The organism is Streptomyces sp. NPDC101227 (assembly GCF_044767545.1).
Lineage (GTDB): Bacteria > Actinomycetota > Actinomycetes > Streptomycetales > Streptomycetaceae > Streptomyces.
The window spans coordinates 1-225620 of the sequence record NZ_JBIWOD010000015.1 but is presented as its reverse complement, the minus strand read 5'-3'; the positions used below and the strand labels follow the sequence as shown (position 1 = coordinate 225620).

Below are 225620 nucleotides of genomic sequence, written 5' to 3'. Positions count from 1 at the left end.
GCTCTGGTCCCCGCAGTACTTCGGCGCCAAACCACAACTGATCCTCAAGTCCGGCTTCCCCGCCTACGGCGTCACCGGCGACCCCAACGCCGCCACCGACACCTGCGAGCCGCTGGTGCTCGGCCCGCAGTTCGGCGCCCACGGCGCCACCCCCGCCGAGATCTCCGTCGCCTTCGTCGCGCGCGCCGCGGCCGAGGGCGGCATGGACGGCATGCCCACCCGCCGCCGTCGCGTCGCCGTGCGCGGCACCCGCGGCATCGGCCCCGCCGACCTCATCCACAACTCCCGCGTCGGACAGGTGCAGGTGGACGGAAGCAGCGGTCTGGTCACCCTCGACGGCGACCCGATGCGCTCCGACCCGGCCGACACCGTGTCGCTGTCGCGCCTGTACTTCCTGTGACCGTACCGGCGCTCACCCCGTGAGCGCCGGTACGCTCCCGCTCCGACCAGCCCCGCTCACCTTTCGAGGACCCCACATGAACACTCCCGTCGCCGACGGCTTCTCCATGCCCCCGGAGTGGGCACCGCACGAGCGCACCTGGATGGCCTGGCCCAGCCCCAACTTCACCTTCGGTGAGGAGGGCGGCGAGACGCTCGCCGAGGCCCGGGAGGCCTGGGCCACCGTCGCCCGCGCGGTCCGCCAGTACGAGCCGGTGACCGTTGTGGCGGGCCCCGGTCAGCTGGAGGGCGCCCGCGCACTGCTCGGCGACGACATCGAGCTGGTCGAGCGGCCGCTGAACGACGCCTGGATGCGGGACATCGGCCCCACCTTCCTCACCGACGGCAAGGGCAACCTCGCCGCCGCCGACTGGGTCTTCAACGGCTGGGGCGCCCAGGAATGGGCCCGCTGGGACCTCGACGAGAAGATAGCCGAGCAGGTAGCGGGCCTGGCCGGCGCCCGCCGCTACGCGACCCCCCTCGTCAACGAGGGCGGCGGCATCCACGTCGACGGCGAAGGAACGGTCCTGCTCACCGAGACCGTCCAGCTCGACCCGGGCCGCAACCCGGACCGCACCAAAGAAGACGTAGAGGCCGAGATCCACGCCCACCTGGGCACCACCAAGGCGATCTGGCTGCCGCGCGGCCTGGCCGCCGACTACGGCCAGTTCGGCACCCGCGGCCATGTCGACATCGTCGCCGCCTTCGCCCGCCCCGGCGTCGTGATGGTCCACACCCAGCCCAACCCGGGCCACCCCGACCACGCGATCTGCAACGAGATCGTCAAGCTGCTGCGCTCCTCGACCGACGCCAAGGGCCGTCAGCTGGAGGTCGTCGAGATCCCCGCGCCCACCGTCATCGAGGAGGACGGCGAGCTCGTCGACTACTCCTACATCAACCATCTCCAGTGCAACGACGGCATCGTGCTCTGTGCCTTCGACGACCCGCGCGACGAGGAAGCGGCCGCCATCTTCCGCCGGCTCTTCCCCGGCCGGACCGTGACCCTGGTGGACGCCCGTACGATCTTCGCAGCGGGTGGCGGTATCCACTGCATCACCCAGCAGCAGCCCAAGGTCTGAGCGACGCCAGACCCCGCCGTCCCCGGAGGTCCCCCTCGTGCCCGGTCCCGCGCCCGCGCGCCGTCCCCGGCGGCGGCTCAACCAGCCCCGTGAACAGGTGCTCGCCGCGGCGATGGCCACCATCGCCGCGGAGGGCCTGGACCGGCTGACCATGGCCGGCCTGGGGCGCGAGGTCGGCATGAGCAGCGGCCACATCCTGTACTACTTCGGCACCAAGGACGAGCTGCTCCTCCAGACCCTCCAGTGGAGCGAGGAGCAGCTCGGCGCCGAACGCCGGGCCGCCCTCTCCCGCCGCGTCCCCGCCCGCGAACGCCTGGACGCCCTCGTCGACCTCTACCTCCCCGAAGGCCACCGCGACCCGCGCTGGACCCTGTGGCTGGAGGTCTGGAACCGCTCCCAGAACGCCGACGACGACGCCCGCGAACGCCAGCTCGACCTCGAACTCGCCTGGCACCGCGACCTCGTCGCCCTCCTGGTCGAGGGCACCTCCAAAGGCGAATTCCGCCCCGTAGACCCCGAACGCTTCGCCACCCGCACCCGCGCCCTCCTCGACGGCTTCGGCACTCACCTGGTCGTGGGCCTGCCCGGCACCGACCGGCAACTGGTGGGACGGCATGTGGCGGAGTTCCTGGACGAGTCGCTGAATCCCTGAGCGGCCGAAGGCCGCGTCGGAACTCCGGTCTCGACGCGGCCTCCCCCCTTTTTTGCCCGGTGCGGCTCTTACGCCTCCCGGCGGAAATGGCTGCGGTACACCTCGACCGCTGTCTCCGGCGGATAGTTCGGCAGCGCGCTGACCTCGCCGTCCGCCTTGGAGATGACGATGTGGGAGCCTCCCGGATCGCGCGGGTAGGCGGTCGGGTCCTGCCTCGGCGGGAATACGGGATAAATCAGATAACCGATATCGAATTCGTGGACATGCAGCGTGGGCTGCTCCCCGTCCGGCCAGACAGCCGGGAAATGGCCTCGCCCGACCTCCAGCGCTTCCTCGGCGCTTGCGGGAACCGGGCGTTGCCCTGCTTGCGGTTGCGGTTCGGACATGGTGCGTCTTCCTCGTTTCTCGCGCGGCACCGCGACCCTACGGCACGGTGTGGGGCCCACCGGACGGAGCGGCCGCCGGCGGGACGGGCCCTGCGCATAGGTACCTGTCGACCTGTCAGTGCCCTCCACTATGCTCTGCCATAGACAACACTTTAAGTAATCGTTGCTGATCCGGGGGGATGTCATGGCGGGGGCGGGCGGCTTCCAAGCCGATGTGGAGTCCTTGAAGGCGGAGGGCACCAGCTTCGTCAAGCTCGGCGATGACTTCAACGATTCGGTGCGGCGTCTGGTCAACGGCCTGGCGAAGCTGGGTGCGGGCTCGCCCACCAAGGATGTGGCGGCGAAGCAGGAGCAGCCGGCGGAGAAGTCGTTCGGCGAGCAGCTGTGGAGCAGTCTGACCTCGCTGGACTCCAAGGACGGCGCGCCGCCGTGGGGTGATGACGACCTGGGGGAGAAGTTCGGTGTCGTCTACGAGGGCGTCCGTGACGGCATGTACGAGTCGATGGGTCACCTCTCCGCCAAGATCGAAGAGATCGGTAAGGCGCTGACCTCCATGTCCAAGCACCATGCCGAGAACGAGGACTTCAACGACTCGCTGATGAAGCAGCACGTGGAGAACCAGCAGGCGTGGGATGACCCGTTCAAGGGTCAGGGGACGTTCACCGAAGGGAAGATCCGTCCCGCGTCCTGAGCGTGGCACCGCGGCACACCCGCCGCAACGCATCCGGCGGTTGGCCAGGCCACCGCCCGCCGACGCGCGCCTCGCGCACGGCACAGTTCTGAGCAGCACATCTTTTCGGGGGAGCTCTGCCTTGTTGAATCCGCCTGCCGCCGTTGAGTGGGTCCTGGAGATGCTCGGCTTCAACTGGCCGACCGCGGACGAGGACAAGCTCCTCGAATGCGCGCAGGTGTGGCGTCAGTTCGCCGCCGACGTCGCCGGTCACCAGGCCACCGGTGCCCAGCTCGCGAGCAACGTGTTGTCGGCGAACTCCGGTGATTCGATCGAGGGGTTCAGCAAGACGTGGGAGAAGTTCTCGGGCGGTTCGGGGTACTTCGACGACGCGCAGCAGGCGGCCGAGGTCATTGCCTTCACCTTCGAGGCCGCCGCCATGCTCGTCATCGGCATGAAGATCGCCGTCATCGTGCAACTGGTGATCCTTGCCTGCGAAATAGCCGCCGCGCAGGCGGCTGCGCCGTTCACGCTGGGGCTGTCCGAGATCGGCGGGGCGGCGGCGACGCTCGCTACCCGTGAGGTCGTGAAGCGGTTGCTGAGGGAGGCCGCCCAGCAGCTGCTCGACGCGATCCTGGAGGCCGCCAAGGAACCTGTTGTCTCCGCGCTGCAGGCCATCGCCTCCGACCTCATCGCGCAGACCATCAACCAGAACTTCGGCGCGCAGAAGGGCTACGACCTGGGCCGCACCGCGAAGACGGGCGCCAAGGCCTTCACCGACGCCGTGGAGAACACCGGCGAGACCCTCGGCGAATCCCTCCGCGACGGTGCCGGACACCGCGCCGGACACCGCGCCCGCAGCGGCCTCGACTCCGCAGCCGGACGCGGCGACCACGACGGAGGAGACACCGGAGGCGACGGAGACTCCAGCACCGGCGACGGCTCAGGAAGCAGCTCCAGGAACAACTCCACCGGCGGCGGAGGCAACTCCGGCGACAGCGGCAGCAACAACTCCGGGAGCGACTCAGGCAGCACCTCCAACGACTCCGGTTCCGGTTCCGGCAGCGCCTCCAACGACTCCGGCAGCGGCGGCAACGACAGCAGCGCGGGCGGAGGCAGCGATCGCGGCGGCTCGGACGGCGGCGGCTCCACCACCCATACCCCGCGGGCCTCGGACAACGCCGGCACCACCGGCAGCGGCCCCAATACCTCCCACCAGTCCGACGCCCCGGACACCGCGCGTACGGGCACCAGCCCCACGTCTTCCGGCAGCCCCGCCAACGGTTCCGAGCCCGCACCCCACGCCCCTCAGGCCCAGCCCCTCCCGCCCCAGGACCAGCGCTCCCCCTTCGACGAGGGCTTCCAGGGCAACGACCACAACCCGTCCGGGCCACCCAACTCCACCGACACAAGCCACACTCCGGACGCCACCCCCGACTCCGGCCCAACCCAAGACCGGGGCACCACGGCCGACTCCGGCCCCACGCCAGACCCCGCGCGCCCGGACAGCGACCCGACGGCCACCCGGCCGGCTCCCGACACCACCCCGGACGCATCCCGCCCCGACGCGGACCCGATCGGCACCCAGCCCACACGCGACACGACCCCCGACACCGCCCGCCCGGACGCGGACCCGGTCAGTACCCAGCCGGCCCACGACAACACGCCGGACTCGGCCCGCCCCGCGCCTGCGCCGGACCCCGTCAATCCCCAGCCCGCCCCGGACGCCTCCCCCCACCAAGGCGGCCCCTCGCACCCCGACGCGCCCCAGGCACCGCCCGCCTCCTCGCCGACCCCCGACCCGATACCCCCGGCACCCGGCAACCCGCCCACCCCCGGCGACACCCCCAACGGCCCCCACGACGGAACCGGCACCAGCAACACCCACACCAACGGGGACAACTCCCCCACCGGCAGCGGCCGCCCCACCATGCCGCACGTCAGCACCCCACCCCAAGGCGCCCCCGCACACCACACACCCTCACCCGGCCAGCCCATCCAGCAACGCGACCCGGCCCCGGGCAACCCCATGCCCACCGTGGACGACCCCCACAACCCCACCCTCGACACCGAATCCGCAGGCACCGCCACCCTCCCCCCACCCACCCAACACACCCCCGATACCACCCCCAACACACCCCAGCAGTCACAGCCCACCTCACCCACCCCCAGCCCGATGACGGGCACCCCCGGCATGCCACCCCAGGCCGGACCGACCCCCACGAACACCACCCCGCCACGCAACGCGCCTTCCCGCGGCGGCACGCCCTCCAGCGGAAACCGTTCTTCCCCCTCCAACCGCCGTCCCGACGGTCCCCAGGCAATCCACGACGTCACCCAACAACGCCGGCCTGAACGCCCCGCCTACAACCCCCGCCTGGACGGCCCCGCCCGCGGCAGCGAACCCCGGTCCGGGAGCAACGGTGCCCCCCGTCCCGACAGCACGCGGCCGGACTCAACCACACCGCACGACAACGGCCGTCCCGACGCCGCCCGTCCCGACATGCCACGCCCGGACGAGACGCACCCCGACTCGGCTCCGTCAGGCCCTTCCCGCGACCCCGGGATGCCGAGCCCCAACACCCCCCACCCGAACCAGCAGCCTCAGCACCCCAACTACCAGCAGCCGTACACGAACCAGCCACACCCTCAGAATCCGTACGCGCAGCCACCGCAACCACCTCAGCAGCAACCCATCCCGCACACCTCACAGACCCAGCAGCCGCACCCCCAGCACCCCCAAACCCAACACCAGCCTCCGCAGCCACCCCACCCCCAGCAGCCGCAGAATCAGCCGGTCCCGAACCAGCAGCAGCCCGCCCCTCCGCCGCCTTCCAACGCCCTGCCGACGGACGCGCCCCACGACCTCGGCAGGATTCGCAACGACCTTCAGGGCGGTCCCCTTGGCCTGCGCCCGCCCTACGCCATCGACCAGCAGCTGCTGGCCGACGCGGTGCCACGTCATCCGGACGGCACGCCGGTCCGCCACCCGGACCCTTTCCAGTCGTGGGCCCAACTCCAAAACGACGGCGGCCTCGTCATTCCAGGCCGCTCCAACAACTGTGTGGATTGCAGCCGTTCATTCCTGGAGACCTGGTTCGGCAATCCGCAGGTTTCGGCCCCGCGTACCTGGGACACCAACCCCGACGGCACGCCCGACCGCCGTAGTGGCGAACGCGGCGGCATCGCGAACATCAACCGCTGGGCCAACACGCCCCTGCGCCACTCCGGGGGGACAACGGACGGGTACGCCCGCGTCGCGCAGGATCTCCAGAACGCCGGACACGGCGCCGGTTCCATCATCGTGGTGGAGTGGCCGGACGGCTCTTCCCACGCCTTCAACGCGGTCAACCACAACGGCAAGGTGGTGTGGGTCGACACGCAGTCCGGCATGGTCAGCGAGCAGCCCATCCACACCCAGGGCACAAAGGTCTGGCACCTCACCCTCGACGCCAACCGCCAGCCTTACGTTCCGAAACCCCAGCAGTCCGCCCAACCCCAACAGAACCAGCAGCAGGTCCCGCAGAACCAGCAGCAGACCCCTCACACTCAGCAGAACCAGCAACAGCCGTACAGCCAGCATCCCCAGAACCAGCAGCCCTCCCCGCACCAGCAGCCCCCCCACCAGCCACCGCCTCACCAGCCGAATCCGTATGCGCAGCCTCCGCAGCAGCATGCGCAGCCGGGCCCGTACAGCCAGCAGTACCACCCTCCGCAGCAGCTGCCTCCGTACAACCAGGCGCCGCCGCAGCACTACCAGCAGCCGTACAGCCCGCAGCAGACGCAGCCCCCGCACCACCCGGTGTACCAGCAGGGGCCGCATCAGCCGGGCACTGAGTCCCAGTCCGGCGGCGCGACCCCGGCCAGGGCCGAGACACACTCCGCAGACGTTCGGCCGCGACATGACACCGCGTCACAGCCGGCCGATCCGGGTGCGGCAAAGAAGTCGCACCCGCCGCTGCCGCGTCCCGAGGGGGACTCGCCGCTCACGCTCTCCGGGCAGAATGACCGCCCCACCTCGGACAACCCCAACGAGCGCGACTACACCGATCCGCACGATCGGGGCGAGAGCGGCACCGCGCGAGACGAGAGCAAGCAACCGGTTTCCGGCAACGAGGCCGAGGGCTCGCCGGAGTACGGCCTGCCGCCGGACGCTCTGCAGCAGGCCCTGCGCGAGCACCTGAAGGAGCATGGGGGCGTGCGTCGGGTGAGCCTCGACCGTGTCCATTCGAGTATCGAGCAGTGGGCGCACGACGGAAGCCTGGCCAATGTGCTGCGTGATGTGGCCAAGACCAAGCGACCGGATGGTACGCCCAACGGGCCGTTCATCCTCACCCGCCAAAGTCTCACCGATGCCCTGCCCGGCTTCAGCGATCTGGAGCATGGCGAGCAATTGGCCGTAGTGACATCTATGGCCAGGCTCAGCCTGGAAGTGCATTCTCGCCATTCGGTCGGGATGAACCCGAGGAAGTTCACCCACCCGTACAGGGCGGAGAAGGAGGAGGCGCCTGAACCTGGCACCAAGAACAGCAATGCGAAAAATTCCAAGCGTTCCATTGGTGTGAGGCTGCATCAGAGCTTCGGGAAAAAGTATCTGACGAACCTCTTCAAGAAGGATCCGATTCCCGTCCAGGCGAAACGGCATGCACCTGACTTTTCAGGGAAAAATTTCGCCGTACTTGAGGTGATGGGACCGGAGGGGATTACCTACGTAATCGACTCTTCGATTCCTTCGAATTTGCCGAAGGTGACTCCTACGCATTCCGAGAAACATCTCCTTGACTGGCTAGATCGAGCTAACGGAAGAAACCCGGAGGAGGGGAATGGTGTAAAAAGTGAAGGAGATGGAGGCGGCGAACAAGGGAAGGGTAGCGTAGAGAACGAAAAACAGGAGGGTAAGGAAAAGGGGTCGCTGTACACCCCGGTGGGGCTATACACGGAGCGTGAGCCATGCGGTAAAGGTGAAGGGCATGCGCATTGCTCCGAGGAACTGTTGCGGCTCGGGAAAACTGTCCCCGTGTACTACAGTACGACATATCGCACGGATGAATTTGGACTAGAACTTCGGGATAGCGTCCGCAAAGAGAGGGACGAGGTACTGGCCCAAGTGCCAGGACTCTCTCGCCAGCAGGCCATAGACGAGATAGTACGTCGTAAACAGGATCGCTTCGGCGAAAAGACTGGCCGTGCAGCCAAGGCGCTGGAGGGGATTGCAGATCAGGACCTTGCTGCTGTTCATGCCGCACTGGTGGACGTAATCAAAAGTGATTACAAAGCGCTGGTGGATAAGACGAGGAGCAAGAAGGAATCGGCTATGGCTGCGGAATTTGATAGGCATATCGAATTCCTTGAAGGGGTGTGGAATGGCGAACTGCTGAGCCAGCTCCTTTGATTCTTGGTGGTGGGGTGGATTCTCCAGGTCAAAGTGAAAGTGCGCCCGGAAAACGGGAGTTGGGGAGCTCTGTAGCGGTTGTGGCCAGCCAGCCATGGTCGTGCAATGTGAGACCGCTAAGCGCGTAGGGAGGTACGGACATCTCATAGGCCACATCGAGCGGGTCGGTCTCAGGCGGAACTATCGGCCTGCCCTCTGCCGGCCTCTCCTCTGTGGTGTCGCGATGGGACCCTTCTTCGTCATCGTCATCAAGCACGTCGTTGAAAAAGTCGTCATCATCGAAGGCGTCATCGTAGAAATCGTCATCGTCGGATGCGATGCCCTCTTCCTCGTCCATTTCCTTCTCCGAGGCCCTGAATTCAGCAGCGGTGACCTCGAAGGGAAGTGGCTCGCCAATTCCGCCCGAGTGCCAGTGATTGCTGTATCCGCGTCGAGTCTTTCCGTTTTCCGCAATCCACCAAGCGCGGGAGTCATTTCCGTCATCGATGTCGTAGAAGTGCGCCTGACCGCATGCTGAGCTCAATTGGATGGCAAGGTCAATACCGCCGTTTTCATAGATGAACATGCGTCCGTAGATCAGGCGCCATCCGTTCATGTCCGGCGTTATAAAGATCCGGTATGCGGTTTCCCGCTTGCCGTCCGTCGTCCGGTACGGCATGGAGTCGCGGTGATCGCCGTAGGCGGCGGACACCCCCATCGCCAATGTCGCCGGCCGCAGGTCGTGGAGTCTCAGGGCGCGCACGGCGCCGGGGACCTGGTCGGCGGGGATGGCGAGCCAGCTTGCGGATGGCAGCCGGACATGTTTCCGCGTGGTGGGCTTCTCATCCATCAGCTTCAGCCGGATCAGCCGCTCGACGGCGAGCCGGTCCTCGCCGGACAGGGCGTCCGCGCCGCCGAGTTCCGCGAGGGCCTGCAGGGCGTGGCGGCGGAGCCGGCCAGGCCCGTGGCGGCGGATCCCCTGCAAGGCGGCCACAGCAGGTTCGCCCATGCGGGCGAGGCAGCGGAAAACCGACCGTGTCTCCTTGCTTCCGCCTGCGCACGAGGCCAGCAGGGGGCCGATCGCGACGGGCCCCAGAGCGGTCAACTGCTCCACCACCGCACGGTATTCGTCGTGCTGACTGGAGTGGAGGGTCTCGACAAGCGCCTCGACGGGCGGCTCGGTGTGGTCGCTCATGCTCCGACTCTAAGCGGCGAGCGGAGGGCGCGGCCGCCTGTCCGCCGGGTACGCAAAGTACGCAAGTACTCACGATCGTTTCCGTAGCCGCTCTTGCCTACCGACTCTTCCTCCGCAACTGTGATCGGCTATGGGACGAGAGCAATGGAAGAAGATCTGGGTCGGCTCGGCCGGCAACATGGTGGAGTGGTTCGACTGGTTCGTCTACGCCAGCTTCGCCGTCTATTTCGCCGACTCCTTCTTTCCCAAGGGGAATGACACCGCGAACCTCATGAACACCATGGGGATCTTCGCCGTCGGCTTCTTCATGCGCCCGGTGGGCGGCTGGGTGCTCGGGCGGGTGGGGGACCGCAAGGGCCGTAAGGCCGCGCTCACGCTGACCGTCACGCTGATGTCCGCGTCGGCGATCCTGATCGCCGTCGCGCCCACGTACGCCGTCGCGGGATACGGGGGCGTGGCCGTTCTGCTGGTCGCCCGGATGCTGCAGGGGCTGTCCGTCGGCGGGGAGTACGCGGCCAGCGCGACCTATCTCACGGAGGCGTCCGCGCCCGGTCAGCGCGGCTTCGCGTCCAGCTTCCAGTACGTGTCGATGACCGCGGGGCAGCTGATCGGCCTGGGCCTGCAGATCGTGCTGCAACGCACCCTGGCCGAGGACGCGTTGCACAGCTGGGCCTGGCGCATCCCGTTCATCGTCGGCGCGTTGGGCGCCGCCGTCGTCTTCTATCTGCGCCGCAGCATGCTGGAGACCGAGGTCTACGCCGAGGACGACAGCGCCCACTCCGACCCGGACCGCGGCACCATCAAGGCGCTGCTGGCCCACAAGCGCGAGGCGTTCCTGGTCATCGCGCTGACCATGGGCGGCACCGTCGCGTACTACACCTACACGACCTACCTCACCAAGTACCTCTCGGGCAGCGCCGGGCTGGACAAGCCGACCGCCTCGCTGGTCAGCTTCTGCGCGCTGTTCGTCTTCATGTGCCTGCAGCCGCTGGCCGGGAAGCTGTCCGACCGGATCGGCCGCCGCCCGCTGCTGATCACCTTCGCGGTCGGGTCCACCTTCCTGACCGTGCCGATCATGACGCTGCTGCGGCACGCGGGCAGCTTCTGGCCGGCCCTGGGGCTCTCCCTGCTGGCACTGGTCGTCGTCACGGGCTACACCTCCATCAACGCCTGTGTGAAGGCCGAGCTGTTCCCGACCGGCATCCGCGCGCTGGGCGTCGCCCTGCCGTACGCCATCGCCAACGCGCTCTTCGGCGGCACCGCGGAATATGTCGCCCTGTGGTTCAAGGACGGCGGCATCGAGTCCGGCTACTACTGGTACGTGGCGGGGTGCGCCGCCGTCTCGCTGGTCGTCTACCTGTCGATGCGTGAGACGCGCGACATCGATCTGCACCGGGTCGGCAAGGGAACCAAGGGCAGCGAGGGCACCGCCGAGGGCGAGTCCTTGCTCGCATCCTGAGACGAGCCCGGCCACGGGGGCGGTGGTGTGCCAGACTGCCCCCGTGCTCTCGTTCGCCATGATTATTGGCAGCAGGCGCGCCGGTCCGCAGTGACCGCCCCGTACGAACCGAGTACGGCGCGGTCCTCGTCGTCCCAGACCCGCGCGCAGACCTCTCGCACCCGCGAGAGGTTTTTTCGTTTCCGGCCCACCCGTCGCCGGAGGCGGAGCGCGAGGGACCATGGAGGGACGGTGGAACCGGTCATTCCGGTAGACCGAGACCCGACAGGAGCCAGACCAGCATGACGGACGTACCCGAACACGCCGTGTCCGACGAATTCCATGTGTTCGACACGACGCTGCGCGACGGCGCGCAGCGCGAGGGCATCAACCTGACCGTCAGCGACAAGCTGACCATCGCCCGGCACCTGGACGACTTCGGCGTGGGCTTCATCGAGGGCGGCTGGCCCGGCGCCAACCCCCGCGACACCGAGTTCTTCGAGCGGGCCCGTACGGAGATCGACTTCCGGCACGCCCAGCTGGTCGCGTTCGGCGCCACCCGCAAGGCAGGCGTACGCGTCGAGGACGACCCGCAGGTCGCCGCCCTCCTGGACTCGCGGGCCCCGGTCATCACACTGGTCGCCAAGTCCCATGTCGGGCATGTGGAGCTGGCGCTGCGCACCACGCCGGAGGAGAACCTCGCGATGGTGCGGGACACCGTCGCCTATCTGCGCTCCCAGGGCCGCCGGGTCTTCCTGGACTGCGAGCACTTCTTCGACGGGTATGCGCTGGACGCGGTGTACGCCAAGCAGGTCGTGCGCACCGCGAGCGAGGCCGGCGCCGATGTCGTGGTCCTCTGCGACACCAACGGCGGCATGCTTCCGGCGCAGGTCACCGCCGTCGTACGGACCGTCCTCGCGGACACCGGCGCGCGGCTGGGCATCCACGCCCAGGACGACACCGGCTGTGCCGTCGCCAACACCCTCGCCGCCGTGGACGCGGGCGCCACGCACGTCCAGTGCACCGCCAACGGCTACGGCGAGCGGGTCGGCAACTCCAACCTCTTCCCGGTCGTCGCCGCGCTGGAGCTCAAGTACGGGCGGCAGGTCCTGCCCGAGGGCAAGCTCGCGGAGACCACCCGGATCTCGCACGCCATCGCCGAGGTCGTCAACCTCACCCCCTCCACCCACCAGCCCTACGTCGGCGTCTCGGCGTTCGCCCACAAGGCCGGGCTGCACGCCTCCGCGATCAAGGTGGACCCGGACCTCTACCAGCACATCGACCCGGCGCTGGTCGGCAACACCATGCGGATGCTGGTCTCCGACATGGCCGGGCGGGCGTCCATCGAGCTCAAGGGCAAGGAGCTCGGGATCGACCTGAGCGGCGACCGCGAGCTGGTCGGCCGGGTCGTGGCACGGGTCAAGGAGCGCGAGCTGGCGGGCTACACCTACGAGGCCGCCGACGCGTCCTTCGAGCTGCTGCTGCGGGAGGAAGTGCGGGGCAGTGCGCTGCGCTACTTCACCGTCGAGTCGTGGCGGGCGATCGTCGAGGACCGCCCCGACGGCACGCACGCCAATGAGGCGACCGTGAAGCTGTGGGCCAAGGGCGAGCGGATCGTCGCCACCGCCGAGGGCAACGGCCCGGTCAATGCCCTGGACCGGGCGCTGCGGGTGGGCCTGGAGCGGATCTACCCGCAGCTCGCGCACCTGGAGCTGGTGGACTACAAGGTCCGCATCCTGGAGGGGGCCCAGGGCACGGGGTCGATCACCCGGGTTCTGGTCTCCACCAGCGACGGGCAGGGCGAATGGTCGACGGTCGGCGTCGCGGAGAACGTGATCGCGGCGTCGTGGCAGGCGCTGGACGACGCGTATGCCTATGGGCTGCTGCGGGCCGGGGTGGCGCCGCAGGAGTAGCAGGCGAGAGCGGACGCGGAAGCGGACGCGGACGAACGCGAGGGCCCCGGCAGCTGTGCCGGGGCCCTCGCGTTGGTGCGGGCGGCCGTCAGGCCTTGACCGCGGAGATGTCGAAGGTGAGCTTGACCTTGTCGCTGACCATCACGCCGCCGGTCTCCAGCGCGGCGTTCCAGGTCAGGCCCCACTCGGAGCGCGAGATCTCGGCGCGGCCCTCGAAGCCGACCCGCTCGGCGCCGTAGACGTCGGTGGCCGAGCCGTGGAAGTCCAGGTCGATGGCGACCGGCTTGGTGACGTCCTTGATGGTCAGGTCGCCGGTGATGCGGAAGCGGTCGCCGGAGAGCTGCTCGGCGGCGGTGCTGCGGAAGCTCATCAGGGGGAAGGCCTCGGCGTCGAAGAAGTCGGCGCTGCGCAGATGGGCGTCGCGGTCGGCGATGCCGGTGTCGATGCCGGCGGTCTTGATGTCGAGGGTGGCGGTGGAGCGGGCGGGGTCGCTGCCGTTCAGGCGCAGGACTCCCTCGTGCTCGCCGAAGGTGCCGCGGACGTTGGTGACCATGGCGTGCCGGACGGTGAAGCCGATGCTGCTGTGGGCCGGGTCGATGGTGTAGTCGCCGGTCAGCGCGGCGAGCGCGGGGTCCGCCACCGGGGCGGCGGCGGGGGTCGGGGTGCCGGCGGGGGCGGCGTTGCGCTTGGTGCGGGTGAACAGAGCCATGGCTCCTCCTCGGTAGCGAACGAGTTGATTTAACGTTCAACGAGATTGAGCGTAGCAGGTTTAGTTCAAAGTTCAACTGATTGGTTTTTCCGGGTGGCGCGGGACGCCGTCCCGGCGCGGTCATTGCCGCCGCGTACCGGCCGTGCTAGACCATCAAAACGCCCTCAAGTGCCCAGCGCCACAGCCTCGTTGACGCCTTCGAGAGGACCGACCGTGCCGCGCGTCCCCGCTCCGTCCGCCTGGTCCCGCCGCGGGTTTCTCGCCGCCTCGACGGTCGGCGCGCTGGGCCTTTCGCTCCCCGCCGGGCCCGCGTACGCCGCGCCCGACGACGAGTACGCCGTCCTCCGCGCCCGCTGGGTCGACCTCACCCTCGGCACCGGCTTCGACCCCGCCGCCGCCCCCTACGCCGCCGCCCTCAGGGAAACCGGCGATCTCGGGGACCGCTTCCGTACGGCCATGCGGCCCACCGGCACCTCCCTCTGGCCCGACTGCCCCTACGACCCCCCGTCCGGCATCACCCGCAGCTACGGCCGGCTGAACACCATGGCCCAGGCCTACGCCCAGCCCGGCACCGGCCACACCGGCGACCCGGACCTCGCCGCCGACGTCATCGCCGGCCTCGACCACCTCGACGCCACCGTCTACAACACCCGCACCACCCGCTACGGCAACTGGTGGGAATGGCAGATCGGCACCCCCAGGCTCCTCCTCGACACCCTCGCCATCCTCGACCAGCGGATGACCGGAGGCGACGGGCCCACCGACACCCAGCGCGACCGCTGCCTCGCCGCCGTCGACCACTTCGTCCCCGACACGATGCTCGGCGACTACACCGGCACCAGCACCGGCGCCAACCGCGTCGACCTCTGCCGCGTCGTCGCCCTGCGCGGCATCCTCGGCCGCGCCCCCGCCAAGATCGCCCTCGCCCGCGACGCCCTCTCACCGGTCTTCCCGTACGTGACGAAGGGCGACGGCCTCTACGCCGACGGCTCCTTCATCCAGCACACCTGGGTCGCCTACTCCGGCACCTACGGCTATGTCCTGCTCGACGGCCTGGGCCGGCTGTTCACCCTGCTCGACGGCTCGTCCTGGGGGGTCACCGACCCGGCCCGCGGGATCATCTTCGACAGCGTGGAGCGCGCGTATGCGCCCCTGCTCCACAACGGCCTGATGATGGACAGCGTCAACGGGCGCGCCGTCAGCCGCGGATACCTCAGCAGCGACGAGCGGCACCTCATGCGCAGTGACCACTTCCACGGCCATGCACTGATCGCCGCCGTGGCCCTGCTCGCCGAGGGTGCCGGTGCCACGGAACGGGCCCGCTGGCACGCCATGATCAAGGGCTGGATCGCCCGCGACCGCACGCTGCCCGTACTCACCGACCGGCAGTACGCGGTCGCCGACCTGGCCCGCCTAGCCGCCATCGACCGCGGCCCGGCACCCGCCGCCCCCGAACCCGTCGGCCACCGCCTCTTCCCCGCCATGGACCGCGCCGTCCACCGCCGCCCCGGCTGGGCCGCCGGCCTCGCCATGGCCTCCGACCGCATCACGTACTACGAGAACGGCAACGGCGAGAACCCGCGCGGCTGGCACACCGGTGCCGGGATGCTCTCCTGGTGGGGCGCCGACTTCGGCGGTGACCAGTACACGGACGCCTTCTGGCCCACCGTCGATCCCTACCGGCTGCCCGGCACGACCGCCTCCACCAAGCGGCTGGCCGACAACGAGGGCGGCGGCTGGGGCGAACCCAAACCCGCCGCCCGCTGGGTGGGCGGCACCACGGACGGCGAATTCGCGGCCATCGGGCAGGATGTACGGGGGCTGGCCTCGACCCTCACGGCCAAGAAGTCCTGGTTCTTCCTGGCGGACACCGTCGTCTGCCTGGGCGCCGGCATCACGGCCCGGGACGGCGTCCCCGTCGAGACCGTCGTCGACAACCGGAGACTGGGGGAGCGGGAGACCGCCGCGCTCACCGTCGACGGCGCACCGCAGCCCGACGCCCCCGGCCGTGCCGTCCGCCACCCCCACGCCCGCTGGGCCCACCTCGCAGGCCACGGCGGCTGGGTCTTCCCGGTCTTCCCGGGCGGCGCCCCGCTGACCGTACTGCGCGAGGACCGCACCGGCTCCTGGCACGACATCAACACCGGCTCCGACCCCGCCCCGCTCACCCGCCGCTACCTCACCCTCTGGCACGACCACGGCACCGACCCCACCGACGCCCGCTACGCCTACCTCCTCATGCCCGGCGCCGCCGCGCGCACCCTCGCCGCCCGCGCCGCCGACCGCCACTGGCTGACCGTGCTCGCCAACGACGCCACCCGTCAGGCCGTCACCGTGCACTCTCTCGGCGTAACGGCCGCCAACTTCTGTCGGGCGGGCAGTGCGGGAGAGCTCACCAGTGGCGGCCCCGCGAGCGTGCTGCTACGGCAGCGGGGGCGGACCGCGACGCTGTGCGCCGCGGCCCCCGAGCGCACCGGCGCCCCGCTGGAGATCACCTGGTCCCGGCCCGTCCGCGCGGTCCTCGCCCACGACCCGTCCGTCCAGGTCCTGGCCACCGCGCCCGCCCTGCGCCTGCGCATCGCCCCCGGCACCGCCTGCGCCACCCACACCTGCACCCTCGCCCTGGGCTGACCGCGCCCGGCAGACGTTTGTCGGCCTCATACAGTCGGAGTACGCCCCGGCCACCCATTCGGCGGGCCGGACGCGCAACACATACAGCACGATTCTGTGCTGCCTGCCCACGAAATCGCACCCGACGTTGTACGAAACCAACATCGGTGCGGCGGGGTCCGCCCACGTACCGTCGATACATGACCACTGTCGAAGATGCGCCCGCCGGTGCCAACGACGCCCGCGGGCGCGTCGCCGAACTGCACGCCATCCGTGAGCAGGCCCGGCGAGGCCCGAGCGAGCGGGCCACCGAGGCCCAGCGCGCCAAGGGCAAGCTCACCGCCCGCGAGCGGATCGACCTCCTGCTGGACGAGGGATCGTTCAACGAGGTCGAGCCGCTGCGGCGGCACCGGGCGACGGGCTTCGGCCTGGAGGCCAAGAAGCCCTACACCGACGGCGTCATCACCGGCTGGGGCACGGTCCACGGCCGGACCGTCTTCGTCTACGCCCATGACTTCCGGATCTTCGGCGGCGCGCTGGGCGAGGCGCACGCCACCAAGATCCACAAGATCATGGACATGGCCATCCAGGCCGGTGCGCCCCTGGTGTCCCTGAACGACGGCGCGGGCGCCCGTATCCAGGAGGGCGTCTCGGCGCTCGCCGGTTACGGCGGCATCTTCCAGCGCAACACCAAGGCCTCGGGCGTCATCCCGCAGATAAGCGTCATGCTCGGCCCCTGCGCCGGCGGCGCCGCGTACAGCCCCGCCCTCACGGACTTCGTCTTCATGGTCCGCGAGACCTCGCAGATGTTCATCACGGGCCCCGACGTCGTCCGCGCCGTCACCGGCGAGGAGATCACCCAGAACGGCCTCGGCGGCGCCGATGTGCACGCCGAGACCTCCGGCGTCGCCCACTTCGCGTACGACGACGAGGCGACGTGCCTGGAGGAGGTCCGCTACCTCCTCTCGCTCCTCCCGTCGAACAACCGGGAGAACCCCCCGACGGTCGACTGCGAGGACCCGGCCGACCGCTCCGGCGACGCCCTCCTCGACCTCGTACCGGCCGACGGCAACCGCCCGTACGACATGCACAAGGTCATCGAGGAGATCGTCGACGACGGCGAATACCTCGAGGTCCACGAGCGCTGGGCGACCAACATCGTCTGCGCGCTCTCCCGCCTCGACGGCAGGGTGGTCGGCATCATCGCCAACCAGCCCCAGTCGCTGGCCGGCGTCCTGGACATCGAGGCATCCGAGAAGGCCGCCCGCTTCGTCCAGATGTGCGACGCCTTCAACATCCCGCTCATCACGCTCCTCGACGTCCCCGGCTTCCTCCCCGGCGTCGACCAGGAGCACGGCGGCATCATCCGCCACGGCGCCAAGCTGCTGTACGCGTACTGCAACGCCACCGTCCCGCGCATCTCCATCGTGCTGCGCAAGGCCTACGGCGGCGCCTACATCGTCATGGACTCCCAGTCCATCGGCGCCGACCTCACCTACGCCTGGCCCACGAACGAGATCGCCGTCATGGGCGCGGAAGGCGCCGCCGGCGTCATCTTCCGCCGGCAGATCGCGGACGCCGAGGACCCCGACGCGATGCGCGCGCGGATGGTCAAGGAATACAAGTCCGAGCTGATGCACCCGTACTACGCGGCCGAGCGCGGTCTGGTCGACGACGTCATCGACCCGGCCAACACCCGCGAGGTGCTGATCCGCTCGCTGCAGATGCTCCGCACCAAGCACGCGGACCTGCCGGCCCGCAAGCACGGCAACCCGCCCCAGTAGTCATCCGCCTGTCGCGACGACGCAGAATCGAGAAGACCACCGTGAAGAGTCCTGCCGACCAACCCATCCGCGTGGAAAAGGGCCAGGCCAGCGAGGAAGAGCTCGCCGCCCTCACCGCCGTCCTCCTGGCCCGCGCCGCCCACCGCCCGACCGCCGCCGCGGTCGGCCCGCGCCACACCGCCGCCCGCTGGCGCCGTCTGGAGCGCCAGGGCGGCTTCCACGGGGCCACCAGCTGGCAGCGCTGAGCCCGTTCGCTGCGCTTTGCCTGGGCCGCGTTTTTGGCTTTCCCGCCGTGGGTGGTGTCTCGCGTTGCGCCTGCGGCGGGCGTGGTTTGTCGGGTGCGGTGACGGCCCTACACGGCTTCGCCGCTACGGTCCGTCCCCTCCCGTGGGTGGGGGAGTGACGGTGGGGGCGGGCGTTGTATGTCCGGTGCTGGTGGTTGTGTCCACGGGATGCACCTGACCACCGACGCGCGCCCCCACCGGTCTTCTTCCCCACTCCCAACGGGGAGGGGGCGGGCCGCAGGACGGAGTCCGGAGGCCCGGTCCCGCAGCCGAACAGCCCCGCGCAAGCGGCACCAGCCCGCCGCAGGCGCCACGGTGAACAACCCCCACGGCGGGGCAGCCGAACACATCGGCGCAGGCCAAGCGCAGCGGACCGGCCGCAGGTGCAACGGTGAACAACCCCCACGGCGGGGCAGCCAAAAACATCGGCGCAGGCCAAGCGCAGCGGACCGGCCGCAGGTGCAACGGTGAACAACCCCCACGGCGGGGCAGCCGAACACATCGGCGCAGGCCAAGCGCAGCGGACCGGCCGCAGGCGCAACGGCGAACAACCCCCACGGCGGGAAAGCCGAACACACCGGCCCAGGCAAAGCGCAGCGGACCGGCTGAATCAAGGCGTAGGTTCGCCCCAATCCTCGTGAACAGAGCTGTTCAAGGCGAGATCCTCGTGCTGGCATGCGGTCGTCATCCCCATCTGGACCGCCCGTGACGCGGACCCCCGCGCCATGGGTTCCAGGACGACCGGAAGGAAAAGCCCATGCTCAGCACACTCGGTGCTGCGGCCGCCGCGGCATCCCTGCTCCTCGCCGGATCGGCATCCCCCACCCCGATGGCCCGGCTCGGCGACGAACCGCCGACCGGAAAGATCACCATTGACGTCGCCACGGTGAACGGTTCGGGCTGCAGACCCGGCAGCGCCGCGGTGGCCATCGCTCCCGACAACACCGCGTTCACCGTCACGTACAGCGAATACCTCGCCCAGGCGGGCGGCAGCAGCAAGCCGACCGACGCCCGCAAGAACTGCCAGATCGCGCTCAATGTCCATGTCCCGCAGGGCTTCACCTACGCGATCGCCCGCGCCGACTACCGCGGCTACGCCTCCCTGGCCCCCGGCGCCAAGGGGCTGGAGCAGGCCGGCTACTACTTCCAGGGCCAGCAGCAGACGGCCCGTAAGAGCCATAGCTTCAGCGGTCCCTACGACACCAACTGGCAGACGTCGGACGAGACCGACGTCGACGCGCTGGTCTACGCCCCGTGCGGCGAGCAGCGTTACTTCAACATCAACACCGAACTGCGGGTGGACGCCGCCTCCTCGGACCGCTCGGCCACCAGCTACATGGCCATGGACTCCACCGACGGCAGCATCAACACCCTGTACCACTTCGCGTGGAAGGAGTGCCCGGCTTCCCGCAAGTAGCCGCACCCGCTGAGCGATGAACCGGGGCCCGTACGCGCGTGCGTACGGGCCCCGGCGACATCCTGGAGCCGGCCGCCCACGCCGAAGGCCCCCGCACCTGGCAGGTGCCCGGGGGCCTTCGGCGTATGCGACGCGCGCGGGCACGGGGAGCCCGGACGCGGAACTCCCTACCGCAGTCGTGCCATCAGGGCGTGCTCGACAAGCGTGATGAGCGCGCTCTTGGCCTCGCTGCGGTGGCGGGCGTCGGTGATGATGATCGGTGCGTCCGGGCCGATCTGCAGGGCCTCGCGCACCTCGTCCGGCGTGTAGGGCTGGTGTCCGTCGAAGCCGTTGAGGGCGATGACGAACGGCAGGCCGGAGTTCTCGAAGTAGTCGACCGCGGGGAAGCAGTCGGCCAGGCGGCGGGTGTCGACCAGCACCACCGCGCCGATCGCGCCGCGGACCAGGTCGTCCCACATGAACCAGAAGCGGTCCTGACCGGGCGTACCGAAGAGGTACAGGATCAGGTCCTGGTCCAGCGTGATCCGGCCGAAGTCCATCGCCACGGTCGTGGTCGTCTTGTCCGGCGCGTGCGTGAGGTCGTCGATCCCCGCCGAGGCGGAGGTCATCACGGCTTCGGTACGCAGCGGATTGATCTCTGAGACGGCCCCGACGAACGTGGTCTTGCCCACGCCGAAGCCGCCCGCCACCACAATCTTCGCGGAGGTGGTGGAGCGGGCTGCACCGCTAGAGCTTGCGAAGTCCACTGAGCACCCTTTCGAGCAGTGTCACATCTGGCTGTCCGCCGGCGGTCTCGTCCCCGCCGGGCTGATGAATGGCGACGAGTCCGGCCTCCGCCAGGTCGGCGACGAGGATCCGGGCGACGCCGAGGGGGATGGAGAGCAGGGCCGAGATCTCAGCCACCGATTTGATCTCGCGGCAGAGGTGGCAGATGCGCTGGTGCTCCGGCAGCTGGCCCTGCAGCCTCGAGGGGTCGGCGGTCGTGCTGACCAGTGCCTCGATGGCGAGCTGGTAGCGCGGCCGGGTCCGCCCTCCGGTCATCGCGTACGGACGCACGAGCGGATTGTGCGTGCCCCCTGTGGGGGCGGGCTCGGGCGTACGCCGCTGCGGCTGCACCGGCTGGATGCGGGGCGCCTGCGGCTGTTCGTACGGCGACGGCTCGTACGGCTGGGAACCGTACGGCCGCTGCTGCGGCGGCTGCTGGTGCTGCGGCGGCCGCGGCGGTTCCTGCCGCTGCGGCCGGCGGCTCGGCGCAGACGGGAAGTTGAAGCGGTTGTGATGGGTCTCGCCCACAGGTCCGGACTCCTGCCCGGAACCGTACGGGTATCCGCTAGGGGGCGTTGCCACGTCTCCTCCTCCAACTTGCCAATCTGACGCCGGTCGCGCCACCGAACCATATGGCGCGGTGGCGGGAAACGCACTGCCTGTCTGTTAGTTGAGAAGGCTGCCCTGCAGTTCTGCGCGGAGATCGGGCGTCAGAACATTGCCCGCGCGGTCGACCAGCAGGGCCATCTCGTAACCGACGAGGCCGATGTCGCACTCGGGGTGCGCGAGCACGGCCAGCGACGATCCGTCCGAGACGGACATGATGAAGAGGAAGCCGCGCTCCATCTCCACCACGGTCTGGTTCACGCTCCCGCCCTCGAAGATGCGGGAGGCGCCGGCAGTCAGCGAGGTCAGCCCGGAGGCCACCGCCGCCAACTGATCGGCTCTGTCACGAGGGAACCCCTCGGACATGGCGAGGAGGAGTCCGTCCGCGGAGACCACGACCGTGTGGGACACCCCAGGGGTGTTGTCCACGAAGTTGGTGATCAACCAGTTCAGATTCTGCGCCGCCTGGCTCATCGGGCTCACACTAACGCTCCTGATCGTAGGTGCTGCCGGGGCCGAAGCCCTGTCGGTCATTGTGGGGTTCCGCGCCCGCATTGCGCCCCTGCTGGACACCGCGGCGCAGATTGCTCAGCCGGCCGCGAACGTCCTCCGGGGCGCGGGAGACCTGTGGGCCGCCCTGCGGGGTCTGCTCCGCGGCGCCTTCGACCAGGTTGGCCTTGGGCACCCGCCGGGGGAGGCCGGAGGCTGTGACCCCGCCCGCCTTCGGCTCGCGCAGCCGCTCCGCTCGCTGCCAGCGCTCGTCGTTGGAGCTGCGCCATTCGGAGCCGTCCTGGCCGTTGACCGGTGTGCTCCGCTGCTGCGGGGGCGCCACCGGCTCCACGGGCTGCTCCTGCCACTGCGGCTGAGCGTGCTGCTGAGCCTGCGGCGGCTGCTGGCCACGGCCTCCGCGGCGCGGAAGGCCGGCGTCGGTCAGCGAGGTGGAGTCGCTCGGGGTGCGGCCCGGACGCTCGAATGGTACGCGCTCGGACGCATCAGCGGGAGCGGCAGTTGCATTCCGGTCAGATTCCGCTTCGGTCCCGAAGTAGCCGCCGAACGTGGGCGGTTCGGCCCGGTTGTCCTGCACGGCGGATTCGTCGGACACGTAGGGGTGCTGGCCGGTGGTCCCTGCGGAGGCCGGATCGCCGAACGCCAGGCCGCCGTGCGACCGGTCGTTGTAGAGCGGCTGATCGCCTTCCGCATATGCCTGGTGACCGGGATGCGCCGACTGGTCGGGGAACCCCGGGAAGGCGTCGCCGGCACCGGTGGGCACCTCGTCGCGGAAGAGCGGACGGTCGTCGCCCGGGAACGCGGAGCCCTGGTGGCTACCCTGGTCGCCAGGGCCGCCCGTCTGGGCCTCCAGCGCCGCACGGCGCTCCTCGCGGAGCAGCGAGCGGCCCACCGGGTCCAGCTCGGGGGAGCCGTCCGCCTGGCCGTAGCCGCCGTCGTCGAAGCCCAGCTCCGCGGCGGTGCGCTGGTGGTGGTCCTCGTACGGCGTGTGCTGGTGCTCGGGGACGATCCGGGAGACCGTGAAGTCGTCCTCATACTGCTCCTCGCCGCCACCGCCATGGGTGATCGCGTCGGGCAGCATGACGAGCGAAGTGGTGCCGGCCTGCTCGCCCGAGGGGCGCAGCTGGACGCGGATCCCGTGCCGGTCGGCCAGCCGGCCGACCACGAACAGGCCCATGCGCTGGGAGACCGCGGCATCCACGCTCGGCGGGTTGGCCAGCTTGTGGTTGATGTCCGCGAAGTCCTCGGGGGTGAGCCCGATGCCCTTGTCGTGGATCTCGATCATCACCCGGCCGTCGGGCAGCCGGGTAGCGGCCACCCGCACCTTGGTCTGCGGGGAGGAGAACGTCGTGGCGTTCTCCAGCAGCTCGGACAGCAGGTGCACGAGGTCGGTGACGGCGGTGCCGTGGATCTCGCTCTCGGGGACGCCGGAGAGTTCTATTCGCTCGTACGACTCGACCTCGGACGTCGCCGCGCGCAGCACGTCGATCAGCGGCACCGGCTGGTTCCAGCGCCGGCCGGGCTCCTCGCCCGCGAGGATCAGGAGGTTCTCGCCGTTGCGCCGCATGCGGGTGGCGAGGTGGTCGAGCCGGAAGAGGCTCTCCAGCTGGTCCGGGTCCGCCTCGTTGTTCTCCAGGTCGGTGATCAGCGTCAGCTGCCGCTCGATCAGGCCCTGGTTGCGCTGCGAGAGGTTGGTGAAGATCGCGTTGACGTTGCCCCGCAGCAGCGCCTGCTCGGCGGCGAGCCGGACGGCCTCGCGGTGCACCTGGTCGAAGGCGCGGGCGACCTCGCCGATCTCGTCCGTGGTGGAGATCGGGATCGGCTGGACGCGGGTGTCGACCCGGCCCGGGTCCGTGCGCGAGAGCTGGTCGACCAGCATCGGCAGCCGCTGCTCGGCGACACCGAAGGCGGCGGTACGCAGCTGGCGCATGTTGCGGCTCATCCGGCGGGCCATCAGGCCGGCCACGACGAACGCGATGATCAGGGCCGCCAGCACGATCGCCGAGTCGACGAAGGTGGACTGCTTGGCGTCCGCGGAGATCCCGGCGGCCTCGTCGACCGCCTTGTTCGCCAGGTCCTTCTCGATGGACCGGTACATATCGAACTTGCCCGTTGCGGCCGCGAACCACGTTTCGGACGTGACGCCCCGCAGGGCCAGCGTCTCGGGCGCCGCGCCGGTGGCGATCAGGCCGCTCATCTGCTCGATGGCCGGCGGGGTACGGAACGGCCGGCCGACCGCCGTGGCCTGCGCCTTGGCCCGCGCCAGCTGCTGCTTGGCCTTCGCCTTCAGCGCGGCGGCGTCCTTGGTGAGCCGCTCGACGTCCTCGGGCGTGCCGCCGGAGGTGTACTCGCCGATGGCGATGCCCTCCAGGTAGCTGTACGACCCGAACGCGGTCAGCTGGCGCTTGTGCTCCCTGCCGCCCTGCGGGGACGCCGGGTCGACCAGGAGGTGGGTGCCGATGGAGCGCTCCAGCGACACGGCGGCCTTCGCCAGTGCGACGGCGTAGACGGTGCGGCCGTAGGAGGTGATGTTGCCGGTGCCCAGGCCGAGTTCGTTGGCGAACTCCATCAGCGGGTGCTGGATCCCGACGTAGTTCTCCTCGGTCTGCACACCGGACAGCCGGGAGGTGAAGGCGATCTTGCGCAGCCCGTCCAGCTTGGGCTCGACCTTCTCGAAGGAGGCGAGCCGGCGCTTGAGACCGGGCTTGTCCGGCATGGCCTTGGCGGCCTCGTGGAAGGCGGCCGCGGCGTCGTCGGTGGCGTTGCGCGCCTCCTCGACCGCCGGGTCGTCCTTCCGGCCCTTCAGGAGCGGGGCGGCGGTGCGGTCCCGCTCGTCGATCAGGGCGTTGCTGTAGGAAAGCGCCGCGCGAACGAGCTTCGCGGTGTTCTCCGCGTCCTGCGCCTCCTGCCAGGTGGCGAAGGACGTGTTCACCCGCAGACCGCCGAAGACGAGGGCGAGCAGTACGGGGATCAGCAGAATGGCGTTCAGCCGCGTGGCCACCCGCCAGTTGCGCGGGGAGTATTTACCGCCGCTGACCGGAGGCTTCGCGACCGTGTTCTCGGACGCGTCGGAAGCCGGTACGCCGCCACGCGGCGGCGGGGTGAAGTTGCCCCGCCGCGGTTCCTCCGGCTCTGGGCTCGCCTTGCTTCGCCTCACTCGACCAACAACCTCTCGGCGCCGGCACGTACTTGCTGTGCCGTTTCTTCTGGGCGTTACTACTCCGTAGTTCAGCGAATTTCAGCACGTCAGGGCGGTGCCTTCCAAACACCCGGCAAAGCCCGAGCGCTCCCGCGAGAGCGAGAGATAAAAGGGGCGTAAATGGGCGAGCCCCGCCAAAAGGCGGGGCTCTTGTGCGCACAGCGAAGCCGTACATGCGCGAGGGGTGTTGAACGACGGCCGATTCACTGTCGAAACGTTATGAAGCACTTTCGCAGGCGTGTCGAAGGACACAGATCCATTCAGGCATACCGGGAACCGGGCCGCAGCGCCGTCTACTGGAGCCGTGCCATCAGGGCGTGCTCGACAAGCGTGATGAGCGCGCTCTTGGCCTCGCTGCGGTGCCGGGCGTCGGTGGTGATGATGGGCGTCCCGGGACCGATCTGGAGCGCCTCACGCACCTCGTCCGGCGTGTAGGGCTGGTACCCCTCGAAGCCGTTGAGGGCGACGACGAACGGCAGCCCGCTGTTCTCGAAGTAGTCGACCGCGGGGAAGCAGTCGGCCAGGCGGCGGGTGTCGACCAGCACCACCGCGCCGATCGCGCCGCGGACCAGGTCGTCCCACATGAACCAGAAGCGGTCCTGACCGGGCGTACCGAAGAGGTACAGGATCAGGTCCTGGTCCAGCGTGATCCGGCCGAAGTCCATCGCCACGGTCGTCGTGGTCTTGTCCTGGACGTGGCTGAGGTCGTCGATCCCCGCCGACGCGGAGGTCATCACGGCCTCCGTACGCAGCGGATTGATCTCCGAGACGGCCCCGACGAACGTGGTCTTGCCCACGCCGAAGCCGCCCGCCACCACGATCTTCGCCGAGGTCGTGGCGCGGGCCGCGCTCTGGCCGGAGCTCGGGTCAGAGCTTGCGAAGTCCACTGAGCACCCTCTCCAGCAGGGTCACGTCCGGCGTGCCACCCGCCTCACCGCTGCCACCGGGCTGATGGATCGCCACCATGCCCGCCTCCGCCAGGTCCGCCACCAGGATCCGTGCCACACCCAGCGGGATGTGCAGCAGCGCGGAGACCTCCGCCACCGACTTCACTTCACGGCACAGGGTGCAGATCCGCTGGTGCTCGGGCAGCAGCCCGGGCAGTTGGGAGGGGTCGGCCGTGGTGCTGACCAGCGCCTCGATGGCGAGCTGGTAGCGCGGCCGGGTCCGGCCTCCGGTCATTGCGTAAGGGCGCACCAGCGGTTGATCACCTTCGCTCCCGTACGGCGCTTGGCTATACGCGCCGTACGGGCCGGAAGTGGCGGGTGGCGGGGTCATGGGTCCTCCGAGGGCGGACAACTGACTGTCGTCGGGTTGGGCCGGTGGGGGGTGCGGCACAGGGTGGGTGGATTGCTGGACGGGGGCGCTGCGGACGCCTCAGTTCAGCAGGCTGCCCTGCAGTTCGGCGCGCAGATCGGGCGTCAGCACGGTGCCCGCGCGGTCGACCAGCAGAGCCATCTCGTAGCCGACGAGGCCGATGTCGCACTCGGGGTGCGCGAGTACGGCCAGCGACGAACCGTCGGAGACGGACATGATGAAGAGGAAGCCACGCTCCATCTCCACCACGGTTTGGTTCACGGTCCCGCCCTCGAAGATCCGGGACGCGCCCGAGGTCAGCGAGGTCAGCCCGGAGGCCACCGCTGCCAACTGGTCGGCACGGTCGCGTGGGAAGCCCTCGGACATCGCGAGGAGCAGCCCGTCCGCGGAGACCACCACCGTGTGGGACACCCCGGGGGTGTTGTCCACGAAGTTGGTGATCAACCAGTTCAGGTTCTGCGCCGCCTGGCTCATCGGACTCAAACTTAACGCTCCTGCTGGTGAGTGGGGTCAACAATGCCGTGGTTGCCGGTGGAGGAAGTCCCTCCGGCCTGCCGGCCTTGCTGGATACCCCGGCGGAGATTGGTCAGCCGCCCGCGCACGTCACTGGGCGCACGCGAGACCTGCGGACCGGTCTGGGGGGACTGCTGCTGCTGTGCGGTACCCGCGACGAGGTTCGCGCGGGGCACACGGCGGGGCAGTCCGGAAGTGGTGATGCCGCCCGCGGCGGGCTGACGGATCTGCTCCGCCTGCCGCCAGGTCTCGTCATTGGGCGAGCTGCGCCACTCGGACGGGGCGTCGCCGGGCGCGCTCTGCGCTCCGCCGCGGGAGCCGCCCGGGGCGGGGTTCTCCTGCGCGGCGCCGCGGCGCGGCATCAGCGGAGCGTCGGCGGCGCCGTCCGACTGCGGCGGCACGCCGGCGGCGGCGGACGCCGGGTGGTTGAACCAGTTCGATTCGATGGTGTCGAAGATCGGCGTACGGCCGTCACCGGGGGCGGTCGTGCCGGTCTCGCCGAGCTCGTCGCGACCCTGCGGCTGCTGCACCGGGAGCCGGCCCGTCTCGTACGGGTCCGCCTCGCGGTCCGGCCGCGGGAACCCGCCGGTGTCGTCCCGCCGTCCCCCGCCGTCGGTCCGGCTGTCGGGCCGCGGGAACTGGCCCGTGGTCTCGAACTGACCGGTGGTCTCGTACTGTCCGGTCGTCTCGAACTGGCCGGTCTCGTACGGGTCCGCCTCGCGCTCACCCGGGCCGCCGGGCGCACCGGCGCCCGGCCGCTCCGGCTCGCCGCCGGGCAGCGCGATGTTGCCGCCGCCGCGGGTGTTCGGACGCGTGGGGAACTGCGTGGGCCCGGCCGGGCCGCGCCCGTCCTGCGAGCCCTCCGCGCCGGGCGGCGGGCCGTTGAAGTCGGGGCGGGCGAACGCGGTGGTGTCACCGGGGCCGCCGGACGCGGGCCGGCCGAAGCCGCCGGTGGTCTCCGGCTCCTCGTGGCCGCGCGGCAGGTCCTGCGCCTCGCGGGGCGCCAGCGGCCAGTCGTCGTCGGCGCCGCGCTCGCGGCGCGCGCCCCAGCTCGTGGTCGTGGGCTGCCGGCCGTCCTGGCCGCCGGACGCGCCGGAACCGCCGGGCAGTTCGGCCGCGGGACCGCGCGGCGGCAGCTGCGGCCGCTCCTCGCGCCGGGGCGCGCCGGTCGGCGGAGCGACGGTGGGGGACTGGCCGACGGGCGGCTGTCCGCCGTCGCCGCGGCTGGGCAGCGACGGCAACGCGCCACCGGGCTGACCGGAAGCCCCACGGCCGTCACCCGGCGCGGGCGTGCCGGGCGCATTCGTACGACGGGCCGCGGCGGCGCCACCGAAGGCGTTCGCCGCACCGCCGCCACCGGAGCCGCCGCGTCCGGGCAGCGCGGGTCGCCCGGCGGCCGAGGGGCCCGCGCCGACCTGGCCGCGCGGCTGGAGCCCGGCGAGCCGGCTGGAGGGCGAGCCGCCGACGTCACCGGCGCCGCTCTTGGCGGTGCTCGGCGCCGGCTTCTTGCCGCCCTGCGCCACATCGACGGGAAGCATGACCAGCGCGGTGGTGCCACCGGAGTCGGAGGGCCGCAGCTGGATACGGATGCCGTGCCGCAGCGATAGGCGGCCGACCACGAACAGACCCATCCGGCGGGACACCGAGACATCCACGGTCGGCGGGCTGGCCAGCCGCTCGTTGATCGCCGACAGGTCCTCGGGGGAGAGGCCGATACCGGTGTCGTGGATCTCGACCAGCACCCGGCCGTCGGGCAGCGCGTGGCCGGTGACCTTGACCTTGGTCTGCGGGGAGGAGAACGAGGTGGCGTTCTCCAGCAGCTCGGCGAGCAGGTGGACGAGGTCGTTGACGACCCGGCCGGCAACCTCGGTCTGCGGTACGGCGTTCAGCTCGATGCGCTCGTACTGCTCCACCTCGGAGGCGGCGGCACGCAGAACGTCGACCAGCGGCACCGGACGCGTCCACCGGCGCCCCGGCTCCTCACCCGCGAGGACCAGGAGGTTCTCACCGTTACGGCGCATACGGGTGGCGAGGTGGTCGAGCTTGAAGAGCGAGGACAGCTGGTCCGGGTCGGCCTCGCGGGACTCCAGTTCGGAGATCAGCGACAGCTGACGCTGGATCAGACCCTGCGAACGGCGCGAGAGGTTGGTGAACATCGCGTTGACGTTGCCCCGCAGCAGCGCCTGCTCGGAGGCGAGACGGACCGCCTCACGGTGCACGTCGTCGAAGGCCGCGGCCACCCGGCCGATCTCGTCCCGGCTGTGCACACCGACCGACTCGACGGAGGTGTCCACGTCCTGCGGGTCGGCCTCGGACAGCTGCTTGACCAGCTCGGGCAGCCGGTCCTGGGCGACCCGCTGCGCGGTGTCCTGCAGCCGGTGCAGCGAGCGGACCATGGACCGGGCCACGACGAACGCGCCGACCAGCGAGACACCGAGGACGAGCAGGATCAGCGCACCGTTGAGGATCGCGTCCTGGGTCGCCTCGTCACGCAGCTCGCGCGACTTCTGCTCCATCTCGTGCAGCAGCGACGTCTCGATCCGCGACATCTCGGCGATCTTGACCGAGTCGGAGTCGTACCAGTCGAGGTACTTGTACTCCTGGGTGCGGATACCGCTGCCGGAGGCGAAGGCGCGGTCCGCGAAGTTGGTCGCTTCCTTGATCTGGTCGTTGTTGCCGTCCAGACCGCGGGTCAGTTCGCTGGCGGCGGCCTGCGGCGTGTAGATCTGCGAGAAACGGGACCGGGCGGCCTTTTCGTTGCCCTCGGCGGTACGGCCGGCCTGCCGGTCGTTGGACGAGAGCTGGGGGCCGCCCTTGTGCGCGAGGCCGGCGCTGACCAGGGCGCGCTGCATCGACGCGTACTCCTTGGCCGACGAGAAAGCCGCCAGGGCACGGGTGGACCTGATCATCTCCGTGTTGCTGGTCGCCTGCGCCATGTCCTGGGAGAGCGACAGCAGCGAGCTGATCAGCTCGTTGTAATCGGAGACCGTCCGCGCGACGTTGTCGTCGTCCTGGTACGCCTTGGCGCGGATCTCGTTGAGTCCGGTGAGCTGGCGCCCGATCTCCAGGATGGTCGCCCGGACACCGGTCATCGCGGGGTCCTGGGGCTGGATGTCCCCGGTGGCCTGGTCGAACGAGAGCTTGGCGCGGTCGGTCGCCTCGCGCGGCGCCACGACATTGGCGTCGTCCTTGGCGTTGCCGCTGCCGGCCAGCGGGCCGGCGGACTTGTCCCGCTCGACCTGGAGCGCGTCGGCGAGCTCGGTCGCCTGCCGCGTCATCTCGGTGAGCAGCTGCATCTTGTCGAGCGCGTCGATGTTGTCCAGCTGCGTGTCGATGCGCATTCCGCCGAGGGTGGTCGCGGCGACCACGGGAAGCGCCAGCAGGGAGACCAGACGGGTGCTGATGCGCCAGTTGCGCAGCGATATTCGCGACCCGGGGCCGGTTGTGCTCTTGGGAGGGGCGGACTTGCCGCTTACTGCGGCGTCACCGCCCTTCGCCAGGCCGCCCCGGTCGGACGGCGCACCGTTGCTCTGGGCAGGCTGGGGCGTGGAGGCGCGGTCGGTCCCGCCGCGCAGCTCCGGGTCCGCCGCAGCGCTGCCATCCCTCTTGAAACGTCCCTGCACTAGCGTCGCAACCTCTGGACCAGGCGCCCCTCCGCGTGAACGGCGGGACGGTGTCGAGTCGTAGGGGACCGCAAGTCCCCCATGGCGGTCGTGAGTGACCGGCGGGCTGCCCCCTCTGGCCGAGAGAGCGGCACCACCGCGCGGCGCCACCTTGCGCCCTGCGCGCCGGCTGAAACGTGCGGCGGTCCGTGGAATTCCAGCACAGTGCAGGATCTCCAACAAGAGCGGAGCCGGTCGCTGTGACATGGGTGACGCAATGTACGGGTCGCGTGACGACCCGTAGAGGATTCTGTGCCCAATAACGGACTTTTACCCGCGTTTCACTTGCCCGGAGGCGCTGTCCCAGGTGCGGTGATCGGGAGCGGAACATGCGCTTCAATCCGTCAATGTCCGATTCGCCCTGGGATGTTGATCAAGTGAATTGCGGCATTTGTCGGCCCCTTCGTGAGCAAACTCACAGGAAGATCGTCGACTTCTCCAGCGCATCGCAGGGAATAGCGCGCTTAGCCTGACGCTTTACACGGTGGCCCGATATGACAAGGGCACGGAACAAGGCAGCAACGACAGGGTGACCGGGCGCAACCCCTTCCCCCTGCCTTTCCCTTGTTCTCCACAAAACGATCACACCCACAACAACCACATCGCGAGGCATGAAGCAGTGAAGACGACGATGATGTTCCGCAACATAGCCAACCCGCGGCGCACCACCCTCGCGCACCTCAAGGACGCCGACGAGCTCGCCACCGCACCGGCCCCGGAGCACACCGTCGAACTGCCCGCCCACACGGCCAACCCCCGCCGCACCGTCCTGATGGACGCGCCCGTGCAGGACGTACCGGCGTAATCAAGGTCGCGGGACGGCCGCGCCCCCGCGATAGCCTGGAGTGTCAACTCCGGCCAGTGATCAATGAGGGGCAGCGGCAACCCGTGCGCATCGCCAGATTCTCCATCGACGGAAACGTCGGCTTCGGCGTGGTCGAGGGCAACGAACTCGACGTCATCAAGGGACATCCCTTCGCCGAATTCGAGCGCTCGGGGCAGAAGGTCCCGCTGGACAAGATCCGGCTCCTGCCGCCCACCCTGCCCAACAAGGTCGTCGCGATCGGCCGCAACTACGCCGAGCACGCCGCCGAGCTGGGCAACGACGTCCCCGACGTCCCGGTCACCTTCTTCAAGCCCTCCACCTCCGTGGTCGGCCCCGGCGACCCCATCGCCTACCCCTCCTTCTCCCAGGAGGTGCACCACGAGGCGGAGCTCGCCGTCGTCATCGGCCGGATGTGCCGCGAGGTGCCCCGCGAGCGCGTCAAGGACGTCATCCTCGGCTACACCTGCGCCAACGACGTCACCGCGCGCGATGTCCAGCAGCGCGAGAAGCAGTGGGCCCGCGCCAAGGGCTTCGACAGCTCCTGCCCCCTCGGCCCCTGGATCGAGACCGAACTCGACCCCAGCGATCTGACCATCCAGTGCACCGTCAACGGCGAACAGCGCCAGCTCGGCCGCACCAGCCAGATGGTCCGTCCGATCGAGGACCTGATCGTCCACATCACCGAGGCGATGACGCTGCTTCCCGGCGACGTCGTCCTCACGGGCACCCCGGCCGGGGTCGGCCCGCTCAACGTCGGCGACGAGGTCGCCGTCACCATCGAAGGCATCGGCACTCTCACCAACAAGGTGATCAAGCGTGGCTAACGCGACCCCCGGCACCCCCGTCCGCGTACGTTTCTGTCCCTCCCCGACCGGCAATCCCCACGTGGGCCTGGTCCGTACCGCCCTGTTCAACTGGGCCTACGCCCGGCACAACGAGGGCACCCTGGTCTTCCGCATCGAGGACACGGACGCCGCCCGCGACTCCGAGGAGTCCTACGGGCAGCTCCTGGACTCCATGCGCTGGCTGGGCTTCGACTGGGACGAGGGCCCCGAGATCGGCGGCCCCCACACCCCGTACCGCCAGTCGCAGCGCATGGACATCTACAAGGACGTCGCGCACAAGCTCATCGACGGCGGCTACGCCTACCCCTGCTACTGCACCACCGAGGAGCTGGACGTCCGCCGCGAGGCCGCCCGCGCCGCCGGCAAGCCCTCCGGCTACGACGGCCACTGCCGCGACCTCACGGACGAGCAGAAGCAGGCGTACGAGGCCGAGGACCGCAGCCACATCGTCCGCTTCCGGATGCCGGACGAGGCGACCACCTTCACGGACCTGGTCCGCGGCGAGATCACTGTCCAGGCGGAGAACGTCACCGACTACGGCATCGTCCGCGCCAACGGCGCCCCGCTGTACACGCTCGTCAACCCGGTCGACGACGCCCTGATGGAGATCACCCACGTCCTGCGCGGCGAGGACCTGCTCTCCTCCACCCCGCGCCAGATCGCCCTCTACAAGGCGCTGATCGAACTCGGCATCGCGAAGTCGATCCCCGCGTTCGGCCACCTCCCGTACGTCATGGGCGAGGGCAACAAGAAGCTCTCCAAGCGCGACCCGCAGGCGTCCCTGAACCTCTACCGCGAGCGCGGCTTCCTGCCCGAGGGCCTGCTCAACTACCTCTCCCTGCTCGGCTGGTCCTTCTCCGCCGACCAGGACGTCTTCTCCATCGAGGACATGGTCGCGAAGTTCGACCTCGCGGACGTCAACGCCAACCCGGCCCGCTTCGACCTGAAGAAGGCCGAGGCGATCAACGCCGACCACATCCGCATGCTGGACGAGAAGGCCTTCGTCGAGGCCTGCGCACCCTGGCTGAAGGCCCCGCACGCCAACTGGGCCCCCGAGGACTTCGACGAGGCGGCCTGGCAGGCCATCGCCCCGCACGCCCAGTCCCGCCTCAAGGTCCTCTCCGAGATCACCGACAACGTCGACTTCCTCTTCCTGAAGGAGCCGGTCGAGGACGAGGCCTCCTGGACGAAGGCGATGAAGGGCGACCCGGTGGCCCTCCTGACCACCGCCCGCGCCAAGCTCGCCGGCGCCGACTGGACGTCCGGCCCCGAACCCCTCAAGGAGGCCGTCCTGGCCGCCGGCGAGGAGCACGGCCTCAAGCTCGGCAAGGCCCAGGCCCCGGTCCGCGTGGCCGTCACCGGCCGCACGGTCGGCCTGCCGCTCTTCGAGTCCCTGGAGATCCTGGGCAAGGAGCGCACCATCGCCCGCATCGACGCGGCGCTGGCCAAGCTGGCCGTTTGATCCCGTACGAGTGACCCGGGCCCGGAAGCCGATACGGCTTCCGGGCCCGCGCCGTATCCAGGAGCGGACTACAACCTGGAAGGTGGGGACAATGACCGTGTTAGAGGCAGAGACAAGAGGAGGTCTGACCGTGACCGCACTCGCCGACCGGCCGCACATGCAGCTGAGCGAATTCGAAGAGCTGGCTCGTCTCGCCGCCCGCACTGCTGAGGGGCTGCATCTGGAATTCATCGATGGAAGGCTGGGGATCAAGGCAGTGCCGGACGGGGACCACGACGAGATCGTCATGTGGCTTCAGCATCTGTGCATGCAGCACCGACCCGAACTGGGCCTCTATGCCGAGAGAGGTCTCGTGATCCGTGCCTGCCGCGAGGGCCGTGCCCGTCCCGACGGAACGCTTGCGCCGCGTGGCTCCTTCTCGGGCCAGCCGGAGTGGGCCGATCCCGAGCCCGTCCTGATGGCTGTCGAGGTCACCTCGTACGACCGTGACACTGACCGTCGGGACCGCCAGGAAAAGCCTCAGGCGTACGCGGCGACCGGCATCCCGGTCTACCTGCTGATCGACCGCGACACGTGCGAGGTCACCGTCTTCTCGAAGCCCGACGGCGATCACTACGACCAGGCCGTCACGGTGCGGTTCGGCACGCCGGTCGAGATCCCAGCACCTGTCGGCCTCAAGCTCGACACCGAGCCGCTGAAGGACTGGGTGAACTGAAACCGGTGCCCCTCCACGCCGTCCTCTGGGACCTAGACGACACCCTCTTCGACTACACCGGCTCCGACCGCGCCGGCGCCCTGCGCCACCTGGAGGCCGAAGGGCTGTTGGCGGCCTACGGCGGCGAGGAGGCGGCGCTCAGGCGCTGGCGCGAGGCCATGGAGACCGAGTTCGCCCGGTTCCTCGCCGGTGAGGTGGGGTTTCTCGATCACCGCAGGGCGCGGGTGCGGACGTTCCTCCGGGTCGCGCTGTCCGATGAGGAGGCGGACGCCTGGTTCGGGCGGTACGTGGCGCACTACGAAGCCGCCTGGGCGCTCTTCCCGGACTCCGTGCCCGCCCTGGAGGCGCTGGCGCCGCTGGTGCGGCAGGCGGTGCTGTCCAACTCCGGGACCGCGAACCAGGAGCGCAAGCTGGACGCCCTGGGGATCCGTACGTACTTCGAAGCGGTGCTGTGCGCCGATGAGCTGGGACACGCCAAACCCGCCCCGGAGGCGTTCGCCGGGGCCTGTGCGGCGCTCGGCCTGCCGCCCGGGGAGGTGGCCTATGTCGGCGACCGGCTGGACATCGACGCGCAGGGCGCCCGGGACGCCGGTCTGACGGCCGTCTGGCTGGACCGTACGGACACCGGCGAGGAGCCGCCGCCGGGCGTGTGGCGCATCGCGAGCCTCGCCGAGCTCCCCGAGCTGTTGCGCGGAGTTATCGGTTTTGGTGCGCCGTCCACGATCAGGTAATGTTCTTCCTGCGCCGCCCGAGAGGGCCGAAAGGTCCGGCCGGGAGCGCAAGTCAAAATAAAACCCCCTACGGGGGGTTGCGCTTTGATGGCCTATGGTGTAATTGGCAGCACGACTGATTCTGGTTCAGTTAGTCTAGGTTCGAGTCCTGGTAGGCCAGCTCGCAGAGCTTATCTGCAACGCCCCCGTTGTGTAGCGGCCTAGCACGCCGCCCTCTCAAGGCGGTAGCGCCGGTTCGAATCCGGTCGGGGGTACAGATCCTTTCACTCCGTCTCCTTCGGGTCGCTCCCGGATGCGGCGACGTTGAGGATCGCTAGGGCCCCCGTTGTGTAGCGGCCTAGCACGCCGCCCTCTCAAGGCGGTAGCGCCGGTTCGAATCCGGTCGGGGGTACTGGTCTAAACCACCATGGGCTATGGTGTAATTGGCAGCACGAGTGATTCTGGTTCATTTAGTCTAGGTTCGAGTCCTGGTAGCCCAGCGCAGCGTGTCCTCGCGACAGGCTCAACTGCAAGAAAACTTGCCCCCGTTGTGTAGCGGCCTAGCACGCCGCCCTCTCAAGGCGGTAGCGCCGGTTCGAATCCGGTCGGGGGTACAGATGAGAAGGCCCCCCGCGTCATGCGGGGGGCCTTCTCGCGTTCAATCCCCGGCGTCGAAGCGCCTGTTGGACTCCTCCGCCTCGGCCGGCCGGCGCAGGCTGAGCGGCCCCGGCTCGTACGGCACCGTGAAGGCCGCGGCCGCCCCCCTCCGCTCCTCCGCCGCCTCGAACTCCTCGACCGGATCCAGGTCCACGACGGCGAGTTGTTCCGCATGCCGCGCGTACGGCGGCGGATGCGCGGTGTCGCGGGCGTGACCGAGGCGGCGCTGGGCCGCGGTGGCGTTCGCTCGGCTCCGCCGGTCACCCATCCCGTGCGCCTTTCCTCTTGCGTTCCTCATTGGGGAGTGTCACTATCCAAATATGGATAGCTGGACTATCCAGTGGGCTCGTGTGACGAAGGGGGCTGTCATGAGTGGCAAGCCGGTGCAGGGGCGGATGACGGCGGACGGTGACGGGGAGGTGGTGGTCTTTCTCGTCGGGATGCGGGTCAACAGCTGGTGGGCGGTGCGTAGTTGGTTGCCGGTGCTCCTGGCGATGCCAAGGATGATCAAGGAGCAGGCGCGGGACCGGACCCGGGGGATGCTCGGCTACCGGGTGCTGCCGGGACTGCGGAATTTCACGGTGCTGCAGTACTGGGAGTCGAAGGAGAAGCTGCTGGCCTACGCCGGTGACCAGGACGGGGAGCACCGGCCGGCCTGGGCGGCGTACAACCGGCGGGCGTGGGCGGGCCGGGGCGGGGTCGGCATCTGGCACGAGACCTATGTCGTCCCGGCGGGCTCGTACGAAAGCGTCTACGTCGGTATGCCGCCGTACGGGCTGGGGGCGGCCCGTGGTGTGGTGCCCGTCGGGCGCCGTGGGGAGCGGGCCGCGGAGCGACTGGGGGTCTGAGCGGCACCCCGCGGCGGGGCGGGTCGGGGCGGGAGCCGTTGCCGGTTGCGGTGGTGGGGGTGTGGGGTGGCCCCGCACGGGAGGATCCGTGCGGGGCCGCCTTTTCCGGTGTCGTCAGCCGTTGCGCCGCAGGCCCTCGGAGAGGCGCGCGGCCGCGTCGATGACCGCCTGGGCGTGCATCCGGCCCGGGTGGCGGGTCAGCCGCTCGATGGGGCCGGAGACGGAGACAGCGGCCACCACGCGGTTGGAGGGGCCGCGTACGGGCGCGGAGACGGAGGCCACGCCGGGCTCGCGCTCGCCGATCGACTGGGCCCAGCCGCGGCGTCGTACGCCGGACAGGGCGGTGGCCGTGAAGCGGGCGCCCTGCAGGCCGCGGTGCAGCCGCTCGGGCTCTTCCCAGGCCATCAGGATCTGGGCGGCCGAGCCGGCCTTCATCGGGAGGGTGGAGCCGACCGGGACGGTGTCCCGCAGTCCGGACAGCCGTTCCGCCGCCGCCACGCAGATGCGCATATCGCCCTGTCGGCGATAGAGCTGGGCGCTCTCGCCCGTCACATCGCGCAGGTGGGTGAGTACCGGTCCGGCCGTGGCCAGCAGGCGGTCCTCGCCGGCCGCCGCGGCCAGCTCGGAGAGCCTGGGGCCCAGGATGAACCGGCCCTGCATGTCCCTCGCCACCATCCGGTGGTGTTCCAGAGCCACGGCCAGCCGGTGGGCCGTGGGTCGTGCAAGCCCTGTCGCCGCGACCAGCCCGGCGAGGGTGGCCGGACCGGACTCCAGAGCGCTCAATACGAGAGCCGCCTTGTCGAGAACGCCGACGCCGCTAGAGTTGTCCATGAAACGATACTCGCGTCTCACACTGTGAAACGCAAGTTCAATTTTCCAGGGAAGTCGTCAATCTGTAGATGTGGCCCTCGACCAGGGCCCGGCGTCAGGCCCGCCAAGGGGATATCTGCGGGCACCCGCGCACAGACGAGTAAGGCCGGCACAGCGGCCGGCCGGAGGGAAAGCGATGGGACGGACACTCGCGGAGAAGGTCTGGGACGACCATGTCGTCCGGCGCGCGGAAGGCGAGCCCGACCTCCTCTTCATCGATCTGCACCTGCTGCACGAGGTCACCAGCCCGCAGGCGTTCGACGGCCTCCGCAAGGCCGGCCGCCAGGTGCGCCGTACGGACCTGACCATCGCCACCGAGGATCACAACACCCCGACCCTCGACATCGACAAGCCGATCGCCGACCCGGTCTCGCGCACCCAGCTGGAGACGCTGCGCAAGAACTGTGCCGAGTTCGGCGTCCGGCTGCATCCGCTGGGCGATGTCGAGCAGGGCGTTGTCCACGTTGTGGGACCGCAGTTGGGACTGACCCAGCCCGGCACCACCGTGGTCTGCGGTGACAGCCACACCTCCACCCACGGAGCCTTCGGCGCCCTGGCCTTCGGCATCGGCACCAGCCAGGTCGAGCACGTCCTGGCCACCCAGACGCTGCCGCTGGCCCCGTTCAAGACCATGGCGATCACCGTCGACGGCGAGCTGCCCGAGGGCGTCACGGCCAAGGACCTGATCCTGGCGATCATCGCCAAGATCGGCACCGGCGGCGGCCAGGGCTATGTCCTGGAATACCGCGGATCGGCCATCGAAAAGCTTTCGATGGAATCCCGGATGACCATCTGCAATATGTCGATCGAGGCCGGCGCGCGGGCGGGCATGATCGCCCCCGACCGGACCACCTTCGACTACCTCCAGGGCCGCGACCACGCCCCCAAGGGCGAGGACTGGGACGCCGCGGTCGCCTACTGGAAGACGCTGCGCACCGACGACGACGCGGTCTTCGACGCCGAGGTGCACATCGACGCCGCTTCGCTGTCGCCGTTCGTCACCTGGGGCACCAACCCGGGCCAGGGTGCGCCGCTTTCGGCGAACGTCCCCGACCCTGCTTCGTACGAGGACGCCTCGGAGCGCTTCGCCGCCGAAAAGGCCCTGGAATACATGGGGTTGACCGCCGGTCAGCCGCTGCGCGAGATCACCGTGGACACCGTCTTCGTAGGTTCGTGCACCAATGGCCGTATCGAGGACCTGCGCTCGGCGGCCGCCATCCTTCAGGGCCGCAAGGTCGCCGACGGGGTACGGGTGCTGATCGTGCCCGGCTCGGTCCGCGTCTCCCTGGAGGCCGTTGCCGAGGGCCTGGACAAGGTCTTCACCGCGGCGGGGGCCGAATGGCGGCACGCGGGCTGCTCGATGTGTCTGGGCATGAACCCCGACCAGCTGGCTCCCGGTGAGCGCTCCGCGTCCACCTCCAACCGCAACTTCGAGGGCCGGCAGGGCAAGGGGGGCCGCACCCACCTGGTCTCGCCGCAGGTGGCCGCCGCGACGGCGGTTCTCGGCCATCTGGCCTCACCGGCCGACCTGGCCTCCACGGCCGGCCAGTCCGACGTCGCCACGCCCGCGGGAGTCTGAACCATGGAAGCTTTCACCACCCACACCGGCCGGGCCGTCCCGCTGCGCCGCAGCAACGTCGACACCGACCAGATCATCCCGGCCCACTGGCTGAAGAAGGTCACCCGCGACGGGTTCGAGGACGGGCTGTTCGAGGCCTGGCGCAAGGACCCGGAGTTCGTCCTCAACCAGGACGTCTACCAGGGCGCCACCGTCCTGGTGGCCGGCCCCGACTTCGGCACCGGCTCCTCGCGTGAGCACGCCGTCTGGGCGCTCCAGAACTACGGCTTCAAGGCCGTCATCTCCTCGCGCTTCGCCGACATCTTCCGCGGTAACTCCCTCAAGAACGGCCTGCTGACGGTGGTCCTGCCGCAGGAGACCGTGGACCGGCTGCAGAAGCTGGTGGAGGCCGACCCCGCCGCCGAGGTGACGGTTGACCTGGTCGCCCGGCAGGTGCGGGCCGAAGGCATCACCGCGGACTTCGAGCTGGACGAGAACGCTCGTTGGCGGCTGCTGGAGGGGCTGGACGACATCAGCCTCACCCTTCGGGAGGAGTCCTCCATCGTGACGTACGAGGCGAATCGCCCGTCGTTCAAGCCGCGTACCCTCGAGGTCTGACCTCGGGTTTTTGGCTCAAAGCGTTATTGCGTACGATGCGCCCCCTGTGCAGTTGGCAGGGGGCGCTTCGGCTTGTCGGGACCGCTGTTGAGGCCCCGTGAAGCGACAACTCGCCGCAGATGGCACAATTAGCGCATGGAACGCGACGGCCAACTCAAGCTCTACGGTTACGTCGCCGACCGACTCAAGGACGCACACGCAAGAGTGCGGACACTGCAAGTCCCGGAGGGCGTACGGATGGCGCTGACCCGGAAGCTGCTTGTCATCACGGCCGCGGCTAAACACGATCTTGCGGACGCGGCAAGGCGTCTGGAGTGGTTCATGGCAGACCTCGATGAAGGTCGTTATCCCGAAGATGCACACCGTGACGGAAGTCCGTGAAGGTCGAGTTTGTTGCGGCACAAGGGTGATTAGCCCGTTTCGTGTTTGATTTGCGGTATGTATCTGCCTAACGTGCGAAAAAGCTTGGAAACTTTCGTTCCAGCAATGTCTCCGAAGGGGAAGACGTGAACAAGGCGCAGCTCGTAGAAGCCATTGCCGACAAGCTCGGCGGCCGCCAGAACGCCGCGGAGGCGGTTGACGCGGTACTGGACGCAATCGTCCGCGCAGTTGTCGGCGGCGACCGTGTTTCGGTCACCGGATTCGGCTCGTTCGAGAAGGTCGACCGTCCGGCCCGCTATGCCCGCAACCCGCAGACCGGCGAGCGCGTGCGGGTCAAGAAGACCTCGGTGCCGCGATTCCGCGCCGGTCAGGGCTTCAAGGACCTGGTGAGCGGCTCGAAGAAGCTCCCCAAGGGCGGCGAGGTCTCCGTCAAGAAGGCCCCCAAGGGCAGCCTCACCGGCGGCGCCGCCATCAAGAAGGCGGCCGCGAAGAAGGCCACCGCGAAGAAGGCTGCCGCCAAGAAGGTGACGGCGAAGAAGGCCGCGGCGAAGAAGACCACCGCCGCCAAGAAGGCCACCACGAAGAAGACGACGACGGCGAAGAAGGCCACCGCCACGAAGGCCGCCGCCAAGAAGACGACGACGGCGAAGAAGGCCACCGCCAAGAAGGCCACCGCCAAGAAGACCGCCCCCGCCAAGAAGGCGACGGCGAAGAAGGCGCCCGCCAAGAAGGCCACGGCGCGCAAGACCACCGCCAAGAAGGCCACCGCCCGCAAGCGGTGAAGCAGCGGCGACGCAAAGCGTCGGGCCGGTCTCCCTTCGGGGAGCCCGGCCCGCGGTGCGTTGGCGCCCAGGGCCCTGAACTAGGCTTTCTCCCATGCAGGCCACCGCGTACACCTACGACGAAGACACCCGCTCCGGCAGCGTGCTGCTGGACGACGGCACCCCGCTGCCCTTTGACGCGGCGGCCTTTGACGCCGGCGGCCTGCGGCTGCTGCGGCCCGGCCAGCGGGTACGTATCGAGCTCGCGGACGAGACGGCCGGGGGCGGCGCTTCCGAAGCCGGCCAGGACGACGGCCGCAAGATCGTGCTCATCACCCTCCAGACGCTCTGAGCCCGGACGGCGGCCCCTCAGGGCCCGCCGTGGCGCCGAGCGCCAGCCGCGGCACCTGACAGGCCGTGTGCGGGCCCACGCCCAGCGCCAGCGCCGCCCGCAGATCCTCGCCGGTGTCCACGTCCCGGCGTACCGACGGCACCTCCAGCGCGGTGATCTCCCGCGCTCCGGACGCCAGGTGACGCGCCCGGGAAGCGCCGCCGAATGCGGGTGCCAATTCCACTCCGGAACTCGCGCCGAGAAGTGTTGTCCCGATATCCGCCGCATCCGCGAGAAATGCGCGAGGAAATAGCGCGGCGTAATGGAGCACCAGTTCCAGCTCGGCCGGACGCAACGCCGGAAGGTCGGCGTTCAGCGCGGCCACCGGCGCACCGGGGTGACGCGCCCGTACCGCGGCCGCACCGTGCGCCAGCGCGGCGTTGAGCCCGCGGGCCGGAGTGTCGGGCACGATGCGCGCCCCCAGGGCCGCCAGACGCTCCCCGGCCACCGCATCGTCCGTGACAACCGCCACATCACGCACATTGGCGCAGGCCAGCGCCGCGGCCACGGTGTCCAGGGCGAACGCGAGCGCCAAGTGGGGCCGGAAGTGTTCACCGGCCGCCTGCGAGAGCCTGCTTTTGGCCCGTACCAGCGGTTTCAGCGGCACCACCAGACTCCAGACCGCGTCCGCCGCGCTATCTGCTCCGTCTCTTCGCATCTGCGTCATTCTCACCCGCACCCGCCGCCGTTCGACAGCAGCGGGGTTACGGTGTTCTCGACATAGCGGGTACCCGGAGCGACACTTGTGCGGCTGCCGGCCCGGCGCAGCTTCGCAGGTCCCACAAGGAGGGTGTCCAAGTGTCCCGCCGCAGAATCGGCTTCTGGTACCGCTTGGCCGCGGTCATCTGCAAACCGCCGCTCTTGGTTCTGTTCAAGCGGGACTGGCAGGGAATGGAGCACATTCCGGCCGACGGCGGTTTTATCACCGCGGTCAACCACAACTCGTATCTTGATCCGCTCTCCTATGCGCACTATCAGTACAACACCGGACGGGTCCCGCGATTCCTCGCCAAGTCCGGCCTCTTCAAGAGCGGCTTTGTCGGCCTGATGATGCGCGGCACCGGCCAGATCCCCGTCTACCGGGAAACCACCGACGCGGCCACCGCGTTCCGTGCCGCGGTCGCCGCCATCGACAAGGGCGAATGCGTCGCCTTCTATCCCGAAGGCACCCTCACCCGGGACCCCGAGATGTGGCCCATGCAGGGCAAGACCGGTGCCGCACGCGTCGCGTTGCTGACCAAGGCGCCCGTCATCCCCGTCGCCCAGTGGGGCGCGAATGCGGCGATGCCGCCGTACGCCAAGGAGAACAAGCTCCAGCTCTTCCCCCGCAAGATGCTGAAGGTCAAGGCGGGACCGCCGGTCGACCTGAGCGAGTACTACGGCAAGGAGCCCACCGCCGAGGTGCTGCGCGCCGTCACCGAGACCATCATGGCCGCCATCACCGAGCAGCTGGCCCTGCTCCGCGACGAGCCCGCGCCCGCCGAACCGTACGACTACCGCAAGGCCATCGCCCGCGAGCGCCGTGCCGCCCGCGAGGCCGCCAAGGCCGCCGCGAGCGCCCTCATGGAGCCTGGCTGCGGCGGGGCCGTTGATGCCACTGAGCGGGCGGGAAGCACCCAGCAGGCACAGGAGGATGAAGGCAAGTGACGCGCTGCGCCGTCTACGGCACGGGGTCCTGGGGCACCGCATTCGCGATGGTGCTCGCCGACGCGGGATGCGAGGTGACCCTGTGGGGGCGCCGCGCGGCCGTCGTCGACGCCATCAACACCGGCCGCACCAACCCCGACTACCTGCCCGGGGTCACCCTCCCCGCGTCCGTACGGGCCACCACCGACCCGGCGGAAGCGGCCCGCGGCGCGGACTTCACCGTCCTGGCCGTCCCCTCGCAGACGCTGCGCGCCAACCTCACCGAATGGGCGCCCCTCCTCGCCGACGGCACGGTCCTGGTCTCCCTGATGAAGGGCGTCGAACTGGGCACCGCCAAGCGCATGAGCGAGGTCATCGAAGAGGTCGCCAAGGTCCCCGCCGAACGCGTCGCGGTGCTCACCGGCCCCAACCTCGCCAAGGAGATCGCCGCCCGCCAGCCCGCCGCGGCGGTCGTGGCCTGCGCCGACGAAGCGGTCGCCCAGCGGCTCCAGACCGCCTGCCACACCCCGTACTTCCGCCCGTACACCAACACCGACGTGGTCGGCTGCGAACTGGGCGGCGCGGTCAAGAACGTCATCGCGCTCGCCGTCGGCATCGCCACCGGCATGGGCCTGGGCGACAACGCCAAGGCCTCCCTGATCACCCGGGGCCTGGCCGAGACCACCCGGCTCGGCCTCGCCATGGGCGCCGACGCACACACCTTCGCGGGCCTGGCCGGCATGGGCGACCTCGTCGCCACCTGCTCCTCGCCGCTGTCCCGCAACAACACCTTCGGCACCAACCTCGGCCGCGGCATGACGCTCAAGGAGACCATCGCGGTCACCAAGCAGACCGCCGAGGGCGTCAAATCCTGCGAGTCCGTGCTCGACCTCGCGCGCCGGCACGGCGTCGACATGCCCCTGACCGAGACGGTCGTGGACATCGTCCACGAAGGCAAGCCGCCGATGGTCGCCCTCAAGGACCTGATGTCGCGCACCGCCAAGCCGGAGCGTTGACCCGCGGCGTGGCGGACCGGGGCAGGAGCCGTTGTCGGTTGCTGTGGTACGACCGGCGCTTCAGCGCTGACGTGCGCCCCCTCACCAGGTACTCTCAACGCGTTATGAGCAGCCAGACCTCCTCCCACAAGCCCCGCGTCGCCGTCGTCTTCGGCGGCCGCAGCTCCGAGCACGGCATCTCCGTGGTCACCGCCGGCGCCGTCATGCGCGCCATCGACCGCGAGAAGTACGACGTGCTGCCCATCGGCATCACCACCGACGGGCGCTGGGCGCTGACCTCCGACGACCCCGAGCGGATGGCCATCACCGACCGGCAGCTGCCCACCGTGGCCGAGCTCGCCGAGTCCACCGAGGGCGGGATCGTGCTCCCGGTCGACCCGACCAACCGCGAGATCGTCTACAGCGAGCCCGGCTCGGTGCCCAAGGCCCTCGGCGAGGTCGACGTCGTCTTCCCCGTGCTGCACGGCCCGTACGGCGAGGACGGCACCCTGCAGGGCCTGCTGGAGCTCTCCGGCGTCCCCTACGTCGGCTCGGGCGTCCTCGCCTCCGCCGTCGGCCAGGACAAGGACTACATGAAGCGGGTGTTCACCTCCTTCGGGCTGCCGGTCGGCCCCTACGAGGTCATCCGCCCCCGCGAGTGGGACAACGACCCCGCGGCCGCCCGCAAGAAGATCGTGGACTTCGCCGCCGAACACGGCTGGCCGCTGTTCGTGAAGCCCGCACGGGCCGGCTCGTCCATCGGCATCACCAAGGTCAACGACCTCGCGGGCCTGGACGAGGCCGTCGAGGAGGCCCGCCGCCACGACCCCAAGGTCATCGTCGAGGCGCTGCTCACCGGCCGCGAGATCGAGTGCGGGGTGCTGGAGTTCGAGGACGGCCCGCGCGCCAGCGCCCCGGCCGAGATCCCGCCGGTCACCGCCCACGACTTCTACGACTTCGAGGCCAAGTACATCGACTCGGCCGACGGCATCGTCCCGGCGCCGCTGACCGCCGAGCAGACCGCGAAGGTCCAGGAACTGGCCGTCGCCGCCTTCGACGCCGCCTCCTGCGAGGGCCTGGTCCGCGCGGACTTCTTCCTCCAGGACAACGGCGAGTTCGTCATCAACGAGATCAACACCCTGCCCGGCTTCACGCCCATCTCCATGTACCCGCGGATGTGGCAGGAGAGCGGCGTGAGCTACCCGGAGCTGATCGACCGGCTGCTCCAGGCGGCGCTGACCCGTTCCACGGGGCTGCGCTGAGCGGAAGCTAGACGCCCTCCGGAACGGACTTCTTGACGGCGCCCGCGAGGTCGGTGAGCACATCGACCTCGGGGGCGTACGCCCCGGGCACGGTCACCTCGACATAGGCCTTGCGCAGCACGGTCGTGAAGCGATAGCCGTCGTCCCGCTTCTCGAAGAGCCATTGGACGCCGTCGACCACCGCCGCGTCCGCGCCGGGGTTGTAATGTTCACTCCCGTACGTCAGCACCTCCGGCTTCGGCACCCCGCAGCGCAGTTGAACGGCGGGATCGCCCCAGACGGCAGTGAAGTCGGAGTCCGGCTGCGCATCGCCGCGCTTTTGGCCGTCCACGGTCTTCGGCAACGCCTTGTGGAGCGCCCGGCAATGCCGTACCGCCGCGCCCCGCGGGGAAGGGGCATCGACATCCGACGAAGAACAGCTCACCGCCGCGAACAGCACGGTGAGCACCGGCAGGGCCAGGTACCGGCGGCGCACAGATTTCACCCGGCCGAGCATACGGGGGAGCTAGAGATGGACCACCGGGCAGGTGAGGGTACGCGTGATGCCCTCCACTTGCTGGACCTTGGCGACCACCATGCGGCCCAGTTCATCCACGGTGTCGGCCTGCGCCCGCACGATCACGTCATAGGGTCCGGTGACGTCCTCGGCCTGCAGTACGCCAGGGATCTTCGCAATCACCTCTGCCACGGCAGAGGCCTTGCCGACCTCGGTCTGGATCAGGATGTATGCCTGTACCACGGGACCTCCAGGGCGGCTACCGGGATCATGTGGGAAGAAGGGACGCCACGGTACCGCGTCACCGTGCGGAGCGGGGAGACCCGCGCGGTGAAAGCGGCAAGTGCGGCGCAGTCGTCAGCCAAGTACGGACCGTCCGTACGCAGGGGAAGGGCAACAGCATGAAGGGCACCGTTGGCGAGCTGGGGGAATTCGGGCTGATCAAGGAGCTCACCGCCCGGCTCACCTCCACCCCGGCCGTACGCATCGGGCCGGGCGACGACGCCGCGGTGGTCACCGCGCCCGACCGGAGAGTGGTGGCCAGCACCGACGTCCTCCTGGAGGGCAGGCACTTCCGCCGCGACTGGTCCACCGCCTACGACGTCGGCCGCAAGGCCGCCGCCCAGAACCTCGCCGACATCGCGGCCATGGGCGCCGTGCCCACCGCGATCCTGCTGGGCCTGGTCGTCCCCGCGGAACTCCCCGCGACCTGGGCGACCGAGCTGATGGACGGCCTGCGCGACGAATGCCAGGTGGCCGGCGCCGCGGTCGTCGGCGGCGACGTCGTACGCGGCGAGATCATCACCGTCGCCATCACCGCCCTCGGCGATCTGCGCAACGCCGAACCGGTCACCCGCGGCGGCGCCCAGCCCGGCGATGTGGTCGCGGTGACCGGCTGGCTCGGCTGGTCCGCCGCCGGGCACGCCGTCCTCTCCCGAGGCTTCCGCTCACCGCGCGCCTTCGTCGAGGCCCACCGCCGGCCCGAACCCCCGTACCACGCGGGCCCGGCGGCCGCCGGACTCGGCGCCACCGCCATGACCGACGTCAGCGACGGACTCGTCGCCGACCTCGGGCACATCGCCGAGGCCAGCAAGGTCCGCATCGACCTGCGCTCCGCCGCGATCGACATCCCCTCCCAGATGTCCGACATCGGCACCGCCGTCGGCGTCGACCCCATGCAGTGGGTGCTCAACGGCGGCGAGGACCACGCCATCGTCGCCACCTTCCCCCCGGACGTGAAACTGCCCGCCCGCTGGAAGGTCATCGGAGAGGTGCTCAATCCCTCCGCGCTGCCCCAGGTCACCGTCGACGGCGCCCCCTGGGCGAAGGCCGGCTGGGACCACTTCGGGGACAACGAGTAGCGGGGTCGGCGCGTAGCGGCGTCTTCTGGGGGCGGAGGTCGGGTGACGGGGAGGTGCGGTCGGCGCGTAGCGGCGTCTTCTGGGGGCGGAGGTCGGGTGACGGGAGGGCGAGTAGATTCGGCCGTATGCAGAGCCGTACGCACAGTCCCCCGCAGAGCCCTTCGCCGATACCGCCACGCGTCCTGACCGTCGCCGGATCCGACTCCGGCGGCGGCGCGGGCATCCAGGCCGACCTCAAGACGATGCTGGCGCTCGGCACCCACGGCATGAGCGTGCTCACCGCCGTCACCGCCCAGAACTCGCTGGGCGTGCAGGGCGCATGGGAACTGCCCGCCGAGGCCGTACGCGCCCAGTTCCGCAGCGTCGTCGACGACATCGGCGTCCAGGCCGTCAAAACCGGGATGCTCTCCTCGGCCGAACTCGTCGAGACCGTCGCGGGGCTCCTCGCCGGGTTGACGGTCCCGGTCGTCGTCGACCCCGTGGGCGTCTCCAAGCACGGCGACTCCCTGCTCGCCGCCTCCGCCCTCGACGCGGTCCGCACCAAGCTGCTGCCGACCGCCACCGTTGCCACCCCCAACCTGGACGAGGTCGCCCAGCTCACCGGCGTACACGTCCGGGAGGAGGCAGATATGCGGCGGGCCGCCGCCGCGATCCTCGGCTTCGGACCGCGCTGGGCCCTCATCAAGGGCGGCCACCTGGCAGCTGACGCCGACGAGGCCGTCGACCTGCTCACCGACGGCACCGAGGAACACTGGCTGCGCGCCCCCCGCCACGACAACCGGCACACCCACGGCACCGGCTGCACCCTCGCCAGCGCGATCGCCGCGCAGCTCGCCAAGGGCGACACCGTCCCGCAGGCCGCAGCCGCCGCGAAGGACTACGTCAACGGCGCCATCGCGGCCGGCTTCCGGCTGGGCGCGGGCATCGGGCCCGTCGACCACGGCTGGCGCCTGCGGGCCTAGCAGCCCCTAGGGGCCGGGGGCCGGGTGTGGCAGCCCCGGCCCCGGGAACGGCGAAAGCCGGCCCACCATGAAGGTGGACCGGCTTTACAAGCAACCGGCTGGGCTGCGCTACGGCGTAGACGTCAGCGCGAGACCTTGCCGGCCTTGATGCACGAGGTGCAGGCGTTCAGCTTCTTCGGCGTGCGCCCGATCACTGCACGCACCGTCTGGATGTTGGGGTTCCAACGACGGTTGGTACGGCGATGCGAGTGCGAGACACTCTTGCCGAAGCCCGGCCCCTTGCCGCAGACGTCGCAGTTGGCAGCCACGGGTCACTCCAAAGACTTCAGATGCACTTACGGTGAAATCCTGACGAGCCGAGTGCATTACCCGACCGGCACCGTCAGGAGAGGAATGGCCCGATTTTCATCGGGCAACCGGAGCAGCATACAACGGCCGCTCCCGTAGAACGAAACTATCACGCAGCCCCGGGCCCCCGCCCCGGCCTCCCCGCCGCAGCGCGGCTACTGTGCGATGCATCCCGTGACCCAGGAGGACGATGTGCCCTACCCGCTCGACGCCGCCGCGGTACGCGCCTGGTGCGGGCTGGCCCTGGAGGCGCTCGGCCGGGAGCGCGAGCGCATCGACGCGATCAACGTCTACCCCGTGGCCGACGGTGACACCGGCACCAACCTCTACCTGACCCTCGAATCCGCCACCCGCGCCGTCGAGGCCGCCTTCGACGGCCACGCCTCCACCGGGACCACACCCCGCCTCGCCGACGCCATCGGAGCCATGGCCCACGGCGCCCTCATCGGCGCCCGCGGCAACTCCGGCACCATCCTCGCGCAGCTGCTGCGCGGCATGACGGAGGTCCTGGCGTCAGGGAACGAGCCGTCCGACGGCTCCGACGGCCCCGATGGCACAGACGGCCCCGCCGACGCGCTGCGCAGGGCGCTGCGCCGGGCCGCCGCATCGACCTACGAGGCCGTCGCACACCCGGTGGAGGGCACCGTCCTGACCGTGGCGACCGCCGCCGCCGACGCGGCGGAACGCGCCACCGGAGACGCCGCCCACATCGCACGGGCCGCCCACGACGGCGCCCGCAGCGCCCTCAAGGCCACCCCCGGCCAGCTCGCGGTGCTCGGCCGCGCGGGCGTCGTGGACGCCGGCGGCTGCGGTCTGGTCGCCCTGCTCGGCGCGCTCGCCGACGCACTGTCCGGCGAGGTCTCGGCGGCGCCCGTCACCGTACGGGCCGACGCCCCCCTCCCCGAGGCGGGCGGCCGGGCCGCAACCGGGGCCGACACCTGCGCCGCCATCGACGGAGACGGACCCGCCTTCGAGGTGATCTACCTCCTGGAGGCCGACGACGGCGCCGTGGCACGGCTGCGCACCCGCCTCGACGGGCTGGGCGACTCCCTCGTGGTGGTCGGCGGCGACGGCCTCTGGAACGTCCACGTCCACGTCGACGACGCGGGCGCCGCCGTGGAGGCCGGCATCGAAGCAGGCCGCCCGTACCGGATCCGCATCACCCACTTCGGCGGTGCCACCCGCACCAAGGAACCCGAAATGGCGGCGCGGGCCGTCGTCGCCGTGGTGCCGGGCGCCGGGCTCGCCGGACTCTGCACCGAAGCGGGCGCGACCGCGGTCTCGGTACGCCCCGGCGAACCCCCCGCCAGCGGCGAACTGCTCCAGGCGATCCGCCAGGCACACGCCCGCGAGGTGATGCTGCTGCCCAACGACCCCGAACTGCGGCACACCGCCGCGGCCGCCGCCGAACAGGCCCGCACCGAAGGCGTACGCGTCGCCCTGATCCCCACCCGCTCCGCTGTACAGGGCATCGCGGCGCTGGCCGTGCACGAGCCGGGGCGCAGCTTCGACGAGGACGTCGTCGCGATGACCTCCGCCGCCGGCGCCACCCGCTACGCCGAGCTGGCCGTCGCCGAGCGGCAGTCCTGGACGATGGCCGGCGTCTGCCAGGCCGGCGACGTCCTCGGGCTGATCGACGGCGATGTCGCGGTGATCGGCTCCGACCTCACCGCAACCGCGATGACGGTGCTGGACCGGATGCTTTCCGCGGGCGGCGAAATGGTCACCCTCGTCCTCGGCACCGACATCCCCGATTCCCTCGCGGACCGGCTCGAACGCCATGTCCGCGAGCGCCATCTGGCCGTCGACACCGTCGTCTACGAAGGCGGGCAGCACGCGGCGCCGCTGCTCATCGGGGTGGAGTGACCGCGTCGTCGCCACCGCCCCGGCGTGCCTGTTCCGGTCCCGCCGGGCCCGATTCCCGCGCTGCGGGGCTCGGTGAACCCCGAATGTCAGACCCGTGGTGTGCAATGGACACGTGGCAGCGCTCGACGAACCCCTGAAGAAAATCCTCGGCGGCAGCACCGCGAAGGTGCTGGCCGAGCATCTCGACCTGCACACGGTCGGCGATCTGTTGCACCACTACCCGCGGCGCTACGCCGAGCGCGGTGAGCTGACCCGCCTCGCGGACCTGCCGCTGGACGAACATGTCACGGTCGTCGCCCAGGTCTCGGACGCCCGGGTGCACAAGTTCAACGGCGGCCGCGGTCAGCGGCTGGAGGTCACCCTCACCGACGGCAGCGGCCGGCTCCGGCTGGTCTTCTTCGGCAAGGGCATCCACAAGCCCCACAAGGAGCTGCTGCCCGGCCGGCGCGCGATGTTCGCCGGCAAGGTCTCGGTCTTCAACCACAAACTCCAGCTCGCCCACCCCGAATACGAGCTCCTCGACGAGGAGGCCGGCAGCGGCGCCGTCGACGCCTTCGCCAACCAGCTGCTGCCGATCTACCCGGCATGCCAGCAGATGGCCTCCTGGAAGATCGCCAAGGCCGTCGACGCGGTGCTGCCCAGCGCCCAGGACGCCATCGACCCGCTGCCGGACGCGCTGCGCGCGGGCCGCGACCTGATCCCCCTCACCGAGTCGCTGCTGAAGATCCACCGGCCGGCGACCAAGGCCGATATCGCCGACGCCCGCGCCCGCCTCAAATGGGACGAGGCCTTCGTCCTCCAGGTGGCGCTCGCCCGGCGCCGCCTGGCCGAGACCCAACTCCCGGCCGTACCGAGGACCTTGACCGACGGAGGCATCCTCGACGCCTTCGACGCCAAACTCCCCTTCACCCTCACCGACGGCCAGCAGAAGGTCAGCCGGGAGATCTTCGACGACCTCGCCACGAACCACCCCATGCACCGCCTCCTCCAGGGCGAGGTCGGCTCCGGCAAGGCGCAGCCGCTGGACGCCCTGGTGCTGACACCGCAGGGCTTCCGGCCGATGGGGGAGATGACCGTCGGCACCGAGGTGGTGGTGCCGAGCGGCGAGCTCGCCCTGGTGGACGGCGTCTTCCCGCAGGGCGAGCGGGAAGTGTGGCGGCTGGTGCTGTCGGACGGCAGCTCCGTGGAGTGCGATGACGAGCACCTGTGGATCGTCGGGTCCCGCGACACGGGCGAGCGGGTGCTGACGACCCGCGAGCTACGGGCCGGTCTGCTGCGCCCCGACGGCCGGCCCAAGTGGTCCATCGCGCCGGCCGCACCGGTGGACCTGGAGGGCGGAGGGGCGCGGCCGCTCGACCCGTACGACCTGGGGAAGGCGCTGGCAGCCGGCGCCGAGGGCGGCCCGGCCGGCCGCGTCCCGGAGGCCTACCGCAACGCACCGCTCAAGGACCGGCTGGCCGTGGTGCGGGGCCTGATGGACGCCGGGGGCCGGCCCCTGGGGGCCGACGCGGTGTTCCGCGCGGCGCCCGCCCCGCTGGCCGGCGACCTCGCCTGGCTGGTGCGTTCCCTGGGCGGCCGCGCCCGGATCGAGCGGGGGAGTGACGGCGCGAACGTCCACGTGGCGCTGCCGGACCCGGCGTCCACCGGAGCCGAAGGCTTCCGCCGCACCATCGAGGCCATCGAGCACGTCGGCCGCAAGCCCGTCCAGTGCATCAGCGTCGCCCACCCCGACCACGCCTATGTGACCGACCACTTCACCGTCACCCACAACACCATGGTCGCGCTGCGCGCCATGCTCGGCGTGGTCGACAGCGGCGGCCAGGCGGCGATGCTCGCGCCGACCGAGGTCCTCGCCCAGCAGCACCACCGCTCCATCACCGAGATGATGGGCGAGCTCGCCGAGGGAGGGATGCTCGGCGGCGCCGAACAGGGCACCAAAGTGGTGCTGCTGACCGGCTCCATGGGGGCCGCGGCCCGCCGCCAGGCGCTGCTCGACCTGGTCACCGGCGAGGCGGGCATCGTCATCGGCACGCATGCGCTGATCGAGGACAAGGTGCAGTTCCACGACCTGGGCCTGGTCGTGGTCGACGAACAGCACCGCTTCGGCGTCGAACAGCGGGACGCCCTTCGGGGCAAGGGAAAGCAACCGCCGCACCTCCTGGTGATGACGGCGACGCCGATCCCGCGCACGGTCGCCATGACCGTCTTCGGTGACCTGGAGACCTCCGTACTGGACCAACTTCCCGCCGGCCGCTCGCCGATCGCCAGCCATGTGGTGCCCGCCAAGGACAAACCGCACTTCCTGGCGCGCGCCTGGGAGCGGGTCCGCGAAGAGGTGGCGGCCGGCCATCAGGGCTATGTGGTGTGCCCCCGGATCGGCGACGAGGAGGACGCCCCCAAGGGGGCGAAGAAGGGCGCCAAGGAGGCGGCGGCGAAGGAGAGTTCACCGGAGGACATCGAGGAGAAGCGGCCGCCGCTGGCGGTGCTGGATATCGCCGAGCAGCTGGCCAGGGGACCGCTCCAGGGCCTCAGGGTGGCGGTGCTGCACGGCCGGATGGCCCCGGACGACAAGGACGAGGTGATGCGGGAGTTCGCGGCCGGCCGGCTGGATGTGCTGGTGGCGACGACCGTCATCGAGGTCGGCGTGAACGTCCCGAACGCCACCGCCATGGTGATCATGGACGCCGACCGCTTCGGCGTCTCCCAGCTGCACCAGCTGCGCGGCCGGGTGGGCCGTGGCTCCGCCCCCGGCCTGTGCCTGCTGGTCAGCGAGATGCCCGAGGCCAGCCCGGCACGCGCCCGGCTGGCGGCCGTCGCCGGCACCCTCGACGGCTTCGAACTCTCCCGGATCGACCTGGAGCAGCGCCGTGAGGGCGACGTCCTGGGGCAGGCGCAGTCCGGCGTCCGCTCGTCGCTGCGGATGCTCGCGGTCATCGAGGACGAGGAGGTCATCGCGGCCGCCCGGGAGGAGGCCACCGCCGTCGTCACGGCCGATCCCGAGCTCGCCGCCTATCCCGAGCTGCGGATCGCGCTGTCGGCCCTGCTGGACGACGCACGGGAGCAGTATCTGGACAAGGGATGAGACGGACGGGACGGGCGGCACGCGACGGGACGGGCGCGGCCCCGGGGTGAGATCGATCACCCGTCCCGTACGGCGCCGGGAGCCGTCGCCCGGCGCCGGCCGCGCGACGACCGAATATCGTGGGACCGGAGCCCACCCGGCTCCCCGCGTCATCTCCACCCCACGCACAACGTAAGGACGGGCCCATGACCCGCGTGATCGCCGGTACGGCCGGCGGCCGCCGCCTGGCCGTACCACCGGGAAACGGCACCCGCCCCACCTCCGACCGGGCGCGCGAGGGCCTGTTCTCCACCTGGGAGTCGCTCGACGGACCCCTGGCCGGCGCCCGGGTCCTCGACCTCTACGGCGGCTCCGGAGCGGTCGGCCTGGAGGCGCTCTCCCGGGGCGCCGCGCACGTCCTGCTGGTCGAGGCCGACACCCGCGCCGCCCGCACCATCCGCGAGAACATCCGCTCCGTCGGCCTCCCAGGCGCCGAACTGCGCACCGGCAAGGCCGAGCAGGCCATCGCGACCCCGGCCCCGGGCGACCCGTACGACATCGTCTTCCTGGACCCGCCCTACGCCGCCACCGACGCCGATCTTCGCGAGATTCTGCTCACACTCCGTGGCCAAGGGTGGCTTGCGGAGGAGGCACTCGTCACCGTGGAACGCAGCACCAGAAGCGGCACGTTCCCCTGGCCTGAGGGATTCGAAGCGATCAAGGCCCGTCGCTACGGCGAGGCCACGCTTTGGTACGGTCGCGCCGCTTCGACGTCCGCCGAATCGACGTCAACAAGCGTGTCATGACCGGACCGCAGAGCACCGGACCGCAGAGCGAGGAGACGAAGTTGCGCCGCGCCGTCTGTCCGGGGTCGTTCGACCCCATCACCAACGGGCACCTGGACATCATCGCCCGTGCCTCCAAGCTGTACGACGTCGTCCACGTCGCCGTGATGATCAATCAGTCGAAGCAGGGCCTGTTCACGGTCGACGAGCGGATCGATCTGATCCGCCGGGCCACCGCCGAGTACGGCAATGTCGAGGTCGAGTCCTTCCACGGCCTGCTCGTCGACTTCTGCAAGCAGCGCGACATCCCCGCCATCGTCAAGGGCCTGCGCGCCGTCAGCGACTTCGACTACGAGCTGCAGATGGCCCAGATGAACAACGGGCTGTCCGGCGTGGAGACCCTTTTCGTCCCCACGAACCCCACCTACAGTTTCCTTTCCTCCAGCCTCGTCAAGGAGGTCGCGGCCTGGGGCGGCGATGTCTCCCACCTGGTCCCGCCCTTCGTCCTCGACGCCCTGACCGAGCGCCTGCGCAACAAGCGGTGACCCGCCGCGCCACGCGCCCGCCGGCCACCGCCCTGACGAAGTGTCAGTAGGTGTCGGGCCGGGGCTCCGTGGTCGTACAGTCGTCCCGTTCCCTCGTTCCATCCCTTCAGAGAGTGGCGAGTCCAAGGTGGACGTGCAGAAGAAGCTCGACGACATCGTCGGGACCATCGGCAGCGCCCGGTCCGTGCCCATGTCGGCCTCGTGCGTGGTCAACCGCGCCGAGCTGCTCGCCCTGCTCGAGGAGGTACGGGCGGCCCTGCCCGGCTCCCTCGCCCAGGCACAGGAGCTGCTCGGCGGGCGCGAGCAGATGGTCGAGGAGGCGCGGGCCGAGGCGGAGCGGATCATCGAGTCCGCGCACGCCCAGCGCGGGTCGCTGATCTCCGACACCGAGGTCGCCCGGCAGTCCCAGGACGAGGCCGACCGCATCCTGGCCGAGGCCCGCCGCGAGGCCGAGGAGATCCGCGCCGAGGCCGACGACTACGTCGACTCCAAGCTCGCCAACTTCGAGGTCGTCCTCACCAAGACCATCGGCTCCGTCGACCGCGGCCGCGAGAAGCTGCTCGGCCGCGGCCCGGGGCTGGACGAGCAGGGCTACGTGGACGCCGAGGCCCCCGAGCGCAGCGCCGACCCGGAGACCCTCAAGCAGCGCGCCGACGCCTATGTGGACGCCAAGTTCGGCGCCTTCCAGGCCGTCCTGACCAAGACGCTGGAGGCGGTCGGCCGTGGCCGCGACAAGCTCCAGGGCGCGCAGGCGATCGACGAGCTCGCGGTGCATCTGGCGACGGCGGGCGACGCCCAGGCCGGCCAGGTGCAGGCGGACGCCGAGTATCTCGCCGGGCTCGCGGGCATCGGCGCCGGCCAGGACCCGCAGCCGCCCCAGGCCGTGCCACAGGCCCCGCCCCAGCCCCAGGAGCACCAGCAGTTCCCGGACCCCCAGCAGCCGCTCCAGCCGCAGGACCAGCTCCAGCAGGACTATTACGCGGACCCGGCGGCCTACCAGCAGCAGGACGCCTACGGCTATCAGCAGCCGCAGCAGGTTCCGTACACCCAGCACCACCAGGATCCGTACGGCTACGACTGGCAGCAGCAGGCCCAGCAGCAGGGCTACGACCCCAACGCCTACCTCCAGCAGCAGCCACCGCCGCAGCCCCAGCACGCCCCTCACGACCCGAATGCCCAGGCCGGGGCGCTGGACGAGACCAGCCTCTTCGACACCGGCATGATCAACATGGACCAGATCCGGCAGTACGAAGAGCAGTACGAACAGCGGCGCCAGTAACCGCCCCGGAGGGGCCGGAAGCGGATTGGGCCTATCGGGGCCCGTCCAGTATCCTGGCTGTTCGGTCGCGTCTACGTTCGCGATCTCTGCTGCCCGCATATCCATCGGATCTCGGGCGGCTCGTAGCGCAGTACAGAAAGCAGGAAGCCATCAACGCCCGCCTAGACCACCGTTCCCCGCTCGTGTTCGATACACGCGAGCTGGGGCGTCGTCCCGGCACGCTCAAGCGGCTCTCCCGCACCGTCGAGGCCCCCCGGGACCTCGGCAATGAGGTCATCGGAGTACCCGAGGGTGCCCCGGTCGAGCTCGACCTCCGCCTGGAATCGGTCATGGACGGGGTGCTTGTCACAGGCACCTCCCGTGCGGCCGTGAAGGGGGAGTGCGTAAGGTGTCTGGAGCCGCTGGAGCGAGAGCTCGAAGCGGACTTCCAGGAGATGTTCTCCTACCCCGACGCCGATGACCGGAGCCGCCCCGCGGAGTCCGGCGACGACGCCGAGGACGAGGAAGACACCTTCTTCATCGAGGACGACCTGTTCGACCTCGAACCCGTGCTGCGGGATGCGGTGGTGCTGTCACTGCCGCTGCAGCCGGTGTGCCAGGACGACTGCCCGGGCCTGTGCTCCGATTGCGGAGCGCGGCTCGCGGACGACCCGGACCACCACCATGACGCCGTCGACGCACGTTGGGCGGCACTGCAGGGACTCGTCGGGACCAACCAGGACGACGAGAAGGACAACGTTCCCCGCAACGGCGGGGATGAACCTCAGGAGAAGTAGCCGTGGCTGTTCCGAAGCGGAAGATGTCGCGCAGCAACACGCGCCACCGCCGGTCGCAGTGGAAGGCTGCGGTCCCCACCCTGGTGGCATGCGCTAGCTGCCACGAGCCGAAGCTGCAGCACATCGCGTGCCCGAGCTGCGGCACCTACAACAAGCGCCAGGTCCTCGAGGTCTGAGCGGCTGGTGACAGGCACCGTGTCTAGCCCCAAGAAGGCGGAAGACGCCAATCCGTCTCCTCGCAAGCGCGGGGATGAATCTCCGGCGGACACAGCCTCGTCCCACACGCTTCTGGAAGGGCGGCTCGGGTACAAGCTCGAGTCCGCCCTTCTGGTGCGTGCGCTGACGCATCGCTCGTACGCATACGAGAACGGCGGTCTGCCCACCAACGAGCGGCTCGAGTTCCTCGGGGACTCGGTGCTCGGCCTGGTGGTCACCGACACGCTGTACCGCATCCACCCCGACCTGCCCGAAGGCCAGCTGGCCAAACTGCGGGCCGCGGTGGTCAACTCGCGTGCGCTTGCCGAGGTGGGCCGCGGCCTCGACCTCGGCGCCTTCATCCGCCTCGGCCGGGGCGAAGAAGGCACGGGCGGCCGGGACAAGGCCTCCATCCTCGCCGACACCCTCGAAGCGGTGATCGGCGCCGTCTACCTGGACCAGGGCCTCGACGCGGCCGGCGAGCTGGTACACCGGCTCTTCGACCCGCTCATCGAGAAGTCCTCCAGCCTGGGCGCGGGCCTGGACTGGAAGACGAGCCTCCAGGAACTCACCGCGACCGAAGGCCTCGGCGTTCCGGAATACCTGGTCACCGAGACCGGCCCGGACCACGAGAAGACCTTCACTGCTGCCGCCCGCGTCGGTGGTGTCTCGTACGGCACCGGCACCGGCCGCAGCAAGAAGGAAGCCGAGCAGCAGGCGGCCGAATCCGCGTGGCGCGCCATTCGCGCCGCCGCGGACGAAGCGGCCAAGGCCAAGGAGTCGGCCTCCGGCGACGACGCGTCGCCGGGACCCGACGCCGGCTCCACCGGAGCGGCCACCACCGCGCAGCCTGATGCGGCTCCGGCTTCCGACGACCCCGGGTCGTCGGCACACTGAATCACCTCTTCTGACCCCGTCCAGGGCGGCCCGACCGCTCCGGACGGGGTCAGAAGTCTTTCCCGAGGCCGTCTCCCCGGCCGTATCCGAGGATCGTGAGGAGCTTCCCCGTGCCCGAGCTGCCCGAGGTCGAGGTCGTACGCCGCGGCCTCCAGCGATGGATCAGCGGCCGCACCATCGACACCGTCGAGGTCCGCCACCCGCGCGCGATCCGCCGCCACACCGCCGGCGCGGCCGACTTCGCCGCCCGCCTCACGGGCCTGGGCATCGCCGCGGCACGCCGCCGCGGCAAATACCTCTGGCTCCCGGTCACCGGCGGCGGCCCCGCCGCAGTGACCGCCGCCGAAGGCATCGGCCCCCTAGTCACCCCCTCCGTGACCCACGGCCTGGCGATCCTCGCCCACCTCGGCATGAGCGGCCAGTTGCTGGTCCAGCCCGAGGACGCCCCCGACGAGAAGCACCTGCGCATCCGCATCCGCTTCGCCGACGACCTCGGCACCGAACTCCGCTTCGTCGACCAGCGCACCTTCGGCGGCCTCTCCCTCCACGACACCGTCCCCGGCGACCCGGACCACCTCCCCGACGTCATCGCCCACATCGCCCGCGACCCCCTCGATGCGGCCTTCGACGACGCCGCATTCCACGACGCGCTGCGCCGCCGCCGGACCACCATCAAGCGGGCCCTGCTCGACCAGTCCCTGATCAGCGGCGTCGGCAACATCTACGCCGACGAGGCGCTGTGGCGCAGCAAGCTCCACTACGAACGCCCCACCGCCACCTTCACCCGCCCCCGCACCGCCGAGCTGCTCGGTCACGTACGGGACGTGATGAACGCCGCCCTCGCCGTCGGCGGCACCAGCTTCGACAGCCTCTACGTCAACGTCAACGGCGAGTCCGGCTACTTCGAGCGCTCCCTGGACGCCTACGGCCGCGAGGACGAACCCTGCCGCCGCTGCGGCACCCCCATCCGCCGCCGCCCCTGGATGAACCGCTCCAGCTACTTCTGCCCCCGCTGCCAACGGCCGCCACGACCGTCAGGGGCCGGCTGAGCGGACACGGTCATCCTCGGCCGCAAAGCGATCCCCGACCGCCTCGGCCGCTCGGTGCACGACCGGGCCCACGTCCACTCCGGACAGCGCGCCGCCCCGCCACCGGCCCACCACCGCCGCTCCCACCAGAGCGCGTCCGGGGCACCGGCGTGGACCTCCACCGCCTTGGCCGGAATCCGGGCATCCAAGGCCCGCACCCGGGCGCGCAGCTCACGGGCCGACTTCTTCGGCAGCCGGAGCAGAACCGTTTCGAGCACCGACCGGTAATACGTCGCGGCGTAGCCCAGCCCGCCCTCGCATTCCCGGCAGGAACAGCCCGCATCGCGACGGCCGTGGGCACAGGCACCGGCCGGCAGGCGCGCGGGGGCCGCCAGGTGCCAGAAGGCTTCGGCCGTCGCGCCCGGACCCCGCCGGGTACGTTCCAGCCTGCGCAGATGCGCCACACAGGTGCCGGAGAGACCATCGAGGGCCGGAAACCGCTGCCGGCCGTGGTCGCGGAGAGGAATGTCGCCGCGTACGGCGGAGGGGCGCCTACGCGGCACCGCCCCTTCGGTACGTCATGGCGCGACGGCAGCAGGGGGAAGCGGCCGGGCCGGGCGAATTCCGCCGCCGCCCGGCCCCGGGGACGTACGGCCGTACCGGGACCCGCCCTGCGTTAGCCTCCGGACGTGCGAAGCGACGGGAGAGCGGCGGCCTGGATCGCCGAACGCGGGGCATCGCTGGGCACGGCCGAGCTCTCGGCGGCCTTCGACGCGTATCTGTGCACGCTGCCATGGGCCGGGGCCGGCATCCGGTGGCAGGGGCTGCCGCACCGGACGCTCGCGCTGGACGCGGGTGTCCCGGACGAGGCCGTGGTGGCCTGGGCCCGGCGGACCCCGGTGGCGGCGCACAGCCATGTGCTGATCATCGACTCCACCCGCGAGCCCGGCGTGATCTGCCCCTTCGAGGACGGCCTGCGGGACTTCGAGCTGCTCACCGACCGGCCGGATTTGTTTCTGTGCGGGGTCGACCTCGTGGACGGCGTACCGCGACCGGTCCACCCGCACTTCATCGAGCGGCGGTCCTTTCACACCCTTACGGCACGGCTGGACGGGTGAACGCGCGGCGGCCGGGGACCGCCCGGCCCGCCCGCGAACGCCTCAGAACCCGAAGAACTGATGTCAGGGGCTGACTACCTCCTTCCCTGAAATGCGTCGCAGCGTTGACCTGCGGGGGAGTGGTGGTTGGCGGTCGTTGTTGGTCGTCCCCGGGCGCCTTCGGACGGCCCAGAGACGGCCCAGCGATTGACCTCTGCACGACGTAAGAGACCCGGACAGTCCGTCCGGGCCTCGCCCGTGGTGCAAGCGACCACCTTCGCCCGACGCCCTGTGTCTCAGTCCGTGGTTGTCCACGACGGTCCGACGCAGACTGTTGCGTTTGGCCCCCTGTGGGAGCTTCCTGAAAGAGGTGTGAGATGCCTACCTTGCTCGCGTACCGTCGCGTTGTGCTGGCACTCTTCGACCTCGACAACACCCTGATCGACCGCGACGCGGGCCTTGATCGCTGGGCTAGTGCCTTCGTGCGCTCGCGCTCCCTGCCCCAGGAGACGGAGAAGGTGATCTGCGATCGGCTCCGCGAGCGGGCACAGCCTGAGGACTTCGTGGGCCTGGGGGCGACCCTCGGTCTCAGCGACGACCCGGGCGACCTCTGGCACGAGTACGTCGATGGCGTCGCGCGGTCGGTGCGCTGTGTCCCCGGGGCCCGCGAAGGGCTTGAATCGCTCCGCGGCGCGGGGTGGACCATCGGCATCGTGACGAACGGCGCGGGGGACATCCAGCGCGCCAAGCTCGCTGCGACCGGTCTGGCCCCGCTCTTCGACGGCATCTGCGTCTCGGGTGAGGTAGGGGCGCGAAAGCCGGAGCGTCGTCTCTTCGAGGCTGCAGCGGCGGAGTGCGGCGCGTCGCTCAGCGCTGGAGGGTGGATGGTCGGCGACAACCCCGAGACGGACATAGATGGGGCGAGGGCGGCGGGACTGCGGACACTCTGGGTGGCCAATGGCCGTGAATGGGCCGATGGCCTCCGCAAGCCCGACGTCATGGTGCCGGGCATAGCGGAGGCCATCGAGGTACTACAAGGGACAACGGGCTAGGTCGGCTCGCCGTGCGGGCCCGTGTGCAGCTCCTCTAGTACGAGTGCGAGATCCGGCGACGTGTCCTTGAGACCTGCCCACCGCGCCATCACGGCGGCTGCGGCATCGGCCAGGTCAGAGGGGAGGCCCGCCTCTTCGAGAGCGTCCGCCGCCTCATTCATCTCCGGGCCCCAGCGCCATGACCGAGCGGCGACCTTCGGGAAGTACGCGGTCTCTGCCAGGTAGCTGGTCGTACGGCCTTCGGCGATGTCGAGTAGCTCCGCCTCCACCCCATGGTCACTGGCCAGAGCGTAGGCGACCGCGGCCAGAACGCGGCTGGCCTTCTGGTAGCTGCTGTACGAGAGCTTGAGCGCGGACGCCTGCCCGACCTCGCCCGATAGGGGACGTGCTTGAACAGCGCTCCCGTCGAAGAGCTGGGCCACCGGGCGCAGTGCGTCGGCTGGACCGGACAGGTAGAGGCGAGGGCTCTTCGAGTCCGACGGCGGAGATCCGATCACGGAGCCGTCGACGGCAGTCGCCCCAGAGCGCCGCACGATGGCGCTCACGTTGGCCATCGTCGCGGGGGAAACGGCGTTCCCATCGACGTAGATTCCGGCGTACGAGCAAGCCGTGACGCTCCGCGCCACGTCTTCGGCGGCGGCCGGCGGGCACAGGCTCAGGATGATGTCGGCTCGATCGGTCATCTCGCTCAACGCGTGTACCGGCGTGAGGCCGTATCGCTCCGCTCGTTCCTTGCTGCTCGTGCTGCGTCCGGCCGGACACCACAGAACCTCAGCACCGCAGCGCCGCGCCTGTGCGGCGATGGCGGCTCCCATGCTGCCCGGGTGCAGGATGCCGAGCGTCGTCATCCGACAAGCTCCCGGACGTTCCGGCTCTCGGCTGAGGCACAGGCCGCGAGGGCGTCGATGATGGCGTTGGCGGACTCGGTGGGGCTCAGTTGGTCGGTCCGGAGAATGAGGGTCCAAGGCTCGGTTTCGTGGGCCAACAGATCCTCTCGGGTCTCGTGCCAGACCTTCACCCGAGCCTCCACGTCCTTGTCTCCGCGGCTGATGGAACGCGACTCCGTGACACCCAAGGGGCACCATAGGAGCACGCGAATCCAGTGCAGGGGGAAGGCCGCCACCGCACCGGCCCCCACGACCTGCCCCATGTGTAGAACCGGGATGCGGTCGGCGTCGACCAAGGTCGCGACGCCCTGCCGATCGATGGCGTACTCAGCGTCGTAGCGGGCGTTGCGGTAGAGGAGTCCTCCTGCGCGCGACAGCTCTTCAATGTGGTCGACGGTCGTGAGCCGGTAGCCCCTCGTACGCCCGGGACCGGCCTTGAGTCGCTCGAACAGAGCGAACTCAGGACGGAGCCGCGTCAGTTCACTGGTGATGGTGTCCTTGCCGGAGCCGGGCGGCCCGTACAGGATCACGCCGGACGACATCACAGCCCACCGCCGCTCAGTACGTCGCGCGCTTCGTCGACCAGCGCGACGGCAGCGCCAAGGCTGTTGTCGACAACGAAGTGCGGCCCCTGCGGACGGAACTTCAGATCGATCCCCGACGCGTATTCCTCCCACGCTTCCATCTTCCAGGCGTCACGTGCTGCACCTCGGAATTCGATGTATTCGCGCATCGATTCGAGGTCGCACTCGACCCATATGGTCGCGACCGAAACCCGTTTTGATCGGCAACGGTTCTGGAAGCGCTGCATCCATTCGGGTTGAGCGAATTCTGCTATAAACGGGGCATCGAGGATTGCTGAGATTCCGCAATCCAGGTTGTCCCATGCAGCTTCCATGAGGCACCGGTATTCCAGTGGGCGGACCTTCTCCCGGTAAAGCTCCGAACTCCGGTCGTGCGCCTCTCCGCCCAGCGAGACAAGTAGCTGGTCGACCAGCGGGCGCGTCAGTGAGTCCTTGTCGAGGATCGGCCAACCAGTGAGTCCGCCGAGGAACTTCGCGAACTCCGACTTCCCTGATCCGGCATACCCTCCTACCAGGATCACGGTCGGTCCGTCAGTGCTTGCCCCTGCTGTGTGGCGACTCCACGCGTTGACCACACGATTGCGCAGAGTCTCGCTGTCCACGTCGTCGGTACCTTCGCGGATGCTGCTCAACGCTTTACGTACTGCGTCCGGTTGATCGGGGAGCTTTCGCTCAGCGGAAGCGGGCGCCGGCACGGATTCCACAGGGGCATCCTCTCCGGGCAGGGCTTTACGGAAGCCGAGTTGGGCCTCATTGCGACGATAGAGGCGGCAGTATGCCCGGCGGTAATGCGGACCGGGGTATACCGAACCCTTTTCGTGGCCCCAGATCGTTTGGAAGTTCGCGGCAATGTTGAAGCCGTGTCTCTCCGCGATTTCGCGGAGCTTCTCCCCCGTGTCTTCCAGAGTGAGCCCAATCTCCTCGCGGTGCATTCGCAGGAAATCCGGCTTCCAATCTGGGTGCTTCCGAGCCATCTGCCCCTCCTAGATAGCTAGTCGGAGCCGCGAGTGTAGCGGCCCGACTAACGCTGTGGAAATTCGTGATAGCGCATGTGTAAGCGGATGTATAAAACCGCTTGGACTTTCTCAGGTAGCGGGACGTGATACCGGTTTTCGCGCCGTGGCGGTGAACTTGTGGCACACCGAACGAGGAGGTTCAGATGACCCACGGCGCGGCTGCTCAGGCCTCACTCCGGCTTGCTGGAAGGTCAGTTCCCTTCCAGGGCCGCGACGCGTTGGCGCAGGTCTCCAACTTCGGTCCGCAGTTTGCCAACCTCTTCGCGCAGCTCGGCCAAGGTCCCGACCGGATCGGCGAGCTGTGCGGCGGAGCGGCCGGCGTCGGCAGTCAGGAACACACCCTTGCCCTGATGGCTGACGACGAGCCTGTCGCTCTTCAGTTGATTGATGGCAGCGCGAGCCACGGTCACCGTGACTCCGTATGCCTTCTGGAGGTCCCCGTACGAAGGGAGCCGTCCGGTCTCTGCGAAGTCGCCATCCGCGATGCGTCGCCGCAGGTCATCGGCTACCTGCTGATAGGCGAACTGCTTGCCGGTCCACTCGACCATCTGCACCCCAAGTCTCGTTCAGTCTCTGCCTCATAGTGCCTGTGTCTCAGAGGTAGAACCAGCGGCCCACGCCGCTTGTTCCGGGAGGGGACTTGACCAACTCTGCCTCACAGTGCACTCTGAGGCAGAGTCGAGAAAGCGGCTCAGCCCAGAAAGGCAGAGCACTCGATCGACCTGCTTGACCTGCGTAAATGCGTCATCTGCGTCGCCCGGACGGCCCCGTGACACGGGCCGAAAGGAAGCGGTCGTTGCTTGAGAACTGAACAGCGTGCGGGCCTCTGAGCCGTCTCCCCCATAAGTGACGGCCGCGCGGATGCAAGACCGTGCACCACTTCAGCCCCTTCGCAGCGCGTCACGCGCTGCGGCCGGTTGCCTCCCCCGCCCGTCCGGGCCGCGTTAAGCGCGGGCCCGTACGGGCGGGGCTGAGGGGAGCCGGAATCCACTGGTTCCACAACGGCGCGCGGCTCCGGTGTTTGCCCACCGGAGCCGCTGACGGGCCGTTCCACTGTGAGAGGAGCACGACCCAATGAGGTACATCGTTCCTGTTCAGGCGGTCGTTACCGCCGCTGATTTCGACCGCGAGCCGACGACCGCGGAGCTGGATGCGATCGACGCGGAGATGCCACTCATCACCGCGCAGGATGAGCTGCTCGTCGCGCAGATCATGGTCCTGGACCGTTGGCCGTCCGAGCTGGACGCCCGGCGCATCCGCCGGGCCCGACGCAAGGTGCTCGCCGCCCGGCGCGAGCTGGCGAACCTGTCCGCCACGGCGATCGCGCCGGGGGTGGGGGCGTGAGCTTCCAGGACACCGCGCTGACCGCGGCGCACGCGGAGATCAAGGCCGAGCTGGCCCGCACCGACACCAAAGCCAGCCTGCTGCTGGCGTTCGTCGGTGCGGTGCTCGCCGGCGCCTGGACGGTCGCCCGTGACCTGCCGATGAACCTGCCCGCCTACGTGGCGGGCGGGCTCGGCATGGCGGTGCTGGTTGCGGCGGCCGGTCTGCTGCTGCGGTCGGTGCGGCCGAACCTGCGTGGCCGACACGGCTTCCCGCTGTGGGCCACCCTCACGGCGCAGGAGATCCCCGCCGCCGTCTCCACTGATCTGGCCGCCGACATCGCCGGACTGTCCCGGCTGGCGGTCGCCAAGTTCACGTGCCTGCGCCGCGCGGTCGACCTGACCTGCGCCGGTGGGGCGCTGCTGGTGGTGGCCGCGGCGATTGCATGGGGTGGTGCCTCATGAGCGTGAGCACTTACCGCGAGGAGCGGCGGGCCGACCAGGCCGCCACCGCCGAACAGCGCCGACTCGATGCGGCTGCGGCCGAGGAGCGGCGGGCCGAGCGTCGGCGGGCGGAGGATGAGCGGGCGGCGCGGCTGCGGGATCAGGCACGCACCGACCGGGAGACGGACCGTGCCGCGCGTCAGATGCGGCGGCGGGAGCGGGCCGAGCGTCGCCGCGAGGTGCTGACGCCGGCGGAGATCTACCGCCGGGGCACGCTCGCGGTGGTGACGGCCTCCGGGCTGGCGTCCCTGCCCGCCCAGGTCATGCACTTCGTGACCATCAGCCCGATGCTGCTGCCGCTTCCCCTGGCCCTGGAGGGGCTGGCGTGGGTGATGGCGGCCGGTGTCGCCTACGCCGATGCCCGCCACCTGCCCGGTTGGGTGCGGTGGCTGCTGCGGTCCCTGATCGCCGCATCCGCAGGGTTCGCCGCGTCGATCAACTACGGCTACGGCCTCTCCCTGACAGCGGAGGGGTTGAGCGCGGCGGATGCACGGGCGGTCGGTCTGGGGCTGGCCGCTGTCACCCTGCTGGGGCCGATCGCTTTCGAGATCCGCCAGTGGGTATCGACCCTGGACGCCGCGACCGGAACAGTCGATCCCGATCGACGTCGGCACTCCGGGCGCCGATCGAGGCATCACCGCAAGGTGGTGCGGATCGCCGATCGACTGGTCTCCGCCGCCCCGTTCGGTGACCTCGACCGGCAGGAAGCGTTCGCGCGGGCCTGGTCGATCGTGCACGGCTCCCCCGAACCGGGCATGACCCCCAGGCTCCACAAGCGGGCCACCAAGTCGGCCGACAAGATGCACAAGGCCAGTACCCGCAAGGATGCGGGCCCCGCCGACGAACGGTCTACGGCTGACATCGTCGTATCGACCCCGGCCCCGGCCGACCAGTCGAACACCCCACCCCCCGAGGCCGAGTCGGTTCCGACGCGAGCGAAGGTCGATCTGACCAAGCACACCGCCACCCCGACCCTGCCGGTCGACCTGGTTCAGCCGGTGTCGATCGCACCGGATCGAGCGGCCGCTGCGGACTCGACCAGGCCGCGCCGGGTGACCGGCAAGGTCCCGACCGCGGCCCGAACGCCCCGACCCAAGCGCACCTTCGAGCAGCTACTCGCCGAAGCTCGATCGGTCACGGCCGACTGGTCGATCGAGGACCTCACCGCCGAGGGAATCCGCAAAGCGGTCCGCACCGCGCCGGCCAAGGCAAGGGAGCTGCGTGAGGTCCTGCGAGCCGAACGCGCCGCAGAGGGCGGGGAGCCAGAGGGTGAGGCCGCGTGAAGCGGCTTGCCCTCGCCGACTGCTTCGACCCGACCGGCGAGCGCTTCGGCATCCCGACCTACCCGTGGAAGCTCGCCCCCGACGGCTACGCCACTCGGCGCCAACTACGGGCTCGCGGACTGCGGCCCGGCGGCCAGGAGGTAGCGGCTCAGCTCCTGCGGCCCCGGCGGCGCCGGGAGCCGCTGACGGCTCACCTCTACCGCATCGACCAGGCCAAGCCCGTCCGCCCCATGACGGCCGGCAAGCGGGCCGCCCTGGCAAAGGCCCTGGCGGCCCGCCGCATCTGCCCCGCCTGCCACATGGACGCCGGGTACTGCATCCCGCGCTCGCTCGGCATGTGCGTGCCCTGCACCGACACCACCAGCCTAACTGTCTGACAGGAGACACAGTGTCCAGCAACAACAGCCCCCGCGTCCTGCTTGAACTGGCCGCGCTTGCGGCCGAGCAGCGCGACGTGCGCATCCGTCTCCTGGACGGAGCAGGAGGCGTGGGAAGCCGCCCGCCAAGCCGTTGAGGAAAAGGCGCGGAGCGCGGCCGAGCGCGACGCGCAGGAGATGGTTGCGACCGTCTTCCCCGAGACGCTCGCTCGCGTGGTGCGCCTGGAGATGTGGCGTGGCTATCCCGGCATCGATCGTGTCTTCAGGGACCCGGTTCCGCCGTCGGCGGTCGCCTACCTCGGTGGCAGCGCCTACCTGCACTACACCGGGCTGGACAGCGGTGACTGGGTCATGACGCTGCATCAGCCGTGCAGCGCCTGTGGCGCCCGCATCGAGCACCGGCTGTGGGACGACATCGAGCTGGGTGCGGTCCTTGGCTCCGAGGACAACCCGCAGCTTTGCGGGACTCGTGCCTGCGAGTACCGATCCCTGGATCTCTTCGCGACCGGCACCAAGAGGGGCTGACATGAGCCGTCGCTACCAGTTCGACAACCCCCTCCCCGTCCCGCGAGAGCCGCAGCCGCCCCTCTACCGACCCGAGCCGATCGGCTCCCCGGCCGCCTACCAACACCCGCCCGTAGTCGTCCAGCACATCCACCAGGCCCCGCCCGACCGCACGGTTCAGCGGGTTGCGCTGGGCGCCGGTGCTGGAGGTGGCGCCGTGGCGGCCGGCGTGTACTTCGGGCCGCTGCTGGTGGCCGCCATCTCCTCCATCGCCATCTCCCTCGCTGTCGTCGCTCTCGTCGTGGTCGTGTCCGCGTGGGGCGTGGTGCACGTCGTGCGCACCATCGGCGGCCCGGAGGGTCAGGCCGCAGCCAAGGCTCTCCGGCGTAAGGGCTGACGGCCACTCCCGTCCCCCACGGCATGTCCGTGGGGGTGCGGTAGGGCCGGACAGTCCGGACCCGGGGAGGAACCCGCCATGGCGCAGGACCCGAAGCTCACCGCCACCGAGAAGGCCAAGCTCGCCGTTCTGGTCGGCCGCATGTGCAAGCGCGACCTGGCTGGACCCGACGTCCACCAGGACGACCTGGAGCGCCGCTTCGACCGGATCCTCGACGGCGCCCGCAAGCGCGAAGAGAAGAACGCCAGCAAGTAGCTCTACCCCGGGGCGGCCGATGGCTGCCAGGCGAACCGACCGCCCCGGGCCCTTCCCGTCCACACACGTTCTGCAGACAGGACCCCCAGCATGACGGACACCGTCATCCCCAACGCGCACCTGCGCGCCGTACCGGACACCCCCGCCACCGATGACGAGACCCCGGCCGTCCCGCCGGCGGTCGACAACCCCAACCTGCCCAAGCCGGGGGTGGTCAGCGAGAAGCGCAAGCCGATCCTGGCCGGGTGGCTGACCAACCGCCGCGACTTCGTCGCCACCGCCCGCCACGCCGCCGCCAACCTCGGCTACGCCGCCCTCTTCCACGGCGCCCGCCTTCCCGTGTACGCGGGCCGCCTGGCCTTCATGGCGCCACGTGGCACGTGCCGCTTCGTCGCCTCGACCAACCGGTGGGTGTGGGACCGTGAAGCGGCGCCGCTGCGGGCGTTCGCGGTGCAGCAGCAGGACGTCCAGGAGTACATGCGCCTGGCCCGGCTGCGGGCCGGACGGGTGCGCCTGCGGGGCCTGGTCACCCTCGTCGCCCTGGTCTTCGGCACGGGGTTCGCCCTGTGGCTCTACGTCATGGCACCTGCCCTGCTGTACGCGTTCGGGGCGGGCGGCGTCCTGCTGCTCGGGATGGCCGGACAGCAACCCGACGCGCCCGTCGCAGGCCCGGCGGTGCTCAAGACCGAGGTGCAAAAGCTGACCGGCTCCATCGTCCTGCGGGGCCTGGAGAGCATCGGCAACGCCAAAATCACCGCCGCCATCAAGAAAGGCGGCGACATGCACGGCATGCGCTTCACCAGCGAGATCGTGCGCGACGGCCCCGGCTACCGCGCGGACCTCGATCTGCCCTACGGCGTCACGCCCGAGGACATCATGGAGGCGCGCAAGCCTCTCGCGTCGGGCCTGCGGCGCAAGGTCGGCTGCGTGTGGCCCGCCCCTGACCCCACCGAGCACGAGGGTCGGCTGATCCTGTGGGTGGGAGACAGGCCGATGAACGAGACCACCAAACCGGCCTGGCCGCTGCTGAAGTCGGGGCAGGTGGACCTGTTCAAACCGGTCGTCTTCGGCAACGACCAGCGCATGCGCGATGTGACCGTGACGCTGATGTTCGCGGCCGTCGTCGTCGGCTCCATCCCCCGCATGGGCAAGACGTTCCTGATGCGGCTGCTCCTGCTCATCGCCGCTCTCGACCCGCGGGCCGAGATTCACGCGTTCGACTTCAAGGGCACCGGCGACTTCGGCGCCCTGGAGCCGGTGTGCCACCGCTACCGGGCCGGGGAAGAGGACGAGGACATCGAATACGTCGTCCAGGCCCTGCGGGAGCTGAAGGACGAACTGCGCAGGCGGGCGAAGGTCATCAAGTCCCTGCCGCGCTCGCGGTGCCCGGAGTCGAAGGTGACCCCGGAACTGGCCAGCGACAAGAAGCTGGGCCTGCACCCCATCGTGCTTGGGTTCGATGAGTGCCAGGTCCCCTTCGAGCACGAGAAGTACGGCGCGGAGCTGGAAGCGATCTGCACCGACATCACCAAGCGCGGTCCCGCGCTGGGCATCGTGGGCATGTTCGGCACCCAGCGCCCCGACGCCAAGTCCCTGCCGCCGGGCATCTCCAACAACGCCGTGCTGCGGTTCTGCCTGAAGGTCATGAGCCACCAGGCCAACGACATGGTGCTGAGCACCGGCATGTACAAGGCGGGCTATCGGGCCACGATGTTCTCCCGCGATGACAAGGGCATCTGCTGGATGTCCGGCGAGGGCGACGACCCCCGCATCGTCGCCAGCGCCTACGTGGACGCCGTAGGCGCCGAGACGGTGGTGGCGCGTGCCCGGAAGATGCGCGAGGAGTACGGCAACGTCACCGGCCACGCGATCGGTCAGAGCCCGTCTACGACCGCCGGCGCCGACATTCTTGGCGACGTCCTGGCCGTCATCGCGGCGGAGGAGAAGGCCGTGTGGTGCGAGCGCATCGCCGCCCGCCTGCTCGAGCTGCGGCCGGAGACGTACGAGGGCTGGAAGGGCGAGAACGTCACCGCGGCGCTCAAGCCGTGGGGCATCACGCCCAAGCAGGTCTGGGGCCAGAGCGACGACGGCGAGGGCAAGAACCGCCGCGGCGTCGAGCGGGCCGACATCACCGCCGCGATCACGCGCCGTGATGCCGATCGGGCCGCCGCCTGACCCGAAAACCAGCGCTAGGCCTAGCAGCCCGCGCTGCTAGGTCTAGCACCCCCGCTAGCGCCCCAAAGGGCCTGTGATCAGGCACCTAGCGTCTAGCGCCTGACCTGACCCAATCCCGAAAACCGCCCTGGAACGGGAGTTGACCCTGCATGCTCGCCGATAGTTTCTTCCCGCTGATCGCCGCACTCGCCGGTTACACGCTGTTGTGCATAGTCCAGCCGTTCGGCACCTGCCGCCGCTGCGACGGGTTCGGCCACCGCGTCCGCTACCGCCGCAACGGCAAGCCCAAGGCCGGCAAGGTCTGCCGCCGCTGCCACGGCCACGGCAAGCGCCTGCGCTTCGGCCGCCGCCTGCACAACCACACCCGCCGCATCCACACCGACGGCACCCGCACCCACCACACCGAACGCAAGGAGACCCTGCCGTGGCAATAACCCTCTCCGTCGTGGTCATCCTCGGCGTCCTGCTCGCCCTGCTCATCCGCTACAAGTCCCTCGGCCTGGGCGCTGCCGCCATAGCCGTCCTCTTCGGCTTCTACCTCGCCAGCACCGACGCCCGCCACACCATCAACGACCTGACCACCGCCGTCACCCGCGCCATCAGCGGCCACTGAGGAGCCCCCGTGTACGAAGACGACGACATGGCCTGCGGCGAGGGCCACTGCATCTGCTACTGCGTCGGCCTCCAGCACGCCTGCGCGTGCGACTGCCCCCGCTGTCCGTACTGCCAGCAGCTCCTTGAGGACTGCGACTGCGAGTAGCCATGGCTAGGGCGGCCCGCGTCTCGCCAAAGCCTCGGGCCGCCCTGGTCTCCAGCTCCAGCATGAAGAGGAGACACACAGCATGACCCAACCTGTCCCGATGCAGCTACTGGACGCTGCACTGAACGCCGCGGGACGCGACTGGCCCGTCTTCCCCCTCCGCCCCGGCGACAAGCGCCCCGCCGGTCACGCCGAGGAGCGCTGCCCCGGCACCGGCCGGTGCGCAGATGGGCACCGCACCCCCGAACAGCGCGCCACCACCGACCCAGCCGCCATCGAACGCTGCTGGCAGAGCGGCCGCTACAACATCGGCATCGCCACCGGCCCCGCCGGACTCGTCGTGGTGGACCTGGACCTGCCCAAAGACGCCGACGACGTCCCGCCGCCTGAGTGGGCAGGGATGCCGGACGGGCTGGACGTGTTCGGCGTCCTGTGCGAGCGCGCAGGTGAGCCCATGCCGACCGAGACGTTCACGGTGCGCACCGGCCGTGGCGGACTGCACCTGTACTTCACCGCGCCTGAGGGAAAGCGGCTACGTGGGAGCGCAGGGCGGTTGGGGTGGAAGGTCGACACCCGAGCCTGGGGCGGATACGTGGTCGCGGCAGGAAGCAGCGTCCACCGCCGGCCGTACGAAGTCATCCACGACGCTCCCCCCTCCCCCCTCCCCACGTGGCTTAGTGACCTGCTCACCCCACCGCCCGCACCCAAGCCGGTCAGCGCCACCGCGCTCCGCTCCCGCATCAAGCGCGCGGACCGCTACGCCGATGCGGCCCTGGCCGGGGAGGTCGCCAAGGTCAACGACGCCCCGACCGGCGCGCAGAACACCACCCTCTACAACGCCGCCTACGCGCTCGGGCGCCTGATCGCGGCGGGAACCCTCACCGAGCAGGACGTCATCGACCACCTCACGGCCGCTGGGGTGGCCAAGGGACTGGCCCCCTCGCGGGTCGCCGCCAGCGTCCGCGACGGCATCCGCCGCAGCACCGCCAACACCCAGGGAGCCGCGGTATGACCACCACCGACCGCATCAGCCCCGCCGAACCGACCCGCACCCCCGCCGGGAGTGGGGCGCCGAAGGTCGTCGCCGAAGGCGTCCTTTCAGCTCTTCGCCCTGACCCGCAGACGGTCACGGTGACCGGCATCAACCCCGGCTTCACGATCCGCGGCCTGGGCCGCGGCGAGATGCCCGTAGCGGACTGGCTGTGCATCTGCGGGCATCACGAACGCGCACGCGGCCGGGCCGCTGTCATCGCACTGAACAGCCGCGTGCGTGTGGGCCACTGCCTCCACAGCGCTACCGAGACAGACAGGAGGACGGCTGCATGAGCGCGCCTGAGACGGACCTGTGGGCAGGCTTCGACTCCGAGGCAGCCGAGGAACTGACCGGCCCGGTATGGGACGAGCCGGTACTCCTCAAAGCCCGCCGCGACCTGCCAGCTTTCCCCGTGGAAGCCCTGCCGGACTGGCTCGGGAACATGGTCGCGGCGGTGGCCGAGGAGACCCAGACCCCCACGGACCTGGCCGGATGCCTGGCCCTGTCGGTCATCGCCACTGCGGCCGGCGGACGCGCCACCGTCTGCGTGCGCGGCCGGTGGCGCGAGCCGGTCAATCTCTACACCGCCGTCGCTCTCGACCCGGGCAACCGCAAGTCCGCCGTCTTCGCCCTGATGACCGAACCGCTCATGGCCGTGGAGAAGGCCCTGGTGGAGCTGTCGGGCCCGGCCCGCGCCGAGGCGGAGACGACGGCCAAGCTGGCTAAGGCCGCCGCCGACAAGGCTGCCGCCAAGGCCGCGAACGCCGAGCCGGACAAGCGCGAGGCCCTGACGGCCGAAGCCGTGGCCCTGGCCCAGCAGGCGGAGGAGATGAAGGTGCCGTGCAAGCCGCAGCTTGTCGCGGATGACGTGACGCCGGAGAACCTGGCCACCTTGCTGACCGAACAGGACGGACGCATCTCCGTCCTGTCGCCGGAGGGCGGCATCTTCGACATCATCGCCGGCCGCTACAGCGGCGCCCCCAACATGGAGATCTTCCTCAAGGGCCATGCCGGGGACATGGTGCGCGTCAACCGGCAGGGCCGCGACGCCCAGCACATCGAACGCCCCGCCGTCACCATGGGCCTGGCCGTCCAGCCCGAAGTCCTGGAGTCCATCGGCACCATCAAGGGCGCCGACGGCCGCGGCCTGCTGGCCCGCTTCCTCTACGCCCAGCCCGAATCCCTCGTCGGCAACCGCAACCTGACCCCCGACCTCATTCCCGACGACGTCGCCCAGACCTACGCCCTACGCCTGGGCGGCCTGGCGATGGCCATGGCCGACTGGACCGACCCCGCCGTCCTGACCCTGACGCCCGAGGCGGACGCGGTGATGCTCGCCTACCAGAAGGTCACCGAATCCCGCATCGGCAAAGGCGGCTCGCTGGCCTCCATCGTGAAGTGGGCCTCCAAGCGGGACGGCGCGGTGGCCCGCATCGCCGGGCTGCTGCATCTGGCCACTCACCCGGAGGATGGGTGGGCCCGCCCGATCGAGGCTGCCACCATGGCCGCCGCCAGCGACCTGGGCAACTACTTCACCGCGCACGCCCAGTACGTCTTCGACGCCATGGGCGCCGACCCCGCCCAGGACGCCGCCCATCAGGTCCTCACCCACCTGACCGAGACACGGTTCAGCGGCTTCACCAAACGGGAGCTGTTCCGGGGCCTGTCGCGCGCCGACTTCCCCGCCATGGCCGACCTCGACCCCGCCCTGGCCCTGCTGGAGGAGCACGGCTGGGTCCGCGCCCAGCCCCAACCCTCACGCACCGGCCGTGGCCGGCCACCGTCCCCCCGCTACGACACCCACCCCGCCCTCACCCGGACCGCCTGACAAAAACCCCGCCACCGCTGACAGAAATGACAGAAATCCACGAACAGGACCCTGACCTGCACAGATGACGCCTTCTGGGCTCGTGACAGAAACAATAAAAAATCTGACAGAAACCCCCCGCGCGCTGGCCTGGGGCCCCGGCCCGGGTGAGCCACCTGCCGACGCCGGTGGTTGTGCCCGGCGAGCCCGCTGATTTCTGTCAGATTTTCCGCGATTTCTGTCACGCGCCCCCGTAGGACCGTTCCCGCAGGTCAGGGCACCGATCGGCGATTTCTGTCATTTCTGTCAGCGCTCCCGGCATTTATCTCCGCTCCACCCCTCGAAGGAGACCCGCCGTGCTGAGCACACCCGCCGTCGACACCCTCCGGGGTGGCCTGCCCGACCGCTACCTCAGCCCCGAAGACCTAGTGACGCTGTTCGGCCTGGAGAGCGTCGAGACCGTCTACACCTGGCGCAAGAAGCGCACCGGCCCGCCCGGATTCCGCGTCGGCAAACACGTCCGCTACGACCCCGCCGCCGTACGGGCCTGGGCCGAGCAGCAGATGGCCGCCGACGAAGCTGCCTGACATAACCGAGCACATTCACCCGCAGGGCGGGGCCCCACGGCCCCGCCCTGCGGCTTTTCCAGAAAGGACCATTGCCACATGGCTGGTCACATCCAAGACCGCTGGTACAAGAGCGAGACTGGACCGGATGGCAAGATCACCCGCGTCAAGACTGGCCGCCACGGCACCGGCCTGCGTTACCGGGCCCGCTACATCGGCCCCGACGGCACTGAGAAGTCCAAGAGCTTCCCCGACCGGCAGAAGCGGCTCGCTGAGCATTGGCTCGCTCGCATCGAGGCGGACATGTCCCGCGGCCACTACTTCGACCCCGACGCTGGCAAGGTCACCTTCCACCAGTACGTCAAGGGATGGCTGCCGACGCAGACCACCGACCCGGCGACGCGGGAGTCTGTGGGGATGCGCCTTCGACTGCACGCGATTCCGCATCTGGGCACGCGGCAGATGGATTCCTTCACGCCGTCGCACCTCCGAATCTGGATGCGGGCCCTGGAAGATGCAGGTCTCTCCGCCGCCTATCGGCGCGGCATCTTCGCCCACGTGTCGACGGTGTTCTCAGCGGCGCTGGAGGACAAGGTGATTCGAGAGAACCCCTGCCACTTCCGCTCCGTCAAGGCTCCCCGTTTGGACCCGCGCAAGGTGAGGCCCTGGCCGCAGGAGCAGGTCATCAAGGTGAGGGAAGCTCTGGCGGACCGGTATCGCGCGCTGGTGGACTTGGCGGCCGGGTGCGGCCTGCGACAGGGGGAAGCCTTCGGACTAGGGGCCGAAGATGTCGACCTCCTGGGAGGCGTGGTCCACGTCGTACGACAGGTCAAGCTCCTCCACGGCCGTCCGGTCTTCGCCCCGCCGAAGGGGGGCAAGGAGCGGGATGTCCCCTTGCCGGCAAGCGTGGCCGCTGTGCTGGAGGCACACATGACCCGGTGGCCGGCCGTGAAGGCCACGCTTCCCTGGAAGACCCTCGATGGGCCGCCGGTCACGGCGACGCTGCTGTTCTCCAGCACTGAGGGACTGTCGCTGAACCGTCACCGATTCAACCATCGGGTGTGGCGACCGACCCTTAGGGAAGTGGAGGTAGCCGTGAACCGCGAGAACGGCATGCATGCCCTCCGCCACTTCTACGCCTCAGTGCTGCTGGACGCAGGCGAGAGCATCAAGGCTCTGAGTGAATACCTCGGCCATCATGATCCGGGTTTCACCCTTCGGACCTACACACACCTCATGCCGAGTAGCGAGTCGAGGACGCGGGCCGCCGTGGATCGCGTACTCGGTGCCCCGAGCGACACGGTTCACGGCCCACAGGCGGCCCCTGAAGGCTGAAAGGTGCTCTGACCTGCGGCTATCTCAGAACCCGAAGTCCTGGGTCCACCAGGGCCCGCCCGGCCCGAAGTGGGCGCCCACACCTAGGGTCTTGTACTCGCAGTTGAGGATGTTGGCGCGGTGGCCGGGGCTGTTCATCCAGGAGTCCATCACGGACTGCGCATTGGCCTGGCCGCGGGCGATGTTCTCGCCGCCGAGGTCCGGAATTCCCAGGTCACGGGCGCGGTCCCAGGGCGTGTGGCCGTCCGGGTCGGTGTGGTCGAAGAAGCCGCGCGCGGCCATGTCGTCGCTGAAGCTCCGGGCCAGCCCGGCCAGTTGCCTGCTGGCGGTCACCGGGGAGCAGCCGGCCTGGGCACGCTCCTGATTGACGAGGTCGAGCACCTGCGCCTCGGCGGACGACTCCGGGTCGGCGGAGGCCGACGGGGTCGGGGTGCTCTTGGGCGTCGTCGGCGCGGCCGTCGGGCTCGCGGTCTTCGTGGGGCGGCGCGAACCGGACTTTTCCGCGGGGGGTTTGGCCGTACGGTGCGGGGAGGGCGAGGTGGACGGCGTCGCCGCGGAGGAGGGGCGGCCGGTGTCCGGGGCCGGGGGGCGGTCGCCGCCGCGGCTCGCCGGGTTCGTGGCCCGGTCGGTCGGCGCCGCGGAGTTGCCGCCCTGCGGTCCGGCGTCCGGCAGCGAGTCGGCGCGTATCCGCTCGCCGCGCTCACCGCCGCCGCCCACCTCGAACTGGCCGCCGCCCGGGATCAGTCCGGAGGCGACCGCCACTGCTCCCATGGCCACCGCAGCGGACGCGCCGAGCAGCCCGGTGCGTACCGGCGCCGTCCGGCGGCCGGGCGCCGCGCGATGCCCGGCGTGCCGGGCGGTACCCGCGGCCGCACCCGCCGATGCGTCAACAGGGCGAGCACCTATGGGTTCGGGCGCGTGGGGAGCAGAGCGTCGATGGCGGCCCATCCGCTGTCTTCCTTCCCCCGGTGGCAAGCACCGGCTCCACCGGAGCGGCTACCGCCGCAAACTTTCTCGGCGTCAAGTCAACTCACCCAAATGGGTGAGTCTCGATGTCGGGGGACTGTACGCCATGGCGTACCGGGCCGAGGTGCCCATCGGGCAATTGGCCGGTTAACGTGCACACATGAAGGAAGAGGTCCGGGTGACCGCGTGGGTACGCGGTCGCGTCCAAGGAGTCGGATTCCGCTGGTTCACCCGCGCGAACGCGCTGCGGATCGGTGAACTCGCCGGATTCGCGAGCAATCTCGGCGACGGCCGAGTCCAGGTGGTGGCCGAAGGGCCGAAGGACCGCTGCGAGCAGTTGCTGGACTGGCTGCGCACCGGAGACACGCCCGGCCGGGTCGACGGTGTCACTGAGATATGGGACACCCCCCGCGGCGGATATGACGGCTTCGAGATCCGCTGAAGGGCCCGTCGGAGCTGACCGTACGGCCGTCAAAAATGATCTTTGGGCTATGCCTTTGTCAGCTGCTCACAGGAGATAAGGCCTGGTGGTTGCCAACTCGGCCGACCCGTGCAAGGCTGCGGCTGTACGGATGATCTCCACACCCCGCGGGACCTTTCTGGAGAGTCTGCGCAGAGCCCTGAAGGCCGCGCACTCTCGGGCGCCCGACGATACGGGGTGTGATCGTGTTGACCCTCAAACCTTTTGGTGAGACTCTGGAATCCCCGCGCACCTTAGCTGTTTGGCATTGAAGACACCAGTAATGACAAGCACCGCGGGTGCGAATCCCTCACGACCCACACCGCTTCGGTCGGTCACTCAGTGTGGAGGACCATCCATCATGGCAAAGGCGCTTCTCGGTTACGTCGGCGGCTCCGACCCCCGAGTCCTCTCCGAGATGCGACGGCTTCAGCAGCGCGTCCAAGACCTTGAATCCGAACTTATTCGGATGCAGGCCGAAAACGACATGCTGTCCGCTGCCGCACGTCACGACGACTCGATGCTCGACATCGACGTACCCCAGGCGGAGCCCGCGCTCACCTGACCCCAACCCCAGGGCCGGTCGGGCTGCTCGCCAGCCGCTTGAGGCACCGCCGCTCTCTTCAAGATCTGCAAGGGACGCTTCGGCGTCCCTTCGTCGTTTCCCCGGTAGTGGTGGCCCTGGATTTCCCGGCCGTCGATACCGCCGATTCCCCCGCTTTCGCTGTGCCCACACGGCCTCTTCCGGCCTGCGGCGTCTTCCTTACCGCATGATGTGCCCTGCGCATTCCCCGGTGAAACCGAAAATGAACGCCGCCGCATACCCGGGGGCCGTAGGCACCGCGAAACGGTGGCGGCGACCTGCGGCGGAATGTTGGGGTCGCCCCCCGACAAACGGCCGGTAGAGTCCAAAAGCGTGCATCTCAAGAGTCTGACCCTGCGAGGCTTCAAGTCCTTCGCATCCGCCACAACGCTGCGGTTCGAGCCCGGCATCACCTGCGTCGTGGGACCGAACGGTTCCGGCAAGTCGAATGTCGTGGACGCGTTGTCCTGGGTCATGGGCGAGCAGGGTGCCAAGTCGCTGCGCGGCGGCAAGATGGAGGACGTCATCTTCGCCGGCACGACCGGCCGGCCGCCGCTGGGCCGCGCCGAGGTCTCGCTCACCATCGACAATTCCGATGGTGCACTGCCCATCGAATACGCCGAAGTCACCATTACCCGGATCATGTTCCGTAATGGCGGCAGCGAGTACCAGATCAACGGCGACACCTGCCGGCTGCTCGATATCCAGGAACTCCTTTCCGACTCCGGCATCGGACGCGAGATGCATGTCATCGTCGGACAGGGACAGCTCGACTCCGTACTGCACGCCGACCCGATGGGCCGAAGGGGCTTCATCGAAGAAGCGGCCGGCGTCCTCAAGCACCGCAAGCGCAAGGAGAAGGCGCTGCGCAAGCTGGACGCGATGAAGGCCAATCTCGCCCGCGTCCAGGATCTGACCGACGAGCTGCGCCGCCAGCTCAAGCCCCTGGGGCGGCAGGCCGCGGTCGCCCGCCGGGCCGCCGTCATCCAGGCGGACCTGCGCGACGCCCGGCTGCGGCTGCTCGCCGACGACCTCATGACCCTGCGCCGCGCGCTGCGCGCCGAGATCGAGGACGAGGCCGCACTCAAGGAACGCAAGGAGGCCGCCGAGACCCAGCTGCGCACCGCGCAGCAGCGCGAGGCGGTGCTCGAGGCGGAGGTACGGGCGCTGACGCCGCGGGTACAGCGCGCCCAGCAGACCTGGTACGAGCTGTCGCAGCTCGCCGAGCGGGTACGCGGGACGGTCTCGCTGGCCGAGGCGCGGGTCAAGAGCGCCTCGGCGGCCCCGCCGGACGAACGGCAGGGACGCGACCCGGAGGACATGGAGCGCGAGGCCGCCCGGATCCGCGAGCAGGAGGCGGAGTTGGCCGCCGCGCTGGAGGCGGCGAGCCGGGCGCTGGAGGACACCGTCGAGCACCGCGCCGAACTGGAGCGCCAGTTGGCGGACGAGGAACGCCGGCTGCGCGATGTCGCCCGTGCCATCGCCGACCGCCGCGAGGGGCTCGCCCGGCTCAGCGGACAGGTCACCGCGGCGCGCGGCCGGGCGGCCTCGGCGCGGGCGGAGATCGGCCGGCTCGCCGAGGCGCGGGACGGCGCCCAGGAACGGGCGGCCGCGGCCCAGGAGGCGTACGAGCGGCTCCAGGCCGAGGTCGACGGCCTGGACGCGGACGACGAAGAGCTCGGGGAGGCGTACGAGGCGGCCCGCCGGGAGCTGGCGTCGGCGGAGAGCGAGCTGACCGCCGCACGCGAGGCGCTGACCGCCGCCGAACGGGCGCGCGCCGCGACCTCCGCCCGGCACGACGCGCTGGCACTCGGGCTGCGCCGCAAGGACGGCACGGGCGCGCTGCTGGCCGCCGCCGACCGGCTCACCGGTCTGCTCGGCCCCGCGGCGGAACTGCTGACCGTCACCCCCGGCTTCGAGGTCCCGGTGGCGGCGGCCCTCGGCGCGGCCGCGGACGCCGTCGCCGTCACGGGCCCGGCCGCCGCCGCCGAGGCCATCCGGCTGCTGCGCAAGGAGGACGCGGGGCGGGCGGCGATGGTGCTGGGCGGGGGCGAGGGGGCGGGTGTTCCGGGGGGCGTGGCTGAGGACGTTGCCGAGGACGCCGCTGAGGGTGCGTACGCGGCGGCGGGCGCGGCCGGTACGGCGGCCGGCCGGGTGCCGGGGCCCGCGCGGGCGGGTGGCGAGGAGACACCGGACGGTACGGGTGCGCCTCGTGGGGCGATCGGCCGGCAGGGTGCGAGCGGGGACGACGGGGTCGGTGCGGTCGTGGGGGCCGACATGGCCGAGGGGGTCGGAGCGCTGCGGGCGAGCGACGGGACGGCTGGTGAGGCCGGCAGGTCTGGTGGGGCTGAAGGGGCGCATGGGCTCGGTGGGGCCAGCGAGGCGGTGACGGCACCCGTCGGTGTCGCGGCCGGCGAGGTCGGCGCCGCCGTGCCCGCGCCCGCCGCGCCACGGGTACCCGGTCCTCGTTCAGAGCCCGTACGGGCCGATCAACTCGTGAGCGGGCCAGAGGAGTTGACGGCCGCGGTGGCGCGGCTGCTGCGGGATGTGGTGGTGGTCGGCACGCTGGAGGACGCCGAGGCCCTGGTGGCGGCGCGGCCCGGGCTGATCGCGGTCACGGGGGAGGGGGACCTCCTGGGGGCGCACTCCGCGCAGGGCGGCTCCGCCGGGGCGCCGAGTCTGCTGGAGGTGCAGGCGTCCGTCGACGAGGCGGCCGCCGAGCTGGAGCACCTGGAGACGCGTTGCGAGGAGCTGGCGGCGGCGCAGCGGACCGCGAAGGAGCGGCGCGGCGAGTGTGCGGCGCTCGTCGAGGAACTGGGCGAGCGGCGGCGCGCGGCGGACCGGGAGAAGTCGAAGGTCGCGGGGGATCTGGGGCGGCTCGGCGGGCAGGCGCGGGCGGCCGCGGGCGAGGCGGAGCGAGCCGCGGCGGCGGCCGCCAAGGCGGAGGAGGCGCTGCTGCGGGCCACGGAGGAGGCCGAGGAGCTGGCCGAACGGCTGGCGGTGGCGGAGGAGGACCCGGGCGCGGGTGACGAGGAGCCCGATACCTCCGTACGGGACCGGCTGGCCGCGGACGGAGCCAACGCCCGTCAGACGGAAATGGAGGCCCGGCTTCAGGCGCGCACCCATGAGGAGCGGGTGAAGGCGCTGGCCGGGCGGGCGGATTCCCTGGACCGGGGGGCGCGCGCCGAGCGGGAGGCGCGGGCGCGGGCCGAACAGCGGCGCGCCCGGCTGCGCCACGAGGCGGCGGTGGCCTCGGCGGTCGCCTCCGGTGCGCGGCAGCTGCTGGCGCATGTCGAGGTGTCGGTCGTACGGGCCGAGGAGGAGCGCGCGGCCGCCGAGCGGGCCAAGGCCGAACGGGAAGTGGCGCTGGTGGCCGAGCGCGAGCGGGGCCGGGAGCTGAAGTCGGAGCTGGACAAGCTGACGGACTCGGTGCACCGCGGCGAGGTGCTGGGAGCGGAGAAACGGCTGCGGATCGAGCAGCTGGAGACCCGCTCGCTGGAGGAACTGGGTGTGGAACCGGCCGCTCTGATCTCGGAGTACGGCCCCGATCAGCCCGTACCGCCGTCGCCGCCGGCTCAGGGCGAGGTGCTGCCGGAGGACCCGGAGCATCCCCGCAATCAGCCGGTGCCGTACGTACGGTCCGACCAGGAGAAGCGGCTCAGGGCCGCCGAGCGGGCGTATCAGCAGCTCGGGAAGGTGAACCCCCTGGCGCTGGAGGAGTTCGCGGCGCTGGAGGAGCGGCACCAGTTCCTCAGCGAGCAGCTTGAAGACTTGAAGAAGACCCGGGCCGACCTGCTGCGGGTGATCAAGGAGGTCGACGAGCGGGTCGAGCAGGTCTTCACCGAGGCCTTCCACGACACGGCCCGGGAGTTCGAGGGGGTCTTTGCGCGGCTCTTCCCCGGCGGCGAGGGCCGGCTGGTGCTGACCGATCCCGAGGACATGCTGGCGACCGGGGTGGATGTGGAGGCGCGGCCGCCGGGCAAGAAGGTCAAGCGCCTGTCGCTGCTCTCGGGCGGCGAGCGGTCGCTGACGGCCGTGGCGCTGCTGGTGTCGATCTTCAAGGCGCGGCCCAGCCCGTTCTATGTGATGGACGAGGTCGAGGCGGCGCTGGACGACACCAATCTGCAGCGACTGATCCGGATCATGGAGGAACTCCAGGAGAGTTCCCAGCTGATCGTGATCACCCATCAGAAGCGGACGATGGAGGTCGCGGACGCGCTTTACGGCGTATCGATGCAGGGCGACGGCGTTTCGAAGGTCATCAGCCAACGGCTGCGCTGATCCCGGCCGGGGCGGAGCTGTCCGGCTCGGCCCGGGGCTGCGCTGACCTCCGGCAGGCGACGGATCTGTCCCGACTGGGCTCGACCCTGGCTGGGGCTGGGCTGCTGGGCTGCTGGGGTCGGCGGTCGCGCTGTATCCGGTGGGCTCTGGCGAGCGGATCTGGATCTGGATGTGGATGCGGATGCTTCCTGGTGCATTGCGCGCGCCGGCGGCGCAGTTGGTGCGTCGCGCAGTGAGTGCGCACCGCAGGCATTTCGCCACGGCTGTGCGACCTGGATGCCTTCGCCTCGCCTTGCCCTTGCCGCCTCCTCATATTACGGCAACGATTACGCAGGGTGATTTCGTTCCCGTGAATCGCAACAGGGAGTGATTGAGAGGTGTGGGGGCTCCCGGCTGTCCGTGGGGGTGCCGCTGCTTGTTGCGCCTCGAGGGCTCCTGGTGGGCCCCTCCCTGTCCATTCTCTTCAGAACTTGAACGAAGAGCGCTGAGAGGTGTCGGAGAACCTGCCGGGAAACGAATTCGTCACGGCCTATTGACTTCGAAACTTGAAGGCATAGTCTCTGCAACGTTGCTTTTACCTTCAAGTGGTGGGTACCCCCAACCTATGCGCCACTGGAAGGGCCAGCCCCCGATGCCCGGCAGCGCAGCCGGGCCACTGGAGTTCACGTTGACCAGCACCGCGCAGCCAAAGGTCCCGGAAGGCCGCAAGGCACACCCGGACCATCTCGGCCATGTCATCTTCATCACGGCGGCTGCCGCGATGGGCGGCTTCCTCTTCGGTTATGACAGCTCCGTCATCAATGGTGCCGTCGAGGCGATCCGCAGCCGCTACGACGTCGGATCGGCCGTTCTTGCCCAGGTGATCGCCGTCGCCCTGATCGGCTGCGCCATCGGCGCCGCGACCGCGGGCCGGATCGCCGACCGGATAGGCCGTATCCGGGTGATGCAGATCGCCGCGACGCTGTTCACCATCAGCGCGGTCGGCTCCGCCCTGCCGTTCGCCCTCTGGGACCTGGCGTTCTGGCGGGTCATCGGCGGCTTCGCGATCGGTATGGCCTCGGTCATCGGCCCGGCCTACATCGCCGAGGTCTCGCCGTCCGCCTACCGCGGTCGGCTCGGCGCCTTCCAGCAGGCCGCGATCGTCATCGGCATCGCCGTCTCGCAGCTGGTCAACTGGGGCATCCTCAACCTCGCCGGCGGCGACCAGCGCGGCACCATCGGCGGCCTGGAGGCCTGGCAGTGGATGCTCGGCGTGATGGTGGTGCCGGCCGTCCTCTACGGTCTGCTCTCCTTCGCGATCCCCGAGTCGCCGCGCTACCTGATCTCCGTCGGCAAGATCTCCCGCGCCAAGGAGGTGCTGTCCGAGGTCGAGGGCCACGCCGTCAACCTCGACACCCGGGTCGTGGAGATCCAGGACGCGATGCGCCGCGAGCACAAGTCGAGCTTCAAGGACCTGCTCGGCAGCAAGATGGGCTTCCTGCCGATCGTCTGGGTCGGCATCGGGCTCTCGGTCTTCCAGCAGCTGGTCGGCATCAACGTCGCCTTCTACTACTCCTCGACGCTGTGGCAGTCGGTCGGCGTCGACCCGAGCAGCTCGTTCTTCTACAGCTTCACCACCTCCATCATCAACATCATCGGCACCGTGATCGCGATGATCTTCGTCGACCGGATCGGCCGCCGCCCGCTGGCGCTGATCGGTTCGGCCGGTATGGCCATCGCGCTGGCCCTGGAGGCCTGGGCCTTCTCCGCCAAGACCGCGGCCGGCACCCTGCCGGCCACCGAAGGCACCGTGGCCCTGATCGCCGCGCATGTCTTCGTGCTCTTCTTCGCGCTCTCCTGGGGCGTCGTGGTCTGGGTCTTCCTCGGCGAGATGTTCCCGAACAAGATCCGCGCCGCCGCGCTGGGCGTCGCCGCCTGCGCGCAGTGGATCGCCAACTGGGCCATCACCGCCAGCTTCCCGAGCCTGGCGGACTGGAACCTCTCGGGTACGTACGTGATCTACACCGTCTTCGCTCTGCTCTCGATCCCCTTCGTGCTCCGGTACGTCAAGGAGACCAAGGGCAAGGCGTTGGAGGAGATGGGCTAACCCCCCCCGCCAGTCCTCTCCTCTTGTGGCTGCTGCCCCGGCTCACCCGAGCCGGGGCAGCACCGTTTTCCGCGGTACCGGAGGGGGCTACGGCAGGAGCGGGCTGCCCTCGGGTATCTCCACCCAGCGTCGCGGGAGGCCGTCCACCGCAGGCACGTCCGTGACCGGCAGTCCCGCCATGGCGGAGGCGTAGGCCAGCACGGGGGCGCCGCGCATGTCCTTCGGCAGGCCCCAGTCCCAGAAGCGGTACAGCCAGTGTGCGTCGGAGGAGTCGGCGCCGTGCGTCGGCAGGCCGATCTCCTCGGTGAGCTCCGTGCGCCCGTCGCGGGAGAACGTGCCGAAGGTGCCTCCCTTGGGATTGAAGAAGACGCCGTAGGCGGCCGTGCCGGGGGAGAGGGCATCGAGGACCGAGCCCATGCTGAGCAGATACGACGAGAGCTGGACCAGCACGCATCCGCCCGCCACACCCGTCACTCCGACCTGGCGTTCGGCCTCGTCGAAGTCGTAGGGATCGAAGCCGTCCGGGCCCGTGCCGTAGGGGCCCGGATCCGCGTCCGGCCCCGGCGCCGGACAGTTGCGCGGGTCGCCGCCCAGGCGCCGTATCGCCTCCTCCTCGTCGATGCCGGGAACGAAAGCGACCGCCAGGCCAAAGGTGTCCACGTCCCTGAACGCGGCCATCCGGTCATCGGCCTCCTGCTGGGCGGCGCGCTCGGCGGCCGTCAGTGGTACCGCTCCCGGCAGGCCGGCGAACAGTGGCGCCATGGCCGTCGTCAGGGCCAGCCGGCCCGGCGACCGGCCGCCGATCTGAGGGCTCCAGGCATCGGCGCCGGCCGCCAGCAACAGCGCGGCGTTCGCCTCGGCGCCGCGGGTGACGGCCTTCCACAAGGCGGTGTGGCCCTCGCTGTCCCGGGCGTCCACATCGGGCACCCGCGCGATGAGTTCGGCGACGATCTCGGGCGGGCTCCAGGCGGCGGCCAGATGCAGCGGCGTTGCGTGCGAGTCGAGCCCCGTGGCGGCCGGATCGGCGCCGTTCGCCAGGCGGGCCCGGACCAGCTCCGCGTCCCGCCAGTCGTTGCGGGCCATACCCTCCCAATCGCCGCGCGGCCGGTCGGAGGGTGGCGGGTCCTCATCCCCGGTGGGGCTCTCTTCCCTGGCGGGACCTCCTTCCCTGGCGGTACCCCCTTCCTCGGACGGGTCCGCTTCCCGGGGCTGGGCCAGGATGCCGTACGGCCCCAGGCTCCCGGCGAGGAATCCCCCCGGCTCCGCACCCGCCGCCGCAGGGGCGGGCGGCTCCGCGTCCGGCCAGATCTCCAGCGCATCGCCGGCCGCCGCCCGCAGCGCCGCCGCATCGATGTCCGTACCGGTCTCGGGCACCTGCTCATCCGGCCATGCGACGACCAGCCGAGCCGGCCCCGCGGGCGGCAACTGTGAGAAATGGAGCTCCAGTTGGTAGTGGAAGGCCCCGCCGGTGCCGCTGATCAGCCGCAGGGTGGGGCGGGCCGGCCCGCCCGCGGGCGAGGGCGCATCGCCGTCGAGCGTGGTGACCTTGCGCCCGTCGCCCAGTGACAGGCCCACGCGCAGACCCCCGGTGCCCGGACCGTCGTCGTACGACGGGTCCCGCGGCCGGATCCGCCGCAGAAAGATCCCCAGCCGCATCGTCACCGACCCCGGCCAGACCTCCCACCCGGTGAGCATGATCCGTACGTACGGACCCGCGCCGACCTCCGCGGCCTGCGGCAGCTGGGCCGGTACGAACCATTGGTCGGGCGGGAAGCCCTCGTCCTCGCCCGGCACGTAGGCGCTCAACGCCATGGCCCCGGCCGGGGGTTCGGGCGACGCATCACCGGCGATCGGTCCGTCGAAGAAGTTCATGTGACAGATAGTGACACCCGCCACTGACAACGCCGCCCCGCCCGGCGATCGCCGCAGGTCAGGCCCTAGGTCAGACCGTTGCACCGCCCGCCGCCACGGCCTCGAGGCGCGGCAGCACCCGCTCCGCGAAGAGATGCAGCGAACGCCAGCCCTCGTCGACCGGCATCCCCCCGCACAGCGGATGCAGAATCAACGACCCCTGCGCGCCCGCCTCCTGGGCCAGCCGTACGCATTCCTCCGGTGTGACGATCCGGTAGACGCCCTCCTCGCGGAGCGCCTTGGCGTCCGTCGCGGCCGAGCGCACCGCCGAGCGGATACCGGCGGACTGCCAGGAGGCGTAGGTCCGCGCCTCGTGCAGCAGATGCCCTCCGTACGCGTCCCAGGTGCGGTCCGGGTCCTCGGAGACGTGGAGCAGGCAGGTCTGCTCGGGCGGCTGCATCACCCAGCCCTCGGTGCCGTACTCGGCGCGCCGCTCCTCGTAGTACGCCGCCAGCTCCGGGAGATGGGCGCTGGGGAAGAGGGGAAGCCCCAGGCGGGCGGCGCGCCGGGCCGCGGCCCGCGAGCTGCCGCCGATCAGGAGGAGGGGATGCGGCTGGGTATAGGGGCGCGGGGTGACGCGGACGGTGCGCCCCTGATAGGTGAACGGTTCGCCGGTCCAGGCGGCGAGCAGCGTCTCCAGTACCTCGTCCTGGAGCGCGCCGCGGCCCTGCCAGTCCTTGCCGTGCGCCGCGTACTCCGCCTCCCGGTAGCCGAGTCCGGCGACGGTCATCAGCCGGCCGCCGCTGAGCAGGTCGAGCACGGCGATGTCCTCGGCCAGCCGCAGCGGGTCGTGGAGCGGGGTGATCATGGCGGAGACGGTGACGCCGATGCGGCGGGTGGCGCCGAAGACGGCGCCGGCGAAGGTGAGCGGGGAGGGCATCCAGCCGTTGGTGGTGGCGTGGTGCTCCTCGGTCTGGATCATGGTCAGGCCGCGGTCGTCGGCGAAGGCGGCCATCTCGACGGCGGCGCGGTAGCGGGCGGAGAGCGCCTCGGGGGTGGGTGAAGGGTCGACGAGGTTGAAGCGCAGGACCGTGATGGGCGTGGCAGCAGACATGACGACGTCCCCTTCGCCGGGCGGTGGGCGAAGGGGACGCTAGCTGACGTTACGTCAGATCACCAGGGCGCGGGACCCGCGACCCGGCCGGCGGTCGTTGGTCAGCGGACCCCGGCCGGCTGCGGGGCGTCGTCGGCGGCCCGCTCGGACGCGTCGGCCGGGATCTTCTCCTTGGCCGCCGGCAGCACCGCGAAGACCGCCGCGGATATCGCGATCGTGGCGGCCCAGCCCAGGCCGTTCTCGCCGACCCAGGTGGTGGCCAGCGGGCCGGTGAACCACTGGACCTTGGTGAAGCACAGGCCCGCGGCCAGCGCGACGGACCAGGCGGTCATGGCCTGCCAGCAGAAGCCGCCGGCGTACCAGTAGCGGCTGGTGGGGCCGGTGTTCATCAGGCTGTCCGCGTCGTAGCGCACCGCCTTCTTGCGGCGTCGCGCCATGTCGATGCCGTACACGCCGATCCACGCGGAGAACGAGACCGCGAGCAGCGTCAGGAAGGCGATGAACTGGCCGATGAAGTCCTTGGCCACCAGCATCATGAACAGGCCACCGACCAGGCTGATGACGGCGTTGATGCTGACCGCCAGGGCGCGCGGCAGCTTGACGCCCATCGTCTGGGCGGTGAAGCCCGCGGAGTACATCGACAGGCTGTTGATCAGCACCATCCCGACCAGCGCGGTGACCAGGTACGGGATCGCGAGCCAGGTCGGCAGGATGGTGCCCAGGAACGACATCGGGTCGGTGTTCTGACCGGCCAGCTTCGGGCTGGAGACGGCCATCACGCCGCCCATCAGCACCATCGGCACCATCACCAGGGCCGCACCGGAGACGGTCGTACCGGCGATCTTCTTGCCGGAGACGGAGTGCGGGAGGTAGCGGGCGAAGTCGGGGCCGGTGGGGACCCAGCTGATGCCGCCGGCCGCGATCGTGCCGATGCCGGCGATCACCATGGCGGTGGTGCCGGCCTTCTTGGCGAAGATCGCGTCCCAGTCCATCGTGGCGATCAGATAGACCAGCACCATGATGCTGAACAGGCCGAACAGGTACGTCGAGTACTTGTTGCAGACGTTCAGCGCCTTCCGGCCCATGCCGCTGACCAGGTACGTGACGGCCACGAAGGCGAGCAGGGTGACGACGATCAGGACGTTGTTGCTCTTGATGCCGAAGCACAGGTCGAGCACGGTCAGCACGGCGTAGGCGCCGGTGACGGCGTTGATCGTTTCCCAGCCGAAGCGGGCGACCCACAAGATCGCGCCGGGGAAGTAGTTGCCGCGGACGCCGAAGGCGGCCCGGGAGAGCAGTGCACCGGGGGCGCCGCCCCACTTCCCGGAGACCGACAGCACGCCGACCATGCCGAAGGCGACGGTGGCGGCGACCGCGGCGACCAGCAGGACCTGCCAGAAGTTCAGCCCGTTGTTGACCACCAGGGAGGCGCCCATGGTGAGCAACAGCACGCTGATGTTGGCGGCGACCCAGGTGGGAAAGAGTTCGCGGACGCGACCCTGGCGTTCGTTGTCGGGGACGGGCTCGATGCCCCGGGTTTCGACGGCGCCTTCGTTCTCGGGAGTGGCGGGGGACGTGGTGCTGGTGCCCATAGGTGCGGTGTCTCCGTGCGGGGGATCTGGGGCACCCCCGGGGGAGGAGGTGCAGGCAGCGGCTGTGGTACCTGGCCGGAATTTGGCTGCCAGGACTCTACGCGCGTTGAGTGGCCGTGGACCATCGTACTTTGAACCAACTTCTACTCGTACATACCTTTGGATCCCCCGACAAGGGTGAGCGTCACATGCCCTCGTCGGAGTATCCATTCCCACACCGCTGATCAGGCCCGGGACGGTGCGGGCCGCCGCTGGCTGACGCGGTGGTCGGCCCGCCGCAGCAGCTCCTGCGGATCGTCGACCGGCGGCGAGATCCATGTCTCGTTGATGGCGCGCTTCAGCTCCTTCTCGAAGCCTTCCGGGCCCCGCCGCAGCGCCCGGCCGAAGCCGGCGGTGGCCACCGCGCCGGCCGCGCCGAGATCCAGACAGGTGGTGTACGGGTCGGGCGCGAAGCCGACGCCCGGCAGCCCGAGCAGATCGGCCGCGGCGTTGTGGCCCGCCACCTTGCCCAGCGGCGTGGCGTGCTGGCAGCTCTGCGGCACCGGATGACCGCCCTCGGCCGCGGCCGCCGCGGTGTCCCCGGCCGCGTAGACATCGCCCACGCCCCGCACCCGCAACCGGGCGTCCACGGCGAGCCGCCCCAGCTCGTCCCGTGGCGCGGGGATCTGCGCGGTCAGCTCGCTCGCCCGCATCCCCGCGGTCCACACGGCCGTACGGGCGGGCAGCGCGCTGCCGTCCGAGAGGCGGACCTCGCCCGCGTCCAGCCCGGTCACGGTGACCCCGAGACGGCGTTCGACACCCAGCTCGTCCAGCGCCCGGATGATCACCGGTCGGGCCTCCTCGCCCAGCCCCTCCCCGACGGCCGCCGCGCGCTCGACGAGGGTCACCCGCACCTCGTTCTCCGTGCCGTAGGGGGCCGCCCCGGCGCGCAGCCGGCCGACCAGCTCGGTGGCGATCTCCAGCCCGGTGAACCCGGCGCCGACCACCACCGCGCTCCAGCGGCCCGGCCCGGCCGGCCCGCTGGGCAGGGCCCGCAGATGGTCCTCCAGCTTCACCGCGGCGGCCAGCGTGTCGATGTCGTGCAGCAGCGCGGCACCGGGCAGACCGGGCCGCACCACCGCGCTCCCGGTGGCCAGGATCAGCCGCCGGTAGCCCACCTGGATACGGGTGCCGTCGGCGGCGGTCGCGCCGACCCGGTGGCGCTCGGTGTCGATGCCGGTCGCGGTGGCGGCGATCCGGTGGACGCCGACCGGGCCCAGCACCCGGTCGAGCGGTATGCGGAAGCCGGCCGGGTCGGCCTGGTAGAGGCGCGGGCGGAGGGTCAGGTCGGGGAGCGGGGTGAGCAGGGCGACCGTGGCGCCGGCGGCTTCGGGGTGCTCGGCGGCGCGGGAGCGCAGCAGGCGGGTCGCCGCGGCGGCGCTCCAGAGTCCGGCGAAGCCGCCGCCCAAAACCAGGACATCAAACATCCAGATTCCCCTTCCAGTGCTCCGCGGGCGGATCCCGGGAGGTGAATCCGGATATTACACATCCAGAATTGATCCCGGATGCGAGACATCCAGAATTCAGGACTGCCGGGCGTACGGAGGCCGGTTGCCGCACGTCCGCAGCCGCACCCCGAGGCCCGCAATCCGGTCCGGCGCGTGCAGTCCCCACCGGCGGGACGTGACTGATACTGGAGGGGTTATGGAAACCGTCATCCTTGCCGTAGTCATCGCCGTGGTCGTGCTCGCCGCGATCAGCGGGCTCGTCGTCAGCGGCCGCAAGAAGAAGCAGCTGCCGCCGTCCCCGCCGGCTGCCTCTTCCGCGCCCTCCACCCCCTCCGTCACCGCGCCCCCCGCTGAACCACACGTCGGTGAGGAGGCCGAAACCCCCCGCGACGAAGAACGTCGCACCATCGAAGAAGTCGGGCTGCCCGAGGCCGAGGCGGAGGCCGCCGCCCCGGCCGCCGAGCCCGAGGCACCCGCGGCACCGGCCGTCGAGGTCCCTGAGCCGACCGCCGGCCGCCTGGTCCGGCTGCGCGCCCGGCTCTCCCGCTCCCAGAACACCCTGGGCAAGGGCCTGCTGACCCTGCTCTCCCGCGAACACCTCGACGAGGACACCTGGGAGGAGATCGAGGACACCCTGCTGACCGCCGACGTCGGCGTCACCCCCACCCAGGAACTCGTCGACCGCCTCCGCGAGCGCGTCAAGGTCCTGGGCACCCGCACCCCCGAGGACCTGCGCGCGCTGCTGCGCGAGGAACTGCTCACCCTCATCGGCACCGAAGCCGACCGCACCGTGCACACCGACAACGGCATCGGCAACGGCGGCGAGGAGATCCCCGGCATCGTGATGGTCGTCGGCGTCAACGGCACCGGCAAGACCACCACCACCGGCAAGCTCGCCCGCGTCCTGGTCGCCGACGGCAAGTCCGTGGTCCTCGGCGCCGCCGACACCTTCCGTGCCGCCGCCACCGACCAGCTGCAGACCTGGGGCGAGCGGGTCGGCGCCCGTACCGTCCGCGGTCCCGAGAACGGCGACCCCGCCTCGGTCGCCTTCGACGCGGTCAAGGAAGGCATCGCCGAGGGCGCTGACGTCGTCCTGATCGACACCGCCGGCCGGCTGCACACCAAGACCGGCCTGATGGACGAGCTCGGCAAGGTCAAGCGGGTCGTCGAGAAGCACGGCCCGGTCGGCGAGGTGCTCCTCGTACTGGACGCCACCACCGGGCAGAACGGCCTGGTGCAGGCTCGCGTGTTCGCCGAGGTCGTCGACATCACCGGCGTGGTCCTCACCAAGCTCGACGGCACCGCCAAGGGCGGCATCATCGTCGCCGTCCAGCGCGAGCTCGGCGTACCGGTCAAGCTGGTCGGCCTGGGCGAGGGCGCGGACGACCTCGCGCCGTTCGAGCCCGAGGCGTTCGTCGACGCGCTGATCGACTGACGCACTCGCCAGGGCGCCTGCCCCCGGCTGTCATCGGCCCCCGGACCTCCACACGGCGGTTCACCGGGGGCCGACGTCTGTCCGCGCCCACCCGGCCCCCAGTACACCGCCGTAATACGCCGTCGCCCACGCGGCCGCCGCGCCATGCTCGGATCATGACGAGGTACCTCGCCGCCCCGGCTCGCACCGGCGCGGAACGGCTGCCCGACGGGCGACCGCTGGGCTGGGCCGAGTGGGGCCCGGCACACGGCATACCGGTACTGCTCTCCCCGGGCGCCGCCACCGGCCGCCGCCTGGGATTCGGCCCGGAGGCCGTCGGCAGGCTCGGGGCCCGGCTGATCAGCCTGGACCGGCCCGGTCTGGGCGCCTCCTCGCCCGCGCCCCGGCGCACCCTCGCCGACTTCGCCACCGGCATCGGGGACTTCGCCGCGCTGCGCGGCCTGCACCGGCCCGCCATGGTCGGCACCTCACAAGGCGCCCCGTTCGCCCCGGCCTGCGCCGCGAGCGAGGCGACCGGCGCGCCGGCGGTGGTCGCCGCCGCGGACGAGGTCGCCGCACCCCGCTTCGCCGACGCACTGCCCGGCCCGCTGCGGCGGCTCGTCGATCTCGCGGTCGCCGACCCGGGCGCCGTCGGGCAGACCTTCGCCGGATTCACGCCGGAGGCCATGTGGGACATGGCGATGGCCGGCAGCCCGCCCAGCGACCTCGCCGTCTACCAGGAGCCCGCGTTCGCCGCCGCCTACCGGCAGGCGCTGGAGGAGGCCTTCGCCCAGGGACCGCACGGGTACGCACGGGACACCGCGCCGGCCATGGGCCGGTGGGACATCGGCCTCTCCTCGATCAGGATCCCGGTGGATTTGTGGTACGGCGAGGAGGACGCCGGCCACTCACCGGACCGGGGAGCGGGCCTGGCCCGCAGCGTCCCCGGCGCCGTCCGGCACCTAGTCCCGGGGATCGGGGGCGCGGTGCTGTGGACCCACGCCGACGCCGTCCTCCACGCTCCTCGGCCGCACCGGGCGACGCGGCCGGACGGCGCGCCGTAACGCCGCCGCGCCGCAACGAGGCCGCACCGTAACGCCGCCGTCCCAGGCGGCCGGTCAGGCGCACACCCGGGCGCAGAGATACGCCAGGGTTCCCACCACCAGCCGCGCCTGCGGCGGCCGGTCCGCCGAGTCCAGGGCCGGCGGGCGCAGCCAGCGCATCGGGCCGTGCCCGCCGAAGTCGGACGGCGGCGCGGTGATGTGGTCGCCGTCGCCCAGCGGGCGCAGGTCGAGATCGGCGTCGTCCCAGCCCGTGCGGTAGAGGAGGCCCGGCAGACCGGCGGCCGCGCCCGGGGCGACGAAGAACAGGGCGCGGCCGGTCGGGGTGGCGGCCACCGGGCCCAGCGGCAGCCCCATCCGCTCCAGCCGGGCCAGCGCGCCGCGGCCCGCCGCCTCCGGGACGTCGAGGATGTCGAACGACCGGCCCACCGGCAGGAGCACGGCGGCGCCCGGCGTCCGGGCCCAGGCCGCCGCGGCCTCCTCCAGCGTCGCCCCGGCCGCCACCTCCTTGCCGAAGTCCAGCGGATGAGCCCCGGGGGAGGGGCAGTCGGCGACGCCGCACGAACAGTCCGTGCGGCCGCTGCCGGAGCGCGCCGCGCGGGCGCCGGGAACGACGTCCCAGCCCCACAGTCCCGTGTACTCCGCCACCGCCGTGATCTCGGACGAGCGGGCGCGGCGCCGCGAGCCGGACCGAATCTCCCGGATGCCGCCGATCGTGAAGCCCATGCCCCCTCCAACGGGTGCTGCGTGCCTGTGGTTACGAGCCGGTGAACCGCCGGACAGACCTCCAACTGCCGTGCCGTACCGTGCCGTCGACGGTCGGCCGTGCCGGTGGTGCGACGCGGCGTGGCGCGGAGTGGCGTGCGTGCGCCGGGTGGTGCGGTACGGGCCGCACTCCCTTCTGCGCTCCGTTCCACCAGATCCCTTTCGACCCCTGTCAAGTCAATCGTGAGAGCCCGCCGGGCAGTTCATTCGAAGGGGTGGCGAATGGTGGCGTTTCCGCAATCGCCCTCGCGGGGGGCGTGATCGTAGGATTACTTTCAGTGCACGAACCCCGGAGAGGCATGATTCGCACGGGTATGCCGATGGCAACGCACCGGTCGGGCACGGGCCAAGAGGTGTGGCCGTAAGGCGTGATCGGGTAGATGTACGCGGGCAGGCGTCGCAACGGGCGGCGTCCTGTGAAGGGTTCGCACCAAGCACCGGGTAACGATCGGGATGGGGGCTACCAAGTGGCCGGCAACGGCGGCACGGGCGGCACCGACGCCGTCAAACGACCCAATGCACAACTGGGTTCGTGGTTCATGCGCAGCGGCTGGTCCAAGGGCGAGCTGGCGCGACAGGTCAACCGCCGGGCGCGCCAGATGGGCGCCCACCACATCAGCACCGACACCTCGCGGGTCCGCCGCTGGCTGGACGGCGAACAGCCGCGCGAGCCCATTCCGCGGATCCTGTCCGAACTGTTCTCCGAGCGGTTCGGCTGCGTCGTCGGCATCGAGGAACTGGGGCTGCGCACCGCGCACCAGTCCCCCTCCACCTCCGGCGTCGACCTGCCCTGGGCAGGCCCCCAGACCGTCAGCCTCATCAGCGAGTTCTCCCGCAGCGACCTCATGCTGGCGCGCCGCGGCTTCCTGGGCACCTCCCTGGCGCTGGCCGCCGGCCCCTCCCTGATTGAGCCGATGCAGCGCTGGCTGGTGCCGGTGCCCGCAGGCCAGGGCGGCGCCGACGTGGCGCAGGACCGCAGCCGGCGGCCCGTCCGGCTCTCCCAGCCGGAGCTCGAACTCCTCGAGTCCACGACCGCGATGTTCCGGCAATGGGACGCCCAGTGCGGCGGCGGACTGCGGCGCAAGGCGGTCGTCGGCCAGCTCCACGAGGTCACCGACCTCCTCCAGGAGCCGCACCCCGACGAGATCTCCAAGCGGCTGTTCAAGGTCGCCGCCGAGCTCGCCGAGCTGGCCGGCTGGATGAGCTACGACATCGGGCTCCAGCCCACCGCCCAGAAGTACTTCGTGCTGGCCCTGCACGCCTCCAAGGAGGCCGGCGACCGCCCCCTGGGCTCGTACATCCTCTCCAGCATGAGCCGCCAGATGATCCATCTCGGCCGGCCCGACGACGCCCTGGAGCTCATCCACCTCGCCCAGTACGGCAGCCGCGAGACGGCCACCGCCCGCACCCAGGCGATGTTGTATGCGATGGAGGCCCGCGCCTACGCCGGAATGGGTCAGCCCAGCAAGGTCAAGCGAGCCGTACGGATGGCCGAGGACACCTTCTCCGATGTACTGCCCGGCGAGCCCGAACCGGACTGGATCCGCTTCTTCTCCGAGGCCGAGCTGAACGCCGAGAACGCCCACTCCTACCGCGACCTCGCCTATGTCGCGGGCCGCAGCCCCACCTACGCCTCGCTCGCCGAGCCCGTCATGGAGCGCGCCGTGGAGCTGTTCGGCAAGGACCCCGAGCATCAGCGGTCGTATGCGCTCAACCTCATCGGCATGGCCACCGTCCATCTGCTGCAGAAGGAGCCCGAGGCCTGCGCGGCGATGGCGCAGCGGGCCATCCCGTTCGCCAAACAGGTCCGTTCCGAGCGGGTCAACACCCGGCTGCGCAAGACGGTGGACACCGCCGCCCGCGAGTTCTCCGACGTCGCCGAGGTGGTCCGCCTGAGCGACGAGCTCTCCCGTCAGCTGCCGGACCACGCCGCGCAGGCCGTCTGACCGCACCCACCCCTCAGCCCCCGCCCGCGGCCGCCGCCCCGTACAACCCGACTCGGCTTCCCCACGCCAGGTCATGCGGGCCGGCACCGCGGGCGGGCCCCTTATTGCGTCTGAGCCGGCGCGGCTTTCGCGGAGATGGCTGATCGCCGTGGGGGTTGCTCACGTGGTGGTTGCGGTGGGCTGAACGGGTGAGTGCGGGCCGAGGCCGGAGTTCACCTCGGCGTAACACGTACGGCGTCTTCGTCACTGTCGCGAAACACCGGCAAGGTTTGGCCGAAACCCCCCTGCGACAACCTCATCGCGAAGTCGGCCCACCAGAAACATGCCCGCACGGGCCGCATCGACGACGAGGAGACGCCGATGCCCCCAGGCATCCTGACCTTGGCAGCAGACAAGGCCACACTCAGCCCGGCGAACACCGGGTTCATGCTGATCTGCTCCGCGCTGGTGATGGTCATGACCCCCGCACTCGCCTTCTTCTACGGAGGCATGGTCCGGGTCAAGAGCGTGCTCAACATGCTGATGATGAGCTTCATCAGCCTCGGCATCGTGACCATTCTGTGGGTCCTGTACGGCTTCGGGCTCGCCTTCGGCACCGACAAGGGCGGCTTCTTCGGCTGGGACTCCCACTTCGCAGGTCTCAGCGACATCGGCCTGACCCAGCTGTGGGGCGCGACCACCATCCCGGTCTATGTCTTCGCGGTGTTCCAGCTGATGTTCGCGATCATCACGCCCGCGCTGATCAGCGGTGCGCTCGCGGACCGGGTGAAGTTCACCGCCTGGGCGCTGTTCATCGCCCTGTGGGTGACCGTCGTCTACTTCCCCGTCGCCCACTGGGTGTGGGGCGACGGCGGCTGGCTCTTCAAACTGAAGGTCATCGACTTCGCCGGCGGCACGGCCGTGCACATCAACGCCGGTGCCGCGGCGCTCGGCGTGATCCTCGTCGTCGGCAAGCGCATCGGCTTCAAGAAGGACCCGATGCGGCCGCACAGCCTGCCGCTGGTGATGCTCGGCGCCGGGCTGCTGTGGTTCGGCTGGTTCGGCTTCAACGCCGGCTCCTGGCTCGGCAACGACGACGGCATCGGTGCGGTCGCCTTCGTCAACACCCAGGTCGCCACCGCCGCCGCGATGCTCGGCTGGCTCGCGTACGAAAAGCTCCGGCACGGGTCCTTCACCACCCTGGGCGCCGCCTCCGGCGCGGTCGCGGGACTCGTCGCGATCACCCCGGCCTGCGGCTGCGTCAGCCCGCTCGGCGCCATCGCGGTCGGCGCGATCGCCGGTGTGCTGTGCGCGATGGCCGTCGGCCTGAAGTACAAGTTCGGCTACGACGACTCCCTCGACGTCATCGGCGTCCACCTGGTCGGCGGCGTCACCGGATCCCTGCTGATCGGGCTGTTCGCCACCGGCGGCGTGCAGAGCGAGGACAAGGGCCTCTTCTACGGGGGCGGCTTCGAGCAGCTCGGCAGGCAGGCCGTCGGAGTGGTCAGCGTGCTCCTGTACTCGCTGGTCGTCTCCTACATCCTTGCCAAGGCCATCGACCTGGTGATGGGCTTCCGGATCGATGCGGACGAGGAGATCTCCGGCATCGACCAGGCCGCACACGCCGAGACGGCGTACGACTTCACCGGTGCGGGCGGCGGCGCGATGGCCCGCAAGGGCCCGGCACTCGGCGAGACCCTGACGAAGAAGGTGGACGCGTGAAGCTCATCACGGCAGTAATCAAGCCGCACCGGCTGGACGAGGTGAAGGAAGCCCTGCAGGCGTTCGGCGTGCACGGCCTGACCGTCACCGAAGCCAGCGGCTACGGCAGGCAGCGCGGCCACACCGAGGTGTACCGCGGCGCCGAATACACCGTCGACCTGGTGCCCAAGATCCGCATCGAGGTGCTGGTGGAGGACGCGGACGCGCCGGAGCTGCTGGACGTCGTCGTCAAGGCGGCCCGTACCGGCAAGATCGGGGATGGCAAGGTGTGGAGCGTTCCGGTCGAGGACGCGGTCCGGGTACGGACGGGGGAGCGCGGACCCGACGCGCTGTAGCCCGTGGCGGTGTGTGGTTGCGGTGGGCCGGGCGGGTGGGAGCCGGTCCGCCGCACGGGGCGCGCCCCTAGGGGTGGTCGAACACATGCCGTAGGGGATGCGCGCGCCCCTTGCGGGCCACAACGCGGCGGGCGCGGGGCGGTATTCCCGGGGCGCACCGCGTGATCGACGAGACGCGGCGGAAGCGACCGACCGGACGCGCCCCACGTGAGGGCCGGACGCGACCCACCTGATCGACAAGACGCGGCCCATGATCGACAAGACGCGGCCCAGGAGGACCCCTTGACGGAGAGTGCCGATGAGACCGGCGGCTACCCCGCCGCCCGACTGCGCCTCCTCCAGGGCGACGCGCCCGGCGGCCCGGACCGCCGGGCCGCCCTCGCGCGGCTGACCGACGACTGGCTCGCCGCCCTCCTGGACCGCGCCGCCACCGCGGCCGGCGTCCCCGGCGCCGCCCTCGTCGCCGTCGGCGGCTACGGACGCGGCGAACTCTCCCCCCGCAGCGACCTCGACCTCCTCCTCCTGCACGACGGCCGCACCGACCCCGGAGCCGTCGCCAAGCTCGCCGACCACCTCTGGTACCCCGTCTGGGACCTCGGCCTCGACCTCGACCACTCCGTACGCACCCCCGACGAGGCCCGCAAGGCCGCCCGCGAGGACCTCAAGGTGCAGCTGGGCCTGCTCGACGCCCGCCACCTGGCCGGCGACGGCGAACTGACCGCCGCGCTGCGCACCGCCGCCTACGCCGACTGGCGCGAGAGCGCCCCCAAACGCCTGCCGGAACTCCACGACCTGTGCCAGGAACGCGCCGAGCGCCAGGGCGAGCTGCAGTTCCTCCTCGAACCGGACCTCAAGGAGGCCAAGGGCGGCCTGCGGGACGCCACCGCGCTGCGCGCCGTCGCCGCCTCCTGGCTCGCCGACGCGCCGCGCGGCGGACTCGAAGACGCCCGCACCCTCCTCCTGGACACCCGCGACGCGCTCCACCTCGCGACCGGCCGCGCCACCGACCGGCTCTCCCTCCAGGAACAGGACCAGGTCGCCGCCGCCCTCGGCGTACCGGACGCCGACGCCCTGCTCCGCCGGACCTACGAAGCCGCCCGCACCATCTCCTACGCCGCCGACGTCACCTGGCGCGAGGTCGGCCGGGTCCTGCGCCCCCGCTCCGTGCGGCCCACCCTGCGCGGCCTGCTCTCCGGCCGTACGACGGGCAGAAGCGAACGCTCGCCGCTCGCCGAGGGCGTCGTCGAACTCGACGGTGAGGCCGTCCTGGCCCGTACCGCCCGGCCCGAACACGACCCGGTGCTGGTGCTGCGCGCCGCGGCCGCCGCCGCCCAGGCCGGGCTGCCGCTGGCCACCCACGCCATCCGCCGCTGCGCCACCGCCTCGGCCGCGCGGCCGCTGCCCGTGCCCTGGCCCGCCGAGGCCCGCGAGCAGCTGGTGACCCTCCTGGGCGCCGGCGCCCCCACGGTCCCCGTATGGGAGTCCCTGGAGGCGGAGGGCATCGTGACGCGGCTGCTGCCCGAGTGGGAACACGTCCGCTGCCGCCCCCAGCGCAACCCCGTCCACACCTGGACCGTCGACCGTCACCTCGTCGAGACCGCCGTCCGGGCCTCCGCCCTCACCCGCCGGGTCCACCGCCCCGACCTGCTGCTGATCGCCGCCCTGCTGCACGACATCGGCAAGGGCCGGCCCGGCGACCACTCGGCGGCCGGCGAGCCCCTCGCCCGGGACATCGCCGCCCGCCTCGGCTTCGAGGCCCGCGACACGGCGGTGATCGGCGCGCTCGTACGCCATCACCTCCTGCTCATCGAGACCGCCACCCGCCGCGACCTCGACGACCCGGCCACGGTCCGCGCGGTCGCGGAAGCGGTCGGCCACGCGGGCACGCTGGAGCTGCTGCACGCCCTGACCGAGGCCGACGCGCTCGCCACCGGGCCCGCCGCCTGGAGCGCCTGGCGCGGCGGGCTCGTCGCCGGCCTGGTGGAACGGGTCGCCGCGCACCTCGCGGGGGAGGCCGAGGAGGACATCGTCGGCGCGGACGAGCCGACCGCTGAGCAGGAGCGGCTGGCCGTCGAGGCCGGCCGCACCGGCGGCCCGGTCCTGGCCCTGCACGCCCGCGCCGAAACGCCCACGGAGCACGAGGCCCAGGAGCCCGTCGGCGTCGAACTCCACATCGCCGTCCCCGACCAGCCCGGCGTGCTGCCCGCCGCGGCCGGCGTCCTCGCCCTGCACCGCCTCACCGTCCGCGCCGCCGACCTGCGCACCCTCGACCCCATAGGGGACGGCCCGGTCCTCCTGCTGAGCTGGCGGGTGGCCGCCGAATACGGCTCGCTGCCGGACGCCGACCGGCTGCGCGTGGACCTGGTCCGCGCCCTGGACGGCTCCCTCGACGTCCCCGTCCGCCTCGCCGAGCGCGAACGCGCCTACGCCCGCCGCGCCCGCGCCGCCCTCGCCCCGCCGCCCCGCGTGACCGTCGCCCCCGGCACCTCCCGTACGGCCACCGTCATCGAGGTCCGCGCCCAGGACGCCCACGGCCTGCTGCACCGCATCGGGCGGGCCCTGGAGGCCGCCGGGGTCTGCGTCCGCAGCGCCCACATCAGCACGCTGGGAGCGAACGCCGTGGACGCCTTCTACGTGACGGAGCCGGACGGGCGGCCGCTGGCCGAAAAGGCGGCGACGGCGCTCGCGGAGAGCGTGCAGAGCGCCCTGCTGTAGCGCACCGCACCACGGCCCGGCCCGCATCGCTTGCGTGGGCGGATACCCTAGAAGCCGACTGCACCCCGCCCCCGACCCCGAGGATCGACGACCGCCGTGTTCGATACGCTTTCCGACCGCTTGGCGAGTACTTTCAAAAACCTCCGGGGCAAGGGCCGCCTGAGCGAGGCGGACATCGACGCCACCGCGCGCGAGATCCGTATCGCCCTGCTCGAGGCCGACGTCGCCCTCCCGGTCGTCCGCGCCTTCATCAAGCAGGTCAAGGAGCGCGCCGCCGGCAGCGAGGTCTCCCAGGCGCTGAATCCCGCCCAGCAGGTCATCAAGATCGTCAACGAGGAGCTCATCGGCATCCTCGGCGGCGAGACCCGCCGGCTCCGCTTCGCCAAGCAGCCGCCGACCGTGATCATGCTCGCGGGCCTCCAGGGTGCCGGTAAGACCACCCTCGCCGGCAAGCTCGGCCGCTGGCTCAAGGGCCAGGGCCACAGCCCGCTGCTGGTCGCCTGTGACCTCCAGCGCCCCAACGCCGTCAACCAGCTCCAGGTCGTCTCCGAGCGCGCCGGCGTCGCCTTCTACGGCCCCCAGCCGGGCAATGGCGTCGGCGACCCGGTCCAGGTCGCCAAGGACTCCATCGAGCACGCGCGGACCAAGCAGTACGACGTCGTCATCGTCGACACCGCCGGCCGCCTGGGCATCGACCAGGAGATGATGCAGCAGGCCGCGGACATCCGGGATGCGGTCAGCCCCGACGAGGTCCTCTTCGTCGTCGACGCCATGATCGGTCAGGACGCGGTCAACACCGCCGAGGCCTTCCGCGACGGCGTCGGCTTCGACGGCGTGGTGCTCTCCAAGCTCGACGGCGACGCCCGCGGTGGTGCCGCGCTCTCCATCGCGCACGTCACCGGCAAGCAGATCATGTTCGCCTCCAACGGCGAGAAGCTGGACGACTTCGACGCGTTCCACCCGGACCGCATGGCGTCCCGCATCCTCGGCATGGGCGACATGCTCAGCCTCATCGAGAAGGCCGAGCAGACCTTCAGCCAGGCCGAGGCCGAGAAGATGGCGGCCAAGCTGGCGAAGGGCCCCAAGGAGTTCACCCTCGACGACTTCCTGGCCCAGATGGAGCAGGTCCGCAAGATGGGCTCCATCTCCAAGCTGCTCGGCATGCTGCCCGGCATGGGCCAGATGAAGGAGCAGATCAACAACCTCGACGAGCGCGAGGTGGACCGCACCGCCGCCGTCATCAAGTCGATGACGCCGGGCGAGCGCCAGGACCCGACGATCATCAACGGCTCGCGCCGCGCCCGTATCGCCAAGGGCTCCGGCGTCGACGTCAGCACGGTCAAGAACCTCGTCGAGCGGTTCTTCGACGCGCGCAAGATGATGTCGAAGATGGCCCAGGGCGGCGGCATGCCCGGGATGCCGGGGATGCCGGGCATGGGTGGCGGCGCCGCCCGGAAGAAGAAGCAGGTCAAGCAGGCCAAGGGCAAGCGCAAGAGCGGCAACCCCATGAAGCGCAAGGCCGAGGAAGAGGCCGCGGCCGCCCGCCGCGAGGCCGGCCAGTCCGGCAATCCGCTCGGCCTGCCGCAGGGCGACCAGCAGCCGGGGAACTTCGAACTCCCGGAGGAGTTCAAGAAGTTCATGGGCTGAGCCCCACCCCACGCGTATCCCGAGCCCCCGGCCGCCCCCTCGCGGCCGGGGGCTCACGCCTGCCGCACGTCCAGGGGCCGGCCCCACGGGTCGAAGCAGCCGGCCAGCTCCGGCCTGCCCTCCGACAGGCCGGAGACCACCGCGACCACGCTGCGGGTGACGAACACCTGGGTACGGAAGGCGAGCACGGCCGTATCGCCCACCCGCGCATCACCCGGCTCCAGCAGCCGGTAGTAGTCGATGTACGCGGCGGGCGCGTCCCGTACGCGCAGCCGGGCGCCCGTACGGGGAATCAGCGCGGAGCGGACGGCGCCACGGGGGTAGAAGCCGCCGCCGAACAGTGCCGGGCTGCCGTCGGCGAGGGTGTGCGCGACCTCGGTGACATAGACATAGGCGGGCCGCTCCGGCTGCCGGAAATCGACGGCGTGCAGGGGAGTGGTGCCGCTCAGCGCATGGCCCGGCTCGCCGTGCGTGGCGCCGAGGCGGGCGAGCAGCGGCAGGGTCGCCATCGAGGTGACGCCGGGGGCGCTCAGGACCGGCCGGGCACCGCCGCGTTCGGCCAGCAAGTCCCTTGCACGCAAGGCAAGTGCGAAGTTCGGGGTGGGGGCCGGCAGACCGGTGTCCGGGTCGCACGCCAGACACGGGAACGCCGTCACACCCGCGATCCGTACGCCCGGCAGCCGTTCGGCCGCCGCGGCGAACGCCGCCATCGAAGCGAGCGGCACCCCGCCCTCCTGCCCCGGATGGACCGCGCCCGGAGCACCCTCGACCCGGACCAGGATGTCCTGGACGAGGCCGAGCCGGCGGGCCGCGTCCGAGACGGCGCGGGCGTTGGCGAGGTCGTAGACGGTGACCGCCGCCGGCCGCCAGCCGAGCATCTCGGGCAGCGCGCGGCTCGGGATCTGCACCAGATGACCGAGGTTTCCCGGCCGCGCGCCCGCCGCGTGCAGCAGCCGGGCCTCGGCCGGGTCGATCGCGGCGAAGTGCGGAATGTGCCGGGCGATGGCCCCGATCAGCGCCGGACTGCGGCCGAGCTGCTTGATCACGAACCAGAGGGTCAGGCCCAGGCGGCCGGCCTCGGCGGCCAGCAGCGCGGCATTGGCCGCCACGGCGTCCAGGTCCATCACATAGCTGCCGGGCGGCACCGCGCCGCTCTCGTGCAGCTCGACCGCGCAGGCGACCAGCCGCGGATTGCGGGCGAGGACGGCATCGAGGAACACGGCGGTCAGCCCCCGGGGACGCGGGGGCCCGTCGCGCCGTCCAGATCGGCCAGGGCCCGCCCGAGGATGTCCACGACCAGGTCCGCGCCCGCCCGCATCGGGTTGATCCGCACGGTCCAGTCGGCCAGCTCGGGGGCGTCGGCCAGCACCGACCCGGACAGGCGGTAGAAGAGCGGGGCGATCTCGTAGCGGGAGTTGGCGCCGACGGGGAAGGAAGCGGCACCGTGCCGCTCGGCGGCCGCCGGAAGGGCGCGGGCCAGCGGCCGGTCCAGGCGGACGAGCAGGCAGCGGTCCTGCGCATTGGCCAGCGCCGCCTCGGCGACACCCGGCACCGCACCCGCCGCCAGCCGCTCGACGGCCTCGGCCCCCACCGCCGACTGCACCGCCCACATCACCGGCACATGGGTCAGCGCCCGCAGCGCGTCCAGCGCCTGATGCCCCTGCACCTGACCGCCGCCCGAGTAGTTGTCCTCGTGCACCCGCGCCACCAGGTCCGCCGCGCCGACCACCACGCCCACCCCCTCCGGGCCGTGCAGCTTGAACAGGGAGAAGCAGGAGGCGTCGGCGCCCAGCTCCACCCCGCACGAAGGGACCCGCAGCGCCGCGTAGTTGTCGTCCACGACCGTGCGCACCCCCGCGGCACGGCACACCGCCAGCACCGCGCCCGGATCGTAGGAGTCCGCCAGCCGCTGCCGGGTGTGCTGGACATACGCCCAGCGCAGCCGCCCCGGGGCCAGCGCCTCCTTCAGCGCACCCGGGTCGTTGAAGTCCGCCTCCACGGTCCGGACCCCCAGGCCGCGCAGGGTGACCGCGGTGGTGCGGTAGACCGGCGCCCGGTGGATCAGCAGCGGATCGCCCGGCTCCAGCACCGCGGCCAGCGCCGCCCGGATCGCGCCGGTGCCCGCACCCTGCACCAAAGCCGCCGCCTGCGCCCCGAAGAAGTCGGCGAGCACCGCCTCGACGCGGGCGGTGGCACGGGGCCGGCCCGGCCCCGGCACGACCCCCGCGTCCGCCTCGAAGAGCTGCCGGCCCTCGAAGTGACGGGCCGTGCACTCCAGGAGACGGAACTGCCGGTCGGTGGCGCCGGCCACCGTGACGGTGGGCAGCGGACTGGTCAGGGGCAGCCGCACGCTCATGGCGACTCACCTCCCGCCGTGCCGTACGGAAGGTCGCAGCCGGTCAGAAACCGCAGCGGATTGCGCCGCGTCAGCCCGTCGATCAGCCGCGCGTCCGCCCCGGCCGCCCGCAGTCGGGGCACGAACGACCGGAACAGATGCCCGTACCCGGTGCCGCCCTCGCCGACCAGATAGCCGTGCCGCGAGACATCGCAGCTGAGCAGCACCCGGTCCGCGTGCCCGGCCTCCAGGAGCGCCAGCAGCAGCCGCAGCCGTACGGCATCGCTCTGGTAGCTCTCCTTGCCGACGGTGTCGAAGCAGACATACGCGCCCGCCGCCGCCAGCTCCCGGTGCACGGCCGGATCGTCGAGCAGGTCCTGGTGGCCGACGGCGATGCGGTGCGGCGACAGTCCGGCCGCGGTCAGCAGCTCCAGCTGGGCGCGGCCGCCGCGGCCCAGCCCGGCGTGGGTGACCACCGGCAGACCGGTGGCGCAGGCGGCCAGCGCCGCGGCCGTCAGCACCCGCGCCTCCGGCTCGCTCGGCACGTCGCCGTGGCTGCCGATCTCGCCGATCACCCCCGGCCGGATGCCGCCGCAGCCGTCCCTGATCTCCTCGACCAGCGTCTCGGCGAGCCGCTCGGGCCCGGCGCCGCCCAGCCCGGGCGGATGGAACGGCTCGTAGTACCAGCCGGTGGCCGCGACGACCGCGACGCCCGACGCCGCGGCGATCCGCGCCAGCCCGGCCGGATCCCGGCCCATGCCCCGGCAGGTCAGCTCGACCACCAGCGACAGCCCGAACTCCCGGCGCAGCGCGGCCAGTTCCCCGACGATCGCGATGCGGTGACGCGGCTCCAGGGTGGCTGCCGGGTCGGCGCCCCGGGAGAGGTCGAGGGCCAGGTGCTCATGGGCGAGCACCGGGCCGCGCACGGCGGACACGGGCAGCGGACCGGAAACGGTGCGCAGCAGGCCGCACCCGGCGCGCCGCCCGGCCGCCACCGGGACGGCGGTGCCCCCGGTCATGACGCGGCGGCCGGGGTGAACAGGCCCAGCCCGTACAGGACGTTGAGGGCGATACCGGCGACGATGACGGCGGCGGGCCCCGCGGCCATCCGCACCACGACCCGCCCCATCGCCTCGTTGACCAGATACAGCCCGCCGACGATCAGGATGCCCAGCCCGCCGCCCATCGCATTGGCCGCCATCAAAGAGCCGAAAAGAATCGCCAGGTGAAGGGTGTCGCCGATCGCGCCGCGCAGCCGCTCGGAGGAGTCGCGCAGCGACGGCAGCCTGCCCAGCACCCGGCCGATGCCGCTGAGCGCCAGCACCTCGGCGGCGAAGACCAGCGCGCCGCACAGCACCGCAAGCCATGGGCTGGGCAGCAGATAGCCGATGGGGTAGACGAGGGTGAAGCCCGCGATGCCGTACGCGCCGGAGGCGAGCGCCGTGGTGGCGATCAGCGGCAGGAAACCGAGGACCCGGTAGAGGTCGACCTGGGCGGCCTCCGGGTACTTCCCCTGCGCGATCAGGAAGCTCGTCGCCTCGCCGCCGCCGAAGACATGCATCTGGGCCAGTACGCACACACCGGCGCCCAGCGCCATGAACAGCGGCAGATGACGGCGCAGCCGGGCCGCGCTCGCGCTGAACAGGGACGCCATGGGGTCGGCGGCCTCAGAGGGCTGCGGGGCCCGGACGCTCTCGTCGCCGCCGGGCTCCGGACGCCGCTCCCGTACGTCCCTGGCCACCGCGAAGCCGATCAGCAGCAGCACCCCGGCCGCCATCGCCGGCGCCCCGGCGAACACCTGTGGCCACAGCTTCATCGTCGCCACCACCAGGCCCAGTTCCACCACGCCCGCCACCGCACCCCGCGCCCTGCCGAACTGCTTGGTGACCGCCAGCACCGGGAACAGCGTGAACAGAAACAGGATCGGCACGGACATCTGCTGCATGGCCGTCAGAAAGTCGACCGGCAGCCCGCGCACCGCCTCGTCGGCACCTTTGAGACCGAAGACGACCAGCGCGCCCCAGCCACCGCCCAGCAGCGGCGCCAGCCACTTCCGGGGCGCCAGGATGCCGAGGACATCCGTCGGCAGGAACACCAGCCAGGGATTGAGCACCCCGGACGACAGCGCCATCGGCGCCCCCAGCCCGAAGACGAACCCCGCCGAGAGCCCGAAGGAGACCGCCGCCGTCGCGCCGCGCGTGGTCCGCCCGTGCACGAAGTCCAGCATGAACGGCCGCACCCCGTCGTTGAAGACCGCCAGCGCCGAATGCGCGACGAACGCGGTCAGCGCGCACACTCCGATGACGGTCAGCTGCTGCACCAGGGAGAAGCCCAGCGCATGCACCGGGGCGGCGGCCGCGGGGACGTGACCGGGGCCCACCGGTCAGGCCGTACGGACCGCGATGGCCTGCGCGAGCGCCGGCGCGACCGCCTCGATCCGGTCGAGGGCGAACCCGAAGACCGTCTTGCCCTCGCCCAGCAGCGCCTCGATCTGCTCCGCGGTGGGCACCGACCGGCCGAAGGTGTGGCACGCGGCGGCCCCCATCAGGCCGACCAGCACTCCCAGCGAGGCGCCCGCCCCGGTGTGACAGGTCCCCAGGAAGTAATCCGCCCGCCCGGCCCGCAGCTGCATCGCCGCATCCATGTCATTGCTGACGACGACCTCGACGCCCGGCAGCCGCAGCCCCGTCACCGCGCTCGCCACCTCGGACTTGCCGACGCCACCGGTGAGGATCTTCGTCATGATGCATCCCTTCGCAGCGAGGGGCCCGCATGCAGCACTGCCAGGTGCAGGGCCAGGAAACGGATCTCCGAATCGGGCAGCCGGGCACCCAGCTCACGGCCCGCCCGTACGGCCACGGCACGCGCGCGGGCGAGTGCCTCTGGATGGTCCCCCAGCTCCGCGGCCACCGCCGCAGGACACTCCGCGGCGGGCGCCCCGTCCAGCAGCCGGGTCAGCGCCATCAGCAGATGACTGGTCAGCATCCCCGCGCTGTCCTCCGTGACCCGGCGCCCCTCACCCGCCAGCGCCACCAGCTCGGCCGCCACGAACGCGGCGACCTCCGGGCGCACCTGACCGCTGTCACGGAACACCCGGATACGGCGGGCGAGCCGGGCCTCCATCGACGGCCGTCCCCTCTTCCCGCCCGCTACCGCGTCCGCGCGATCAGATACCGGAACACATTCGGCATCCAGACCGTCCCGTCCGCCCGCTGATACGGATGCAGCGCCTCGCCGAGCTCCTTCTCCACCTGCCGCCGCTCGGTCACTTCCAGCGCCGCGTCGAACACCCCCGTCGACAGCAGCCCGCGCACCGCGCTGGCCGGATCCGCGTAGCCGAACGGGCAGGCCACCCGCCCCGAACCGTCGATCACCAGCCCCGCCCGGTCCGCCAGGTCCTCCAGATCGTCCCGCCCGCTGGGCCGCCATCCGGTGGTGCCGACGTCGCAGCCCGGAGGATCGGCCAGCCGCCGCGCCACCCGCAGCACCCCCGCCGTGGCACACCGCTCCACCGGACCCCAGCCGCCCAGCACCACCGCGCTGCCCCGCTCCGCCAGCGAGGCCGCCGCGGCCAGCGACGCCGTCAGCCCCTCGGCGGTGCTCACACAGCCCGACGGATGGAACGCGGTGATCACATTGAACGGCGCCCGCCCGGACGCCGCCGGTGGCGCACCGCTGACCAGCGTCGCCGCCTGTGGACCGCCCTCCGGCGAGAGCCGCTCGCGCGCCAGCTCCAGCCGCGACTCGTCCTCGTCCACCCCGCTGACCTGCGCGCCCCGCGCCGCCGCCAGCAGCAGCGCCAGCCCTGCACCGCAGCCGAGCCCCAGCAGCCGGGTGCCGGCGCCGATCCCCAGCCGGTCGTACGCCGCCTCGTAAAGCGGCACCAGCATCCGCTCCTGGATCTCGGCCCAGTCACGGGCCCGCGCCCGCGGGCCGACCGGATCGGGCAGGCCCTCACCGGGCAGGCCTCCGGGCAGACCGCCACCGGGCAGGCCTCCACCGGGCAGGGATGCGGAGGCCGGAAGCTGGTGCCGCACGAGCGTGGGTGACATCGAAAGGGCCCCTATTCGCCGAGAACCGAAGCTGTTCAGTGCCGATCGCCCCCGTGTCCGAGCGTTGTGCGCCCCCGCAATCCAGACAACTGCGCATCCGTCCGGGCGTCCAGGGGGTGCGCCGGGGTTGTCTCCCGCGCGCCCCCATATGCGCCGGGCCCACGGCCTTGAGCGCCGTTCCAGCCTGCCCCGGCACGCGCCGATCCGCCACGCCGGCGCCCGCCGAGCGCCGCCCTCCCGGTTCGGCGGCCGGCGGCCCGTGCCCCTACGGTGGGCCCTGACATCGCGGCCGGCACCACCGCCCCGGTGGGCGCGCGCATTACGCCGTGCGGTGTACGCGGGGGTACGCCCCGGCTTGCGGGCCACTGCACGCCTTCGACGCGGAATCATCGGAGATCGTCGGAGATCAGCCAAGATCGGCGGATACCGGCGGAGATCGATGCACCCCGCCCCCGGCACGGCCCATGACCAGAAACTGACTGGTACGTGCAAATTATTTGAGATGCCCCGGAATCGGAACACTGGGCGACCTCGGCTCGTTGTCACGACGTGAGCACGACACCGCCTGTTCTCGCCGCCGAGCTGGCGCTCGCGTGGGCCGATATTCAACGGCACCACCCCGAGCTGCCGGACCTGGCCGCGCCCGAGTCCCTGATCGGAGAGTCCTCGTCCGCCTGTGGCGCCGAGCTCTCCTTCGAACGGCTGCTCCATGAGGCCGTCCACGGCATCGCCGCCGCCCGCGGCGTCCGCGACACCTCCCGGGCAGGCCGCTACCACAACCGCCGGTTCCTGGCGATCGCCGAGGAGCTGGGCCTGGACCACGTCGACGAACCGCATCCCAGCAGCGGCTTCTCCCTGGTCACGCTCAACCCCGAAGCCAGAAGGCGCTACCGCCCCACCATCGAGCGCCTCGCCAGGGCCCTCAAGGCACACACCGTCGCCACCGCCACCGACACCGCCCGCAGCTTCCGCGGCCCGGCCGCCCGGCACGGCTCCTCCGGAGGCGGCGTCCGTGTCAAGGCCGTCTGCGACTGCGGGCGCAATGTCCGCGTCGTACCGTCCGTGCTGGCCCAGGCCCCGATCGTCTGCGGCGGCTGCGGCAAGCCCTTCCGTATCCCCGAAGTGGCCGCGGTCGGCTGACCGCAGCGCGTGTGGCACAATGGCCAGCTGTACTCGACAGTCGCACAGGACCCCTCTCTCCTCCGGCTGACGCGTCCATCGGGCATCCGAGTACCGCAACCCCACGTGGCATCTCGTTGTGCCCACCCACGTCAAGACCAGGAGACACCACTCCCGTGGCAGTCAAGATCAAGCTGAAGCGTCTGGGCAAGATCCGTTCGCCTCACTACCGCATCGTCATCGCCGACTCCCGTACCCGCCGTGACGGCCGGGCCATCGAGGAGATCGGTCTGTACCACCCGGTGCAGAACCCCTCGCGCATCGAGGTCGACTCCGAGCGTGCCCAGTACTGGCTGAGCGTCGGCGCGCAGCCGACCGAGCCCGTTCTGGCCATCCTCAAGGTCACCGGCGACTGGCAGAAGTTCAAGGGTCTGCCGGCCCCGGCGCCGATGAAGGTTGCCGAGCCCAAGGCCGACAAGCGCGCCCTCTTCGAGGCCGCCGCCAAGGCTTCCGGCGACGAGCCGAAGGGTGAGGCCATCACCCCGAAGGCGAAGAAGGCCGACAAGAAGGCGGACGAGGCTGCTGCCGAGTCCACCTCCGAGTCGACCGAGGCCTGAGCATGCTCGAGGAAGCCCTCGAGCACCTCGTCAAGGGCATCGTCGACAACCCCGATGACGTGCAGGTAGCCTCGCGCACCCTGCGCCGCGGGCGCGTTCTCGAGGTCCGGGTCCACCCCGACGACCTCGGCAAGGTGATCGGCCGCAACGGCCGTACCGCCCGCGCCCTCCGGACCGTCGTGGGCGCCATCGGCGGCCGGGGTATCCGCGTCGACCTGGTCGACGTGGACGACGTCCGCTGACAAGTTGAACACCGGCTCGGGCCGGGGAGGGCCTTCGGGCCGTCCCCGGCCCGAGCCCGTTTGAGGCGGTCTCCTTGGACCGCGACCATCAATAGAGGAACCACGACGGCGAACGACCACCTCCGCGAAAGCGGGACGGTCCAGCCGCAAGGAGCAGCAGTGCAACTGGTAGTCGCCCGCATCGGTCGCGCCCACGGCATCAAGGGCGAGGTCACCGTAGAGGTGCGCACCGACGAGCCCGAACTGCGGCTCGCCCCCGGGGCCGTCCTCGCCACCGATCCGTCCTCCGTCGGACCGCTGACCATCGCCACCGGCCGGGTCCACAGCGGCCGTCTGCTGCTGCGCTTCGAGGGCGTCGGTGACCGTACGGCCGCCGAAGCGCTGCGCAACACCCTGCTGATCGCCGAGGTCGACCCCGAAGAGGTCCCCGAGGACCCCGAGGAGTTCTACGACCACCAGCTGATTGACCTCGATGTCGTCACCCTCGACGGCACCGCCGTCGGCCGGATCGCCGAGGTCTCCCACCTGCCCTACCAGGACCTGCTGGTCGTCAGGAAGCCCGACGGCGGCGAGGTCCTGATCCCGTTCGTCGCCGAGATCGTCCCGGAGATCGACCTGGAGGAGCAGCGCGCGGTCATCGACCCGCCGCCCGGCCTCCTCGATGACAGCCAGGCAGAGATTGCCACCGGCCGCGCCACCACCGACGAGGACAGCTGATGCGGCTCGACGTCGTCACGATCTTCCCCGAATACCTCGAGCCGCTGAACGTCTCCCTCGTCGGCAAGGCCCGCGCCCGCGGCCAACTCGATGTACGCATCCACGACCTGCGGGAATGGGCGCACGACAAGCACAACACCGTCGATGACACCCCCTACGGCGGCGGCCCCGGCATGGTCATGAAGCCCGACCCCTGGGGCGAGGCGCTGGACGAGATCCTCGCCTCCGGTGACGGACAGCCCATCATGGTCGTCCCCACGCCCAGCGGTGTGCCCTTCACCCAGCAGCTCGCCGTCGAACTCTCCGAAGCGCCCTGGCTGGTGTTCACCCCGGCCCGCTACGAAGGCATCGACCGCCGCGTCATCGAGGAGTACGGCGACCGCCTGGACGTCCGCGAGGTCTCCATCGGCGACTACGTCCTGGCCGGCGGCGAGGCCCCGGTGCTCGTCATGGTCGAGGCCATCGCCCGGCTGCTGCCCGGCGTCCTCGGCAACGCCGCCTCCCACCAGGACGACTCCTTCGCACCCGGTGCGATGGCCGACCTCCTGGAGGGGCCCGTCTACACCAAGCCCCCCGAGTGGCGCGGCCGCACCATCCCCGACGTCCTCGTCAGCGGCCACCACGGCAAGATCGCCCGCTGGCGCCGCGACGAGGCCTTCCGCCGCACCGACCTGAACCGGCCTGACCTGATCGAGCGCGCCGACCCCGCCGCCTTCGACAAAAAGGACCGCGAAATCCTCGCCGCGCTGGGCTGGGCACCGGCAACGGATGGCCGATTTGGGCGCACGAGTGAGGCCGTGGAAGAATAGGCCGCTGCTGTGTGCGTCCGGCGCGCGCCCCTGCCACAGGGGGAACGACGCCCGCCCGACGGAACGGCAACCAGAACATCCCTTTCCGATATCCCGCTGATGACCTGTGGCATCAGCGAAGAAAGCAGTAGGTCATGCACCTTCTCGACTCCGTCGACGCCGCGTCGAAGCGCAGCGACATCCCGGCCTTCCGCCCGGGTGACACCGTCAACGTCCACGTCCGCGTCATCGAGGGCAACCGCTCCCGTGTGCAGCAGTTCAAGGGCGTTGTCATCCGCCGTCAGGGCGCCGGCGTGCGCGAGACCTTCACGGTCCGCAAGGTCAGCTTCTCGGTCGGCGTCGAGCGCACCTTCCCCGTGCACACCCCGATCGTCGAGAAGATCGAGGTCGTGACCCGCGGTGACGTCCGTCGCGCCAAGCTGTACTTCCTCCGTGAGCTCCGCGGCAAGGCCGCGAAGATCAAGGAGAAGCGCGACAACTGAGCGCAGCCGCACCGGACCGCGATTTTTTGCGCCGGAGCAACGCTCGACCAAGCTCACGTACGGCGTCCGGACCCGGCCGGATAGGCTCAGGGCCCGATGGACACCGACGCACAGCTCTCGGAGCGCGACCCCTCTCCCACCCCCGACCAGGGGCCGGAGCAGCGGTCGCGCTCCGCGCGTTTTCTCGCCCGGGCGGCCGGCCTCCGCTACCGGCCGCTCACCCTCTTCGCCTGCTGCCTGGCTTTCCTTTTCCTCATCGGCACGTTCGTCGTGCAGCCGTTTCTGATCCCCAGCTCCTCCATGGAGAACACCCTGCGGATCGGGGACCGGGTGCTGGTCAACAAGCTGGCGTACCGCTTCGGCGGCGAGCCGGAAAGGGGCGATGTCGTGGTATTCGACGGCACGGGTTCTTTCGTTCACAGCAACGGGGGGGAGAATCCCGGCACGGCGCTGCTCCGCGGCGCCGGCGCGGCGCTGGGACTGGCCCGGCCCGCGGACACCGACTACGTCAAACGGGTGATCGGGGTCGGCGGTGACCATGTGACCTGCTGTGACAAACGGGGGCGGATCAAAGTGAACGGCAAGCCCGTCAGTGAGGGCTATCTCCATCCGGGGGACGCGCCGTCCTCGGTGGACTTCGACATCGTGGTGCCGGAAGGGAAGCTGTGGGTGATGGGCGACCACCGCTCGAGATCCAGCGATTCCCGCGACCACCTCGGCGAGGCCGGCGGCGGCACCGTACCCGTCGACAAGGTGATCGGCCGCGCCGACTGGATCAGCTGGCCCATCGGCCGCTGGACCACCCTCGACGCCCCGCGCTCCTTCGGCGGCATACCCGCCCCGGCAGGCCCCCATGGGTAACCGCGGCAAGCCCCGCCACGGGCACCAGAACGCCACGCCGGACGGCCCCGAGACGGGCACCGGCGCGGGCGTCGTCGACGAGCCCGGCGGGAGCGCCCCCCGGACCGGCGGACGGGCCGAGCGCCGCCGCCAGGCCAAGCGCATCAAGCGCCGCCGCCAGCGTTCCTACCTCAAGGAAATCCCCATCCTCATCGGCGTGGCGCTGGCCATCGCCCTCGTACTGAAGACCTTCCTGGTCCAGGCGTTCGTGATCCCGTCGGGCTCCATGGAGAACACGATCAAGATCGGCGACCGGGTGCTGGTCGACAAGCTCACCCCGTGGTTCGGCGCCAAGCCCGAACGCGGCGACGTCGTCGTCTTCAAGGACCCCGGAGGCTGGCTGCCCCCGGACGAGAAGAGCCGCATCGGCGACGACCCGCCGGTGGGCGTCAAGCAGTTCAAGGACCTCATGACCTTCATCGGGCTGCTGCCCTCCGCCGACGAAAAAGACCTGATCAAGCGGGTGGTCGGGGTTGGCGGCGACACGGTGAAGTGCTGCGACAAACAGGGCCGCATCACCGTCAACGGCACCCCGCTGACCGAGCGGTACGTCCACCGCGGCAACCCGCCCTCCACGCTGAAATTCACCGTCACCGTCCCCACCGGACGGATCTTCGTCATGGGTGACCACCGCTCCGATTCCGCGGATTCGCGCTTCCACCTCGACGAGCCGTACCGTGGCACGGTCTCGGAGGACAACGTCGTGGGCGAGGCCGAATGGATCGGCTGGCCGTTCAGCCACTGGCGGAGCCTGGAAGAGCCCGACACCTTCAGGACGGTGCACGACGCGCCGGGCGCGAAGGCTGCGGCCGCGGACCCGCCGCATAGGCTGTCTCCCGAGAGTTTGGCTGTACTCCCGACCCCTGCGGAACTCCCGCTCGTTATGGGAGTGGTGGGCCTGCACCGGTTGACGGGCGGGCGAATGCGCGGAGTGAGGAGCAGATGTGGGGGACTTGGCGGTCGGCGCGCGGTCCGGAACCGAAGAGCCCGAAGAGCCGGCGGGACGGGGTGAACCCCCGCGCCAGGCGACAAGGTCCGTGCATCAGCCACAGTCACAGGGGTCAGCAGGGACCGGCGCGTCCGTCTCCCTGGGCAAGGCCGAGCCGTTCGAGGCGGAGGACGAGAAGGAGGACGGCAGGGTGACGAAGGCCAAGAAGCCACGGGCCTTCTGGAAGGAGCTGCCGATCCTCATCGGTATCGCCCTGCTCCTCGCGCTGCTGATCAAGACCTTCCTGGTGCAGGCGTTCTCCATCCCCTCCGACTCCATGCAGGACACCCTGCAGCGCGGGGACCGGGTGCTGGTCGACAAGCTGACACCGTGGTTCGGGTCGAAGCCGCAGCGCGGCGAGGTCGTCGTCTTCCACGACCCGGGCGGCTGGCTCAACGAAGCTCCCACCCCCGAGCCCAACCCCGTCCAGAAAGTCCTCAGCTTCATCGGCCTGATGCCGTCCGCCGAGGAAAAGGACCTGATCAAGCGGGTCATCGCGGTCGGCGGCGACACCGTCGAGTGCCACGGCACCGGTCCTGTGAAGGTCAACGGCAAGGCGCTCAAGGAGGACTCGTACGTCTTCCCCGGTGCCACCCCCTGCGGCGACCGCCCGTTCGGCCCGATCAAGGTCCCCAAGGACCGCATCTGGGTCATGGGCGACCACCGCGACGACTCCCTCGACTCCCGCTACCACCAGAACCTCAAGGGCAACGGCACGGTCTCGGTCGACGAGGTCGTCGGCCGCGCCTTCACCATCGCCTGGCCCATCGACCGCTGGGCCACGCTTCCGGTGCCCGACACCTTCGACCAGCCCGGGATCAACAAGGCCGTGGCCGCGGCCCCGGCCACGCTGGGTCTCGCCGGTGCGGTGCCGCTGGTGATCTGGCGCCGACGGAGGCTGACCAGGGAGCGCACCCAGGTGCTGACCAAGGTCCGTTACCCCAGGTAGGGTGCCGTCCCAGATCTTCGAACGCGGGCGCCCGCCCGCAGGGTGGGAGTGCTGGGATGAGCAGCAGTACGCAACGCAGGACCGACGGCCGCGGCCGGACCACGGGCAGTGTGCTGTCCGGTCTGGCCGTGGCCGTCGGCTGTGTGCTGTTCCTGGGCGGCTTCGTATGGGCGGCGCTGATCTACCGTCCCTATACGGTGCCGACCGATTCGATGTCGCCGACGATCGCCGTCGGGGCCCGCGTCCTGGCCGAGAAGGTGGACGGCGCCGAGATACGCCGCGGCGACATCGTCGTCTTCAAGGACAAGGCCTGGGGCGGTGAGACGATGGTCAAGCGCGTCGTCGGCGTCGGCGGCGACAAGGTCGCCTGCTGCACCGAGCAGGGCAAGCTCACCATCGACGGCAAGCCCGTTGAGGAACCGTATCTGCAGGGCAACGGACCCGCCTCACCCATCGGCTTCAAGGCCAAGGTCCCCAACGGCCAGCTCTTCCTCCTCGGCGACCACCGCAGCGACTCCCTCGACTCCCGCGTCCACCTCAGCGACGGCGACCAGGGCTCCATACCGCGCGGCGCCGTCGAGGCCCGCGTCGACGCCCGTGCCTGGCCGCTCGGCAGCATCGGTGTGATGCAGCGCCCCAGCAGCTTCTCCGCGCTCCCCGGCGGCACCTCGCAGCCCGGCCCCGTCCAGCCCATCGCCCTCGCCGTCCTCGCCGGCACGGTCCTCATCCTCGGCGGCGCCGCCTACGGCCCCATCGCCCGGCGTTCGGCCCGCAAGGCCCGCACCCATGACTGAGCCCGCGGCCGCCGCGCCCGACGACGCGGCCGCGGTCCGCCAGGTCTCCCGCATCGTGCTGCTCGACCCCGACGACCGGATTCTGCTGCTGCACGGCTTCGAACCGGACGACCCCTCCGACACCTGGTGGTTCACCCCCGGAGGCGGCCTGGAAGGCACCGAGACCCACGAAGAGGCCGCCCGCCGCGAACTCGCCGAGGAGACCGGCATCACCGACGCGGTCCTCGGCCCCGTCCTGTGGAAACGCCGCTGCTCCTTTCCCTTCGCCGGGCGGCACTGGGACCAGGACGAGTGGTATTACCTGGGACGTACGGACCGGACTGTCACCGACATGGGCGGGCAGACTGACCTGGAGCGACGCAGTGTCTCGGGACTGAGGTGGTGGACGGCGGAGGAACTGTCTGCGTCGCATGAGACGGTGTATCCGACCAGACTCGCCGAGCTGCTGCGCACACTGCTCGACGAAGGGCCCCCGAGTGCGCCGGTGACCCTGGAGACCGAGAGGGTCTGACGCACAATGGGGGAACGCACGGCTGAAGGGGATCTGCCATGAGCGCCGAGGACCTCGAGAAGTACGAGACCGAGATGGAGCTGAAGCTCTACCGGGAGTACCGCGACGTCGTCGGCCTGTTCAAATATGTGATCGAGACCGAGCGTCGTTTCTACCTCACCAACGACTACGAGATGCAGGTGCACTCGGTTCAGGGCGAGGTCTTCTTCGAGGTCTCCATGGCCGATGCCTGGGTCTGGGACATGTACCGCCCGGCCCGGTTCGTCAAGCAGGTACGCGTACTCACATTCAAGGACGTGAACATCGAGGAGCTCAACAAGAGCGATCTCGAGCTGCCGGGAAGCTGACGACGGGAGCGGTCGGAGCGGTCGGTGCCCCCTGCGGGTGACAGAGTTATCCACAGCTGACCCGTTATCCACCAAGATCCAATACATCTGTGCGGACGCGTCACAGTCGGTGCCGGAGGTGGTGCCGAATGAACGCCACGCAGACCGGCCACGGGGCCGGGAACACACGACGGATCACAGGGACCGCGGGCAGCACGGGGCGCGCGGGACGCCGGAGGCGGGGAAGCGGGGCGGCAACGCGCCGGAGGGCCGCGACTGCGACCGCGGCGGCCGCTTCCCCGTCTTCCAGGGCCACGGCGTCTGCCTCGCCCCCTCCTCTTCCCCTTCCCTCGGCCCCCACGTCCGGTCCTTCGACCCCTGCGTCGGGTCCCTCCACCACTGCGTCCGGCTCCCGGCGGGCACTCGGACGCTACGGCGAGGACCTTGCCGCCCGACGGCTCATCGAAGCCGGGATGCGCATCCTGGACCGTAACTGGCGGTGCCGGGAGGGCGAGATCGACATCGTGGCGGCCGACGGCGACGCCCTGGTCGTCTGCGAGGTCAAAGCCCGCCGCGCCGCCGTGTACGAACACCCCATGGCGGCCGTACGCCCCGAAAAGACCGAGCGGCTGCGGCGGCTGGCCGAGCGCTGGCTGGAGCGGCACGGCGGCCCGCCACCCGGCGGCGTACGCATCGACGTCATCGGCGTGCTCCTCCCGGCCCGCGGCGCCCCCGTGGTCGAACACGTACGAGGGGTGGCGTGATGGGATTCGCCCGCACCTGCTCCGTCGCTCTGGTCGGCGTCGAAGGCGTCGCCGTCGAGGTCCAGGCCGACCTGGAGCCCGGCGTCGCGGCCTTCACCCTGGTCGGGCTGCCCGACAAGAGCCTGGTCGAGTCCAAGGACCGGGTGCGCGCCGCGGTCGTGAATTCCGGAGCCGAGTGGCCCCAGAAGAAACTCACCGTAGGCCTCAGCCCGGCATCCGTGCCCAAAAGCGGCAGCGGCTTCGACCTCGCCGTGGCCTGCGCGGTCCTCGGCGCCGCCGAACGGCTCGACCCCCGTGAGCTCACCGATCTGATGATGATCGGCGAACTGGGCCTGGACGGCCGCGTCCGTCCCGTACGCGGCGTCCTGCCCGCCGTACTGGCCGCGGCTGACGCCGGATACCGCCAGGTAGTGGTGCCGGAGCGCACCGCCGCCGAAGCCGCACTCGTCCCCGGCATCTCGGTCCTCGGCGTCCGCAGCCTGCGCCAGCTCATCGCCATCCTCACCGACGAACCGGTGCCCGACGAGGACGAGGACACCCCCGCCGAAGGCCGGCCCGATCCACTCCTGTCCGGCCTCGTCGTTCCCGGCACGGGCGTCTGCGCCGGCCTGCCACCCGCAGACCGCGCGCTCGACCTGGCGGACGTCGCGGGCCAGCACAATGCCCGGCGCGCCCTGGAAGTGGCCGCGGCGGGACGCCACCACATCTTCTTCAAAGGCCCGCCCGGAGCCGGCAAGACCATGCTCGCCGAACGCCTCCCCGGCCTGCTGCCGCCCCTGTCACCCAAGGAATCCCTGGAGGTCACCGCCGTCCACTCGGTAGCCGGCACTCTCCCACCGGGGCAACCGCTCGTCGACCGGCCGCCCTATTGCGCCCCGCACCACTCCGCGACGATGGCATCCCTCGTCGGTGGTGGCACGGGACTGCCACGCCCCGGAGCCGTATCCCTCGCCCACCACGGGGTGTTGTTCGTGGACGAGGCGGCCGAGTGCAGCGCCCGAGTGCTGGACGCCCTGCGTCAGCCTTTGGAGTCGGGCCATGTGGTCGTCGCCCGGTCCGCCGGCATGATGCGCATGCCCGCCCGCTTCCTCCTGGCACTTGCGGCGAACCCGTGCCCCTGCGGCAGACACGGCACCACCGGAGGCGGCTGCGAATGCCGCCCCTCCTCGATCCGCCGCTACCAGGCCAGGCTGTCCGGGCCACTGATGGACCGCATCGACCTGCGGATCGCCGTGGAACCGGTCGCCCGCGCAGAGCTGGTCGCACTCGGCCGCGGTGCCGAATCCACCGCCGCGGTCGCCGAACGCGTACGGTCCGCCCGCGAACGTGCCGCCGCCCGCTTCGCCGGCACTCCCTGGAACACCAACAGCGAAGTACCAGGGCATGAGCTGAGAACCCGTTGGCAGGTTGACCCCGGAGCCCTGGCCCAGGCCGAACGCGACCTGGAATGCGGTCTTCTGACTGCCCGTGGCCTGGACCGCGTCCTGCGTGTCGCCTGGACGGCCGCCGACCTCTCCGGCCACGACCGGCCCACGAGGGAGGACGTCAACTGGGCTCTGGAACTCCGCACGGGTGTACGCCGCGGCAGTGCGGTGCCGGTGACGGCACCCGCGCCGGCGATGCCCTGACGCCGCGCGACACCCGCCCCGTTGATTGGTGCTGGTGCTGGTGCTGGTGCTGGTGCTGGTGCTGGTGTCGATGGCGGGTGGGTGCCCGCGCGCGGGGGTGGGGCGCAGGGAGCCGGCGGGCCATGAGAGCCCGACGGGGCCATGAGGGCGGGGTCATGAGGGTGGGGCCATGAGGCGGTCATGCCTGAGCTGATCCATGAGCTGCTGCGAATACGGGGGTGGGTGGGGCGGGGGAGGGGGAAGGCCCCCCGGGGGAACGGGTGGCCCGTGAAGCGCCGGTCCACCCGAAGGACGGCGGTCCTGCGGCTCGCACCCGCCCGGCCCACCACGCCGGCCACTTTCGGACCACCACTCGGGCCGTGTGACCACGCGGCCCCGGACGAACAGGAGACGTGATGAACGCTATGGACGCATGGGGATTCGGCACCCACGAAGCAGCCAACACCACACCAGGCGGCGGAGCCGCCGACCCGCAGCCGGCGCATGCCGACACATACGAGCCCCGGCGCACGGCGCGCGCGGCGCTCACCCGCATCCTTGAGCCGGGCGACGAAACCGCTGGTCGCTGGCTCCGCGAACTGGGTCCGGAAGCCCTGTGGCGCGCGCTGTCCGGCGACGCCGATCCGCCCGGAGGCGCGAACGCCGACAAGATCGCGGGCCTGAAGCTGCGCGCGGCGCGTACCGACCCCGCCGCGGACCTGGCCGCCGTCACCGCCCTCGGCGGCCGCTTCATCATCCCCGGCGACAAGGAATGGCCCGGCCAGCTGGACGACCTCGGCGACGGCCGCCCCATCGGCCTGTGGGTAAGCGGTCGGGCGAACCTCCGGTTCTGGGCGCTGCGCTCGGTCGCCGTCGTCGGCGCGCGAGCCTGCACCGAATACGGCGCCCACCTCGCCGCCACCCTCGGCGCCGGCCTGGCCGAACGCGGCTGGACGGTCGTTTCCGGAGCCGCGTACGGCATCGATGGCGCGGCCCACCGAGGCGCGCTGGCCGCGGACGGCGCGACCCTGGCCGTACTGGCGTCCGGCGTCGACTACGCCTACCCGCGCGGACACACCGAATTGCTGGGCCGGATCGGCGAACAAGGTTTGCTGGTCGCGGAGTTACCTCCCGGTGCCCATCCCACCCGCAGCCGCTTCATCCAGCGCAACCGCGTCATTGCCGCGCTCACCCGCGGATCCGTTGTCGTGGAGGCCGAACTCCGCAGCGGCTCTCTCGTCACCGCCCGGCGAGCGCTGGCCCTGGGGCGGTTCACGATGGGCATGCCGGGACCCGTCACCAGCGGCCTGTCGGCGGGTGTGCACCAACTCCTGCGCGGTGAGGCGGTGCTGGTCACCGACGCCGATGAGGTCGTCGAACTCGTCGGCAGCATCGGCGACCTCGGCCCCCATCGTCAGGGGCCGACCCTCGCCCGCGACCTCCTGGACCCCACCGCGGCCCGCGTGCTGGAGGCCCTGCCCGCCCGCGGCGGGGTGGATGCCGCCCACCTGGCCAGGGAGTCGGGCACGACCCGCGATACCGCGCAGAGCAAACTCGTCGAGCTGCAGTCGCTCGGATTCGTTCAAAGGTGCGGTGGTCGCTGGGAGTTGGTACGACGCGCCGAGACCGCCGTAGGTTCCCGGCGAGGCGGTACTTGACCTGGGGCGAACGGGTGAAAGGGTGAGGGGAATGACCGCAGAATCCAGGTTTGCCTTGCTTCGGCGCGCGTTGCCGACCTGCCGGGAGGCGGTGCTGCGGCGCAACGGGCGTACGGGATGCCGCCCACCGCGCCCCGGCGCCCAGCCGCCCGGCCCCTCGGGAGACCGGGCCAGGTGCCAGGTCCCGGTGCCGCCACGCTGAACGAGGTAACCCTGAGGTGCGGGCAGCGGAACGTATCTGCGCACGCCCGATCCTCCCTTCCTCGCGCACCGCAACGCTATGGTCACGCTACGCTCACAGGCACTTCACCCCTCAACCGTCCACCCATCCAGCGTCTCGGCAGAACGGCTCAAGGCGACGAATGCCCCAGCACACCTCCGGGTCTGACCGCGCGGCTGTACCACCCGCCGCGCGCGGCAGCGTGCGCCCCGCCGCGCCCTCCTCGCTCGACGAGCTGTGGCGCTCCTACAAGGCATCGGGCGACGGGCGGTTGCGCGAGCAGCTGATCCTGCACTACTCCCCGCTGGTCAAGTACGTCGCCGGCCGCGTCAGCGTCGGACTGCCTCCCAACGTCGAACAGGCCGATTTCGTCTCCTCCGGAGTCTTCGGCCTGATCGACGCCATCGAGAAATTCGAACCGGAACGCTCCATCAAGTTCGAGACCTACGCGATCACCCGCATCCGCGGCGCCATGATTGACGAGCTGCGCGCGCTGGACTGGATCCCACGGTCCGTACGGCAGAAGGCCCGAGCCGTGGAACGGGCGTACGCGACCCTCGAGGCCCAGCTGCGCCGCACCCCGTCCGAGGCGGAGGTTGCCGACGAGATGGGCATCGCGCTGGAGGAACTCCACGGGGTGTTCAGCCAGCTGTCCCTGGCCAATGTCGTGGCACTGGAAGAGCTGCTGCACGTCGGCGGCGAGGGCGGCGAACGCCTCAGCCTGATGGACACGCTGGAGGACACCGCCGCCGAGAACCCCGTTGAAATCGCCGAGGACCGAGAACTGCGGCGGCTGCTCGCGCGCGCCATCAACACCCTGCCCGACCGCGAGAAGACCGTGGTCACCCTCTACTACTACGAGGGCCTCACGCTCGCCGAGATCGGCAATGTCCTCGGAGTCACGGAGAGCCGGGTGAGCCAGATCCACACCAAGTCCGTACTGCAGCTCCGGGCCAAACTGGCCGACGTCGGACGGTGAAACTCCCGGCGCCGGGGCGACAGGCGGAGTGCCGAGACGGGCGCGCCATCCGTAGAGTGGGGATGTGCCAAGGATTCGAGCGGCCTCTGTGGCCGAGCACCGGACGATGCAGCGCGGCGCCCTCCTGGACGCTGCCCGCACCCTGCTGTCCGAAGGCGGAACGGAAGCGCTGACCTTCCCCGCCCTCGCCGAGCGCACGGGGCTCGCGCGCTCCTCCGTATACGAGTATTTCCGCTCCCGCGCGGCCGTCGTCGAAGAGCTGTGCGCCGTCGACTTCCCTGTCTGGGCCGCGGAGGTCGAGGCGGCGATGGAGCGTGCCGGTACGCCCGAGGCGAAGATCGAGGCGTATGTGCGCCGGCAGCTGGCTCTGGTCGGCGACCGGCGCCACCGTGCCGTTGTGGCCATCTCGGCCGGCGAACTGGACGCCGGTGCGCGTGAGAAGATCCGCGCGGCGCACGGCGGACTCATCGCCATGATCGTCGAAGCCCTTGCCACGCTCGGCCACGACCAGCCCCGACTCGCCGCCATGCTCCTCCAGGGCGTGGTCGACGCCGCGGTCCGCCGCATCGAACTCGGCGCGGCCGAGAACCCGGACGAGATCACGGAGGCGGCAGTGGGCATGGTCCTGCGAGGAGTACGCGGCTGACGGGGGCCTCCCCCCTGGCCCCCCGCCCCCCCCGCCCACCACACCCCCCAACGCTCGTTGCCCCGCAGCCCGCAGCCCGCAGCCCGCAGCCCGCAGCCCGCAGCCCGCAGCCCGCAGCCCGCAGCCCGCAGCCCGCAGCCCGCAGCCCGCAGCCCGCTGCCCGCAGCCCGCTGCCCGCTGCCCGCAGCCCGCTGCCCGCTGCCCGCAGCCCGCTGCCCGCTGCCCGCAGCCCGCAGCCCGCAGCCGCGGCTCAGTGAGACGGCCGCTCCGGGGCCGCCGGCGTGGCCCCGTACTTCCGTACTTCTGCGTCTACACCTCGCACGCTCGTCGCGCCCCCGGCTCACCCGCCCTCCGGCAGCCCGGTTTCCCTGCGACACCACCGCCCCGGACGGCGTTCGCCGTCTCTGGCCCGCCGGCCCGGCGAGAGGCGTCCCAGCGCCCAGAACGCGGCGGCGGCCAGTGCGGCAGCGGCTGCGAGCGCCGTTCGGGTAGGTGCGGCAGCTGTCTCGTGAGGGATCGGGCGGACCGGGCGCTCGGGGTCCGTCCGGCCCGGTGGCAAGGGGATACCGATCACCGGCAGCAGGCGCGAGGGTCCGCTGTGGAGCATGGGTGCAGGTAGGAGCGTGAGCGGGTCCAGGTACGCCTTCCCGCGGCGCAGGCCCCAGTGAAGGCACGGGCCGCGGCAGTGGAACGGGCCCCGTTGGAGTACGGCGACGGGCTCGCCCGCCAGGACGCGTTCTCCCTTCTTCGCCGTGGCGCGGACCGGTTCGTACGTGGTGCGTAACGGGGGGTGGCCCGAGCGGAACAGCTCGATGGTGAGGACGCCACGCCCGGCGACGGTGCCGGCGAAAGCCACCCGGCCGGGTGCCGCCGCGCGTACCGTCGCACCGGCCGCAGCCGCCAGATCCACTCCGCGGTGCCCGGCGGCCCAGGGCGTGGGCGGCGGCTCCCAGCCGCGCAACACCGTGGGCCGTACACCCGCCGGGCCCTCCACCGGCCAGGCACGCTCCGCCGAAGCCGAAGCCGAAGCCGAAGCCGAAGCCGAAGCCGAAGCCGAAGCCGAAGCCGAAGCCGAAGCCGAAGCCGAAGCCGAAGCCGAAGCCGAAGCCGCACCCCGCGCCCGGCCCTCTCTCGGCTTCGCCGCCTCCGTCCGCCCCGCGTCGCCCCCTGCCGCCGCCGACACGGCGACCGCCATGGGTGTGGTCGTGACCCTCTCCACGCCGACGCTCGGCGCCGCGTACGCCGTCGTCAGCGGCGTCGCGGAAAGCGCCGCAGTAGTTGCGACGGACAGGAAACCGGTCGCCAATCCGGTCACCACCCCGACAGGGAAGAGGCAGCCCTGCCCGACGCGGGGCGCACGGCGCACGCGGCACAGAAGGTGCAGGCGGTGCAGACGGCGCGCCATCGATCCGGTCATCCCGCGGAAGCCCGTGCCCGAGCTGGAAAGTCGTTTCATGTCCCGACCGTGACGCAGTCCGCCGAGGCGCGGGGATCTTGGTCGGAATCTGTGGATAACCGGCCGATTGTGGACAACGTCGTCACCCGCACGGGGCATGAAAAGGTGCGTGTCGCCCAGTACATCGGCCGTCCCGTACACTTCTTGTGGCGATCCGGGTCACCGGGTCGACTTCGCACGCCCCGCCGTCAGTGCAGCAGTCCCTTTCGGGCAGCGCGATGGCCGCGCCCCTCGGTCCTCGGAAGGTTCCGCAAGGTTCATTCCCAGGCCGGCGCGTCGGGGCGTCAGGCACCGCGGCCGACCGGCCACGGTGGAACCGAGAAACACGAGGAGTACGGCCATGGCCGTCGTCACGATGCGGGAGCTGCTGGAGAGCGGCGTCCACTTCGGGCACCAGACCCGGCGCTGGAACCCGAAGATGAAGCGTTTCATCTTCACCGAGCGCAACGGCATCTACATCATCGACCTGCTCCAGTCGCTGTCGTACATCGACCGCGCCTACGAGTTCGTCAAGGAGACCGTCGCCCACGGCGGTTCCGTGATGTTCGTCGGTACCAAGAAGCAGGCCCAGGAGGCCATTGCCGAGCAGGCGACCCGCGTGGGCATGCCCTACGTGAACCAGCGCTGGCTCGGCGGCATGCTGACCAACTTCTCGACCGTCTACAAGCGCCTGCAGCGCCTGAAGGAGCTCGAGCAGATCGACTTCGAGGATGTGGCCGCCTCCGGTCTCACCAAGAAGGAGCTCCTCGTCCTCTCCCGCGAGAAGGCCAAGCTGGAGAAGACCCTCGGCGGTATCCGCGAGATGCAGAAGGTGCCCAGCGCCGTCTGGATCGTGGACACCAAGAAGGAGCACATCGCCGTCGGTGAGGCGCGCAAGCTCAACATCCCGGTCGTCGCGATCCTCGACACCAACTGTGACCCCGACGAGGTCGACTACAAGATCCCGGGTAACGACGACGCGATCCGCTCCGTCACCCTGCTCACCCGCGTGATCGCCGACGCCGTCGCCGAGGGCCTCATCGCCCGTTCCGGTGCCGCCACCGGCGACCAGAAGCCCGGCGAGAAGACCGCTGCCGCCGAGCCGCTGGCCGAGTGGGAGCGCGACCTGCTCGAGGGTGAGAAGAAGGCCGACGAGGCCGAGAAGCCCGCCGAGGCCCCCGCGGCCGAGGCTCCGGCCGCCGAGGCCGAGAAGCCGGCCGACGAGGCCGAGCAGGCCTGACCCGCAGCATCCGGTTGATGACGGCGGGGGCCGGCGCCACAAGCGCCGCCCCCGCCGTCCACCCGTAGATCTTTCGACTTCGAGATTTCGAGAAGAGATTCACAGACCATGGCGAACTACACCGCCGCTGACGTCAAGAAGCTCCGCGAGCTCACCGGCGCCGGCATGATGGACTGCAAGAAGGCGCTGGACGAGGCCGAGGGCAACGTCGAGAAGGCCGTCGAGGCGCTGCGTATCAAGGGCCAGAAGGGCGTCGCCAAGCGCGAGGGCCGCTCCGCCGAGAACGGCGCCGTGGTCTCCCTCATCGCCGACGACAACACCTCCGGCGTCATCCTTGAGCTCAAGTGCGAGACGGACTTCGTCGCCAAGGGCGAGAAGTTCCAGGCCGTCGCGAACGCTCTCGTCGCCCACGCTGCCGCCACCAGCCCGGCCGACATCGCGGCGCTGCTCGCCTCCGAGATCGAGGCCGGCAAGACCGTCCAGGCGTACGTCGACGAGGCCAACGCCAACCTCGGCGAGAAGATCGTCCTGGACCGCTTCGCGCAGTTCTCCGGCGGCTTCGTGACGGCGTACATGCACCGCACGATGCCCGACCTGCCGCCGCAGATCGGTGTCCTTGTCGAGCTCGACAAGGAGAACGCCGAGGTCGCCAAGGGCGTCGCGCAGCACATCGCTGCCTTCGCGCCCAAGTACCTCTCCCGTGAGGACGTCCCGGCCGAGGTCATCGAGTCCGAGCGCCGCGTCGCCGAGGAGACCACCCGCGCCGAGGGCAAGCCCGAGGCCGCGCTGCCCAAGATCGTCGAGGGTCGCGTCAACGGCTTCTTCAAGGACGCGACGCTGCTCGGTCAGCCGTACGCGCTCGACAACAAGAAGTCCGTCGAGAAGGTCCTGCAGGAGGCCGGTGTCACCCTGAAGCGCTTCGAGCGCATCAAGGTCGGCATCTGAGCAACCCGAAGCCTCGCCGCCGGGCCACGGTCTTGAGGCCACAAGCCCGTCGCGAAGGCAGCGAATGACCTGCGACCCCGCTAGGGTCGTACGCAGTCGGCCGCTCAACGGCCGGCCGCAGATGTGACGAGGAGGCCATTGCCGGACAGGGATCTCGACCAGACCCACGGCAATGGCCTTCTTCGTATGTGCACGAGGAGAGCTCAATGAATCACGGTGCCGACGGCGCGGACAAAGACAAGGCCGACCACGGCGGCAGGCGACGGTTTTTGCTGAAGCTGTCGGGCGAGGCATTCGCCGGCGGCGGCGGGCTGGGCGTCGACCCCGATGTGGTGCACGCCATGGCTCGCGAGATCGCCGCCGTGGTGCGCGACGGCTATGAGATCGCCATCGTGATCGGCGGCGGCAACTTCTTCCGCGGCGCCGAACTCCAGCAGCGCGGCATGGACCGGGCCCGCTCCGACTACATGGGCATGCTCGGCACGGTCATGAACTGCCTGGCCCTCCAGGACTTCCTGGAGAAGGAGGGCATCGACTCCCGCGTCCAGACCGCCATCACCATGGGCCAGGTCGCGGAGCCGTACATTCCGCTGCGTGCGGTGCGCCACCTCGAGAAGGGCCGGGTCGTCATCTTCGGCGCCGGTATGGGCATGCCGTACTTCTCCACCGACACCACCGCCGCCCAGCGGGCCCTGGAGATCGACGCCGAGGCCATGCTGATGGGCAAGAACGGCGTGGACGGTGTCTACGACTCCGACCCCAAGAAGAACCCCGACGCGGTCAAGTTCGATGCGCTCGAATACGGCGAGGTCATCACCCGCGAGCTGAAGGTCGCCGACGCCACCGCCATCACGCTGTGCCGCGACAACAAGCTCCCGATCCTCGTCTTCGAGCTGCTTGCCGAGGGCAATATCGCGCGCGCGGTGAAGGGTGAGAAGATCGGCACGCTCGTCAGCGATCAGGGCACCCGGGCCTGACGGCCCCAACTGCCGAGACTCCGTACGGGCTTCCTCCCGTAGGGGCGGCAACTCCCGGCCGTGGGAAGACCTCGGTACGGGGATGGACAACAGCCTGCCGGTCGGACACCGTGCAGGAGAAGACGCGCGGCAGGGGCGAGGCTCTGCTTCTTACCGATAAGACCAGGAGCAAGTGGTGATCGAAGAGACCCTCCTCGAGGCCGAGGAGAAGATGGAGAAGGCCGTCGTGGTCGCCAAGGAGGACTTCGCCGCGATCCGCACCGGGCGTGCGCACCCGGCGATGTTCAACAAGATCGTGGCGGACTACTACGGCGCCATGACGCCGATCAACCAGCTGGCGTCGTTCTCGGTTCCCGAGCCGCGGATGGCCGTGGTGACCCCGTTCGACAAGAGCGCGCTGCGCAACATCGAGCAGGCGATCCGCGACTCCGACCTCGGCGTCAACCCGAGCAACGACGGCAATATCATCCGAGTGACGTTCCCGGAGCTGACCGAGGAGCGCCGCAAGGAGTACATCAAGGTCGCCAAGGCCAAGGGCGAGGACGCGAAGATCTCGATCCGCAGCGTGCGCCGCAAGGCGAAGGAGACCCTCGACAAGCTCGTCAAGGACAAGGAGTCCGGCGAGGACGAGGTGCGCCGCGCCGAGAAGGAGCTCGACGACACCACCGCGAAGTACGTCGCGCAGGTGGACGAGCTGCTCAAGCACAAGGAATCCGAGCTCCTCGAGGTCTGATGAACGAGTCATCCTGGGGGACCCCGCCCGGCGCCGCTCACTGGGGGCCAACCGACCAGGGAACGGCCCCCGCGCTCCGCGGGACGGCGCCCCCCGCCCCGGCGGGTCCCGTGTACGACGGGGGCGACGCGGCGCAGACTCGGCCCATGCCCATCGTGCCCGAGCCAGGCGGACACCAGGACGACTACCGGGACCACCGGGACGACCGGGGGGCCGCTCGACTGAGTGGCCCCCTCTTCCGCGACGAAGAGCCGCAGGAGCCCATGCCCACTGCTTTCCCCGGTTCCCCCGAGCCCGGCAGCTCGCGGCATCCAGAGCAGCCGAAGAAGAAGAGCGCGGGGCGCAATCTGCGTGCCGCGATAGGAGTCGGCGTCGGTCTCGGCGCGATCATCCTTGCGTCGCTCTTCGTCTACAAGCCCGTCTTCGTCGGCGTCATTGCGGTCGCCGTCGTCGTGGGTCTGTGGGAACTGACCTCGCGGCTGTCGGAGCGCAAGGACATCCGGGTGCCGCTGGTGCCGCTCGCGGTCGGCGGCACCGCCATGGTGATCGCCGGATACGTCCGGGGCGCCGAAGGCGCATGGGTGGCGATGGCGCTCACCGCGCTGGCCGTCCTGGTCTGGCGGATGACGGAGGCGCCCGAGAACTATCTGCGGGACGTCACCGCGGGTGTCTTCGCCGCGTTCTACGTACCGTTCCTGGCGACCTTCGTGGCCCTGATGCTCGCCGCTGAGGACGACGGCCCGCAGCGGGTGCTGACCTTCCTGTTGCTGACGGTCGTCAGCGACACCGGGGCGTACGCCGTCGGCTGGCGTTTCGGCACGCACAAGCTCGCGCCGCGCATCAGCCCCGGAAAGACCCGCGAGGGACTGCTGGGCGCGCTGCTCTTCGCGATGGTCGCCGGCGCCCTGTGCATGGAGTTCCTGATCAAGGGCGGCGCCTGGTGGCAGGGCCTGCTGCTCGGCCTGGCGGTCGCGGCCAGCGCCACCCTGGGTGACCTGGGCGAATCCATGATCAAGCGCGATCTCGGCATCAAGGACATGGGCACCCTGCTGCCCGGTCACGGCGGCATCATGGACCGCCTCGACTCCCTGCTGCCGACCGCACCGGTCGTCTGGCTGCTGTACGTGGTCTTCGTCGGCTCCGGCTGACCGCCGCTCCGCCCGGCCGGCCGCTCCGCAAAGCACCGTCCGGTACGGCTCCGGTCCTCCGGTCCCCGCCCGACTTCCGCATGTTTTCCCTGCATACGCGGGGGTTCCAGCGCTCAGAGGGGTCTGCCGCACTACGTGGCAGGCCCCTCTTCGCGCGTCTGCGACACTGGATGCACCATGCCTGCACCCGGAGAACTCACTTTCGTCGCGCCGCGCGGAGCCAAGAAGCCCCCGCGCCACCTTGCCGATCTCAGCCCCGTCGAGCGCCGCGAGGCGGTGGCCGCGATCGGCGAGAAGCCGTTTCGCGCCAAGCAGCTTTCGCAGCACTACTTCGCCCGCTACGCGCACGACCCGGCGCAGTGGACCGACATCCCGGCGGCGGCGCGCGAAAAGCTGGCGTCGGAGCTGCTGCCGGACCTGATGAACGTCGTCCGGCACATCTCGTGCGATGACGACACCACCCGCAAGACCTTGTGGAAGCTGCACGACGGCACGCTCGTCGAGTCGGTCCTGATGCGCTACCCGGACCGCGTGACGATGTGCATCTCCTCGCAGGCCGGATGCGGGATGAACTGCCCGTTCTGCGCCACCGGCCAGGCAGGCCTGGACCGTAACCTCTCCACCGCCGAGATCGTCCACCAGATCGTGGACGGCATGCGCGCGCTGCGCGACGGCGAGGTGCCGGGCGGTCCGGCGCGGCTGTCCAACATCGTCTTCATGGGGATGGGCGAGCCGCTCGCCAACTACAAGCGCGTCGTCGGCGCCATCAGGCGGCTGACCGACCCCGAGCCCGACGGCCTGGGTCTGTCCCAGCGCGGCATCACGGTCTCCACGGTCGGCCTCGTCCCGGCGATGCTGCGGTTCGCCGACGAGGGCTTCAAATGCCGGCTCGCGGTGTCGCTGCACGCGCCGGACGACGAGCTGCGCGACACGCTCGTCCCCGTCAACACCCGCTGGAAGGTGCGCGAGGTGCTGGACGCGGCGTGGGAGTACGCCGAGAAGTCTGGCCGGCGGATCTCCATCGAGTACGCCCTGATCCGCGACATCAACGACCAGGCATGGCGCGGTGACCTGCTGGGACGACTGCTCAAGGGCAAGCGGGTCCATGTGAACCTCATTCCGCTGAACCCGACACCCGGCTCGAAGTGGACCGCCTCGCGGCCCGAGGACGAGCTGGCGTTCGTACGGGCCATCGAGGCGCACGGCGTGCCGGTCACCGTCCGGGACACCCGCGGCCAGGAGATCGACGGCGCCTGCGGGCAGCTCGCGGCCTCGGAACGCTGAGGGCTCGCTGGTACTGTGTGATCGAACAAATGCACATTCCGACAGGGGAGCGCCACAGCGCTGAGAGTGCGGAAGCGTCGTAGACCTACGGTGCCCGCAGACCCTTGAACCTCGCCCGGGTCATTCCGGGTAGGAAGTTCGGTCGTCACTCATGCTGTTGCGCCCTGCCCGGATCCGCTCGCCTCACGTCGCCCGGCGTCGTGAGCTGTGGACACCGGGCGGGGCCGCGTCTCTTCCTGGCCAGCCAGGAGGAAATCAGTGAGCACCACCAGCAGGATCACCGCGACGGCGCTCGCGGCAGCGGTCGGCATGACCGCACTCGCCGCGTGCGGCGGCCCGGACGGGGGCGGGAGCGCGGACGCCAAGACCGTCACGCTCGTCAGCCATGACTCGTTCGCCGCTTCCAAGTCGGTGCTGGCCGCCTTCGAGAAGGAGACCGGCTACAAGATCAAGCGGCTCCCGGGCGGCGATGCGGGCAAGGCCGTCAACCAGGCGATCCTGACCAAGGGCAATCCGCAGGGCGATGTGTTCTTCGGCATCGACAACACCTTGCTCTCGCGCGGCCTGAAGGAAGACATCTTCAGCCCGTACAAGGCCAAGGGCCTGGACGGGGTGCCCGCCTACCTGCAGCTCGACAAGGACAAGCACCGCGTCACACCGCTCGACTACGGTGACATCTGCGTCAACTACGACCGCGCCTACTTCGCCCGGCACAAGATCGCGCCGCCGAAGACCTTCGACGATCTGATCAAGCCCCGGTACAAGGGGCTGCTCGTCACCGAGAACTCCGCGACCTCCTCTCCGGGACTCGCCTTCCAGCTCGGCACGATCGCGAAGTACGGCGAGGCCGGCTGGCAGGGCTACTGGAAGAAGCTCCGGGCCAACGGCGTCGAGGTCGTCGACGGCTGGGAACAGGCGTACAACGAGCGGTTCTCGGGCTCCGCGGCAGCCAAGGGCAAGGGCGACAAGCCGCTGGTGGTCTCCTACGCCTCCAGCCCGCCCGCCGAGGTCCTGGGCAAGAAGCCGGAGCCCCGGCAGGCGCCTACCGGGGTCGCGACCGGCACCTGCTTCCGGGGGATCGAATTCGGCGGACTGCTCAAGGGCGCGAAGAACGAGAAGGGCGGCAAGGCGCTGCTGGACTTCCTGCTGAGCAGGAAGTTCCAGGAGGACATGCCGCTGCGGATGTTCGTCAACCCGGCCCTGAAGGACGCCAAGGTGCCGCCGCTGTTCACCAAGTACGGCGCGCGGATCGACAAGCCGGCGACGCTGGCCCCGGAGACGATCACCAAGAACCGCGAACAGTGGATCAAGCAGTGGTCCTCGCTCGTTCTGAAGTAACCCGCCTCCGGCGCAGGAGGCCCGCGAGGGGAACGGCGGTGCGGCTCGGCCTGATGGCCCTGCCGCTCGCCTTCTTCGCGCTGTTCTTCGCTTATCCGGTGGTGGCGATCGTCGGGCGGGGGCTGAAGGACGGCGGGCGCTGGCAGCTCGGCCGGATCGGTGCGGTGCTGGGCGATCCCGATGTGCTCCACGTGCTGTGGTTCACCGTCTGGCAGGCGGCGGCCTCGACCGCGCTGACGCTGCTGATCGCCCTGCCCGGCGCGTACGTCTTCGCGCGCTTCGACTTCCCCGGCAAACAGCTGCTGCGGGCCGTCGTGATGGTGCCGTTCGTGCTGCCGACCGTCGTCGTCGGCTCGGCCTTCCTGGCGCTGCTCGGGCGGGGCGGGCTGCTGGACGACCTGTGGGGCGTCCGCCTCGATACATCGGTGTGGGCGATCTTGCTGGCGCATGTCTTCTTCAACTACGCCGTGGTCGTACGGACCGTCGGCGGCCTGTGGGCGCAGCTCGATCCGCGTCAGGAGGAGGCGGCGCGGGTGCTGGGAGCCGGGCGGTTCGCGGCCTGGCGGAGGGTGACGCTGCCCGCGCTCGGGCCGGCCGTTGCCGCCGCGGCGCTGATGGTCTTCCTGTTCACCTTCACCTCCTTCGGCATCGTGCAGATCCTGGGCGGGCCCACCTTCTCGACCCTGGAGGTCGAGATCTACCGGCAGACCGCGGACTTCCTCGACCTGCCGACGGCCGCCGTTCTGACGCTGCTCCAATTCGCGGCGGTACTGGCACTGCTGGCGCTGCACGCCTGGACGGTGCGCCGACGGGAATCCGCCTTGCGGCTCGTGGACGCGTCGACGGCCGTTCGCCGGCCCCGCGGCGCCGGGCAGTGGGCGCTGCTGTGGGGCACGCTCGCCGTCATCGCCGTCCTGCTCGTCGTGCCGCTCCTGGTCCTGGTGGAACGGTCCTTCGCCGGTCCGGACGGCTACGGAGCGACCTTCTACGCCTCGCTGAGCTCCGCCGCGTCCGCCGACAGCACCTTCGCCGTCGCACCCCTCGACGCCCTGTGGAACTCCCTCGCCTACGGAGTCGCGGCGACGGCGATCGCGCTGGTGGTGGGAGGGCTGGCCGCGGCCGCCCTCACCCTCCCGCAGTCCCGGCTCCGCTCGAGCGGGAGACGCCTGCGTGCCGGCCGTCTCGTGCGCGGTTTCGACGCGCTTTTGATGCTGCCGCTCGGGGTGTCGGCGGTCACCGTCGGCTTCGGCTTTCTGATCACGCTCGACGAGCCGCCGCTGGATCTGCGCTCCTCGTGGTGGCTGGTCCCGCTGGCCCAGGCCCTGGTGGGGGTGCCGTTCGTGGTCCGGACGATGCTGCCCGTGCTGCGGGCGGTGGACGGGCGGCTGCGGGAGGCGGCGGCCGTGCTGGGTGCCTCGCCGTGGCGGGTGTGGCGCGAGGTGGATCTGCCGGTGGTGTCGCGGGCGCTGCTGATCGCGGCCGGCTTCGCCTTCGCCGTATCCCTCGGGGAGTTCGGTGCGACGGTCTTCCTCGCGCGGCCGGATTTCCCGACCCTGCCGGTCGCCGTGGCCCGGCTGCTGGGGCGCGCCGGGGAATCCAACTACGGGCAGGCGATGGCCCTGTCGACGATCTTGATGGTGGTGTGCGCCGGCGCCCTGCTGGCCCTGGAGCGCATCCGCCCCCAGCCGCGAACGGGCTCGGCCGCGGGCACCCCCATCGACCAGTCCGGGGAGTTCTAGATGACGGCACACGGTGGGACCACGGCGACGCAGCTGCTGCGGCTGGGCGGGGTGACCGTCCGCTTCGGGGAGCCCGGCGCACGCCCCGCGCTCGATGCGGTGGACCTGGACGTCGCCGCGCACGAAATCGTGTGTGTGCTGGGGCCGAGCGGCAGCGGCAAATCCACGCTGCTGCGGGTCGTGGCCGGACTCCAACAGGCCGATGCGGGGCAGGTGTTGCTGGAGGGGCGGGACCAGGCGGGGGTGCCGACGCACCGGCGAGGCGTCGGGCTGATGTTCCAGGACCACCAGCTCTTCCCGCAGCGTGATGTCGCGGGAAATGTCGCCTTCGGGCTGCGGATGCGGCGCGCCTCGCGCGGCGACCAGGAGCGTACGGTCGCCGAACTGCTGGACCTCGTCGGACTGCCGGGCGCACAGCGCCGCGCCATCGCCTCGCTGTCCGGCGGCGAGCAGCAGCGGGTCGCCCTGGCCCGCGCGCTCGCCCCGCGGCCCCGGCTGCTGATGCTGGACGAGCCGCTCGGCCAGCTCGACCGGGGGCTGCGCGAACGCCTGGTCGTCGAACTCCGGCGGCTCTTCGGCGAGTTGGGTACGACCGTGCTCGCCGTCACCCACGATCAGGGCGAGGCCTTCGCGCTCGCCGACCGGGTCGTGGTGATGCAGGACGGGCAGATCGCTCAGACCGGCACCCCGCTGGAGGTCTGGCAGCGTCCCGCCGGCGAATTCGTCGCCCGCTTCCTCGGCTTCGACAATGTGGTCGAGGCGACGGTGCAGGGCGAGGCCGCCGTCACCCCATGGGGGAAGGTGCCGGTCCCGGACGGCACCGCGGACGGACCCTGCCGCCTGCTCGTACGGCCCGCCGGTGTGCGGCTGACGTCCGCCCAGGAGGGCCTGCCCTGCACGGTCGCGGCCCGGACGTTCCGCGGAACCCATGTGGCGCTGCTGCTCCAGCCGGCCGCCGGACCGCAGGTGGAGGCGGCCTGCGCGCTGGGGAACGCGCCGGAGACCGGGGAGCGCGTCGGCATCGCCTTCGCCGCGGAGGATGTCGTGGTCCTGGACGCCGCGGCGGGATAGCCGCGCGGGATGTCTTCGCGACGGGACCGGTTGGCGTGCGTGGGGACGGTTGTGCGTGCTGACGATGGCGCCGGGGCTGTTCGGTGCGCGGCGGTCCCGGCGTTTCGGCGGGGACCGGTTCGCGGCCCGTACGCGGGCGTGACGGTCCGGTCCTCTCAGGAGGGGACGCGCTCGCCGGCCAGGGAGTGCGGGGGCTGACCGGCGGATTCGGGGCCGTCTCCGGGCGCCGAGGACTGCGTATCGCCTGCCGGCGCGGGCGCGGCTTCCGGCTCCGGCTCGCCGAGCCAGGCGACCGCGACGGCCCCGGCCACGGCCACCACAAATCCGAGGACCGCGACCCATGCGAAGCCCGGCCGGGAGGAGTCCCCGAGCCACAGCACCCCCAGGATGCCCGGCACCACGGTCTCGCCCACGACCAGGGCCGCGGTGGCTCCGTTCACCGAGCCGATCTGCAGGGCGACCGTGTGCAGATACATCCCGCCGATGCCCGCGACCAGGATCGCGTACAGAGCGGGGTCGGTGAGGAGGGACGAAAGGCTGAAGGGGTCGACGCCGTTCAGCACGCGTACGCCGATGCCGAGGGCGCCGAAGCCCAGGCCGGAGAGCAGTCCGGCGAGGATCGCGGCCCGTGCGCCCAGCAGACGCACTATCAGGGTGCCGCCGCCGATGACCGCGACGGACGCGGCCAGCAGCCACCAGTGGCCGGCTATCGGTGTGTCGCCGCCGCCTTCGGGCCCGGCGGCCGTGGCGAGCAGCACCAGCGCCGAACAGACCACGGCGATGGAGGCCCACTCCGGGCGGGTCAGCCGGATACCGAGGAGCTTGATGCTCAGCACAGCCGTGATCACGAGATTGGCGCTGATCACGGTCTGGGAAAGGAACAGCGGCAGCAGCCGGGCGGCCAGCGCGCCGAGCCCGAACCCTATGAAGTCCAGCACCGTGCCGACCATGAATTCCCAGGTCACGGCGGCCTTCGCGGTCGAGGACAGGCTGGGGCCACCGTGCTGGGTGACACCGGTGGAGGAGGCGGCAGCCGCCTCCTGGCGGGCGGACTTGCGCGAGCCCACCGCCTGCAGGACCGAACCCGTGCCGTAGCAGGCCGATGCCGCTACGGCCGTCAGAAGGCCGATGATCACCAAGAGCTCCGTTCGCGCACTGCCTGCACTCATTACCCGGTGTGGCAGACGCACATTTCGGTACGAGAGTTGCCTCCGGCCGGCCATCAGATCTCGGGAGCGGCCGGCGGATCAGGGCAGCGGGGCCACGATCCGGCTCCCTGAGGCGGTGGGCAGCCCGGTCAGGAACGCGTCTCGGCCGCGAGGCGGGCCAGCGCGCCGGGAACCTCGTCCACCGAATCGACCAGCGCGATCCGGGCCGCCATGGCACGGTCGCCCGCGAGCGCCTGGAGCAGCGGCCAAGCGGGCAGCTTCTCGGTCCAGTGCTCGCGGTTCACCAGCACCATCGGGGTCGGCTCGCCCCGCGACTCGTAGTAGTTCGGGGTCGCGTTGTCGAAGATTTCCTGCACCGTCCCGGCGGCGCCCGGAAGGTACACCACGCCGGCGTTGGAGCGGGCCAGCAGCCCGTCCTCGCGCACCGCGTTGACGAAGTACTTCGCGATATCGGACGCGAAGGCGTTGGGCGGCTCATGCCCGTAGAACCAGGTGGGGATGCCCACCGAGGAATTGCCGCCGGGCCAGCTCCGGCGGACCTCGAAGGCGGCCCGCGCCCACTCCGTGACGGAGGGCGTGAAGTGCGGGGCCTTGGCCAGGATTTCCAGCGCCGAGTCGAGCATGCCGTCCTCGAAGGGCGCGGCGTACGCGCCGAGGTTCGCGGCCTCCATCGCGCCGGGGCCGCCGCCTGTCGCGACGGTCAGGCCGTCGCGGGTGAGCCGGCGGCCGAGCCGGGCGGCGCCCGCATAGGCGGCGGACCCGCGCTGCATGGCGTGGCCGCCCATGACGCCCACGACCCGTGCGCCCGCGAGGTGTTCGTCCAGGGCATCGGAGACGGCGTCATCGTGGATGCTGCGCAGCATCGAGGCGAAGACATCGCCGTCGGTCCTGGTCGCCTGGTACCAGCGGTAGGTACGGGCATCGGGGGTGGCGTCGTATCCGGCGTCGGCCAGGCCCTCGAAGAGCTCGTCCGGTCGGTACAGGCTGCCGCGGTACGGATCGAACGGCAGATTGGGTATGGGCGGGAAGACCAGGGCGCCGCCGGCCCGCACCTTGGCGGCGGCGTCGGGCTCCATGGCGCAGCCGAGGAACACGGTCTCGGTGGTGTCCGTGCTGAGCAGGGCGAACGTACGGTCCGTCAGGTCGAGCGACTGGATGCGGTGTCCGGCGAGAGAGCCGGAGGTGGCGACCCGGTCGAATTCCGCGAGGGACTCGATCTCGTAGTCGCTGTCGTGGGCGCGGCGGGAGGCTGGGGGCTCTGAATTCGGCTGCACGCCCGCCATGTTAGGTCCGCAGTACTTCCACCAGCGGCCCGAGGTGCCCGTCCTCGGCCGCCGCGTCGAGTGCGGCGCGCAGGGCGCCGTCGTACGTCGGTCGGGCCTTCTTCTGCACGTCGCGCCCCTCGTCGGTGATCACGCTGTAGACGCCGCGCCGGTCTTTCGGGCACAGGTCCCGGCGGGTGAGCCCGGACGACTCGAGCCGGGAGGCCAGCCGGCTCACGGAGCTCTGGTTGAGTCCGATCAGGTCGGCGAGCTCCTGCATGCGCAGTTCGCCGTCGTCCGCCTCGGCGAGCCGGGCCAGCGCGCGGTACTCCGAGAGTCCGATGCTGTGGTGTTGCTGGAGGGCCTTGGCCAGCTCCTGCTCCACGCGCGTGTGCAGTGCGCCGAACCTGTCCCAGTGCTCCGCATCCATCGTCTTCCGCTTTCTCCGCCTGTTCCCGCTGGGCTCTTGACATCAGCGTACATGCACCTGAAACTTATGTATGTGCATGCAAGAGATGCGTGTACATGGACAGGCGGGGAACGGCGGGGAGTGAGATGTCGATGAGCGGCGCGGCAGCGGCCCAGGGCGTGCGGGAGATCGAGCGGGTGGCCACCACACCGGACTGGTACGAGCCCTACAAGATCTCGCAGGCGATCAGGGCGGGCGGGCTGATCCATGTGTCGGGACAGGCGGGAATCGACGAGCGCGGGCGGACCGTCTCGGACGACTTCCTCACACAGGGGCGGCAGGCGTTCGCGAACGTCGGACGGGTTCTCGCCGCGGCGGGTGCCTCATTCACCGACGTGGTGAAGGTGGGAATCTTCGTCACGGACATGGCGGCCGATCTTGAGCACGTCATCACACTGCGGGGCGAGTTCCTGTCCGAGCCGTATCCGGCCGACACGCTGCTGGAAGTGTCGTCACTGGCCCAGCCCGACTGGCGCATAGAAGTGGAAGTCACCGCGCTGGCCCGCTGAGAGGCGGCGTCCCCGTTCCGGGCTGCCGCACGGCCCGGGGAGGCGGGTGCGGGTAGGCGGGGAACCACGCCCCCTACCGCCTCACACGCCCTTCACCGCATCAGAGGGAGCGCGGCCATTTCCGCGACGGCCCAGGTCAGTGGGCCCAGTACGAGCACGAGAGCGGCGACCCGCAGAGCGGCGGCGCGGCGCAGGGCGGCGGCGGGCGCGCCCAGGCGGCGCAGGGCGGCGGTGGTGGCGGCGCGGGCCGAGCGGGACTCCAGCGCGGCGCTGAGCGCGCTGGCAGTGACGCAGGCGAGGACGACGGCCGCGCCGATGGCGGTGAGCGGCCCGAAGGGACGGGAGGGGGAGGCTTCGTACACCTTGACCGCGGCAAAGGTTCCGGAGGTGACCGCGCACAGCACGCCGAGCGGGCGTCCCAGACGCTGGGATTGCTCCTGGAGCACACGGCCGGAGAGCAGCCGCAGCGCGCCGGGGCGGCCCCCGCACAGGAGACGGCCGCACAGATGGACCAGGCCGGGGCCGGCCAGGACCAGGCCGAGGGTGGACAGCGCCCAGCCGCCCAGTACGCCGGGAGGGCTGCCGACCAGCCGGCCGGGGAACGGCAGCTGCCCGGCGGAGGCGGCGGCGCCGCGGCCGGCGTAGGCCTCGATGGCCAGGCCCGCTGCGGTGAGGGCCATGCCCCAGGGGAGGCCGGCGGGGTTGGCCGCCTTGGTGGGGGCCTCGGTCTCGGGGGAGATGTCGGCGCTGCGGGGGCGCAAGGACACGGCGCTCGCGGCGGCCGCGCTCAGCGGGACGGCCGACAACAGCATCAGCGCGCCGACCAGCGGGAGCGGGTGGCCCGTGCCCAGCAGGTCGGAGTCGATGCCGAGCGTGCCGACGGCGGCGGGGGAGCCGCCGAGGTCGCCGCGCAGGCGCAGGAAGACGAGCAGCGAGAGGAGAACGCCGAGGAGACAGAACAGTGCGGTCGACGCCGCGGCGAGCAGGGCCAGCCGGAGGGGTCCGAGGCCGGCGGCGGCCATGCCCCGGTTCAGGCGGGCGGCGGGGTCGGTGCGGGCCACCGACGCCGCGAGCTGGGCGGTGGCTGCCAGCGGGGCCGCGCACCACAGCAGGCGGACCAGCGAATCGTCGGCCGTGGCCGGATGGCCGGTGGCGTAGCCGACGGTGGAGAGCAGGAGAAAGCCGGTGCAGGCCGCTGCGGCTGCGACGAAGAGGCGGCGCAGCAGAACGAGGGGGTGAGAGCCGCGGGCTAGACGGAGAGCGAGCACGCTGCCCTGCTTTCCGCGTCGGAGGAACCGTCGGCGGCGGCCGAGGCGCCCATACGGCGGCCGTCGAGGAGGGCGATGCTCCGGTCGGCGAGGGTGGCGACATCGGGGGCATGGGTCGCCAGGACCACGGTGATCCGGTGTGAGCGGGCCGCGGTGGTGAGGGTGCGCAGGACCTGGGTGCCGTCGCCGCGGTGCAGCGGGGCGGTGGGTTCGTCGGCGAAGAGGACCTGGGGCTCGGCGGCGAGGGCGCGGGCGACGGCGATGCGCTGGCGCTGCGACTGGTCGAGCCGGGCGGGGCGGCGGCGCGCGCAGTCGCCGACGTCGAGGCGCTCGAGCCATTCCATGGCGGTGTGCTTGGCGGCGCGGTGGCCGGTGCCGCGCAGCAGGAGCGGGAGGGCGGCGTTCTCCCAGGCGGTCAGTTCGGGCACGAGGTGGGGTTCGGTGTCGATCCAGCCGAACCGGTCCAGGCGCAGCCGCTCGCGGCTGGGGGAGGAGAGGGTGTGTACGGGTGAGCTGTTGAACCAGATTTCGCCCTCGGTCGGTGCGAGCTGGCCGGAGAGGCACCTGAGGAGGGTGGTCTTGCCGCTGCCGCGTGGACCCGTGACCGCGAGGATCTCGCCCTCGCGGACGCCGAGGGAGACGCCGGTGAGAGCCGGGGTGCTGCCGTGCATGTGGTGCAGGCCGCGTGCCCAGAGCACGTCGTTGTCAGGCGGGGCCACCATCTGCGCACCTCTTGCTTGTTCGCGTCCGTTCGTTCCCCCAACCGGGTGAACGACCATGGAGGGTATCGGTCACTGGCACGGTAAGTACTGCTGACCCCCCGTATTCGGCGCTCGGCACGGACAACGGCCCAGATTCACCCGTATAGCTGAAAATGAGTGAATCTGAGCCGTTGAATATTCAGTTGTGATCTACCGCATCAGGGGGTGAGGCGATGATCGTGATGATCAGAGCTTCGTCCAGGCCTCGGTGAGGACACCGCGCAGGATCTGCTCGATCTCGTCGAAGACCGACTGGTCCGCGATCAGCGGCGGGGCGAGCTGGATGACCGGGTCGCCACGGTCGTCGGCGCGGCAGTAGAGGCCGGCGTCGTACAGCGCCTTGGAGAGGAAGCCGTACAGGACGCGCTCGGTCTCCTCGTCGCTGAAGGACTCCTTGGTGACCTTGTCCTTGACGAGCTCGATGCCGTAGAAGAAGCCGTTGCCGCGGACGTCGCCGACGATCGGCAGGTCGTGCAGCTTCTCCAGGGTGCTCTTGAAGGCGCCTTCGTTGTCGAGGACGTGCTTGTTGAGGCCCTCGCGCTCGAAGATGTCGAGGTTGGCGACACCGACGGCCGCGGAGACCGGGTGGCCACCGAAGGTGTAGCCGTGCAGGAAGGTGTTGTCGCCCTTGTAGAACGGCTCCGCCAGGCGGTCGGAGACGATGCAGGCGCCGATCGGGGAGTAACCCGAGGTCATGCCCTTGGCGCAGGTGATCATGTCCGGGATGTAGCCGAACTTGTCACAGGCGAAGGTCGTGCCCAGGCGGCCGAAGGCGCAGATGGTCTCGTCGGAGACGAGCAGCACGTCGTACTGGTCACAGATCTCGCGGACCCGCTGGAAGTAGCCGGGCGGCGGCGGGAAGCAGCCACCGGCGTTCTGGACCGGCTCGAGGAAGACCGCGGCGACGGTCTCGGGGCCCTCGAAGATGATCTGCTGCTCGATCTGGTCGGCGGCCCAGCGGCCGAAGGCCTCGGGGTCGTCGCCGTGGATCGGGGCGCGGTAGATGTTGGTGTTCGGCACCTTGTGCGCGCCGGGGACCAGCGGCTCGAAGGGGGCCTTCAGGCCGGGCAGGCCGGTGATCGACAGGGCGCCCTGCGGGGTGCCGTGGTAGGCCACCGCGCGGGATATCACCTTGTGCTTCATCGGCTTGCCGACGAGCTTGAAGTACTGCTTGGCCAGCTTCCACGCGGTCTCGACGGCCTCGCCGCCACCGGTGGTGAAGAAGACCTTGTTCAGGTCGCCGGGCGCCTCGTTGGCCAGGCGCTCGGCGAGCTCCACGGCCTTGGGGTGGGCGTAGGACCACACGGGGAAGAAGGCCAGCTCCTGCGCCTGCTTGTAGGCGGTCTCGGCGAGCTCGACCCGGCCGTGGCCGGCGTTGACCACAAAGAGGCCGGCAAGGCCGTCGATGTAGCGCTTGCCCTTGTCGTCGTAGATGTTGGTGCCTTCACCGCGCACGATCGTGGGCACGGGGGCATTCTCGTACGACGACATGCGGGTGAAGTGCATCCACAGGTGGTCGTATGCCGTCTTGGAGAGGTCGCGGCTCATTGCTATCTCGTTCCCCAGGTGTAGGTCTGCTTCCGGAGCTTGAGGTACACGAAGCTCTCGGTGGTCCGGACGCCGGGAAGCGTGCGGATCCGCTTGTTGATCATTTCCAGCAGGTGGTCGTCGTCCTCGCAGACGATCTCGATGAGGAGATCGAAGGAGCCTGCAGTCATGACGACGTACTCGACTTCTTCCATGGTCGTCAGGGCGTCGGCCACGGGATCGAGGTCACCCTCGACATTGATGCCGACCATTGCCTGTCGACGGAAACCGACCGTGAGGGGGTCGGTGACCGCGACGATCTGCATCACGCCTTGGTCGAGCAGTTTCTGTACGCGCTGGCGTACGGCCGCCTCGGACAGGCCCACGGCCTTGCCGATCGCGGCGTACGGACGGCGCCCGTCCTCCTGGAGCTGCTCGATGATCGCCAGGGAGACGGAGTCGATCGACGGAGTGCCGTTTCTGTCACGAGTGGCCACGCCCCTCACTGTGCACCAGCCTCGTCAGTCATGCAACCCCAAATCGATGAAATCAGTTGTGTCGCGATCCAAATTACACTGATTCCGTTGTTCAGGAGTGGCGGGTGTGTTGAAAACGTCGCTCACATGGCTAGGGTGGACCCAAACCACCGGACATACGACTGAAGGGGGCGCACAGTGACCACCGCACTGCGTCGTCTGCGCAACTACATCGACGGGGAGTTCCGGGACGCCGCCGACGGCCGGACCACTGAGGTGATCAACCCGGCGACGGGTGAGGCCTACGCCACCGCCCCTCTCTCGGCTGCCACGGACGTCGATGCGGCCATGGCCGCGGCCGAGGCCGCATTCCCCGCCTGGCGTGACCTGATCCCGGCCGACCGCCAGAAGGTACTGCTCAAGATCGCCGACCGCTTCGAGGAGCGGGCGGAGGAGCTGATCGCCGCCGAGTCCGAGAACTGCGGCAAGCCGATCGCTCTCGTACGCTCCGAGGAAATCCCGCCGATGGTGGACCAGATCCGCTTCTTCGCGGGTGCCGCCCGGATGCTCGAGGGCCGCTCGGCCGGCGAGTACATGGACGGCTTCACGTCCATCATCCGCCGCGAGCCGGTCGGCGTCTGCGCGCAGGTCGCGCCGTGGAACTACCCGATGATGATGGCCGTTTGGAAGTTCGCCCCGGCGCTGGCCGCGGGCAACACCGTCGTCATCAAGCCGTCCGACACCACGCCCGCCTCGACGGTGCTGATCGCCGACATCATCGGCAGCGTGCTGGACGAACTGGGCCACTCCCGCGGCGTCTTCAACGTCATCTGCGGCGACCGGGAGACCGGCCGCCTGATGGTCGAGCACAAGGTCCCGGCGATGGCCTCCATCACCGGCTCCGTGCGCGCCGGCATGCAGGTCGCCGAGTCCGCCTCCAAGGACCTCAAGCGGGTCCACCTGGAGCTCGGCGGCAAGGCCCCGGTCGTCGTCTTCGAGGACACCGACATCGCCAAGGCCGTCGAGGACATCACCGTCGCCGGCTACTTCAACGCCGGCCAGGACTGTACGGCCGCGACCCGCGTGCTCGTCCAGGACTCCATCCACGACGAGTTCGTCGCGGCGCTGGCCAAGGCCGCCTCGGAGACCAAGACCGGCGCGGTCGACGACGAGGACGTGCTCTACGGCCCGCTGAACAACGCCAACCAGCTCAAGCAGGTCACCGGCTTCATCGAGCGGCTGCCCGCGCACGCCAAGATCGAGGCGGGCGGCGAGCGGGTCGGCGAGAAGGGCTACTTCTTCGCCCCGACCGTCGTCTCCGGCCTCAAGCAGGACGACGAGATCGTCCAGCAGGAGGTCTTCGGCCCGGTCATCACCGTCCAGTCCTTCTCCGACGAGAAGCAGGCGGTGGAGTGGGCCAATGACGTCGAGTACGCGCTGGCGTCCTCGGTGTGGACCAAGGACCACGCCCGCGCCATGCGGATGTCCAAGAGCCTCGACTTCGGCTGTGTGTGGATCAACACCCACATCCCGCTGGTCGCCGAGATGCCGCACGGCGGCTTCAAGAAGTCCGGTTACGGCAAGGACCTTTCGGCCTACGGCTTCGACGACTACACCCGCATCAAGCACGTCATGACCTCGCTGGACGGCTGAGCCGACCGGCTGATGCGCCGGCCGGTCCGACCGGCCGGCCCGGGGGATCCCCACCGTCGAGCGGCACGGAACGCTCGACACACCGTCGCGGGCGGAGGCCCGGCAACAGACGCTCTGTCTCTTGCCGCCTCCGCCCGCGGCACGTGAGAGTGCCGCCATGGCTGATCTTTCGCGGCGTGCGCTGCTCCGAGGAATGGGCGGAATCGGTGTGACGGGGGCCCTGGCCGCCATGACCGGATGCGGGGTGCCGCCCGCGTATGTCGACTCGGCGGACCGTACGAGCCCCGACCGCTCCGCGCGGGACCGCAAGGTCGTCTTCGCCAACTGGCCGCTGTACATCGACGTCGACGATCACGACAAGCAGCGCCGGCCCACCCTGGACGCGTTCCAGCGCCGCACCGGGATCTCCGTCACCTACAACGAGGAGATCAACGACAACGACGAGTTCTTCGGCAAGATCAGCCCCGCGCTGATGAACCACCAGAGCACCGGCCGCGACCTGATCGTCATCAGCGACTGGATGTGCGCCCGGTTCGTCCGGCTGGGCTGGGTCCAGGAGATGGACCGGGCCGCCCAGCCGCATGTCGCCAAGAACCTCGACCCCCTGCTGCGCACCCCGCACTTCGATCCGGGCCGCAAGCACTCCGTGCCCTGGCAGTCCGGCATCACCGGCATCGCCTACAACCGCAAGAAACTCGGCCGGGAGATCAAGCACACCTCCGACCTGTGGAAGGCCGATCTGCGGGGCCGGGTCACCCTGCTCTCCGGGCTCGACGAGGCGTTCGCCATGCTGATGCAGGGCAACGGGGTCGACATCACCCGCTGGAAGGCCGACGACTTCCACCGCATGATCGACCAGATACGCGGCCTCGTCCGCAAGGGCCACATCCGGCGCTTCACCGGCAACGACTACATCAAGGACCTCGACTCCGGCGATGTGCTCGCCGCGCAGGCCTACTCCGGCGACGTGATCCAGCTCCAGGCGGACAACCCGGACATCGAGTTCGTCGTCCCGCAGGAGGGCGCCGAGCTGTGGGCGGAGAGCCTGATGATCCCCAACCTCGCCGACCACAAGCGCAACGCCGAGCGGCTGATCGACTACTACTACCGGCCGGAGGTCGCCGCCGACCTCGCCGCCTGGGTCAACTACGTCTGCCCCGTCCCGGCCGCGCGCGACGTCCTCGCCTCGTCCAAGGACAAAGAACGCGCCGCGCTCGCCGAGGACCCGTTGATCTTCCCCGACGACGCGATGCGCAAGCGGCTGGCCATCGCCCGCGACATCACATCCAAGGAGCGGACCGAATTCGCCAAGGAGTGGAACGCGATCGTGGGGCTGTGAGGCGGGGGCGGGAACGGCGGCGGGAGCGGAGGGCACCTTACGCTCCCGCGTCCCGGAAGCCACGCAGGGATGCGTCTCGTCCGGTGCCGTGCGGGTCAGGCCCCGGCGTCGGCTCCGCCATCGGGCCGTGTGCGTGCTCGGGTATGCGAGTCACCCCAGGGCCCCTGGGGGAAGGGAACTGAACAGGCAGGCCGGTGCGGCAAGTTGAGGCCACCGCAGATGGCGATGGCCTCGGCGGCCCGCCGGTCACCAGCGGGTGGAGGGGGCAGGGGAGCCCGGCCGCGGGGAGGCCGCCGGGCGGGTGCCGTGGCGTGATCATCGGTCAACTGCCGTGCCAGACTTGCCGTTCATGATGCACTTCATGAAGCGCCTGCCTTTCGTCCCGTCCCCGCCGGCCGGTTGTGCCGGTTCCGTGGGTTCCGCCGGCTCCTCCGTGTCGTCGACGCGCTCCGCGCCGGCGGTGCCCGGGATATCGCCGGCCGTCACGCTCGGTCTGTTCGCCGCCTGGGCGCTGCACGACGCGGAGGAAGTGGCGTTCGGGCCGCGCTGGATCCGGGAGAACGTACCGGTGTTGCGCAAGCGGTTTCCGCAAGTGCCGGAATCCGTATGGGAGTTCATGAAGACCTTTGACGAGCGGGAGTTCCGGGCCGCCGTGGGCGTGATGGCGGTCATCGTGGCCGCCGCCGCGGTGGACGGGCGGCGTACGGGCGGCCGGTCCGCGTTCTATCAGGGCGCGCTGGACGGCTTCGGGCTGCACGGCGTGATGCACCTCGCCCAGGCGGCGGCGGTCCGCGGCTACACCCCCGGCTCCGCCACCTCGCCCGTCCTCGTCATCCCCTTCACGCTCTGGGCGCGCGGACGTCTGCGGCGCGCCGGGCTGCTCAGGCCGATGACGGTACGGGGCGCGGTGAGCGGTGTGGCCGTGGCGGGGGCGGCCACGGTGGTCTCGCATGCCGTGGCGCGCCGGGTGATCGGCCGCGGGCGGCGGGCCGGCCTGCGCAACGCCCGGGGCTGAGCGGTGGCAGAGTCGAGTGCCGCTGGTCGTGCCCCAGGTCACAGGACCTTCCCGGGCGATCGTATGCTCCGGGCATGAGTCGCATGGCGGGTGACGGATGAGGGCCACGGTCAGCCGCTGGGAGGCGGGGATCTGTCGGTCGCGGGTGCTTCAGGAGCCGGACGGTGCGCGGCTGGAGGCCGCGCTGGCCGAACTCGACGGCGAGGTCTGCACGGAGCTTTCGGTCGAGCGCTGGGAGGAGGGCGGCGGAGCCCTCACGGTCAGCGGTGGGCCCGGGGTCTTTCTGGTGACCGGCGAATGCGATGACGGCACCCTGATTCAGCTGTGCCGCGCGCGGGCGGCCGGTCACGGTACCGGCGACGGGCCGGGGCGCCGGGTGCGCCCGAAAGAGCTCGGTGCGCGCTGCCTGGACGGTGAGCTCAGCGGCCCGTCGGAGGAGCCGATGTGGCTGGTGTGCGGTGGCCAGGGCGCGTACTTCCCGGCGGGGGAGCTGGTCGACGGCGCGGCCGCGCGATGGGCGGTGCGGGAGTTCCTGGCGGGCTTTCCCGGTGGGATCGGGGCGCCCTGGCGGGTGGAGTGAACGGCCGGGCGCCGGCGTAGCGGGTCCCCGGCCACCGGGCCGGACCGAACGGGCGGCGGCCGCCGGTGAAGGCCGGCCGCCGGAAGCCCGTTCCGCGGTCCGTCCGCGTCCCTAGCCGCGCCAGGACGTCGCGTACGCGTCGATCTCCGCCGTCAGCCTCGCCTTGGCGGCGGTGTCCATGAAGGAGGCCGTGACGGCGTTCTTGGCGAGACCGGCGAGTCCGGCGGCGTCCAGGCCCAACAGGCGGGCGGCGACGCCGTATTCGGTGTTGAGGTCGGTGCCGAACATCGGCGGGTCGTCGCTGTTGATGGTGACCAGGACACCCGCCTCGACCATCTCCTTGATCGGGTGCTCGTCCAGCGTGCGTACCGCGCGGGTGGCGATGTTGGAGGTCGGGCAGACCTCCAACGGGATGCGGTGCTCGGCGAGATGGGCCAGCAGCGCGGGGTCCTGGGTGGCGCTGGTGCCGTGGCCGATGCGCTCGGCGCGGAGGTCGTGGAGCGCGTCCCAGATGGTGCCGGGGCCCGTGGTCTCGCCGGCGTGCGGTACGGAGTGCAGGCCGGCCGCGAGGGCACGGTCGAAGTACGGCTTGAACTGCGGGCGGGGGACGCCGATCTCGGGGCCGCCGAGCCCGAAGGAGACCAGGCCCTCGGGCTGCAGGTCGCAGGCGATCCGGGCGGTCTCCTCGGCGGCCGCCAGGCCCGCCTCACCGGGGATGTCGAAGCACCAGCGCAGCACCACGCCCAGCTCGGACTCCGCCGCCTTGCGGGCGTCCTCGATCGCCTCGACGAAGGCGGCGTCGGGGATGCCGCGGCTGGTCGAGCTGAAGGGGGTGACGGTCAGCTCCGCGTAACGGATCTGCTGTCGCGCCATGTCGCGGGCGACCTCGTACGTCAGCAGCCGGACGTCCTCGGCGTCGCGGATCAGGTCCACGACGGAGAGGTAGACCTGGATGAAGTGCGCGAAGTCGCGGAAGGTGAAGTAGTCGGCGAGCGCCTCGGGGTCGGTGGGGACGGCGGAGTCCGGGTGCCGCGCGGCCAGTTCGGAGACGATCCGGGGCGAGGCCGACCCGACGTGGTGGACGTGCAGCTCCGCCTTGGGCAGGCCCGCGATGAACGCATCGAGATCGGACAACAGATTCTCCTGGTCGTGTGAGGGAGGACGGGGCGGCTGCGGAACGGCCTGGTCATGGTATGCGCGAACGGCCCGGCGGCCCGGTGCAGGTCCTAACATGGCGGGGAAGCGACGGGTGGGAGAGCGCGATGGGCCAGGGGCGGCGGCCGCGGCACCGCCATGCCGGGCAGGCCCGGCACGCCGTGCCGCCGCCCCCGCCGGCACCCAATTCCGCCAATCGTCCGCACTACCTCACCCACCCCGCGTACGGCGGCCTCCCGGGCTACCGGCCATATCCCGGCCACCCGGGCCCTCCCGGCCATCCGGCGCACCTGACCCCGCGCGGCCCCCTCGCCCATCCCGTCTGGGTCCCCGCCAGGCCCCGGAACGGGTTCGGCACGGCCGCCCTCGTCGTCGGCATCGTGGGTGCGCTGCTCGGCGTCAGTGTCGTCCCCGGCATCGTCCTCGGCGCCATGGCGATCGTCTTCGGCGCTGTCGGCCGGGCGAGACAGCGCCGGGGCGAGGCGACCAACGGCGGTACGGCCGTGGCCGGGATCGTCCTGGGAGGTCTCGCGCTGCTGATCAGCGGCTTGATGATCACCTTCATCGCGACCGGCCGCTGAAACGCCCGGCCCCGCACCTCCCGAGCCCCCGAGCCCCCGAGCCCCGGGCCCCGGGCCCAGGCCCCCCTACCCCTCCTCGCCCCCGCTCCGCCCCGCCCCCTCGGCCAGCCGCTGCCGCGCCTCCATCAGCGCGAACCCCAGCAGATTCAGCCCCCGCCAGCGCGCCGGGTCCCCGGCACGCTCGTCGTCGGCGGCCAGCCCGATGCCCCAGATCCGGTCCATCGGGCTGGCCTCGACCAGCACCCGGGAGTTCGTCCCGAGGAGAAACTCCCGCAGCGCCGCATCCTGGCCGAATTTATGCAGACTGCCCTCGACCACCAGGGCGAAGCGGTGCCGCTGCCAGACGGCGTCGTCGAAGCCACGCACCTTGCGGCCGGCGTCCTTGGCCTGCTTGGGGTGTCCCGCGGATATCGCCCGCCGCTCCGCCTCCGCGTCCTCGAACAGGCGGGCCTTGCCGGCCATCATCCAGTGTTCCGCGGTGGCATACCTGACGCCGTCGACGGTGAAGGGGGAGGGCCACCACTGGCTGAAGCAGCCGGCGCCGATGCGGCCGTCGCGCTGCGGCCTGTGACCCCAGAAATGGACGTATTTGACGCGCTTCCCCGCGGCGGTCAGCGCGCGGAGTTCTTCGACCGAGCGTGGGCCGTCCGCCTCGCGGCCCGGTGTGCGCTGCGTGTCGGTCCCCGTGATGTTGTGCATCATGCCGGGATTCTGTCAGCGGGCACTGACAACGTGTCGGGGGTTCGACCCGGTAAATCGCAGAATTCGTCGCGTAACCAAAAGGCAACAACGGAATCACTTGTTGGAGGCCTTTTCCTCTGTCAAGATCGGCCATCGATTCCGGAAATAGCTACGCCTGGCTGTGCCGCTGAGCGGCCCCGGAGCCCGGGCGGAGGAGAGCACATGGATCACCGTTTCGATGTCACCGAGCGTTTCGCCGAGGGCGCGCAATTCATCGCGGGGAGTCTCCGCAGCGGCACATCGGGCCGCACCCAGGCGGTGGTGGACCCGGCGACCGGGGAACAGGTGTACTCCTACGAACTCGCAGGTACGGCGGATGTCGACGCCGCCGTCGAGGCCGCCGCGCGGGCCTTCCCCGAGTGGGGCGGCGCCACCCCCGGCGAGCGTTCCGATGCGCTGCACCGCTTCGCCGCCGCCCTCGCCGAGGACGCCGGTGATCTCGCCTTCGCCGAATCGCTGAACTGTGGAAAGCCGATCAAGCTCAGCAATGAGTTCGATGTGCCGGGCTCGATCGACAATGCCGCGTTCTTCGCTGGTGCCGCCCGCCATCTGGAGGGCAAGGCGGCCGGTGAATACAGCGCCGACCACACCTCCGTCATCCGCCGGGAACCCATCGGGGTCGTCGGCTCGATCGCGCCCTGGAACTATCCGCTCCAGATGGCCGCCTGGAAGGTGCTGCCGGCCATCGCCGCGGGCAACACCATCGTCCTCAAGCCCGCCGAGATCACGCCGCTCACCTCGCTGCTGTTCGCGCAGGCCGCGCAGCGGGCGGGACTGCCCGACGGCGTGATCAACATCGTCTCCGGCGCGGGCCGGGACGCCGGCGAGCACCTGGTGGGCCACCCCGCCGTCGCCATGACCTCCTTCACCGGCTCGACCGGCGTCGGCAAGCGCGTCGCCGAGATCGCCACCAGCACGGTCAAGCGGCTCCACCTCGAGCTCGGCGGCAAGGCCCCGTTCGTGGTCTTCGACGACGCGGACCTGGAGGCCGCCGTCCACGGAGCCGTGGCCGGTTCGCTGATCAACACCGGGCAGGACTGCACCGCCGCCACCCGCGCGTACGTCCAGCGCCCGCTCTACGACGCCTTCGTCAGCGGCGTCGCCGACCTGATGGCCACCGTACGGCTGGGCGACCCCTTCGACCCGTCCACCGACCTGGGCCCGCTGATCTCGCACGCCCAGCGGGACCGGGTGGCCGGATTCGTCGACCGGGCCCGCGGCTACGCCACGGTCGTCACCGGTGGCGAGGCCCCCGGCGGCGAGCTGGCCAAGGGCGCGTACTACCGGCCCACGCTGATCGCCGGCGCAGCGCAGGACAGCGAGATCGTGCAGGCCGAGATCTTCGGCCCGGTGCTGGTCGTGCTGCCTTTCGACAGCGACGACGAGGGCATCGCGCTGGCCAACGACACCCCCTACGGGCTGGCCGCCTCCGCCTGGAGCCGGGACGTCTACCGCACCGGCCGCGCCACCCGCGAGATCAACGCGGGCTGCGTCTGGGTCAACGACCACATCCCGATCATCAGCGAGATGCCGCACGGCGGCGCCAAGGCGTCCGGCTTCGGCAAGGACATGTCGGCCTACTCCTTCGAGGAGTACACGCAGGTCAAGCACGTCATGTACGACAACACCGCGGTCGCCAGGAAGGACTGGCACCGCACGGTCTTCGGAGACCGCGCCTAGGTCCCGTCCCGGGTGCCCCGCCGCGTACCGCGGGGCACCCCCCTCCGCGGCACCGTCACCACCGGCCGAGCGCCGGGCACAACCCCTGAAAGGGCACCGCGCATGGAGCACCACGAGCAGCCCGAACCCCTCTCCGCGGCAGAACTGGCCGCCATGCGCCGTAGTGCGACCAACGGCCGCCTCGCCATGACCCGCCGCTCCCTGCTGCGCGCGAGCGGCGCCATGGCGGCCATGGCGGGCGGCCTGGGCGCCCTGTCCGCCTGCGGCATCCCGCCCGCCGGGCGTACGGACGCCGGCCGCTCCGATGACCACTCGGCGGCGGAGAAGCGCATCAACTTCTCCAACTGGACCGAGTACATGGACATCAGCGACGACGGCAAGCACCGGCCGACGCTGGAGACCTTCACCAAGCGCACCGGCATCGCCGTCAAGTACACCGAGGACATCAACGACAACGACGAGTTCTTCGGCAAGGTCCAGGCACAGCTGGCGAACGGCCAGGACACCGGCCGCGACCTGATCGTGCTCACCGACTGGATGTGCGCGCGGATGATCTCCCTGGGCTGGATCCAGGCCCTGGACCCGGCCAATCTGCCGCACGCCTACGCCAACCTCTCGGCGCAGTACCGCGACCCCGCATGGGACCCCGGCCGCGCGCACTCGTACGTCTGGCAGGGCATACCGGCGGTCATCGCGTACAACAAGAAGGCCACCGGCGGCAAGAAGGTCGACTCCGTCAGCCAGCTGCTGGAGGACCCCGCCCTCAAGGGACGCGTCGGGTTCCTCTCCGAGATGCGCGACAGCATCGGCCTGACCCTGCTGGACATGGGCAAACGGCCCGAGGACGTCACCGGCGACGACTTCGACGCGGCGATCGCCCGCCTCCAGAAGGGCGTCGACAACAAGCAGATCCGCCGCTTCACCGGCAACGACTACACCAACGACCTGGACAAGGGCGACCTCGCCGCCTGCGTCGCCTGGGCCGGCGACATCGTCCAGCTCCAGAGTGACAACCCGGACATCGCCTACGCGGTCCCCAAGTCCGGCTACATGACGTCCACCGACAACCTGATGGTGCCCAACAAGGCCCGCCACAAGAAGAACGCCGAACGGCTCATCGACTACTTCTACGAGCCCAAGGCGGCCGCCCGGCTCGCGGCGTACATCAACTACGCCTGCCCCGTCGACGGTGTGCGCGACGAACTCGCCAAGATCGACAAGAAGGCGGCCGACAACCCGCTGATCCTGCCGGACAAGGAGATGGCCGCCCGGTCCCACTCCTTCCGGGCCCTCAGCGCCAAGGAGAACAAGGAGTTCAGCCAGAAGTTCTCCGATCTCACCGGCGCCTGACCCCGATCGCCGCCTGAGCGCCCCCACTCCCCGCCAGGCCCGTACGAGCCGCTTCGACCTCCGACACACGGGACGACCCACATGACCAAGACCGAGACCCCCCAGACCAGCGGCGGTGACGTCCGCCTCACCGGGATCAGCAAAACCTACGGCTCCTTCACCGCCGTCCACCCGCTCGACCTCACCGTCCCCGCGGGCTCCTTCTTCGCGCTGCTGGGCGCCTCGGGCTGCGGCAAGACCACCACCCTGCGGATGATCGCCGGGCTGGAGGAGCCCACCACCGGGACCGTTGAGCTCTCCGGCCAGGACGTCACCGCCCTGCCGCCCTACAAGCGGCAGGTCAACACCGTCTTCCAGAACTACGCGCTCTTCCCGCACCTGGACATCTACGAGAACGTCGCCTTCGGACTGCGCCGCCGCGGCATCAAGTCCGTCAAGAAGCAGGTCGAGGACATGCTCGACCTCGTCCAGCTCGGCCCGATGGCGCGCCGCAAGCCGCAGCAGCTCTCCGGCGGCCAGCAGCAGCGCGTCGCGGTCGCCCGCGCGCTGATCAACCACCCCCAGGTGCTGCTCCTCGACGAGCCGCTGGGCGCCCTCGACCTCAAGCTGCGCCGCCAGATGCAGCTGGAGCTCAAGCGCATCCAGACCGAGGTCGGCATCACCTTCGTCCACGTCACCCACGACCAGGAGGAGGCCATGACCATGGCCGACACCGTGGCCGTGATGAACGGCGGCCGGGTCGAACAGCTCGGCGCCCCCGCCGACCTCTACGAGAACCCCGCCACCACCTTCGTCGCCAACTTCCTGGGCACCTCCAACCTCATCGAGGCCGAGGTCGTCGAGGCCGCCGACCCTCAGAATGGCGACCTGCTGCTCAGGGCCGGCGACAACAAGCTGCGGCTGCCCGCCGCCCGGTGCAGCGCCACCGCCCGCAGCGGCGAAAAGGTGCTGGCCGGCGTGCGGCCCGAGAAGATGGCCCTGGCGCACGCCGACGACGCCGCGGCCGTCGCCGAGGGACACAACAGCCTGACCGGCCGCATCAAGGACGCCAGCTTCATCGGCGTCTCCACCCAGTACGTCATCGAGGCGCCGGGCCTGGGCGAACTCGCCGTCTACGAGCAGAACATCCAGCGCGACGGCCGGCTCATACCGGGCGCCGAGGTCGTCGTGCACTGGAGCCCGGCGCACACCTTCGGTCTGGACGCCGCCCAGGACATCGCCGCCGGAGCGGACCTCGACGAGGAGGCCGCATGAGTACCACCGAGGCCCCCGCGTCCCCCGCGCCCCCGGAAGAGCCGGCCACCGAGCCGCTCGCGCTGCGCAAGACGCCCACCCGTAAGCGGCTGATCCCCTACTGGCTGCTGCTGCCCGGCATCCTGTGGCTGATCGTCTTCTTCGCCGCGCCGCTCGTCTACCAGGCGTCGACGTCCATCCAGACCGGCTCCCTCGAAGAGGGCTTCAAGGTCACCTGGCACTTCGCCACCTACTGGGACGCGCTCGGCGAATACTGGCCGCAGTTCGTGCGCTCCGTGGCGTACGCCGCCATCGCCACCGTCCTGTGCCTGCTCCTGGGCTATCCGCTCGCCTACCTGATCGCCTTCAAGGCCGGTCGCTGGCGCAATCTCGTGATGATCCTGGTCATCGCGCCGTTCTTCACCAGCTTCCTGATCCGCACGCTGGCCTGGAAGACGATCCTGGCGGACGGCGGCCCGGTCGTCGGCGTCCTGAACTCGCTGCACATCCTGGACGTCACCAGCGCCCTGGGCATCACCGAAGGGCACCGGGTGCTGGCCACCCCGCTCGCGGTGGTCTGCGGCCTGACGTACAACTTCCTGCCGTTCATGGTCCTGCCGCTCTACACCTCGCTGGAGCGCATCGACCCCCGCCTCCACGAGGCGGCCGGCGACCTGTACGCCCGCCCGTCCACCACCTTCCGCCGGGTCACCTTCCCGCTGTCCATGCCCGGCGTCGTCGCCGGCACCCTGCTCACCTTCATCCCGGCCGCCGGCGACTACATCAACGCCGAACTGCTGGGCTCCACCGACCAGAAGATGATCGGCAACGTCATCCAGTCGCAGTTCCTGCGGGTCCTGGACTACCCGACCGCCGCCGCCCTCTCCTTCATCCTCATGGCGTCCATCCTCGCCATGGTCACCATCTACATCCGCAAGTCGGGGACGGAGGACCTGGTCTGATGTCCGTACGCGAAACCAAGGCCGCACGCGACACCGCGGCCGCACGGGAAACCACCGCGCCACGCGCCCGCAACAACGGCCTGCTCTGGCTGCGCCGCAACATCATCACGATCGCGGGCCTGTGCACGCTGGGCTATCTGATCCTGCCCAACCTCGTCGTGATGGTCTTCTCCTTCAACAAGCCCAACGGCCGCTTCAACTACCAGTGGCAGCGCTTCTCCACGGACGCCTGGAGCGATCCCTGCGGCGTCGCGGACCTGTGCGGCTCGCTCGGGCTGAGCCTGCAGATCGCGGTCTGGGCCACCATCGGCGCGACCGTCCTCGGCACGATGATCTCCTTCGCGCTGGCGCGCTACCGCTTCCGGGCCCGCGCCTCCGTCAACACCCTGATCTTCCTGCCGATGGCCATGCCCGAGGTCGTCATGGCTGCCTCGCTGGCCACGCTGTTCCTCAACATGGGCATCCCGTTCGGCTTCTGGACGATCCTGATCGCCCACATCATGTTCTGCCTGAGCTTCGTCGTCACCGCCGTCAAGGCCCGCGTGATGAGCATGGACCCGCGCCTGGAACAGGCCGCCCAGGACCTCTACGCCTCACCGGTGCAGACGTTCCTGCGCGTCACCCTGCCGATCGCCGCCCCCGGCATCGCGGCCGGCGCCCTGCTCTCCTTCGCGCTGTCCTTCGACGACTTCATCATCACCAACTTCAATGCCGGCTCCACCGTGACCTTTCCCATGTTCGTCTGGGGATCGGCGCAGCGGGGCACGCCCGTTCAGATCAATGTCATCGGTACGGCGATGTTCCTGGTCGCCGTCCTGTGCGTAGTCGTCGGCCAGATGGCCGGGAACCGCCGTAAGAGGAGCAAGAGGAGCTGAGAACCATGGCACGAGCTGCCATGTCGTACACGTCCGGGGCACATTCCTCGTACCCCGTCCAGGCGCTCGCCGATGCCGAACCCACCCCGTTCTGGCTGACCGACCCCGGCCGCCCGGCCGCCGAGCCCGCCCTCGTCGGCGACGAGACCTGCGATCTGCTGGTCGTCGGCGGCGGCTACTCGGGACTGTGGACCGCGCTGATCGCCAAGGAACGCGACCCGCAGCGCGATGTCGTCCTGATCGAGGGCGCCGAGGTCGGCTGGGCCGCCTCCGGGCGCAACGGCGGCTTCTGCGCCGCCTCCCTCACCCATGGCCTCGGCAACGGCATGGCCCGCTGGCCCGGCGAGCTCGCCAAGCTCGAGGACCTCGGCATCAAGAACCTCGACGCCATCGAGCACGCCGTCGCCCGCTACAACATCGACTGCGACTTCGAGCGCACCGGCGAGATCGACATCGCCACCGAGCAGTACCAGGTGGCCGAGCTCAAGGAGGCCGCCAAGGACGCCGCCGACCTGGGCCTGACCCGCCACCGCTTCCTGGACCGCGACGAGCTGCGCGCCGAGATCGACTCGCCCACCTTCCGCGCCGGACTGTGGGACCGCGACGGCGTCGCCATGCTCAACCCGGCCAAGCTCGCCTGGGGCCTGAAGCAGGCCTGCCTCGGCTTCGGCGTCCGCATCTACGAGCGCACCCGCGCCACCGGCCTGAGCTCCGAAGGCATGGGCATGGCCGTCCGCACCCCCTACGGCCGGATCTTCGCCCGCCATGTGGCGCTCGGCACCAACGCCTTCCCGTCGCTGGTCAAGCGGGTCCGCCCGTACATCGTCCCGGTCTACGACCACGCCCTGATGACCGAGCCGCTCTCCGACGAGCAGCTCGCCGCCATCGGCTGGAAGAACCGCCAGGGCCTCTCGGACTCCAACAATCACTTCCACTACTTCCGCATCACCGCCGACAACCGCATCCTGTGGGGCGGTTACGACATCGTCTACCGCTACGGCGGCGGCGTACGGGCCGAGTACGACCAGCACCCGGCCACGTACGAGAAGCTCGCCCGGCACTTCTTCCGCTGCTTCCCGCAGTTGGAGGGCCTGCGCTTCACCAACGCCTGGGGCGGCGCCATCGACACCTGCGCCCGCTTCTCGGCCTTCTTCGGCACCGCGTACGCCGGCCGGGTCGCCTACGCCGCCGGCTACACCGGCCTCGGCGTCGGCGCCACCCGCTTCGGCGCGGACGTGATGCTCGACCTGCTCGCGGGCGAGCGGACCGAGCGCACCGAGCTGGAGATGGTGCGCAGCAAGCCGCTGCCCTTCCCGCCGGAGCCGCTGCGCTGGGCCGGCATCGGCATCACCCAGTGGTCGATGACCCGCGCCGATACGCACGGCGGGCGGCGCAATCTGTGGCTGAAGGCCATGGACAAGGTGGGCCTCGGCTTCGACAGCTGACGCGGACCGCGGACGCGAGACGCGAGCTGACGCGGACAGCAGACGCGCAATGGGGGCGGGCGACAGATGGTCGCGCGCCCCCTTCGTGTCCGCGAACGCCCCCGCTACCCGTGTAAGGACCCGGCTTCCGTGCCGTCTCCTTGTTCCGGAGACGGCCGCCCGACCGGGCCGCCGGGGAAGCGAGGGACGACATGAGCGCCGCGGGGGCGAACAACGCAGTGGACTGGCTGGTAGCGGCGGCCCCGGACCCCGGGACCTGTCGGCGGCGGTGGGAGCGCGACCCGCTCGGCGTCGCGCTCCTGCCGGCCGGCCGGCTCTGGGACGTACTGATCGTCGACGGCACGCTCGGCGCCCCGGCCCTCGCCGTCCTCCGCCGCGTCCTCGCCCGCCCCGGCCCGGTCCTGGCCGGCTCAGGGGACTCCCGCACCGGCTTCTTCGTCCCGCCCGGCACCACCGGCCGCTGGCTGGGCAGCGGTGTAAGGGGCGCCGGACGCGGCAGCTGGATCGTGGTCCCCTTCCCGGGCCGGGCCCCCGGCCGCGTCCGCTGGCTGGTGCCACCGGACGGCAGCGGCACGCTCACCGACCCGTTCGTCCTGGAACTCGCCCTGCACGAGGCGGCGGCCTCCCTGGCGACGGGCGAGCGGTGAGGGACGCCCTACGGCGCTACGGCTCCACCCGCCGCGTACCGTCCCGCGCCCACCGCTCGCACACCGCCCACCACACCCACAGCAGCACCCCGGCCAGGCACCAGCTGCCGAGCACATCCAGCGGCCAGTGATAGCCCCGGCGTACGAGCCCGATGCCGACGCCGGCGTTGAGCAGCACGGCACCGGCCACCAGGGCGGCGCAGGCCCCGCGGCCCACCCGCTCCGGTGTCCGCATCAGCAACAGCGCGGCCACGCCGTACGCCACCGCGGCCGTGGCGCCGTGCCCCGACGGATAGAAGCCGTCGTGCACGCCGCCACCCATCTGCGGCGGCCCCGGCCGGGCGAACCAGAGCTTGAGCGGGACGACCAGCGCGGGCACCGCGGCCGGCGTGAGCGCGGCGGCGAGCGGCGGCAGCCACCAGCGCGCCGCACCGGTGGCCTCCGGATCCCGCCGGCGCCGCCGATGCCCGCGCCAGGCGGCCCACCCCGCCACGGCCAGCAGCACCGGCAGCGCAACGGCCGCATTGCCGAGATCGGCGAGGAACTCCGCCGGCCCGGCGGGCACGGCACTGCCGGCAACGGCCCGCCCGAGCCGCTCATCGACGGTGCGCAGCGGCCCATGTCCCGCCACCTGCCAGCTGATCGCGGCAAAGAGCAACGCAGGGACCAGGGGCATCGCGAGGGAGAGTAAGCGGGAGAGAAACCGCGAAAGAAACCGGGAACGAAAAAGGGTCGGCCGCCTCGGAACAGGGGGGGTGGTTCCGAGGCGGCCGAGCTGACCGGTGTCCCGCGCGCCCCGGGGGGTGTGGGGCGGGCGGACATCCGATCGGTGAGGATTCCCGGAGCCCCGCAGTGCATGGGTCCCGGTGTTGTGCGCGAGGGCACGGCCTGATCGGAGCCGGGGAAGCGCCGACCGGGCGTCGCCCGCAGTCCCCTGCGGACGGGGTGTTTCACTCATCTGCCGAAACCGTACGGCACCGGGAGCGCACCCGACAGGCGCATCACCCGGCCGCCATCGGCCCCCCACATCTTCTTCACTCCGCGCCTCCAGCTACGCGCGTACGCCCCCACGCGGAGGGGCCGGAGAAAACGGAGAAGGAACGCGACCCGGGGCACGGCATGAGCCGTGTCCCGGGCCGCGACGGGGTCATCCCGCGTCCGTCCTCGCTCAGAGCTTGGCGAACGCCGCCTCGAGGATGTCCAGACCCTCGTTGAGCAGGTCGTCACCGATCACCAGCGGTGGCAGGAAGCGCAGCACATTGCCGTACGTGCCGGTCGTCAGGACCAGCAGGCCCTCCTGGTGGCAGGCCTTGGCGAGCGCGCCGGTGGCCTCCGCGTTCGGCTCCTTGGAACCGGACTTGACCAGCTCGATCGCGATCATCGCGCCGCGGCCGCGGACCTCGCCGATGATGTCGAACTTCTCCGCCATGGCCGTCAGGCGGGTCTTCATGACCTGCTCGATGTGCTTGGCCTTGCCGTTGAGGTCCTGCTCGCGCATGGTCTCGATGGAGCCGAGCGCCGCGGCGCAGGCCACCGGGTTACCGCCGTAGGTGCCGCCCAGGCCGCCCGCGTGCGCGGCGTCCATGATCTCGGCGCGGCCGGTCACCGCGGCCAGCGGCAGACCGCCGGCGATGCCCTTGGCGGTCGTGATCAGGTCCGGGACGATGCCCTCGTCCTCACACGCGAACCACTGGCCGGTACGGCAGAAGCCGGACTGGATCTCATCGGCGACGAAGACGATGCCGTTCTCCTTCGCGAAGTTCGCGATGGCGGGCAGGAAACCCTTGGCCGGCTCGATGAAGCCGCCCTCGCCGAGGACCGGCTCGATGATGATCGCCGCGACGTTGTCCGCGCCGATCTGCTTGTTGATCTGCTCGATGGCCTGGGCCGCGGCCTCCTGGGCGCAGTTCTCCGGGCCGGTCAGCCAGCGGTAGGGGTAGGCGACCGGGACGCGGTAGACCTCGGGCGCGAACGGGCCGAAGCCGTTCTTGTACGGCATGTTCTTCGAGGTCAGCGCCATCGTCAGGTTCGTACGGCCGTGGTAGCCGTGGTCGAAGACGACGACCGCCTGGCGCTTGGTGTAGGCGCGGGCCACCTTGACGGCGTTCTCCACGGCCTCGGCGCCGGAGTTGAACAGCGCGGACTTCTTGGCGTGGTCGCCAGGGGTGAGCTCGGCGAGCGCCTCACAGACCTCGATGTACGGCTCGTACGGCGTGACCATCGCACAGGTGTGGGTGAAGCTGGCCAGCTGCTCGGTGGCCTTGCGGACCACGGCCTCGGCGCTGTTGCCGACCGAGGTCACGGCGATACCGGAACCGAAGTCGATCAGGGAGTTGCCGTCCACGTCCTCCAGGACACCGCCGCCGGCGCGCTTGATGAAGACGGGCAGCACCGCACCGACGCCGCCGGCCACGGTCTCCTGCTTACGGGCCCACAGCTCCTGCGACTTCGGGCCGGGGATCGCAGTGACGATGCGACGTTCCTGGGGGAGGGCCGGGCCACCGGACAGTTCGGTCATGGCAGTCTCCTGGGGTCGAACGGGGACGTACAGAGGTCTTGTTCTCGCAGGTTAGGGCCGGTGGCCCGGCCCTGGCATGTTCCGTTCGGGAGAAGTGTGCGTGTTGCGTTGTCCGCACCGGACATAGCGACGGCGGACGGCCAGTAGATTGAGCGGCGGCAACAGCTGACGGCTCAAGGGGGACAAGGGCAGCGGATGGATACCGAGGGCACGCAGGACGCACGCAACACCCGCTCCGAACTGGTCCCGAGGCCGGCCCCGCCGCCGGATGCGCCGCCGCGGCCCAGCGCGCCGCCCGCTCCGCCCGTGCCCGCGACACCGCCCGGCGCGGCCGCCGCCGGCGAGCCGCCGCTCCTCGGCTGGCTCCGCACGCCGCGGCGGTCGGCGGGACCCGGGGTCTGGACGTACGGGCACCGGCCGCGGCCCGCCGAGGAGCCCGACCGGATCCCGGCCCGCCAGCTGATCAGCGGCGCGCTGATCTCGTTCCTGTGCGGCTGGCTGCTGTGGTCGCTGTTGTGGAACAACTACCTCGGCAGTTACTGGATGTGGCCGCTGCTGCTGCTGACGCCCGACTCGTGGCGGGACGGCAGCGACCCGATGGCCTTCGTCTGGGCCAGCTACATCTATTACGCGCTGTTCGGGGCCCTCCTGGTCGCCGTTTTCGGCCGTCTCGGCCGCTGGCCCGAGCTCGGCCGCCGCTTCCTGCTGCCGCTCGTCATGCCGCTGGTCCGGCGACTGCGCCCCGCCCCCTCCGCAGCCACCCCCCAGCCCGCCGCCGACCCCGCCCAATGGCCCGAGCTGCGCGCCCACGGCGCCCCCGACGCGGCCGACAAGCTCGCCGCCGAGGCCCGCGCCGGGCGGATGAACGACGTGGACGTGGCCAGGATCGACCGGGCCTGGCGCTCGGTACGGTCCGGCAAGAACTCGGTGGCCTCCTTCACCGACACCGTGCTGCGGCAGGGCGCCGCGGCCTGCGCGCACCCCTCGGGACGGCGCGACCTGGCCCGCCGCACCGCCGATCACGACCTGCTCGCCCACCAGGTACGGATCGGCACCGCCGCAGACCACGAACGCAACCCGTACCGGCACCGCGGCGCCGGCTGCGCCCTGGAACCGGCCGTGCTCGGCACGTCCCTCCTTGCCGTCGGCCCCGCGGGCAGCGGCAAGACCACCCGGGTCGTCAAGCCGGTCGTGGAGTCGATGTGTCTCCAGGCGCTGGCCGGGCAGTGCGCGGTCATCGCCGTCGGACCGGCCGGTTCGGACCTCGGCCCGGACGAGGCGTTCGACGTGGTGGTCAAGATCGGCCGCCCCGACCCCGAGTGCGATCTCGACCTCTACGGCGGCACCACCGACGCCGACGAGGCGGCCGGGATCCTCGCCGAGGCGCTGGTCGGCGACCTGGCCGAGCAGCTGCCCGGCGGCGACAGCCGCCGCGCCGCGACGGCGCTCGCCCAGCTGCTGGGCCCCTTCCGGGCCGCCCACGACCGCTTCCCGGCCGTCCCCGAGCTGCGCGAGCTGCTGGACGGCGCGCCGGAGGCGATGGGCGCGCTGCGCGCCGCCCTGGAGAACGCCCGCGAGCAGACCCTGCTGCGCGAACTGGACGCCCGCGCACGGCAGTCGGAGCGCGCCGGCGATGTGGGCGTCCTGCTCGCCGACCGCATCGCGCTGCTCGACCGGCCCGCCTTCGCCGACTTCTTCGACCCCACCGGACGCACCCGCCAGGTCTCCCTGCGCGCCCTCGACCACCCCCTGCGGGTCCGCATCGAACTGCCCGAACGCGGTCATGCGGAGGCCTCGCGGATCCTCGCCCGGCTGGTCCTCGCGCAGTTCACCGAGTGCGCGGTGGCCCGCGCCGACCGCTCGCTTTTCGCCTGCCTGGTGCTCGACGAGGCGGCGCACACCATCACCGCCGAGGCGCTGCGCGGCCTCCAGCGACTGCGCTCGGCCAACGCCGGCGCGGTGCTCACCCTGCGCTCGCTGGACGACGTGCCCGACGCGCTGCGCAGCGCGCTGCTCGGCGCGGTCGGCTGCCGGATGGCGTTCGCGGGCGTGACGACCTGGGACGGCGCGCGGTTCGCCGAGGTGTGGGGCAAGGAATGGGTGGAGACCCGCGATGTGACGGACCGCCAGATCATCGCGGAGAGCGCCGCGGGGAAGGCGTTCCACATCTTCCGCCACCTGGTCACCGGCAAGGCGGCCACCGCCAAGGCCGTCACCGTCCGCACCGTCGAGCGGGAGCGCTGGTCCGCCTCGGACCTGGCCAATGCCGTACCTGCGGGGCACGCGGTGCTGTCGGTGACATCGGTGAAGGGCGAGCACGCGCCGCCGGTGCTGGTGGATCTGCGGGGGTGAGAGAGGGGAGGGAGAGGAGGGAGGGGGCCACTCGGCGGACGGTGCGACGACGCGCTTGACGGTTTCGGCGCTCTGAGGCGCCGGTCCGGGGGGAACACTGTTCCCGTATTCCTCCGCTGAGGCAGAATCGGAAGCGGCCGTTCATACGGGACGGCGCAATTCCTCCGCAGGGCGGGCCTCGGCTCCCCGTCGTCATCGAAGGTCTATCGAAGGTCCCATGCCCCACACCCTCGCTTCCCTGGTCAACCACACCGCGCTCAAGCTGACCGTGCTCGCGGGTGAGGACCGGCTGAACGTCCCGGTGCGCTGGGCGCATGCCAGCGAGCTGATCGACCCCGTGCCGTACATGGAGGGCGGCGAGCTGCTGCTGATCACCGCGCTGAAGCTGGACGCGGAGGACGCGGAGGCGAGCCGCCGGTATGTGCGGCGGGTGGCGCAGGCGGGCGTCGTCGGGCTGGGCTTCGCCGTCGGGGTGAACTACGAGGACGTGCCCGAGCCGCTGGTGGCGGCGGCGCGGGAGGAGGGGCTGCCGCTGCTCGGGGTGCCCCGTCGGACGCCCTTCATCGCCATCAGCAAGGCCGTCTCGGCCGCCGTCGCCGCCGACCAGTACCGCGCGGTGACCGCCGGCTTCGAGGCGCAGCGGGAGCTGACCCGGGCCGCGCTGAGCGCCGAGGGACCCGCCGAGCTGCTGGCCCGGCTCGCCGCGCACCTGGACGGCTGGGCCGCGCTGTACGACGCGTCGGGGGCCGTGGTGGCCGCCGCCCCCGACTGGGCGGCCCGGCGGGCGGCGCGGCTGGCCGACGACGTGGGGCGGCTGCGGGAGCGGCCCGCGCCCGCCAGTTCGGTGGTCAGCGACACGGACGGTGACGACCGGGTCGAGCTTCAGTCGCTGGGCACGGGCCGCCGGGCGCGCGGGGTGCTCGCGGTGGGGACCGGGGCGCCGCTCGGGACCGCCGAACGCTATGCCGTGCACTCCGCCGTCGCCCTGCTCACCCTCACCACGGAGCGCTCGCGCGCCCTCCAGGACGCCGAGCAGCGCCTCGGCGCGGCGGTGCTGAAGATGCTGCTGGCGGGGGAGCCGGACCATGCGCGGGCGGTGGCGGGGCGGCTCTACGGCGGGCTGCTGGACGCCCCCTTCCGGGTGGTGGTGGCCGAGCCGGTGGCCGCCGACGAGCCGTCCTCCCCCAAGCTCTCAACTTCGTTCGAGCAGGGGGGACCCCCATCGTCGGCGGGCGCCGCCGCCCCGGCCGTACTCGACGCGCTGGCCGATGCGATGGACTCCGCCGCCGCCAGGACCGGCGAGGCGGTGCTCGCCGTCCCGGACGGCACCCGGCTGATCGTGCTGGTCGCGGACGGCGGTGCGGCCGCCGACGCCTGCGCCGGGTTCGCCGCCCAGGCCGAGGCCCGCTCCGGGGCGCCGTCCCGGCCACGCGGCCGGCCGGCGCGCGGCGAGGCCGGCCGCGGCGAGGGGCTGGCGATCGGACTGTCCGCACCGACCGGCCCGATCGCCGCCGCGAACGCCTACCGCCAGGCCGAACAGGCGCTGTACGTCGCCCGCCGCCGCGGTCGGGCGCTGGTCGAGCACGAGGACGTGGCGGCGGGATCCGTGCTGCCGCTGCTCGCCGACGACGCGGTACGGGCCTTCGCGGACGGGCTGCTGCGGGCGCTGCGCGAGCACGACGCGACCGGGCGCGGCGATCTGGTGGCCTCGCTGCGCGCCTGGCTCGCGCGGCACGGCCAGTGGGACGCGGCCGCCGCCGACCTGGGCGTACACCGTCATACGCTGCGTTACCGGATGCGGCGGGTGGAGGAGATCCTGGGGCGTTCGCTGGACGACGCGGATGTCCGGATGGAGCTGTGGCTGGCGCTCAAGGCGACGTCGACGCCTCCGGAGGAGTGAGGCGACGGCGCCGCCGGCCGCGGCGCCCCCTCCATCACGGAGAGGCACGCCCACTGATTGCTCCGGTTCGGACAAACGCCACAACGGCGCCGCGCCCCTACCGTGGGTGCAGCGGAGCCGCTGTGCGGCGCCATACGCATCACACCACCACTTGGGAAGGGCCGGGATCCACTGTGCCGAACACTGCAGCCCCCACCGCCTTCTGGCTCGCCGGCCGCAAGACCACCGGCGACGCCACCTTCGATGTCACCTCCCCCTGGGACGGACGTCACGTCGGAACGGTGAGCGTGCCCACCCAGGATCAGGTGGAGGAGGCCATCGCCGCCTCCGTCGCCGTCCAGGACGAGCTCGCCGCGACCCCCGCCCACGTGCGGGCCGCCGCCCTCGACCTCGTCGGCCGCCGGCTGGTGGAGCGCGCGGAGGAGATCGCCCAGCTGATCTCCGCGGAGAACGGCAAGCCCGTCAAGTGGGCTCGCGGCGAGGTCGGCCGGGCCGTCTCCGTCTTCCGCTTCGCGGCCGAGGAAGCCCGCCGCTTCAACGGCGGCGAGGCCCAGCGCCTGGACACCGACGCGGGCGGCGCCGGCCGCCTGGCCCTGACCCGCCGCTTCTCGCGCGGCACGGTCCTGGGCATCGCACCGTTCAACTTCCCGCTGAACCTGTGCGCCCACAAGATCGCCCCGGCCATCGCGGCCGGCGTCCCGATCATCCTCAAGCCCGCACCGGCCACCCCGCTCTCCGGCCTGATCATCGGCGAGCTGCTGGACGGCGCCGATCTGCCGGCCGGCTCCTGGTCGATCCTGCCGGTGGGCAACGAGGCGATGCCCGCCCTGGTCAAGGACGAGCGCCTGCCCGTCATCTCCTTCACCGGTTCCGAGAAGGTCGGCTACGACATCCTCGACTCGGTGCCCCGCAAGCACTGCACCCTGGAGCTCGGCGGCAACGGCGCGGCCGTCGTCCTCGCCGACTGGTCCTCCGAGGAGGACCTGGACTGGGCGGCGCAGCGCATCGCCACCTTCTCCAACTACCAGGGCGGCCAGTCCTGCATCTCGGTGCAGCGGGTCATCGCCGACGCCTCCGTCTACGACCGCCTGGTTCCCAAGATCGTCGCGGCCGTCAACGCCCAGATCACCGGCGACCCCTCCGACGCCGCCACCGAGGTCGGCCCGCTGGTCAACGAGGCCGCCGCCAAGCGCGTCGAGGACTGGGTGGACGAGGCCGTGCAGCGCGGCGCGAAGCTGCTCGCGGGCGGCAAGCGCGACGGCGCCTCGTACGCGCCCACCGTCCTGGAGGGCGTGCCCGCCGGTACGACGCTGGCCACCGAAGAGGTCTTCGGCCCGGTGCTGACCATCAAGAAGGTCGACGGCGAGGCCGAGGCGTTCGCCGCGGTCAACGACTCCAAGTACGGCCTCCAGGCCGGCGTCTTCACGCACGACACCCGGACCGCCTTCCGCGCCCACCGCGCCCTGGAGGTCGGCGGCGTGATCGTCGGCGATGTGCCGTCCTACCGCGCCGACCAGATGCCCTACGGCGGCGCCAAGCAGTCCGGAGTGGGCCGCGAGGGCGTGCGGTACGCGATGGACGACTACACCTACGAGCGGGTGCTGGTCCTGACCGGCCTGGCGCTGTAGTCCGGAGGACCCGGAGGACCCGGAAGACCCGGAAAATTCGGTAGTCCGGAAAACCCGGAAACGGCCGAACTCCGAAAACAGCGGTCGCCCCGAAGGGCACCGCAACAGCAACCGCAACAACCGCCTCACCGACCGGCCTGGATTGGTGGACAGCGACGGCCATCCCTTGGGCCGTACTGCCGTCCAGGCTCCGGCCGGCGCACCCCCCGGCGCCGGCCCCTGGCCGCGGCGCGCTCCGGCACCCTGTTCCGGAGCGCGCCGCGTCCCCCGTTATCCCCCCGGCATGCCGGCCCCCGTCATGCCGGAGTTCGACGGTACGGCGCGCCAGGCGCCCCGCTCCTCCTGTCTGAGATGGAGCCCGGCCTGTACCTCAGGGTGGAGCCGGGGCCGCGCGTACTCCCACCGTGGTACGCCATACCCCCCGAACGGCCGATAGCGCGGCCCGCCGCGAGGCGGGCGCCGCACCCCAGATGGCCCATGGCGGATACCCGTCCGCCCGCCCGGCAGTTCCCCGCGGCACCACTGGTGCAACCCCCATGGATCGGGTAACCCTCACAAGTAGCACTGTCCGGCGGCCGACCGATGCACTGACCGGTGGCCGATGCTGCACTCCCGATCGCGGCGAGGTGAGCTCCTGATGACCGCTCCGTCCATCCGCAAGGTTTCCGAGCGCGAAGCGCGGCAGGTTGCCGAGGCGGCCCGCGAGCAGAACTGGCGCAAGCCCAGCTTCGCCAAGGAACTGTTCCTGGGACGCTTCCGGCTCGACCTGATCCATCCGCACCCCACCCCGGCGGCCGACGATGTGCGGCGCGGTGAGAAGTTCCTGGCCACGCTGCGCGAATTCTGCGAGACCCAGGTCGACGGGGCCCGGATCGAGCGCGAGGCGCAGATCCCCGACGAGACGCTCAACGGGCTCAAGGAGCTCGGCGCGCTCGGCATGAAGATCGACACGAAGCACGGCGGTCTCGGCCTCACCCAGGTCTACTACAACCGGGCCCTCGCACTGGCCGGCTCCGCCAGCCCCGCCATCGGCGCGCTGCTCTCCGCGCACCAGTCCATCGGCGTGCCGCAGCCGCTCAAGCTCTTCGGCACCCAGGAGCAGAAGGACACCTTCCTGCCGCGCTGCGCCCGCACGGACATCTCGGCGTTCCTGCTGACCGAGCCGGACGTCGGCTCCGACCCGGCCCGGCTGGCGACCACCGCCGTCCCCGACGATGGGGGAGACTACGTCCTGGACGGCGTGAAGCTGTGGACCACCAACGGTGTGGTCGCCGATCTGCTCGTCGTGATGGCGCGCGTCCCCGCCTCCGAGGGCCACCAGGGCGGCATCACCGCCTTCGTCGTCGAGGCCGACTCGCCCGGCATCACCGTCGAGAACCGCAACGCCTTCATGGGCCTGCGCGGCCTGGAGAACGGCGTCACCCGCTTCCACCGGGTGCGCGTCCCCGCCGCGAACCGCATCGGCCCCGAGGGCGCCGGTCTCAAGATCGCCCTGACCACGCTCAACACCGGCCGCCTCTCGCTGCCCGCGATGTGCGTCGGCGTCGGCAAATGGTGCCTGAAGATCGCCCGGGAGTGGTCCGCGGCCCGCGAGCAGTGGGGCAAGTCGATCGCCAAGCACGAGGCCGTGGGCGCCAAGGTGTCCTTCATCGCGGCCACCACCTTCGCCCTCGAGGCCGTCGTCGACCTCTCGTCCCAGATGGCCGACGAGAACCGCAACGACATCCGTATCGAGGCCGCCCTCGCCAAGCTCTACGGCTCCGAAATGGGCTGGCTGATCGCCGACGAGCTGGTGCAGATCCGCGGCGGCCGCGGCTTCGAGACCGCCGACTCGCTCGCCGCCCGAGGCGAACGCGCCGTCCCCACCGAACAGATGCTGCGCGATATGCGCATCAACCGGATCTTCGAGGGCTCCACGGAGATCATGCATCTGCTGATCGCCCGCGAGGCCGTCGACGCCCATCTGTCGGTCGCCGGCGACCTCATCGACCCCGACAAATCCCTGGCGGACAAGGGCCGGGCCGCCGTCCAGGCCGGCGGATTCTATGCCCGCTGGCTGCCCAGGCTCGTCGCAGGACCGGGCCAACTCCCGCGTACGTACCAGGAGTTCGGTGAGCTCGCGGGACATCTGCGGTATGTCGAACGGGCCTCCCGCAAGCTCGCCCGCTCCACCTTCTACGCGATGTCCCGCTGGCAGGGCCGGATGGAGACCAAACAGGGCTTCCTCGGCCGGATCGTCGACATCGGCGCCGAACTGTTCGCGATGAGCGCGGCCTGCGTACGGGCGGAGCATCTGCGGATGAGCGGCGAGCACGGCCGCGAGGCCCAACAGCTCGCCGAGGTCTTCTGCCGCCAGTCGCGGATCCGCGTCGAGGAGCTCTTCGCCCGGCTGTGGACCAACACCGACGACCTCGACCGCAAGATCGTGAACGGCGTCCTGGACGGCAGCTACACCTGGCTGGAGGAGGGCGTCATCGACCCCAGCGGCGACGGCCCCTGGATCGCGGACGCCGACCCGGGCCCCAGCGCGAAGGACAACGTGCGCCGGCCCATCCGCTGAGGCGGCTGCCCTGCGGCCTCGTACGGGCGGCCTCCGGGTCCCCCGTACGAGGAGCCCCGCCGACCGGCAACAATGGACCACATGACGGACTCCCTCGCACATCCGCACCTGCGCTTCGAGCCGGCCGCCGACGGGCTCGGCGACCCGGACGGCCCCCGCTCCATCGTGGTCCTCGGCTCGACCGGTTCGATCGGCACGCAGGCGATCGACATCGTGCTGCGCAACCCCGACCGCTTCCGGGTGACCGCCCTGTCGGCGGCCGGCGGCCGGGTGGACCTGCTCGCCGAGCAGGCGCACCGGCTGCGGGTGCGGACGGTCGCGGTGGCACGGGAGAACGTCGTCCCCGCACTGCGCGAGGCCCTCGCCGCCCGTTACGGGACCGGGGAGCCGCTGCCCGAGATCCTGGCGGGCCCCGACGCCGCCACCGAGCTCGCCGCCTCGCCCTGCCACACCGTCCTCAACGGCATCACCGGCTCCATCGGCCTCGCCCCCACCCTCGCCGCCCTGAAGGCCGGCCGGGTGCTCGCCCTGGCCAACAAGGAGTCGCTGATCGTCGGCGGCCCGCTGGTCAAGGCCCTCGCCGCGCCGGGCCAGATCATCCCCGTCGACTCCGAGCACTCCGCGCTCTTCCAGGCGCTGGCCGGGGGCGAGCGCGCCGAGGTCCGCAAGCTCGTCGTCACCGCCTCCGGCGGCCCGTTCCGCGGCCGTACGAAGCGGGAGCTGGCCGACGTGACCCCCGAACAGGCCCTCGCCCACCCCACCTGGTCCATGGGCCCGGTCGTCACCATCAACTCCGCGACCCTGGTCAACAAGGGCCTGGAGGTCATCGAGGCGCATCTGCTCTTCGACGTCCCCTTCGACCGCATCGAGGTCGTGGTCCATCCGCAGTCCTATATCCACTCGATGGTGGAATTCACCGACGGTTCCACCCTGGCCCAGGCCAGCCCGCCCGACATGCGCATGCCGATCGCGCTGGGCCTGGGCTGGCCCGACCGCGTCCCGGACGCCGCACCCGGCGTGGACTGGACGAAGGCGCAGACCTGGGAGTTCTTCCCGCTCGACGCGCAGGCCTTCCCGTCCGTCCCGCTCGCCTGCCATGTGGGTGATCTCGGCGGCACCGCCCCCGCCGTCTTCAACGCCGCGAACGAGGAATGCGTGGAGGCGTTCCTCACCGGCGGGCTGCCGTTCACAGGGATTGTGGATACGGTCGCGGCAGTGGTCGCTGAACACGGCGTCCCCGCCCAGGGAACCTCTCTGACCGTGGCGGACGTCTTGCAGGCGGAAACCTGGGCGCGCGCCCGCGCCCGTGAACTGGCCGCCCGTGCGGCACGGACACCTTCGGAGGCTCGCGCATGACGACCTGGATGACCATCCTCGGCATAGTCGTCTTCGTCGTCGGCCTGCTCTTCTCCATCGCCTGGCACGAACTCGGCCACCTCTCCACGGCCAAGATGTTCGGTATCCGCGTGCCGCAGTACATGGTGGGATTCGGGCCGACGATCTTCTCCCGCAAGAAGGGCGACACCGAGTACGGCATCAAGGCCGTGCCCCTCGGCGGCTACATCCGCATGATCGGCATGTTCCCGCCCGGCGACGACGGGAAGCTCCAGGCCCGCTCCACCTCGCCGTTCCGCGGCATGATCGAGGACGCCCGCTCGGCGGCCTTCGAGGAGCTCCAGCCCGGCGACGAAAAGCGGCTGTTCTACACCCGTAAGCCCTGGAAGCGCGTCATCGTGATGTTCGCCGGGCCGTTCATGAACCTGATCCTCGCGGTCGTGATCTTCATGAGCGTGCTGATGGGCTTCGGCATCAACACGCAGACGACGCAGGTCGGGTCCGTGTCCGACTGTGTGATCTCGGCCTCGGCCAAGACCGACAAGTGCCCCAAGACCGCCAAGGACTCCCCGGCCAAGGCCGCGGGCCTCAAGGCCGGCGACAAGATCGTCTCCTTCAACGGCCACGCCGTACCGGACTGGGACACCCTCCAGGGGCAGATCCGCGACACCACCGGGCCCGCCACGATCGTCGTCGAGCGGCACGGCGCCCGTACGACGCTCCACGCCGACCTCATAGAGAACAAGGTCGCCAAGACCGACGGACACGGCGGCTACGTCCCCGGCGAGTTCGTCACCGCGGGCTTCCTCGGCTTCACCCCGGCCAGCGGCGTCGTCCAGCAGTCCTTCGGCCAGTCCGTCGACCGCATGGGCAACATGGTCGAGCAGGGCGTCTCCTCGCTGGTCCACCTGCCCGGCAAGATCCCGGACCTGTGGGACGCCGCGTTCAACGGCGGCGAGCGCAAGCAGGACTCCCCGATGGGCGTGGTCGGCGCGGCCCGCGTCGGCGGCGAGGTCTTCTCCCTGCACATCCCGCCGGAGCAGCGGGTGGCGACCATGCTCTTCCTGGTCGCCGGCTTCAACCTCTCGCTGTTCCTGTTCAACATGCTGCCGCTGCTCCCGCTGGACGGCGGCCACATCGCCGGCGCCGTGTGGGAGGCCATCCGCCGCGCCTTCGCCAAGGTCTTCAGGCGGCCCGACCCCGGCCCCTTCGACGTCGCCAAGCTGATGCCGGTCGCGTATGTCGTCGCCGGGATCTTCATCTGCTTCACCCTGCTGGTGCTGGTCGCCGACGTGGTGAACCCGGTGAAACTGACCTGACGGCGGCCCCTGACCCCACGGCTTTTTGGCCGGAAAGCGGGTTTGGCGACGGCCGGGCACCTCCACGGCGTTTGGAGGTGCCCGGCCGTCCCCTTTCGAGGGGCCTCAGGGGAGCGATGTGCTTGCGGCAACCCTTGTGCCGTAATCTCGGAATCCGGAGCCCGCCGAAATTCGGGACCTTGATCCACACCTTGGGGTTGCTCGCCAGATGACTGCCATTGCGCTGGGAATGCCGGACGTACCGACCAAGCTCGCCGACCGCCGCGTCAGCCGCAAGATCCACGTCGGTTCCGTCGCCGTGGGCGGAGATGCACCGGTTTCGGTGCAGTCGATGACGACCACGCGGACGTCCGACATCGGCGCGACGCTGCAGCAGATCGCCGAGCTGACGGCCTCCGGCTGCCAGATCGTCCGGGTCGCCTGCCCCACCCAGGACGACGCCGACGCGCTCCCGATCATCGCGAAGAAGTCCCAGATCCCGGTCATCGCGGACATCCACTTCCAGCCGAAGTACGTCTTCGCCGCGATCGACGCCGGCTGCGCGGCGGTCCGCGTCAACCCCGGCAACATCAAGCAGTTCGACGACAAGGTCAAGGAGATCGCCAAGGCGGCCTCCGACGCCGGGACCCCGATCCGTATCGGCGTCAACGCCGGATCCCTGGACCGCCGCCTGCTCCAGAAGTACGGCAAGGCCACCCCCGAGGCGCTCGTCGAGTCCGCGTTGTGGGAGGCCTCCCTCTTCGAGGAGCACGGCTTCCGCGACATCAAGATCTCGGTCAAGCACAACGACCCGGTCGTGATGGTCAACGCCTACCGCCAGCTGGCCGCCCAGTGCGACTACCCGCTCCACCTGGGCGTCACCGAGGCCGGCCCCGCCTTCCAGGGCACCATCAAGTCGGCCGTCGCCTTCGGTGCGCTGCTCAGCGAGGGCATCGGCGACACGATCCGGGTGTCGCTCTCCGCGCCGCCCGCCGAAGAGGTCAAGGTCGGTCTGTCGATCCTGGAGTCCCTCAACCTCAAGCAGCGCCGCCTGGAGATCGTCTCCTGCCCCTCCTGCGGCCGCGCCCAGGTCGACGTCTACAAGCTCGCCGACGAGGTCACCGCCGGCCTGGAGGGCATGGAGGTGCCGCTGCGCGTCGCCGTCATGGGCTGTGTCGTCAACGGCCCGGGCGAGGCCCGCGAGGCCGACCTCGGCGTCGCCTCCGGCAACGGCAAGGGACAGATCTTCGTCAAGGGCGAGGTCATCAAGACCGTGCCCGAATCGAAGATCGTCGAGACGCTGATCGAAGAGGCCCTGAAGATCGCCGACCAGATGGAGAAGGACGGCGTCGAGTCCGGCGCCCCGGTCGTCTCCGCCGCCGGCTGACCCCTCGTCCCACCACCGCCGAGCCCCGCCGCCCCACCCGGGCCGCGGGGCTCGCGCAGGTCCGCCGCCGGCGGCCCCGCAGCGGGCCGGGTGCTCCCGCGCGGGGGGAGGTAAAGTGCCAAGACCTGCTCCCGCCTGGCCTCCCAGGCCCGTAACGGTGAGGCATTCCGCAACGTGCTGACGACCACCACCATCAAGGTCCTCGAGCCCGGGGAACTCGATGACGCCCTCGCGGTCCTGGACCGCGACCCGGTCGCCAATGCGTTCGTCGCCGCCCGCGTACAGATCGCCGGACTCGACCCCTGGCGGCTCGGCGGCGAGATGTGGGGCTGGTACGTCGGCGGACGGCTGGAATCCCTCTGCTACGCCGGGGCCAACCTCGTACCGGTCTGCGCCACCACCGAGGCCGTTCACGGCTTCGCCGAGCGGGCGCGCCGGCAGGGACGGCGCTGCTCCTCCATCGTGGGGCCCGCCGGACCCACCGCCCAGCTGTGGTCGCTGCTCGAGCCGCACTGGGGACCGGCCCGTGAGGTCCGCGCCCACCAGCCGCTGATGGTCACCTCGTCGCCGTCCGCCCAGATCGCGCCGGATCCCTGCGTCCGCCGGATCCGCAAGGACGAAATGGACACGATCATGCCGGCGTGCGTGGCCATGTTCACCGAAGAGGTCGGCATCTCCCCGATGGCCGGCGACGGCGGGCTGCTCTACCAGGCGCGGGTCGCCGAGCTGGTGGGCTCCGGCCGCTCCTTCGCCCGGGTCGAGGACGGCAAGGTCATCTTCAAGGCCGAGATCGGCGCCGCCACGCCGCGCGCCTGCCAGATCCAGGGGGTCTGGGTCGATCCCGCCCACCGGGGCAAGGGGCTGTCGGAGACCGGAATGGCCGCCGTGCTGCGGTATGCGCTGAGCGATGTGGCCCCGGTCGTCAGCCTGTACGTCAACGACTTCAACACCGCCGCGCGCGCCTCGTACCGACGGGTGGGGTTCGAGGAAGTCGGCGCGTTCATGAGCGTGCTGTTCTGAATCGTTTCTCCGGCCTCTTCGGGCCCGTGCCCCGCGAGGTCATGCCTCGCGAGGTCATGCCCCGCGGGGTCGTGCCCTGCGGGCGTAGTGCCTTGTACGCTCGCGACCATGGATGACGTCGCGGTCGGCCCTCTCGATCTCGCCGCCCGCGTGGATGACGCGCTCGCGGTACAGGCGCTCGCGTTCGGACTGAGCGATGAAGAGGTCGCCGTGCGCCGGCACATCGTGCTGCGTCACCTCGGCTGCCGCGGCGCGCGCGCCCTGGGGGCCACCACCCCCGCGGGCCGGCTCATCGGCTTCGTGTACGGCATGCCCAACGACCGTGCCCACTGGTGGTCGACGGTCGTCGAGCCGTATCTGCGCAGCGCACAGCTGGATCACTGGCTCGACGACTCCTTCGTCATCACCGAGCTGCACGTCCACCCCGCCTACCAGGGGCGGGGCATCGGCCGGACGCTGATCACCCGGATCACGGACGAGGCGCACGAGCCACGGTCCATCCTGTCCGCCATCGATGTCGAGAGCCCTGCCCGGGGGCTGTACCGGTCGCTGGGCTATCAGGACATCGCGCGGCGGGTGCTGTTCCCCAGCGCACCCACGCCCTACGCGGTGATGGGTGCGCCGCTGCCGCTGATACGGCGCCGCACGGGCTCCGGCGGGTAACGCATTTCCTTGCTCCACACCCGTGCGGCTAACCTCCTGGGAGTCACCTTTCTTACGCAGGAGAAACTCCCATGGCCAACGCCGCACAGGTCCAGCGCATGTCCCGCTTGATGATCAAGACACTGCGCGAGGACCCGGCCGACGCCGAGACCGCCAGCCACAAGCTGCTCGTGCGCGCCGGGTACGTCCGCCGCTCCTCCGCCGGCATCTGGACGTGGCTGCCGCTCGGCAAGAAGGTCCTGGAGAACGTCTCCCGCATCGTCCGCGAAGAGATGGACGCCATCGGCGGTCAGGAAGTCCTGCTGCCGGCCCTGCTGCCCAAGGAGCCCTACGAGGCCAGCGGCCGCTGGGAGGAGTACGGCGACCTCCTCTTCCGCCTCAAGGACCGCAAGGGCGCGGACTACCTCCTCGGCCCCACCCACGAGGAGATCTTCACCCTGACGGTCAAGGACCAGTGCACGTCCTACAAGGACCTGCCGGTGATCCTCTACCAGATCCAGACCAAGTACCGCGACGAGGCCCGCCCGCGCTCCGGTGTGCTGCGCGGCCGCGAGTTCCAGATGAAGGACTCCTACAGCTTCGACACCACCGACGAGGGGCTGGCGGAGGCCTACGCGGCGCACCGCGGGGCGTACGAGAAGATCTTCGCGCGGCTGGGCCTGGACTACCGCATCGTCTCCGCCGTCTCCGGCGCGATGGGCGGCTCCGCCTCCGAGGAGTTCCTCGCCCCCGCCGCGGCCGGCGAGGACACCTTCGTCGACTGCCCGGCGTGTGACTACGCCGCCAACACCGAGGCCGTCACGGTCAAGGTCGAGCCCGTCGACGGCGCGGCCCACGGCCCCGTCGAGGAGCTGGACACCCCGGAGACGCCCACCATCGAGCTGCTCGCCGCGCACCTGAACGTTCCGGCCTCCGCGACGCTGAAGAACCTCCTGGTCAAGGTCGACGGCGAGATCGTCGCGGTCGGCGTGCCCGGTGACCGCGAGGTCGACCTCGGCAAGCTCGGCGAGCACCTCGCGCCGGCCACCGTCGAGCTGGTCACCGCCGAGGACTTCACCGACCGCCCCGACCTGGTGCGTGGCTATGTCGGCCCGCAGGGCCTGGCCGGAAAGGCGTTCCGCTACATCGCCGACCCGCGGGTCGCCCCCGGTACGGCCTGGATCACCGGCGCCAACAAGCAGGGCATGCACGCCAAGAACGTCGTCGCCGGGCGCGACTTCGAGGTCGACGACTACCTCGACGTGGTCGTCGTGGAGCCGGGCGACCCCTGCCCGAAGTGCGGCACCGGGCTGAAGATCGACCGCGCCATCGAGATCGGCCACATCTTCCAGCTCGGCCGCAAGTACGCCGACGCCTTCGAGCTGGACGTCCTGGGGCAGAACGGCAAGCCGACCCGGGTCACCATGGGCTCGTACGGCATCGGCGTCTCCCGTGCGGTGGCCGCTCTCGCCGAGCAGACGCACGACGAGTCGGGGCTGTGCTGGCCGCGCGAGGTGGCGCCGGCCGATGTGCACGTGGTCGCGGCCGGCAAGGCCAAGCAGACCGAGCTCGCGCTGGAGATCGGTGAGCAGCTGGGCGCGGCCGGGCTGCGGGTGCTCGTCGACGACCGGCCCGGGGTCTCGCCCGGTGTGAAGTTCACGGACGCGGAGCTGCTGGGCGTGCCGACCATCGTCGTCGCCGGGCGGCGCGCCGGTGAGGGCGTCGTCGAGGTCAAGGACCGCCGGACCGGTGAGCGCGAGGAGCTGACGGTCGAGGAGGCGGTGGCCCGCCTCAGCGCCTGACGCGCGAAGGGACAACGGGGAGTCCGGCGGCTGGTTCCCGCCGGACTCCCCGCCGTCCGCCGGGTCATGGCCGGGCCCGCCTTTCCGACCCTGACCCGTCGGACGGACCCTAGAGCCAGGCGGCGAACTCCAGGAGCAGTTCGCCGCGCTGACGGTCGCCCACCGCCCACTCCCGTACACCGGTGTCCACCGCGCGGTACAGCGACCACGCGCGCAGCCGGTCCCGGTCCACCTCCAGGGAGTCGGCCAGTTTCGCCACCCGGCGGCGGGCCGCGGCGGCGGCACCGGAGCCGGCCAGCAGGTCCTCGAAGCGGTCCAGCACCAGGCCCGCCAGGTCGTACGCCCGCTCCCCCACCACGGGCGAGGGGCCGACCGCCAGCCATGGCGCGCGCTCACCGGCCAGCACCTTGCCCTGCCGGAACGCGCCGTGCAGCAGAAACCCCTCATCGGACGACCCGGGCAGCGTGCGGCGCAGCTCCAGCGCCTCGTCCACCAGCGGCACGGCGGCACTGGTGAGCCGGCCGGCCCACCGCAGCGCCTCCACATCGTCCTCGGTACGCGCGGCCAGCGTCACGAAGGGGTGGCCGGTTTCCGGCGCCACCCACAGGCGGCGGACCGTTCCGGCCGCCTCCAGGAGCGCCTTGGCCTCGGGGAGGGAGCGCAGCGACACGGCGCTGCGCAGGCGTTCCAGCAGCAGGGCGCCGCTGTCGTGGTCGGCGCGCAGCAGCCGTACGGCACCCCAGCCGTCCCATATCTCCAGCGCCGCTGCCTCGTGGGCGGATGCCGTGCCCGGTACCGGGAACTTCAAGGCTGCGGGCGTGCCGTCCTTTTGGTGTACGAGTGCCAGCAGACTGCTGCGGCCACCGGGGGCGTCGACCCGTTCCAGCGTCAGATCCCAGGCCTCCAGCTGCCGCTGAACCAGCGTGGGGAGCGCGTCGAGCCACCGTCGTACGGGGCTTTCCGGATCGCCGCTCAGCGAACTCACCAACCGCTGCGGCGGTTCGATGGGTGCCGTTGCCATGCCTGAGCTGTCCCTTTCCTGGGGCGGTGACCGCGGGGGCCGGTCGTTCACAGCGCGTTGGGGGGCGCGCTCGCGGAGCTCGACGGCGCGCCGGCCGAGGCCCGCTCCACGAGACCAGGGAAGGCTACGCCGCTGCCGCGCCAGCGCACCGCCCGCACTGCCGCTTCGCGCAGCGCGGCCGCCGCGTCCATCCGGCGGGCCCCCTCGGCGGCCCGTACGAGATCCGCGTAGACGGCCGCCAGCCGGTCCTCCAGCTCCGCCGCCAGCCGGGCCGCGGCGGCCGCGTCCGGGACCGGGAAGGGCAGCTCGTAGGCGGCCGCCGCGGCCGGTGGCCGGCCGCCCAGGTCCCGTACGCCGCGGCGCAGCGCGTCCCGGCGCGCGCGGTGGGCGTCGTACGCCGCCTGGGCCTCGCTGCGCCGGGCGCGGGAGATGCGGCCGCCGACCACGCCGTAGCCGTAGACGGCCGCGTATTCGGCCGCCAGGGCCGCCTGTACCGCCGCCAGTTCCCGCTCGTCTGCGGTCTTCTCGCCGGCCTTGCCGCGGGTGGTTCCCGTCATGGTGCGCGCGCCCCTTCGCTGGTCGATGTCCGTCTCCGGCAGCCGTGTCGTCATGCCCCCGCCAGCAGATATGCGTGAGCCGCGCCCGCCGCGGCCACCGAGGCGAGCAGGCGGGCCAGTTCCGGTGGGGCGGTGGCTAGTGCCTTGGTGCGCCGGTCGGCCAGTTTGCGTTCCGCGCCGGCCAATTCCGCGCGGGCCGATTTCTCGTCCTTGGGCACCGGCGGGCCGGCGTGCCCGGCGGGGGCGGGGGAGCGGTCCGACACGCCGGTGCCGGTGTGCGGCGGTGCGTCCCGGGGCGGGGTGCTGCCGGGGTGGGGGGCGCGGTCGTCGCCGCCGAACGCCTTGGCGTGGCGGGCGACTTCGGTCCGGAGGGGGCGCAGGGCCGGTTCCAGTGGGGGGTGGGCGGCCAGGGTCGCGTCATAGCGGGCCAGCAGCGCGGCGCTGTCATCGGCGGCGCTGCGGCGCAGGCGGTCGGCTTCCGAGGAACGTTCGGCCCGTTCGGGGCCGGGATCCTCGGAACAGGCGGTGAGCAGGGCCGCGCCCCCGAGGGCGGCGCCGGCCAGCAGGGTCCTTCTGCGCGTGAGCGCTACGTTCGGCACGTTCCACTTCCCGGGGTCTTCCGTAGTGATCACCGCAGGCGAGAGTATCCGTGCCCGCCCACCGAATCGTCAGTACCCCGCCGGAACCGATAGGCTTTGACCCGACACGCGACCTACCCACAACAGCACACGCGGCCGAGGAGTCACCCGGATGAGCACCACCCAGAGCGAGAGGCTGCGCGGATTGCTTGAACCGCTCGTCGCCGCGCGAGACCTGGATCTGGAAGAGATCGAGGTGACCCCCGCAGGCAAGCGGCGCGTGCTGAGGATCGTGGTCGATTCCGACGACGGCGTCCAGTTGGACGACTGTGCGGCAGTGAGCCGCGAGGTTTCGCAGGCGCTGGATGCCTCCGATGTGATGGGCGGAGCCCCGTACACCCTCGAGGTGACCTCGCCCGGCGCCGACCGGCCGCTGACCGAGCTGCGGCACTACCGCCGCGCCACCGGCCGTCTGATCAAGGCCCAGCTGCACGAGGGCGGCGAGCTCATCGCGCGGATCATGTCCGTCGACGAGGCGGGGCTGGATCTCGAGGTTCCGGGTGTGAAGGGGCGGAAGCCCACCACGCGGCGGGTCGAGTTCGACGAGATCGCCAAGGCGCGGGTCGAGCTGGAATTCAGCCGCAAGAAGACCGACGAGATCGACGAGATCGACGAGACCGACGAAAACAACGAGAACAAGGAGGAGGCGTAGCCGTGGACATCGACATGAGCGCCCTGCGGGGTCTGGTGCGGGAGAAGGAGATCTCGTTCGACCTGCTGGTCGAGGCGATCGAGTCCGCCCTCCTCATCGCATACCACCGCACCGACGGCAGCCGCCGGCAGGCGCGGGTGGAGCTGGACCGCGCCACCGGACATGTCACGGTGTGGGCGAAGGAGGACCCCGCCGATCTCGAGGAGGGCGCCGAGCCCCGCGAGTTCGACGACACCCCGTCCGGGTTCGGGCGGATCGCGGCGACCACCGCCAAGCAGGTCATTCTGCAGCGGCTGCGGGACGCCGAGGAGGAGATCACCTTCGGCGAGTTCGCGGGACGCGAGGGCGATGTCATCACCGGCGTCGTCCAGCAGGGCAAGGACCCCAAGAACGTCCTGGTCGACATCGGCCGGATGGAGGCCATGCTGCCGGTGCAGGAGCAGGTCCCCGGTGAGGACTACGCGCACGGGACGCGGCTGCGGTCGTATGTCGTGCGGGTGGTCAAGGGAGTGCGCGGGCCGTCGGTGACGCTGTCGCGTACGCATCCCAATCTGGTGAAGAAGCTGTTCGCGATGGAGGTTCCCGAGATCGCGGACGGGTCGGTGGAGATCGCCGCCATTGCGCGGGAAGCCGGGCACCGGACCAAGATCGCGGTGCGGTCCACGCGGTCCGGCCTGAACGCCAAGGGCGCCTGCATCGGGCCCATGGGCGGACGGGTGCGCGCCGTCATGGCCGAGCTGCACGGCGAGAAGATCGACATCGTGGACTGGTCGGACGATCCGGCCGATCTGGTGGCGAACGCGCTGTCGCCGGCCCGGGTCAGCAAGGTCGAGGTCGTGGATCTGGCGGCCCGGTCCGCCCGGGTGACCGTTCCCGACTACCAGCTGTCGCTGGCCATCGGCAAGGAAGGGCAGAATGCCCGGCTTGCGGCCCGGCTGACCGGGTGGCGGATCGACATCCGGCCGGATACGGAGCAGCAGGCTCCGCAGGACTGAATCGAGCCGTTGGCGCCGCGGCTCCCTCGTAGGGGTGTCGCGGCAGCCGTCGGGATTATTGAGCAGGCGTTCGGGCATTACCCCATCGGGGTGAGGTCGGCGCGGGGAGGTAGACTTAAGCGGTGTCTGGCCGGACGCATGCCCGCGCATGCCCTGAGCGCACTTGTCTGGGGTGCCGGGAGCGAGCGGCCAAGGGCGATTTGCTGCGCATCGTGGCGATCGAGGGTGAGTGCACCCCTGATCGGCGCGGTACGCTGCCCGGCCGGGGTGCTTATGTGCACCCGACACTGGTCTGCCTCGATCTGGCGGTTCGCCGCCGGGCGTTTTCCCGGGCTTTTCGGGGCCCTGGGCCGTTCGACACGACGGAATTGCGTCGGACCGTCGAGCGGGAAGCGCCCTGAGCAGCCGTTATGGCAATAACGCACAGCGGTAAAAGCACAGCAAGAACGCACAGCGCACGGAAAAACCGTGCGGTCAGGTACCTCGCGAGTCGGAAGTAGGTCGAGATTGCGATGAGCACTCGATGAGTACGCGATGAGTACGCCCATGAAGTAGCGACGGTCCGGTAGACAACCCGGACCTAGAAGGAGCGAAGTGGCTAAGGTCCGGGTATACGAACTCGCCAAGGAGTTCGGCGTTGAGAGCAAGGTCGTCATGGCCAAGCTCCAAGAACTTGGTGAATTCGTCCGTTCGGCGTCCTCGACGATCGAGGCGCCGGTTGTTCGCAAGCTGACCGACGCTTTCCAGGCAGGCAGCGGCAACGGCCGCGCCGCCGGTAAGCCCGCGGCGCCGCGCAAGTCGGCCCCCGCGAAGCCGTCGGCGCCCTCTCCGGCGCAGGCGGCACGTCCTGCTGCGCCCAAGCCGGGCGCCCCCAAGCCGGGCCCCGCGGCTCCGGCCCCGGCCGCCCCCGAGGCGCCGGTGACCCCCGTAGCGCCCAAGAGCAGCACCCCCGCCGCCGGCCCCACCCCGGGTCCGCGGCCCACGCCGGCCCCCAAGGCGCCGGCGCCCAAGCCCGCTCCGGCCGCCCCCGCGCAGCCCGAGTTCCAGGCTCCGCCGTCCGCGCCGGCCGCTCCCGCAGCCGGCTCCTCGGCTCCCCGTCCCGGTGCCACTCCCGGCCCGCGTCCGGCCCGTCCGGCGCCCGCGCAGGGTGGTCAGGGCCGTGGCGGTGCCCCGCGTCCCGGTGGCGACCGCCAGGGCGGCCGTCCCGGCGGTGCCCGTCCGTCCGGACCCCGTCCGGGCAACAACCCCTTCACCTCCGGTGGCTCCACGGGCATGGCCCGTCCGCAGGCCCCCCGTCCCGGTGGCGCCCCGCGTCCCGGCGGCCAGGGTGGCCCCGGTGGCCCGCGCCCGCAGGGCGGCGGCCAGGGCGCTCCCCGTCCCCAGGGCCAGGGCGGCGCCCGTCCGACCCCCGGTGGCATGCCCCGTCCGCAGGGTGCCGCTCCTGGTGGCGCCCCGCGTCCCGGCGGCGGCGGTAACCGCCCGAACCCGGGCATGATGCCGCAGCGTCCCGCTGCCGGCCCGCGCCCGGGTCCCGGTGGCGGCGGCGGTCGCGGTCCCGCGGGCGCCGGTCGTCCCGGTGGCGGCGGTCGTCCCGGTGGCGGCGGCGGCTTCGCCGGTCGTCCCGGTGGCGGTGGCGGCGGCGGTCGTCCGGGTGGCGGCGGCGGCTTCGCCGGTCGTCCCGGTGGCGGCGGTCCCGGTGGTGGCGGCGGCTTCGGCGGTCGTCCCGGCTTCGCCGGCCGTCCGGGTGGTCCCGGTGGCCGTGGTGGCACGCAGGGTGCGTTCGGCCGTCCCGGCGGTCCCGCGCGTCGTGGCCGTAAGTCGAAGCGGCAGAGGCGTCAGGAGTACGAGGCCATGCAGGCCCCGTCGGTCGGCGGCATCATGCTGCCGCGCGGCAACGGCGCGACGGTTCGTCTGTCGCGCGGTGCCTCGCTGACGGACTTCGCGGAGAAGATCAACGCCAACCCGGCGTCGCTGGTCCAGGTCATGCTGAACCTGGGCGAGATGGTCACCGCGACCCAGTCCGTCTCCGACGAGACGCTGCAGCTGCTCGCCGACGAGATGAACTACGTCGTCGAGATCGTCAGCCCGGAGGAGGAGGACCGCGAGCTGCTCGAGTCCTTCGACATCGAGTTCGGCGAGAACGAAGGCGGCGAGGAGATGCTCGTCTCCCGTCCGCCGGTGGTGACCGTCATGGGTCACGTCGACCACGGTAAGACCCGGCTGCTCGACGCGATCCGCAAGACGAACGTCATCGCGGGCGAGGCCGGCGGCATCACTCAGCACATCGGTGCCTACCAGGTCGCGACCGAGGTCAACGACGAAGAGCGTCGGATCACCTTCATCGACACCCCGGGTCACGAGGCGTTCACCGCCATGCGTGCCCGTGGTGCCAAGTCGACCGACATCGCGATCCTCGTGGTGGCGGCCAACGACGGTGTCATGCCGCAGACGATCGAGGCGCTGAACCACGCCAAGGCGGCCGACGTGCCGATCGTGGTCGCGGTCAACAAGATCGACGTCGAGGGCGCCGACCCGACCAAGGTGCGCGGCCAGCTCACCGAGTTCGGTCTGGTGGCCGAGGAGTACGGCGGCGACACGATGTTCGTCGACATCTCCGCCCGTGAGGGTCTGAACATCGACCAGCTGCTCGAGGCCGTCGTCCTGACCGCCGACGCCTCGCTCGACCTGCGCGCCAACGCGGAGCAGGACGCGCAGGGCATCGCGATCGAGGCTCACCTCGACCGTGGCCGCGGCGCCGTGGCGACCGTCCTGGTCCAGCGCGGCACGCTGCGCGTCGGCGAGACGATGGTCGTCGGCGACGCCTACGGCCGCGTCCGGGCGATGCTCGACGACAAGGGCAACCACGTCGAGGAAGCGGGTCCCTCGACCCCCGTCCTGGTCCTGGGTCTGACCAACGTCCCGGGTGCCGGCGACAACTTCCTGGTCGTCGACGAGGACCGTACGGCCCGTCAGATCGCCGAGAAGCGCGCGGCGCGCGAGCGCAACGCAGCCTTCGCCAAGCGCACCCGCCGGGTGTCCCTCGAGGACCTCGACAAGGTGCTCAAGGCCGGCGAGGTCCAGCAGCTCAACCTCATCATCAAGGGTGACGCTTCTGGTTCCGTCGAGGCCCTGGAGTCCTCGCTGCTCCAGCTCGACGTCGGCGAAGAGGTCGACATCCGCGTCCTGCACCGCGGCGTCGGTGCGGTCACGGAGTCCGACATCAACCTGGCGTCCGGCTCCGACGCGATCGTCATCGGCTTCAACGTGCGCGCCGAAGGCCGTGCCACGCAGATGGCCGACCGCGAGGGCGTCGACGTCCGGTACTACTCGGTCATCTACCAGGCGATCGAGGAGATCGAGGCGGCCCTCAAGGGCATGCTCAAGCCGGAGTACGAGGAGGTCGAGCTCGGTACCGCGGAGATCCGCGAGATCTTCCGCTCGTCCAAGCTCGGCAACATCGCGGGTGTGCTCATCCGCTCCGGCGAGGTCAAGCGCAACACCAAGGCGCGCCTCATCCGCGACGGCAAGGTGGTCGCGGAGGACCTCAACATCCAGGGTCTGCGCCGCTTCAAGGACGACGTCACCGAGATCCGCGAAGGCTTCGAGGGCGGTATCAACCTCGGAAACTTCAACGACATCAAGATCGACGACGTCATCGCGACGTACGAGATGCGCGAGAAGCCGCGCGGCTGATCACGTGGATCGCTGTCTGCGCGTAGCCCGGCCACCAGAGATGGCGGCCGGGCGGCGGGCGGGCGCTGGGGCCGGTCGGCGGACGAAAATCCGTCGATCGGCCCCGGCCGTTCCGTGTACGGTTCCAGGGACTCGTACGGTTCCAAGGACTCGTACACCTAAGGCCCCACGGGTGGCTTGACCCGTCTTGCATGTACGTAGGGACACTGTCCTTTGACCTGCTTCTCGGCGACGTTCGGTCGCTGAAGGAGAAGCGCTCCGTCGTCCGTCCGATCGTCGCCGAGCTGCACCGCAAGTTCGCGGTGAGCGTCGCGGAGGTCGGGGACCAGGATCTGCACCGCAGGGCCCTGATCGGCCTGGCGGTGGTGTCCGGGGACGCCGGGCATCTCACCGATGTCATGGACCGCTGCGAGCGCCTCGTCGCCGCGCGGCCCGAAGTGGAGCTGCTGTCGGTACGCCGACGGCTGCACGGCGACGACGACTGACCCCGACCGGGCAGGTCGCCGCCGGTGGAAGCACAATTGTGGAAGACAAGAAGGAGACGGACCAGTGGCCGACAATGCGCGGGCGAAGAAGCTGGCGGACCTCATCCGGGAGGTGGTCGCCCAGAAGCTGCAGCGCGGTATCAAGGACCCGCGGCTCGGTACGCATGTGACCATCACGGACACCCGGGTCACCGGCGACCTGCGGGAGGCGACGGTCTTCTACACGGTCTACGGGGACGACGAGGAGCGCGCCAGCGCGGCCGCCGGCCTGGAGAGCGCCAAGGGCATCCTGCGCTCCGCGGTGGGCGCCGCGGCCGGCACGAAGTTCACGCCGACCCTGGCGTTCGTGCCGGACGCCCTGCCGGAGAACGCCAAGACCATCGAGGATCTCCTGGACAAGGCGCGGGCCTCCGACGCCCAGGTGCGCGAGGTGTCCTCGGGCGCCCAGTACGCCGGCGAGGCCGACCCGTACCGCAAGCCGGGCGAAGACGCTGACGAGGCGGACGACGAGGGCCGAGCCGCAGAATGAAGCGTGAGAGCAAGGGTGGTGGCGGGCGACCGGCGGGTCTTGTCATCGTCGACAAGCCGGCCGGTTTCACCTCGCACGACGTCGTGGCGAAGATGCGCGGTATGGCCCGCACCCGCCGGGTCGGGCACGCCGGCACGCTCGACCCGATGGCCACGGGCGTGCTCGTCCTCGGCATCGAGCGGGCCACGAAGCTTCTCGGTCACCTCGCGCTGACGGAGAAGGAGTACGTCGGCACGATCCGGCTCGGCCAGACGACCGTCACCGACGACGCCGAGGGCGAGATCACCGCGTCCAAGGCGGCGCACGGCATCGCCCGGGAGGACATCGACGCCGGGGTGGCCCAGCTGTCCGGCGCGATCATGCAGATCCCGTCGAAGGTCAGCGCCATCAAGATCGACGGCAAGCGGTCCTACTCGCGGGTCCGGGACGGCGAGGACGTGGAGATCCCGGCCCGGCCGGTGACCGTCTCCTCGTTCGTGGTGTATTCGGTCAGCGAGACGGAGGCGGAGGACGGCACCCCGGTGACCGATCTGCTGGTCTCCGTCGAGTGCTCCTCCGGTACGTACATCCGCGCGCTCGCCCGTGACCTGGGCGCCGGGCTCGGCGTCGGCGGCCATCTGACGGCGCTGCGCCGTACCCGGGTGGGCCCGTACAAGCTGGACCGGGCGCGCACGCTGGAGCAGCTGCAGACGGCGGTGGACGACACCGAGGGCCCGGGACTGCCGGTCATGCCGATCGGCGAGGCGGCGGACGCGGCGTTCACCCGCTGGGACGTCCCCGAGACGCAGGCGCGGCTGCTGATGAACGGCGCCCGGATCCCGATCCCGCGCTTCGAGGGCGGCGGTCCGGTGGCCGCGTTCGGGCCGGACGGCACGTTCCTGGCGCTGGTGGAGAACCAGGGCGGGAAGGCGAAGAGCCTGGCCGTGTTCGGCTGACGCCGACGGCACTCACCGGTGGCCGGTTCCGGCGCGTGGCATGCGCGCCGGGGCCGGCCATCGGCGTTCTCCCGACGCCCAGGGCTCCGGGCGGCCGCTCTTGGCGAGGCCGGGCCGTTCGGCCAGGGCGTCCGTCTCCCGGTGCGGCGGCCTGTGCGGCCCGCTCCGGCCTTCGGACGAGGTCCTCGGCGTCGTGCGCCGTCCCCCGTCGTCCCGGCTCGCCTGGGGCCTCCTGCCGGGGATCGGTGCGCGTCGGGAAGCTACGAAGAACCCGGTCGGCGCGGCCGGTTGGCCGTACGGCGCGATCCGGTGCCGGGCCAGGGAGCGGCGCTGGCCGCTGCGGTGTCCCGAGGGTGTGCGGCGACCGTCGCGATGCGTTGGGCGGGGGGGGAAGGTGGTGGAACGCGGGCCGCCCGGCCGGGCGAGCGTCGGCCCGCGCTCCACCATCCCCCTCGCCTTGTCTCTGTCCAGCGCGCCGCGGTGATTCACTCACTCGGCGCGGCGCGCGGAGTGAATCAAGGCGCGCACGGGGGCGCACGTTCGGCCGGCCGCCGGATCCGGCGCCGAAGCGCGGGCGCGGGACCCGCGGACGGGCAGGGAACCGTCCGTACGGGGCAGGACACCGCTCCCGCCGCCCCGGACCCCTCCGCCGGGGCGCCCGGCCCGTGCACGCGTCCATCCGGCCGGTACGCCCGCGTCCAAGGAGCCCCGTGCCCCTCCCGCGATCCCCATGAGCCCTGCACACCCACAACTCCCGTATCCGGCACGGGAGTTCCTGTCGCCGCCACCATGGCGGCGGCCGCCGCACAGGCCACCGCAGGGTGCACGACCCGCGGCCCGGGAGGCCGGGGCACCGCGGCCGGGGCTTCCGCCCGCGCTCGCCCCGTGCGACGCCGGCGAGGACGGCCGCCCCCCCCCCGCTCCACCAGGCCGCCCTCGCCCGGAAACCGGCCCCGAGGCCCAGCGGGGCACCCTTCGCGCGAACCGCTGCCCCCGGCATGGCAGTCTTAGACCTGTGTCATGGCGAAATGGCGCAGTGGACGGACAAGGGTACGGGCGAGGAGCGGGCACAGTGCAGCGCTGGCGTGGCTTGGAGGACATCCCCGAGGGCTGGGGACGCAGCGTCGTCACCATCGGCTCGTACGACGGTGTGCACCGCGGCCACCAATTGATCATCGGGAAGGCCGTTGCGCGCGCTCGTGAGCTGGGCGTGCCCGCGGTAGTCGTCACCTTCGACCCGCATCCGAGCGAGGTCGTACGGCCCGGCACCCACCCGCCGCTGCTCGCGCCGCACCACCGGCGTGCGGAGCTGATGGCCGAGCTGGGCGTGGACGCCGTACTGATCCTCCCCTTCACCAAGGAATTCTCGAAGCTGGCGCCGGCCGACTTCGTGGTCAAGGTCCTGGTCGACAAGCTGCACGCGCAGGTCGTCGTCGAGGGCCCCAATTTCCGCTTCGGGCACAAGGCGAGCGGCACGGTCGCCACCCTCACCGAACTCGGCGCCACCTACGACTACACCGTGGAGGTCATCGACCTCTTCGAGCGGGGCGTGGCGGGCGGCGGCGAGGCGTTCTCCTCCACGCTCACCCGGCGCCTGGTCGCCGCGGGCGATGTGGCGGGCGCGATGGAGGTCCTGGGGCGCCCGCACCGCGTCGAGGGCATCGTCGTACGCGGCGCCCAGCGCGGCCGCGAGATGGGCTTCCCGACGGCCAACGTGGAGACCCTGCCGCACACCGCCATCCCGGCCGACGGCGTCTACGCGGGCCTGCTGCACGTCGAGGGCGAGGCGATGCCGGCGGCGATCTCGGTCGGCACCAACCCGCAGTTCGACGGCAAGGTGCGCACGGTCGAGGCGTACGCCATCGACCGCGTCGGCCTGGACCTGTACGGCCTGCACGTCGCCGTGGACTTCCTCGCGTACATCCGCGGCCAGGAGAAGTTCGACACCCTCGACGCCCTGCTGGAGCGGATGGCGATCGATGTGAAGCAGGCGCGGGGGCTGATCGCCGCGTCGTCCTGACGAGGATCACGCGCCACAGGCAGTACGGGCAGGGGCCCCGCACCATGTGCGGGGCCCCTGCCCGTACTGCCTACGCCCCGCTCACTGCGGAGGCGGCTGCTGCGTCCACCCGCCGCCGTCCGGCAACGGCGCGTCCGGAGCGGGCTGTTGCTGCTGCCAGCCGGCCGGTGGCTGGGCGGCCTGCTGGGTCCAGCCACCCTGCTGCGGCGGGTAACCGGCGGGCGGCTGGGCGGGCTGGCCCTGCTGCTGCGGCTGGCCCTGCTGGGGCTGCTGCCCTTGCTGGGGCTGCCCCTGCTGGGGGTACTGCTGCTGGTACTGCTGCTGGGCGTAGGGATCGCCGCCCATCTGCTGCTGGGGGTACATCCCCTGCCCCTGCTGCAGCCGCGCGAAGTCCTCGGCCACCATGGCGGAGAGGTGGAAATACGCCTCGCGGGTCTTGGGCCGCATCATGTCGAGATCGACCTCGGCACCGGCCGCGAGATGCTCGTCGAAGGGGACGACGACCACACCGCGGCACCGGGTCTCGAAGTGCGACACGATGTCCTCGATCTTGATCATCTTGCCGGTCTCGCGCACACCGGAGATGACCGTGATACCGCGCTGCACCAGGTCGGCGTAGCCGTGCGCGGACAGCCAGTCCAGCGTCGTGCTGGCGCTGGACGCACCGTCCACGGACGGGGTGGAGATGATGATCAACTGGTCGGCGAGGTCGAGGACCCCGCGCATCGCGCTGTAGAGCAGACCCGTACCGGAGTCCGTGAGGATGATCGGGTACTGCCTGCCCAGGACGTCGATCGCCCGCCGGTAGTCCTGGTCGTTGAAGGTCGTCGAGACGGCCGGGTCGACGTCGTTGGCGAGGATCTCCAGACCCGAGGGGGACTGCGAGGTGAACCGGCGGATGTCCATGTAGCTGTGCAGGTTCGGGATCTCGCGCACCAGGTCGCGGATGGTCGCACCGGTCTCGCGGCGCACCCGTCGGCCGAGCGTGCCGGCGTCCGGGTTGGCGTCGATCGCCAGGATCTTGTCCTGCCGCTCGGACGCGAGGGTGGAGCCCAGCGCCGTGGTGGTCGTCGTCTTGCCGACGCCGCCCTTGAGGCTGATCACCGCGATCCGGTAGCAGGACATCACCGGCGTACGGATCAGTGCCAGCTTCTGCTGGCGCTCCGCCTCTTCCTTCTTCGCGCCCAGCTTGAACTTCGACGGCTGGGCGTTGGCACCCGGCTTGCGCTTCTTGGGCTGGTTGCGCAGCAGCCGGTCGGAGGACAGCTCGACGGCGGCGCTGTAGCCCAGCGGCGCGCCGGGAGCGGCCCGCTGCTGCGGCTGCTGCTGGCCCGGCTGCGAGTACTGCGCGTAGTTCACCGCGGCGTTCGGGTCGGCGCCCTGCTGGCCGGGGAACGACTGGGCCTGCTGGGCCTGTTGCTGGGCCTGCTGGGCCTGTTGCGCTTGCTGGGCCTGCATCTGTGCTTGCTGTGCCTGCTGGGCCTGAAGCTGGGCCTGCTGTTGGTCGTAACCGGGCGCCGCCTGCGGCTGCTGCTGGCCCTGCTGCGGGTAGCCCTGGGCGCCCTGCTGCGGGTAGCCATAAGCGCCCTGCTGCGCGGCCGCGTTGGGGTGCTGCTGCTGAGGCTGCTGCGGCGCCTGCTGCTGGGCCTGCTGGGGGTAGCCGTACGCGGGCTGCGGATAGCCGTAGGCGGGCTGACCCTGCTGCTGTTGGTAAGCCTGCTGCTGGGGCTGCGGCTGCTGTGGGGCCTGCTGCTGGTACCCGGCCTGGGGCTGCTGCGGCGCCTGCTGCGGCTGCTGCTGGGCGGGTGCCTGCTGCTGGGGCTGCGGCTGCTGCTGGGCCTGTGGGGCCTGCTGCTGCGGTGCCTGCTGCTGGGCCTGCGCCATGCGCGGGTCCGCCGGCGGGAACTCCGGCGGCAGCGGCGGCAGCCCGCCCTGCTGCTGACCGTCCGGGGCGGCACCCCAGGGTGCGCCCTGCTGCGGTACGCCCTGCTGGGGAGCACTCTGCGGCGCCACACCCTGCTGCGGAACCGCCTGCTGCGCGACGTCCTGCGGAGGCTGCGCCTGCGCCGGCACGCCCTGCTGCGGCTGAACCTGTGCGGCCTGCGGTGTCTGTGCGGGCGCTGCGTCCTGGCCCTCGGCCGGAGCGGGCTGCTCGGCCGTCTGCGACGCGGGAGCGGCCTCCGGCTGCGCGGCCGGCGCCTCGGACCCGGCCGCCGGGGCGGCCTCCTCGGCCGGCTCGTCGTCGTCCTCGTCGTCGTCCCAGAGCGAGGCCGAGGGATCGACACCGCCCGAACGGATCTTGCCGTCGCCGGAATCTCCGGACGGCGCCGCGGCCGTTGCCTCCGGCGCCTCCGCGGGCGCCTGCTGCCCGGGCGGGGGAGTCTGCGCGGCCGGTGCGTCGCCGCCGGTCTCGTTGGGGCGCAGCATCGGGAACCCGGGCGGCGCGGCCTCCGCGGGCGGGGTCATCGGCGCCGGCGCACCCGGGGCGCCCTGCGCGGGCCCCTGCAGCGGCTGCCCGGTGGGCGGCGGGCCCCCGTTGGGCGGAGTGACGGGTGCGGGCGCAGGCGTGGCAGCAGGAGGCTGCGCGGGGGCGCCTCCGCTGGTGTCGTTGCTCGCGTACCAGGCCGGGGCGGTGAAATCGATCTTGAATTCGCCGGTCAGATCGAACTCGGACTGGTCATCGTCAGGATCGTTCCCGTCCGGACGGAAAGCCTCCTGGTCCCTCACTGTGCCTCCTGGTCTACTGCTGCAACGCACCTGAACGGCAGGACCGGATACAGGCGGATCGATCGGATGTAACGGACGTCGGAACGCACCACGCGGGGCTGCGCCAACACTGCTTGTCTCCATCCCCCTATCGACTGCCGTCGTGCACTGCCGTCCTGATGTGTTTCTGCGCTCTCCACACAGCCTAATCAAGAGTCGGCCCATACCGGCAGTCGATGTCATGTCGTCTTCCAGCCCCGTCGGCACGCCTACGGGCGCATCCGCGGATGCGCCCGTAGCCCGTGCCCTTGGCCGGCGGTAACCTGCGCCGCGCGCACAACCGGCCCGCAGCTGCGGTCAGTCCATACGGCGCGGCCCGCCGAGCAGGTTGGTCTCCGCCTCCGTCGGCTGGGTCATGACGAACTGATGCCCATCGCGCGAACACCACAGCATGGCGTTGTCGCTGAGCGTCGGCAGTACCGCACCGACCTGCTCGGGAAGCCGCATGATTCGCGTCACAACTTCCGCCTCTTCGGGTGACAGCCGCTGCAAACCGACCAGATCGACCCGGGCGAGCATCTGCGGCGCCCGCGGCCCGAGGAACGGCAGCACCGTCAGCACCGACTGCCAGGGGCTGGGTGCCAGCTGGTTGCGCGGCGGACGCGCACCCATGTCACGGACCACCAGCACGGGGCTGGAAACCGACGGTCCCTGGGGCGCGATCTGACGCACCTCATGGATCGACACACACTGCTGCCCGCCGCCCGCGGCCTGCGCCATCTGGCCCCAGGCCTGCGGCCGCGCCGTCTCCACCGCGACCCGGGCCCCGGTGGCGACCGTACGAAGCGCCAGCACCTGCGTCATCCACATGCTGCCGACCAGCGCGATGTCCAGTGGCGCGGGCCGCAGCAGGCTGAGCACGGCGGGCTGGTTCTGCGGGTCGATGCCGATGATCACGCCGTCGTCGCCGACCGGAAGGGTCAGCGAACCGAGCGACTCGGCCGTCAGGACGTGCGGATTGCGGCGCGGACCGCGCAGCCCGAACCCCGGCCTCGGCTTCGGTCCGGTCGGGCCCGAGTCTTCCTCTTCCGGCCGGGGCTGGTGGTTGAGCCGGCGGCCGCTGTCGGCGCCGATCGGGGGGTTGCGCCAGCCGTTGCCCTGGACATTGACGCGGGGCTGATAGGTGGGAGTGGCCATCAGCGGGTACCTCCGAGGGGAAGCGTGGCCAGCAGGCCGGGCAGCTGCTCGCGGTCGAGGCGTACGAGGCCGACCTTCACGGAACCGGAACGGCGCTCCAACTCGTTCTGCGCAGAGGAGAGTTCGTTTTCGCTACGGGTCGACAGCCGGATGTACCCCGTGATGGCCGGGAGGCGGCCGCCGCCGTGTGTGGCGGTCAGCGAGAAGGTGCTCGCCATCGCCCGAGTGCTGGTCAGAAGCTGCGTGATGGCCGCCAACGGCGCACCGCCCTGGCCCAGTTGGGGCCAGCGGCCGATCCAGTAGGTGGAGTGCCAGCGGTCGTCGCAGCGCATCGCCCGCGTCGTCTCCTGGGTACGCCGGGCGGCCCGCCCGTCCCGTCCCATCGCACCGCTGGCGGCCCGCGGGCTGACGCACACCGCGGTGCCGACCGCGGCCACGACCTCGCGCTCGTTGAGCACCTTGGCGCGTACGCCGTGTGCGGTGAGCCGGCTGACGAGCTGGTCGGCGGCGCGCAGCAGTGAGCGCTGGGTGCCCTCCAGCCCACCGCCGCGGGCCTCGATGGCCTCGGAGGAAAGCTCCGGGTCGAGCTTGAGCGCAATCCACGTCAGCTGCAGGGCGGGAGTCTGGGCCTGCGCCTGCAGCGGCGCGTACGAACGGGCCGCGACAGCCTGTTCGGGCAGATGCGGCGCAGGCGCCGGCTGGGTGTATTGCACGAACTGCACCGACTCCAGGTGGATGTCCTCCACGTCGAGAGCGGTGTGCAGCACCTCGAGCGGCATCATGTGGCTGCCGCGCTGCGGCCGCAGCGGCTCGTCGCGGGCATCCACCTGAACGATCGCCGTCAGGAACGTTCCGTCCCCGACGAAGCCGATGGCGCGCTGGTCCGAGTCCGTCGTGTACTCGTAGGTCCGCAGCGCCGGTTCGCACTCCACGACCGGAGCGAACGCCGGGTCGACGCCCTGCGTGGCGGCGAGCGCGGAATTGCCGTTCTTGCCGCGGCGCTTCATCGCACGCACGGTCGTGATCCACTCCGGCAGTGGAATCTTACGCCGCCGGCCGAGCGCGAAGATGACCAGTACGGCCGCCAGCACGATCGCCGTGATCAGTGCGACCGGGTGGTCGATCGACAGACCCACCAATACCAGCGCGGCGGCGATTTCCACGATGGCCAGCTGCTGTACCCGAACACCGCCGATATTCCCGGCCTGTTGACGCAAACGCGGCGACACCGGGCCGGACGGACGGGGCGCCGGACCCCGGCCGCGATTTCCTCTATTGCCCCGCGCTGTGCCGTTTTGGCCAGCATTTCCCGCGTATTGCGGTGCAGCGGAAGGCTGTTGCTGCTGTTGCCGCCCGTTGCGGCGTCGAGCCCTGGTGGCGCTGGACATCCCCCGGCCTGCTCCTCTACTGGTGGTGTGGCCTCTAGGCGTATCGCCGCCGCTGAGACTGGTGCGTTGGAAGGTGGCACCCGTACGGTACGGGTCGATCGACACACGGCATAGTAGAGGGCGCTACGGCGTGAGTGCCGGGGGCGGTCGATGGTGGATCCGACAGGCGGGGAGAGAAAGCAGCAATGGCATCACGTCGGGACGAGCTGAATGCGTATTCATTTGCGCGAAAGCGCACGAATGCGTCATTTTTGAAGCCGCTACCGAATGGGTCGATCGAGAGCGCACCCAAGCCGCTGAAGGCGGTGGTGCCCAGCATCGTGGTGAGTGTCCTGATCCTTGTGGGATTCGGAGCGTGCGGCATCATCAAGCCCGTTGCTCCGCAGGGGTGGGACCAGGTCGGTGGAAATGTGCTCGTCGGCTCCAAATCGACCACGCGGTATGTCGTTCTCGACGACGAGGACGCCAACGGCAAGCACCACAAACTGCTCCACCCCGTCCTGAACCTCGCATCGGCCCGGCTGCTGGTCGATCCGAAGAAGTTTCAGGTCGTCAAGGTCGACGAGGAGCAGCTGGACGGGAAGATTGCCCACGGTCCGGCGATCGGGATCCCGTTCGCCCCCGACCGGCTGCCCTCCGTCGACGACGTGGACAAGCCGAAGACCTGGGCGGTGTGCAACCGCCCCGGCAGTGGCGTCGGGAGCAAGCCCCAACAGGCCGTGTTCGTCCTGGGGGGCAAGGACAAGAATCTGGTCGAGGGGGGGCAGGGCAGGCTCAAGACGCCCCAGGCGCTGTACGTCCAGGACCCTGACGGGAAGTACTACCTGGTCGACCCGAACGGGGTGGCGTTCGAGTTCGATGTCACCCTCGGGGGCAAGATGCCCATGTCCACGAGCGTGGCGGAGCGCCAGAACGAGATCCTCCGCCAGGTGGTCTTCCATGGCAGCCAGCCGCAGAAGGTCACCAAGCAGTGGATGGACACGCTCGTCAAGAGCCCGATCCCGCTCACCATGCCGAACGTGCCGGGAGCGGGGACGCGGTCCAGCACCCAAGGCGTCCCGGAGCAGTACCGCACGGCCGGCCAGGTGGTCCAGAACTCGTCGGGCCAGAAGTACGTCGTCACCCAGACCGGTGTCGAGAGGGTCTCGAACTTCATCGCCAACATCCTGACGTCGGGGCCGAACGCCCGTGCGGTGAGGAAGGACGACAGCGGTGCGGAGATGAAGGTGCCGCAGCTGGCCACCGCGGAGATCGACTCGACCAAGGACGAGGTCAACGACGAGAAGAAATTCCTGGACCCTCTCCCCTTCGAGGTCCGCGGCCACAAGATCGACAACCCCTGGCCGGCCGAAGACGTCGAGATGGCGAACGACTTCGGGTCGCAGACCAGTGGCCTGAACAGCTCCGCCAAGACCGGTGTGTCCTGCAACTTCTACACCGGCACCAGCAACAAGTACCCGGGCAGTGAAGCGTTCTTCAAGAACGGCGTTCCGGTGATGGGCGCCTGGGTGGGCACGGACTACCCGGGCAAGATCCCGGCCGGCTCCACCACATACGTCACGCCCGGCAGCGGCCTGCTGTATCGGGAGGTGAAGACCTTCGACCAGGCCGCCGGCGACGGTTCCATGTTCCTCGTCACCGACACCGGCCTGCGCTACTCCGTGCCGAACAACAACGACGGCGGGAAGAAGGCCGGCAACGCCGAGCAGAAGGTGGGGCTGAACCAGGCGGCCCTCGGCTATGAAGCGGCGCGCGTGCCGTCGCTCCTGGAAGCCTGGTCCAGGCTGCTCTCCTCGGGCCCGTCCCTGAACCGCCAGGACGCGGAGCAGCCACAGGGTTCCTGACGCTCAGGGGATGCCCCTCGGAGGCCGTGCCGATATCCTCGCTACGAGTTATCGGTACGGCCTTCTGGTATTCCACTCCACACCGCTTCGCCCGATAGCGCCCGCTCTGCCCCATTCCACCGAACAGCGTTTTCGGGACGGGTAGTTGACAATGTTGTGATCCCGTCACAAGTACCCGCCCCCTGTTGGGAACAAGCGTATGGAGTGGGTAATGTGGCCCAAGGCATCAACAGGAGATGCCAACCGCGCAGCGCCGTCACCTGATGCCGCGCGGTCGACGTACAAGTCTCATGGGGGACGTTGACTATGGCTGGTCAGCAGTACACAACCACTGAAGAGGAGATGGTCGCGTTCAGCGGCAAGATCGCCTCCGTCAACCAGGCGATCGAGGGCGAGATCCGTCACCTGAACACGGTCGTCGACAACATCACGTCTGGGTGGCGGGGTGCTGCGGCCACTCAGTACAACCAGCTGCAGTCGAAGGTGAACGACGACGCGAACCGGATCAACCAGCTTCTGGCTGAGATCAAGGAAGCGATCGACCAGACCACGAAGAACTACTCCGCCTCCGAAGAGGAGCAGGCGCAGTCGATCTCGCACGTCAACGCATCGGCGGACTCCCCGTTCGGATGATGCGGCCGCGCCGCCTCCCGCGGCGCGCCGACCTCGCCGCAGCGCCGGCCGACCTGTCGGTCCCGCTGCGGCTTGTGAATCGACCAGGCTTCACCAACTCCTGAGGAGACACCATGTCCGGCCAGATCCTCGTTAATTTCTCGACGATCCAGCAGGCAAGTTCCGACGTGCGTAACACGGCGAACAAGATCCGTCAGCAGCTCGACGACCTCGAGGCAGGCGTCAAGAAGATCGCTGCGAGCTGGGAAGGCTCGGCGCAGGAGGGCTACCAGGCCCGCCAGCGCGAGTGGGACCAGCGCGCCGATTCCCTGCACTCGACGCTCGAGGCCATCGCCAAGGCGCTGGACCAGGCCGCTCAGAACTACCAGAGCACTGAGCACAAGAACGCCGGTATCTGGGCGGGCTGACCTCACGTCAGCACAGGTACGGATGGCAACCGGCTGAGCAGCCCTCACGGCTCGCACAGTGGTCAATGAGGGCGAGCGCGCTGCAAATAGTGCGCTCGCCCTTCTGCCGTCCACCTCGGTTTCGCGGCTTCTGGCCCGATTCCTCCGTAGAACTCCCGCCGCTGCCTCTTCCTCGCCCTTCCCCCTCGCCTTTCACTCCTCGTTCCTGACCGTTACGCCACAGATGGAGAGCAGACAACCCGTGGGATCTCGCGCCATTGGTCACCGAGCCGGGCACCGCCGACGAGCGGCGGGCGCACTGGTCACGGCGGCCTGCGTCGCCGGCCTGTCCTGCGCCACCGCCGCGCCGGCGGCCGCGGACGAGAACACGCCGCTCAACAGCACCGAGTGCAAGTTCGGCACCAACTACATAAAAGAGACCCCCTGGTCCCTCCAGCGTCTCCTGACCACTCAGCTGTGGGAGGACACGGAGGGCGAGGACGCCAAGGTCGCCGTCATCGACACGGGAGTCGACAGCGACAACCCGCAGATCAGGCGTGCACTTGGCTCCGGAGGCGCCACCGTTGCCGGCGGCGGCAAGGCAACCCAGGACACGGTCGGCCACGGCACCAAGGTCGCGGGCATCATCGCCGCCCAACGCTATCCCGGTTCCGGCTTCGTCGGCATCGCGCCCAAAGCGAAGATCATCCCCTTCAAGACGACCAGTTCGGAAAAGGGCAGCACGGCCGAAACGCTTGCCCGGGCCATCGACAAGGCGAGGCAGGCAAAGGTCGATGTCATCAACATCTCTCAGGGCACCGACGCCAGCAGGGACAAGTTGGCCGTCCTTGAACAGGCGGTCGCCAGGGCAGCGGCGGACAACATCCTGATCGTCGCCTCGGCGGGCAATGGCGGTGCCGACGGCGGCGAGAAGGAGATGTGGCCGGCTGCCTTCTCCAAGGACTATCCCAATGTGATGGCGGTGGCGGCCTCCGACCGCAACAACGAGCGCGCGCCCTTCTCCCAGTCCGGAGACTTCGTCAGTATCGCCGCTCCCGGCGTCAGCATGGTCTCCACCGTTCCCGACGGTGGTAACTGCGTCGACCAGGGCACCAGCTTCGCCGCACCCTACGCCGCGGGAGCCGCAGCTCTGCTCATCTCGAAGCACAAGCACGACAAGGTCGGCGGAAAATGGAAGCCCCAGGAAGTCATCTGGCACCTGGAGAAGACCGCGGAGCGCGTCAAGACGAAGCGGGACGACTTCATCGGCTGGGGCGTCGTCGACCCGGTAGCGGCCCTCAATGACGACGAGCGGCCCACTGCCAAACCCCAGCCGGACCAAAACAAGAACGCAGCCGCCGGCCTCGACATCAAACCGGTCTCGATCACTTTGGGTGAAAGCGAAGAGGACCGGCGCACCCGCATCGCCATCTATATCGTCGGCGGCGGAATCCTCGCTGCCGGTGCGGTAGTTGGATCCGCCGTCGCACTTCGCGACTGGCGACGTAAAAATGGTATTGGCACGAACGGGGAGGCTTGATCATGGGTGGTAAAGGCGAGTACGGCGTAGACCTGGACGCCTTGGAAGAGGTCGTAAGGGAGCTCCACAAGGTCCTTGCCTTCATGGGCGACGCGCAGAGCACGTCCGAGCACAGCACCTACCTGCCGCAGGGTTCCCTGGGATCCAATTTCAGTGAGGTGAGTGAGCTCTATAGCGCTCACAAGGTGGTGAAGGGGAACATCACAAGGGTGATGAAGAGAGTCGACGCCCTTGTTGATGCTTTCGGGAAGAAGTCGGCCAAGGTCAGGGACGCGTACCAGGATGCGGAAGCAGAAAACAGCATCAAGATGTAGGGGCAGTGACATCAGCTGGCGGATCGCAGTGACCGATGGGACATGCCCGATGACGGAGTGGGGGACAACAGATGGCATCGAAGGAAACTAAGTACACGCCGACGCCGTGTCACGTGCCGAAGACAAGTGTGACGCCGCCCAAGGGATCGGGCGAGGAACAAGAAATGGGTCCCGCCATCCTCAAAAGTCGCCCGCAGTTCACTGAAAAGGAGCTCGGCGACATCAAGGAAATGGTGGCGGGCTCCAACCCGGGCGAAGTCGGCAACGTCGCCGAGGGCTGGAAGCAGGTGCGCATCAAGCTGGTGGGCGGCGGCTCCGACTGGACTTCCACGGACTGGGACGGCGGCATCAAGAAGCATTTCGATGATGCAGTGACCAAGGTCCTTCAAACCTGGCACGGCCCCTCTGCCGATCAGTTCGCCAAGACTGCACAAGAGATCGGCAAAGCCTTCGCGAACCTTGCGGCATACCCGCACCTTGCCGGCTACATCCTGCATCAGGTCAGCGAAAACCTGAGCACCGCCAAGGAAGCCGTCGCCGGCATCGAGGAGCCGTCCTGGTGGGATGACCTCAAAGACAAGGTCGGGGACTCGGCGAAGTCTGTTGCCAAGGGCGCAGCAGTCGGAACCGCCGTCGGCAGCCCAGGGGCCGGCACAATGATCGGTGGCGCCATCGGCTTCTTCACTGGCGGGCGCGATGACTCGGGCCTGAAGGCTGACCTCAAGAACCCGAACATGACTATTGGGGAAGCCGCTCAGAGGAACGCAGGCAACATCGATCCTGAGAAGCAGGCTTCGCTGTTGGCTGGTCACTACGTGGAGCAGCTGGCGACGACGTATCGGGCCGGGTCGAAGGCGTTGCAGGGCGCCGGCGGGATTGATGATGGTGGCGGTGGTGACATCAGGCCGCCAGGCAACACTGATGGCGGTGGGAATATTGGGGGAATTGCCCCATTTATTCCGCCTGGTTCCGGTCCGAAGGGCGGTGCAACGGTACCGAAGATCCCGGGCATGAAGGGCGGGGGATACACGACTCCGCAGCCGATGGAGCCGCCACGTCCGGGCGGAATTGACGGCGGAATCGGCAGCATCCCCAAGAGTCCCGCGCCTCAGGTTGGGACGGGACTTGACGGCTTCTCAGGTGGACTTGGGACTGGCGGCGGTGCCGGAGCCGGCGGCGGAATCGGCGGCGGAATCGGTGGCGGTGGCGGCGTAGGCACTGGCGGTCTTTCCGGTTCCGGTATCGGCGGAGGTTCAACCTCGGGCATGAGTGGCGGCGGCATGCCAGGCGTGCCAGGCATGGTCGGAGGTGCCGCCGGTCGTGGCGGGAGCGCCGCCGGAGCAGGCGCCCGGGGCATGGGCCGTGCCGGTATGCCAGGCATGGCTGGTGGTGCTGGCGCAGGCAAGGGAGCCGGAGCCGGCGCTGGCGGCAAGGGCGGTGCCCTGGCACGGCAGAAGGGCGGTGTCGTCGGCGGTAAGGGCGGCAAGTCCGGAGTCGGCGGGCAGGGCGGTTCCGGCCTGCATCGCAGCCGTGGCGGTACACAGCAGGGCGCAAAGGGCGGTCGTCGTCCGGCAGGGATGGCCGGCGCTCCTGGGGCTCACGGCGGCAAGGGCAAGGGCAAGGGCGAGAATGGGCAGCGTCCTGACTACCTGGTCGAGGATGAGGAGACCTGGACCAAGGAGCGTAATGTGGCGCCCAAGGTCATCGAGTAGGGACCTGTCAGCCAAGATCAAATGATCGGCGGAATCGAAGTGGGGCCCGCAGTCTTCGGGTTGCGGGCCCCACCTTGCTAGGGAGAGGTGTACGGCATGAGCTTCACGCGAACGCTGCGTGCGGTGGGCGGCGCGGTGGTGGCGGGAGCACTGCTCTTCGGCGCCGCCCCGACCGCTTTGGCAGACGAGATCAGGGACGCTCAATGGCCGCTGAAGGCGTTTGATGCTGAGAGCGTCTGGAAGGAATCGACGGGCAAGGGCGTCACGGTCGCGGTAATCGATGACCCCATCTACGGCAATCACCCGGACCTGAAAGGGAATGTGCTTCCGGGGAAGAGTTTCATTGATGGGGGGCGTGGTGATCAGGGGAGCGAGGCAGATCACGGAACTTCGATGGCGTCACTCATCGCCGGACATGGGCATGGTGCAGGCGATTCCGATGGCGTGATGGGCCTCGCGCCGGATGCAAAGATCCTTCCCGTTGGGAGGCCAGATTTCGGGCAGGGAGACGGAAGTACCTACGTTGGTGATTGGGTTAGGTACGCAGTCGATCACCATGCATCAATCATCAACATGTCTATCGAGCCTACTTCGCTCTCAGATACTGATAAAGCAGCGCTGGCCTATGCGAGCAAGAAGGACGTTCTGGTTGTAGTGGGTGCCGGGAACGATGGGGCCGAGCTAGGTCCCTTGGCTTCATCCCCCGGAGTCGTCACCGTGGGGGCTGTGGACAAGTCCGGGAAAATCTGGCCGAATTCTAATTCGGGTAGCCAGGTGATGCTTTCGGCGCCCGGCGTATATATCACGTCTGCTTCTGCGCAGAGGACAGACTACCCCTATCGGCGAGCCAATGGAACTTCTGACTCCACGGCGTATGTCTCGGCTGCCGCAGCACTCCTGCGTGCGAAGTTCCCCGACCTCACCGCCGGTCAGATCGCCAATCGCCTCGTCAAGACGGCTGGTCTCGCGCCGGGGAAGCAAGGCCTTAAGCTTCCTGACCCGCATTACGGATATGGCTTCATTCGGCCATTGAAGGCACTGACGGCCAATATTCCTGCTGGTTCCAAGAATGGCCCACTGAAGACTCCTAAGACGGAGCCGACCGGTGGAGCAACCGGCCCCGGTGCATCGGGTGGCGACCAGGCAAGCGAGAAGAAGGACAGCGGGCTCGGTACCGGTGCCATTGTGGGCATCGCAGCTGGTGTTCTCGGCGTTGTCGCGATCATCGTCATTGTCATCGTCGTGGCCCGGAAGAAGAACGGCCGTAATGGTCCGCCCCCCGGCGGACCCGGCTACGGCGGCCCCGGGTTCCCGCAGCAGCCCGGTCCCTACCAGCAGCAGCCTGGCCCGTATCAGCAGCAGCCCAGCGCGCCCGGCTCGTACCCGCCGCCGGCGCCGCCCACGCAGCCGCCGGGTCAGTAAGGGCTAGTCGCAGCTGAAGACGGAATTGGGGTCCGCAGCCGGAACAACGGCTGCGGACCCCAGTGCGTTGACCCCAACGCATTGACCCCAATGCGTTGATGCCCCCGGCCCTTTCGTGGATGGATCACGAAGAAGCCGGGGGCATCAAAGGCGGTGCGGTGAGCGGTGCGGTCAGCCGAACACCGATCGGACGTGTTCCGTGACGGCGTTGCGGCCCTCGTCCGTGACGTCCTGGTGGCGGGTGGCGGCGCCGCCGGTGTGGCGGTCGACGTGGCGCTGGGCGGCGTCCAGGCCGCGGTTGGTGTGGTGTTCAGCCGCATTGGCGGCGTCGTCCTTGGCGCGGTCCACCCAGTGCTGGGGATCGGCGAGGCTGGTGACGCCGTCCTTGTAGTCGTTGATGCGGTCTTCGGCGTCTTTCTTGACGTCGTCGACGTATTCGCCGGCCTTTTCCTTGGCGATGTCGGCGGTTTCGCCGAGGTCGATTCCGTCACGGGCGCCGAAGTGGTTCTCGATGCCCTGCCCGACGAGGTTGCCTGCCATCTCCTCGCCGGCTTCCGCGGCCTTGTCCTTGGCTCCTTGGACCACGGTGTCCGTGACGAATTCCCTGGCGGAGTCCTTGGCGGCATCGACGACCGTCTTCTTGACCTCGTCCTTGACGGTCGTCTTGACGTAGTCCATGGCCGCCTGGCGGGCTTCCTTGCCCACCGCCTTCTTGGCCGCGTCCATGGCCAGCTTGCGGGCTTCCTTGGAGACCACGTTCTTGGCCATCTTCTTGATGGCGTCCATCGTGGCGTGTTCCATCGCCTTGGTCGCCGCCTGCATCACCTCGCGTTTGAGCTTCTCGAGGATCTGGCGGACGATCACCCGGGCCGCCTGAGTGGCACCTGCCGCGCCGAGTTCGGAGAGGCCGAGGGTGAAGGGCGCGGCCGCCTGTGCCGCAATGAGTTCGATGGCCAGCGCGATGAGTTGGGCGATGACCGCGATCTTGCCGGCGATAACGGCGATGGCTGCCGCGTCGAAGGCGGCGGCGATCACCTCGGCCGCTGCGGCGGCGTCGCGGAGGTAGTGATCGCCGCTGCCGCCGGTGCCGGCGTAGGCGCCCCACTCCTTGGAGAAGCCCTCGATCGCATCGCCCGAGTTGGCGCCGACGACTTCATTGGCGGCCGTGGTGCCATCGGAGAGCGTCTGATTGCACTGCTCGGCGAATGTGCGCCAGGTGGAGGCGCACTCGAAGAGTTTGTCCTCGTCGGCGTTCGGCCATTCGTAGCCGATCAGGCTCAGGACTTCGACGAGCGCGTCCGGCAGCATCAGTGACACAGCGATTGTCCCCCGTGCAGTTGTGGCCGAATTCAGGCGGCGTGGTGGTGCTGGAGTGGAGGCGGTGGGAACGCGGCCGGCTCAGGGGCGGCGTTTCGGTTTCCACGCGGAGATGAGCGATGGAGCGTCAGATCTGTGGGTGGCCCACGGCGCTGATGGTGTGGACACCTTGCTCGTCGGATTCGGCGTACTTCTGGGCCATGCCGTCGAGCTTGTCGCCGACGTCCTCGAGGCGTTCACCGAGGGATTCCATCGAGGTGAACATGCCTTCAGCGATGGGATTGTAGATCGTCAGGAAGATTTCGCCGAAGTCGCAGCCCTCGAATGCCGCATCAACATCTTTGAGGTCGTCCTTGAGCTTCTTCGACGCCTTGGAGAAATCGTTGCCAATGTTGACGAACGCTTTGCCCTGTGTCTTCAGTACGTCCGGATCGACGTTAAATGCCTGGCCGGCCACCAGTTGCCCCCGATTTACACTGTGTCTTGTTGATGCCCTTGACACTTCTCGAATGATCCTACATTAGGCGACCTGTGGGCTGTTGTGTCAAGGCGGAAGGGGGGTGCGGCGGCGCGCGAGCGGCCTCCCTTTGTGAAGTTTTGATGGTGCCGCAGGTGGCGGTGAAGTGTGCGGGAATTGTGGGTGGTTGAGACGGTGGGGGCCGGCTCCGCGCCGGCCACCCCGGGGGAGCCACCGCGGCGGATGTGTGGCCGGGATCCGGGGGCGGGGGTGATCGGTGGTCCCGTAGCATCCCGCTCATGGACGCAACCGGCAATGAGCAGCACCTTTCCGAGGATTACGCGGGGCTGACGCCTCGCCAGGCCCGCCGAATACGCATCGTCGTGGCCTCGGTGCTGATGGGCGCGATGGCGGTGGTGCTGGTGATTCGCCTGGCGTCCCGGCACTCGGTGCTGGTGGTCGGGGTCTACGGAGCCGCGCTGGTGCTCTGCGGCGTGGTGATCGAACTCAGCCGGAACGGACGTACGCGGCTGGGGACTTGGCTGTTGGGCATCGGGCTGGCGGCGGCTCTGGCGGCGGACTGGTTGCTGTTGCCCTGAGAGTTCCGAACGGCCTGCGCGAGGAGCAGCGGCGTTGCTGCGGTCAGGAAGGGCCGGCGGACGCGCCCCCTGGGGAAGCCCGCAGGGGACCGACTGTGTCCCGTCCGTGCCGAACTCCCCATGGCCCAGCTCGACTTCGAGGGTGGCGTCGGCCGGTCCGGGTGAGGTTCGAGAGCGGCTGTCCTGCGGTGACCGGGGGAGAGCCCGCGTGCCCATGGCCGTTCCCTGAACGCCTTCGGCTCTCGCCGACTTCGACGGCGCCCCGCGACGGTCAGGCGCGGCGCAATGGCCCTCCATCCCGTCCACACCGACGGACCACGGCCGTCGACGCAGACGTAGATGTAGATGTAGACGTGGTCGTGCTCCGGATGGTCGGACGGTGATCCGGGCGGCGGACGTCCCCGTCGAGTGGTCGAGGAAGCCTTCCGGGCCGCCAAGGAGACGAATTCAGCTTTGCGACGAGCGCAGCGAACCGGCCATCTGGGCCCGCCGGACGGCAGTCCGTTCCTCATGACCGAATGACCGAACGACCGAATGACCGAATTAGCGCCATGTCCCAGCAGGGTGCGAGCGGGTCTCCACCCTCCTGCTCGCTCAGAAGCGGGTGGGCGCCCCCGCCTCCGCGAACACGCCCACCCCGCATGCTTCACATGTCTCGGTCCCTCAGTACAACCCGTGCCACATCTGCTCGATGATCAGCGACCACCAGTTGCCCTCGTCGTCCAGCGCCCACGAGTCGATCGCCGCGATCTGCTCCTGGAACCCGGCCACCGCCGTGCCCGCCGCAAGCGGGTCCAGGCCCTGCATCTGCCGGCGGGTGGTCGACAGGAGGGCGAGGGAGCGCAGGTAGGCGGCGAGGGTGCGGTTGGTGAAGCGGCCGCCGCCGGAGGTGGGCTGGACGGCCCAGACGGTGCCGACCAGGCCCTGGTTCTGTTCCGGGGCGACGCACTGCACGGCCATGGTGTAGAGGCCGTCGGTGCCGAAGCGGACGTAACCGGAGAGGGTTTCGAGGGTCTCCGGCCGGGCCTCCGTCCCGGTCTGGCGGAGGTACGTGGCGACGTCCGTGAACAGGCCGCCGGCGGGCGGGGCATCGGCCCGGTCGGCGGTGAAGAAGTACGGGACCTCCGTCGGCAGCCCGGCCCAGGTGAGCGTCTTCTTCGTGGCCTCGGGGAGCTGGGTGGCGGCGATGTCGTCGGCGTCCGGCCGTACGACGCCCTGCGGGCCGAAGACCTCCGTGAGGTGCTTGCCGAGCGCCACATCGCGCATCGCCGGGGCGGCCTCGACGCCTTCCGGCACCGGCAGCCGGTGCGGCCGCGGCGGCGCCTGCCGCCCCGAGATCTGGTACATCATCTCGACGTGCCGCAGCAGCCCGGCGACGCCCTCGGCGCGCTCCTCGGGCCGCATGCCGTAGCCCTCGGTGCAGGAGAACTGGGCGTTGGGGAAGGCGCGGAAGATGAAGTCGCCGGGATAGCCGCCGGGCAGCAGCGCGGGGCGCAGGTCGGTGTGCACCGCCCGGACGTCCTCACCGCGTACGCCGAGGCGCTCGAGCTCGGCGGAGAGCTGGTACTCGGCGGGCGGCAGGCCGGGGCCGGAGACCTTGGCGAGGCTGGTCTCCTCGCCCGTCGAGGGGTCGTTGTAGGTGGCGACGGCGGTGTTGCCGGGGCCGGTGACCGGCGGCTGGTCGGCGGGGGCCGCCGCGCCCGTGGCCGTACCGGCGCCGTGCTTCTGCTGGTACATCCGCACGACCTCATCGACCGGTACGGACGGCCAGACCGTCAGCTCACCGGACGCGCGGTCGACGACGCCGCAGGCGGTGCCGATCTCGGCGGGCGGACGCCGCTGTCCGGTCTGCGGGTCGACCTCCGGAGGCGGCGGCACGGCCCACACCACCCAGCCGAGGTCGAACTCCTGCATGGCCACTTCGCGGGGCGGGCCCTGATGCCCCTCGGGGTTGAGCCAGCCGGCGGCGGTGGCGTGTGCCTGCGCCTGGGTGATCACGAGTGGTCTCCTTCGAGGCCGGGGGAGGCATCCGGGTCGGTGGATGCGTCGGAGTCGGTGGTGCCGGTGCGCTGGGCCGGCACGGTGGGGGCCGCCGCGGGGACGGGCGCGAGGATCTGCCGGGCGGTCACACCGCGCTCCGTGGCGACGACGAGGACGCCGTCCGGCGAGAGATCGGCGCCGGTGAACGGGGTGTCGGAGATCAGTGCCGTCACCATCTCCTTGGTCCCCCGCGCCCACACCCGCAGATAGTCGGCGCCCCGGCTGATGCCGAGCGGCGCCGCCTCCAGCGTCTCGTCCGAGGGCCGCAGCACCTGCTCCGGGGCGACGTCGACGTACTCCGGCTGCAGCAGATCGTGGATGAGCAGGGCCGGGCCGTCGGCAGGGCCCTGTGCGGTACGGGAGCCGGGCGTGCCCTCCGGTACGAGGAACGCCGCCACCTGACGGTTGTCGGCGCCTTCCTCCTCCGCCGGCAGATACCCGGTCCGCACCGCGCCCACCCCGGCGAGCGGCACGCTCCACAGCGTCCGCCACGGCAGCGCGAAGCCGAGGGCGTGCAGTGCCTGCGCGTACGGGAAGAGCCCGTCCTCGACGAACGCGGTCTCCAGCAGTGCCGCCCGCATACCGGCCGGCGCCTGGGTGCGGGTGAGCACGGGCGCGATCCGCAGATACGTGCGGGCCGGCGGGTCCAGCTCCTCGGGCGGCACGGCCTCCACTGCCGCCCGCAGCGTCACCGGGTCGGCGTGCGCGAACAGGCCCGGGTCGGTGAACAGCCGGGGGAGCAGTCCGGCCTCGAGGGTGTGCGCCGCGAGGTGGTCGCGGATGTAGGGGTCGGCCTTGGCCCAGTTCTGCTCGGGCACCGCCTCCAGCAGCGCCATGGCGATCTCGGTCTGCGCCTCGCGGACGCCGGGCAGACCGGCGCGGATCTCCTCGGCGATCGCCGGGTGCATCAGGCGCAGCAGCGTACGGTCGCCGCCGGCGCCTTCCTCGGAGTCCTCCGAGTCCTCGTCCGCTGCCACCTCGACCGGCTGGACGAACGGCGCGGCCAGCAGCATGCCGTCCGCGATGTCCTGGCTCATGTCCCGTCCGGCGACGGCGCCGGACAGCAGGCCCAGCAGCTCGACGGGCAGCCCCTCGCCCTCGGCGAACGCCAGCGGCGCCAGGATCAGCCGCAGCGTCTGGGGATCGGCGCCCAGGCGGCGGGCGTGCAGGTCCAGCGCCTCGCCGACATCGGCCGGCAGCTGGGACTCGTCGACCGGGTCGAAGCCCTCGGGCTGCATGAGCACCGACTGCACGGCGAGCTGCAAGGTCAGCCGGTTGGTGCCCGCGCGGCGCGCCATCGCCTCGGCGAGCGCCCGGCGGGCGGCCGGGTCGGTGGTGAACGGGAGCTCCGGCGCCCCGAAGCCGGGGTCGAGCGCGGTCTCGGCGTGCAGCAGCAGCCCCTCGGGGTCGGCCCACTCGGCCTCGTCGAGGTCGATGATCTGCACCTGCCCGCGCGGCAGCGACCCGGCCAGCTCGGCGGCCAGTTCGCGCGGGACATCGGCGAGCAGCTGAACCGTTTCGGTCGCCGCGAGCGGCTTGAGGACGTCCCGTACGAGGCGGGCCGGCTCGCCCACGGCACGTACCGGACCGGCCGCGTCGACATCCGGCACCACGATCGTCACCGGCTCCTCGAGCGCGGCGAGTTCGGTGAAGATGTCCGCGGCACGGGCGGCCTGCAGCCCGAAGTGGTCCGCGATCAGCCACTGGAACTGGTCGGCGGTACGCAGGGCGGGGCTCGGCACGGCGGGCGGCGGGAGGTCCGGGGGGACGGTCGCCGGGTCCATGTCGTCCAGCGGCAGCCGCTTGCGGTATTCGGGCTCACACAGCATCAGGAAACCGTGGATCAGCCGCGAACGGCCGCTGCCCGGGCTTCCGGTGAGCACGATGACGCGGGGCGCACCGGGCCACCGCATACGCCAGGCCGCGAGCGCGCGCAGCGCGGCCGTGCGCCCGCCGATGAACGGATGCGGCTCGTATGCGGGCCTCGCGGCACTGCCTTCGGCTGCGGCGCTCATGACTTCCTCGTCCCCCATCAATCCCGCCCTCCACTCGCGTGGATTTCTGCGTCTCTATCTGCTCGATCTTATGATCCGGCGCACCTGTGCCACGCCGCCGGGGCCCGGCTGTTCCATAACCGGAACATCCAGGCCGGGGCTGGTGGGGGGTGTGAGCGACGTGAGGTACGGGTCGCCGTTTGTGGAGAAAATACGGTCGCTCCGAGCGTAAAGGGCACGGAAAGAGCGTGAAAAGTGAGTGGCATGCGGCGAATGTCCGGCCGGTGATCCACTTTCTTTCGACTGCGGTCCGCGGCCGCGCCGGAGAGCGGCCGTGTACGGGCCCCGCGGACGGCGCGGCCCGTATGCGCACCGGAGGCGGCGCGGGCGGCGCACCGTGGCCACGGGAGCCGCAGTGCGCCTACGGGTGCCGCCCCGGCGATCGCAGGGGCAGCAGGGTCATCCCCGGTGGCCGCCGGTCCGGCCGCCGCGCCGCGGACCGGTCACGATGTTGGCGGAGGGGCCGTCGCGCTCGGCACGCTCCTCGGCCTCCTTCTCCTCCTGTTCCCGCTGCCACTTGCCGAACTGCTCGCGCGAGGCTTCCCGCTCCGCCATCGTCTGGTTCTCCGCCGCCCGGCGCATCTCGTGCATCCGGTCGCCGATGGCGTCCATGTAGCTCGGCGTCTCGATGGCTTCCTTCATGCCCATCCGGCCGGAGAGCACCTCCTGAGCCATCTCCTTGAGCTTGCCGCCGACGTTGGGGTTGTCCGACAGCGTCTGGAGGGCCTTGCGCAGCCGGTGCGCCTGCTCCGGATCCGCGGCGACGTCCATCAGGTCCTCGTCCTGGATCTGCCGATCGTTGCTCATCTGCGTCCCCCTTGATGTGGTGGCACAGCAACTCGTGTGCTGCACCGGCATGCCGAGTGTAATGACCGGTGTGAACAGGGCGTCAAGGCGGGGTTGTCGGTATTGCTGTGTATTGCTCCGTATGTATTCGGCGGTGTGTTGGGTGCCCGCTCCGTAGCGGGGTCCGGGCCGTTTGCGGGTGTGCTAGACCTGAGAAGAAGCACAGCGGCCAGCCGCTATTCAATTCGGGGAGAAAAGATGTCCGATGAAGTCCGGCTCAGTTCGGAGGAGTTGCACAAGCTCGGTGCGACCTTCGAGATACGCGCGGAAGAACTGGGCCGGCAGCTGGCGGCATTCAAACGGAAGGCGGACGCCGAGGCGCTGCGGGACGGCTTCGGCAGCAGCCGCGAGGAGGCCCGCGCGCATCTGGAGCGGTACGAACAGGCCGAGCACGCCCTCGTCATGCTGCAGGAGCGGCTCGCCGAGGTGGGCGGCGGCATCAAGGAGACCGCGGCCAATGCACAGGCGGCCGAGGAAGAGCTGGTCGAGATGATGCGGAGCGTCAAGTGAGCGAGCGGCGCAACCCCGAGGCACTGCACGAAGCGGCGGCCGGCTGGCGGGACATGGGCAAACACCTCGACGGACTCGTACGCGATCTGGACCGGCACGTCAGCAGCGCCGCCGCGGCCCACTGGCAGGGGCCGGCGGGCGAGGCGTTCGCCGGGGAATGGCACCAGCTCAGGCGCTCCGTCGACGACTCGCTGCCGGCCTTCGAACTGGCCGCAGCGGATCTGGAACTGGCCGCCGCGCCTCCCGCCGAGAAGGACAGCGAGGACCACGAGGACCGTAGCCAGGCGCAGGCCAACAACTCCGGCGGGCAGCAGTCCGGCACCAACTTCGCCTACGGCTTCATGGCCCTCGGCCAGCTCGCCAACGGCCTCGGCGGCGCGTTCAGCAAGCGCGGCGGCGGGGGCGGCGGCCGGCAGGGACCGGCCGCGACGCACCGGTGGGAGACCTCCACGGCGGTGCACGGAGCCGACCCCTTCGGTCCGAAGGGCGACGGCACGGCGCGCGGCGGCGAGAACATCGCCAAGGGCGTACGGACAACCCCGGCCGCGGCGGTCGAACGGGCGGCCAAGGAAGCCAAGGAAGCCGACGAGGCCAAGGCGGCCAAGGGCGCCAAGACGAAGGATGGCGGCGCCTTCGGCTGACACGCCCACGAGGCCCCGGCACGTGCACAAAGCCCGGCACGCCCACTGGGCCCGGCCCCGCAAACGGCGGTGGGGCGCCCCTCCTGAGAGGGACGCCCCACCGCCGTTGTGCGTGCGACCGGTCAGCCGCTCTGCGGCGGCAGCCAGCCCGTCTGGACCAGCTGCGCACCGCGCTTACGCGTGACGAACGTCGCCCGTCCAGGCGTCAGGTTCTGGCCCTTGATGTTGCCCATCAGCGGACCCTCGGCCGGGTCGGCGGACAGTATCAGACCCTGCGCACCGAGCTCCTTGGTGCGCTGCATCACGGGCTCGAACGAGGACCGGCCGGCGCCCGAGGAGTTGCGCGCGATGATCAGGCGCAGACCCAGGTCACGGGCGAACGGCAGATGCTCCAGCAGCGGCTGCAGCGGGTTGCCGGTGCTGGTCGCCACCAGGTCGTAGTCGTCCACGATCACGAACGCGTCCGGCAGGTCGTACCAGCTGCGGTTGCGCAGCTGCTCCGGCGTGACGTCCGGCCCCGGCATCCGTCGGCTCAGCGAACCGGCCAGACCGCTGATGACCTCCTGCAGCTGCGGACCCGCGGCGCAGTACTTGTAGAGATGGCTCTCCGGGATCTCCCCGAGGTGCGCGCGCCGGTAGTCGGAGACGACCATGAGCGCCTTGTCCGAGGGGTACCGCTCCGCGATCTGCTTGGCGATCAGACGCACCAGCGCCGACTTGCCCGACTCGCTCTCGCCGTAGATGACCAGCAGCGGGTCGGTCTCGAAGTCGATGAACGCCGGCGACAGCGTCATCTCGTCGACACCGATCGCGACGCCGTGCTCCGGGTAGTCGCTGCCCTTGGGCAGCTCGTTGACGTGGAGCATCGTCGGCAGCATCCGCACCGCCGGAGCGGGCTCGCCCTGCCAGTTCTCGCTGACCGTCGAGACCAGGTTCGCGATGCCGTCGCTGATCGTCTCCGGGTCGGACATGCCGTCCAGCCGCGGCAGTGCCGCCAGGAAGTCCAGCTTGTCGGGCGACAGACCGCGACCGGGCTTGCCCATCGGGACGTTCTCCGCGCGCTTGCGGTCGAACTCCGACTCCATGGCGTCGCCCAGACGCAGCTCGACGCGGTTGAGGAGCTGGTCCCGCAGCGCGGGCCGCACCTCGGTGTAGCGCGAGGCGGAGAGGAACAGGTGGACACCGAAACCGAGACCCCGTGCGGCGATGTCGAGGATCACCGGGTCCATCTGCTCGTAGTCCGTCTTGAACGTTCCCCAGCCGTCGATGATGAGGAAGACGTCGCCCCACTTCTGGTCGGGGAACGCGCCCGCCGCCCGCCGCTGGCGGTAGGTGGAGATCGAGTCGATGCTGTTGGCCCGGAAGAACTCCTCGCGCTCGTTGAGGATGCCGACGACCTCGGAGACCGTACGGCGCACCTTCTCGGCGTCCAGACGGGACGCGACACCGCCGACGTGCGGCAGGCCCTCCATGGTCAGCATGCCGCCGCCACCGAAGTCGAGGCAGTAGAACTGCACCTCGGCCGGGGTGTGGGTGAGCGCGAACGAGGCGATGGCGGCCCGCATCAGCGTGGACTTACCGGACTGCGGACCACCCACGACCAGGCCGTGACCGGCACCGGCGGAGAAGTCCAGGTACATCACGTCACGCCGCTGCTCGAACGGCTTGTCCACCAGCGCGACCGGCACCACGAGCTTGCCCAGCGCGGTGTACTCCGGCGCGTGGACACCCCGCTCGGGGGTGACCGCCAGCGTCGGCAGCAGCTGGTTGACCGTGGGCGGCTCCTCCAGCGGGGGCAGCCACACCTGGTGCGCCGGCGGGCCCTGGCCCACCATGCGCTGGACGATGACGTCCAGAACGGTGTCGGCCAGCGCGTCGTCAATCTCGGGCTCGTCCGTCTCGACGACGACGGGCTCCTCGATGATCTGCTCGATGACCGGGGCCGCGGTGAACGGCACCGGCATCTGCATCGACCCGCCGCCGACGCCGCCACGTCCGCCGCTACCCGGGCCGCGGTAGACACCACCGACATACGCGGCCTTGAACTGGACCATCGTCTCGGTGTCGTACTTCAGGATGCCGGAACCGGGAACGTTCGGCAGGTGGTAGGCGTCCGGCACACCGATCGCGGTCCGCGACTCGGCCGCGGAGAACGTCCGCAGACCCAGCCGGTACGAAAGGAACGTGTCCAGACCGCGCAGCTTGCCCTCTTCCAGACGCTGCGAGGCGAGCAGCATGTGCACACCCATCGATCGGCCGATACGGCCGATCTGGATGAACATCTCGATGAAGTCGGGCTTGGCGGCGAGCAGCTCGGAGAACTCGTCGATGATCATCACCAGCGACGGCAGCGGCTCCAGCGGGGCACCCGCGGCACGCGCCTTCTCGTAGTCGGTGATGTTCGCGTAGTTGCCCGCCGAGCGCAGCAGCTCCTGACGGCGCTGGAGCTCACCGGTGATCGAGTCGCGCATGCGGTCGATCAGCGTGACGTCCTCGCCGAGGTTGGTGATGACCGCTGCGACGTGCGGCATCTCCGACATACCGGTGAAGGTGGCGCCACCCTTGAAGTCCGCGAGGATGAAGTTCAGCGTCTCCGAGGAGTGGGTGACCGCCAGGGCGAGCACCAGGGTGCGCAGCACCTCGGACTTACCGGAACCGGTCGCACCGACACACAGACCGTGCGGGCCCATGCCCTGCTGCGACGCTTCCTTGATGTCCAGCATGACCGGCTGGCCGTCCCGGTCGACACCGAGCGGGACGCGCAGCCGCTCGGCCAGCGTCCGGGGACGCCAGGTACGCGACACATCGACGGAACCGGCATCGCCGATGTTGAGCAGGTCGGTGAAGTCCAGGTTGGACAGCAGCGGTTCCTCGCCGTCCGCACCCGAACCGGCCCGCAGCGGGGCGAGCTGGCGCGCCAGCGCCTCCGCCTCGGGGATCGACAGCGTGTCGCACACACCGTGGTAGACCGCGCCGCTCGCCGACTCCAGCACCAGCTTGCCCGGCCACACCTGTACGGCCAGACCACCGCGGATCTCGTCCAGGTCGCCCGGGACGACCTCGAGGATGGTGACGCCCTGCAAACCCTCGGCCCCGGCGATCACCGAGTCCATCGGCACGTCGCCGCCGTCGAGCACGAGCACCACATGCGGGGTGTCGGTCACCGGAGCGCCCTGCGGGCTGAAGCGCCCGCGGCCGTCCAGCTCATCCGCCAGCAGCTCCTCGATCTCGCCGAGGTCGCCGACGACCAGCCGGCGGCTGCCGGCGCCGTCCGTGCTCCGGTGCTGGACCTGCGGCAGCCACTTCGTCCACTCCCACTCCGCCTGCGCACCGGGCGCGGCGACGACCGCCACCACCAGGTCCTCGGGCGAGTGCAGGGTGCACAGCTGGGCGAGGATGGCGCGCGAGGCGCCGTAGACGGTGTCCGGGTCACCGGAGACGGTCAGGTGGTAGAAGGCCCGCAGCGAGACCGCCAGCGGCAGGTCCTCCAACTGTCCGTGCTTGTCGAGGAATTCCTTCATCGCATGCGCGGTGAGCGGCTCCAGCTCTTCGACCGGAGCGGTCTCCGGAGCCCTTAGGGGAGTGGCCAGCTGCTGCGGCCCCAGCCCCAGACGTACTTGCCCGAAGTCCGGATCGGTCGCCCGGCGCTCCCACACCCGCTTGCCCTCGGCCACCACCGACCACAGCTGAGCCGGGTCGGGATGGATGTAGAGCTGGGCGTCCCGCTGCTTGCGGGCGGTGCGGCGCACCTCTTTGCGCTTTTGCGCAAGGTACTTGAGGTAGTCCTGGCGTTCCTGGACCATTTGCCCGGAAGGACCCTGGCGGGCTTTGACGATCTGCATGATCGCCATCGCCAGGGTGGACGCCACCATGAAGCCGCCCATGATCTTCATGAACGGCTGATTGCCCATGAAGAGGAATCCCGCCGACGACGCCATGCCCATCATGGGCATGAAGGTCATCAGCAGATTCTCCGACTCCCCTTCGCGGGGAAGCTCCGGAGGCGCCTCCAGTGTCACCTCCTCCGCGGGTACTTCAGGTGGCAGCGCGCGGGGCGGGCGCTTGACGATGACAACGCTCACCGAGGCATCAGTCCTTCATGCATCTCGCAGTCTCGGACCGCCCCCGTTGGTTTGACGGTCCCCCGGGCACAAGTCCTTGGCCCGACGCAGGCGTTGATCCTACTGTTACGGGTCAAGTGATGGGGTGGGTGGGGCAGCCCCCCGGGCGGACGGTACGCTGACGCACCGCGAGCGTGCCACAGCCCCGTAGTGACGGCTTTATATATAGGGCGCGTGACGCGACAAAACGCCCAACGGATAGGGGGAACCGCCAGGTGAGCACGAGCACTGGCACCGGCTTCTGCCGGGTCACAGTCGCCGCGCCGGATGCACGGATCGATGTGGCTCTGCCGGAGGACGTCGCACTCGTCGACATCTATCCGGAGATTCTGCGGCTCTCCGGGCAGTCCCAGGCGGAGGGCGCTCCGACCGGCTACCACCTCGTACGCCGCGACGGCACGGTACTTGACGCCGGACAGTCGCTCGCCCAGCAGCAGATCCTCGACGGCGACCTTCTTCTTCTGAAGCCGTTCGCCGAATCGCTCCCGCTCCCGGTCTTCGACGACGTCTCGGACGCCGTCGCCTCCGCGGTCAAGCAGAACCGCAGCCGCTGGAGCGACGACCTGATGATTTACGTCGGTCTCACGGCCGGCGTCCTGCTGCTCGTCATGATGGCTTTCGCGCTGTGGGTCTCGAACCCGGTCCAACACCGCGACATGCACAGCCTGCCCGGCATCATCGCCGGCGTCACCGGCATCGTCCTGGTCGCCCTGGCCGGCGTCCGCGCCCGCGTCTACGACGACCACGGCTCCTCCATCGCCCTGGGCCTCGCGTCCCTGCCGCACCTGCTGATCGCCGGCTCCGGCATCTTCGCCGTCGAGGCCGGCCACGGACCCGGCCGGCTCCAGCTCCTCGTCGGCTGTGTGACCGTACTGATCGCCTCCATCCTGCTGGTGGTCCTGCTGCCGCGCGGCGACGCACCCTTCGTGGCGGCCGCGTTCCTGTCCGCCATCGGCACCCTCGCCGTCTTCGCGGCGATCCTCACCGACGCCCGGCCGATCGATGTCGCCGCCGTCACCGCCGTCGTCGCCATCGCGATGGTCGCCTGGCTCCCCGGACTTTCCGCCCGCTTCGCCCGGCTGCCCATCGGCTACAAGTCGCCCGACCAGATCGCCAAGGGCTACGACGGCGAGCGCGGCGAGACCGAGTCGGTCGACTTCATCAAGATCGGCAACCAGGCCAAGCGCGGCCACGAGCTGCTCCTCGGCCTCGTCGCCGGCTGCGCCGCCCTCGTCGTCGGCTCCGCCGGTATCGTCCTCGGCTTCTCCGACAACATGTGGGCCCAGCTGCTGGCCCTGGCCGCCGGCATCACGATCATGCTGCGCGCCCGGCTCTTCGAGTACACCGCGCAGGTCGCCTGCCTCACCATCGCCGGCATCTTCACGATCGTCCTGCTGATCCTGGGTGTCGCGCTGAACCCGCCGCAGGAGATCTTCGTCGACCTGCTCAGGTTCGACGACTCCGGCCCGCTCAACATACGCACCATCTGGTTCTCCGCCAGCATCGCGGTGGGCGCCGCCATCCTCGTCGGCGTCGGCCTGGTCGTCCCCCGCAAGGGCGTCACCCCCTTCTGGGGCCGGATCTTCGACATCTTCGACGGCCTGGTCCTGCTGTCCCTGGTCCCGCTGTGCCTCGCGGTGCTGGACGTGTACGCGACCGTGCGCGGCCTCACCGGAAGTTAGCGACGGCCACACCCTGCGCGCCGCGGCCCCCCGACCACCCGGTCGGGGGGCCGTTTCTTACTGGTACGCTGTGTGACGGTCCGATCGAGTCATCCAAGATTCCCTGTGAAGCAAACCAGGGGCGCTCAAGGACCAGATCTTGAAGGAGTCCGCGTGTCGCTCGACGCCGCAACGAAGAAGCAGATCATGTCCGAGTACGCCACCAAGGAGGGTGACACCGGTTCCCCCGAGGTCCAGGTCGCGATGCTCACCCGTCGCATCTCGGACCTGACCGAGCACCTCAAGACCCACAAGCACGACCACCACTCCCGCCGTGGTCTGCTGCTGCTGGTCGGCCAGCGTCGCCGCCTGCTGCAGTACCTGGCCAAGAAGGACATCACGCGCTTCCGTGCGCTGGTCGAGCGCCTCGGCATCCGCCGCGGCGCGGCGGGCGCCAAGTAAGACGCCATAAAGGGAGCGGTTCCCACCGGGGGCCGCTCCCTTTGCCGTACGCGCCGGACTCTTTCGCCACCCCGCGGTGGACGGAACGTTTGTAGTCTGGTGCCATATCGCAAAAGCGAACGCGGGGAGAGCGCCTCCTGGCCGCCGGTCCTCGGTAGTGGCCCCCGGAGATTTCCGGGTGCTTCGATCGAAGACCGGCCCGCACGGCGCTCCTCCGCAGAAGGTCCGCTGCCACACGGGCAGCGGACGCAGACGAGGAGATATTCCTGGTGGAGAACGAGACCCACTACGCCGAGGCCGTCATCGACAACGGTTCCTTCGGCACCCGCACCATCCGCTTCGAGACGGGCCGCCTGGCCAAGCAGGCCGCCGGTTCCGCCGTGGCGTACCTGGACGACGACACCATGGTGCTGTCGGCCACCTCCGCTTCCAAGACCCCGAAGGACCAGCTGGACTTCTTCCCGCTGACCGTCGACGTCGAGGAGCGGATGTACGCAGCCGGGAAGATCCCCGGTTCCTTCTTCCGCCGTGAGGGCCGCCCCAGCGAGGACGCGATCCTCACCTGCCGCCTGATCGACCGGCCGCTGCGCCCCTCCTTCAAGAAGGGCCTGCGCAACGAGATCCAGATCGTCGAGACGATCATGGCGCTCAACCCCGACCACCTCTACGACGTGGTCGCCATCAACGCCGCCTCCTGCTCCACGCAGCTGGCCGGCCTGCCCTTCTCCGGCCCCATCGGCGGCACCCGTGTCGCCCTGATCAAGGGCCAGTGGGTCGCCTTCCCGACCCACACCGAGCTCGAGGACGCCGTCTTCGACATGGTCGTGGCCGGCCGGGTCCTCCCGGACGGCGACGTCGCGATCATGATGGTCGAGGCCGAGGCCACCGAGAAGACCATCCAGCTGGTCAAGGACGGCGCCGAGGCCCCGACCGAAGAGGTCGTCGCCGCCGGTCTCGAGGCCGCCAAGCCCTTCATCAAGGTGCTGTGCAAGGCCCAGTCGGACCTCGCCGCCAAGGCCGCCAAGCCGACCGGCGAGTTCCCCGTCTTCCTCGACTACCAGGACGACGTCCTGGAGGCGCTGACCGCCGCCGTCAAGGACGAGCTCGCCCAGGCGCTCACCATCGCCGGCAAGCAGGACCGCGAGACCGAGCTGGACCGCGTCAAGGCGGTGGCCGCCGAGAAGCTGCTCCCGCAGTTCGAGGGCCGCGAGCGCGAGATCTCCGCCGCCTACCGTTCGCTGACCAAGTCCCTGGTCCGCGAGCGCGTCATCAAGGACAAGGTCCGCATCGACGGCCGCGGCATCACGGACATCCGTACGCTCGCCGCCGAGGTCGAGGCGATCCCGCGGGTGCACGGCTCCGCCCTGTTCGAGCGTGGCGAGACCCAGATCCTGGGCGTCACCACCCTCAACATGCTCCGCATGGAGCAGCAGCTGGACACCCTCTCCCCGGTGACCCGCAAGCGCTACATGCACAACTACAACTTCCCGCCGTACTCCGTCGGTGAGACCGGCCGCGTGGGCTCGCCCAAGCGCCGCGAGATCGGCCACGGCGCGCTCGCCGAGCGTGCCATCGTGCCGGTGCTGCCGACGCGCGAGGAGTTCCCGTACGCCATCCGCCAGGTCTCCGAGGCGCTGGGCTCCAACGGCTCGACGTCCATGGGCTCGGTCTGCGCCTCCACCATGTCGCTGCTGAACGCCGGTGTGCCCCTCAAGGCCCCCGTCGCCGGTATCGCCATGGGCCTGATCTCCCAGGAGATCGACGGCCAGACCCACTACGTCGCCCTCACCGACATCCTCGGTGCGGAGGACGCCTTCGGCGACATGGACTTCAAGGTCGCCGGCACCAAGCAGTTCGTCACGGCCCTGCAGCTCGACACCAAGCTCGACGGCATCCCCGCCTCGGTCCTGGCCGCCGCGCTGAAGCAGGCCCGCGACGCCCGTCTGCACATCCTGGATGTCATGACGGAGGCCATCGACACCCCGGACGAGATGTCCCCCAACGCCCCGCGGATCATCACCGTCAAGATCCCCGTGGACAAGATCGGTGAGGTCATCGGCCCCAAGGGCAAGATGATCAACCAGATCCAGGAGGACACCGGCGCCGACATCACGATCGAGGACGACGGCACCATCTACATCGGTGCCGCCGACGGCCCGGCCGCCGAGGCCGCCCGCGCCACGATCAACGGCATCGCCAACCCGACCATGCCGGAGGTCGGCGAGCGCTACCTGGGCACCGTCGTGAAGACGACGACCTTCGGTGCGTTCGTCTCCCTGCTCCCGGGCAAGGACGGCCTGCTGCACATCTCGCAGATCCGCAAGCTGGCCGGCGGCAAGCGCGTGGAGAACGTCGAGGACGTGCTCGCGGTGGGCGCCAAGGTCCAGGTCGAGATCGCCGAGATCGACCAGCGCGGCAAGCTGTCCCTGATCCCCGTGATCGAGGACGAGGACGCCGAGAAGGACGACGCCGCCAAGTGACGTCCCGTACGCACGCGACGACGGCCCGCCCCTCTTCGGAGGGGCGGGCCGTCGCCCGTACCCAAACGCTTCTCAAGGGCACCGCGGGCGCCGGCACGGTCCGCCGGACCACCCTCCCGGGCGGTCTGCGCATCGTCACCGAGACCCTGCCGTCGGTCCGCTCGGTCACCTTCGGCATCTGGGCCCACGTCGGCTCCCGCGACGAGACCCCCTCCCTCAACGGCGCCACCCACTACCTCGAGCACCTGCTCTTCAAGGGCACCGAGCGGCGCAGCGCCCTGGACATCTCCTCGGCCATCGACGCGGTCGGCGGCGAGATGAACGCCTTCACCGCGAAGGAATACACCTGCTACTACGCGCGGGTGCTCGACGCCGACCTGCCGCTCGCCATCGACGTGGTGTGCGACATGCTCACCGGCTCGCTGATCGAACCCGAGGACGTGGACGCCGAGCGCGGCGTCATCCTCGAGGAGATCGCGATGACCGAGGACGACCCGGGCGACTGCGTGCACGACCTGTTCGCGCACACCATGCTCGGCGACACCCCCCTCGGCCGCCCGGTCCTGGGCACCGTCGACACGGTCAACGCCCTCACCCCCGAGCGCATCCGCCGCTTCTACAAGAAGCACTACGACCCCACCCACCTCGTCGTCACCGCCGCGGGCAACATCGACCACGCCAAGGTCGTCCGCCTCGTCCGCAGCGCCTTCGAGCGGGCCGGGGCCCTCGGCCGCACGGACGCCGCCCCGGTCGACCCCCGCGCGGGCGCCCGGAACATCCGCACCACCGGCCGCGTCGAACACCTCAACCGCAAGACCGAGCAGGCGCACGTCATCCTCGGCGTACCCGGGATGTCCCGCACGGACGACCGCCGCTGGGCCATGGGCGTCCTGAACACCGCCCTCGGCGGCGGCATGTCCTCCCGCCTCTTCCAGGAGGTCCGCGAGAAGCGCGGCCTGGCCTACAGCGTGTATTCGTACACCTCGGGCTTCGCCGACTGCGGGCTGTTCGGCGTCTACGCGGGCTGCCGCCCCAACCAGGTGCCCGACGTGCTCAAGATCTGCCGCGACCAGCTCGACCAGGTGGCGGCCGACGGCCTCACCGACGACGAGGTCCACCGCGCGATCGGCCAGCTCCGCGGCTCCACGGTCCTGGGCCTGGAGGACACCGGCGCGCTGATGCACCGCATCGGCAAGAGTGAGCTGTGCTGGGGAGAGCAGATGTCGGTCGACGAGATGCTCGCCCGGATATCCGCCGTCACCCCCGACGAGGTCCGGGAGGTGGCCCGCGACGTCCTGGGCTCCCGCCCCTCGCTGTCCGTCATCGGCCCGCTGACCGACCGGCAGGCGGCCCGCCTGGACGACGCCGTCGCCTAGCCGACGCACCACCTACAGAGAGCTGGAAACGATGAGCAAGCTGCGCGTGGCCGTACTGGGCGCCAAGGGGCGCATCGGCTCCGAGGCCGTACGGGCCGTCGAGGCCGCAGAGGACATGGAGCTGGTCGCGGCCCTGGGCCGAGGCGACAAGCTGGAGACCCTGGCCGAGGCCGGTGCCCAGGTGGCGGTCGAGCTGACCAACCCCGGCGCCGTGATGGGCAACCTCGACTTCTGCGTCCGCCACGGCATCCACGCCGTCGTCGGCACCACCGGCTGGACCGAGGACCGCCTCGCGCAGCTGCGCACCTCCCTCGCCGCCTCGCCCGAGGTCGGCGTGCTCATCGCTCCGAACTTCTCCATCGGCGCCGTGCTCACCATGCAGTTCGCCCAGCAGGCGGCCCGCTTCTTCGAATCCGTCGAGGTCATCGAGCTGCACCACCCCAACAAGGCGGACGCCCCGTCCGGCACGGCGGCCCGCACCGCCCAGCTGATCGCCGCCGCCCGCCAGAAGGCCGGCAGCGCACCGCAGCCCGACGCCACCACCACGGCCCTGGACGGCGCCCGCGGCGCGGACGTCGACGGCATCCCCGTCCACTCCGTACGCCTGCGCGGCCTGCTGGCCCACCAGGAAGTCCTCCTGGGCGGCGAGGGGGAAACCCTCACCATCCGCCATGACTCCCTCCACCACAGCAGCTTCATGCCGGGCATCCTGCTCGGTGCGCGCCGCGTGGTGACCACCCCGGGCCTGACCGTCGGCCTGGAAAACTTCCTCGACCTGGACTGACAGGCAGACCTCCCCGTGCGCGCAAAGATCACCTATTTCGTCCTCGCGGCCGTCCTCGTCGTCTATTTCGTGCTGGTCGGCAGCCGGGGCGTGCTGCTCATCGAGCAGGGCACCGCGGTCACCGTCACCTTCGGCGTCGCGGTCCTGGTCCTGCCGTTCATCGGCCTGTGGTTCCTCTGGCACACCACCCAGTTCGCCCGCAAGGCCGGCATCCTCTCGCGCGAGCTGGAGGCCGAGGGCGGACTGCCGGTCGACGAGCTGAGGCGCACCCCCGGCGGCCGGATCGACCGCGACTCGGCCGACGAGGTCTTCGCCCGGCGGCAGGCCGAGACGGAGGACAAGCCCGGCGACTGGCGTACGTGGTTCCGCCTCGCGGTCGCCTACCACGACGCCCGCGACACCCCACGCGCCCGCAAGGCCATGCAGCGCGCCATCGCCCTGCACGACAACAAGCCCGTACGGACCTGACTCCGCACGGGCTGGGGGGCTGGGTGTTTCAGGGGCTAGGGGCTAGGGGCTAGGGGCTTCCGGGCTTCTGCCGCTGCCGGGGGTACGGCGGCAGCCCGGCGCCCCGGCGTTTCCCGGGCTCCAGCGTGGGCTCCGGAGGTGATCACCTTGCCGATCAGGGGAATACCGCCCCATCAGGGGAATACCGTCCCCCGCCCACCACGTTGTGGCCCAGCAGGGGGCGCTCGCACCCCCTAGGGGATGCGTTCCCCTAACCCCTAGTGGCGGCTCCCCCTAGTGGCGGTACTCCGCCGCCCACGCCTCCAGCACATCCGCCGCCCGCTCGAACGCCTCGGGCCGGGACTGGAAATCGCCGTTGTGGTCCGTGACCAGGATTTCCGGCTGCTCGTTCCGCATCCGCTGGACGATCACGGCCTGTCCCTGCACGGTCCGCGGCAGCCCCAGCCACCGCACGGGCTGCTGGACCGTACGGACCGTGGCGATGGCGGTCCACGGCTCCGTGGTCGTACGCAGCAGGCTCACCCGCCGCAGCCCGCTCGCGCTCACCCACACCCCCACGCGCAACAGACGCAGGGCGAGGACGATCACCAGCATGGCCACGACCCCACAGATCACGGCCCCGGTGAGCGAACCGGCCAGGCCGATGATCATGGCCGACAGCAGGACGAACGACGCCAGCAGTAAAAACACCGCCGCCGTCCCCACCCGCCACGGTCCGGGGCGGTAGGGACGGCGCCAGTGGTCGGGCTCGTCATACGGGAGTGCGGCCGGATCCGCCGCACGGCCATGGCCGTCGAGGTCGCGGTCGGCCGTCAGGAAGGACAGGGGCACGGCTGAACCTCACTCATGGGCACGCAAACAGAAGCTGTGACCGGTGAGGCTATCGGGCCGGAGGGAGCGGAACCACCCGCTCCCCTGCCCCCGCCCATCCACTCAGCGGTGGGCGGCTTCGGAGTGATGCACCCGGTCCGTACCGGAGCTGTCCTGCTGTAGCGACGGAATGCCGAACAGCAGGGCGCCGGCCAGGCCGCCCACGACGGTGAGGGTGATCAGGGACTGGCCGAGCAGCTGCGCACGGGAGGCGCGCTGGCGCGGCGGGGGAGTGACATTGCTGCGGAACCGGTCTGCCTCGGCAACGAAGGCGAACGGGACGGGCTCTCGCCGGCGGAACATGAGCGGGCTCTCCTAGGAACCTCGAAGTGGGCACTGTCACAGAGGTAGACGTATCCGCCGTCCGATTGGTGCCCGTTTTCAGTGACTTCTGTGAAAAATATCAACCGCTGGCTCGTTCACTGCTAGGTGGGGACCGTTTTGCGCCTAACGAGTTGCGCGGCGGCATTTCCTGAGCTTCCTTCACCTTTCCCGGGCTGTCAGTGGCGGGCCGTAGGCTGGGCGCGCACGAGGATCGAACGGAAGGAACCGCCGGTGTCCCACACCCCCGACGAGAGCACTGAGAGCGCCGACAGTGCAGCCGCCCGCTTCCGGAGCGAGGTGACGGTCGAGCTGGTCAAGCACAGCGCCGCGGACAGCGACGTCCTGTGGGCGGCCCGGGTCTCCACGGCCGGCGAGCAGTCGCTGGAGGAGCTCCAGAAGGACCCCGAGCGTTCCAAGGGCCTGATCAACTACCTCATGCGGGACCGGCACGGCAGCCCCTTCGAACACAACTCCATGACGTTCTTCATCAGCGCGCCGATCTTCGTCTTCCGCGAGTTCATGCGGCACCGCGTCGGCTGGTCGTACAACGAGGAGTCCGGCCGCTACCGCCAGCTGGAGCCGGTCTTCTACGTTCCCGGTGAGTCCCGCAAGCTGGTCCAGCAGGGCCGCCCCGGCAAGTACGAATTCGTCGACGGCACCCCGGCGCAGCACGAGCTCACCACCCGCGTCATGGAGGACACCTACCGCCAGGCGTACGACGCGTACCAGGAGATGCTCGCCGCCGGCGTCGCCCGCGAGGTGGCCCGCGCCGTCCTCCCCGTGGGCCTGTTCTCCTCGATGTACGCGACGTGCAACGCCCGCTCCCTGATGCACTTCCTCGGCCTGCGCACCCAGCACGAGCTGGCGAAGGTCCCCTCCTTCCCGCAGCGCGAGATCGAGATGGTCGGTGAGCAGATGGAGGCCCAGTGGGCCAAGCTCATGCCGCTCACGTACGGCGCATTCAATGCGAACGGCCGCATCGCCCCGTAAAGCGCCAGGCGGCGGGGCGGACGGCGCACGGTCCAGCGCCGGCGTGCGAGATGCCCGGATTGCGGCATTTTGAGAAGTTCATCTACTCTGAACAAACGGACCCGGCACTGCTTGAACCCCCGAGCAGGCAGTGCCGGAGTCCACATCCCTGCTCCCCCAGAGGCGCATCCCGAGGTGCGTTACGAGTAGCGTGGGACCCATGGCTCCGACTTCCACACCGCAGACCCCCTTCGGGCGGGTGCTGACCGCCATGGTCACGCCGTTCACGGCGGATGGCGCACTCGACCTCGATGGCGCCCAGCGGCTCGCCGCCCATCTGGTGGACGCCGGCAACGACGGCCTCGTCGTCAACGGCACCACCGGAGAGTCCCCGACCACCAGCGACGCCGAGAAAGCACAGCTCGTGCGCGCCGTGGTCGACGCGGTCGGAGACCGCGCCTTTGTCGTCGCCGGAGCCGGCACCAACGACACCCGCCACAGCCTCGAGCTCGCCCGCGCCGCCCAGGACGCCGGCGCCCACGGCCTCCTCGCGGTGACGCCCTACTACAGCAAGCCCCCGCAGGAGGGCCTGCTGCGCCATTTCACGGCCATCGCGGACGCCACCGAGCTGCCCGTCATGCTCTACGACATCCCGGGCCGCAGCGGCGTCCCGATCAACACCGAGACCCTGGTCCGGCTCGCCGAGCACCCGCGGATCGTCGCCAACAAGGACGCCAAGGGCGACCTGGGTCGTGCCAGCTGGGCCATCGCCCGCTCCGACCTCGCCTGGTACAGCGGCGACGACATGCTCAACCTCCCGCTGCTCTCGGTCGGCGCCATCGGCTTCGTCTCCGTCGTCGGCCACGTCGTCACCCCCGAGCTGCGCGCCCTCCTGGACGCCCACCTCAATGGCGACGTCACCAAGGCCACGGAGATCCACCAGAAGCTGCTGCCCGTCTTCACCGGCATGTTCCGCACCCAGGGCGTCATCACCACCAAGGCCGCCCTCGGACTCCAGGGCCTGCCCGCCGGCCCGCTGCGTCTGCCCCTGGTGGAGCTCTCCCCCGAGGAGACCGAACAGCTCACGCGCGACCTCGCCGCCGGCGGGGTACAGCTCTGAGCACAGGCTTCGGATCACAGACTTCACAACTGAATACCGACCAACAACCGCCACATAGCAAGTGCACGAATGTCATGCGCGCCACGTGCCTCGACGGCAGCGTGGCGCGTGTGGTGAGGAGAGTCTTTTGAGTCATCCGCATCCCGAGCTCGGCGCTCCGCCGAAGCTTCCCAAGGGCGGCCTGCGCGTCACCCCCCTCGGTGGCCTGGGTGAAATCGGCCGCAACATGACCGTCTTCGAATACGGCGGCCGGCTGTTGATCGTCGACTGCGGAGTGCTCTTCCCCGAGGAGGAGCAGCCCGGAATCGACCTGATCCTGCCGGACTTCAGCTCCATCAGGGACCGCCTGGACGACATCGACGGCATCGTGCTCACGCACGGCCACGAGGACCACATCGGTGGTGTCCCCTATCTCCTGCGCGAGAAGCCGGACATCCCCCTTATCGGCTCCAAGCTGACCCTCGCCCTCATCGAGGCCAAGCTCCAGGAGCACCGGATCCGCCCGTACACGCTGGAGGTCGCCGAGGGCGACCGCGAGCGCCTGGGCCCCTTCGACTGCCAGTTCGTGGCTGTCAACCACTCCATCCCGGACGCCCTCGCGGTCGCCATCCGCACCCCCGCGGGCATGGTCGTCCACACCGGCGACTTCAAGATGGACCAGCTCCCGCTGGACCGCCGCCTCACCGACCTCCCCGCCTTCGCCAAGCTCGGCGAGGAAGGCATCGACCTTCTTCTCTCCGACTCCACGAACGCCGAGGTCCCGGGCTTCGTCCCGCCCGAGCGCGACATCTCCAACGTGCTGCGCCAGGTGTTCGCCAACGCCCAGAAGCGCATCATCGTGGCCAGCTTCGCCAGCCATGTGCACCGCATCCAGCAGATCCTCGACGCGGCCCACGAGTACGGCCGCCGGGTCGCCTTCGTCGGCCGCTCGATGGTCCGCAACATGGGCATCGCCCGCGACCTGGGCTACCTCAATGTCCCGGCCGGCCTGGTCGTCGACGTCAAAACCCTCGACGACCTCCCGGACGACGAGGTCGTCCTGGTCTGCACCGGCTCCCAGGGCGAGCCCATGGCCGCGCTCTCCCGGATGGCCAACCGCGACCACCAGATCCGCATCGTGCAGGGCGACACCGTGATCCTGGCGTCCTCCCTCATCCCGGGCAACGAAAACGCGGTATACCGCGTGATCAACGGTCTGACCCGCTGGGGAGCGAACGTCGTCCACAAGGGCAACGCCAAGGTCCATGTCTCGGGCCACGCCTCGGCCGGCGAGCTCCTGTACTTCTACAACATCTGCAAGCCGAAGAACCTGATGCCGGTGCACGGCGAATGGCGCCACCTGCGCGCCAACGCCGAACTGGGCGCCCTGACCGGCGTACCGAAGGACCGCATCGTCATCGCCGAGGACGGCGTCGCGGTCGACCTCGTCAACGGCGTCGCAAAGATCGCCGGCAAGGTCCAGGCGGGCTACGTCTACGTCGACGGCCTCTCGGTCGGCGATGTCACCGAGACCCACCTCAAGGACCGCCGCATCCTCGGCGACGAAGGCATCATCTCCGTCTTCGTGGTCGTGGACAGCACCACCGGCAAGACCGTCGGCGGACCGAACATCCATGCCCGCGGCTCAGGCATCGACGACGCGGCCTTCAACGCCGTCATGCCCAAGATCGAAGAGGCGCTGGCCAAGTCCGCCCAGGACGGCATCACCGAGCCACACCAGCTCCAGCAGCTGGTCCGCCGCTCGGTCGGCAAGTGGGTGTCGGACAACTACCGCCGCCGCCCGATGATCCTCCCCGTGATCGTCGAGGTCTGACGCACAGAGCGGTACGAACGTCCTCAAGTCGGAGCGGGGGGGGGGGGCGGGGGGGGGGGGGGGCCCCCCCCCCCGGGGGGGGGGGGGGGGCGGGGGGGGGGGGGGGGGCCCGCGCGCCTCCCCCCGCGGCCGCCCCCCCCGCCCCGGCGCCCGACCCCACCCCCGGTGAGCGCGGCGGCCCCCCCCCCGCGGGCCCCCCCCCCCCCCCGGGGGGGGGGGGGCCCCCGGCCGGCCCCCCCCCCCCCCCCGCTCCAGTAGGTTTACGGCTCCGCCTGGACGGGAAGCCCTGCACGCTTGCGAGCGCGATACGGCTCCCCAACGGTCGCGGAATTCCGACCCAAAGCAATCTGTTAAAGTCGGATAAGCCGAAAGGCACCCCCTCCGACGGGAAATCGGAAACGAAATTCGACCGGAAACGGCGAGGCTCGGATCTGCTAAAGTCGGAAAGGCCGAAAAGCGAAAGTCGGAGGCCGAACCCCGCTCCAACAGGGGGCCGGAGACGGAAACGGATCTGGTAAGGTTGGGAACGCGAAGAAGCCGAAAGGTGGAAACGCACCGGCGAAAATCAGGGCCGCGAGGATCTGGTAGAGTCGGAAACGCAAGACCGAAGGGAAGCGCCCGGAGAGCCTGGTGAAACAGGCACAAAGGAAGCGTCCGTTCCTTGAGAACTCAACAGCGTG

General features: G+C 70.5%; 200 protein-coding genes, 5 tRNA genes, 2 pseudogenes and 1 riboswitch. Of the genes and pseudogenes, 147 read left to right on the top strand and 60 right to left on the bottom strand.

Going from position 1 to position 225620, the window contains the following annotated elements; translation table 11 throughout:
* The 3 genes and pseudogenes from ACIRPT_RS30275 to ACIRPT_RS30265 form a co-directional block, all read left to right on the top strand.
* Positions 1–400, top strand: a pseudogene (locus tag ACIRPT_RS30275) (urease subunit alpha); the annotation flags it as partial.
* A gap of 76 nt (positions 401–476) precedes the next feature.
* Positions 477–1517, top strand: a complete 1041-nt coding sequence (locus tag ACIRPT_RS30270) for an agmatine/peptidylarginine deiminase (protein WP_403832756.1) — start codon at positions 477–479, stop codon at positions 1515–1517.
* 37 nt (positions 1518–1554) lie between these two features.
* Positions 1555–2169 (top strand): TetR/AcrR family transcriptional regulator, encoded by a 615-nt coding sequence (locus tag ACIRPT_RS30265; protein WP_403502046.1) that lies wholly within the window; start codon positions 1555–1557, stop codon positions 2167–2169.
* A 68-nt stretch (positions 2170–2237) separates the two neighbouring features.
* Here ACIRPT_RS30265 and ACIRPT_RS30260 read toward each other — a convergent pair whose 3' ends face one another.
* On the bottom strand, positions 2238–2555 hold the full coding sequence (locus tag ACIRPT_RS30260; protein WP_403832752.1) for a hypothetical protein: 318 nt from the start codon (positions 2553–2555) through the stop codon (positions 2238–2240).
* A 184-nt stretch (positions 2556–2739) separates the two neighbouring features.
* Here ACIRPT_RS30260 and ACIRPT_RS30255 point away from each other — a divergent pair, with 184 nt between their 5' ends.
* Together ACIRPT_RS30255 and ACIRPT_RS30250 are read left to right on the top strand one after the other, a co-directional pair.
* Complete coding sequence (locus ACIRPT_RS30255; protein ID WP_403832749.1) at positions 2740–3246, top strand: hypothetical protein; 507 nt, start codon at positions 2740–2742, stop codon at positions 3244–3246.
* Between the two features lie 121 nt (positions 3247–3367).
* Complete coding sequence (locus ACIRPT_RS30250) at positions 3368–8617, top strand: toxin glutamine deamidase domain-containing protein (RefSeq protein WP_403832746.1); 5250 nt, start codon at positions 3368–3370, stop codon at positions 8615–8617.
* Between the two features lie 28 nt (positions 8618–8645).
* Here ACIRPT_RS30250 and ACIRPT_RS30245 read toward each other — a convergent pair whose 3' ends face one another.
* A complete protein-coding gene (locus tag ACIRPT_RS30245) occupies positions 8646–9791 on the bottom strand; it encodes a HEAT repeat domain-containing protein (RefSeq protein ID WP_403832743.1) in 1146 nt (381 codons plus the stop codon).
* A gap of 130 nt (positions 9792–9921) precedes the next feature.
* On the opposite strand from ACIRPT_RS30245, the gene ACIRPT_RS30240 reads away from it, so the two are divergent.
* On the top strand, positions 9922–11250 hold the full coding sequence (locus ACIRPT_RS30240; RefSeq protein ID WP_403832740.1) for an MFS transporter: 1329 nt from the start codon (positions 9922–9924) through the stop codon (positions 11248–11250).
* 281 nt (positions 11251–11531) lie between these two features.
* A complete protein-coding gene (cimA, locus tag ACIRPT_RS30235) occupies positions 11532–13142 on the top strand; it encodes a citramalate synthase (RefSeq protein ID WP_403832737.1) in 1611 nt (536 codons plus the stop codon).
* 88 nt (positions 13143–13230) lie between these two features.
* Here cimA and ACIRPT_RS30230 read toward each other — a convergent pair whose 3' ends face one another.
* Complete coding sequence (locus tag ACIRPT_RS30230) at positions 13231–13851, bottom strand: YceI family protein (protein ID WP_403502057.1); 621 nt, start codon at positions 13849–13851, stop codon at positions 13231–13233.
* 213 nt (positions 13852–14064) lie between these two features.
* Between ACIRPT_RS30230 and ACIRPT_RS30225 the strand changes: the two genes are divergently transcribed.
* The 4 genes from ACIRPT_RS30225 (at position 14065) to ACIRPT_RS30210 (ending at position 19946) form a co-directional block, all read left to right on the top strand.
* A complete protein-coding gene (locus tag ACIRPT_RS30225; protein WP_403832735.1) occupies positions 14065–16482 on the top strand; it encodes a polysaccharide lyase 8 family protein in 2418 nt (805 codons plus the stop codon).
* A 179-nt stretch (positions 16483–16661) separates the two neighbouring features.
* Complete coding sequence (locus ACIRPT_RS30220; protein ID WP_403832732.1) at positions 16662–18245, top strand: acyl-CoA carboxylase subunit beta; 1584 nt, start codon at positions 16662–16664, stop codon at positions 18243–18245.
* A 41-nt stretch (positions 18246–18286) separates the two neighbouring features.
* Positions 18287–18490, top strand: a complete 204-nt coding sequence (locus ACIRPT_RS30215; RefSeq protein WP_403832730.1) for an acyl-CoA carboxylase epsilon subunit — start codon at positions 18287–18289, stop codon at positions 18488–18490.
* Positions 18491–19286: 796 nt separating this feature from the next.
* Complete coding sequence (locus ACIRPT_RS30210) at positions 19287–19946, top strand: DUF4360 domain-containing protein (protein WP_403832727.1); 660 nt, start codon at positions 19287–19289, stop codon at positions 19944–19946.
* A 167-nt stretch (positions 19947–20113) separates the two neighbouring features.
* Here ACIRPT_RS30210 and ACIRPT_RS30205 read toward each other — a convergent pair whose 3' ends face one another.
* From ACIRPT_RS30205 to ACIRPT_RS30170, 8 genes are all read right to left on the bottom strand, one after another.
* Positions 20114–20692 (bottom strand): ATP/GTP-binding protein, encoded by a 579-nt coding sequence (locus ACIRPT_RS30205; RefSeq protein WP_073760799.1) that lies wholly within the window; start codon positions 20690–20692, stop codon positions 20114–20116.
* A complete protein-coding gene (locus tag ACIRPT_RS30200; protein WP_403502073.1) occupies positions 20673–21293 on the bottom strand; it encodes a DUF742 domain-containing protein in 621 nt (206 codons plus the stop codon). Before ACIRPT_RS30200 ends, ACIRPT_RS30205 begins: the two co-directional genes overlap by 20 nt.
* Positions 21294–21377: 84 nt before the next feature.
* Positions 21378–21791, bottom strand: a complete 414-nt coding sequence (locus ACIRPT_RS30195; protein ID WP_044368295.1) for a roadblock/LC7 domain-containing protein — start codon at positions 21789–21791, stop codon at positions 21378–21380.
* 10 nt (positions 21792–21801) lie between these two features.
* The gene (locus tag ACIRPT_RS30190; RefSeq protein WP_403832725.1) at positions 21802–24981 is read right to left on the bottom strand and encodes a nitrate- and nitrite sensing domain-containing protein; all 3180 of its coding nucleotides are present in this window, start codon (positions 24979–24981) and stop codon (positions 21802–21804) included.
* A gap of 335 nt (positions 24982–25316) precedes the next feature.
* Positions 25317–25910 carry a GTP-binding protein gene (locus tag ACIRPT_RS30185; RefSeq protein WP_403502079.1) on the bottom strand — a complete coding sequence of 198 codons (594 nt, stop codon included), beginning with the start codon at positions 25908–25910 and terminating at the stop codon, positions 25317–25319.
* Entirely contained in the window at positions 25891–26301 is a 411-nt protein-coding gene (locus tag ACIRPT_RS30180; RefSeq protein WP_046925829.1) for a DUF742 domain-containing protein, read from the bottom strand. The genes ACIRPT_RS30185 and ACIRPT_RS30180 overlap by 20 nt, the downstream gene beginning before the upstream one ends.
* A 99-nt stretch (positions 26302–26400) precedes the next feature.
* A complete protein-coding gene (locus tag ACIRPT_RS30175) occupies positions 26401–26814 on the bottom strand; it encodes a roadblock/LC7 domain-containing protein (RefSeq protein ID WP_039632486.1) in 414 nt (137 codons plus the stop codon).
* Between the two features lie 11 nt (positions 26815–26825).
* Complete coding sequence (locus ACIRPT_RS30170; protein WP_403832720.1) at positions 26826–30476, bottom strand: nitrate- and nitrite sensing domain-containing protein; 3651 nt, start codon at positions 30474–30476, stop codon at positions 26826–26828.
* Between the two features lie 658 nt (positions 30477–31134).
* Here ACIRPT_RS30170 and ACIRPT_RS30165 point away from each other — a divergent pair.
* From ACIRPT_RS30165 to ACIRPT_RS30120, 10 genes are all read left to right on the top strand, one after another.
* On the top strand, positions 31135–31320 hold the full coding sequence (locus ACIRPT_RS30165) for a hypothetical protein (protein WP_403502084.1): 186 nt from the start codon (positions 31135–31137) through the stop codon (positions 31318–31320).
* A gap of 83 nt (positions 31321–31403) precedes the next feature.
* Positions 31404–32165, top strand: a complete 762-nt coding sequence (locus tag ACIRPT_RS30160) for a fumarylacetoacetate hydrolase family protein (protein ID WP_403502087.1) — start codon at positions 31404–31406, stop codon at positions 32163–32165.
* Complete coding sequence (gene gltX, locus ACIRPT_RS30155; RefSeq protein WP_403832716.1) at positions 32158–33648, top strand: glutamate--tRNA ligase; 1491 nt, start codon at positions 32158–32160, stop codon at positions 33646–33648. The genes ACIRPT_RS30160 and gltX overlap by 8 nt, the downstream gene beginning before the upstream one ends.
* 130 nt (positions 33649–33778) lie before the next feature.
* Entirely contained in the window at positions 33779–34363 is a 585-nt protein-coding gene (locus tag ACIRPT_RS30150) for a Uma2 family endonuclease (protein WP_403832713.1), read from the top strand.
* 5 nt (positions 34364–34368) lie between these two features.
* Positions 34369–35094, top strand: a complete 726-nt coding sequence (locus ACIRPT_RS30145; protein WP_403832710.1) for an HAD family hydrolase — start codon at positions 34369–34371, stop codon at positions 35092–35094.
* Between the two features lie 88 nt (positions 35095–35182).
* Positions 35183–35254 (top strand) — tRNA-Gln (locus tag ACIRPT_RS30140).
* Positions 35255–35275: 21 nt separating this feature from the next.
* Positions 35276–35348: transfer RNA gene (locus ACIRPT_RS30135), tRNA-Glu, on the top strand.
* A 64-nt stretch (positions 35349–35412) separates the two neighbouring features.
* Positions 35413–35485: transfer RNA gene (locus ACIRPT_RS30130), tRNA-Glu, on the top strand.
* Positions 35486–35501: 16 nt separating this feature from the next.
* Positions 35502–35573, top strand: a tRNA-Gln gene (locus ACIRPT_RS30125).
* 41 nt (positions 35574–35614) lie between these two features.
* Positions 35615–35687 (top strand) — tRNA-Glu (locus ACIRPT_RS30120).
* A gap of 44 nt (positions 35688–35731) precedes the next feature.
* Here ACIRPT_RS30120 and ACIRPT_RS30115 read toward each other — a convergent pair.
* Entirely contained in the window at positions 35732–35998 is a 267-nt protein-coding gene (locus tag ACIRPT_RS30115) for a hypothetical protein (protein ID WP_403832708.1), read from the bottom strand.
* A 100-nt stretch (positions 35999–36098) separates the two neighbouring features.
* Between ACIRPT_RS30115 and ACIRPT_RS30110 the strand changes: the two genes are divergently transcribed.
* Entirely contained in the window at positions 36099–36578 is a 480-nt protein-coding gene (locus ACIRPT_RS30110; RefSeq protein ID WP_403832706.1) for a DUF4188 domain-containing protein, read from the top strand.
* Between the two features lie 114 nt (positions 36579–36692).
* Here ACIRPT_RS30110 and ndgR read toward each other — a convergent pair whose 3' ends face one another.
* Positions 36693–37409, bottom strand: coding sequence for an IclR family transcriptional regulator NdgR (gene ndgR / locus ACIRPT_RS30105; RefSeq protein ID WP_030414225.1), 717 nt, complete (start codon positions 37407–37409; stop codon positions 36693–36695).
* A gap of 175 nt (positions 37410–37584) precedes the next feature.
* Between ndgR and leuC the strand changes: the two genes are divergently transcribed.
* The 5 genes from leuC (at position 37585) to ACIRPT_RS30080 (ending at position 41118) form a co-directional block, all read left to right on the top strand.
* The gene (gene leuC / locus ACIRPT_RS30100; protein ID WP_403832704.1) at positions 37585–39027 is read left to right on the top strand and encodes a 3-isopropylmalate dehydratase large subunit; all 1443 of its coding nucleotides are present in this window, start codon (positions 37585–37587) and stop codon (positions 39025–39027) included.
* 3 nt (positions 39028–39030) lie between these two features.
* Positions 39031–39624 (top strand): 3-isopropylmalate dehydratase small subunit, encoded by a 594-nt coding sequence (leuD, locus tag ACIRPT_RS30095; protein ID WP_403832701.1) that lies wholly within the window; start codon positions 39031–39033, stop codon positions 39622–39624.
* 135 nt (positions 39625–39759) lie between these two features.
* Positions 39760–40005 carry a hypothetical protein gene (locus ACIRPT_RS30090; RefSeq protein ID WP_403832699.1) on the top strand — a complete coding sequence of 82 codons (246 nt, stop codon included), beginning with the start codon at positions 39760–39762 and terminating at the stop codon, positions 40003–40005.
* Between the two features lie 125 nt (positions 40006–40130).
* Positions 40131–40787: an HU family DNA-binding protein gene (locus tag ACIRPT_RS30085; RefSeq protein WP_403502110.1), complete on the top strand. Its 657-nt coding sequence runs from the start codon at positions 40131–40133 to the stop codon at positions 40785–40787.
* Between the two features lie 94 nt (positions 40788–40881).
* On the top strand, positions 40882–41118 hold the full coding sequence (locus ACIRPT_RS30080; RefSeq protein ID WP_403832696.1) for a hypothetical protein: 237 nt from the start codon (positions 40882–40884) through the stop codon (positions 41116–41118).
* Here the strand turns inward: ACIRPT_RS30080 and cofC are convergent.
* The gene (gene cofC, locus ACIRPT_RS30075) at positions 41099–41824 is read right to left on the bottom strand and encodes a 2-phospho-L-lactate guanylyltransferase (protein WP_403832694.1); all 726 of its coding nucleotides are present in this window, start codon (positions 41822–41824) and stop codon (positions 41099–41101) included. The genes ACIRPT_RS30080 and cofC overlap by 20 nt on opposite strands.
* Before the next feature lie 131 nt (positions 41825–41955).
* On the opposite strand from cofC, the gene ACIRPT_RS30070 reads away from it, so the two are divergent.
* From ACIRPT_RS30070 to ACIRPT_RS30060, 3 genes are all read left to right on the top strand, one after another.
* On the top strand, positions 41956–42804 hold the full coding sequence (locus ACIRPT_RS30070; protein WP_403502117.1) for a lysophospholipid acyltransferase family protein: 849 nt from the start codon (positions 41956–41958) through the stop codon (positions 42802–42804).
* Complete coding sequence (locus ACIRPT_RS30065) at positions 42801–43799, top strand: NAD(P)H-dependent glycerol-3-phosphate dehydrogenase (RefSeq protein ID WP_403502120.1); 999 nt, start codon at positions 42801–42803, stop codon at positions 43797–43799. The genes ACIRPT_RS30070 and ACIRPT_RS30065 overlap by 4 nt, the downstream gene beginning before the upstream one ends.
* A gap of 104 nt (positions 43800–43903) precedes the next feature.
* The gene (locus tag ACIRPT_RS30060; protein WP_403502122.1) at positions 43904–45040 is read left to right on the top strand and encodes a D-alanine--D-alanine ligase family protein; all 1137 of its coding nucleotides are present in this window, start codon (positions 43904–43906) and stop codon (positions 45038–45040) included.
* Positions 45041–45047: 7 nt separating this feature from the next.
* On the opposite strand, the gene ACIRPT_RS30055 is transcribed toward ACIRPT_RS30060, so the two are convergent.
* Positions 45048–45536 (bottom strand): DUF3515 domain-containing protein, encoded by a 489-nt coding sequence (locus tag ACIRPT_RS30055; protein ID WP_403832691.1) that lies wholly within the window; start codon positions 45534–45536, stop codon positions 45048–45050.
* A gap of 9 nt (positions 45537–45545) precedes the next feature.
* Positions 45546–45779, bottom strand: coding sequence for an Lrp/AsnC family transcriptional regulator (locus tag ACIRPT_RS30050; RefSeq protein WP_046925812.1), 234 nt, complete (start codon positions 45777–45779; stop codon positions 45546–45548).
* A 158-nt stretch (positions 45780–45937) separates the two neighbouring features.
* Here ACIRPT_RS30050 and ACIRPT_RS30045 point away from each other — a divergent pair, with 158 nt between their 5' ends.
* Positions 45938–46897 (top strand): thiamine-phosphate kinase, encoded by a 960-nt coding sequence (locus ACIRPT_RS30045; protein ID WP_403502127.1) that lies wholly within the window; start codon positions 45938–45940, stop codon positions 46895–46897.
* A gap of 125 nt (positions 46898–47022) precedes the next feature.
* Positions 47023–47859 carry a bifunctional hydroxymethylpyrimidine kinase/phosphomethylpyrimidine kinase gene (thiD, locus tag ACIRPT_RS30040; protein WP_403832688.1) on the top strand — a complete coding sequence of 279 codons (837 nt, stop codon included), beginning with the start codon at positions 47023–47025 and terminating at the stop codon, positions 47857–47859.
* Positions 47860–47981: 122 nt separating this feature from the next.
* Here the strand turns inward: thiD and rpmB are convergent, their stop codons facing one another.
* Positions 47982–48167 carry a 50S ribosomal protein L28 gene (rpmB, locus tag ACIRPT_RS30035; RefSeq protein ID WP_006602870.1) on the bottom strand — a complete coding sequence of 62 codons (186 nt, stop codon included), beginning with the start codon at positions 48165–48167 and terminating at the stop codon, positions 47982–47984.
* A gap of 205 nt (positions 48168–48372) precedes the next feature.
* Between rpmB and ACIRPT_RS30030 the strand changes: the two genes are divergently transcribed.
* From ACIRPT_RS30030 to ACIRPT_RS29980, 11 genes are all read left to right on the top strand, one after another.
* Positions 48373–50073 (top strand): DAK2 domain-containing protein, encoded by a 1701-nt coding sequence (locus ACIRPT_RS30030; protein WP_403832685.1) that lies wholly within the window; start codon positions 48373–48375, stop codon positions 50071–50073.
* Between the two features lie 112 nt (positions 50074–50185).
* A complete protein-coding gene (locus ACIRPT_RS30025; protein WP_403832683.1) occupies positions 50186–53155 on the top strand; it encodes a helicase-related protein in 2970 nt (989 codons plus the stop codon).
* A gap of 185 nt (positions 53156–53340) precedes the next feature.
* A complete protein-coding gene (rsmD, locus tag ACIRPT_RS30020; protein ID WP_403502139.1) occupies positions 53341–53940 on the top strand; it encodes a 16S rRNA (guanine(966)-N(2))-methyltransferase RsmD in 600 nt (199 codons plus the stop codon).
* Entirely contained in the window at positions 53937–54464 is a 528-nt protein-coding gene (gene coaD / locus ACIRPT_RS30015) for a pantetheine-phosphate adenylyltransferase (RefSeq protein WP_403502142.1), read from the top strand. The genes rsmD and coaD overlap by 4 nt, the downstream gene beginning before the upstream one ends.
* 127 nt (positions 54465–54591) lie before the next feature.
* Positions 54592–55743, top strand: coding sequence for a cell division initiation protein (locus tag ACIRPT_RS30010; RefSeq protein WP_403832680.1), 1152 nt, complete (start codon positions 54592–54594; stop codon positions 55741–55743).
* Positions 55744–55892: 149 nt separating this feature from the next.
* A complete protein-coding gene (locus tag ACIRPT_RS30005) occupies positions 55893–56519 on the top strand; it encodes a YceD family protein (RefSeq protein ID WP_403832777.1) in 627 nt (208 codons plus the stop codon).
* A 2-nt stretch (positions 56520–56521) separates the two neighbouring features.
* A complete protein-coding gene (gene rpmF, locus ACIRPT_RS30000; RefSeq protein ID WP_030087884.1) occupies positions 56522–56695 on the top strand; it encodes a 50S ribosomal protein L32 in 174 nt (57 codons plus the stop codon).
* Positions 56696–56702: 7 nt separating this feature from the next.
* Positions 56703–57611, top strand: a complete 909-nt coding sequence (rnc, locus tag ACIRPT_RS29995) for a ribonuclease III (RefSeq protein ID WP_403832677.1) — start codon at positions 56703–56705, stop codon at positions 57609–57611.
* Between the two features lie 110 nt (positions 57612–57721).
* On the top strand, positions 57722–58660 hold the full coding sequence (gene mutM / locus ACIRPT_RS29990; protein WP_403832675.1) for a bifunctional DNA-formamidopyrimidine glycosylase/DNA-(apurinic or apyrimidinic site) lyase: 939 nt from the start codon (positions 57722–57724) through the stop codon (positions 58658–58660).
* 668 nt (positions 58661–59328) lie between these two features.
* Positions 59329–59757: a hypothetical protein gene (locus ACIRPT_RS29985; protein ID WP_403832673.1), complete on the top strand. Its 429-nt coding sequence runs from the start codon at positions 59329–59331 to the stop codon at positions 59755–59757.
* Positions 59758–60143: 386 nt separating this feature from the next.
* Complete coding sequence (locus ACIRPT_RS29980; RefSeq protein WP_403502155.1) at positions 60144–60788, top strand: HAD family hydrolase; 645 nt, start codon at positions 60144–60146, stop codon at positions 60786–60788.
* On the opposite strand, the gene ACIRPT_RS29975 is transcribed toward ACIRPT_RS29980, so the two are convergent.
* The 4 genes from ACIRPT_RS29975 to ACIRPT_RS29960 all read right to left on the bottom strand — a co-directional run bounded on the left by ACIRPT_RS29975 (position 60785) and on the right by ACIRPT_RS29960 (position 63823).
* The gene (locus tag ACIRPT_RS29975; protein WP_403502158.1) at positions 60785–61636 is read right to left on the bottom strand and encodes a DUF1932 domain-containing protein; all 852 of its coding nucleotides are present in this window, start codon (positions 61634–61636) and stop codon (positions 60785–60787) included. The genes ACIRPT_RS29980 and ACIRPT_RS29975 overlap by 4 nt on opposite strands.
* On the bottom strand, positions 61633–62217 hold the full coding sequence (locus ACIRPT_RS29970; protein ID WP_403502161.1) for a guanylate kinase: 585 nt from the start codon (positions 62215–62217) through the stop codon (positions 61633–61635). Before ACIRPT_RS29970 ends, ACIRPT_RS29975 begins: the two co-directional genes overlap by 4 nt.
* Positions 62217–63233 carry an AAA family ATPase gene (locus ACIRPT_RS29965; protein WP_403502164.1) on the bottom strand — a complete coding sequence of 339 codons (1017 nt, stop codon included), beginning with the start codon at positions 63231–63233 and terminating at the stop codon, positions 62217–62219. The genes ACIRPT_RS29970 and ACIRPT_RS29965 overlap by 1 nt, the downstream gene beginning before the upstream one ends.
* Positions 63234–63466: 233 nt before the next feature.
* Positions 63467–63823 carry a winged helix-turn-helix domain-containing protein gene (locus ACIRPT_RS29960; RefSeq protein ID WP_403502329.1) on the bottom strand — a complete coding sequence of 119 codons (357 nt, stop codon included), beginning with the start codon at positions 63821–63823 and terminating at the stop codon, positions 63467–63469.
* A gap of 526 nt (positions 63824–64349) precedes the next feature.
* On the opposite strand from ACIRPT_RS29960, the gene ACIRPT_RS29955 reads away from it, so the two are divergent.
* From ACIRPT_RS29955 to ACIRPT_RS29880, 16 genes are all read left to right on the top strand, one after another.
* Positions 64350–64619 carry a DUF6284 family protein gene (locus ACIRPT_RS29955; protein WP_403502167.1) on the top strand — a complete coding sequence of 90 codons (270 nt, stop codon included), beginning with the start codon at positions 64350–64352 and terminating at the stop codon, positions 64617–64619.
* Complete coding sequence (locus ACIRPT_RS29950; protein ID WP_403502169.1) at positions 64616–65062, top strand: Pycsar system effector family protein; 447 nt, start codon at positions 64616–64618, stop codon at positions 65060–65062. Before ACIRPT_RS29955 ends, ACIRPT_RS29950 begins: the two co-directional genes overlap by 4 nt.
* Positions 65059–66384, top strand: a complete 1326-nt coding sequence (locus ACIRPT_RS29945; protein WP_403502172.1) for a hypothetical protein — start codon at positions 65059–65061, stop codon at positions 66382–66384. The genes ACIRPT_RS29950 and ACIRPT_RS29945 overlap by 4 nt, the downstream gene beginning before the upstream one ends.
* Positions 66381–66761, top strand: a complete 381-nt coding sequence (locus ACIRPT_RS29940; protein WP_403502175.1) for an RRQRL motif-containing zinc-binding protein — start codon at positions 66381–66383, stop codon at positions 66759–66761. The genes ACIRPT_RS29945 and ACIRPT_RS29940 overlap by 4 nt, the downstream gene beginning before the upstream one ends.
* Positions 66762–66818: 57 nt before the next feature.
* Positions 66819–67286 carry a hypothetical protein gene (locus ACIRPT_RS29935; RefSeq protein WP_403502178.1) on the top strand — a complete coding sequence of 156 codons (468 nt, stop codon included), beginning with the start codon at positions 66819–66821 and terminating at the stop codon, positions 67284–67286.
* A 1-nt stretch (position 67287) separates the two neighbouring features.
* A complete protein-coding gene (locus tag ACIRPT_RS29930) occupies positions 67288–67662 on the top strand; it encodes a DUF6251 family protein (RefSeq protein ID WP_403502181.1) in 375 nt (124 codons plus the stop codon).
* A 78-nt stretch (positions 67663–67740) separates the two neighbouring features.
* The gene (locus ACIRPT_RS29925) at positions 67741–67917 is read left to right on the top strand and encodes a DUF6257 family protein (protein ID WP_403502184.1); all 177 of its coding nucleotides are present in this window, start codon (positions 67741–67743) and stop codon (positions 67915–67917) included.
* 90 nt (positions 67918–68007) lie between these two features.
* A complete protein-coding gene (locus ACIRPT_RS29920) occupies positions 68008–70092 on the top strand; it encodes a cell division protein FtsK (RefSeq protein WP_403502187.1) in 2085 nt (694 codons plus the stop codon).
* Between the two features lie 149 nt (positions 70093–70241).
* Entirely contained in the window at positions 70242–70526 is a 285-nt protein-coding gene (locus tag ACIRPT_RS29915) for a hypothetical protein (RefSeq protein WP_403502194.1), read from the top strand.
* Positions 70517–70705, top strand: coding sequence for a hypothetical protein (locus tag ACIRPT_RS29910; protein WP_403502197.1), 189 nt, complete (start codon positions 70517–70519; stop codon positions 70703–70705). The genes ACIRPT_RS29915 and ACIRPT_RS29910 overlap by 10 nt, the downstream gene beginning before the upstream one ends.
* A gap of 9 nt (positions 70706–70714) precedes the next feature.
* Complete coding sequence (locus ACIRPT_RS29905) at positions 70715–70852, top strand: hypothetical protein (RefSeq protein ID WP_403502200.1); 138 nt, start codon at positions 70715–70717, stop codon at positions 70850–70852.
* 82 nt (positions 70853–70934) lie between these two features.
* On the top strand, positions 70935–71864 hold the full coding sequence (locus ACIRPT_RS29900; protein ID WP_403832665.1) for a bifunctional DNA primase/polymerase: 930 nt from the start codon (positions 70935–70937) through the stop codon (positions 71862–71864).
* Positions 71861–72178: a hypothetical protein gene (locus ACIRPT_RS29895; protein WP_403516383.1), complete on the top strand. Its 318-nt coding sequence runs from the start codon at positions 71861–71863 to the stop codon at positions 72176–72178. The genes ACIRPT_RS29900 and ACIRPT_RS29895 overlap by 4 nt, the downstream gene beginning before the upstream one ends.
* Positions 72175–73713, top strand: coding sequence for a YfjI family protein (locus tag ACIRPT_RS29890; protein ID WP_403832662.1), 1539 nt, complete (start codon positions 72175–72177; stop codon positions 73711–73713). Before ACIRPT_RS29895 ends, ACIRPT_RS29890 begins: the two co-directional genes overlap by 4 nt.
* A 335-nt stretch (positions 73714–74048) precedes the next feature.
* Positions 74049–74279 (top strand): helix-turn-helix transcriptional regulator, encoded by a 231-nt coding sequence (locus ACIRPT_RS29885; protein ID WP_403512633.1) that lies wholly within the window; start codon positions 74049–74051, stop codon positions 74277–74279.
* 78 nt (positions 74280–74357) lie between these two features.
* The gene (locus tag ACIRPT_RS29880) at positions 74358–75593 is read left to right on the top strand and encodes a tyrosine-type recombinase/integrase (RefSeq protein WP_403512636.1); all 1236 of its coding nucleotides are present in this window, start codon (positions 74358–74360) and stop codon (positions 75591–75593) included.
* A 24-nt stretch (positions 75594–75617) separates the two neighbouring features.
* Here ACIRPT_RS29880 and ACIRPT_RS29875 read toward each other — a convergent pair whose 3' ends face one another.
* Positions 75618–76541, bottom strand: coding sequence for a CAP domain-containing protein (locus tag ACIRPT_RS29875; protein ID WP_403832659.1), 924 nt, complete (start codon positions 76539–76541; stop codon positions 75618–75620).
* Positions 76542–76719: 178 nt separating this feature from the next.
* Between ACIRPT_RS29875 and ACIRPT_RS29870 the strand changes: the two genes are divergently transcribed.
* From ACIRPT_RS29870 to ACIRPT_RS29855, 4 genes are all read left to right on the top strand, one after another.
* Positions 76720–77001, top strand: a complete 282-nt coding sequence (locus tag ACIRPT_RS29870; RefSeq protein WP_403832657.1) for an acylphosphatase — start codon at positions 76720–76722, stop codon at positions 76999–77001.
* 379 nt (positions 77002–77380) lie between these two features.
* Positions 77381–77584 (top strand): hypothetical protein, encoded by a 204-nt coding sequence (locus tag ACIRPT_RS29865; RefSeq protein ID WP_046925798.1) that lies wholly within the window; start codon positions 77381–77383, stop codon positions 77582–77584.
* 351 nt (positions 77585–77935) lie between these two features.
* Entirely contained in the window at positions 77936–81883 is a 3948-nt protein-coding gene (locus tag ACIRPT_RS29860) for an AAA family ATPase (protein ID WP_403832654.1), read from the top strand.
* Between the two features lie 667 nt (positions 81884–82550).
* Positions 82551–83969 carry a sugar porter family MFS transporter gene (locus ACIRPT_RS29855; RefSeq protein ID WP_403512648.1) on the top strand — a complete coding sequence of 473 codons (1419 nt, stop codon included), beginning with the start codon at positions 82551–82553 and terminating at the stop codon, positions 83967–83969.
* A gap of 87 nt (positions 83970–84056) precedes the next feature.
* Here the strand turns inward: ACIRPT_RS29855 and ACIRPT_RS29850 are convergent, their stop codons facing one another.
* From ACIRPT_RS29850 to ACIRPT_RS29835, 4 genes are all read right to left on the bottom strand, one after another.
* Positions 84057–85841 carry an ankyrin repeat domain-containing protein gene (locus ACIRPT_RS29850; protein WP_403832651.1) on the bottom strand — a complete coding sequence of 595 codons (1785 nt, stop codon included), beginning with the start codon at positions 85839–85841 and terminating at the stop codon, positions 84057–84059.
* Positions 85842–85911: 70 nt separating this feature from the next.
* Positions 85912–86934: an LLM class flavin-dependent oxidoreductase gene (locus tag ACIRPT_RS29845; RefSeq protein WP_403832649.1), complete on the bottom strand. Its 1023-nt coding sequence runs from the start codon at positions 86932–86934 to the stop codon at positions 85912–85914.
* 101 nt (positions 86935–87035) lie between these two features.
* Entirely contained in the window at positions 87036–88526 is a 1491-nt protein-coding gene (locus tag ACIRPT_RS29840) for a purine-cytosine permease family protein (RefSeq protein ID WP_403832646.1), read from the bottom strand.
* Positions 88527–88750: 224 nt separating this feature from the next.
* Positions 88751–89992 carry an NAD(P)/FAD-dependent oxidoreductase gene (locus ACIRPT_RS29835; RefSeq protein WP_403832643.1) on the bottom strand — a complete coding sequence of 414 codons (1242 nt, stop codon included), beginning with the start codon at positions 89990–89992 and terminating at the stop codon, positions 88751–88753.
* A gap of 217 nt (positions 89993–90209) precedes the next feature.
* On the opposite strand from ACIRPT_RS29835, the gene ftsY reads away from it, so the two are divergent.
* Together ftsY and ACIRPT_RS29825 are read left to right on the top strand one after the other, a co-directional pair.
* Complete coding sequence (gene ftsY, locus ACIRPT_RS29830; protein WP_403832640.1) at positions 90210–91448, top strand: signal recognition particle-docking protein FtsY; 1239 nt, start codon at positions 90210–90212, stop codon at positions 91446–91448.
* Positions 91449–91603: 155 nt separating this feature from the next.
* Positions 91604–92491 carry an alpha/beta fold hydrolase gene (locus ACIRPT_RS29825; protein ID WP_403832638.1) on the top strand — a complete coding sequence of 296 codons (888 nt, stop codon included), beginning with the start codon at positions 91604–91606 and terminating at the stop codon, positions 92489–92491.
* A 54-nt stretch (positions 92492–92545) separates the two neighbouring features.
* Here the strand turns inward: ACIRPT_RS29825 and ACIRPT_RS29820 are convergent, their stop codons facing one another.
* Positions 92546–93214 (bottom strand): bifunctional DNA primase/polymerase, encoded by a 669-nt coding sequence (locus tag ACIRPT_RS29820; protein WP_403512666.1) that lies wholly within the window; start codon positions 93212–93214, stop codon positions 92546–92548.
* 578 nt (positions 93215–93792) lie between these two features.
* On the opposite strand from ACIRPT_RS29820, the gene ACIRPT_RS29815 reads away from it, so the two are divergent.
* The 5 genes from ACIRPT_RS29815 (at position 93793) to ffh (ending at position 101597) form a co-directional block, all read left to right on the top strand.
* On the top strand, positions 93793–95199 hold the full coding sequence (locus ACIRPT_RS29815; protein WP_403832773.1) for a hypothetical protein: 1407 nt from the start codon (positions 93793–93795) through the stop codon (positions 95197–95199).
* Between the two features lie 360 nt (positions 95200–95559).
* Positions 95560–96900 (top strand): ammonium transporter, encoded by a 1341-nt coding sequence (locus ACIRPT_RS29810; protein WP_403832635.1) that lies wholly within the window; start codon positions 95560–95562, stop codon positions 96898–96900.
* Positions 96897–97235: a P-II family nitrogen regulator gene (locus ACIRPT_RS29805; RefSeq protein WP_400070011.1), complete on the top strand. Its 339-nt coding sequence runs from the start codon at positions 96897–96899 to the stop codon at positions 97233–97235. Before ACIRPT_RS29810 ends, ACIRPT_RS29805 begins: the two co-directional genes overlap by 4 nt.
* 282 nt (positions 97236–97517) lie before the next feature.
* Positions 97518–99950: a [protein-PII] uridylyltransferase gene (locus ACIRPT_RS29800; protein WP_403832631.1), complete on the top strand. Its 2433-nt coding sequence runs from the start codon at positions 97518–97520 to the stop codon at positions 99948–99950.
* A gap of 96 nt (positions 99951–100046) precedes the next feature.
* Positions 100047–101597, top strand: a complete 1551-nt coding sequence (gene ffh, locus ACIRPT_RS29795) for a signal recognition particle protein (RefSeq protein ID WP_403832629.1) — start codon at positions 100047–100049, stop codon at positions 101595–101597.
* Positions 101598–101650: 53 nt separating this feature from the next.
* Here the strand turns inward: ffh and ACIRPT_RS29790 are convergent, their stop codons facing one another.
* From ACIRPT_RS29790 to ACIRPT_RS29760, 7 genes are read right to left on the bottom strand one after another with little or no spacing between them, the layout of a single operon-like run.
* Positions 101651–102817: an alanine racemase gene (locus tag ACIRPT_RS29790; protein WP_403832626.1), complete on the bottom strand. Its 1167-nt coding sequence runs from the start codon at positions 102815–102817 to the stop codon at positions 101651–101653.
* Positions 102818–102822: 5 nt separating this feature from the next.
* Entirely contained in the window at positions 102823–103953 is a 1131-nt protein-coding gene (locus tag ACIRPT_RS29785; protein WP_403832623.1) for an aminotransferase class V-fold PLP-dependent enzyme, read from the bottom strand.
* Positions 103950–104951, bottom strand: coding sequence for a phosphotriesterase (locus tag ACIRPT_RS29780; protein WP_403832621.1), 1002 nt, complete (start codon positions 104949–104951; stop codon positions 103950–103952). Before ACIRPT_RS29780 ends, ACIRPT_RS29785 begins: the two co-directional genes overlap by 4 nt.
* Positions 104948–106312: a YhfT family protein gene (locus ACIRPT_RS29775; RefSeq protein ID WP_403832619.1), complete on the bottom strand. Its 1365-nt coding sequence runs from the start codon at positions 106310–106312 to the stop codon at positions 104948–104950. The genes ACIRPT_RS29780 and ACIRPT_RS29775 overlap by 4 nt, the downstream gene beginning before the upstream one ends.
* Before the next feature lie 3 nt (positions 106313–106315).
* Positions 106316–106675, bottom strand: a complete 360-nt coding sequence (locus ACIRPT_RS29770; RefSeq protein WP_403512689.1) for a DUF2620 domain-containing protein — start codon at positions 106673–106675, stop codon at positions 106316–106318.
* On the bottom strand, positions 106672–107055 hold the full coding sequence (locus ACIRPT_RS29765) for a transcriptional antiterminator (protein WP_403832616.1): 384 nt from the start codon (positions 107053–107055) through the stop codon (positions 106672–106674). Before ACIRPT_RS29765 ends, ACIRPT_RS29770 begins: the two co-directional genes overlap by 4 nt.
* A gap of 26 nt (positions 107056–107081) precedes the next feature.
* Complete coding sequence (locus ACIRPT_RS29760; RefSeq protein WP_403832613.1) at positions 107082–107984, bottom strand: methyltransferase domain-containing protein; 903 nt, start codon at positions 107982–107984, stop codon at positions 107082–107084.
* 549 nt (positions 107985–108533) lie between these two features.
* On the opposite strand from ACIRPT_RS29760, the gene ACIRPT_RS29755 reads away from it, so the two are divergent.
* The 17 genes and pseudogenes from ACIRPT_RS29755 (at position 108534) to ACIRPT_RS29675 (ending at position 122312) form a co-directional block, all read left to right on the top strand.
* Positions 108534–109124, top strand: coding sequence for a hypothetical protein (locus ACIRPT_RS29755; RefSeq protein ID WP_400070021.1), 591 nt, complete (start codon positions 108534–108536; stop codon positions 109122–109124).
* Between the two features lie 155 nt (positions 109125–109279).
* Positions 109280–109720 (top strand): 30S ribosomal protein S16, encoded by a 441-nt coding sequence (rpsP, locus tag ACIRPT_RS29750; protein ID WP_403832609.1) that lies wholly within the window; start codon positions 109280–109282, stop codon positions 109718–109720.
* A 2-nt stretch (positions 109721–109722) separates the two neighbouring features.
* On the top strand, positions 109723–109962 hold the full coding sequence (locus tag ACIRPT_RS29745) for an RNA-binding protein (RefSeq protein ID WP_030071708.1): 240 nt from the start codon (positions 109723–109725) through the stop codon (positions 109960–109962).
* A 159-nt stretch (positions 109963–110121) separates the two neighbouring features.
* A complete protein-coding gene (gene rimM / locus ACIRPT_RS29740; RefSeq protein ID WP_403512700.1) occupies positions 110122–110679 on the top strand; it encodes a ribosome maturation factor RimM in 558 nt (185 codons plus the stop codon).
* The gene (trmD, locus tag ACIRPT_RS29735) at positions 110679–111488 is read left to right on the top strand and encodes a tRNA (guanosine(37)-N1)-methyltransferase TrmD (protein ID WP_403512703.1); all 810 of its coding nucleotides are present in this window, start codon (positions 110679–110681) and stop codon (positions 111486–111488) included. The genes rimM and trmD overlap by 1 nt, the downstream gene beginning before the upstream one ends.
* Before the next feature lie 134 nt (positions 111489–111622).
* On the top strand, positions 111623–111970 hold the full coding sequence (gene rplS, locus ACIRPT_RS29730; RefSeq protein ID WP_018087148.1) for a 50S ribosomal protein L19: 348 nt from the start codon (positions 111623–111625) through the stop codon (positions 111968–111970).
* Between the two features lie 96 nt (positions 111971–112066).
* On the top strand, positions 112067–112831 hold the full coding sequence (lepB, locus tag ACIRPT_RS29725; protein ID WP_403832605.1) for a signal peptidase I: 765 nt from the start codon (positions 112067–112069) through the stop codon (positions 112829–112831).
* Positions 112824–113882, top strand: coding sequence for a signal peptidase I (lepB, locus tag ACIRPT_RS29720; RefSeq protein ID WP_403832603.1), 1059 nt, complete (start codon positions 112824–112826; stop codon positions 113880–113882). Before lepB (ACIRPT_RS29725) ends, lepB (ACIRPT_RS29720) begins: the two co-directional genes overlap by 8 nt.
* Positions 113883–114009: 127 nt before the next feature.
* On the top strand, positions 114010–114807 hold the full coding sequence (lepB, locus tag ACIRPT_RS29715; protein WP_403832770.1) for a signal peptidase I: 798 nt from the start codon (positions 114010–114012) through the stop codon (positions 114805–114807).
* Positions 114808–114863: 56 nt separating this feature from the next.
* Positions 114864–115601, top strand: coding sequence for a signal peptidase I (gene lepB, locus ACIRPT_RS29710; protein ID WP_403832600.1), 738 nt, complete (start codon positions 114864–114866; stop codon positions 115599–115601).
* Complete coding sequence (locus ACIRPT_RS29705; RefSeq protein WP_403832598.1) at positions 115594–116112, top strand: NUDIX hydrolase; 519 nt, start codon at positions 115594–115596, stop codon at positions 116110–116112. Before lepB (ACIRPT_RS29710) ends, ACIRPT_RS29705 begins: the two co-directional genes overlap by 8 nt.
* Before the next feature lie 38 nt (positions 116113–116150).
* A complete protein-coding gene (locus ACIRPT_RS29700; RefSeq protein ID WP_005311352.1) occupies positions 116151–116459 on the top strand; it encodes a DUF2469 domain-containing protein in 309 nt (102 codons plus the stop codon).
* Positions 116460–116848: 389 nt separating this feature from the next.
* A pseudogene (locus ACIRPT_RS29695) lies at positions 116849–117202 on the top strand (YraN family protein); the annotation flags it as partial.
* A complete protein-coding gene (locus ACIRPT_RS29690; RefSeq protein ID WP_403832595.1) occupies positions 117202–118830 on the top strand; it encodes a YifB family Mg chelatase-like AAA ATPase in 1629 nt (542 codons plus the stop codon). The pseudogene ACIRPT_RS29695 and the gene ACIRPT_RS29690, both read left to right, overlap by 1 nt.
* Positions 118831–119225: 395 nt before the next feature.
* Complete coding sequence (gene dprA / locus ACIRPT_RS29685; RefSeq protein ID WP_403832593.1) at positions 119226–120467, top strand: DNA-processing protein DprA; 1242 nt, start codon at positions 119226–119228, stop codon at positions 120465–120467.
* 362 nt (positions 120468–120829) lie between these two features.
* Positions 120830–121666: an RNA polymerase sigma factor WhiG gene (whiG, locus tag ACIRPT_RS29680; protein ID WP_362712685.1), complete on the top strand. Its 837-nt coding sequence runs from the start codon at positions 120830–120832 to the stop codon at positions 121664–121666.
* Positions 121667–121772: 106 nt separating this feature from the next.
* Complete coding sequence (locus tag ACIRPT_RS29675) at positions 121773–122312, top strand: TetR/AcrR family transcriptional regulator (protein ID WP_403832767.1); 540 nt, start codon at positions 121773–121775, stop codon at positions 122310–122312.
* Between the two features lie 340 nt (positions 122313–122652).
* Here the strand turns inward: ACIRPT_RS29675 and ACIRPT_RS29670 are convergent, their stop codons facing one another.
* A complete protein-coding gene (locus ACIRPT_RS29670; RefSeq protein WP_403832591.1) occupies positions 122653–123222 on the bottom strand; it encodes a peptidoglycan DD-metalloendopeptidase family protein in 570 nt (189 codons plus the stop codon).
* Positions 123223–123247: 25 nt separating this feature from the next.
* Between ACIRPT_RS29670 and ACIRPT_RS29665 the strand changes: the two genes are divergently transcribed.
* From ACIRPT_RS29665 to ACIRPT_RS29620, 10 genes are all read left to right on the top strand, one after another.
* Complete coding sequence (locus ACIRPT_RS29665; protein ID WP_403832589.1) at positions 123248–123781, top strand: hypothetical protein; 534 nt, start codon at positions 123248–123250, stop codon at positions 123779–123781.
* 327 nt (positions 123782–124108) lie between these two features.
* Positions 124109–124987, top strand: coding sequence for a 30S ribosomal protein S2 (rpsB, locus tag ACIRPT_RS29660; RefSeq protein ID WP_403832587.1), 879 nt, complete (start codon positions 124109–124111; stop codon positions 124985–124987).
* A 108-nt stretch (positions 124988–125095) separates the two neighbouring features.
* Positions 125096–125932: a translation elongation factor Ts gene (tsf, locus tag ACIRPT_RS29655; protein WP_403512732.1), complete on the top strand. Its 837-nt coding sequence runs from the start codon at positions 125096–125098 to the stop codon at positions 125930–125932.
* Positions 125933–126138: 206 nt separating this feature from the next.
* Positions 126139–126909, top strand: coding sequence for a UMP kinase (pyrH, locus tag ACIRPT_RS29650; RefSeq protein ID WP_403512735.1), 771 nt, complete (start codon positions 126139–126141; stop codon positions 126907–126909).
* A 175-nt stretch (positions 126910–127084) separates the two neighbouring features.
* Positions 127085–127642, top strand: coding sequence for a ribosome recycling factor (gene frr, locus ACIRPT_RS29645; RefSeq protein ID WP_403512737.1), 558 nt, complete (start codon positions 127085–127087; stop codon positions 127640–127642).
* Positions 127642–128790: a phosphatidate cytidylyltransferase gene (locus ACIRPT_RS29640; RefSeq protein ID WP_403512740.1), complete on the top strand. Its 1149-nt coding sequence runs from the start codon at positions 127642–127644 to the stop codon at positions 128788–128790. The genes frr and ACIRPT_RS29640 overlap by 1 nt, the downstream gene beginning before the upstream one ends.
* A 177-nt stretch (positions 128791–128967) precedes the next feature.
* Positions 128968–130074 carry a 23S rRNA (adenine(2503)-C(2))-methyltransferase RlmN gene (rlmN, locus tag ACIRPT_RS29635; RefSeq protein WP_403512793.1) on the top strand — a complete coding sequence of 369 codons (1107 nt, stop codon included), beginning with the start codon at positions 128968–128970 and terminating at the stop codon, positions 130072–130074.
* Between the two features lie 33 nt (positions 130075–130107).
* A riboswitch (TPP riboswitch) is annotated at positions 130108–130228 on the top strand.
* Positions 130229–130332: 104 nt separating this feature from the next.
* On the top strand, positions 130333–131412 hold the full coding sequence (locus ACIRPT_RS29630; RefSeq protein WP_403832581.1) for a thiamine ABC transporter substrate binding subunit: 1080 nt from the start codon (positions 130333–130335) through the stop codon (positions 131410–131412).
* Positions 131388–133151, top strand: coding sequence for an ABC transporter permease (locus ACIRPT_RS29625; RefSeq protein WP_403832764.1), 1764 nt, complete (start codon positions 131388–131390; stop codon positions 133149–133151). The genes ACIRPT_RS29630 and ACIRPT_RS29625 overlap by 25 nt, the downstream gene beginning before the upstream one ends.
* A complete protein-coding gene (locus tag ACIRPT_RS29620) occupies positions 133152–134222 on the top strand; it encodes an ABC transporter ATP-binding protein (protein WP_403832578.1) in 1071 nt (356 codons plus the stop codon).
* A gap of 155 nt (positions 134223–134377) precedes the next feature.
* Here the strand turns inward: ACIRPT_RS29620 and ACIRPT_RS29615 are convergent, their stop codons facing one another.
* The 3 genes from ACIRPT_RS29615 to ACIRPT_RS29605 all read right to left on the bottom strand — a co-directional run bounded on the left by ACIRPT_RS29615 (position 134378) and on the right by ACIRPT_RS29605 (position 137083).
* Entirely contained in the window at positions 134378–135358 is a 981-nt protein-coding gene (locus tag ACIRPT_RS29615) for a hypothetical protein (protein WP_403832576.1), read from the bottom strand.
* Positions 135359–135519: 161 nt separating this feature from the next.
* Complete coding sequence (locus tag ACIRPT_RS29610) at positions 135520–136674, bottom strand: LOG family protein (protein ID WP_403832573.1); 1155 nt, start codon at positions 136672–136674, stop codon at positions 135520–135522.
* Position 136675: 1 nt separating this feature from the next.
* Positions 136676–137083 carry a MarR family winged helix-turn-helix transcriptional regulator gene (locus ACIRPT_RS29605; protein WP_403832570.1) on the bottom strand — a complete coding sequence of 136 codons (408 nt, stop codon included), beginning with the start codon at positions 137081–137083 and terminating at the stop codon, positions 136676–136678.
* 131 nt (positions 137084–137214) lie between these two features.
* Here ACIRPT_RS29605 and ACIRPT_RS29600 point away from each other — a divergent pair, with 131 nt between their 5' ends.
* Positions 137215–137631 (top strand): RidA family protein, encoded by a 417-nt coding sequence (locus tag ACIRPT_RS29600; RefSeq protein ID WP_403832568.1) that lies wholly within the window; start codon positions 137215–137217, stop codon positions 137629–137631.
* A 92-nt stretch (positions 137632–137723) separates the two neighbouring features.
* Here the strand turns inward: ACIRPT_RS29600 and ACIRPT_RS29595 are convergent, their stop codons facing one another.
* The 4 genes from ACIRPT_RS29595 to ACIRPT_RS29580 form a co-directional block, all read right to left on the bottom strand.
* On the bottom strand, positions 137724–138899 hold the full coding sequence (locus ACIRPT_RS29595) for a hypothetical protein (protein WP_403832565.1): 1176 nt from the start codon (positions 138897–138899) through the stop codon (positions 137724–137726).
* Positions 138881–139621: an ABC transporter ATP-binding protein gene (locus ACIRPT_RS29590; RefSeq protein ID WP_403512817.1), complete on the bottom strand. Its 741-nt coding sequence runs from the start codon at positions 139619–139621 to the stop codon at positions 138881–138883. The genes ACIRPT_RS29595 and ACIRPT_RS29590 overlap by 19 nt, the downstream gene beginning before the upstream one ends.
* A 225-nt stretch (positions 139622–139846) precedes the next feature.
* A complete protein-coding gene (locus ACIRPT_RS29585; RefSeq protein ID WP_403512820.1) occupies positions 139847–141208 on the bottom strand; it encodes an aspartate aminotransferase family protein in 1362 nt (453 codons plus the stop codon).
* A 2-nt stretch (positions 141209–141210) separates the two neighbouring features.
* Positions 141211–141684 carry an Lrp/AsnC family transcriptional regulator gene (locus ACIRPT_RS29580; protein ID WP_052860613.1) on the bottom strand — a complete coding sequence of 158 codons (474 nt, stop codon included), beginning with the start codon at positions 141682–141684 and terminating at the stop codon, positions 141211–141213.
* A 177-nt stretch (positions 141685–141861) separates the two neighbouring features.
* Between ACIRPT_RS29580 and ACIRPT_RS29575 the strand changes: the two genes are divergently transcribed.
* From ACIRPT_RS29575 to ACIRPT_RS29560, 4 genes are all read left to right on the top strand, one after another.
* Entirely contained in the window at positions 141862–143316 is a 1455-nt protein-coding gene (locus ACIRPT_RS29575; protein ID WP_403512823.1) for a gamma-aminobutyraldehyde dehydrogenase, read from the top strand.
* A gap of 157 nt (positions 143317–143473) precedes the next feature.
* Positions 143474–144655 carry a PotD/PotF family extracellular solute-binding protein gene (locus tag ACIRPT_RS29570; RefSeq protein WP_403832561.1) on the top strand — a complete coding sequence of 394 codons (1182 nt, stop codon included), beginning with the start codon at positions 143474–143476 and terminating at the stop codon, positions 144653–144655.
* Between the two features lie 361 nt (positions 144656–145016).
* Positions 145017–145670, top strand: coding sequence for an HXXEE domain-containing protein (locus ACIRPT_RS29565; RefSeq protein ID WP_403832558.1), 654 nt, complete (start codon positions 145017–145019; stop codon positions 145668–145670).
* Positions 145671–145767: 97 nt separating this feature from the next.
* Positions 145768–146250 carry a hypothetical protein gene (locus ACIRPT_RS29560; RefSeq protein ID WP_403832556.1) on the top strand — a complete coding sequence of 161 codons (483 nt, stop codon included), beginning with the start codon at positions 145768–145770 and terminating at the stop codon, positions 146248–146250.
* 111 nt (positions 146251–146361) lie between these two features.
* Here ACIRPT_RS29560 and ACIRPT_RS29555 read toward each other — a convergent pair whose 3' ends face one another.
* Complete coding sequence (locus ACIRPT_RS29555; protein ID WP_403832553.1) at positions 146362–147384, bottom strand: adenosine deaminase; 1023 nt, start codon at positions 147382–147384, stop codon at positions 146362–146364.
* A gap of 128 nt (positions 147385–147512) precedes the next feature.
* Between ACIRPT_RS29555 and ACIRPT_RS29550 the strand changes: the two genes are divergently transcribed.
* On the top strand, positions 147513–147986 hold the full coding sequence (locus tag ACIRPT_RS29550; RefSeq protein ID WP_403832551.1) for a DUF4190 domain-containing protein: 474 nt from the start codon (positions 147513–147515) through the stop codon (positions 147984–147986).
* A gap of 66 nt (positions 147987–148052) precedes the next feature.
* Here ACIRPT_RS29550 and ACIRPT_RS29545 read toward each other — a convergent pair whose 3' ends face one another.
* A complete protein-coding gene (locus ACIRPT_RS29545; protein ID WP_403832548.1) occupies positions 148053–148688 on the bottom strand; it encodes an NADAR family protein in 636 nt (211 codons plus the stop codon).
* Positions 148689–148889: 201 nt separating this feature from the next.
* Between ACIRPT_RS29545 and ACIRPT_RS29540 the strand changes: the two genes are divergently transcribed.
* The 7 genes from ACIRPT_RS29540 (at position 148890) to ACIRPT_RS29510 (ending at position 156919) form a co-directional block, all read left to right on the top strand.
* Entirely contained in the window at positions 148890–150407 is a 1518-nt protein-coding gene (locus ACIRPT_RS29540) for a gamma-aminobutyraldehyde dehydrogenase (RefSeq protein WP_403832546.1), read from the top strand.
* Positions 150408–150509: 102 nt separating this feature from the next.
* Positions 150510–151757, top strand: a complete 1248-nt coding sequence (locus ACIRPT_RS29535; RefSeq protein WP_403832543.1) for a spermidine/putrescine ABC transporter substrate-binding protein — start codon at positions 150510–150512, stop codon at positions 151755–151757.
* Between the two features lie 81 nt (positions 151758–151838).
* Positions 151839–153011: an ABC transporter ATP-binding protein gene (locus tag ACIRPT_RS29530; protein ID WP_403832541.1), complete on the top strand. Its 1173-nt coding sequence runs from the start codon at positions 151839–151841 to the stop codon at positions 153009–153011.
* Positions 153008–153952, top strand: a complete 945-nt coding sequence (locus tag ACIRPT_RS29525; protein WP_403832538.1) for an ABC transporter permease — start codon at positions 153008–153010, stop codon at positions 153950–153952. The genes ACIRPT_RS29530 and ACIRPT_RS29525 overlap by 4 nt, the downstream gene beginning before the upstream one ends.
* Positions 153952–154827, top strand: coding sequence for an ABC transporter permease (locus ACIRPT_RS29520; RefSeq protein ID WP_403832535.1), 876 nt, complete (start codon positions 153952–153954; stop codon positions 154825–154827). Before ACIRPT_RS29525 ends, ACIRPT_RS29520 begins: the two co-directional genes overlap by 1 nt.
* 5 nt (positions 154828–154832) lie before the next feature.
* Entirely contained in the window at positions 154833–156272 is a 1440-nt protein-coding gene (locus ACIRPT_RS29515) for an NAD(P)/FAD-dependent oxidoreductase (RefSeq protein ID WP_403832533.1), read from the top strand.
* A 191-nt stretch (positions 156273–156463) separates the two neighbouring features.
* Complete coding sequence (locus ACIRPT_RS29510) at positions 156464–156919, top strand: hypothetical protein (protein ID WP_403832531.1); 456 nt, start codon at positions 156464–156466, stop codon at positions 156917–156919.
* A gap of 16 nt (positions 156920–156935) precedes the next feature.
* On the opposite strand, the gene ACIRPT_RS29505 is transcribed toward ACIRPT_RS29510, so the two are convergent.
* Together ACIRPT_RS29505 and gabT are read right to left on the bottom strand one after the other, a co-directional pair.
* Positions 156936–157595 carry a phosphatase PAP2 family protein gene (locus tag ACIRPT_RS29505; RefSeq protein WP_403832528.1) on the bottom strand — a complete coding sequence of 220 codons (660 nt, stop codon included), beginning with the start codon at positions 157593–157595 and terminating at the stop codon, positions 156936–156938.
* A 492-nt stretch (positions 157596–158087) separates the two neighbouring features.
* A complete protein-coding gene (gabT, locus tag ACIRPT_RS29500) occupies positions 158088–159437 on the bottom strand; it encodes a 4-aminobutyrate--2-oxoglutarate transaminase (RefSeq protein ID WP_403512864.1) in 1350 nt (449 codons plus the stop codon).
* A gap of 195 nt (positions 159438–159632) precedes the next feature.
* On the opposite strand from gabT, the gene ACIRPT_RS29495 reads away from it, so the two are divergent.
* From ACIRPT_RS29495 to ACIRPT_RS29450, 10 genes are all read left to right on the top strand, one after another.
* Complete coding sequence (locus tag ACIRPT_RS29495; protein WP_403832526.1) at positions 159633–161789, top strand: ATP-binding protein; 2157 nt, start codon at positions 159633–159635, stop codon at positions 161787–161789.
* A gap of 217 nt (positions 161790–162006) precedes the next feature.
* Positions 162007–163689, top strand: a complete 1683-nt coding sequence (locus ACIRPT_RS29490) for a PucR family transcriptional regulator (RefSeq protein ID WP_403832524.1) — start codon at positions 162007–162009, stop codon at positions 163687–163689.
* Positions 163690–163862: 173 nt separating this feature from the next.
* Positions 163863–165317 (top strand): aldehyde dehydrogenase family protein, encoded by a 1455-nt coding sequence (locus tag ACIRPT_RS29485; protein WP_403512873.1) that lies wholly within the window; start codon positions 163863–163865, stop codon positions 165315–165317.
* Between the two features lie 637 nt (positions 165318–165954).
* Positions 165955–167877, top strand: a complete 1923-nt coding sequence (locus tag ACIRPT_RS29480) for an acyl-CoA dehydrogenase family protein (protein ID WP_403832522.1) — start codon at positions 165955–165957, stop codon at positions 167875–167877.
* Positions 167878–167958: 81 nt separating this feature from the next.
* Positions 167959–169233: a 1-deoxy-D-xylulose-5-phosphate reductoisomerase gene (dxr, locus tag ACIRPT_RS29475; RefSeq protein WP_403832519.1), complete on the top strand. Its 1275-nt coding sequence runs from the start codon at positions 167959–167961 to the stop codon at positions 169231–169233.
* The gene (locus ACIRPT_RS29470; RefSeq protein WP_403832516.1) at positions 169230–170531 is read left to right on the top strand and encodes a M50 family metallopeptidase; all 1302 of its coding nucleotides are present in this window, start codon (positions 169230–169232) and stop codon (positions 170529–170531) included. Before dxr ends, ACIRPT_RS29470 begins: the two co-directional genes overlap by 4 nt.
* 208 nt (positions 170532–170739) lie before the next feature.
* The gene (ispG, locus tag ACIRPT_RS29465) at positions 170740–171897 is read left to right on the top strand and encodes a flavodoxin-dependent (E)-4-hydroxy-3-methylbut-2-enyl-diphosphate synthase (protein ID WP_403832513.1); all 1158 of its coding nucleotides are present in this window, start codon (positions 170740–170742) and stop codon (positions 171895–171897) included.
* Positions 171898–172071: 174 nt separating this feature from the next.
* On the top strand, positions 172072–172917 hold the full coding sequence (locus tag ACIRPT_RS29460; protein ID WP_403512887.1) for a GNAT family N-acetyltransferase: 846 nt from the start codon (positions 172072–172074) through the stop codon (positions 172915–172917).
* Between the two features lie 108 nt (positions 172918–173025).
* Positions 173026–173580 carry a GNAT family N-acetyltransferase gene (locus ACIRPT_RS29455; RefSeq protein WP_403512890.1) on the top strand — a complete coding sequence of 185 codons (555 nt, stop codon included), beginning with the start codon at positions 173026–173028 and terminating at the stop codon, positions 173578–173580.
* 71 nt (positions 173581–173651) lie between these two features.
* On the top strand, positions 173652–175361 hold the full coding sequence (locus ACIRPT_RS29450; RefSeq protein WP_403832510.1) for a proline--tRNA ligase: 1710 nt from the start codon (positions 173652–173654) through the stop codon (positions 175359–175361).
* A 109-nt stretch (positions 175362–175470) separates the two neighbouring features.
* On the opposite strand, the gene ACIRPT_RS29445 is transcribed toward ACIRPT_RS29450, so the two are convergent.
* The 3 genes from ACIRPT_RS29445 to ACIRPT_RS29435 are packed head-to-tail and all read right to left on the bottom strand — an operon-like array spanning position 175471 to position 177571.
* A complete protein-coding gene (locus ACIRPT_RS29445; protein WP_403832507.1) occupies positions 175471–176382 on the bottom strand; it encodes an aminoglycoside phosphotransferase family protein in 912 nt (303 codons plus the stop codon).
* A 47-nt stretch (positions 176383–176429) separates the two neighbouring features.
* Entirely contained in the window at positions 176430–176939 is a 510-nt protein-coding gene (locus ACIRPT_RS29440) for a ferritin-like domain-containing protein (RefSeq protein WP_403832762.1), read from the bottom strand.
* Between the two features lie 50 nt (positions 176940–176989).
* A complete protein-coding gene (locus ACIRPT_RS29435; RefSeq protein WP_403832505.1) occupies positions 176990–177571 on the bottom strand; it encodes a hypothetical protein in 582 nt (193 codons plus the stop codon).
* 118 nt (positions 177572–177689) lie between these two features.
* On the opposite strand from ACIRPT_RS29435, the gene rimP reads away from it, so the two are divergent.
* The 8 genes from rimP (at position 177690) to ACIRPT_RS29395 (ending at position 186886) form a co-directional block, all read left to right on the top strand.
* Positions 177690–178229 (top strand): ribosome maturation factor RimP, encoded by a 540-nt coding sequence (rimP, locus tag ACIRPT_RS29430; protein WP_403832502.1) that lies wholly within the window; start codon positions 177690–177692, stop codon positions 178227–178229.
* 2 nt (positions 178230–178231) lie between these two features.
* Entirely contained in the window at positions 178232–179224 is a 993-nt protein-coding gene (nusA, locus tag ACIRPT_RS29425; RefSeq protein ID WP_400070073.1) for a transcription termination factor NusA, read from the top strand.
* 122 nt (positions 179225–179346) lie between these two features.
* Positions 179347–179625, top strand: coding sequence for a YlxR family protein (locus ACIRPT_RS29420; protein WP_403512906.1), 279 nt, complete (start codon positions 179347–179349; stop codon positions 179623–179625).
* Positions 179626–179818: 193 nt separating this feature from the next.
* The gene (gene infB / locus ACIRPT_RS29415; RefSeq protein ID WP_403832498.1) at positions 179819–182917 is read left to right on the top strand and encodes a translation initiation factor IF-2; all 3099 of its coding nucleotides are present in this window, start codon (positions 179819–179821) and stop codon (positions 182915–182917) included.
* Between the two features lie 191 nt (positions 182918–183108).
* Positions 183109–183402: a DUF503 domain-containing protein gene (locus tag ACIRPT_RS29410; RefSeq protein WP_400070076.1), complete on the top strand. Its 294-nt coding sequence runs from the start codon at positions 183109–183111 to the stop codon at positions 183400–183402.
* A gap of 64 nt (positions 183403–183466) precedes the next feature.
* Entirely contained in the window at positions 183467–183931 is a 465-nt protein-coding gene (rbfA, locus tag ACIRPT_RS29405) for a 30S ribosome-binding factor RbfA (protein WP_403832496.1), read from the top strand.
* Positions 183928–184866, top strand: coding sequence for a tRNA pseudouridine(55) synthase TruB (truB, locus tag ACIRPT_RS29400; protein WP_403832494.1), 939 nt, complete (start codon positions 183928–183930; stop codon positions 184864–184866). The genes rbfA and truB overlap by 4 nt, the downstream gene beginning before the upstream one ends.
* A gap of 1072 nt (positions 184867–185938) precedes the next feature.
* The gene (locus ACIRPT_RS29395; protein WP_403832491.1) at positions 185939–186886 is read left to right on the top strand and encodes a bifunctional riboflavin kinase/FAD synthetase; all 948 of its coding nucleotides are present in this window, start codon (positions 185939–185941) and stop codon (positions 186884–186886) included.
* Positions 186887–186967: 81 nt separating this feature from the next.
* Here the strand turns inward: ACIRPT_RS29395 and ACIRPT_RS29390 are convergent, their stop codons facing one another.
* The 3 genes from ACIRPT_RS29390 to eccE form a co-directional block, all read right to left on the bottom strand.
* A complete protein-coding gene (locus tag ACIRPT_RS29390) occupies positions 186968–189613 on the bottom strand; it encodes an SCO5717 family growth-regulating ATPase (protein ID WP_403832489.1) in 2646 nt (881 codons plus the stop codon).
* A 336-nt stretch (positions 189614–189949) separates the two neighbouring features.
* On the bottom strand, positions 189950–190789 hold the full coding sequence (locus tag ACIRPT_RS29385) for a hypothetical protein (protein ID WP_403832487.1): 840 nt from the start codon (positions 190787–190789) through the stop codon (positions 189950–189952).
* Positions 190789–192018 carry a type VII secretion protein EccE gene (eccE, locus tag ACIRPT_RS29380; RefSeq protein ID WP_403832485.1) on the bottom strand — a complete coding sequence of 410 codons (1230 nt, stop codon included), beginning with the start codon at positions 192016–192018 and terminating at the stop codon, positions 190789–190791. The genes ACIRPT_RS29385 and eccE overlap by 1 nt, the downstream gene beginning before the upstream one ends.
* Before the next feature lie 344 nt (positions 192019–192362).
* Between eccE and ACIRPT_RS29375 the strand changes: the two genes are divergently transcribed.
* The 7 genes from ACIRPT_RS29375 (at position 192363) to ACIRPT_RS29345 (ending at position 200028) form a co-directional block, all read left to right on the top strand.
* Positions 192363–194021, top strand: a complete 1659-nt coding sequence (locus ACIRPT_RS29375) for a type VII secretion protein EccB (protein ID WP_403832483.1) — start codon at positions 192363–192365, stop codon at positions 194019–194021.
* Between the two features lie 306 nt (positions 194022–194327).
* On the top strand, positions 194328–194654 hold the full coding sequence (locus ACIRPT_RS29370) for a WXG100 family type VII secretion target (protein ID WP_403512934.1): 327 nt from the start codon (positions 194328–194330) through the stop codon (positions 194652–194654).
* 113 nt (positions 194655–194767) lie between these two features.
* Entirely contained in the window at positions 194768–195061 is a 294-nt protein-coding gene (locus ACIRPT_RS29365) for a WXG100 family type VII secretion target (protein ID WP_403512937.1), read from the top strand.
* Positions 195062–195302: 241 nt separating this feature from the next.
* Positions 195303–196580 carry a S8 family serine peptidase gene (locus ACIRPT_RS29360; protein WP_403832480.1) on the top strand — a complete coding sequence of 426 codons (1278 nt, stop codon included), beginning with the start codon at positions 195303–195305 and terminating at the stop codon, positions 196578–196580.
* Between the two features lie 2 nt (positions 196581–196582).
* On the top strand, positions 196583–196894 hold the full coding sequence (locus tag ACIRPT_RS29355; RefSeq protein ID WP_403832478.1) for a hypothetical protein: 312 nt from the start codon (positions 196583–196585) through the stop codon (positions 196892–196894).
* A gap of 71 nt (positions 196895–196965) precedes the next feature.
* A complete protein-coding gene (locus ACIRPT_RS29350; protein WP_403832476.1) occupies positions 196966–198606 on the top strand; it encodes a hypothetical protein in 1641 nt (546 codons plus the stop codon).
* Between the two features lie 96 nt (positions 198607–198702).
* The gene (locus tag ACIRPT_RS29345; protein WP_403832474.1) at positions 198703–200028 is read left to right on the top strand and encodes a S8 family serine peptidase; all 1326 of its coding nucleotides are present in this window, start codon (positions 198703–198705) and stop codon (positions 200026–200028) included.
* 171 nt (positions 200029–200199) lie between these two features.
* On the opposite strand, the gene ACIRPT_RS29340 is transcribed toward ACIRPT_RS29345, so the two are convergent.
* Positions 200200–201336, bottom strand: coding sequence for a PE-PGRS family protein (locus ACIRPT_RS29340; RefSeq protein WP_403832759.1), 1137 nt, complete (start codon positions 201334–201336; stop codon positions 200200–200202).
* Between the two features lie 136 nt (positions 201337–201472).
* Positions 201473–201802: a WXG100 family type VII secretion target gene (locus tag ACIRPT_RS29335; RefSeq protein ID WP_403832472.1), complete on the bottom strand. Its 330-nt coding sequence runs from the start codon at positions 201800–201802 to the stop codon at positions 201473–201475.
* 299 nt (positions 201803–202101) lie between these two features.
* On the opposite strand from ACIRPT_RS29335, the gene ACIRPT_RS29330 reads away from it, so the two are divergent.
* A complete protein-coding gene (locus tag ACIRPT_RS29330) occupies positions 202102–202401 on the top strand; it encodes a hypothetical protein (protein ID WP_403512961.1) in 300 nt (99 codons plus the stop codon).
* Between the two features lie 663 nt (positions 202402–203064).
* On the opposite strand, the gene ACIRPT_RS29325 is transcribed toward ACIRPT_RS29330, so the two are convergent.
* The 3 genes from ACIRPT_RS29325 to ACIRPT_RS29315 all read right to left on the bottom strand — a co-directional run bounded on the left by ACIRPT_RS29325 (position 203065) and on the right by ACIRPT_RS29315 (position 207302).
* The gene (locus ACIRPT_RS29325) at positions 203065–204399 is read right to left on the bottom strand and encodes an SUKH-4 family immunity protein (protein WP_403832470.1); all 1335 of its coding nucleotides are present in this window, start codon (positions 204397–204399) and stop codon (positions 203065–203067) included.
* Complete coding sequence (locus ACIRPT_RS29320; RefSeq protein WP_403832468.1) at positions 204396–206456, bottom strand: ATP-binding protein; 2061 nt, start codon at positions 206454–206456, stop codon at positions 204396–204398. Before ACIRPT_RS29320 ends, ACIRPT_RS29325 begins: the two co-directional genes overlap by 4 nt.
* 438 nt (positions 206457–206894) lie before the next feature.
* Entirely contained in the window at positions 206895–207302 is a 408-nt protein-coding gene (locus tag ACIRPT_RS29315) for a hypothetical protein (protein ID WP_403832466.1), read from the bottom strand.
* Between the two features lie 237 nt (positions 207303–207539).
* Between ACIRPT_RS29315 and ACIRPT_RS29310 the strand changes: the two genes are divergently transcribed.
* Positions 207540–207851, top strand: a complete 312-nt coding sequence (locus ACIRPT_RS29310; protein WP_403512972.1) for a hypothetical protein — start codon at positions 207540–207542, stop codon at positions 207849–207851.
* Positions 207848–208492 carry a WXG100 family type VII secretion target gene (locus ACIRPT_RS29305; protein ID WP_403832463.1) on the top strand — a complete coding sequence of 215 codons (645 nt, stop codon included), beginning with the start codon at positions 207848–207850 and terminating at the stop codon, positions 208490–208492. The genes ACIRPT_RS29310 and ACIRPT_RS29305 overlap by 4 nt, the downstream gene beginning before the upstream one ends.
* A 122-nt stretch (positions 208493–208614) precedes the next feature.
* On the opposite strand, the gene eccCa is transcribed toward ACIRPT_RS29305, so the two are convergent.
* Positions 208615–212574: a type VII secretion protein EccCa gene (eccCa, locus tag ACIRPT_RS29300; RefSeq protein ID WP_403832460.1), complete on the bottom strand. Its 3960-nt coding sequence runs from the start codon at positions 212572–212574 to the stop codon at positions 208615–208617.
* Positions 212575–212828: 254 nt separating this feature from the next.
* Here eccCa and eccD point away from each other — a divergent pair, with 254 nt between their 5' ends.
* From eccD to ACIRPT_RS29270, 6 genes are all read left to right on the top strand, one after another.
* Entirely contained in the window at positions 212829–214295 is a 1467-nt protein-coding gene (gene eccD, locus ACIRPT_RS29295; RefSeq protein WP_403832458.1) for a type VII secretion integral membrane protein EccD, read from the top strand.
* A 153-nt stretch (positions 214296–214448) separates the two neighbouring features.
* Entirely contained in the window at positions 214449–214736 is a 288-nt protein-coding gene (gene rpsO / locus ACIRPT_RS29290) for a 30S ribosomal protein S15 (RefSeq protein WP_403512982.1), read from the top strand.
* A 269-nt stretch (positions 214737–215005) separates the two neighbouring features.
* On the top strand, positions 215006–217216 hold the full coding sequence (locus ACIRPT_RS29285; RefSeq protein WP_403832455.1) for a polyribonucleotide nucleotidyltransferase: 2211 nt from the start codon (positions 215006–215008) through the stop codon (positions 217214–217216).
* Entirely contained in the window at positions 217213–218592 is a 1380-nt protein-coding gene (locus ACIRPT_RS29280; RefSeq protein ID WP_403832453.1) for a M16 family metallopeptidase, read from the top strand. Before ACIRPT_RS29285 ends, ACIRPT_RS29280 begins: the two co-directional genes overlap by 4 nt.
* A gap of 31 nt (positions 218593–218623) precedes the next feature.
* Complete coding sequence (dapB, locus tag ACIRPT_RS29275; RefSeq protein ID WP_403512991.1) at positions 218624–219376, top strand: 4-hydroxy-tetrahydrodipicolinate reductase; 753 nt, start codon at positions 218624–218626, stop codon at positions 219374–219376.
* A 15-nt stretch (positions 219377–219391) separates the two neighbouring features.
* Positions 219392–219844 carry a hypothetical protein gene (locus tag ACIRPT_RS29270; RefSeq protein ID WP_403832451.1) on the top strand — a complete coding sequence of 151 codons (453 nt, stop codon included), beginning with the start codon at positions 219392–219394 and terminating at the stop codon, positions 219842–219844.
* 273 nt (positions 219845–220117) lie between these two features.
* On the opposite strand, the gene ACIRPT_RS29265 is transcribed toward ACIRPT_RS29270, so the two are convergent.
* Together ACIRPT_RS29265 and ACIRPT_RS29260 are read right to left on the bottom strand one after the other, a co-directional pair.
* Positions 220118–220675: a phage holin family protein gene (locus ACIRPT_RS29265; protein ID WP_403832449.1), complete on the bottom strand. Its 558-nt coding sequence runs from the start codon at positions 220673–220675 to the stop codon at positions 220118–220120.
* A 102-nt stretch (positions 220676–220777) separates the two neighbouring features.
* On the bottom strand, positions 220778–221017 hold the full coding sequence (locus ACIRPT_RS29260; RefSeq protein ID WP_403513000.1) for a hypothetical protein: 240 nt from the start codon (positions 221015–221017) through the stop codon (positions 220778–220780).
* Positions 221018–221269: 252 nt separating this feature from the next.
* On the opposite strand from ACIRPT_RS29260, the gene thyX reads away from it, so the two are divergent.
* The 3 genes from thyX to ACIRPT_RS29245 all read left to right on the top strand — a co-directional run bounded on the left by thyX (position 221270) and on the right by ACIRPT_RS29245 (position 224940).
* The gene (gene thyX, locus ACIRPT_RS29255; protein ID WP_403513003.1) at positions 221270–222028 is read left to right on the top strand and encodes an FAD-dependent thymidylate synthase; all 759 of its coding nucleotides are present in this window, start codon (positions 221270–221272) and stop codon (positions 222026–222028) included.
* Positions 222029–222227: 199 nt separating this feature from the next.
* A complete protein-coding gene (gene dapA, locus ACIRPT_RS29250) occupies positions 222228–223127 on the top strand; it encodes a 4-hydroxy-tetrahydrodipicolinate synthase (RefSeq protein WP_403513006.1) in 900 nt (299 codons plus the stop codon).
* 127 nt (positions 223128–223254) lie between these two features.
* A complete protein-coding gene (locus ACIRPT_RS29245) occupies positions 223255–224940 on the top strand; it encodes a ribonuclease J (RefSeq protein WP_403513009.1) in 1686 nt (561 codons plus the stop codon).
* Positions 224941–225620: the final 680 nt, after the last annotated feature.

Excerpts from the sequence above, each read along its gene's own strand:
- ACIRPT_RS30230 (WP_403502057.1), bottom strand. The coding sequence starts at position 13,851 with ATGGCTCTGTTCACCCGCACCAAGCGCAACGCCGCCCCCGCCGGCACC.
- ACIRPT_RS29315 (WP_403832466.1), bottom strand. The coding sequence starts at position 207,302 with ATGAGCAACGATCGGCAGATCCAGGACGAGGACCTGATGGACGTCGCC.
- ACIRPT_RS29510 (WP_403832531.1), top strand. The coding sequence starts at position 156,464 with ATGAGCGCCGCGGGGGCGAACAACGCAGTGGACTGGCTGGTAGCGGCG.
- ACIRPT_RS29440 (WP_403832762.1), bottom strand. The coding sequence starts at position 176,939 with ATGACGGGAACCACCCGCGGCAAGGCCGGCGAGAAGACCGCAGACGAG.
- dprA (WP_403832593.1), top strand. The coding sequence starts at position 119,226 with ATGAACGCTATGGACGCATGGGGATTCGGCACCCACGAAGCAGCCAAC.
- ACIRPT_RS29540 (WP_403832546.1), top strand. The coding sequence starts at position 148,890 with ATGGATCACCGTTTCGATGTCACCGAGCGTTTCGCCGAGGGCGCGCAA.
- ACIRPT_RS29450 (WP_403832510.1), top strand. The coding sequence starts at position 173,652 with ATGGCCAACGCCGCACAGGTCCAGCGCATGTCCCGCTTGATGATCAAG.
- ACIRPT_RS29610 (WP_403832573.1), bottom strand. The coding sequence starts at position 136,674 with ATGGCGGGCGTGCAGCCGAATTCAGAGCCCCCAGCCTCCCGCCGCGCC.
- ACIRPT_RS29850 (WP_403832651.1), bottom strand. The coding sequence starts at position 85,841 with ATGAACTTCTTCGACGGACCGATCGCCGGTGATGCGTCGCCCGAACCC.
- dxr (WP_403832519.1), top strand. The coding sequence starts at position 167,959 with ATGACGGACTCCCTCGCACATCCGCACCTGCGCTTCGAGCCGGCCGCC.
- ACIRPT_RS29760 (WP_403832613.1), bottom strand. The coding sequence starts at position 107,984 with ATGTCACCCACGCTCGTGCGGCACCAGCTTCCGGCCTCCGCATCCCTG.
- ACIRPT_RS29310 (WP_403512972.1), top strand. The coding sequence starts at position 207,540 with ATGTCCGATGAAGTCCGGCTCAGTTCGGAGGAGTTGCACAAGCTCGGT.
- ACIRPT_RS30030 (WP_403832685.1), top strand. The coding sequence starts at position 48,373 with ATGCATCCCGTGACCCAGGAGGACGATGTGCCCTACCCGCTCGACGCC.
- ACIRPT_RS29920 (WP_403502187.1), top strand. The coding sequence starts at position 68,008 with ATGACGGACACCGTCATCCCCAACGCGCACCTGCGCGCCGTACCGGAC.
- ACIRPT_RS29895 (WP_403516383.1), top strand. The coding sequence starts at position 71,861 with ATGACCACCACCGACCGCATCAGCCCCGCCGAACCGACCCGCACCCCC.
- ACIRPT_RS29865 (WP_046925798.1), top strand. The coding sequence starts at position 77,381 with ATGGCAAAGGCGCTTCTCGGTTACGTCGGCGGCTCCGACCCCCGAGTC.
- ACIRPT_RS30220 (WP_403832732.1), top strand. The coding sequence starts at position 16,662 with ATGACCACTGTCGAAGATGCGCCCGCCGGTGCCAACGACGCCCGCGGG.
- ACIRPT_RS29825 (WP_403832638.1), top strand. The coding sequence starts at position 91,604 with ATGACGAGGTACCTCGCCGCCCCGGCTCGCACCGGCGCGGAACGGCTG.
- ACIRPT_RS29765 (WP_403832616.1), bottom strand. The coding sequence starts at position 107,055 with ATGGAGGCCCGGCTCGCCCGCCGTATCCGGGTGTTCCGTGACAGCGGT.
- ACIRPT_RS30110 (WP_403832706.1), top strand. The coding sequence starts at position 36,099 with ATGAGTGGCAAGCCGGTGCAGGGGCGGATGACGGCGGACGGTGACGGG.
- ACIRPT_RS29925 (WP_403502184.1), top strand. The coding sequence starts at position 67,741 with ATGGCGCAGGACCCGAAGCTCACCGCCACCGAGAAGGCCAAGCTCGCC.
- ACIRPT_RS29550 (WP_403832551.1), top strand. The coding sequence starts at position 147,513 with ATGGGCCAGGGGCGGCGGCCGCGGCACCGCCATGCCGGGCAGGCCCGG.
- ACIRPT_RS29470 (WP_403832516.1), top strand. The coding sequence starts at position 169,230 with ATGACGACCTGGATGACCATCCTCGGCATAGTCGTCTTCGTCGTCGGC.
- ACIRPT_RS29970 (WP_403502161.1), bottom strand. The coding sequence starts at position 62,217 with ATGTCGTCCGGCGTGATCCTGTACGGGCCGCCCGGCTCCGGCAAGGAC.
- ACIRPT_RS29875 (WP_403832659.1), bottom strand. The coding sequence starts at position 76,541 with ATGGGCCGCCATCGACGCTCTGCTCCCCACGCGCCCGAACCCATAGGT.
- ACIRPT_RS29590 (WP_403512817.1), bottom strand. The coding sequence starts at position 139,621 with ATGGTGGCCCCGCCTGACAACGACGTGCTCTGGGCACGCGGCCTGCAC.
- ACIRPT_RS29700 (WP_005311352.1), top strand. The coding sequence starts at position 116,151 with ATGAGCGCCGAGGACCTCGAGAAGTACGAGACCGAGATGGAGCTGAAG.
- lepB (WP_403832603.1), top strand. The coding sequence starts at position 112,824 with ATGGGTAACCGCGGCAAGCCCCGCCACGGGCACCAGAACGCCACGCCG.
- ACIRPT_RS30060 (WP_403502122.1), top strand. The coding sequence starts at position 43,904 with ATGAGCAGCCAGACCTCCTCCCACAAGCCCCGCGTCGCCGTCGTCTTC.
- ACIRPT_RS29890 (WP_403832662.1), top strand. The coding sequence starts at position 72,175 with ATGAGCGCGCCTGAGACGGACCTGTGGGCAGGCTTCGACTCCGAGGCA.
- ACIRPT_RS30260 (WP_403832752.1), bottom strand. The coding sequence starts at position 2,555 with ATGTCCGAACCGCAACCGCAAGCAGGGCAACGCCCGGTTCCCGCAAGC.
- ACIRPT_RS29880 (WP_403512636.1), top strand. The coding sequence starts at position 74,358 with ATGGCTGGTCACATCCAAGACCGCTGGTACAAGAGCGAGACTGGACCG.
- ACIRPT_RS29560 (WP_403832556.1), top strand. The coding sequence starts at position 145,768 with ATGAGGGCCACGGTCAGCCGCTGGGAGGCGGGGATCTGTCGGTCGCGG.
- ACIRPT_RS29495 (WP_403832526.1), top strand. The coding sequence starts at position 159,633 with ATGGATACCGAGGGCACGCAGGACGCACGCAACACCCGCTCCGAACTG.
- ACIRPT_RS30180 (WP_046925829.1), bottom strand. The coding sequence starts at position 26,301 with ATGACCCCGCCACCCGCCACTTCCGGCCCGTACGGCGCGTATAGCCAA.
- ACIRPT_RS29820 (WP_403512666.1), bottom strand. The coding sequence starts at position 93,214 with ATGGGCTTCACGATCGGCGGCATCCGGGAGATTCGGTCCGGCTCGCGG.
- dapA (WP_403513006.1), top strand. The coding sequence starts at position 222,228 with ATGGCTCCGACTTCCACACCGCAGACCCCCTTCGGGCGGGTGCTGACC.
- ACIRPT_RS29480 (WP_403832522.1), top strand. The coding sequence starts at position 165,955 with ATGACCGCTCCGTCCATCCGCAAGGTTTCCGAGCGCGAAGCGCGGCAG.
- ACIRPT_RS29770 (WP_403512689.1), bottom strand. The coding sequence starts at position 106,675 with ATGACGAAGATCCTCACCGGTGGCGTCGGCAAGTCCGAGGTGGCGAGC.
- ACIRPT_RS30055 (WP_403832691.1), bottom strand. The coding sequence starts at position 45,536 with ATGCTCGGCCGGGTGAAATCTGTGCGCCGCCGGTACCTGGCCCTGCCG.
- ACIRPT_RS29345 (WP_403832474.1), top strand. The coding sequence starts at position 198,703 with ATGAGCTTCACGCGAACGCTGCGTGCGGTGGGCGGCGCGGTGGTGGCG.
- ACIRPT_RS29900 (WP_403832665.1), top strand. The coding sequence starts at position 70,935 with ATGACCCAACCTGTCCCGATGCAGCTACTGGACGCTGCACTGAACGCC.
- rimP (WP_403832502.1), top strand. The coding sequence starts at position 177,690 with ATGAGCACCACCCAGAGCGAGAGGCTGCGCGGATTGCTTGAACCGCTC.
- ACIRPT_RS29845 (WP_403832649.1), bottom strand. The coding sequence starts at position 86,934 with ATGTCTGCTGCCACGCCCATCACGGTCCTGCGCTTCAACCTCGTCGAC.
- ACIRPT_RS29930 (WP_403502181.1), top strand. The coding sequence starts at position 67,288 with ATGAGCCGTCGCTACCAGTTCGACAACCCCCTCCCCGTCCCGCGAGAG.
- ACIRPT_RS29455 (WP_403512890.1), top strand. The coding sequence starts at position 173,026 with ATGGATGACGTCGCGGTCGGCCCTCTCGATCTCGCCGCCCGCGTGGAT.
- ACIRPT_RS30045 (WP_403502127.1), top strand. The coding sequence starts at position 45,938 with ATGAAGGGCACCGTTGGCGAGCTGGGGGAATTCGGGCTGATCAAGGAG.
- ACIRPT_RS30080 (WP_403832696.1), top strand. The coding sequence starts at position 40,882 with ATGCAGGCCACCGCGTACACCTACGACGAAGACACCCGCTCCGGCAGC.
- ACIRPT_RS29960 (WP_403502329.1), bottom strand. The coding sequence starts at position 63,823 with ATGGTCGAGTGGACCGGCAAGCAGTTCGCCTATCAGCAGGTAGCCGAT.
- ACIRPT_RS30175 (WP_039632486.1), bottom strand. The coding sequence starts at position 26,814 with ATGAGCCAGGCGGCGCAGAACCTGAACTGGTTGATCACCAACTTCGTG.
- ACIRPT_RS29570 (WP_403832561.1), top strand. The coding sequence starts at position 143,474 with ATGGCTGATCTTTCGCGGCGTGCGCTGCTCCGAGGAATGGGCGGAATC.
- ACIRPT_RS29355 (WP_403832478.1), top strand. The coding sequence starts at position 196,583 with ATGGGTGGTAAAGGCGAGTACGGCGTAGACCTGGACGCCTTGGAAGAG.
- ACIRPT_RS29620 (WP_403832578.1), top strand. The coding sequence starts at position 133,152 with ATGACGGCACACGGTGGGACCACGGCGACGCAGCTGCTGCGGCTGGGC.
- ACIRPT_RS29365 (WP_403512937.1), top strand. The coding sequence starts at position 194,768 with ATGTCCGGCCAGATCCTCGTTAATTTCTCGACGATCCAGCAGGCAAGT.
- ACIRPT_RS30210 (WP_403832727.1), top strand. The coding sequence starts at position 19,287 with ATGCTCAGCACACTCGGTGCTGCGGCCGCCGCGGCATCCCTGCTCCTC.
- ACIRPT_RS29525 (WP_403832538.1), top strand. The coding sequence starts at position 153,008 with ATGAGTACCACCGAGGCCCCCGCGTCCCCCGCGCCCCCGGAAGAGCCG.
- ACIRPT_RS29915 (WP_403502194.1), top strand. The coding sequence starts at position 70,242 with ATGCTCGCCGATAGTTTCTTCCCGCTGATCGCCGCACTCGCCGGTTAC.
- rsmD (WP_403502139.1), top strand. The coding sequence starts at position 53,341 with ATGACCCGCGTGATCGCCGGTACGGCCGGCGGCCGCCGCCTGGCCGTA.
- whiG (WP_362712685.1), top strand. The coding sequence starts at position 120,830 with ATGCCCCAGCACACCTCCGGGTCTGACCGCGCGGCTGTACCACCCGCC.
- leuD (WP_403832701.1), top strand. The coding sequence starts at position 39,031 with ATGGAAGCTTTCACCACCCACACCGGCCGGGCCGTCCCGCTGCGCCGC.
- gabT (WP_403512864.1), bottom strand. The coding sequence starts at position 159,437 with ATGACCGAACTGTCCGGTGGCCCGGCCCTCCCCCAGGAACGTCGCATC.
- pyrH (WP_403512735.1), top strand. The coding sequence starts at position 126,139 with ATGAATCACGGTGCCGACGGCGCGGACAAAGACAAGGCCGACCACGGC.
- ACIRPT_RS29535 (WP_403832543.1), top strand. The coding sequence starts at position 150,510 with ATGGAGCACCACGAGCAGCCCGAACCCCTCTCCGCGGCAGAACTGGCC.
- ACIRPT_RS29565 (WP_403832558.1), top strand. The coding sequence starts at position 145,017 with ATGAAGCGCCTGCCTTTCGTCCCGTCCCCGCCGGCCGGTTGTGCCGGT.
- ACIRPT_RS30115 (WP_403832708.1), bottom strand. The coding sequence starts at position 35,998 with ATGGGTGACCGGCGGAGCCGAGCGAACGCCACCGCGGCCCAGCGCCGC.
- ACIRPT_RS29835 (WP_403832643.1), bottom strand. The coding sequence starts at position 89,992 with ATGTTTGATGTCCTGGTTTTGGGCGGCGGCTTCGCCGGACTCTGGAGC.
- ACIRPT_RS29350 (WP_403832476.1), top strand. The coding sequence starts at position 196,966 with ATGGCATCGAAGGAAACTAAGTACACGCCGACGCCGTGTCACGTGCCG.
- ACIRPT_RS29375 (WP_403832483.1), top strand. The coding sequence starts at position 192,363 with ATGGCATCACGTCGGGACGAGCTGAATGCGTATTCATTTGCGCGAAAG.
- truB (WP_403832494.1), top strand. The coding sequence starts at position 183,928 with ATGAAGCGTGAGAGCAAGGGTGGTGGCGGGCGACCGGCGGGTCTTGTC.
- ACIRPT_RS29600 (WP_403832568.1), top strand. The coding sequence starts at position 137,215 with ATGAGCGGCGCGGCAGCGGCCCAGGGCGTGCGGGAGATCGAGCGGGTG.
- ACIRPT_RS29840 (WP_403832646.1), bottom strand. The coding sequence starts at position 88,526 with ATGGGCACCAGCACCACGTCCCCCGCCACTCCCGAGAACGAAGGCGCC.
- ACIRPT_RS29785 (WP_403832623.1), bottom strand. The coding sequence starts at position 103,953 with ATGAGCGTGCGGCTGCCCCTGACCAGTCCGCTGCCCACCGTCACGGTG.
- ACIRPT_RS29605 (WP_403832570.1), bottom strand. The coding sequence starts at position 137,083 with ATGGATGCGGAGCACTGGGACAGGTTCGGCGCACTGCACACGCGCGTG.
- ACIRPT_RS29505 (WP_403832528.1), bottom strand. The coding sequence starts at position 157,595 with ATGCCCCTGGTCCCTGCGTTGCTCTTTGCCGCGATCAGCTGGCAGGTG.
- ACIRPT_RS29690 (WP_403832595.1), top strand. The coding sequence starts at position 117,202 with ATGGGATTCGCCCGCACCTGCTCCGTCGCTCTGGTCGGCGTCGAAGGC.
- ACIRPT_RS29490 (WP_403832524.1), top strand. The coding sequence starts at position 162,007 with ATGCCCCACACCCTCGCTTCCCTGGTCAACCACACCGCGCTCAAGCTG.
- ACIRPT_RS29640 (WP_403512740.1), top strand. The coding sequence starts at position 127,642 with ATGAACGAGTCATCCTGGGGGACCCCGCCCGGCGCCGCTCACTGGGGG.
- ACIRPT_RS29260 (WP_403513000.1), bottom strand. The coding sequence starts at position 221,017 with ATGTTCCGCCGGCGAGAGCCCGTCCCGTTCGCCTTCGTTGCCGAGGCA.
- coaD (WP_403502142.1), top strand. The coding sequence starts at position 53,937 with ATGACCGGACCGCAGAGCACCGGACCGCAGAGCGAGGAGACGAAGTTG.
- cimA (WP_403832737.1), top strand. The coding sequence starts at position 11,532 with ATGACGGACGTACCCGAACACGCCGTGTCCGACGAATTCCATGTGTTC.
- ACIRPT_RS29445 (WP_403832507.1), bottom strand. The coding sequence starts at position 176,382 with ATGGCAACGGCACCCATCGAACCGCCGCAGCGGTTGGTGAGTTCGCTG.
- ftsY (WP_403832640.1), top strand. The coding sequence starts at position 90,210 with ATGGAAACCGTCATCCTTGCCGTAGTCATCGCCGTGGTCGTGCTCGCC.
- thiD (WP_403832688.1), top strand. The coding sequence starts at position 47,023 with ATGCAGAGCCGTACGCACAGTCCCCCGCAGAGCCCTTCGCCGATACCG.
- ACIRPT_RS29965 (WP_403502164.1), bottom strand. The coding sequence starts at position 63,233 with ATGGCTCGGAAGCACCCAGATTGGAAGCCGGATTTCCTGCGAATGCAC.
- rplS (WP_018087148.1), top strand. The coding sequence starts at position 111,623 with ATGCACCTTCTCGACTCCGTCGACGCCGCGTCGAAGCGCAGCGACATC.
- ispG (WP_403832513.1), top strand. The coding sequence starts at position 170,740 with ATGACTGCCATTGCGCTGGGAATGCCGGACGTACCGACCAAGCTCGCC.
- ACIRPT_RS29810 (WP_403832635.1), top strand. The coding sequence starts at position 95,560 with ATGCCCCCAGGCATCCTGACCTTGGCAGCAGACAAGGCCACACTCAGC.
- ACIRPT_RS29515 (WP_403832533.1), top strand. The coding sequence starts at position 154,833 with ATGGCACGAGCTGCCATGTCGTACACGTCCGGGGCACATTCCTCGTAC.
- cofC (WP_403832694.1), bottom strand. The coding sequence starts at position 41,824 with ATGACGCAGATGCGAAGAGACGGAGCAGATAGCGCGGCGGACGCGGTC.
- lepB (WP_403832600.1), top strand. The coding sequence starts at position 114,864 with ATGAGCAGCAGTACGCAACGCAGGACCGACGGCCGCGGCCGGACCACG.
- ACIRPT_RS29585 (WP_403512820.1), bottom strand. The coding sequence starts at position 141,208 with ATGAGCCGCGACCTCTCCAAGACGGCATACGACCACCTGTGGATGCAC.
- ACIRPT_RS29340 (WP_403832759.1), bottom strand. The coding sequence starts at position 201,336 with ATGCTGCCGGACGCGCTCGTCGAAGTCCTGAGCCTGATCGGCTACGAA.
- ACIRPT_RS30270 (WP_403832756.1), top strand. The coding sequence starts at position 477 with ATGAACACTCCCGTCGCCGACGGCTTCTCCATGCCCCCGGAGTGGGCA.
- ACIRPT_RS29330 (WP_403512961.1), top strand. The coding sequence starts at position 202,102 with ATGGACGCAACCGGCAATGAGCAGCACCTTTCCGAGGATTACGCGGGG.
- trmD (WP_403512703.1), top strand. The coding sequence starts at position 110,679 with ATGCGGCTCGACGTCGTCACGATCTTCCCCGAATACCTCGAGCCGCTG.
- ACIRPT_RS29705 (WP_403832598.1), top strand. The coding sequence starts at position 115,594 with ATGACTGAGCCCGCGGCCGCCGCGCCCGACGACGCGGCCGCGGTCCGC.
- ACIRPT_RS29870 (WP_403832657.1), top strand. The coding sequence starts at position 76,720 with ATGAAGGAAGAGGTCCGGGTGACCGCGTGGGTACGCGGTCGCGTCCAA.
- ACIRPT_RS30245 (WP_403832743.1), bottom strand. The coding sequence starts at position 9,791 with ATGAGCGACCACACCGAGCCGCCCGTCGAGGCGCTTGTCGAGACCCTC.
- rpsB (WP_403832587.1), top strand. The coding sequence starts at position 124,109 with ATGGCCGTCGTCACGATGCGGGAGCTGCTGGAGAGCGGCGTCCACTTC.
- ndgR (WP_030414225.1), bottom strand. The coding sequence starts at position 37,409 with ATGGACAACTCTAGCGGCGTCGGCGTTCTCGACAAGGCGGCTCTCGTA.
- ACIRPT_RS29675 (WP_403832767.1), top strand. The coding sequence starts at position 121,773 with ATGCAGCGCGGCGCCCTCCTGGACGCTGCCCGCACCCTGCTGTCCGAA.
- ACIRPT_RS29975 (WP_403502158.1), bottom strand. The coding sequence starts at position 61,636 with ATGACGACGCTCGGCATCCTGCACCCGGGCAGCATGGGAGCCGCCATC.
- leuC (WP_403832704.1), top strand. The coding sequence starts at position 37,585 with ATGGGACGGACACTCGCGGAGAAGGTCTGGGACGACCATGTCGTCCGG.
- dapB (WP_403512991.1), top strand. The coding sequence starts at position 218,624 with ATGAGCAAGCTGCGCGTGGCCGTACTGGGCGCCAAGGGGCGCATCGGC.
- tsf (WP_403512732.1), top strand. The coding sequence starts at position 125,096 with ATGGCGAACTACACCGCCGCTGACGTCAAGAAGCTCCGCGAGCTCACC.
- ACIRPT_RS29945 (WP_403502172.1), top strand. The coding sequence starts at position 65,059 with ATGAGCGTGAGCACTTACCGCGAGGAGCGGCGGGCCGACCAGGCCGCC.
- ACIRPT_RS29745 (WP_030071708.1), top strand. The coding sequence starts at position 109,723 with ATGCTCGAGGAAGCCCTCGAGCACCTCGTCAAGGGCATCGTCGACAAC.
- ACIRPT_RS30090 (WP_403832699.1), top strand. The coding sequence starts at position 39,760 with ATGGAACGCGACGGCCAACTCAAGCTCTACGGTTACGTCGCCGACCGA.
- ACIRPT_RS30240 (WP_403832740.1), top strand. The coding sequence starts at position 9,922 with ATGGGACGAGAGCAATGGAAGAAGATCTGGGTCGGCTCGGCCGGCAAC.
- ACIRPT_RS30195 (WP_044368295.1), bottom strand. The coding sequence starts at position 21,791 with ATGAGCCAGGCGGCGCAGAATCTGAACTGGTTGATCACCAACTTCGTG.
- rlmN (WP_403512793.1), top strand. The coding sequence starts at position 128,968 with ATGCCTGCACCCGGAGAACTCACTTTCGTCGCGCCGCGCGGAGCCAAG.
- ACIRPT_RS29320 (WP_403832468.1), bottom strand. The coding sequence starts at position 206,456 with ATGAGCGCCGCAGCCGAAGGCAGTGCCGCGAGGCCCGCATACGAGCCG.
- lepB (WP_403832605.1), top strand. The coding sequence starts at position 112,067 with ATGGACACCGACGCACAGCTCTCGGAGCGCGACCCCTCTCCCACCCCC.
- ACIRPT_RS30255 (WP_403832749.1), top strand. The coding sequence starts at position 2,740 with ATGGCGGGGGCGGGCGGCTTCCAAGCCGATGTGGAGTCCTTGAAGGCG.
- ACIRPT_RS29385 (WP_403832487.1), bottom strand. The coding sequence starts at position 190,789 with ATGGCCACTCCCACCTATCAGCCCCGCGTCAATGTCCAGGGCAACGGC.
- ACIRPT_RS29815 (WP_403832773.1), top strand. The coding sequence starts at position 93,793 with ATGCGCAGCGGCTGGTCCAAGGGCGAGCTGGCGCGACAGGTCAACCGC.
- ACIRPT_RS29955 (WP_403502167.1), top strand. The coding sequence starts at position 64,350 with ATGAGGTACATCGTTCCTGTTCAGGCGGTCGTTACCGCCGCTGATTTC.
- ACIRPT_RS29780 (WP_403832621.1), bottom strand. The coding sequence starts at position 104,951 with ATGACCGGGGGCACCGCCGTCCCGGTGGCGGCCGGGCGGCGCGCCGGG.
- ACIRPT_RS29545 (WP_403832548.1), bottom strand. The coding sequence starts at position 148,688 with ATGATGCACAACATCACGGGGACCGACACGCAGCGCACACCGGGCCGC.
- ACIRPT_RS29370 (WP_403512934.1), top strand. The coding sequence starts at position 194,328 with ATGGCTGGTCAGCAGTACACAACCACTGAAGAGGAGATGGTCGCGTTC.
- ACIRPT_RS29410 (WP_400070076.1), top strand. The coding sequence starts at position 183,109 with ATGTACGTAGGGACACTGTCCTTTGACCTGCTTCTCGGCGACGTTCGG.
- ACIRPT_RS29530 (WP_403832541.1), top strand. The coding sequence starts at position 151,839 with ATGACCAAGACCGAGACCCCCCAGACCAGCGGCGGTGACGTCCGCCTC.
- ACIRPT_RS29520 (WP_403832535.1), top strand. The coding sequence starts at position 153,952 with ATGTCCGTACGCGAAACCAAGGCCGCACGCGACACCGCGGCCGCACGG.